This window comes from Silvibacterium bohemicum, from assembly GCF_001006305.1.
In the GTDB taxonomy this organism is placed as follows: Bacteria; Acidobacteriota; Terriglobia; order Terriglobales; family Acidobacteriaceae; genus Silvibacterium; species Silvibacterium bohemicum.
In genome coordinates this window covers 1-230,686 of the sequence record NZ_LBHJ01000020.1, presented here as the reverse complement: position 1 = coordinate 230,686, position 230,686 = coordinate 1, and the positions used below count along the sequence as shown (strand labels likewise).

Annotated in this window: 191 protein-coding genes, 2 tRNA genes and 1 riboswitch (1 of these 194 cut by a window edge); of the genes, 122 read left to right on the top strand and 71 right to left on the bottom strand. The window is 55.0% G+C overall.

Features of this window, described 5'->3' with window-relative positions; translation table 11 throughout:
- Nucleotides 1-1,602 carry the 5' portion of a hypothetical protein gene (locus XX99_RS24210; protein WP_050061998.1) on the bottom strand. The gene continues 189 nt to the left of window position 1, outside the view, so the window shows 1,602 of its 1,791 coding nt (coding positions 1-1,602); it begins with the start codon at nt 1,600-1,602; its stop codon lies off the left edge, out of view.
- Nucleotides 1,603-1,720: 118 nt separating this feature from the next.
- On the opposite strand from XX99_RS24210, the gene XX99_RS24205 reads away from it, so the two are divergent.
- The 4 genes from XX99_RS24205 (at nt 1,721) to XX99_RS28735 (ending at nt 6,251) form a co-directional block, all read left to right on the top strand.
- Nucleotides 1,721-2,821, top strand: coding sequence for a helix-turn-helix domain-containing protein (locus XX99_RS24205; RefSeq protein ID WP_050061997.1), 1,101 nt, complete (start codon nt 1,721-1,723; stop codon nt 2,819-2,821).
- A 70-nt stretch (nt 2,822-2,891) separates the two neighbouring features.
- Nucleotides 2,892-3,311 (top strand): PIN domain-containing protein, encoded by a 420-nt coding sequence (locus tag XX99_RS24200; protein ID WP_197081945.1) that lies wholly within the window; start codon nt 2,892-2,894, stop codon nt 3,309-3,311.
- A gap of 686 nt (nt 3,312-3,997) precedes the next feature.
- Complete coding sequence (locus XX99_RS24195; protein ID WP_050061995.1) at nt 3,998-4,960, top strand: MvdC/MvdD family ATP grasp protein; 963 nt, start codon at nt 3,998-4,000, stop codon at nt 4,958-4,960.
- 1,210 nt (nt 4,961-6,170) lie between these two features.
- Nucleotides 6,171-6,251: a hypothetical protein gene (locus XX99_RS28735; RefSeq protein ID WP_082125928.1), complete on the top strand. Its 81-nt coding sequence runs from the start codon at nt 6,171-6,173 to the stop codon at nt 6,249-6,251.
- A gap of 157 nt (nt 6,252-6,408) precedes the next feature.
- On the opposite strand, the gene XX99_RS24185 is transcribed toward XX99_RS28735, so the two are convergent.
- From XX99_RS24185 to arsM, 4 genes are all read right to left on the bottom strand, one after another.
- Nucleotides 6,409-6,978, bottom strand: a complete 570-nt coding sequence (locus XX99_RS24185; protein WP_050061993.1) for a cation transporter — start codon at nt 6,976-6,978, stop codon at nt 6,409-6,411.
- 95 nt (nt 6,979-7,073) lie between these two features.
- Nucleotides 7,074-7,490, bottom strand: a complete 417-nt coding sequence (locus XX99_RS24180; protein ID WP_050061992.1) for an arsenate-mycothiol transferase ArsC — start codon at nt 7,488-7,490, stop codon at nt 7,074-7,076.
- A gap of 29 nt (nt 7,491-7,519) precedes the next feature.
- Entirely contained in the window at nt 7,520-8,011 is a 492-nt protein-coding gene (locus XX99_RS24175; RefSeq protein ID WP_050061991.1) for an arsenate reductase ArsC, read from the bottom strand.
- Between the two features lie 24 nt (nt 8,012-8,035).
- Nucleotides 8,036-8,953 carry an arsenite methyltransferase gene (gene arsM / locus XX99_RS24170; protein WP_050061990.1) on the bottom strand — a complete coding sequence of 306 codons (918 nt, stop codon included), beginning with the start codon at nt 8,951-8,953 and terminating at the stop codon, nt 8,036-8,038.
- Between the two features lie 74 nt (nt 8,954-9,027).
- Between arsM and XX99_RS24165 the strand changes: the two genes are divergently transcribed.
- The 7 genes from XX99_RS24165 (at nt 9,028) to XX99_RS28730 (ending at nt 16,992) form a co-directional block, all read left to right on the top strand.
- On the top strand, nt 9,028-9,447 hold the full coding sequence (locus XX99_RS24165; protein ID WP_050061989.1) for an ArsR/SmtB family transcription factor: 420 nt from the start codon (nt 9,028-9,030) through the stop codon (nt 9,445-9,447).
- Nucleotides 9,448-9,449: 2 nt separating this feature from the next.
- Nucleotides 9,450-10,565 carry an ACR3 family arsenite efflux transporter gene (gene arsB, locus XX99_RS24160; RefSeq protein ID WP_156186193.1) on the top strand — a complete coding sequence of 372 codons (1,116 nt, stop codon included), beginning with the start codon at nt 9,450-9,452 and terminating at the stop codon, nt 10,563-10,565.
- 1,207 nt (nt 10,566-11,772) lie between these two features.
- A complete protein-coding gene (locus XX99_RS24145) occupies nt 11,773-13,602 on the top strand; it encodes a phospholipase D-like domain-containing protein (RefSeq protein WP_050061986.1) in 1,830 nt (609 codons plus the stop codon).
- 18 nt (nt 13,603-13,620) lie between these two features.
- Complete coding sequence (locus XX99_RS24140) at nt 13,621-14,979, top strand: metallophosphoesterase family protein (protein WP_050061985.1); 1,359 nt, start codon at nt 13,621-13,623, stop codon at nt 14,977-14,979.
- 78 nt (nt 14,980-15,057) lie between these two features.
- Nucleotides 15,058-16,035, top strand: a complete 978-nt coding sequence (locus XX99_RS24135) for a hypothetical protein (RefSeq protein WP_156186192.1) — start codon at nt 15,058-15,060, stop codon at nt 16,033-16,035.
- Between the two features lie 148 nt (nt 16,036-16,183).
- Nucleotides 16,184-16,345 carry a hypothetical protein gene (locus tag XX99_RS27505; protein WP_156186191.1) on the top strand — a complete coding sequence of 54 codons (162 nt, stop codon included), beginning with the start codon at nt 16,184-16,186 and terminating at the stop codon, nt 16,343-16,345.
- Between the two features lie 332 nt (nt 16,346-16,677).
- Nucleotides 16,678-16,992, top strand: a complete 315-nt coding sequence (locus tag XX99_RS28730) for a 2OG-Fe(II) oxygenase (protein ID WP_375782542.1) — start codon at nt 16,678-16,680, stop codon at nt 16,990-16,992.
- Between the two features lie 392 nt (nt 16,993-17,384).
- Here the strand turns inward: XX99_RS28730 and XX99_RS24125 are convergent, their stop codons facing one another.
- On the bottom strand, nt 17,385-17,747 hold the full coding sequence (locus XX99_RS24125; protein WP_184084584.1) for a hypothetical protein: 363 nt from the start codon (nt 17,745-17,747) through the stop codon (nt 17,385-17,387).
- 1,517 nt (nt 17,748-19,264) lie between these two features.
- Between XX99_RS24125 and XX99_RS24115 the strand changes: the two genes are divergently transcribed.
- Both XX99_RS24115 and XX99_RS24110 read left to right on the top strand, forming a co-directional pair.
- Nucleotides 19,265-19,822, top strand: coding sequence for a carboxymuconolactone decarboxylase family protein (locus XX99_RS24115; protein ID WP_050061980.1), 558 nt, complete (start codon nt 19,265-19,267; stop codon nt 19,820-19,822).
- 103 nt (nt 19,823-19,925) lie between these two features.
- Nucleotides 19,926-21,437 (top strand): amidohydrolase family protein, encoded by a 1,512-nt coding sequence (locus XX99_RS24110; protein WP_082125927.1) that lies wholly within the window; start codon nt 19,926-19,928, stop codon nt 21,435-21,437.
- 104 nt (nt 21,438-21,541) lie between these two features.
- On the opposite strand, the gene XX99_RS24105 is transcribed toward XX99_RS24110, so the two are convergent.
- The 5 genes from XX99_RS24105 to XX99_RS28465 form a co-directional block, all read right to left on the bottom strand.
- Entirely contained in the window at nt 21,542-22,390 is an 849-nt protein-coding gene (locus XX99_RS24105; RefSeq protein WP_050061978.1) for an HvfC/BufC N-terminal domain-containing protein, read from the bottom strand.
- The gene (gene bufB, locus XX99_RS24100; RefSeq protein ID WP_050061977.1) at nt 22,380-23,222 is read right to left on the bottom strand and encodes an MNIO family bufferin maturase; all 843 of its coding nucleotides are present in this window, start codon (nt 23,220-23,222) and stop codon (nt 22,380-22,382) included. Before bufB ends, XX99_RS24105 begins: the two co-directional genes overlap by 11 nt.
- Nucleotides 23,223-23,324: 102 nt before the next feature.
- On the bottom strand, nt 23,325-23,615 hold the full coding sequence (locus tag XX99_RS26975) for a BufA1 family periplasmic bufferin-type metallophore (RefSeq protein ID WP_197081944.1): 291 nt from the start codon (nt 23,613-23,615) through the stop codon (nt 23,325-23,327).
- A gap of 63 nt (nt 23,616-23,678) precedes the next feature.
- Nucleotides 23,679-24,977, bottom strand: a complete 1,299-nt coding sequence (locus XX99_RS24090; protein ID WP_050061975.1) for a hypothetical protein — start codon at nt 24,975-24,977, stop codon at nt 23,679-23,681.
- A gap of 319 nt (nt 24,978-25,296) precedes the next feature.
- Nucleotides 25,297-25,431, bottom strand: coding sequence for a hypothetical protein (locus XX99_RS28465; protein ID WP_260315146.1), 135 nt, complete (start codon nt 25,429-25,431; stop codon nt 25,297-25,299).
- Nucleotides 25,432-25,795: 364 nt separating this feature from the next.
- Between XX99_RS28465 and XX99_RS24085 the strand changes: the two genes are divergently transcribed.
- Both XX99_RS24085 and XX99_RS24080 read left to right on the top strand, forming a co-directional pair.
- Nucleotides 25,796-26,032: a hypothetical protein gene (locus tag XX99_RS24085; RefSeq protein ID WP_050061974.1), complete on the top strand. Its 237-nt coding sequence runs from the start codon at nt 25,796-25,798 to the stop codon at nt 26,030-26,032.
- 321 nt (nt 26,033-26,353) lie between these two features.
- On the top strand, nt 26,354-27,376 hold the full coding sequence (locus XX99_RS24080; RefSeq protein WP_050062390.1) for a lactonase family protein: 1,023 nt from the start codon (nt 26,354-26,356) through the stop codon (nt 27,374-27,376).
- Between the two features lie 264 nt (nt 27,377-27,640).
- Here XX99_RS24080 and XX99_RS24075 read toward each other — a convergent pair whose 3' ends face one another.
- Entirely contained in the window at nt 27,641-28,246 is a 606-nt protein-coding gene (locus tag XX99_RS24075) for a winged helix-turn-helix domain-containing protein (RefSeq protein WP_050061973.1), read from the bottom strand.
- 334 nt (nt 28,247-28,580) lie between these two features.
- Between XX99_RS24075 and XX99_RS24070 the strand changes: the two genes are divergently transcribed.
- The 22 genes from XX99_RS24070 (at nt 28,581) to XX99_RS28460 (ending at nt 55,548) form a co-directional block, all read left to right on the top strand.
- Entirely contained in the window at nt 28,581-28,952 is a 372-nt protein-coding gene (locus XX99_RS24070) for a hypothetical protein (RefSeq protein WP_050061972.1), read from the top strand.
- A 361-nt stretch (nt 28,953-29,313) separates the two neighbouring features.
- Entirely contained in the window at nt 29,314-31,215 is a 1,902-nt protein-coding gene (locus tag XX99_RS24065) for a sigma-54 interaction domain-containing protein (protein WP_050061971.1), read from the top strand.
- Nucleotides 31,216-33,095: 1,880 nt separating this feature from the next.
- A complete protein-coding gene (locus XX99_RS24045) occupies nt 33,096-36,260 on the top strand; it encodes an efflux RND transporter permease subunit (protein ID WP_050061967.1) in 3,165 nt (1,054 codons plus the stop codon).
- 11 nt (nt 36,261-36,271) lie between these two features.
- On the top strand, nt 36,272-36,685 hold the full coding sequence (locus XX99_RS24040; RefSeq protein ID WP_050061966.1) for a FixH family protein: 414 nt from the start codon (nt 36,272-36,274) through the stop codon (nt 36,683-36,685).
- 5 nt (nt 36,686-36,690) lie between these two features.
- The gene (locus tag XX99_RS24035; RefSeq protein WP_082125922.1) at nt 36,691-38,034 is read left to right on the top strand and encodes a TolC family protein; all 1,344 of its coding nucleotides are present in this window, start codon (nt 36,691-36,693) and stop codon (nt 38,032-38,034) included.
- Nucleotides 38,035-38,045: 11 nt separating this feature from the next.
- Nucleotides 38,046-39,356 carry an efflux RND transporter periplasmic adaptor subunit gene (locus XX99_RS24030; protein WP_050061964.1) on the top strand — a complete coding sequence of 437 codons (1,311 nt, stop codon included), beginning with the start codon at nt 38,046-38,048 and terminating at the stop codon, nt 39,354-39,356.
- 13 nt (nt 39,357-39,369) lie between these two features.
- Nucleotides 39,370-40,266 (top strand): cytochrome b/b6 domain-containing protein, encoded by an 897-nt coding sequence (locus XX99_RS24025; RefSeq protein ID WP_082125921.1) that lies wholly within the window; start codon nt 39,370-39,372, stop codon nt 40,264-40,266.
- Entirely contained in the window at nt 40,247-41,221 is a 975-nt protein-coding gene (locus XX99_RS27880) for a molybdopterin-dependent oxidoreductase (RefSeq protein ID WP_050061963.1), read from the top strand. The genes XX99_RS24025 and XX99_RS27880 overlap by 20 nt, the downstream gene beginning before the upstream one ends.
- A gap of 90 nt (nt 41,222-41,311) precedes the next feature.
- Complete coding sequence (locus XX99_RS24015) at nt 41,312-43,678, top strand: heavy metal translocating P-type ATPase (RefSeq protein ID WP_050061962.1); 2,367 nt, start codon at nt 41,312-41,314, stop codon at nt 43,676-43,678.
- 68 nt (nt 43,679-43,746) lie between these two features.
- A complete protein-coding gene (locus XX99_RS24010) occupies nt 43,747-44,883 on the top strand; it encodes an aspartyl protease family protein (protein WP_050061961.1) in 1,137 nt (378 codons plus the stop codon).
- Nucleotides 44,884-45,157: 274 nt separating this feature from the next.
- On the top strand, nt 45,158-45,484 hold the full coding sequence (locus tag XX99_RS24005; RefSeq protein WP_050061960.1) for a hypothetical protein: 327 nt from the start codon (nt 45,158-45,160) through the stop codon (nt 45,482-45,484).
- Nucleotides 45,485-45,507: 23 nt separating this feature from the next.
- Complete coding sequence (locus XX99_RS24000; RefSeq protein ID WP_050061959.1) at nt 45,508-45,894, top strand: hypothetical protein; 387 nt, start codon at nt 45,508-45,510, stop codon at nt 45,892-45,894.
- Complete coding sequence (locus tag XX99_RS23995; RefSeq protein WP_050061958.1) at nt 45,891-46,364, top strand: CYCXC family (seleno)protein; 474 nt, start codon at nt 45,891-45,893, stop codon at nt 46,362-46,364. The genes XX99_RS24000 and XX99_RS23995 overlap by 4 nt, the downstream gene beginning before the upstream one ends.
- Nucleotides 46,365-46,724: 360 nt before the next feature.
- Complete coding sequence (locus tag XX99_RS23990; RefSeq protein WP_050061957.1) at nt 46,725-47,057, top strand: hypothetical protein; 333 nt, start codon at nt 46,725-46,727, stop codon at nt 47,055-47,057.
- Nucleotides 47,058-47,374: 317 nt separating this feature from the next.
- The gene (locus tag XX99_RS23985; RefSeq protein WP_184084578.1) at nt 47,375-48,238 is read left to right on the top strand and encodes an EAL domain-containing protein; all 864 of its coding nucleotides are present in this window, start codon (nt 47,375-47,377) and stop codon (nt 48,236-48,238) included.
- Between the two features lie 45 nt (nt 48,239-48,283).
- Nucleotides 48,284-50,179, top strand: a complete 1,896-nt coding sequence (locus tag XX99_RS23980) for a sigma 54-interacting transcriptional regulator (RefSeq protein WP_050061955.1) — start codon at nt 48,284-48,286, stop codon at nt 50,177-50,179.
- A gap of 339 nt (nt 50,180-50,518) precedes the next feature.
- Nucleotides 50,519-51,067 carry a response regulator transcription factor gene (locus XX99_RS23975; protein WP_050061954.1) on the top strand — a complete coding sequence of 183 codons (549 nt, stop codon included), beginning with the start codon at nt 50,519-50,521 and terminating at the stop codon, nt 51,065-51,067.
- A 310-nt stretch (nt 51,068-51,377) separates the two neighbouring features.
- Nucleotides 51,378-51,632, top strand: coding sequence for a PqqD family protein (locus XX99_RS23970; RefSeq protein WP_050061953.1), 255 nt, complete (start codon nt 51,378-51,380; stop codon nt 51,630-51,632).
- A gap of 24 nt (nt 51,633-51,656) precedes the next feature.
- On the top strand, nt 51,657-53,030 hold the full coding sequence (locus XX99_RS23965) for a phosphotransferase (protein ID WP_050061952.1): 1,374 nt from the start codon (nt 51,657-51,659) through the stop codon (nt 53,028-53,030).
- On the top strand, nt 53,021-53,419 hold the full coding sequence (locus XX99_RS23960) for a lasso peptide biosynthesis B2 protein (protein ID WP_050061951.1): 399 nt from the start codon (nt 53,021-53,023) through the stop codon (nt 53,417-53,419). Before XX99_RS23965 ends, XX99_RS23960 begins: the two co-directional genes overlap by 10 nt.
- A gap of 14 nt (nt 53,420-53,433) precedes the next feature.
- Nucleotides 53,434-55,296: an asparagine synthetase B family protein gene (locus tag XX99_RS23955; protein WP_050061950.1), complete on the top strand. Its 1,863-nt coding sequence runs from the start codon at nt 53,434-53,436 to the stop codon at nt 55,294-55,296.
- 117 nt (nt 55,297-55,413) lie between these two features.
- A complete protein-coding gene (locus tag XX99_RS28460; protein ID WP_260315145.1) occupies nt 55,414-55,548 on the top strand; it encodes a hypothetical protein in 135 nt (44 codons plus the stop codon).
- Nucleotides 55,549-55,633: 85 nt separating this feature from the next.
- Here XX99_RS28460 and XX99_RS23950 read toward each other — a convergent pair whose 3' ends face one another.
- From XX99_RS23950 to XX99_RS23935, 4 genes are all read right to left on the bottom strand, one after another.
- Nucleotides 55,634-57,394, bottom strand: coding sequence for a hypothetical protein (locus XX99_RS23950; protein ID WP_184084572.1), 1,761 nt, complete (start codon nt 57,392-57,394; stop codon nt 55,634-55,636).
- Nucleotides 57,395-58,060: 666 nt separating this feature from the next.
- The gene (locus tag XX99_RS23945) at nt 58,061-61,177 is read right to left on the bottom strand and encodes a TonB-dependent receptor (protein WP_050061948.1); all 3,117 of its coding nucleotides are present in this window, start codon (nt 61,175-61,177) and stop codon (nt 58,061-58,063) included.
- Between the two features lie 124 nt (nt 61,178-61,301).
- Complete coding sequence (locus XX99_RS23940; RefSeq protein ID WP_156186188.1) at nt 61,302-62,600, bottom strand: hypothetical protein; 1,299 nt, start codon at nt 62,598-62,600, stop codon at nt 61,302-61,304.
- Between the two features lie 8 nt (nt 62,601-62,608).
- Nucleotides 62,609-63,343, bottom strand: a complete 735-nt coding sequence (locus XX99_RS23935; protein ID WP_156186187.1) for an RNA polymerase sigma factor — start codon at nt 63,341-63,343, stop codon at nt 62,609-62,611.
- A gap of 111 nt (nt 63,344-63,454) precedes the next feature.
- Between XX99_RS23935 and XX99_RS28725 the strand changes: the two genes are divergently transcribed.
- The 7 genes from XX99_RS28725 to XX99_RS23910 all read left to right on the top strand — a co-directional run bounded on the left by XX99_RS28725 (nt 63,455) and on the right by XX99_RS23910 (nt 68,654).
- The gene (locus XX99_RS28725; RefSeq protein ID WP_156186186.1) at nt 63,455-63,697 is read left to right on the top strand and encodes a helix-turn-helix domain-containing protein; all 243 of its coding nucleotides are present in this window, start codon (nt 63,455-63,457) and stop codon (nt 63,695-63,697) included.
- Nucleotides 63,698-63,824: 127 nt separating this feature from the next.
- Complete coding sequence (locus XX99_RS28720; RefSeq protein ID WP_375782538.1) at nt 63,825-64,145, top strand: helix-turn-helix domain-containing protein; 321 nt, start codon at nt 63,825-63,827, stop codon at nt 64,143-64,145.
- Between the two features lie 28 nt (nt 64,146-64,173).
- Nucleotides 64,174-64,845 (top strand): type IV toxin-antitoxin system AbiEi family antitoxin domain-containing protein, encoded by a 672-nt coding sequence (locus XX99_RS23930; protein ID WP_050061945.1) that lies wholly within the window; start codon nt 64,174-64,176, stop codon nt 64,843-64,845.
- Nucleotides 64,826-65,644, top strand: coding sequence for a nucleotidyl transferase AbiEii/AbiGii toxin family protein (locus XX99_RS23925; protein ID WP_050061944.1), 819 nt, complete (start codon nt 64,826-64,828; stop codon nt 65,642-65,644). The genes XX99_RS23930 and XX99_RS23925 overlap by 20 nt, the downstream gene beginning before the upstream one ends.
- Before the next feature lie 389 nt (nt 65,645-66,033).
- Complete coding sequence (locus tag XX99_RS23920) at nt 66,034-66,843, top strand: helix-turn-helix domain-containing protein (protein WP_050061943.1); 810 nt, start codon at nt 66,034-66,036, stop codon at nt 66,841-66,843.
- Nucleotides 66,844-67,045: 202 nt separating this feature from the next.
- Nucleotides 67,046-67,969, top strand: coding sequence for a LysR family transcriptional regulator (locus XX99_RS23915; RefSeq protein WP_050061942.1), 924 nt, complete (start codon nt 67,046-67,048; stop codon nt 67,967-67,969).
- A 64-nt stretch (nt 67,970-68,033) separates the two neighbouring features.
- Nucleotides 68,034-68,654: a hypothetical protein gene (locus XX99_RS23910; RefSeq protein ID WP_050061941.1), complete on the top strand. Its 621-nt coding sequence runs from the start codon at nt 68,034-68,036 to the stop codon at nt 68,652-68,654.
- Between the two features lie 880 nt (nt 68,655-69,534).
- Here the strand turns inward: XX99_RS23910 and XX99_RS23905 are convergent.
- From XX99_RS23905 to XX99_RS23880, 5 genes are all read right to left on the bottom strand, one after another.
- Nucleotides 69,535-70,917, bottom strand: a complete 1,383-nt coding sequence (locus XX99_RS23905; RefSeq protein WP_050061940.1) for a glycerophosphodiester phosphodiesterase family protein — start codon at nt 70,915-70,917, stop codon at nt 69,535-69,537.
- Nucleotides 70,918-71,235: 318 nt separating this feature from the next.
- Nucleotides 71,236-71,937, bottom strand: a complete 702-nt coding sequence (locus XX99_RS23895; RefSeq protein ID WP_050061938.1) for a DUF2059 domain-containing protein — start codon at nt 71,935-71,937, stop codon at nt 71,236-71,238.
- 82 nt (nt 71,938-72,019) lie between these two features.
- Nucleotides 72,020-72,442, bottom strand: coding sequence for a hypothetical protein (locus tag XX99_RS23890; protein WP_050061937.1), 423 nt, complete (start codon nt 72,440-72,442; stop codon nt 72,020-72,022).
- Between the two features lie 193 nt (nt 72,443-72,635).
- Nucleotides 72,636-73,703, bottom strand: a complete 1,068-nt coding sequence (locus XX99_RS23885) for a hypothetical protein (protein WP_050061936.1) — start codon at nt 73,701-73,703, stop codon at nt 72,636-72,638.
- A 79-nt stretch (nt 73,704-73,782) separates the two neighbouring features.
- Nucleotides 73,783-77,226: a TonB-dependent receptor gene (locus XX99_RS23880; RefSeq protein WP_050061935.1), complete on the bottom strand. Its 3,444-nt coding sequence runs from the start codon at nt 77,224-77,226 to the stop codon at nt 73,783-73,785.
- Between the two features lie 277 nt (nt 77,227-77,503).
- Between XX99_RS23880 and XX99_RS23875 the strand changes: the two genes are divergently transcribed.
- Entirely contained in the window at nt 77,504-78,802 is a 1,299-nt protein-coding gene (locus XX99_RS23875) for a hypothetical protein (RefSeq protein ID WP_050061934.1), read from the top strand.
- 438 nt (nt 78,803-79,240) lie between these two features.
- Here XX99_RS23875 and XX99_RS23870 read toward each other — a convergent pair whose 3' ends face one another.
- From XX99_RS23870 to XX99_RS23755, 23 genes are all read right to left on the bottom strand, one after another.
- Nucleotides 79,241-80,203: a CpaF family protein gene (locus XX99_RS23870; RefSeq protein WP_050061933.1), complete on the bottom strand. Its 963-nt coding sequence runs from the start codon at nt 80,201-80,203 to the stop codon at nt 79,241-79,243.
- 162 nt (nt 80,204-80,365) lie between these two features.
- Entirely contained in the window at nt 80,366-82,402 is a 2,037-nt protein-coding gene (locus tag XX99_RS23865; RefSeq protein WP_050061932.1) for a type IV secretory system conjugative DNA transfer family protein, read from the bottom strand.
- Between the two features lie 17 nt (nt 82,403-82,419).
- Nucleotides 82,420-82,737, bottom strand: a complete 318-nt coding sequence (locus tag XX99_RS23860) for a hypothetical protein (RefSeq protein WP_050061931.1) — start codon at nt 82,735-82,737, stop codon at nt 82,420-82,422.
- A gap of 298 nt (nt 82,738-83,035) precedes the next feature.
- On the bottom strand, nt 83,036-84,085 hold the full coding sequence (locus XX99_RS23855; protein ID WP_050061930.1) for a hypothetical protein: 1,050 nt from the start codon (nt 84,083-84,085) through the stop codon (nt 83,036-83,038).
- Entirely contained in the window at nt 84,082-85,140 is a 1,059-nt protein-coding gene (locus tag XX99_RS23850; RefSeq protein WP_050061929.1) for a hypothetical protein, read from the bottom strand. The genes XX99_RS23855 and XX99_RS23850 overlap by 4 nt, the downstream gene beginning before the upstream one ends.
- Nucleotides 85,137-85,409, bottom strand: a complete 273-nt coding sequence (locus XX99_RS23845) for a hypothetical protein (protein WP_050061928.1) — start codon at nt 85,407-85,409, stop codon at nt 85,137-85,139. The genes XX99_RS23850 and XX99_RS23845 overlap by 4 nt, the downstream gene beginning before the upstream one ends.
- A gap of 24 nt (nt 85,410-85,433) precedes the next feature.
- Nucleotides 85,434-85,742 carry a hypothetical protein gene (locus XX99_RS23840; protein WP_050061927.1) on the bottom strand — a complete coding sequence of 103 codons (309 nt, stop codon included), beginning with the start codon at nt 85,740-85,742 and terminating at the stop codon, nt 85,434-85,436.
- A gap of 90 nt (nt 85,743-85,832) precedes the next feature.
- Nucleotides 85,833-86,231, bottom strand: coding sequence for a hypothetical protein (locus XX99_RS23835; protein ID WP_050061926.1), 399 nt, complete (start codon nt 86,229-86,231; stop codon nt 85,833-85,835).
- A gap of 31 nt (nt 86,232-86,262) precedes the next feature.
- Nucleotides 86,263-86,670 (bottom strand): single-stranded DNA-binding protein, encoded by a 408-nt coding sequence (locus tag XX99_RS23830; RefSeq protein ID WP_050061925.1) that lies wholly within the window; start codon nt 86,668-86,670, stop codon nt 86,263-86,265.
- 482 nt (nt 86,671-87,152) lie between these two features.
- Entirely contained in the window at nt 87,153-88,220 is a 1,068-nt protein-coding gene (locus XX99_RS23825) for an IS110 family transposase (protein ID WP_050061924.1), read from the bottom strand.
- 553 nt (nt 88,221-88,773) lie between these two features.
- On the bottom strand, nt 88,774-90,540 hold the full coding sequence (dcm, locus tag XX99_RS27875) for a DNA cytosine methyltransferase (protein WP_050061923.1): 1,767 nt from the start codon (nt 90,538-90,540) through the stop codon (nt 88,774-88,776).
- Entirely contained in the window at nt 90,537-91,304 is a 768-nt protein-coding gene (locus XX99_RS23815; RefSeq protein ID WP_050061922.1) for a hypothetical protein, read from the bottom strand. The genes dcm and XX99_RS23815 overlap by 4 nt, the downstream gene beginning before the upstream one ends.
- A 220-nt stretch (nt 91,305-91,524) precedes the next feature.
- Nucleotides 91,525-92,367 (bottom strand): phosphoadenosine phosphosulfate reductase family protein, encoded by an 843-nt coding sequence (locus tag XX99_RS23805; RefSeq protein WP_156186185.1) that lies wholly within the window; start codon nt 92,365-92,367, stop codon nt 91,525-91,527.
- Between the two features lie 72 nt (nt 92,368-92,439).
- A complete protein-coding gene (locus XX99_RS23800; protein WP_050061919.1) occupies nt 92,440-92,835 on the bottom strand; it encodes a hypothetical protein in 396 nt (131 codons plus the stop codon).
- Between the two features lie 266 nt (nt 92,836-93,101).
- Nucleotides 93,102-93,494: a hypothetical protein gene (locus XX99_RS23795; protein ID WP_050061918.1), complete on the bottom strand. Its 393-nt coding sequence runs from the start codon at nt 93,492-93,494 to the stop codon at nt 93,102-93,104.
- A 5-nt stretch (nt 93,495-93,499) separates the two neighbouring features.
- Nucleotides 93,500-94,183: a VirB8/TrbF family protein gene (locus XX99_RS23790; protein ID WP_050061917.1), complete on the bottom strand. Its 684-nt coding sequence runs from the start codon at nt 94,181-94,183 to the stop codon at nt 93,500-93,502.
- A gap of 2 nt (nt 94,184-94,185) precedes the next feature.
- Complete coding sequence (locus XX99_RS23785; RefSeq protein ID WP_050061916.1) at nt 94,186-95,007, bottom strand: type IV secretion system protein; 822 nt, start codon at nt 95,005-95,007, stop codon at nt 94,186-94,188.
- A 14-nt stretch (nt 95,008-95,021) separates the two neighbouring features.
- Complete coding sequence (locus XX99_RS23780) at nt 95,022-95,933, bottom strand: hypothetical protein (RefSeq protein ID WP_050061915.1); 912 nt, start codon at nt 95,931-95,933, stop codon at nt 95,022-95,024.
- Between the two features lie 170 nt (nt 95,934-96,103).
- Nucleotides 96,104-97,369 carry a TrbI/VirB10 family protein gene (locus XX99_RS23775; RefSeq protein WP_050061914.1) on the bottom strand — a complete coding sequence of 422 codons (1,266 nt, stop codon included), beginning with the start codon at nt 97,367-97,369 and terminating at the stop codon, nt 96,104-96,106.
- Nucleotides 97,370-97,377: 8 nt separating this feature from the next.
- Nucleotides 97,378-98,133, bottom strand: a complete 756-nt coding sequence (locus tag XX99_RS23770) for a TrbG/VirB9 family P-type conjugative transfer protein (protein WP_050061913.1) — start codon at nt 98,131-98,133, stop codon at nt 97,378-97,380.
- Nucleotides 98,134-98,141: 8 nt separating this feature from the next.
- Entirely contained in the window at nt 98,142-100,604 is a 2,463-nt protein-coding gene (locus XX99_RS23765; RefSeq protein ID WP_050061912.1) for a VirB4 family type IV secretion system protein, read from the bottom strand.
- Nucleotides 100,591-100,917, bottom strand: a complete 327-nt coding sequence (locus XX99_RS23760) for a VirB3 family type IV secretion system protein (protein ID WP_050061911.1) — start codon at nt 100,915-100,917, stop codon at nt 100,591-100,593. The genes XX99_RS23765 and XX99_RS23760 overlap by 14 nt, the downstream gene beginning before the upstream one ends.
- Before the next feature lie 59 nt (nt 100,918-100,976).
- On the bottom strand, nt 100,977-101,306 hold the full coding sequence (locus XX99_RS23755) for a TrbC/VirB2 family protein (protein ID WP_184084566.1): 330 nt from the start codon (nt 101,304-101,306) through the stop codon (nt 100,977-100,979).
- Between the two features lie 178 nt (nt 101,307-101,484).
- Between XX99_RS23755 and XX99_RS28455 the strand changes: the two genes are divergently transcribed.
- Nucleotides 101,485-101,610 carry a hypothetical protein gene (locus XX99_RS28455; RefSeq protein WP_260315140.1) on the top strand — a complete coding sequence of 42 codons (126 nt, stop codon included), beginning with the start codon at nt 101,485-101,487 and terminating at the stop codon, nt 101,608-101,610.
- 22 nt (nt 101,611-101,632) lie between these two features.
- On the opposite strand, the gene XX99_RS23750 is transcribed toward XX99_RS28455, so the two are convergent.
- Nucleotides 101,633-102,355 (bottom strand): DNA methyltransferase, encoded by a 723-nt coding sequence (locus XX99_RS23750; RefSeq protein WP_050061909.1) that lies wholly within the window; start codon nt 102,353-102,355, stop codon nt 101,633-101,635.
- 359 nt (nt 102,356-102,714) lie between these two features.
- Complete coding sequence (locus XX99_RS23745) at nt 102,715-103,158, bottom strand: hypothetical protein (RefSeq protein ID WP_050061908.1); 444 nt, start codon at nt 103,156-103,158, stop codon at nt 102,715-102,717.
- 241 nt (nt 103,159-103,399) lie between these two features.
- Between XX99_RS23745 and XX99_RS23740 the strand changes: the two genes are divergently transcribed.
- Complete coding sequence (locus tag XX99_RS23740) at nt 103,400-103,609, top strand: helix-turn-helix domain-containing protein (RefSeq protein WP_050061907.1); 210 nt, start codon at nt 103,400-103,402, stop codon at nt 103,607-103,609.
- Nucleotides 103,610-103,679: 70 nt separating this feature from the next.
- On the top strand, nt 103,680-104,852 hold the full coding sequence (locus XX99_RS23735) for a tyrosine-type recombinase/integrase (RefSeq protein ID WP_050061906.1): 1,173 nt from the start codon (nt 103,680-103,682) through the stop codon (nt 104,850-104,852).
- A gap of 71 nt (nt 104,853-104,923) precedes the next feature.
- Here the strand turns inward: XX99_RS23735 and XX99_RS23730 are convergent.
- Nucleotides 104,924-104,999 (bottom strand) — tRNA-Ala (locus XX99_RS23730).
- A 102-nt stretch (nt 105,000-105,101) separates the two neighbouring features.
- Between XX99_RS23730 and XX99_RS23725 the strand changes: the two genes are divergently transcribed.
- The 8 genes from XX99_RS23725 (at nt 105,102) to XX99_RS23685 (ending at nt 114,574) form a co-directional block, all read left to right on the top strand.
- Nucleotides 105,102-105,800: a hypothetical protein gene (locus tag XX99_RS23725; protein ID WP_050061905.1), complete on the top strand. Its 699-nt coding sequence runs from the start codon at nt 105,102-105,104 to the stop codon at nt 105,798-105,800.
- Nucleotides 105,801-106,076: 276 nt separating this feature from the next.
- Nucleotides 106,077-106,790 (top strand): RNA polymerase sigma factor, encoded by a 714-nt coding sequence (locus XX99_RS23720; RefSeq protein WP_050061904.1) that lies wholly within the window; start codon nt 106,077-106,079, stop codon nt 106,788-106,790.
- A complete protein-coding gene (locus tag XX99_RS23715) occupies nt 106,787-107,533 on the top strand; it encodes an anti-sigma factor family protein (RefSeq protein ID WP_050061903.1) in 747 nt (248 codons plus the stop codon). The genes XX99_RS23720 and XX99_RS23715 overlap by 4 nt, the downstream gene beginning before the upstream one ends.
- Nucleotides 107,534-107,657: 124 nt before the next feature.
- A complete protein-coding gene (locus tag XX99_RS23705) occupies nt 107,658-109,397 on the top strand; it encodes a hypothetical protein (RefSeq protein WP_231581590.1) in 1,740 nt (579 codons plus the stop codon).
- 44 nt (nt 109,398-109,441) lie between these two features.
- On the top strand, nt 109,442-110,323 hold the full coding sequence (gene rnc, locus XX99_RS23700) for a ribonuclease III (protein ID WP_082125913.1): 882 nt from the start codon (nt 109,442-109,444) through the stop codon (nt 110,321-110,323).
- On the top strand, nt 110,320-111,159 hold the full coding sequence (gene lepB / locus XX99_RS23695) for a signal peptidase I (RefSeq protein ID WP_082125912.1): 840 nt from the start codon (nt 110,320-110,322) through the stop codon (nt 111,157-111,159). Before rnc ends, lepB (XX99_RS23695) begins: the two co-directional genes overlap by 4 nt.
- Nucleotides 111,160-111,192: 33 nt before the next feature.
- A complete protein-coding gene (lepB, locus tag XX99_RS23690) occupies nt 111,193-111,969 on the top strand; it encodes a signal peptidase I (RefSeq protein WP_050061899.1) in 777 nt (258 codons plus the stop codon).
- A 1-nt stretch (nt 111,970) separates the two neighbouring features.
- Nucleotides 111,971-114,574, top strand: coding sequence for an AsmA family protein (locus XX99_RS23685; RefSeq protein ID WP_050061898.1), 2,604 nt, complete (start codon nt 111,971-111,973; stop codon nt 114,572-114,574).
- Here XX99_RS23685 and XX99_RS28450 read toward each other — a convergent pair.
- From XX99_RS28450 to XX99_RS23625, 11 genes are all read right to left on the bottom strand, one after another.
- A complete protein-coding gene (locus tag XX99_RS28450; RefSeq protein WP_260315132.1) occupies nt 114,564-114,698 on the bottom strand; it encodes a hypothetical protein in 135 nt (44 codons plus the stop codon). The genes XX99_RS23685 and XX99_RS28450 overlap by 11 nt on opposite strands.
- A gap of 118 nt (nt 114,699-114,816) precedes the next feature.
- Nucleotides 114,817-115,665, bottom strand: coding sequence for a sugar phosphate isomerase/epimerase family protein (locus XX99_RS23680; protein ID WP_050061897.1), 849 nt, complete (start codon nt 115,663-115,665; stop codon nt 114,817-114,819).
- Between the two features lie 49 nt (nt 115,666-115,714).
- Nucleotides 115,715-117,034: a Gfo/Idh/MocA family protein gene (locus XX99_RS23675; protein ID WP_050061896.1), complete on the bottom strand. Its 1,320-nt coding sequence runs from the start codon at nt 117,032-117,034 to the stop codon at nt 115,715-115,717.
- Nucleotides 117,035-117,426: 392 nt separating this feature from the next.
- Nucleotides 117,427-118,116: an RNA polymerase sigma factor gene (locus tag XX99_RS23670; RefSeq protein WP_050061895.1), complete on the bottom strand. Its 690-nt coding sequence runs from the start codon at nt 118,114-118,116 to the stop codon at nt 117,427-117,429.
- A gap of 287 nt (nt 118,117-118,403) precedes the next feature.
- Nucleotides 118,404-121,511, bottom strand: a complete 3,108-nt coding sequence (locus XX99_RS23660) for a sensor histidine kinase (RefSeq protein WP_156186183.1) — start codon at nt 121,509-121,511, stop codon at nt 118,404-118,406.
- Between the two features lie 506 nt (nt 121,512-122,017).
- Complete coding sequence (locus XX99_RS23650) at nt 122,018-122,647, bottom strand: response regulator (RefSeq protein WP_050061891.1); 630 nt, start codon at nt 122,645-122,647, stop codon at nt 122,018-122,020.
- 472 nt (nt 122,648-123,119) lie between these two features.
- The gene (locus tag XX99_RS23645) at nt 123,120-124,718 is read right to left on the bottom strand and encodes a multicopper oxidase family protein (protein WP_050061890.1); all 1,599 of its coding nucleotides are present in this window, start codon (nt 124,716-124,718) and stop codon (nt 123,120-123,122) included.
- A 143-nt stretch (nt 124,719-124,861) separates the two neighbouring features.
- On the bottom strand, nt 124,862-126,463 hold the full coding sequence (locus XX99_RS23640; protein WP_050061889.1) for a phospholipase C: 1,602 nt from the start codon (nt 126,461-126,463) through the stop codon (nt 124,862-124,864).
- A 332-nt stretch (nt 126,464-126,795) separates the two neighbouring features.
- Nucleotides 126,796-127,164 carry a metal-sensitive transcriptional regulator gene (locus XX99_RS23635; RefSeq protein ID WP_050061888.1) on the bottom strand — a complete coding sequence of 123 codons (369 nt, stop codon included), beginning with the start codon at nt 127,162-127,164 and terminating at the stop codon, nt 126,796-126,798.
- A gap of 15 nt (nt 127,165-127,179) precedes the next feature.
- Nucleotides 127,180-129,576 carry a heavy metal translocating P-type ATPase gene (locus XX99_RS23630; protein WP_050061887.1) on the bottom strand — a complete coding sequence of 799 codons (2,397 nt, stop codon included), beginning with the start codon at nt 129,574-129,576 and terminating at the stop codon, nt 127,180-127,182.
- Between the two features lie 11 nt (nt 129,577-129,587).
- Nucleotides 129,588-129,800: a heavy-metal-associated domain-containing protein gene (locus tag XX99_RS23625; RefSeq protein ID WP_050061886.1), complete on the bottom strand. Its 213-nt coding sequence runs from the start codon at nt 129,798-129,800 to the stop codon at nt 129,588-129,590.
- Between the two features lie 188 nt (nt 129,801-129,988).
- Between XX99_RS23625 and XX99_RS23620 the strand changes: the two genes are divergently transcribed.
- From XX99_RS23620 to XX99_RS23545, 16 genes are all read left to right on the top strand, one after another.
- Nucleotides 129,989-130,804 carry a methyltransferase, TIGR04325 family gene (locus XX99_RS23620; RefSeq protein ID WP_184084562.1) on the top strand — a complete coding sequence of 272 codons (816 nt, stop codon included), beginning with the start codon at nt 129,989-129,991 and terminating at the stop codon, nt 130,802-130,804.
- Nucleotides 130,805-130,822: 18 nt separating this feature from the next.
- A riboswitch (cobalamin riboswitch) is annotated at nt 130,823-130,998 on the top strand.
- Between the two features lie 130 nt (nt 130,999-131,128).
- Nucleotides 131,129-131,692 carry a bifunctional adenosylcobinamide kinase/adenosylcobinamide-phosphate guanylyltransferase gene (gene cobU / locus XX99_RS23615; RefSeq protein ID WP_050061884.1) on the top strand — a complete coding sequence of 188 codons (564 nt, stop codon included), beginning with the start codon at nt 131,129-131,131 and terminating at the stop codon, nt 131,690-131,692.
- Nucleotides 131,689-133,077: a cobyrinate a,c-diamide synthase gene (locus XX99_RS23610; RefSeq protein ID WP_050061883.1), complete on the top strand. Its 1,389-nt coding sequence runs from the start codon at nt 131,689-131,691 to the stop codon at nt 133,075-133,077. Before cobU ends, XX99_RS23610 begins: the two co-directional genes overlap by 4 nt.
- 46 nt (nt 133,078-133,123) lie before the next feature.
- Nucleotides 133,124-134,206 carry a nicotinate-nucleotide--dimethylbenzimidazole phosphoribosyltransferase gene (cobT, locus tag XX99_RS23605; RefSeq protein ID WP_050061882.1) on the top strand — a complete coding sequence of 361 codons (1,083 nt, stop codon included), beginning with the start codon at nt 133,124-133,126 and terminating at the stop codon, nt 134,204-134,206.
- A gap of 29 nt (nt 134,207-134,235) precedes the next feature.
- Nucleotides 134,236-134,979: an adenosylcobinamide-GDP ribazoletransferase gene (gene cobS, locus XX99_RS23600; protein ID WP_231581589.1), complete on the top strand. Its 744-nt coding sequence runs from the start codon at nt 134,236-134,238 to the stop codon at nt 134,977-134,979.
- Nucleotides 134,976-135,536, top strand: coding sequence for a histidine phosphatase family protein (locus XX99_RS23595; RefSeq protein ID WP_050061880.1), 561 nt, complete (start codon nt 134,976-134,978; stop codon nt 135,534-135,536). The genes cobS and XX99_RS23595 overlap by 4 nt, the downstream gene beginning before the upstream one ends.
- Complete coding sequence (locus XX99_RS23590) at nt 135,533-136,348, top strand: hypothetical protein (protein WP_050061879.1); 816 nt, start codon at nt 135,533-135,535, stop codon at nt 136,346-136,348. Before XX99_RS23595 ends, XX99_RS23590 begins: the two co-directional genes overlap by 4 nt.
- The gene (locus tag XX99_RS23585) at nt 136,345-136,920 is read left to right on the top strand and encodes a cob(I)yrinic acid a,c-diamide adenosyltransferase (protein ID WP_050061878.1); all 576 of its coding nucleotides are present in this window, start codon (nt 136,345-136,347) and stop codon (nt 136,918-136,920) included. The genes XX99_RS23590 and XX99_RS23585 overlap by 4 nt, the downstream gene beginning before the upstream one ends.
- A gap of 7 nt (nt 136,921-136,927) precedes the next feature.
- Entirely contained in the window at nt 136,928-137,602 is a 675-nt protein-coding gene (gene bluB, locus XX99_RS23580; protein WP_050061877.1) for a 5,6-dimethylbenzimidazole synthase, read from the top strand.
- Nucleotides 137,599-139,191: a cobyric acid synthase gene (locus tag XX99_RS23575; protein WP_050061876.1), complete on the top strand. Its 1,593-nt coding sequence runs from the start codon at nt 137,599-137,601 to the stop codon at nt 139,189-139,191. Before bluB ends, XX99_RS23575 begins: the two co-directional genes overlap by 4 nt.
- Nucleotides 139,188-140,159 carry an adenosylcobinamide-phosphate synthase CbiB gene (gene cbiB / locus XX99_RS23570; protein ID WP_050061875.1) on the top strand — a complete coding sequence of 324 codons (972 nt, stop codon included), beginning with the start codon at nt 139,188-139,190 and terminating at the stop codon, nt 140,157-140,159. Before XX99_RS23575 ends, cbiB begins: the two co-directional genes overlap by 4 nt.
- The gene (locus tag XX99_RS23565; RefSeq protein ID WP_050061874.1) at nt 140,156-141,235 is read left to right on the top strand and encodes a pyridoxal phosphate-dependent aminotransferase; all 1,080 of its coding nucleotides are present in this window, start codon (nt 140,156-140,158) and stop codon (nt 141,233-141,235) included. The genes cbiB and XX99_RS23565 overlap by 4 nt, the downstream gene beginning before the upstream one ends.
- A 118-nt stretch (nt 141,236-141,353) precedes the next feature.
- The gene (locus XX99_RS23560; RefSeq protein ID WP_050061873.1) at nt 141,354-142,478 is read left to right on the top strand and encodes a DegT/DnrJ/EryC1/StrS family aminotransferase; all 1,125 of its coding nucleotides are present in this window, start codon (nt 141,354-141,356) and stop codon (nt 142,476-142,478) included.
- A gap of 109 nt (nt 142,479-142,587) precedes the next feature.
- Complete coding sequence (locus tag XX99_RS23555) at nt 142,588-143,109, top strand: MerR family transcriptional regulator (RefSeq protein WP_050061872.1); 522 nt, start codon at nt 142,588-142,590, stop codon at nt 143,107-143,109.
- A gap of 89 nt (nt 143,110-143,198) precedes the next feature.
- Complete coding sequence (locus tag XX99_RS23550) at nt 143,199-143,462, top strand: hypothetical protein (protein ID WP_050061871.1); 264 nt, start codon at nt 143,199-143,201, stop codon at nt 143,460-143,462.
- Between the two features lie 135 nt (nt 143,463-143,597).
- Nucleotides 143,598-143,684, top strand: a tRNA-Leu gene (locus XX99_RS23545).
- 109 nt (nt 143,685-143,793) lie between these two features.
- Here the strand turns inward: XX99_RS23545 and XX99_RS23540 are convergent.
- The 4 genes from XX99_RS23540 to XX99_RS23525 form a co-directional block, all read right to left on the bottom strand.
- Entirely contained in the window at nt 143,794-144,936 is a 1,143-nt protein-coding gene (locus XX99_RS23540) for an NAD(P)H-dependent flavin oxidoreductase (RefSeq protein WP_050061870.1), read from the bottom strand.
- Nucleotides 144,937-145,051: 115 nt separating this feature from the next.
- Complete coding sequence (locus XX99_RS23535; RefSeq protein ID WP_231581587.1) at nt 145,052-145,327, bottom strand: RidA family protein; 276 nt, start codon at nt 145,325-145,327, stop codon at nt 145,052-145,054.
- A complete protein-coding gene (locus XX99_RS23530) occupies nt 145,321-146,049 on the bottom strand; it encodes an SDR family NAD(P)-dependent oxidoreductase (RefSeq protein WP_050061869.1) in 729 nt (242 codons plus the stop codon). The genes XX99_RS23535 and XX99_RS23530 overlap by 7 nt, the downstream gene beginning before the upstream one ends.
- A 173-nt stretch (nt 146,050-146,222) precedes the next feature.
- The gene (locus tag XX99_RS23525; protein ID WP_231581586.1) at nt 146,223-147,131 is read right to left on the bottom strand and encodes a LysR family transcriptional regulator; all 909 of its coding nucleotides are present in this window, start codon (nt 147,129-147,131) and stop codon (nt 146,223-146,225) included.
- Nucleotides 147,132-147,529: 398 nt separating this feature from the next.
- Here XX99_RS23525 and gnd point away from each other — a divergent pair, with 398 nt between their 5' ends.
- Nucleotides 147,530-148,552: a phosphogluconate dehydrogenase (NAD(+)-dependent, decarboxylating) gene (gene gnd / locus XX99_RS23520; protein ID WP_050061868.1), complete on the top strand. Its 1,023-nt coding sequence runs from the start codon at nt 147,530-147,532 to the stop codon at nt 148,550-148,552.
- Nucleotides 148,553-148,573: 21 nt separating this feature from the next.
- Nucleotides 148,574-149,977, top strand: coding sequence for a glucose-6-phosphate dehydrogenase (zwf, locus tag XX99_RS23515; RefSeq protein WP_050061867.1), 1,404 nt, complete (start codon nt 148,574-148,576; stop codon nt 149,975-149,977).
- 37 nt (nt 149,978-150,014) lie between these two features.
- On the opposite strand, the gene rbsK is transcribed toward zwf, so the two are convergent.
- Entirely contained in the window at nt 150,015-150,950 is a 936-nt protein-coding gene (gene rbsK / locus XX99_RS23510) for a ribokinase (RefSeq protein ID WP_231581585.1), read from the bottom strand.
- Between the two features lie 37 nt (nt 150,951-150,987).
- On the bottom strand, nt 150,988-151,983 hold the full coding sequence (locus XX99_RS23505) for a GRP family sugar transporter (RefSeq protein WP_050062386.1): 996 nt from the start codon (nt 151,981-151,983) through the stop codon (nt 150,988-150,990).
- A gap of 312 nt (nt 151,984-152,295) precedes the next feature.
- On the opposite strand from XX99_RS23505, the gene XX99_RS23500 reads away from it, so the two are divergent.
- The 6 genes from XX99_RS23500 to XX99_RS28235 all read left to right on the top strand — a co-directional run bounded on the left by XX99_RS23500 (nt 152,296) and on the right by XX99_RS28235 (nt 163,682).
- On the top strand, nt 152,296-153,501 hold the full coding sequence (locus XX99_RS23500) for a glycoside hydrolase family 88/105 protein (RefSeq protein WP_231581584.1): 1,206 nt from the start codon (nt 152,296-152,298) through the stop codon (nt 153,499-153,501).
- A gap of 103 nt (nt 153,502-153,604) precedes the next feature.
- Nucleotides 153,605-155,380, top strand: a complete 1,776-nt coding sequence (locus tag XX99_RS23495; protein ID WP_050061864.1) for a tetratricopeptide repeat protein — start codon at nt 153,605-153,607, stop codon at nt 155,378-155,380.
- Nucleotides 155,381-155,541: 161 nt separating this feature from the next.
- Nucleotides 155,542-157,413, top strand: a complete 1,872-nt coding sequence (locus XX99_RS23490; RefSeq protein WP_050062385.1) for a CRTAC1 family protein — start codon at nt 155,542-155,544, stop codon at nt 157,411-157,413.
- A gap of 193 nt (nt 157,414-157,606) precedes the next feature.
- Nucleotides 157,607-159,742 (top strand): family 20 glycosylhydrolase, encoded by a 2,136-nt coding sequence (locus XX99_RS23485; RefSeq protein WP_184084559.1) that lies wholly within the window; start codon nt 157,607-157,609, stop codon nt 159,740-159,742.
- Nucleotides 159,743-159,747: 5 nt separating this feature from the next.
- Nucleotides 159,748-161,283, top strand: a complete 1,536-nt coding sequence (locus XX99_RS28240) for a sodium:solute symporter (protein WP_231581582.1) — start codon at nt 159,748-159,750, stop codon at nt 161,281-161,283.
- Nucleotides 161,283-163,682 carry an exo-beta-N-acetylmuramidase NamZ domain-containing protein gene (locus XX99_RS28235; RefSeq protein ID WP_050061863.1) on the top strand — a complete coding sequence of 800 codons (2,400 nt, stop codon included), beginning with the start codon at nt 161,283-161,285 and terminating at the stop codon, nt 163,680-163,682. Before XX99_RS28240 ends, XX99_RS28235 begins: the two co-directional genes overlap by 1 nt.
- A gap of 64 nt (nt 163,683-163,746) precedes the next feature.
- Here XX99_RS28235 and XX99_RS23470 read toward each other — a convergent pair whose 3' ends face one another.
- Nucleotides 163,747-164,994: a hypothetical protein gene (locus XX99_RS23470; protein ID WP_050061862.1), complete on the bottom strand. Its 1,248-nt coding sequence runs from the start codon at nt 164,992-164,994 to the stop codon at nt 163,747-163,749.
- A 272-nt stretch (nt 164,995-165,266) separates the two neighbouring features.
- On the opposite strand from XX99_RS23470, the gene XX99_RS23465 reads away from it, so the two are divergent.
- The 3 genes from XX99_RS23465 (at nt 165,267) to XX99_RS23455 (ending at nt 173,319) form a co-directional block, all read left to right on the top strand.
- Complete coding sequence (locus XX99_RS23465; RefSeq protein ID WP_184084556.1) at nt 165,267-168,836, top strand: TonB-dependent receptor; 3,570 nt, start codon at nt 165,267-165,269, stop codon at nt 168,834-168,836.
- A 7-nt stretch (nt 168,837-168,843) separates the two neighbouring features.
- Nucleotides 168,844-170,742, top strand: a complete 1,899-nt coding sequence (locus XX99_RS23460) for a tetratricopeptide repeat protein (RefSeq protein WP_050061860.1) — start codon at nt 168,844-168,846, stop codon at nt 170,740-170,742.
- Between the two features lie 192 nt (nt 170,743-170,934).
- Entirely contained in the window at nt 170,935-173,319 is a 2,385-nt protein-coding gene (locus XX99_RS23455) for a glycoside hydrolase family 31 protein (protein WP_231581581.1), read from the top strand.
- 37 nt (nt 173,320-173,356) lie between these two features.
- Here XX99_RS23455 and XX99_RS23450 read toward each other — a convergent pair whose 3' ends face one another.
- The 4 genes from XX99_RS23450 to XX99_RS23430 form a co-directional block, all read right to left on the bottom strand.
- Nucleotides 173,357-174,379: an LLM class flavin-dependent oxidoreductase gene (locus XX99_RS23450; protein WP_050061858.1), complete on the bottom strand. Its 1,023-nt coding sequence runs from the start codon at nt 174,377-174,379 to the stop codon at nt 173,357-173,359.
- Nucleotides 174,380-174,503: 124 nt separating this feature from the next.
- A complete protein-coding gene (msrA, locus tag XX99_RS23445; RefSeq protein WP_050061857.1) occupies nt 174,504-175,013 on the bottom strand; it encodes a peptide-methionine (S)-S-oxide reductase MsrA in 510 nt (169 codons plus the stop codon).
- Nucleotides 175,014-175,015: 2 nt separating this feature from the next.
- Entirely contained in the window at nt 175,016-175,471 is a 456-nt protein-coding gene (gene msrB, locus XX99_RS23440; protein WP_050061856.1) for a peptide-methionine (R)-S-oxide reductase MsrB, read from the bottom strand.
- Between the two features lie 541 nt (nt 175,472-176,012).
- Complete coding sequence (locus tag XX99_RS23430; protein WP_156186182.1) at nt 176,013-178,331, bottom strand: TonB-dependent receptor; 2,319 nt, start codon at nt 178,329-178,331, stop codon at nt 176,013-176,015.
- Nucleotides 178,332-178,628: 297 nt separating this feature from the next.
- Between XX99_RS23430 and XX99_RS23425 the strand changes: the two genes are divergently transcribed.
- Together XX99_RS23425 and XX99_RS23420 are read left to right on the top strand one after the other, a co-directional pair.
- Nucleotides 178,629-179,105: an RNA polymerase sigma factor gene (locus tag XX99_RS23425; RefSeq protein WP_184084553.1), complete on the top strand. Its 477-nt coding sequence runs from the start codon at nt 178,629-178,631 to the stop codon at nt 179,103-179,105.
- Between the two features lie 4 nt (nt 179,106-179,109).
- Nucleotides 179,110-179,952, top strand: coding sequence for an anti-sigma factor family protein (locus XX99_RS23420; RefSeq protein WP_050061852.1), 843 nt, complete (start codon nt 179,110-179,112; stop codon nt 179,950-179,952).
- Between the two features lie 40 nt (nt 179,953-179,992).
- Here the strand turns inward: XX99_RS23420 and lhgO are convergent, their stop codons facing one another.
- Nucleotides 179,993-181,222 carry an L-2-hydroxyglutarate oxidase gene (gene lhgO, locus XX99_RS23415; RefSeq protein WP_050061851.1) on the bottom strand — a complete coding sequence of 410 codons (1,230 nt, stop codon included), beginning with the start codon at nt 181,220-181,222 and terminating at the stop codon, nt 179,993-179,995.
- Nucleotides 181,223-182,158: 936 nt separating this feature from the next.
- On the opposite strand from lhgO, the gene XX99_RS23410 reads away from it, so the two are divergent.
- Complete coding sequence (locus tag XX99_RS23410; RefSeq protein WP_156186181.1) at nt 182,159-183,961, top strand: choice-of-anchor D domain-containing protein; 1,803 nt, start codon at nt 182,159-182,161, stop codon at nt 183,959-183,961.
- A 195-nt stretch (nt 183,962-184,156) separates the two neighbouring features.
- Here the strand turns inward: XX99_RS23410 and XX99_RS23405 are convergent, their stop codons facing one another.
- Nucleotides 184,157-185,200: a LuxR C-terminal-related transcriptional regulator gene (locus tag XX99_RS23405; RefSeq protein ID WP_050061849.1), complete on the bottom strand. Its 1,044-nt coding sequence runs from the start codon at nt 185,198-185,200 to the stop codon at nt 184,157-184,159.
- A gap of 1,104 nt (nt 185,201-186,304) precedes the next feature.
- Between XX99_RS23405 and nusG the strand changes: the two genes are divergently transcribed.
- The 36 genes from nusG to XX99_RS23225 all read left to right on the top strand — a co-directional run.
- Entirely contained in the window at nt 186,305-186,856 is a 552-nt protein-coding gene (nusG, locus tag XX99_RS23400) for a transcription termination/antitermination protein NusG (protein WP_050061848.1), read from the top strand.
- Nucleotides 186,857-186,869: 13 nt separating this feature from the next.
- Nucleotides 186,870-188,408, top strand: a complete 1,539-nt coding sequence (locus XX99_RS23395) for a sigma-54-dependent transcriptional regulator (protein WP_050061847.1) — start codon at nt 186,870-186,872, stop codon at nt 188,406-188,408.
- Nucleotides 188,409-188,453: 45 nt separating this feature from the next.
- Complete coding sequence (locus XX99_RS23390; RefSeq protein WP_050061846.1) at nt 188,454-189,116, top strand: polysaccharide biosynthesis/export family protein; 663 nt, start codon at nt 188,454-188,456, stop codon at nt 189,114-189,116.
- A gap of 120 nt (nt 189,117-189,236) precedes the next feature.
- Nucleotides 189,237-190,466 (top strand): hypothetical protein, encoded by a 1,230-nt coding sequence (locus XX99_RS23385; protein WP_156186180.1) that lies wholly within the window; start codon nt 189,237-189,239, stop codon nt 190,464-190,466.
- A 2-nt stretch (nt 190,467-190,468) separates the two neighbouring features.
- On the top strand, nt 190,469-192,073 hold the full coding sequence (locus XX99_RS23380; RefSeq protein WP_050061844.1) for an XrtA system polysaccharide chain length determinant: 1,605 nt from the start codon (nt 190,469-190,471) through the stop codon (nt 192,071-192,073).
- A gap of 11 nt (nt 192,074-192,084) precedes the next feature.
- Nucleotides 192,085-193,074, top strand: a complete 990-nt coding sequence (locus XX99_RS23375) for an ExeA family protein (RefSeq protein WP_050061843.1) — start codon at nt 192,085-192,087, stop codon at nt 193,072-193,074.
- Complete coding sequence (locus tag XX99_RS23370) at nt 193,058-194,074, top strand: CpsD/CapB family tyrosine-protein kinase (RefSeq protein WP_050061842.1); 1,017 nt, start codon at nt 193,058-193,060, stop codon at nt 194,072-194,074. The genes XX99_RS23375 and XX99_RS23370 overlap by 17 nt, the downstream gene beginning before the upstream one ends.
- 65 nt (nt 194,075-194,139) lie before the next feature.
- Complete coding sequence (locus XX99_RS27865; RefSeq protein WP_050061841.1) at nt 194,140-195,342, top strand: sugar transferase; 1,203 nt, start codon at nt 194,140-194,142, stop codon at nt 195,340-195,342.
- Between the two features lie 124 nt (nt 195,343-195,466).
- Nucleotides 195,467-196,465, top strand: coding sequence for a Gfo/Idh/MocA family protein (locus XX99_RS23360; protein WP_156186179.1), 999 nt, complete (start codon nt 195,467-195,469; stop codon nt 196,463-196,465).
- Nucleotides 196,462-196,971 (top strand): acyltransferase, encoded by a 510-nt coding sequence (locus XX99_RS23355; protein ID WP_050061839.1) that lies wholly within the window; start codon nt 196,462-196,464, stop codon nt 196,969-196,971. Before XX99_RS23360 ends, XX99_RS23355 begins: the two co-directional genes overlap by 4 nt.
- On the top strand, nt 196,955-198,214 hold the full coding sequence (locus tag XX99_RS23350) for a DegT/DnrJ/EryC1/StrS family aminotransferase (protein WP_050061838.1): 1,260 nt from the start codon (nt 196,955-196,957) through the stop codon (nt 198,212-198,214). Before XX99_RS23355 ends, XX99_RS23350 begins: the two co-directional genes overlap by 17 nt.
- A 181-nt stretch (nt 198,215-198,395) precedes the next feature.
- Nucleotides 198,396-199,175 carry a Rossmann-fold NAD(P)-binding domain-containing protein gene (locus XX99_RS23345; RefSeq protein WP_050061837.1) on the top strand — a complete coding sequence of 260 codons (780 nt, stop codon included), beginning with the start codon at nt 198,396-198,398 and terminating at the stop codon, nt 199,173-199,175.
- A gap of 126 nt (nt 199,176-199,301) precedes the next feature.
- Nucleotides 199,302-200,492, top strand: a complete 1,191-nt coding sequence (locus XX99_RS23340; protein WP_050061836.1) for a glycosyltransferase family 4 protein — start codon at nt 199,302-199,304, stop codon at nt 200,490-200,492.
- Nucleotides 200,493-200,496: 4 nt separating this feature from the next.
- Nucleotides 200,497-201,102: a dTDP-4-dehydrorhamnose 3,5-epimerase gene (gene rfbC / locus XX99_RS23335; protein ID WP_050061835.1), complete on the top strand. Its 606-nt coding sequence runs from the start codon at nt 200,497-200,499 to the stop codon at nt 201,100-201,102.
- Entirely contained in the window at nt 201,099-202,088 is a 990-nt protein-coding gene (locus XX99_RS23330; RefSeq protein WP_050061834.1) for an NAD-dependent epimerase/dehydratase family protein, read from the top strand. The genes rfbC (XX99_RS23335) and XX99_RS23330 overlap by 4 nt, the downstream gene beginning before the upstream one ends.
- Nucleotides 202,085-203,008: a dTDP-4-dehydrorhamnose reductase gene (gene rfbD, locus XX99_RS23325; RefSeq protein ID WP_050061833.1), complete on the top strand. Its 924-nt coding sequence runs from the start codon at nt 202,085-202,087 to the stop codon at nt 203,006-203,008. Before XX99_RS23330 ends, rfbD begins: the two co-directional genes overlap by 4 nt.
- 13 nt (nt 203,009-203,021) lie before the next feature.
- On the top strand, nt 203,022-204,023 hold the full coding sequence (locus tag XX99_RS23320) for a glycosyltransferase family 2 protein (protein ID WP_082125898.1): 1,002 nt from the start codon (nt 203,022-203,024) through the stop codon (nt 204,021-204,023).
- A gap of 76 nt (nt 204,024-204,099) precedes the next feature.
- The gene (locus tag XX99_RS26940) at nt 204,100-206,289 is read left to right on the top strand and encodes a glycosyltransferase (RefSeq protein WP_082125897.1); all 2,190 of its coding nucleotides are present in this window, start codon (nt 204,100-204,102) and stop codon (nt 206,287-206,289) included.
- Between the two features lie 138 nt (nt 206,290-206,427).
- Nucleotides 206,428-208,398, top strand: coding sequence for an asparagine synthase (glutamine-hydrolyzing) (gene asnB / locus XX99_RS23310; RefSeq protein ID WP_082125896.1), 1,971 nt, complete (start codon nt 206,428-206,430; stop codon nt 208,396-208,398).
- Nucleotides 208,395-209,999 carry a polysaccharide deacetylase family protein gene (locus XX99_RS23305; protein ID WP_050061831.1) on the top strand — a complete coding sequence of 535 codons (1,605 nt, stop codon included), beginning with the start codon at nt 208,395-208,397 and terminating at the stop codon, nt 209,997-209,999. Before asnB ends, XX99_RS23305 begins: the two co-directional genes overlap by 4 nt.
- 547 nt (nt 210,000-210,546) lie before the next feature.
- Entirely contained in the window at nt 210,547-211,782 is a 1,236-nt protein-coding gene (locus XX99_RS23300; RefSeq protein ID WP_050061830.1) for an SGNH/GDSL hydrolase family protein, read from the top strand.
- A gap of 81 nt (nt 211,783-211,863) precedes the next feature.
- Nucleotides 211,864-212,733: a glycosyltransferase gene (locus tag XX99_RS23295; protein WP_050061829.1), complete on the top strand. Its 870-nt coding sequence runs from the start codon at nt 211,864-211,866 to the stop codon at nt 212,731-212,733.
- A 348-nt stretch (nt 212,734-213,081) separates the two neighbouring features.
- Nucleotides 213,082-214,107, top strand: a complete 1,026-nt coding sequence (locus XX99_RS23290; RefSeq protein WP_156186177.1) for a hypothetical protein — start codon at nt 213,082-213,084, stop codon at nt 214,105-214,107.
- A 73-nt stretch (nt 214,108-214,180) separates the two neighbouring features.
- Nucleotides 214,181-215,209, top strand: a complete 1,029-nt coding sequence (locus XX99_RS23285; RefSeq protein ID WP_050061827.1) for a glycosyltransferase family 2 protein — start codon at nt 214,181-214,183, stop codon at nt 215,207-215,209.
- Nucleotides 215,210-215,305: 96 nt separating this feature from the next.
- Nucleotides 215,306-216,352: a glycosyltransferase family 2 protein gene (locus XX99_RS23280; protein ID WP_050061826.1), complete on the top strand. Its 1,047-nt coding sequence runs from the start codon at nt 215,306-215,308 to the stop codon at nt 216,350-216,352.
- A 128-nt stretch (nt 216,353-216,480) separates the two neighbouring features.
- The gene (locus XX99_RS23275) at nt 216,481-217,788 is read left to right on the top strand and encodes a polysaccharide pyruvyl transferase family protein (protein WP_050061825.1); all 1,308 of its coding nucleotides are present in this window, start codon (nt 216,481-216,483) and stop codon (nt 217,786-217,788) included.
- A gap of 42 nt (nt 217,789-217,830) precedes the next feature.
- The gene (gene rfbC, locus XX99_RS23270; RefSeq protein WP_050061824.1) at nt 217,831-218,364 is read left to right on the top strand and encodes a dTDP-4-dehydrorhamnose 3,5-epimerase; all 534 of its coding nucleotides are present in this window, start codon (nt 217,831-217,833) and stop codon (nt 218,362-218,364) included.
- A complete protein-coding gene (locus tag XX99_RS23265) occupies nt 218,361-219,671 on the top strand; it encodes a DUF4910 domain-containing protein (protein ID WP_050061823.1) in 1,311 nt (436 codons plus the stop codon). The genes rfbC (XX99_RS23270) and XX99_RS23265 overlap by 4 nt, the downstream gene beginning before the upstream one ends.
- A 140-nt stretch (nt 219,672-219,811) precedes the next feature.
- Entirely contained in the window at nt 219,812-220,933 is a 1,122-nt protein-coding gene (locus tag XX99_RS23260; RefSeq protein ID WP_197081942.1) for an NAD-dependent epimerase/dehydratase family protein, read from the top strand.
- Nucleotides 220,934-220,971: 38 nt separating this feature from the next.
- Nucleotides 220,972-222,246 carry a class I SAM-dependent methyltransferase gene (locus tag XX99_RS23255; protein ID WP_050061821.1) on the top strand — a complete coding sequence of 425 codons (1,275 nt, stop codon included), beginning with the start codon at nt 220,972-220,974 and terminating at the stop codon, nt 222,244-222,246.
- A 13-nt stretch (nt 222,247-222,259) separates the two neighbouring features.
- Nucleotides 222,260-223,081: a sugar phosphate nucleotidyltransferase gene (locus XX99_RS23250; protein WP_050061820.1), complete on the top strand. Its 822-nt coding sequence runs from the start codon at nt 222,260-222,262 to the stop codon at nt 223,079-223,081.
- The gene (locus XX99_RS23245) at nt 223,078-223,731 is read left to right on the top strand and encodes a PIG-L deacetylase family protein (RefSeq protein ID WP_050061819.1); all 654 of its coding nucleotides are present in this window, start codon (nt 223,078-223,080) and stop codon (nt 223,729-223,731) included. The genes XX99_RS23250 and XX99_RS23245 overlap by 4 nt, the downstream gene beginning before the upstream one ends.
- 54 nt (nt 223,732-223,785) lie before the next feature.
- The gene (locus tag XX99_RS23240) at nt 223,786-225,261 is read left to right on the top strand and encodes a lipopolysaccharide biosynthesis protein (protein WP_050061818.1); all 1,476 of its coding nucleotides are present in this window, start codon (nt 223,786-223,788) and stop codon (nt 225,259-225,261) included.
- A gap of 185 nt (nt 225,262-225,446) precedes the next feature.
- Nucleotides 225,447-226,781: a CheR family methyltransferase gene (locus XX99_RS23235; protein ID WP_050061817.1), complete on the top strand. Its 1,335-nt coding sequence runs from the start codon at nt 225,447-225,449 to the stop codon at nt 226,779-226,781.
- Nucleotides 226,760-227,731 (top strand): NAD-dependent epimerase/dehydratase family protein, encoded by a 972-nt coding sequence (locus XX99_RS23230; RefSeq protein WP_197081941.1) that lies wholly within the window; start codon nt 226,760-226,762, stop codon nt 227,729-227,731. The genes XX99_RS23235 and XX99_RS23230 overlap by 22 nt, the downstream gene beginning before the upstream one ends.
- Before the next feature lie 236 nt (nt 227,732-227,967).
- Nucleotides 227,968-230,686: IPT/TIG domain-containing protein (locus XX99_RS23225; protein WP_197081940.1), on the top strand; the 2,719-nt coding region annotated here is incomplete at its 3' end.

Here is a 230,686-nt window from a genome sequence, read left to right as displayed (position 1 = left end):
AACGGTTCGATTGTGCAGGGCATAGATGAAATCAAAATTCTCTGCTTCGACCGAGTGAATCATGCTTTCAAGGTCGTGGATGCCCACTACGGTGAGTGGCCGGATTATCACCCCGGGTCGAATCGCATACTGCCGTAGCTCATCCTGGAACTGGCGATTCAGATACCAGTTGAGGAATGGCACTCGGAATATATGATCCTGCAGAACCAACATGGGTACAACTGCGCGAATGCCTCCGAGGTGCAGGCCTTCAATGTTCTTTCTGCTCTTGTCATCCTCAGCGAAGGCCGCACCGATATTGGCCGCAAGCTGTTTGCAGCCATCTGCGAATTTCTTGTGCAGATCATGCAGGAACACGGATGAGTCGCCAGAATAGCGCGCATTCCTGGCGAGGAAGCCTCCCTTATATTCACAAGCCACGAGTACGCCTTCCTTCAGCAGTACGCCGTCGAAGGACTCATTCTGACTCTCGGCGAATCTTGGCGAAGGGACGTACAGGATCGGAAGAGTCGTCTTCATGCCCTTGAAAAGCCAATGCACGTATTCTTCGAAGAGCACGCCCCAGACATTGAACAGCGTCTGCCGCATCTTAGCCGGAAGGGCGTCGTGTAGTACCCATTGCACACCGGTGTGACACTTCTCCAAAATAAAAGTCGTGTCGGTGGGCACTAGCTTTTGCGGCTCTAACCTGACGAGAGGTGCAGAACGGAACGACACCAGGTCGTATCGCGGATCCGTCTGTGCCTCTGCGAGAATCTTGGCACGGATCTCTTCGGTCGTGCTCGATATGGTACCAAGGACAATCTCGAGTTCTTCCTGTGTAATCCCTGACTCTCCTCGAAAAATCGATGGATTGATCTGCATGTAGTTCGGATCTGCATCAAGGGGCGAACCGATGTTGGAAAAATAAGCGTAGATCGCAAACACGACCAGAAGCCACCGCTCCAGGGAGATGCCAACTCCTCTCTGAAACTCGGATTCAAAGTCGAATCCTCGGTACTGTTGGGCTATCCGGCCCTTTACCGCCGGATCCCGCAGCAGAGTGCGGTACATGACCTCCAGCCGTGGCATCAGATGGTCGGATTTTGGCGCATTGGCCAGTTCAAACCCGGCCAGTGTCTGGACCATAAGTTCGATACGCATCGTATCCGCAGTCCCAGTAGCCAGGGCTTGCGCTTCCTTCACGCTGACGAGAAGGTCGTTCATCATCAAGCAGGCCCGCCCCATCAGATACCTGATTCGCTCGTCGTCCTCATCCTTCGGCATCGGTGCTGGGTCACCTTCCGTCAGGACGATTCGCAAAACGTTCAAAATACAATGAGGAAGGAAGATCGGTCGATCCTCACAGCGAGCGAACGGGAGGCGCTGCTTGAGACGGTTGAAGCACTCATCGTCCAGATGGCCAGCTACGAGTTTCTCCTGAATTTTGGCGAAGGTCTCCCACCCCTTCTCCTGCATGGCCGCCCGCACCAGAAGATCCATGTACGACAGGATGTGTGTCGCATGGCGAAGCGGTACTCCACGGAGGACCGTAACCAGTTCAGCCATGGCAGGCCGACGGTCAAAAAGGTCGGAAAAACTGATGTACAAACCAGGCTTCATAGCTGTCGCCTACCTTTAGGCATCTCCTATCGAACCAATGAAGCGGCCCGGCCGGGAAGCCTGCATCTAGTTTACAATAGATACGCTATATTGATAAATGTAAACCGAGGAGGACCAAATGATCGCTGACCGAATTCGCCTGGCGCGCCGCAAAGCAGGGCTTTCCTTACGGGATCTGGCTGCTGCCATGGACGACAGAGTCACCCCTCAGGCAATCGGCAAATATGAGCGCGGGGAGGATATTCCGAGTTCTGGCGTCCTCCTGGCTCTCGCCAAGGCACTCAAGGTAACGGTCAGCTATCTGATGGACACTCAGGGGCTCGTCCTCTCTGGCGTCGAGTTCCGAACCAAAGCAAATACCACCTCTTCCGATCGTGCCGCAGTCGAGACCGAGGTGCTCGAATGGATCGAACGGTATCTCCAAATCGAGCATGTGCTCGAACTCGACAGCGCGGAGTGGAAGTCTCCGTTTGCCTCTCTGAAGGTATTGAATGCGCCCGCAGATGCGGAAGATCTCGCGAAAGAAGTGAGAGAGAGATGGAAACTCGGGATCGATCCGATCCCCAACATGACCGAACTGCTCGAGGAAAAGGGTCTGAAGGTTCTGATCGTTCCTCTTCCTGATCGGGTGTCAGGGTTCACTTGTATGGTGTCTCGGGAAGAAGGAGAGCCCCGCCTTCCCGTGATTGTGATCAATCGCAAGTTCTCATTGGAGCGCCGACGTCTCACCCTCGCGCACGAATTGCTACACAGGTTAATCGACACTGATTGCCTGTCGGACAAAGATGAAGAGAAGGCGGCGAACCTCTTCGCAGGGGCGTTCCTAATGCCGCGAGAGCACTTGATGCGCGAAGCAGGCAAACAACGCAATGCCCTCGGTTACAGAGAGCTGATTGACCTTAAGAGGCTTTATCGAGTCAGCGGCGCAGCGTTGGTGATGCGCCTTAGACAAGTGGGCATCATCAGTGAATCGACCTTAACCTACGCGTTTCAAACCATCGCTCGCGGATGGCGGACTCAAGAGCCACATGAGCTTGAACCTCCCTCCGAAAGAGGCCAACGCGAATGCCCGCTACGCTTCGAACGTCTTTGCTATCGAGCCTTAGCTGAGGATTTCGTTTCCCTAAGCAAAGCTGCTGAATTACTGCGTATCTCCTTACCCAAAGTTGAAGCCGGCTTGAAAGGACCGCAAGAGCAGTATGCGGATCATCATCAGTGATAGCAGCTGTCTCATCGATCTTCGCAAGGCTGATTTACTCGCTATATTCTTGCGATTGCCGTTCGAGATCATGATTCCGAATACCCTCTTCGAGGACGAGTTGCTCAGCTTCACTGATCTTGAGAAGCAGGAGCTGCTCGGCGGCGGCCTGAAGGTCGTCGATCTTCCTGGCGCTCAGGTCTCCCGAGCGAGAGATGTGATTCGTGCCAAGCCGCGGCTTTCAATACATGACGGGTTCGCCTACGTTCTGGCGGAGTCTCATCCCGGATGCATCCTGTTAACGGGTGATTCGCAATTGCGCGCCCTTGCAGACGAAAACCAGATGGAGGTTCACGGAATCCTCTGGGTATTCGACGAGTTACTGAGGAACCAACTCTCTACCGCTAATTCACTCCACGCCATCCTGTCCCAATTCGCGGTCGACCCGGCGGTGCATCTGCCGAAGAAAGATTTGACGGCCTACCTGAAGCGATACGAAGGGATGCGGTAGATGCAAGACACAGGACCAAGACGGTCCAGCGGTTATCATTGATTCGTGAAGGTGAGACTTATGGAGGAATTAGCGTGATCGATTTTGATAGTCAAGCAACGACGGAAACGCGATTGCCGAATCGCAATCTGGACTTTCTCACCGATGAAGACGATTTGCCTGCGTCAGTTATAGTGACTTCGATAGGGGCTTTGGCGCGGGGAACACGCTGCACTGATGTAAAACATGAAACTACAGACGACAACTAAGACGCCATTCCTTTTACGTTTTGCCGCGCCACTTGAGAACGAGATCTCCAAAGTCATCACATTCCACGGGCAAGATGACATAGAGGGGCAGCCAGATCATCGCCTGGAAGGTTGTTTACTTCGAGATACCCGCTTTACAAGAGTCCGGCATGAAACCACAGACGACGAGTGATCTATGTCCCCGCACTATGGTCATCGCTCTTAGCGAAGTAGATGTTAGCAACAACTGAGGCCGCTGATTATGCACAATGAACCCTTGCTATTACGTTTTGCCCAACCGCTCTCTTCACAGGATGGCCCAATTCTGAGATTCGATCCAGTGCGCCAGATCTCTGAGGTCAATGAGAACGGAACTTGGGTGCCTGGTTGGAAGAACTCTGACCTCATGGGCAAAGGTCAAACGAAGACTGCCGTCAATACTGAATCGACAGACTGGAGATGAGCGGAACGGTACTTATCGTCAGCACGATCGTCGATTTAGCCACCGATTCCGTTGTTGAGGCCCTAAATTCTCGCGGTGTACCGTTGGTCCGCGTCAACACCGAAGACTTACCGTTTGCTTCCGAGATCAGTTATTCCTTCGGCGCGGAGGATTCTCAGTCTATCTTTTGGAAAGAGCGACCGGCGGAGACGTGGTTCGAGTCTGTCTGGTATCGGCGAGTTCGTGCTCCGTCGATTCCAGACGGGATGGATACTGGGACCTACGATTTCTGTGTCCGCGAAAATCGTAGCGCTCTCATCGGTGGCCTGCTGGGGCAGCAGGCACGGTGGATGAGCCAGCCTGCGGCAATATGGCAGGCGGAATTTAAGCCTTTCCAGCTTCAGGTGGCGAAGGATCTGGGACTGAAGGTTCCGAAGACCCTCATATCTAACAGGCCGGAGAGCATCCGAGAGTTCCAACTCCATGTAAAGGATCTCATCGCCAAACCTGTTCGAAGTGGTCATGTAGTAAAGAATGGAGTTGAATGCGCGGTCTTCACTACAAAACTGAAAGATGAAGACTTCCTGGACCTTGCAGATGCTCGTTTGAGCCCCACGATATATCAAGAACTCTTGCCCAAAAAGTATGACGTCCGAGTGACAATCGTTGGGCGGAAAGTGTTTGCAGCGGCCATCGACTCACAATCGGATCCCAGTGCAAGCATAGATTGGCGTATGACCAAGAACCCCAATCTTCCACATCTCCCGATAGAACTCCCAAATTGCTTAGCCGAAAAGCTTTTGGAGTTGATGTCGCGGTTGTCTCTCAGTTATGGGGCCATCGATCTCGTCCTGACCCCAGATGGTCAATATTTCTTTCTGGAAATCAATCCAAATGGCCAGTGGCTGTGGCTAGATGACATGCTTAATCTCGGCATATCAGAGGCTATTGCAAATTGGCTGGCGGGAGAAGCTCCATGAGGTTCGCAGCCCTACGCGACTGGATCTACCCTCTCGCGGAACCCTTGTCTTCAGATGAAGTCAATCTGAATAAGAAGCGGGAACAGGAATGCCTGGATTTTGTCAGCAGTCATTCTGATCCGCAGTCCGTTGTGAAAGCATATGCCGAGTTGGAGCGCTATGAGGCGGAGCGTCTCGAAAGGGTTGAGGCGAGACTCAATACCATTTTGGGCCTCACCTCGATTACAGCGAGCCTTCTGTTAGGTGGGACATTCGTTCTCGTGAACGGCGGTCTGAGTGACAGCAACTTATGGGTCCGATCGCTCGCAGGGCTTGCGCTGCTCTATCTAAATTTGCAAATAGTCGGCTCAACCATTGCAGCGATTCGGGGCCTCACTCGAATGACGTGGCATGCGCCTACGATCGAAGATCTTCTACCGTCTTCCATCATTGGGTCTCGCGACACGAATCAGCAACTGGCAGTCCGAAATTGCGAACGCCATCTGCACGCCGAGCAGAATGTAAATTTCAAAGTGACTCAAATGGCGGTAGCACACACCGCGATTAGAAACTTTGCGGCAGGGAGCGCGTTGGTAGCTATGCTTGGTTTCGCGAGTGCTTCCATCCAAAGCCCAGGCAGTGCGGCAGCCAAGGCTATTCGCAAAGATCCAGACATTCAAAAACTTCTGAGAGGACCTGAAGGTCCTCCTGGACCCATAGGGCCGAAGGGGGAGCCGGGAATATCGGCAACTCCCATTCAATCTCCCTCGTCAGATCACAGAGCCTCTAGGCCACGTTGAGCGTATTTGCTCGAGTCACAACGGGGAATGAGGGTGGTCATTCACAGATTCACATCCTGTTATTGGACCTTTTTGGTCCTTCGATAAGTTCTGGCTAACATGCAAGCTACAGAAAATAAATGAGATCGAGCAACGCAGATTCGATGCCTGCTTCCTGCGCATTACGGCAATATAACGCAACTCATTGAAACCAGATGGTACAGACCACACTCTACGCCACTGATTACACCGAAAAATCCCCTTATTGGACCTTTTTTGGACCTTTTTTATTAGCTCCTTTTCAGGTCTTCCGGTCACTCATAGGAACCTGCTCCGGCGTTCAGATTAGCCTCCCTCCCGTGCCAACACTTCGATGTTGCCTGCACCGCATTGCTTCTGGTCACATCTCTGGCGTGGGCTAGACCCAAGACGTTGACCCTCGAAGTGCCGGAATGACTTGCCATACCTGCCCGGTCACGATCAAGAAAGCTCTGCTGAAACAGCCCGGTGTAATCGTTGTGACTGTGCTATGAGAAGAAGCAGCTTGACATATCCTTCCATGACGCGAAGACAAATCCGATTGCCATTATGAAACCTACGGCATCAGTAGTTTCCCATCTCAGCCTGCCAAGTGACGCGACTTTGGGAGGTGGTGTTCAATGTCGCTCCTTCAAAGGAAAGCTATTGCCATCAACAGCAGCCACAGCTCTCACCTCGAAGGGCACGTCGTCCCTCGACGATCAGGATCGGCAACGCCAGGATCGCAGCCGCTGAATCTACCCAATGAACGTGCCAGACGGCGTTGATGGCAAGTACCACCACGGTTATCGCGGCAAGGTAAGCGCAGGTCGCCGACTGTACAGCGTCCGCAGCTAATGCTCGATTGTTCGTCCGCCGCGCAGTTCTACGCTTGGCCCAAGCCAAGGTCGGCATCACGGCAAGGGCGAGAAGCGTGATAACGATGCCGCTGCAACTTGTCTCCGCCTTGACTCGGTATAGAAGTGAAAGGATAGCCACGAGTGCGACTACTCCTGCGAGAACAAAGAGCAGAATTCCGGCCAGCCGTGCAGCGCGATCTTTTGTGAGCGGGAACGACGGGACAATCGCCAGCAGAACCACCGTCGCAGACAGCAACTCCACAAAGCTGTCTGCGCCAAATGCCAGCAGCGCTGGGCTATGCGCGGAAATAGCTCCGTAGAGGGATACGGCGCACTCCACCAACATCCATACCAATGTGATTCCCTGAAGCCACGCAATCATGCCTGGTTCCGTTGGAGGAGAGGCACAGGTTGTCCTGCTATTGGAATGAGCTTCGGTCTGGATAGACTGCGCCACAACTAAGTTTATCGCTGTGCCTACACTGGGATCGTGTTCGTGCTCAACTTTTCCTGCTCCAAGAGATGCAGGACTCTTTGCTTGATTTCGTCGCGGGTCTGACGCACGGTTTCTATTCCTTGTCCTTTGGGATCGGGAAGCGGCCAGTCGTCGCGCCGGAGACCGGGAACGTAAGGGCATTCATCCCCGCAACCCATCGTGATGAGCAGTTCGGCATCCTGCGCCAGTTCTGCCGTGAGCTTTTGCGGCTTGGCATGGTTGAGGTCGATTCCCAACTCTCGCATCGCGTCCACAACTACGGGGTGAACGTGCTCGGCAGGATGAGTTCCGGCAGAGATGGCATGAGCCAACTCAGGATCGACAAGCCGGTTGAAGAGTGCCGCCGACATCTGCGAACGTCCAGCGTTGTGAATACAGGCAAAGATATAAGTACGCATCCCAATAAATCTCCTTCTAAGTCTGTGGCCTACTGATGCCCGATCTGGTCGATTTCTTTTTGCAGAGCAAGCTGGTCGAGTGTCGCAAGAGGAAGCGATAAGAACAGGCTGATTCTGCGATCCAGAATGGAGAACGCATCACGGAAGGAGCGCTCGATCTCTTGGGGCGTACCCACCACGGCAGCAGGATCGGGCACTCCCCAATGTGCGGTCAAGGGCTGCCCAGGCCACACCGGGCAGACCTCCTTGGCTGCGTTGTCGCAAACGGTAAAGACGAAATGGAGTGGTGGAGTACCAGGTTTGGCGAATTCGTCCCATGACTTGCTGGAGAATCCTTCTGTACTGAGTCCAGCAGCCGCGATCTGCTTGAGAGCTTCAGGGCGAACGAACCCAGCGGGATGGCTGCCCGCGCTATATGCGGTGAAGTTGGGGCGCCCCTTGCGGTTCATGATCGCCTCGGCCATGATGGAGCGGGCTGAGTTTCCTGTACAAAGAAACATGACGTTGTAGTGTGTTGGCATTTTCAGTATCTTTCCTCTGCACTCTTACGCACAGCAGGTCGGGCCACAGCAGTTTTTGTTTGCACCAGGCTTGACCGCATACACCTTGACGCTGGCTGCGGCTGCGTTGACATCGTATTCAGAGAGCAGTTTGGTTAGGTCTTCGTGGAGGCTGGCTGGCATGGACGCATCGGTAGAACAGCAAGAGGCTGCCGGCACCGTCAAGCTACTGGCCGTATCCATTGATGGAGAGCAGCACCCGGCCTGATTTTCGACCTTGGCATAGGCGTTCAGATCGGCCCCGCTATCGACAATCTCGACGTGTTCAAAGCCTGCGGCGAGCAGCCCTTCGCGGTAGTCGTCTATCTTGATCGCTCCACCGATGCAGCCGACATACGCCGCCATGCTCTGCGCCACGGCAGGCGGCAACTCAGCCTTGAGTGCAATATCGCTTACCGCCAGTCTTCCACCTGGTTTAAGGACACGCGCAATCTCGCGGAAGACAGCGGGCTTGTCGGGAGCAAGATTGATGACGCAGTTGCTGATGACGCAATCGACCGATCCATCCGCAAGGGGAAGGTGGTCGATGGTCCCAAGATAAAACTCAACATTCCGGTATCCGCCGTTCTGTGCGTTTGTTCGGGCGCGCTCAATCATCGCTGGCGTCATGTCGATGCCGATGGCCTTTCCAGTGGGACCGACCAGAGGCGACGCCAGAAAAACATCCATTCCGCCGCCCGAACCCAGATCGACGACCACTTCACCTGGACGTATGGAAGCAATCGCAGTCGGGTTTCCGCACGAAAGCCCCATGTTGGCTTCGGCAGGAATCGAGGTCAGTTCCTCCGTACTGTAGCCAAAGGCTTCGGCAACTGCCTTCACGCCCGCATCTTTGCTGGAGAGTGTGCTCTCCGCAACAGCCCCATACTTCGATCTCACCGATTCAAGCAACTGCTCAGTCATAGGCCCTCCGACATATCTGTCAAAGTGAATATATTTCCACTGGACACATCTGTCAATGCGCATATAATCGCGACATGGCGACTAGACAGAAGGCTTTTGATATTGAGCGATTCTTTCAGGCACTCGGAGACAATACCCGGCTGCGGCTCCTGAACCTGATGGGGGACCAGGAGATTTGCGTCTGCTATTTCGTGGAGATATTGAATCAGCCCCAGCCGAAAATCTCCCGTCACTTGGCGTACCTGCGGAATGCCGGCATCGTAACGACTCGGCGCGATGGCAAGTGGATGCACTACCGCATCGTGATGCCGCCCAATGAAGGGGCGGCGAGAGTGCTGCAAGAAATTTTGCAATGGTTCAAAGAAGAAAAGACCATGCAGTCGGACCGGGCAAAGCTCACCAAGGCGTGCTGTACACCGGAGAAGTTCGTGACCTTACAGGGAGCGCCGCTGCCAATGCCAGTTGAACCATCCACTGTTTTCGCTACGAGGTGAATATGTCCAGCATCCCCTATACCCAAGGCCAGGTGTGCGCACCGATGCCGCGCAAGAAGCTATCGTTTCTCGACCGCTTCCTTACCCTCTGGATTTTCCTCGCTATGGCTATCGGCGTTGGACTTGGGCATTTCATCCCCGGTTCGGCGGCCTTCGTGAACAGCTTCCAGTCGGGCACGACAAACATTCCCATCGCCATCGGACTCATCATCATGATGTATCCGCCGCTGGCGAAGGTTCGCTATGAGAAGCTGGGCCAGGTCTTCCGCAATCGCCGGGTGCTGGGGCTTTCTCTGCTACAGAACTGGATCATCGGCCCGGCGTTGATGTTTCTGCTTGCCATCACTCTCCTGCATGGCTACCCCGCCTATATGCGTGGCCTGATTCTTATCGGCATCGCACGCTGTATTGCGATGGTTCTCGTCTGGAACGAACTCGCGGAAGGCGATACGGATTATGTTGCTGGTCTGGTGGCACTGAATAGCGTGTTCCAAGTGGTCTTCTACAGCCTCTATGCCTGGGTCTTCATCACCATTTTGCCCACTTGGTTTGGATTGAAGGGTTCAGTGGTGAACATCGGCATAGGGCCGATTGCCAAGAGTGTTTTCATCTATTTGGGCATTCCGTTTCTCGCCGGTATGTTGACCCGGTTTGCGCTTCTCCGCGCTAAGGGCGAGGAGTGGTACAAAACGCAGTTCATTCCGCGAATCAGCCCCTTCACGCTGATCGCATTACTCTTCACGATCCTCGTTATGTTCAGCCTCAAGGGCGACCTCATCGTGAAGCTACCCTTTGATGTGCTTCGCATTGCTGTGCCGCTGGTGATCTACTTCCTCGTCATGTTCCTGGTGAGCTTCTGGATGGGACGGAAGCTGGGCGCGGACTACGCGCAGACGGCGACACTCTCGTTCACCGCAGCAGGCAACAACTTCGAGTTGGCGATTGCGGTTTCGGTGGCAGTCTTCGGCCTGAACTCCGGTGAGGCATTCGTCGGTGTAATCGGCCCACTGGTAGAAGTTCCCGCACTGATCGGGCTTGTGAACGTCGCTTTCTGGCTGCGGAAACGCTATTTCTCCGCAGCAATCCCTCAAGGTGACAAAGCTGCAATCGGTGCCTGAGAGGATTCGGTATGCGCTTTCTCATCATTGGCGGCAGCGATGCGGGTATTGCCGCGGGACTACGGGCACACGAACTCGACCCGGCGTGTGAGATTACACTCGTACTCGCAGACGATTTCCCGAATTACAGCATCTGTGGGCTGCCGTTTTTCCTGAGCGGCGAAACCCCGGACTGGCATTCGCTGGCACATCGCACAGAGTTTCCCAGCATCCGATTGATGCCGAACCATACGGCTGAGAGCATTGACCTAGCGCGCAAGTCAGTTACCCGCGCGAATGTTTGTGCTACGACCTCAGCGATCTGCGTTGCCACACTCAGCGGTTCTTCGTGTGACCAGAATCTCAAGACAGTCCAGCCTTCCCTACGGAGCCGTTCTGTCGTGTCCTCGTCTCGACTCCTGTTGCCTTGAATCTTCGTTGCCCAGTAGCTCGCGTTTGTCCTAGGCGGCGCATGATGTTCCGGGCATCCACTGTGCTTACAATCGACCTCCAGCTACGCGATGCTACCGGGCATGTTCTTCTTCAAAAGGAACTGGATGCGTCCAAACGGCTGCGCGGTGAAAACCTCGAAGTCACCAAAGGTTTGAGCAAGAGAATTTGCAAAGAACTCACTGATATACCTAGCCTGAAGACAACCTCCTCCATCAAAAACCTGGATTAGACCGACGCAATTATCTTCAAGAATGTTCATGCCGAAAAGGAGTGTGCTCAATGACAAGCAGCCAGCCCGGCCCTGAGAAAATGCCTGACGAACTTGACACCGAATTTGCAGCCGTCTGGAAGCAATACTCTAATTGCTCTATCAGAGGACAATCCGCACGAGACGATGAGGCGCCTGGCGCTCCGTCGCCTCAGGAATTCGCCAAGATAGTCGAGATGGAAAGTGATGTACGCCGATTTTTCCTGCGCGCGTTGGTCGGAGTAGAACCTGACTTCGTACTCGCTCTGTTAGAAGCGAGTCTTCAGGTAACTGAGAGATTCAGCCGCGCGAGACCCGAAAGCAAACAGGCCTACACATCGTTTGCTTCGGCAGTCTTCTGGAAAGGACTGAAGACCTGCCGCCGCCAGGATGCTTTGAGACAAGCAAGTCATTCCTACAGGCCGCAGAGAGAAAGAAGGTTTCTAAGCTGTAAATTCATAAAGCTATTGAGATATCACTGATATATTCCCACTCACTCAGTAAATCCGCGCTGTTTGGAGAGTCAAGATGAGTTTCAAGACTGCTACACAGGGCTCGCTGTCGGTCAAAGCCTATATCGGCGACTCAAAAACGATGTTAGCCTTCAACTTTTCCAGCAAAACATCAGCGAAGAATCTCGCTGGGTTCACCATTCGGTGTGAACCGAAAGGGCAGCCACCCTACTACCTTCTCAACGATCTTCAGTTCGAGCATCCAGAAAACCATGCGCAGGACGCGAGCCAGCCGGCAGGCGCCTCGATCAACGCGCCTTTCCGAAAGTTTCGCTGGCTTCATGTACCCGGATCCTTCCATCAGGGGACAGACCCCTTTATGGGACCGTACACCTATACTGTGACACCGCGGTACTTCGACGCGAGTGAGTCCATGCTGCCGCTTGATCCGAATTTGAGCGCGTCGGTCACCGTAAACGTTGCCCCCTTCGTGAAGCAGGGCGTGGAACTTGGTTTTACACGCGGCTTTGTGCAGTCGCAGGCCTTTCTAAACCACTTTGGCAAAAAGGCATTGATCCGTCCCAAAGGGAAGGACCTAATCTATGACACCTCTGTCGTTTCAGGTACCAACGCACAGGGGCAGCAGTACACCTACGACGAGGAGTACAAGTGGTTAGGTTATACCGCTCGAGAAAAAGTCTTCGCGTTGTTGAACGAGGTCCTGGATGACGATTCGCTGACTCTGGACATGTTCGCGTACGATCTGACCGAACCAGACCTTATCACCATTTTGCTCAAACTCGCCAAGGCAGGCAGAATTCGAATCGTGCTCGACAACGCTTCGCTCCATCACAACGCAGGCGGAACGAAGCCGGAAGATCAATTCGAGGTGGCATTCGATAAAGCAGCCAAAAAAGACGCCGGCATTCTCCGCGGGAAATTTGGAAGTTTTGCCCACGATAAAGTCTTGCTCGTCTCCAAAGCAGGGACACCGACAAAGGTGCTGAGTGGATCGACCAATTTTTCGGTCACTGGCCTCTATGTGAACGCGAATCACGTCATCGTGTTCAACGATCCCAAGGTGGCGGCTGAATACTCGAAGGTGTTCGAAGAGGTCTGGACAGACAAGGCCACCATGTCCTTCGAAAACACCGATCTGGCCAAGCAGCCGTTCTCGATTAAGTCAGCGAAGACTCCGCAGACGGAGATCACTTTCTCGCCGCATACCCAGGACTATGCCGATCAGATCCTCGAGGCGATCGTCGAGCGTATCCAAGAGGAAAAGAGCAGCGGCAAGTACATCGGAAATGTTCTCTTTGCGGTCATGCAATTCGTCGGGGGAAAAAACACGGTCTATAACGAACTGAAAGTGCTCCACAAGAACCAGGACATCTACTCGTACGGCATCACGGATACGACGGATGGCATCCAGTTATACAGCCCGCGCAATAAGACCGGCGTTCTGGTCACTGGCAAACCGGGCTCACCGCAACTGCCATCACCGTTCAACCAGGTTGCCAGTATTGGCCTGGACCACCAGATCCACCATAAGTTCATCGTGTGTGGGATCAACGGGCCAAATCCAGTGGTTTATCTCGGTTCCTCGAACTTTGCGAACAGTGGCGAGAACAAGAATGGAGACAATCTCATCACCATTCACGACTCCGACGTCGCCGAGTGCTTTGCTATCGAGGCTTTAGGTCTCGTCGATCACTTCGACTTCCTGGATAAGTTCGCGGCGAAGGCCAAAGGCGCGAAGGCAAAGAACGTGCAGAAGACACCTCCAGCATCAAAGTCTCATGCTGCTGCCAGCGCCGGATGGTTTCTTGATACGAACGATCAATGGACCATCTCTTACTTTGATGCCAATGACCTGCATTCCATGGACCGGCAGTTGTGGGGCTGAATAAAGGGGATTAACGTTATGCCCGATGAGCTTGATGTTTCTTTCAACGAATCAATCACCGTTGCGCAAAGAGATGCACTCTTGCAGCGATTGAAGACGGCATGGGCCAATCTCCCTCCGGCGACCCAGGCGGCGCTGAAGCCGATGCTGGATGACGGACATCAACAACTCGCGGCTCTCGTTGAGCATGGCACGCCCCCAGACTCGTCGACGCATCAGACACTAGGCATGAAAAGTTATCTGACCGGTGACTGGGATGGCCATCTGGCCAGTCTGGGCCAGCCAATCAACCTCTCCGCAGCTCAGCCCCTGGCTTCGCCGGTGACCGCCGAAGCGATCGAGATAAAGGTTGGCTCCGAGGGAGAGATCCTCGGAACCGGCAAGTATCAGCAACTCGATCCTCGTTGGGAACTTGTAGCCGGTACGGTCTGGCTGGAGCATATTCTGCATAAACAACCGTTTCCATCAGGCGCGCCTTCGATTCTGCCGATGGATAGTCAGGTAAGACTTGTAATGGTGGGAGATTACGGTACCGGGAACTTCGGCTCCGGAGACTCTCCGGCGGTTAAGATTTCCAAGTTCATCCCATCACTGAATCCGGACTATACGATTCATCTCGGCGATACCTACTATGCTGGCACCGGTAGCGAGGAGTCCAGCAAGTTGTTAAGCCTGTGGCCGCAAGGGTCGAAAGGATCGTTCGCATTGAACTCAAACCATGAGATGTATTCGAGCGGTGGCCCCTATTTCAACGAGGTCGTGGGTGGCCCTATCTTTAATAAGCTGCAATCGCCGTATAGCTTCTTTGCACTGGAAAATGATCATTGGATCGTCGTTGGACTCGACTCGGCATACTATTCGTCGGCGTTAACGCTCTATCTCGACGGTACCCTCGGCAGCAACAACGCTCAGACTGCATTTCTGCAGGAAGTTGCAAAGCGTGGCAAGAAAGTGATCGTGATCACCCATCACAACGGAATCCCCGTGGGCGGCTTCGATCCGACCACTGACAAGCTCCTGCAGCTCTACACCGACGTGATGAACGCCTTTACCGGCTCCCCAGCTCCAGCCTATTGGTATTACGGTCACGAGCATGTCGGAGCTGCCTATGCCCCGCTAAAGGGCAGTGAGATGCTTTGCCGCTGCCTTGGTCACGGAGCCCTTCCCTGGGGATTCGCTTCCTCACTGCAGACCGCGCAGGACAGCGGACTGGTTGAATGGTTTGAGAAGTGTAACGCCGCTGATCCCGACGATAACCTTAGAGTCTTTAACGGATTTGTCTCGCTAGATCTTGATGGCCCCGATCTCGTCGAGACATTCTACGATGAGACCGGACGAGTCACTTGGTCTCCAGGAAATCGGGACAAGCGCTGCTGATCCCACGGGCAAGGTTCGATCCCTTCTTTTCTGCTTCATCCTGTAGACTTACTTCGTTTTTGAAATGGAGAGTCGACCGTGTCAGTCATGTCCTTCTTAGGTGGGCTTCCCGCTTTGCTTGGCATAGCTGGGTTCTTCGCTTATCTTTGGGTCGGCCAGTCCAAGATCGGCGGCGAACTCTTAAAGGATATCGTCCAGAGGCTGCGCACTAACCCAAACCTTGATTTGAAGGCCTACGGAGATCTGTCACCCGCCAAACTCGGCAAATTGGTTGAATCAGATTCGCGAATCAAAGATTCGGTTAACGCGCAGGATCAGAAGCTACTGCGCCTGCTAATTATCCTCCAACACGGTCTTACTGTTATCGTGCTGCTGGTCAGTGCAGGTCTCGTTGGTTTAAGCGTATGGCTCATCTCACGGCCACAACCCTTATCGGTAACGGTGAAGGCGCCCACCGATGTCAACAAAGATGCTGAAGGTCTCTTGGTTGATTTGGACCCGCTGGATGTCCAATGGCAATCCCAAGGGGTTCCGGAGACGGTCACGGTATTTTTGGAAAACGTTGATACTGGGGCTCAAAGCGGGAAAAGGACACCGGCCGCGGATATTCGGGACGTCGTGTTTTCACCTTCAGAGGTGCACCAGGTAGCAACGGACCGTGGATATCATCATAAGAATCGAATTCGGTCGGTGGTCGAGTGGTCGAAGGGGAAAGCTACATCACAGCCCGTTGACCTATTAGTTGGCATCAACGTCGAACTCGCTCTCTATGGGCAGCTGATTGCTGCATCCGGCAAAACTGGCGTGATTCATACTTTGGTCGCGACCATTGACGACGACACGGCGGCACTTCCTACGGATTATTGCTTTACGGTGGATATGGTTGGAAGATCGAAAACCAGTGCGGTTGTGATCCCACTGAACTCCTGCAATGCCGACACCCAGGTTTCGATACCTGGATTGAATACGTTAGATTGGACGCGGCCCCTTGGACTCGTCTACAACACTCCGGACGACCGCAAGATAGTGCGCACACAGGTGACAGGTCATCCGTAGTTCCGTGACGCGCATGACAGCACTGTGAAACTGAAAGAGAGATGGGTTGCTCTTGAAAAGAAAGGCGTACGACACACACTGAATTCCCGTTGCATTGCAGCCAGGTTTGGTGTATCACTTCCGCCAAGCAGGAAATGGAGGATATCAAATGTGTAAAGACGTCGGAGTGGTCAAAAAGCTGGATCTCGAGAGCATCTCTAAGGATATCTCGGAGCTTGTAAAGCAACTAGGCAAAGAGGTTGAGGGCGATGTTAAAGGAAGCGATCTGAAGAAGATCGACGACAAAGTCCACAAGCTCATCACTAAGTAGAAAGTTTCCTTAAGCCAAATTGGAGGTACTGGGGTCTGGCCTTGCACACTTTTGTAGATCATCCCACGAATCTTTCTCTTGACCCCTGGCCTCATCTCATAGTGGACAACTTCCTGCCCGAAGACGCATTGGCGCAGTCTCTTTCGGAGATCCAAGCAGATTCTTATAGCTACGACATCGAGTATCGGGGTACCGGAAGGATAGAGTTCTCGGTCCTGAAAAGTCCCGCCCTTTGGCGGCAGATTTACTCCAAGAGAACGGTCTCGGTTCTTTCCTCGGCCTTCGGGGTAAAGCTGGTGCTCGATAAACACAATTTAGTGCAACTCCGAAGAATGAACGAGGAGACGCCGGAGTTCCCAACTCACAATGATTTCGCAGACAACGAGGATACGATCGCATCGTTCTTGTATTTGAGCGATGGGTGGTCGCCATCTTGTGGGGGCCGATTCCACATGTTCTGCTCCAAAGAGCAGGCAATTCCGTCGTTTTCTCTGAGCCCTATCCGAAACAGATTTCTGGCCTTCCGTACCAAACCTACGCACTGGCACTCCGTTGAACGAGTTTACGGTTGGGAAAGACTTAGCGTCCTCTCACTCTGGAATGTATGCGCCCCTGAACGAGAGCCATTGCCCGATTCGAAGGTATGATCTCGGGTCGATCACCGCTGACATCAAAGGAGAGTTGGCCCGTCCAGAGGGGTTCGAAGGATTCCTCTCGTGACCAATTCATATTTGCTCTAGCACGCGCCAGCGCTCGCCTCTTCTGAAGTGATGATGACGATTCCGGAATCCTTATAGATGATGTAATAGGACACAAATGAAGACTCAGTCTAGAAACGAAATGTCACGACTTCAAGGCTATATCGGTGAGTCCGCTATCGACCTCTGCCAGAGGTATGAAGCCGGTGATTTCGATCTGATTCATCGACACTGGTTGAAATACTTACCAGAGCGTGGATCGCTTGCCATTGACGTAGGCGCTGGTTCTGGACGGGATGCTGAAGCTCTAACGCGCCTCGGCCTCAGGGTAGGGGTGCATATCATGACTGCGCCGCGTCCTTGCTCTCACTGATCTGGGAGCCTTCAGCTGCTGGTTCAGTTTTTTCTGCCGATACATCGGATAGAACCATAGCGAATACTCTGTGCTTTGCATCGATGTTCCAATCATTTGGATTCCTGGCAATCATGCCGATGATTGTCTCGTTCGTTATGCCGTCTGAATTCGCCATAACGGTCTTTATCTGGACAAACGATGACTTGTTACTGTTGGGCACCTTAAGACCACGCTGGAGGTCCGTGGCCAATGTCGTGGATGCCTTGAGTCTTTCCAAAGTGGGGCGTGCTCGCGCGTTCACGGCTTCATCGGGAATATTTGCAATTGCTTCGAGTAGCTCGTCAATCACAGGCTCCGTGAGCACCAACCGACAATTCTCTTTGCCATCCTTGTCGCGACCTGTATAGCAAACCCCGCCTTCGCCGGCGAGCTTCTGAAGGGGTATCTGAATCGGCGGATTTCGGTGAGTGCATGATCGCCAAGATACTCACCGAGATCCGATGGGTAACCAAAAGTCGGTCAAGGTTCAGCGATCCGCCGGCAACTGAGATCTCAGTTGTTGCTTCCGGGCGTGGCTGTTGAAAAACTCTGATGCGGGAAGAACTCCAAAATAACGTCGCGTCAGGATGCCCTATAAACGATTCTCTCGGGTCGCCTAGATGTTTTCTATCCCCCATTTTTTGGATTTTCGGAGGAAAGTGACTTCTTCAACAGCCACAGGGCAACGCACTCATTGAGGCGACAGCCACGCTCGAAGAGTGACTCGGTGATTTTGCACTCACGGATAGTGCCGAACGGATCGATGGGGATCTCTGAGAACGGCGCGACCCACATTGTTCTCGCCAACAATCCCGCGGATGTGAGCAAGTATGACATCAAGCCGTGCGGGTTCCGGCAGTTGAGAAGAGAACAGTCCAAGTTGCACTTTACTTGTGCCGCCGGGTTCAGCCGTCAGCGATAGTGCAAGGATCGCGGCCTGCGGCTGGTGCGCTTCGAGATCGAGGCGAATCAGCTTGATCCAGATCTGTCTGTCGTTTGTGGGAAGTGCGGGACGGACGGTGCGTGAATGGGTCGTTTCACCTTCGAGATTGAGGACGAGACTGACAGAAGCCAGGGTTGCTAAGCGGAACTATCGCATAATATCGAAATGATTTATTCGATATGACATTCGAGTGACAACTAAACGACAAGTTTATTTTTACTCTTAGTATCCTGTTGATCTGACAGGGCGTCACCTGCCCGTTTGGCAAGTTCTCTGCATCACGAACAGAGAGAAAAGAGCTTGTTTCTCGATGTCGACTACTCCTGCAAAAGTTCTAGAGTTCGAAGGTGCCTCTACGCAGCTGATGTCGGGCGAAGCTGAAAGAGCGCGGAGCGTAATCGCTTGGTCCAGCTTATTTTTTGTCCTGCTGCAGAGCGTTTGCACCTTCTTCACTGCTCTGGATAGTCTCCGCTTAATAATCGGAATCGGGTCTCTGGCTACTATCACCCAGGTCGGAGAAGCTTGGGATCGATTTCACACTGATTGGATTCGGATGCCAATGATGGCAGTTGCTCTCGTGGGCTCCTCATTGAATCTGATGATTCTGATCCGTATTCGAAGGCTCCGCAGTCGTCCAGCCGCACGGTGGCGCCAGAGACAGCTAACCTCTCACGAAATTCGAATGGAACGAGTGCAGCTTATCTTGTCACTTGCCACCTTGGCCCTCAGTGGAATCGAAGAACTTACGCACTTTCACACGTTTCATAAGCTGTAGCTCTGCTTCGGCCTCTGCGTAACCCTGGACGACGAGCATCTTGTAACCAATTACCTGGAAACGGGCTCTAACCATTCACAGTCAGCCGGACTGTGAATGGAGCGATCAAATGGAAATGGTAGATGACCCACTCTTCAGCCCTCTTCTCATAGAAAATGCCCCTTTGGCTTCAAGAAGTCTGCTTGAGCAGGCGAGGCGGCACTTCGGGTTCGTCCCTAATTTTCTAGCTTCACTTGCCCATTCGCCTTCCGCCTTGGGAGCATATCTCGCTGCCGATATTGGTTTTCAAAGTGGTACTTTGACTGCCGCCGAACAACAGATCGTTCTTTTGGCTGCGAGCAAAGAGAACGATTGCCACTATTGCACGACGGCTCATGGCGCACTCGCCAAATTCTTTATGAACGTACCGAGTGAGGTTGTTACCGCTCTTGAAAACAATCAATCATTGTCTGACGCCAAACTCAACGCACTTGTGTGCCTTACAAGGCAATTGGTAGCTCGACGGGGACACGCTCCAAGGCAAACAGTAGATGCCTTTCTCGATGCAGGGTATTCGAAGGGGCAACTTCTTGAGGTGCTAGTAGGCGTGGGACTGAAAACAATCAGTAACTATTTTGACCACATCTCCGCAATTGAGGTGGATCTTGAATTTCAGAGAAGCGTCTAAGAAATATTCCTCTCGATCACGATCGATCTGTTGTACGTGCTGTCCGCAACGACTTTGGAGTACAGCTAAACTGTTCGGGTAACCCTGATTACCAATTGGATATATGCCTAACTACAAAAACCTGCGTGTGCTTTCCCTATCCGCTTTATTCTTTTCAACAAGACTGATCCTTGCTCAGTTTCAATCTCCTTCCCCACCTCTGTTTCCAGACTCCACAAACCAGATAAATGTCCCTGTGCATGCGGACGCCATGGTGCGGGAGCACGGACCAAAAATCGCTTTGGAACACGTCACTTTATTCGATGGCAGTGGAGCTCCACCAAAACATGATCAGACAATCATCATCGATCATGACAAGATTGTGGCAGTTGGTTCCAGTAAAGAGGTGATCCCATCCTGGGACACTAAAGTTCTCGATGAGACTGGAAAAACGCTGCTTCCGGGCTTGATTGGCATGCACGAACATCTGTTTTACCCAACTGCGGGAGGCTTTCGCGGACAAGTTGGAATGTACTCTGAGCTAGGCAATTCCGGTCCAATGCTGTATCTAGCAGTAGGAATCACGACGGCCCGCACTGCGGGTTCGATTAACCCCTATCTGGATTTGAATCTGCGAAAAGCGATTGAATCCGGGCGTGAAGCTGGACCAGATCTTGACGTGACGGGGCCATATCTGGAAGGACCACCCGCTCTACAGATTCCCGTACATGAATTGGATGGACCAGAAGATGCGCGAAGGACAGTGGACTATTGGCACGGGGAAGGTGCGACATCCTTTAAAGCGTATATGCATATCACTCCTGCAGAACTAAAGACGTCTATTGATGCTGCACACCAATTCGGCGCGAAAATTACAGGTCATCTGTGTTCAGTTGGTTTTACAGAAGCCGCCGAGATGGGGATTGACAATCTTGAGCATGGAATCATCGTTGATACCGAGTTTTACTCGAAGAAACAGCCAGGTATCTGCCCAAATGCGATAGCATCCGCAAATGAAATGGGCCAGTCTCTTCAAATGCAGGATCCACGGGTCCAGAAGATGATTCATACCCTAGTGGAACATCATGTCGCCCTCACTTCCACACTAGATATCTTCGAGATGTCCGAGTCGGGCGAGCCTCCAATCGAGACGCTTAAGACGAGCCATGATGCAATGGCCGCGGCATCCTGGGATAGTTACATGAGAAATCGGGATGTTCTGGCACATCGGACAGACAACCCAGTAACTGCGCGTCTACTTCACAAAGAAATGGAGTTCGAGCGGGACTTTGTCCGGCAGGGCGGCTTGTTGATGGCGGGCTGTGATCCAACCGGCTTTGGCGGCATTCTTCCTGGCTTTGGTGACCAGAGAGAGATGGAACTGCTCATTCAAGCAGGATTCTCCAGCGCAGAAGCTGTTGAGATATATACCAGCAATGCTGCGAACTTTCTGGGAAGACAATACACGATTGGCAAAGTCGTAACTGGAATGCAGGCAGACCTCCTTCTGCTTGACGGAGATTTTGAGCACGACTCTTCTGTAATCAGGAAGCCCGAGCTAGTTTTCAAAAAAGGTCTTGGGTATGATTCAAATCTGCTGTTTGCAGCGGTAAGGGGAGAAGCTGGTCTGCGGTAGTTCAAGAAACCAGAACTTTTATCTTCAGAAAAGATAACTTATTAAGCGGTTGTCTGGAGTGCCCGTAATTTGTGCCCGTGAATGAATCGTGCCACTGGCACGACTCATTCACGGGCACTCCACGCACAATCGAGGTCTATGCTCGTTGGAGGAGAGAACCGCGACGCGGTCCTTCCCCCCGGGATACCAAGCGAGGGTAAAGCCGCCAACGCCCGTCGGCACACGAGGTCGCCTAACCTTGAGCCGAGGTCGTAATCCGTCTCTGTCGAAACTGCAACTTCACACGCGGCGGCGAAAGACTCATTCTTCATCAGAGCCGCCATAAATGCTGCATCGCTGGGATAAAGTACCGAGACGTTGACTTCCAGCGGGCCGGCCCGTGTGACCAGAACATGTTGCGGACCAGCCGCGAGATCGATCTCCGGGACTTGGTCATCGCCGTCGACGTGGAGGTGCGCTTGCCAGATATCGAAAACAGGGAAAAGTGAACAGACGAGAGTGGCAGCGCCGTGAAGACTCAGACACAGACTTCCTAAAGCGGCCTCATCAAGAGTCGCTAACGATTTCAGGTCAAGACCTGGATCATCTGGAGCGCTCGCCGCGCGCACACGAGCCCATTCTATCCGAGCCACATCGGCCAGATAAGCCAAGTCTGCCGCAGCAGGATACTGAGCCACAAATCGGGGAAACGCTTCTCCGTAGGACGAAAGCCAACCCTGCGTCGGAGGGTGAGCTGTCACGAATTGCCCGGCCATTGCTGTAAAAAAATCGGCGCCGACCAGCCGCTTCGTAATTGGAAAGGCTTCTTCGATCGCTATGCACAGCGATGCGCGAGCGTGGTGCACGTACACTTCAAAACCGAGCGCATCAACTCGCAAGCCATCAGGCGGAGCTTCTCTCGCTCTTTCTGTCAGAAGCCCCGAGGCGAAGCTGCGCTGAAAATCATAAAGCATGCGAGGGTGCATCACTCTCCACAATCCGATCCATGATCTTTTGGGCCCGCGCTGCCTCGTCGAGCAGAACGTCCAGCGACGGTACGTCGCTGTCCCATTCGATCATCGTTGGTCGGGGACCGATCCGCTGGAGCACAGCGGCGTATAGATGCCATACTTCAGCGGTTACCGGCGCTCCATGGGTATCGATGAGCAGAGGATGATCGGGCGTACCGCCCTCTTCATGGCCGGCGAGGTGGATCTCGCCGATGACCTCTGGAGGAACGACCGCAAGCCACTCGCCGACGTCGACGCCCAAATTGGCGCCGCTGATAAAAAGGTTGTTCACATCGAGCAACAGCCCGCAACCCGTGCGCTCCGTGAGGCGAGTGAGAAAAGCGGCCTCGCTCATCGTCGATTGTTCGAAGGCAAGGTATCCCGAAGGATTTTCAACGAGGATCGTTCGGCCCAGGCGATTCTGCGTCCGGTCAACATTCGTGGATACGATATCGAGCGTTTCTTCGGTCAAAGGCAGAGGTAGTAGATCGTTATAGTAGATATCTCCCGACCGGCTCCATGCCAGATGCTCGGAGACCATGCGCGGCTCTACATCCTCGACCAGAAGCGCCAGACGCTCGAGGTGCTCCGGAACGATTCCCTCTGAAGACCCGAGCGACAGGGCAACGCCATGCACACTGATCGGATAGCGCTCGGCTATCCGGCAAAGCATCTGGTGGCGAATGCCACCACGGTCGAAGTAATTCTCCGCAAGAACTTCAAGCCAGGGAATCGCCGGAGGCGCCTGTGGATCGAGAAAGCGTTCGCTATGAGGCGTGCGCAGGCCAATGCCCACCGACCTTTCAAGCCTAACTGAGCTCGGATCTTCGAAAGGCCGGTGTGCTGTCCCAGGATTACTGCGAGTGGTATTCATGTCGATAAAATGCTCGGCCGCAGTTTAGGATGGCGGCGACAATTTTCCGCCGACAATCTTACTGCAGGTTCCTTTGGGCACATAGATCCAGGCCTGGGGATCGTTGTCATTCTTGGAGGTTCCCCCGCAGCTATTTCCAACACCAAAGCAGTCATTCTGGCCTGCCTTGACTATGCCATAGCATTTCTCATAGCGATAGGTTGGCTTCGGAACATTGACTTGGGCATTCACATGCTCGACATGCAAGGAGGCAGCAGCGACGACGGCCAGGAGACCGGCCGAACTAACGAGACTAATCGTATTTGGTTTTCGCACTTGAATTTCCTTTCGGTTGGCGTTCGGTTGATGAGCGTCTTTTTGATTTTAGGAAGCAAGAAGTTAGAAGAATGAGAAGCGGGCGCCGAAGAGCAAGACCGGCCCGTTTTCATCGGCATGAACGCTCGAAGATTCGGCGCCCTGAAAGCGATAGTAATAGAGGCTCGCGAACAGCTTTACGTCTGTATAGAAGCCCGCGCCTAACAGATCGTGGTTTCGGTTGATGAGGCGAGCAACGCCACCCTCTCCAATGTCGACGGTATCGCGACTGGGCTGCGAAGTAACGCTGAGCGCGGTGGCGTGCTGATAATACCCCCCCACTGTCCACGGCCCCTCGACATAATTCGCACTGGCCACCACGCCGTAGGGCGAAACTGAAGAGTGTCCTGTGGTGATATCGTTGCGCTGTTTGGAGAAGCCATCGTAAGTACCGCTCAAGCCAAACGTCCAGGCATCGTGCACTGTCGCAGTGATGCCTTCGCTCAGCGAGTTTGAATCGCGAACGATGGGGTTGCCGGCGCTCGTGGTGGCGTACGAATATGTCGAGCCAGCCGATACATCGATATTCTGGGTACGGTGTGTCCATACCAAAGCTGCCTGGGTGATGTTGCGGAATACACCCGGATTCTCCGCGTCTCGAAGACCGGTATCGGGTGTCCGTGTGTCTCCATTGAGGCTATAGCCGCTCGATATGTCAGTGGTTGGAGTGTAGGAGGCGGCGCCGTAGAAGCCGGAGCGTGATCGCGGCGTGACATAGATCAGCTTTAGCGATCGATCACTGTAGAAACGCTCGGCATAGCCTAGATAGGTCAAATCGTTGATCCGGTCAGCCAGGGGATGGGGAAGAAACACAGTGGGGAGGCCACCGTTCGGATCGAGCCTCTCCCCCGATTCCGGACCGAACTCCGCACTGGTAAAAGCGATCTCCGATGGGGTAAAGCCGACCAAGCTCTGGGGAAATCCAGCCCGGTCTCCAATCTCGATCCGTCCGAAATGGCCAATCGCGAAAAGGCTCAACTCCGGGACCGTAAGATTCCAACCGGAACTGATGCCGCTGACATTGCTGGCGGCTTGCAGATTGAGCACACCCCGGGCTGCAAATACCGTGCCGGACTTCGTCTTGTATTGGGGAGTGAGCTCGACTTCGGATTCGGAACTTCCGCTTGCTTCGCCGCCTCTCCCCTGGGAGGCACCACCAATCACGAGGTTTTCAAACCCGCTCGGCTTCCATGCAAACTTTCCCGGCTGCTCGCTCGTTTGTCCAAAAGCACATATTGGAATAGCCGCCAGGACAAAGGACTCCCAACATAACAGCACGGCGCGAAAACGAATCTTCTGATAGAAAACTTTGGCGAGCGACATATAGGTTCGTAACGATTCAGGTCTGCTTGAAGGAGATGCCACGGCACTCATCATGAGCGTTGTTAACCAGCCATTCATTCAATTCGCTTTGCTTTCTCGCAGGTTGTGGAATCATTCAGCGGGACGACCTAGATTCAGTGTGCCCTTAGATCCAATTCGAGTGTCAGTGTCAGACCGTACTGTAGCGTTAGAGTCAGACGCTTCCAAAAGGTTACATATCTGTACGGGACCTGATTCTAGAATTGCTCGCCCATAGTTTGCTTGGTTTGTTGACTAAGAATCATCTGCGGAAACAGGAGGTCCATCGTCAGTGCTCGATCTAAGGCGAAGCTTTAGTGGGAATGACTTCACGGTCAAGGTTCAGAGCATCGACCTTTTCTTCGTCGAGCAGGCGCTTCAGTTCGGCTGGCAGTGCTCCCGTGAATGCCTGATAAATGTCGAACAGGTCATCCACAAGACAACCGCATTCACCCGGTGCTCGAAGGCAGCGGCCCGCGGCGCAAGGTTTCCGATGGCGATTACGTCGTATTATTTGCCGCAAAGTATAAGGCGCCTGAAGCCGAGACCGCATCGATTTTGCTCCTCTCTACCGTTTGCCTGTTGGTGACAGTGCCTCTCACAATCGCACTCGACAGGTGAGGAATTGCGGAGCCAGTTGGCTAGACACAAATTCGTCATTGGTCTGCATGTCGATTACCGCAATACAGCAAGGTATCTTTGATGCGTTCTTACGCTCTGTTGAGAGGTCATCCAGAAAGCCGCACACGTTCGAATACCTCTCCTCTTGTTCGACACTCGGGTAATGAGAGTTGTCGAACATGGACAAAGAACTGAAGCATTGCTTCGAAGCTCCGTTCTATATACTCGGTCCTCTCGTCACGTCGGTGCAGCTGGTAGAGGTCTGTCAGAAACACCGACATCTGATGTTCCGCCACCCAATCGAAGCGGGGCTGGAAATCCGTTTCGCTGCCACCCACTGGGACGAAGTGGATCCCTTTGCCTACATCCCTCAAATTAGGACGCAGATTCCCAGGGCGGAATACGGAAGCTCATGACTTTTATCAGCATTTCGGCTGCTGAACATCAGAAAAATTTCTGATGCTCAGAAGACGCACCAGCCGCAAAGTTATGTAAATGCGGCGTGGACGGTCTGGCATTTAAAATGCCTACCTGATGGTCGCGTTGCTTGGCTTCGGGTCATGGATCACCCTTGATCTACGGACATGAGTGTCACAGCGCTATCTGAGTCTCACAGGGAGCTAGTTGGAATGATTAGGTCGAATCGTTGTCTGCTGATAATCATGATGGGCATTGGCATTGCGTCGCCAATTCTCGCTAACGCGCAATTCAGGAATAGTTCCGGAGCAGTGTTCGTGATGACGAACAGCGCAGAGAAGAACGAGGTGATTGCTTATGCGCGCGCTGAAAACGGAACGCTCGAGGGCGAAGAGCGATATGAGACCGGTGGCAGAGGAACCGGTGGTGTCACCGATCCCCTGGAGGCTCAGGGTTCTCTGACTCTCAGTCAAGACAAGTCTCTTCTGTTCGCAGTCAATGCAGGCAGCGGAAATGTATCCGTCTTCAGCGTCAATGGTCCTCATCTGGCTCTGATCAATAGAGTGGCGTCGGGCGGCAGTCAGCCCGTTGCTGTCGCTGAACATCGGGACCTCGTCTACGTTCTCAATTCGGGCGGGGCGGGAAATGTCGTTGGGTTCACGCTGGATTTCGGTGGCCAACTCAAGCAGATCGAAAACTCAACCGCATTCCTTACGGCAAATGTCACGGGCGGCGCATCTCTGGCGTTCAGTCCTGATGGTCAGTTCCTCGCTGTCACCGAGCGCCTATCAAATAACATCGACGTGTTTCACGTACTGCCTAATGGCACACTAGCGCCGATCGTGGTGAACCCAAGTCCTAACCCGGGAGCATTCTCGGTCTCCTTTGCTCCTAATGGTGCCGCTATCGTTTCTGATACCGGGCCTGCTGGCGCAACCAACGGATCAACGATTTCCTCTTACTCGATTCAGGCGAACGGTCAGCTCTCTCCGATCGGCCAGACGCTGCCAACCTTCGGCTCGGCGAATTGCTGGAATGTCATTACACCGGACGGTAGCCGGGTATACGTCTCCAATGCTGGAAGCGCGACCATCTCTGGATTTACGATCGCGAAAAACGGCGCTCTGACTCCGCTGTCTGGAACAGTTGTCGGCAACAATCCGAGCGGCAGCACAAATCTGGATATTACCGTCAGCGCTGATGGTAAATATCTTTACACACTGAATTCTGCCACCGGTACGATCGGCTCGTTTGCCATTCAGCAGGACGGCAGCCTCACCAACCTCGGAGAGGTCGGTGACTTCCCCAAGTCGTCCGGCATGAACGGCATCGCAGCCCTCTAAGATAATCGGCGTGTGGGTCACAGCTTAATGCCGTGACCCACACACCATTTCCTTTGGCCATCCTCGAATCGAACGGGTAACGAGACCCGGCCGACAATAGAAAAGATAAATGCTCAATAAGCGCGGCATACTTCTCGCCTTGCGACCACGAGGAGCCATTCGCATATCCCAAATCGGCCAGGCGGTCAGCGAGTTCGCTTGGTTGCAGCGATAGGCAGGTTGACGAGACGAGGTTGGTGGCCTTGGTACAGAAAACTGGGCCCCTCAGCGCCGCCGTACGGTAACTATACAACTGACACAAAAGATCGGGCAGGACAGGAGAAAGACTTCGTTTGCCGAAAGCCTCATCGCACCCTGGTAACGCCCGAAGACCAGCATTCCCGCGGCGGCGATGAGAACCAGTGCGGCGACAAAGGTCCATTTCCACATATGACGCTTCGGCGCAGATTTCTCATCCAGGAGCCCCTCCGTCTCCTGACGCCCGCCGCTGGCATGTGAATTGTCTTTGATCCTGCCGTCAGTAATCTTCTCTACCGGAACCATGAGGCGATAGCCCCGTCGTGCAAGAGTTTCGATGTATTTCGGCCTACTGGCGGAGTCACCGAGTGTTCGCCGGAGCGTCCTCACAGCTGCGTTGATGGAGTGATCAAAATCGACTGCCGTATCGTCGGACCAAAGCTTACGCCTTATCTCTTCACGGCTGGCAATGTCGCCTGCGAGTTCAATGAGCATTCGCAGGATTCGGAATGACTGTTCCGGCAGGAGAACTCTTCGGTTCTCGTGTTCAGGCTCGTCGGAAAATAGTTCTCCGCTCCTGGTATCAAGTTCAAAGGCGCCAAACCGCACTCGGATTGGCTGAGGATCATTCATCGGATGTTCACGTCTCGCTGCTCAGGTCTACTACCAGTAGTAATTTAGCGCTGGTGCAGGACCGCGCTATTACCTTTATATCCGACCCAATTGACATCAAGCCAATTAGAATCACATGTTTATAGCAATTTACCCAAGCTTTACCCTGAAATGACCTCCATTGCATTTATTTCGGAAGCTCGTTCAGTTCATCTTGAGTTGCAACGCAAGGTAACTGCGAACGCGGGGCTCGGCAGACTTCTTTGCAGTTCCTAGGGCTTTAACGAAATCTAACGAACTCGCGAGCTAACGGGTTGCTCTGCTTGGATATTGGGATATAGGATGAAAATCAGGTATGCGCTTTTTCCGCCAATTCGGTGTACTGTTCCTTCTGCTGGTAACCGGTGTAGCCCCAATGATGGCCTGCATGGTTCCTAATGCGGAAATGAGCACTCAAGAGCGTGCTTGCTGCCGCACGATGAAGAACCAGTGCGGACAGATGGAGATGCCGGCGTCGCATGGCTGCTGCCAGAAGACTATGCAGAACATTCACGATAATGCGCTGGATACGAAGGCTGTTGCGTTCCACCCGGTCGTGGTGCCTGTCATCTGGTTGGCTGCTTTCGAGCTCGTGAATCCAACCTCCGCCGCCATTGGATGGGTTGAAGACTCCGACTACTCGCCGCCGAAGTGCCCGCCTTCGACTATTTCCATCCTAAGAATTTAGCAGTCTCCTTTCTCTCGCTTCGTTTGGCTGAGCGTATGCGCTTTTGCACGTCCGCATTCGCCACCGATATGAACCGTTTCTGAGATTGAAGGGTTTGCGCCGAGTCTTTCACTCGGTTGCCGAAGCTCTTGTTCTCGTCGGTCTAGTGTCGGTTCTGTGGGATGCCGGTACAGGCTCTGACTTGGTGAGGCAGACGGCTGAGCCGCCGTCGGAGGCATACTCACCTCGGCCTTTCAGGTATTGACATTGATTTCTGTCTTCTTCTCACGAAGAGGGAGACCTGCACTGAATGCGTTCGTTTTGAGAGATGAGGACTTTACCTCAATCAACAGCATTCAGTTGCTCATTAGGAGATTGCACCATGACAACTAATTCCACCGCAACCGATCGCGGACGTGCCGTAGATGAACTTCGGCGAAGCCGGGCATATCTGGCAGAGGCGCAAAAGCTCAGTCACACAGGCAGCTTCGGTTGGACTATCTCGGAGGAAGAGATTTTCTGGTCAGAGGAAACCTTCCGGATCTTTGAATATGACCTTGCGGTAAAACCTACCGTGAGCCTGATATTGCAACGCACTCATCCTGATGATCGGGATTTCGTGCAGAAGACTATTGATCTGGCGTCGAGCGGGAGGACTACCTTCGATGTTGAACATCGTTTGCTGATGCCCGATGGCACTGTGAAATATGTTCACGTCGTGGCAAATGCGGTTCAAGACGGTCGAGGTGACCTTGAGTATATCGGCGCGGTGACGGATATTACCAAAACTCGTCACGCGGAATTGCAATTGCGGCAAAGCGAACAAAGTTTACGGCTTACACTCGAAGTTTTGCCAGGACTGGTATGGACGATGCTTCCCAATGGAACAGTCGATTTTTGCAATGAGCAGATATTAAGTTATTGCGGCAAGACTCTCGATCAACTGCAAGACCTGACCTGCGTGTGGCATCCGGATGAAATAGAAGAAAAAGTTGGACAATTGAGGCGTTTTCTGGCCTCAGGTACTCCAAATGAGGATGAGTTTCGACTTCTCCGGCATGACGGAATTTATCGTTGGCACCAGTGTCGTGTCCGACCGCTTCGAGATGAGGCTGGCGAAATTATTCGTTGGTATGGTTTGCTCTGGGACATCGATGAGCGTAAACAGGCTGAAGAAGAACGAGGGAAGGCTTTTGACGAAGTCAGGAAACTCCGCGATCAGTTGTACCAGGAGAATTTGGTCCTGAAGGAAGAGGTCGATCAGGCGTCGATGTTTGAGGAAATTGTTGGCTGTTCAGATGCGCTTCGCCAGGTTCTCGTACAGGTAACAAAAGTAGCGCCAACTGACTCTACTGTTCTTATTACCGGCGAAACAGGCACAGGAAAAGAGTTAATTGCCAGAGCTATTCACAATCGTTCGCGCCGTTCGGATCGCCCTTTCTTGCGTGTAAATTGCGCAGCGATTCCACAATCGTTGATTGCTTCGGAACTCTTCGGACACGAAAAGGGTGCTTTCACCGGTGCGACGCAACGGCGTCTGGGGCGATTTGAGTTAGCCAATGGTGGGACAATTCTTCTCGATGAAGTGGGTGATCTTCCGCCAGAAACGCAAGTCGCCTTATTGCGTGTACTTCAAGAACGAGAGATCGAACGTGTTGGTGGAAGTCAATTGATTCCGGTTGATGTCCGAGTCCTGGCCGCTACAAATCGTAATGTTAGTGCTCTTATCGAAGCTGGTAGTTTTCGCCAGGATCTTTTCTATCGATTGAATGTCTTTCCAATCCATGTGCCTTCATTGCGCGAGCGCGTCGATGACATTCCGTTGCTCGTTGAGTACCTCATCGAGCGATATGCAAAGAATGCCGGAAAAGAAATCAAAAGCATAAGCAGGAAAACAATGGATCTGTTTCAAAGTTACGATTGGCCAGGAAATATTCGTGAACTACAGAACGTGATTGAACGAGCCGTTGTATTGAGCAATGACAATACCTTTCGTGTGGACGAGCGTTGGCTAAGGAGATTCGACAGCGTGAATTCTCCATTTGACCAATCTGGACGACGGCTTGAGACGCAACATCAACTGGCACGAGTTGCTCCCCAAAAAGGGATCGGGCGCATTGACGCGCATCGGCAGAAAGAACTCATTGAAACCGCATTAGCTAAGAGTGGAGGAAGGGTCGCTGGAGTCCACGGTGCGGCCGCCATACTAGGCATTCCGCGACAGACGTTGGATTCTAAAATCGTCAGTCTTGGGATCGTCAAGGATCGGTTCAAATCTTCGTAAACTACAGATATTCAGATATCGCGATTCCTGGTAACGCTTTCGCAGGGAAGCACTCGCGGAACGAGACCAGCCAGCACGTTCAGATCAATCCAGGTCTGCAGTGCTTGAACCAGAAATATTTCGACGCTTCGCGAACGATCTATCGAGCTGTGACCTGATGGCTGCATCAGCCCTCGTGCCCTTCGCTGAACGCCTTCTGCTGGTGTCAAGCCCCCCGGTCTGGAATAGTAAGCTAACGCCCTCACCGGCATTTCAGCAGACGAGAATCAGAAAAAATTCTGACTCTCGGCACTAATACGTGCCGCGAAGCTAGGTAAATGCAGTACTTTCCATTTGGCGTCCTAAGTGCATATCTATTTGTTGTGACATTCAAGATCGCTCGATGCTCTGAAAACGGGACAACAATATTAAGTTTGAGCGGTCGCATTCGGTCTGTCGACCTTCGGGAGATCAGGAACCAAATGAATGTGCCCAGTGATCGCTTCGCATTTGATCTTAAGGAAGTGACGCTTGTGGATTCCGATACGGTGCGCTTTCTAGGATTGTGCGAGTTAGAAGGTGTAGGGCTTATGAATTGTGCGCTTTACATTCGCGAGTGGATCTCGCGAGAGCGAAATACGAGGAAATTGTGTGAGTGAGACGAGAAGCGCGAATTTGAGTGAAGCTATCGCCGTAATCTCCGTATCTGATGAGAGTCATCTGGGCAGCGCTCAACGCACGATCGCCTGGTCCAGCTTCTTCTTTGCGCTCCTGCAAAGCGTGTGCACATTCTTTGCAACTGTCAACGGTCTCCGTCTTGTGATCGGGATGGGTTCCCTCGTCGTCAGCGCCGGAGTCAGAACTGAAATAGGTTGGTGGCATCAAAACTCGGTTCGACTATCGATGTTGGGGCTTGCACTCCTCGGTTCTTTATTGAACCTGGCGGTTCTCATGCAGGTTCGGCATCTTCGCAATCGTCCGGCTTCGCGGTGGCGTCAAAGGCCATTGAGTCCACACGAGATTCGTATGGAGCGAGTACAGCTAGTTCTGTCACTCGCTACTCTGATTCTCATCGGGAGCGAAGAGTACCTGCATCTTCATATGCACGGTCATTTGTAGGATGAACTCCTGGTACATTGTCTTGCTTAACAGAGATTGCTGATCTTCAGCAGACTGCGACAAGGCTTCAACATGGGCGAAGGGTCAACATTGAGGTAACGAGAAGTGATAGCCAATCGCACAGATGTCTTTCTGCCAAAGAGCTGTAACCTTTTGAGAATTCGTCAATCTAATATGTCGAGGACGCATATCATTAGTCCCATGAAGGCGTTTTACCAAGTCGCCGCCGTAGCCGTGCTCCTGCTGTTTGTTGGGGTATCGGGGGCGGACTGTTTGGTTCCGAACGCGCGGATGAGTGATGCGGAGAAGACATGCTGCCAACAGATGGCAGGTCAGTGCGATATGAGCATGGCGGCCAAGCATCCGTGTTGCCAGACGAGCGTACAGCGTCATGATGACGCGGACACGAACGATCTATCGCACTTCGCTGCTGCTCCACTGTTTCCCCAGGTAGCAATACTGGGGGCAGGTCTTTCTCCTGACGTATCGGTGTCGCAGGTTGCTCTCCCCGATCTACTGGGGCAGCCACCGCACGCCCCCCCGACGCCGTCCGTTGAAATCCTAAGAATCTGATTTAGCTCTCGTTTCCTGCGAAGACGCATGCGTGTGTCTTCGTGTCTCCGGCCTGGACTTATGCGGAAGAGACGAGAGCTGCGCCTTTCGCGGTAAGTGTTTTGCTTACTGCGGAGCTCCTGACTTCTGGGAGCAATAGGCGACTAGCCCAATCTTCCAGCCTATGTCCAGACCGCAAGTTTCATGAACGGCGCTGAGGGAGATTTGCCATGATCGACCGTCTTATCGAATTCTCACTAAAAAACAAATTCATCGTCGTCATGCTCTGGATTGGCATCGCGGGCTGGGGCTTGTGGGCGATGCTTCGTGCCCCTATCGATGCGATTCCCGACCTGAGCGATAACCAGGTAATCGTCTTCACCGATTGGCAGGGTCGCAGCCCGCAGGAGGTGGAGGACCAGATCACATATCCGCTGACGGTCAATCTGCAAGGACTGCCGGGTGTTAAGGTGGTGCGCTCCTCGTCGGCGTTCGGCTTCTCGATGATCTTCGTCATCTTCAACGACGATGTCGATCTTTACTTTGCACGCACGCGGGTACTGGAGCGCCTCAATCTTGTCACGAAACAGCTTCCCGCCGGCGTCGTTCCAACGCTTGGACCGGATGCGACAGGAGTGGGCCACGTCTTCTGGTACACGGTGGAGGGCGGAGGAAAGAATCTGCGTGACCTGCGCTCGCTGCAGGACTGGTATGTGCGCTACCAACTTAACTCAGTCCCAGGCGTTGCCGAGGTAGCGAGCATCGGCGGTACGGTGCAGCAATACCAGATCGATGTCGATCCTAACCGTCTACGCACTTACGGGATTCCTCTCAGCATGGTGATGCGCGCTGTGATGGCAAGCAACTCGAACGTGGGCGGCAATGTCATCTCCGAGAACGGATCGTGGTCGATTGTCCGCGGGCTTGGCCTGATTGAGAGCCTCGATGACATCCGCAACATCGTTGTCGGTTCGCATAATGGCACCGCCGTCTTCGTGAAGGATCTAGGCGATGTTAAGATCGGTGACGCATTCCGCACTGCCGCGCTGGTGAAGAACGGCTCCGAGGCAGTTGGGGGAGTGATCGTCGCGCGAACGGGTGAAAACACGAAGGATGTCATCGACCGCGTAAAGCAAAAGATCAAAGAGATAGAGCCTGGCCTGCCGCCAGGCGTGCATATCGTTTCGTTCTATGACCGATCACAGCTGATCGAGGCCACGGTCGATACGCTTCGTCACTCGTTGATCGAAGAGGTCATCCTGGTCACGCTCGCGCATGTCATCTTCCTGATGCACTTCCGCAGCATTCTGGTTGTCACCGTACCGTTGCCGCTTGCCGTGCTCTGCTCCTTCCTACTGATGCACTACGCGCATGTGACCTCGAATGTAATGTCGCTTGCGGGCATAGCCATCGCAATTGGAGTACTGGTCGATGCGGGCATCGTTGTGACTGAAAATGCATTCCGGCACCTGGAAGGGGTAGATACGAACGATAGGAAGCTTGTCTTTGAAACAGTCATGAAGGCCACAAAGCTGGTTGGCCGCCCGACGTTCTTCTCGATGGCGATTATCATCCTTGCGTTTGTCCCGGTCTTCGCGCTTACCGGACAGGAAGGAAAGCTCTTTCATCCACTCGCATTCGCGAAGACCTTTGCCATGGTGAGCGCGACAGCCATTGCGCTGACGCTGGTGCCTATTCTTTGCATACTCCTGCTCCGCGGTAAGTTTCATTCGGAAGACCAGAACCCTGTCATGCGGTTTTTGCAGCGTCTCTATCGGCCAGCCTTGTCCTGGGCTTTGGATCACCGCGCCATCACACTTGGCATAGCTGTTGCCTTCCTCGGTGGTGCCATAGTTCTGGCTTCCGGTATAGGCAGCGAATTCATGCCACCACTCAATGAAGGCGACATTATGTTTATGCCTATCGCAGACGCAAGCATCTCGCTTTCGCAAAACATTGACTACGCGAAGCGGCAGGACAAAGTGCTGGAGAGCTTTCCCGAAGTCGCCTATGTCGCGGCCAAGATAGCACGCGCGGATACCTCGACCGATCCGGCTGGGCTGAACATGACAGAGACCATCGTGCATCTCAAGCCACACGACCAGTGGCGACCGGGCATGACACTTCCTAAGCTCAAGAGCGAGATGGATCGAGCTGTCTCTTTACCAGGTGTGGCCAACGTCTGGACTCAGCCGATCATCAATCGCATCGATATGCTGACGACAGGTATCCGGTCGGAGATAGGCGTCAAAGTCTTTGGGGCCGATCTGACAGAACTCGAAGGGAAGGCTCGCGAGATCGCCGATGCCGTGCGGACGGTGAAAGGCGCCAGCGATATCTATCCAGAGCAGGTGACCGGCGGCTTGTACCTCGACATCAAACCGAACCGCGAGGCGGCGGCACGCTACGGTATCGACGTTGGCGAGATTCAGAATGTCATCGAGACGGCCATCGGTGAGAACAATCTAACTACCACGATCGAAGGGCGGCAGCGGTTCCCGGTGCGTGTTCGCTACGCACCCGAGTTTCGGAGCGATCCCGCAGATATTGCCAACGTTTTTGTGACAGGAGCAAATGGAGCACAGATTCCACTGGGACAAGTTGCGGATATCCGTCAGGTAGCCGGACCAGCCCAGATCAACAGCGAAAATGGGCTGCTGGAAGTTTCGGTGTTGATGAATGCGCGTGGCCGGGACGCCGGCAGCGTCATTGCCGATGCTGACAAAGCCATCCGTGCAAAAGTGAAGTTGCCTGCCGGCTACTACTACAGCTGGAGCGGGCAGTTCGAGAATGAAGTCCGAGCGAAGAAGAGATTGCAGCTCGTAGTGCCGATCGCCATCGGCATCATCTATATCCTTCTTTATCTGACCTACCGCTCTTTTCTCGAAGCCGCGCACGTTTTGCTTGCCGTGCCGTTTGCTCTCAGTGGGGGACTCTACCTGCTCTGGCTGCTGCACTATAACTTCTCCGTCGCGGTCTGGGTCGGGTTCATCGCACTCTTCGGTACGGCGGTGCAGACAACTGTCGTCATGGTGATCTATCTCGAAGAGGCGGTGGAGAGAGCAAGACTCAAGCACGGTGTGCTGACCCTCGCGCACTTACGCGAAGCGGTCATGGAGGGCGCACTTCTCCGTCTTCGTCCGAAGTTTATGACGGTATCTACAATCGTCGCGGGCCTGCTGCCCATCTTCTGGAGCACGCGCGTTGGCTCCGAGGTAGTCCGTCCGTTGGCAACGCCTGTACTTGGCGGCATGGTTAGCTCTCTTGTCCATGTCCTGATCGTCACTCCGGTCATCTTCTTGTGGCTCCGGGAACGTGAACTGCGCCAAAGCAAACGTCAGGCTGAAGAGATGCAACCAGCGCAAGCCACTCCAGCATTTCCAACCTCACTCTAAGGAGAAGTTTTATGAAGACTTTCTATGCGATCTTATTGACGTTCATTGTTGCTCTGGCTGGCTGTAACGGCAACAAAGTCAATCTTTCCTCTCTGAAGCCCGCCGCTACCCGGACCGTCGGGAAACTCACCATCGTGCTCCTGAACAAGAGCGGCGAGCTGATGCAGGGGCAGAATGAATTCGTCATCCAGTTCAAGGATGACCAGGGACAGCCCGCCGATGTCGGCGATGTGCAACTCGGCTCGAACATGTCCATGCCCGGCATGAGTCCAATGTCGGGCGATGCCGAGATCACGCCCGCTGGCCAAACGGGGGTCTACAAGGTGACCTCGAACTTCGCCATGAGCGGCGCCTGGCACTTCACCCTCTCCTGGAGCGGGCCATACGGCCAGGGTCACACAACTTTCAACAACAACGTGAGGTAGGGAATATGAAACGACTGCTATTTACTTATCGACCGTGGTTATTGATGACGGTGGTGTTGGCAGGCTCTCTATCACTCTCTGCGCAGAGTGTTCTGCCTCCAGACATCGCGTCTCGCCCCGCGAGTGATTTTCTCGATCTTCAGCAGGGGGTCACCGAGTCGGAACTTGTCACGCGGGCTCTGGCATCCAATCCCACGTTGCTGGCGCAACGTCAGCAGATCGCTATGGCGAAAGGTGACGTTGTGCAGGCGAATTTGCGTAAGAACCCATCGCTTACGCTTGGTGGGCTCAAGGAAGTGAACGGCGGAGATAACAGCTTTAACGTCGGCGGCATGTTGCCGTTGGAACTCTACGGACGACGTGCCCGCCGCACGGAAGTCGCGCAGAGCAAGGAGGACGCCACGCAGCAGAGTGTGGCCGATCAGGAGCGCCTGCTCACGGGAGAGGTGCGAACTCGTTTTGGAGAGGCACTCGCCTCCATTCGTAATCTGATGTTTGTCGAGCAGCTTCTTCAGGTGAATCAGGACTTCCTGAAACTCATGGAAGATCGCGTGCGTGAAGGTGCCACTCCGCCGCTCGATGCAGACGAAACGCGTGTCGAAGTGAACCGCATCGAAACCTTGCGCATTGACTATCAGGCCAAGACAGAGATTGCGTTGCTTGCTCTTAAGGAAGCTGTGGGCATAGATCCGGAGGAGTCCATCCGATTGAAAGGGGCACTGGAACTCGCACCTCTCACCTATGACCAAAAGCTGCTTCTCCAGTTGGCGATGGATCATCGACCTGACTTGGCATTTCAACGAGCGAACGAGGCTCTGGCTAACGCAGAGCTTCGTCTAGATAAGACAACGGCAAAGCCAGACGCCAGTATATTCGGCGGTTATCAGCGCCCGGATAGCGGTTTTTCGCAGCAAGGATTCGATGCGGCGGGAAACCTTACTCCGATACGTCAGACATTCAACTATGCTACCTTCGGACTCAACATCGATCTGCCGCTCTTCAATCGCAATCAAGGCGCTGTCGTGTCGGACACAGCGGCGATTCAGGCGGCACGCAGTCAGGTCGCGGCGGTCAACCTGAGTCTTCGGCATGAGGTCTCACAAAATCTCGTCCGGCTCAATGGCGCTCAGACTCGGGTTATGGTCTACCGGAGTGGTGTCCGCGACCAGGCAAATCACAACCTGGACGTCGTTCGACAGACCTACAGCTACGGTCGCACTACCCTACTCGATGTCATCGCAGAACAGCGCCGTTACATCGATATCGAAACCGGATATACGGATATCTTGCTCGACGCGTATGCGGCGCGCATTGCCCTCGAACAAGCTGTCGGAACCAACCTGCCCTGAAAGGTGAAGCCATGCAAAATATAGATAAGACGGAAACGACCTATACCCCGCGTCGCCGCATGATGTGGATCGGCCTTGGCGCAGTTGTAATTCTCGTTGTCGGAGCCTGGATTTGGTTCAGCACACAACACATTGCCAGACCAAAGGCAAAGGCAAAGGAAGAAGCGCCCATGTCCAGTATGTCCGATATGGCATCGATGTCGTCCATGTCGTCTAAGCCATCTCCAGCCAACGACGATGCAATGGACTCAACCCCGTCCAACGCAGGAGTACAGGTAGAGCTTGGACCGGACGATCTAAAAAAGGCGCAGATTCAAACCGCCCATGTAGACATGCAGGAGACGGCCAGCACACTTCGTGTTCCTGGAGTCGTCAACGTGGATGAGTACAAAGAAGTGCATGTCACGCCTTTAGTCGGAGGTGTTGTCAGGCAGGTTCCTGTGGTGCTTGGCGATCATGTGCGGCGCGGCCAGCCGATGGCGGTGATCTTCAGCAGCGACCTCGCGGAAGCCGAAACAGAGTATCTCGCGATGATGGCTGCGCTGGAAGCAGATCACAAAAAGCTGCTACGTACCGAGAACCTCGTCAAGCTCGGAGCCGCCAGCCAGCAGGAAGAGGAAGAGGTGACAGCAGATCATCTTGCACACGAAGCCCATGTGCGCGCTGCGCTGGAGAAGCTGCATTTGTTGGGTGCGAGCGACCGCCAGATAGCCGCGTTGAAACAAGCCGAACAAATTGACGCGAATCTCTCTGTGCCGGCGCCCATCAACGGCATCGTGCTGACACGCACCGCAAACCTGGGGCTGGTTACGAACATGGCGCAGGAACTGTTTACGGTGGCGGACCTATCAACGGTATGGGTGATGGCAAGCATCAACGAGAAGGACTTCTCGACGATTCATGTCGGAACAACTGCTGAGGTAACAGCCCCCGCCTATCCGGGCCGAGTCTGGAAAGGCCGTGTTGTCTACATCCAGCCCCAGGTAGATCCCAGCACTCGCACGGCGCAGGCTCGAATCGAGGTTGCGAATCCCGACGAGAGCTTGCGGCTCGCTATGTATGTGGATGTCACATTCATGTCCGCGGGCGGCAAAGGTCTCACGGTTCCCGACTCGGCGGTGCAGGACATCGGCGAGAAGCGTTATGTCTTCCTTCCAGTCAGTGACAGCGAAGGTAGCTTTGCCGTCCGGCAAGTCAAACTTGGCCCTGTGTCAAACGGTTTCTATCCCGTTCTGGACGGGCTGAAACTCAATGACGAAGTAGTCAAGGAAGGCAGCTTCATCCTCAAGGCCGAAGCTATACGTCAGCATCCCGAACTGTAGAGGCGGTAAGGTCATGGACGAGAGCAACGGGATACGACTAGACGATTCATCGAATCCGCCACCAGAAAAATCATCTCTGCCTGGGGAGCGTCAGGTTATCGAGACTGACGCTCCTGCTCTTGGTGTGCAGGCAGAAGAATCGAACGCTGACCAAGAACCTAAGCCTGCTGAACGAAAGCGGACGACGGTTAGGGTCGAGTACAAGCATTCGCTTGCAACCCGCTGGATGCACTGGATCAACTTCCCATTGCTGTTCGTAATGATCTACTCGGGCATTCTCATCTATTGGGCCGACTCGCAGCACGAAGGGCTCAATGCCCACCACGTCTACCGTATTGGAATTGGAGACTGGACGCTGTTCCGATTCTTCCCGAGGTGGTTTTACAACAATCTAAATCTCAAATATCAGCTTGCGCAGGGGTTGGCATACCACTTCTTCTTCATGTGGTTTTTCGCGCTTAATGGAATCGCTTATGTTCTCTATACCGTTTTGTCTGGAGAATGGCGTAACTTAGTGCCGACGCGGCATTCACTCGCAGGGGCATTTCATGTCGTGTTGCATGATCTCGGTCTCAGCAAGCGTCCATTGCCAGAACAGAAATTCAATGATGCGCAACGGATCGCATACACGGGTGTAGTTCTAATGGGTGTGGGTTCGCTGCTGACCGGACTCGCCATCTACAAGCCAACTCAGCTTCATATCATCACAGCCCTGCTCGGCGGCTATGAGATGGCCCGATGGTTCCACTTCTGGCTGACGCTCTCCTACGTTGGCTTTTTCCTGATGCACGTTGCGCAGGTCATTCGAGCTGGATGGAACAACTTTCGCGCCATGCTTATCGGGTATCAGGTTGTACCAGCCCAGGCGACTAAACGGGAGGAGGTCTCCAGTGGACAAGACGCCCCTTGACATTGAACCCGGTGAAATCCCCCGTCGTACTCGCCGTAGTCTCCTGATCGCTGGAGCCGCAGCCGCCATAGGTGGGGGGCTCTGGAAATGGCTCAATAGCTGGTCCCGGATCGACGGCCTCAATGCGCCTTTCAGAAAAGTTCTGGACTTTAACGCCGCAATCGCACGAGGGCTCTTCCGAGAAGGAACTCGTGCCCCAGAATACGAGCGGTCGAAGGCGGTGCGCTCCTTCCGTCGTAACGGGGACATTGGACTCGCCGATCTGAAGATTGAGGATTGGAGACTTCAGCTCGTCGGTGTTGAGCACCCTGCTTCTTACGTGCAGTACAGCAAAGACATCACCTTATGGATGTACGGAACCAACCCTTCGACCGCAGAGTCCGTAGACACAGGTACCGGGGTGCCTAAGAAACTGGTCACACACGAGGACGATGCCAAAGGCGCTGATGTGACTATGAAACCGATGGAGATGCCGGAGAAGGCTCATCGAAGTATTCCGGGGCTACTGCTCACGATGGCGGATGTGAAGAAACTCCCACACGTCGAAATGGTCACGGAATTCAAGTGCATTGAGGGCTGGAGCGAGATCGTTTACTGGAGCGGAGTGCGTCTGCGTGACCTTCTCGCCGCGTTTCCGCCGCATATCGAGAGCGCCAGCCAACTCTATTCCACCGAATTTGTGGCGGGCCTTCCTGAGTACATCGCCTTCGAGACGCCGGACGGTCAGTATTACGTTGGTATCGAACGCCAGGTTGCGCTGCATCCACAGACATTGCTTGCCTATGAGCTGAACGGTCAAGCTCTGACACCGGACCACGGTGCTCCCCTTCGGCTGGTGACACCCCTCAAATACGGCGTCAAGCAGATCAAACAGATAGGTCGAATCACTTACACGAACACGAGGCCGCGCGACTATTGGCATGAACAGGGATACGACTACTACGCTGGTCTCTAGCGATCTCGGACCGTGGGAGAGCTACAACTAGAGCCTATAAGATCCGGCGGCATTATGCGCCAGCAGTGATAGGGAAGTCAGGAGAAAGATATGGGTCACCGTTCAGAAACATCGGCAAGCCTTGTGAAGGATCCCGTATGCGGTATGCAGGTCGATCCTGCGAAAGCGGCAGGACAGAGTCCGTATCAAGGGGTGACTTACTCGTTCTGCTCACCCGGATGTAAGAAGAAATTCGATCTCAACCCTACGCAGTATGCGCAGTCGGACGCAAGGCTTCCCCTTCTTCAGCCCGACGCCGAGGCGCAAGCGGCTATCAAGCCAGTTGCCTCTGCATCCACACAAGGAAAATACACCTGTCCCATGCACCCACAGATCGTACGCGACGGGCCGGGGCAATGTCCCATCTGCGGCATGGCGCTTGAACCCCGCAATGTATCGGCTGACGCGGCGAATCCTGAATTGCTCAGTATGATGCGACGCTTTTGGATCGGTAGCGCTCTCACTCTTCCACTGCTTGCCGTCATGGTTTCAGATATTCTGCCCTTCCATCCGCTTCAGCATCTCCTGACGAGCCAGTTGCTCGGATGGATTGAGCTTGCGCTTGCGACACCAGTGGTTTTGTGGGCAGGTTGGCCATTCTTTGAGCGTGGCTGGGCTTCGATCGTTCACCGTAGCCCGAATATGTTCACACTGATTGCGATTGGTACAGGTGCTGCTTATCTCTACAGTGTCGCTGCCGTTGTTGCGCCTGGTATCTTTCCTGCCACGTTCCGCGACATGTCCGGCAGTCTCGGCCTCTACTTCGAGGCGGCAACGGTCATCACGATACTGGTTCTACTCGGCCAGGTATTGGAGTTGAAGGCCCGCAGCCAAACCAGCGGCGCGATCAAAGCTCTCCTAGGGCTTGCGCCAAAGACTGCTCGTCGAGTCTCCGAAGATGGAAACGAAGCCGATGTCGCTCTTAGTGAGATTCAAGTTGGAGATCACCTTCGTGTGCGTCCAGGAGAAAAGATTCCAACGGATGGTTCTGTAGTCGAAGGACGCAGCTCTGTAGACGAGTCGATGGTGAGTGGCGAGCCAATTCCGGTCGAGAAAACAGAGGGCGCAAAGGTAGTCGGCGGCACGATTAACGGAACCGGAAGTTTCGTGATGAATGCGGAGCGGGTTGGTGCCGATACGCTGCTCTCGCAAATCGTAAAAATGGTGAGTGAAGCACAGAGGACACGCGCTCCTATTCAGCGGCTTGCAGATACTGTCGCTTATTATTTCGTTCCCGCGGTCATAGTCGCGTCTGCCATTACGTTTGTTATATGGGCAATCTTCGGGCCTCCGCCCCACTATGCGCACGCACTGGTGAATGCGGTAGCTGTGCTGATTATTGCCTGCCCCTGCGCTCTCGGACTGGCTACCCCGATGGCCATCATGGTCGGCACAGGCCGCGGGGCCAGCGAGGGAATACTGATCCGCAATGCTGAGGCGCTGGAGATTTTTGAGAAGGTGGACACCCTTGTCGTGGACAAAACCGGCACCCTCACCGAAGGAAAGCCGCGCCTCACGGCGATTGTCTCGGTAGAAGGTTTCGAAGAAGCCCCGCTCCTCCAGTCGGTAGCCAGCCTCGAAAAGGCCAGCGAGCATCCGCTTGCTGCGGCCATTATTGCTGGAGCCAAGGAGAAGAATATCGAGTTAATCGCAGTGGGAGAGTTTCAGTCGATTACGGGAAAAGGTGTCACTGGAACCTTAATGGGCAGGCGAATTGGAGTCGGAAACGCTGCTCTTATGCAGGATCTTGGTGCCTCTTCCGACACGCTACAAGAACGGGCGGAAAGTCTTCGCAAGGAGGGCCAGACGGTTATGTTTGTCGCATCTGACGGTCAGTGCGCTGGTCTTATTGCGGTCGCTGACCCTATCAAGAAATCGGCCCTTGAGGCCATTCAGCAGTTGAAGCAAGAAGGCATTAAGGTCGTCATGGTCACGGGTGACAACCACACAACCGCCGCTGCCGTCGCCCGAAGGCTCGGAATCGAGTTTGAGGCAGATGTGTTGCCCGAGAAAAAGGCGGAGGTCGTCAAGAGGCTCCAGTCACAAGGGGCAATTGTCGCTATGGCCGGTGATGGGGTAAACGATGCGCCAGCACTCGCACAGGCGCATGTAGGAATCGCCATGGGAACAGGGACGGACGTGGCGATGGAGACAGGAGGCATCACGCTCGTGAAAGGCGATCTTCGCGGGATTGTGAAAGCCAGACGGCTAAGTCAACGCACGATGAGCAATATTCGCCAGAACCTGTTTTTCGCGTTTTTTTACAACGCTCTGGGGGTGCCGCTTGCGGCAGGTGTTCTGTACCCGTTCTTTGGATTGCTGCTGAATCCCATGATTGCGGCCGCAGCCATGAGTTTCAGCTCAGTCTCAGTTATCGCGAACTCCTTAAGGCTACGAACAAGTTCACTCAAACGGTAGATGGTGGGATATTGATCGCATTCACACTCGCACACTGCATGAAATCCACACCACGAGTTCTCGGAAGAATGCTGCTGTTCATATGTCTCAGCGTCCTGAACGGAATTCTTATTAGGGCGGCGGATGCGCAGTCGCATAACATCGACGGTACGTTCTTGGTAGATGCCAGAGTGAATGGATCGCCGGCTATTCTACTTCTCGACACAGGTGCAGAGCACTCTCTTCTTGATCGAGAGTTCGCAGAGCGACTTGGTCTCCACCCGGTTGGAAACGCGGATATTCTGAGACCTTACTCCTCGGATAAGACCGAGGTTATGCTCGTAACTGATCTCGACACCCTATCCATTCACAGCAGAAATCTAAGGGTTTTGACGGATGATTTGACAGCAAATTCCAGAGCGCTTGGGGTACACATCGATGGTGTCGTGGGAAATGATTTCCTTCGCAGATTTACGGTCACATTTGATTATTCTGCAGGGTCCGTTACGTTCGACCATTCATTCGGTACGCATCATGGTCTTCCCATCAAGCTGCGTAGCGTTGGAAATCGATATTTCGCGTACCTGAACTTCGGGGGAGTACCGTTGAACTTCCTGCTTGATACAGGCACGAACTTCAGCGCTCTGTCACAAAGCGGATGGGCGAAACTGAACCAGAACAAAACAATAGTCTCGCTCATCGATGGTGTTCGTTCACCGGGCACATCGGTGACTTCTAAGTTGGTGTGTATCCAACAGGTGACTATTGGACACACTTCCTATCGGAATCTGCCAATGAGGGTACAGCCACCGACGTCCGTCGGCTTCTTTGCCGATCCCGGGGTTGACGGTCTACTGGGGAGTGATTTTCTAAGGCAATTTATCGTTGTGCTTGATTTGGCGAATAACTCCCTGTATCTCAACCCTGACCATAGTTTCAAGGCAGATCAAGACAGATTCTCCACAATCGGTATTCAGTTCGCAAAGGATGCTACGGGAGCCTTTGCTGTCATGGCGGTCTGGAGTCCGACTCCCGCCTCCGACGCAGGTTTCAAAGTGGGGGATGAAGTGCTCTCAGTCAATGGATCAAGCACGACAGGAATGACTCAGGATGATCTATCGAAAGAATTGCATGGAGAACCGGGGAGGAGGCTTCAGATGGAGATCCGATCAGGCTGGGATTTACGCACAGTTGATTTAGCGATAAGAAATCTTATTTGCCAATAGCTTCTTATTGTCACGTAAGGACAACTCGCGAAGTCAGCGTTGCTGCTAATTGCTAGTCCTGGCACGACCATCTTCAATCAAAATTTCACTCTCGCAATAATTGCGACCCTGACTTTCGTAGCTCATCGAAAGCTGCCATACAAGAAAGCATCCTTTTCGCCGGGGCGGGTATCACCGATGACCGTGCCGCTCCTGGCCAGCATCCTTGGGCAACCTAAATCACCGATCAAACTCAACCTATACCTATCTAACCCGTAATTCAAGGAGAACTCTAATGCGTATACGAATCTCGGCTTTATTCCTATCTGTTGCTCTATCCGCTGTTACTGTCTCCGCTCAAGCAAGCCAGGTCTTCACCGGGGCGGTGAGCGATGCAATGTGCGCTGGGCACCACATGATGCAAGGAAAGGGTCTTGCACAATGCATCCGGGAATGCGTCAAGCAAGGGTCTGATTTTGTCCTTGTCAGCAAGGAGCAGATCTACAGCCTGAAGGGAGATAAAGCGCAGTTCGACAAATTCGCCGGACAGAATGTCACCGTCGGAGGGGAGGTGTCCGGCTCCACGTTGACTGTCGAGTTCATTGAGGCAGCCAAACAGTAAGTGACGTTGGAAGGAGAAAAAATATGTCGATCAACCATAGATTCCTGGCGTTGTCTCTGCTGCTGATTCTCGGCATTTCGGATGGCATGGCAGAGCAGGCGTCCAACATTTCCATAGTTCTTACAAAGAAACAAGCCAGAGCGCTGGAAGCCACTGCCGCTACTCCACAAGAGCATCTCAGCCTATCGGTGTACTACCGAGAGCAAGCCCGAAACCTCGGAGAGAAAGTTCGGTATCACGAAGAGATGGCTGCGATGTACCGAAAGAACCCGCTGCCGTTCGATGGGAAGATGGCCGTCCCAATGCAGCGACATTGTGAAGACTCGATCTCTGACTTTAGCAAACAGGAGGAACGAGCCACTATATTAGCCGCCTTCCACGAGGAGAAGGCCCTTGGAGCTAGACCATGAAGCGCACGAAACAGAAGGCGAAAGTTGCGAATTGGAAGTTCGTGCTCATTGTAGCCGTTGTAATCGTTGTTCTACATGGTGTCGCGTTTTTCCTTGTGCTACACCACCCAACAACTCAGGTGCTAGCGGAATCCATTCCCCGCTATTTTGCAACCATCGACAAGGCGAAGCCGCTACCTCAGACGCTCGATCCTAAGAGGTTTTCAAACCGTGATGTTGCAGCGGCCTACGAGTCGGCCAAGGAGATTCCCGAGATCCTGGCCCAGCAGCCTTGTTATTGCCACTGCGATCGCAACGCAGGCCACCGTAGTTTGCTTGACTGCTTTGGTAGTCAGCACGGGTCAGAGTGTGACATCTGCGTGAAAGAGGCGTTGTTTGCACTGCAGGAACACCGTAAGGGCAGGTCGGCGAAACAGATTCGCACTGAGATTGCTCATGGTGATTGGAAGACGATTCAATTTCAGGACTGAATGTTAAGGAGACAACCCACAAGGAAGACAATTTTGCAAAGCAACACCCACCGATAGATGGAGTCGATGTAAGGCGCTCTGACGGGACCTACGCCGGTCGCACCAAGGAGGAAAATGACACCGATACATAGCGAGAGTGCTCTATTGCTGTTTAGCTGTCTGGGCAGTTGGGAGGGACTCAAGTCCGTGATCCTTATATTGCTGTGTCCCGCAGTGATGTATTTAGCGATGCGTGACATGAGGAAACAACTCGATCGTGACACCAAAGCGCAATAGAGATGGATATTAAATCGCTGAACAAAGCTGGATCGGTCAGCGGCAACCGCGGGCAATTTAACAAATCACAAACAAGGAGAACGCATGAACGGCAAACTAAGAGTTCTGGCAATTGCGGGATCGATGAGTCTGACCTTCGCAACTGCAGCGTGGGCGCAGCAGTCCAGCACGAACAACGATCAGCAAATGCAGAATATGCCAGGCATGCAGATGCAGAGTGGCCAGACGCAGCAAGACCAGGCCACGCCAAAGGATTCGACGACGGGGGGCTGCCATAGGCGTACGCAGGCTAAGAGCGAACAGATGGATGGCGGCATGAAAACGATGAACACGACACAGAACACACGCGGGAAGTGCGGCATGAAGAGTTCCAATGCCATGAGAGACGAGAGGCAAAATACTCAACCACAAAACTAGAACAGTACTGCGGATTCCGTATCTGGCCTTGGGATTCCTTTCATATGGCCGCTCTTAAAGGCGCGGCCATATGAAGCTTCCGAGCATGTAACCGTTGACTTCTCACTTCAATCGATTAAAAAGGAGATCCTCGATGAAAGCCCACGGCTTTGTAGCCAGCTTTTCGTTGCTGGCAGTTTTCGTAACTCTGATACCGCTGTCGGTAGCCGCCTAGAGCAAGGACGATCGTGTCCAAACAACTTGAGCCTGAACGATTTTTTCCCGCGACGGAGAAGTCCCTTAAAGGGCGTCAGATTTAAGTTCTTTGGCTAGACAGGTTGAAACTTTCTCAGAAAGGTTCTTACATCATGACGTGCGACTTTGCTGCAACTTCAACCAACCGGATAAGTCGTCTCCGGCAGATCGTGAAGAATGGACTGACCTCAAGCTTTCAGTCGATCTATAAGGTCGGCGACCTGAAGCCATTTGCCGTAGAAGGATTCATTCGAGGCCCGATTGGAACTGCGCTTGAGGCTCCGGAGAAACTCTTTCAGGCGGCACAGGAGGCTGATACGCGTGCCGCACTTGATGAGGCGGCTTACACGCTTGTCCTTCAGTCCTTCGCGAAACTTCACTGGCCCGGTAAGCTCTTTCTCAACATAAGACCAAATACTTTGTTGGCTTCGGCTTTCGCTCTGACTCATCTCCAGCTTGCGATCAAGAACGCGGGCCTTCATCCCTCTCAGATCATTCTCGAATTTACGGAACATGAACCAATTTTGTCGCCGGATCTTCTGCTCAGATTGATCGACCCGCTACTGGATCAGGGAGCAACAATATCGCTCGATGATGTTGGAGCAGCCTTTGCCAGTATGCGGGTCATCTGCGAGCTTCAGCCACATCTCATCAAGGTGGACCGGTTCTTCATTGATGGGATCGCGAACAGCCTTGTCAAACGAAGCGTGGTTCAAAGCTTCGTCAACCTAGCATCGGACATAGGCGCGCAGGTTGTCGCCGAAGGCATCGAGCAGGGCGAGGATGCGCAGGTATCCATGCAACTCGGGATCGGTATCATGCAAGGCTTCCTCTTTGGAAACCCAAGTGCGAAACCTGAGTTTACCCCTCTTCCTGAAGGATTCTGGGGCTCCCTTCGTTCTGCTCGACCGCGGAGACCGAAGTGCAATGCGATCTTGAGTACGTAGATGTGCCAAAGGAATTGAACTCGTGAGTGCAAAAGGCTGCTGTGTATGTTGCAACTAGTGGTTTTGTTAAAGAAATATCCGGCCCTCTCCATCGTTTTACGCTATGGAGTCGCGATCGCTTCAGCCGCAGGAGCGTTCGCGATCGCGCTTTTTCTACAGTCTCTTCACATGCGCGACCCCTACGCGTTAGTTTTCTTAGCTGCATTCTGGATTGGCGTCTGGTATGGAGGCGAAGGGCCTGGCATTCTTGGACTCGTTCTTTGCACGTTGGAACTCACCATGTTCCTTCATTCTCAGAACGGACTGTTTCACATCGGCAGATATGATGTTGCAGTCTACTGTCTTTACTTCCTCTTCGTATATCGGATCTATCGATTCAGTAGATTGCGCCGGCGCATCGAATCGTCTTTGGAACAGTCACGAGACCGCCTCGAGGCAGAGGTACAAATACGGACAGCCGAGCTCCGCCGCCGAGACGCCTATCTGACGGAGGCAGAGAAGATTAGCCGCACAGGGAGCTGGGCATGGAACGCGACGACAAGCAAAGGGTTTTGGTCGTCGGAATTACTTCGCATCCTTGGTTTTAGTGAGGAATCCGACTTAACTTTTCCGTTTGGCTACTGCGAGAGTGTTCACCCAGACGACGAACCCGACCTGCATGCTATATGGCAAGAAGCACTTCAAGAAAGGATCGAAATTGATCACAAACATCGCATTTTGCGATCTGACGGTTCAATTCGGCACGTCCGATTTCTTGGAAGACCGTTTCCTACCTGCAATGCGGAGACAGAGTTCATCGGCACGGTGACCGATGTGACGGAGCAGCATGAGGATCGCGAAGCACTGCGCAAGTCTCTCGAAGACAATCAGGTGTTGCTTGAGGAGAATAAGAATTTACAAGAAAAACTCCGCAAAGAAAACATCTCCCTGCAGGAGCTCAATCTTGCACTGCAAGGAGAACTTGCCGCAATCCAAAGGGTAAAGTTCGAGAAGATTGTCGGCGGGTCTCCAGCACTCCAGCGGACACTCAGCAAGGTGGAGCAGGTAGCTTCTACCGACGCGACGGTTCTTATTACCGGCGAGACTGGCACAGGCAAGGAACTGATTGCTCAGGCAATTCATGAAAACTCGAAACGTTCGCGCATGCCATTCCGCAGTGTCAATTGCGCGGCCGTCCCCGCAACGTTGATCGCAGAGGAGCTGTTCGGCCATGAAAAAGGAGCGTTCACCGGAGCTGACCGCCAGCGCGTCGGACAGTTTGAATTAGCCGCAGGTGGAACTCTGTTTCTGGATGAAATTGCGGAGATCCCGGTTGAGATGCAAGCCACGTTGCTCCGCGTACTTGAGGAGCGCACGTTTCAGCGCGTAGGGGGGACAAAAATCATTTCAACGGATGTACGCATCATTGCGGCCACCAATCGCGATCTCCATGCTGCCATGCGATCTGGTGAGTTTCGCCAGGATCTCTACTACCGGCTGAACTCCTTCCCTATCGAAGTACCTCCTCTCCGAGAACGGAGGGAGGACATCCCTCTGCTGGTCAATCACTTCATTGGTGTCTCCGCGGCAAAGCACGGAAAGACCATTCGGAATATTGAGAAGCGCGGAATGGAATTGCTGCGTTTGTACGATTGGCCGGGAAACATTCGGGAACTAAAAAATGTGATTGACACATCAGTGATCGTTTCGAATGGAGAGGGTCTTTCAATCGACGAAGAACTTCTGTTTGCGACGCGGCCTACGGAGGATGCGCCCATGGGTTCGCTGCAGCGGCAGATGGCGAGTTATGAGCGCATGCTGATCGAACGTGCGCTTGCTGAGACGCAGGGGCGTGTTTACGGGCCGTCCGGGGCGGCGGTGATGCTTCATGTTCCTCCGTCGACCCTCTCGGCAAAAATGAAGACTCTCAATATTGATCCCACGAAATTCAAAGGTCGGTAGATGCTGGGCGGCTCATCAGAATTCAACCCACCTCTGGTGCTGAAACGCCACATGGACAGAGCTGATCAGGGAAAATTTTGCTGGTGAAGTGGGTAAGAGCAATACCCACAGATAACGAATTCGACCAGTCGTGGGCGCTTCATCCATCCGTCTGGCTTGCACGAACAATAAGTCAGCATCGAGAATGCATGTTCGATCACTTTTGGGATAGCTGTGGCGAATCCGCGCCAACTTGGGAAAGTTATTGCACATTTGAAATTTGGAGCTATCCTGCTGGCATCTGTACAACGACGGCGTGCTGCCACCCTGCCTGTCGTTCATCTCTTGCGGTGACTCCCGATGAAACCGACCGATCTGCCTTCGCACTTTCATCGCAACCCCCCGCTGAGCAGCGAGGATCGACCAGGGAAATCCGAAATTCCTCTTGAAGATCGCATGCGCGTCCTCCTGTTCGGCTGTAGCGCGGACGATGCGCAGCACACGCTGAAGTTCGGAGACCGCATGGAGATCGCATATCTTCCGAGTTACGACTTTAAGGAGATTCGGGACGAAATTGAGAGATTCAACCCGCAGCTTGTTACTTGCAGCACAAGTGTCTTTCTCCTTGGCCTTGGTTTTCAGCCCTCAGATGTCGCGGCACCCAATGGCGAACACACATCTGCAACTCCCGAACTAAGTTCAATTCCTCACGTAGCGCCGCGAGAGATGAAAGTTCTGACCATGCTCGCGAGGGGCAGAACGAACAATGAGATTGCGGTGACACTGCGTGTCAGCACCCGCACGGTGAAACGAATCCTGAGCAGTCTCTTCGAACGATTCGCAGCTGCTAATCGGACAGAACTAGCCAGTCGCGCGGCCAAATTGCGCTTGCCTCAGAACGACAACTGAGTTTTTCTCACTTAGTTTTTCCACCGACTCATCCGTGTTGCTCATCACCCAACGTTGCTTATCGAGCTGTTGCGTGTCGCTAGATATCATCTAGCACCTCGCATAGCGCGTGCTCGTAGGTCATGTGATGCCTGATGAAGCTTGCAACGCTGGCCCGTTTGGGACGAAAAAAATGGTCCATACGGACCTTGTTCGCCACCATAAACCAGCGCATTCTTGAGAACATTCGCAGGTTGTCGGCTCTCTTCTCCCAGATCTGTGGATGTACAGCCTGTATCCGGCGAATCACAGAATTGATCGAGGTGCTTCAATGCTTTCGTTGCCTTCTCACCTTTGCACCGTGGTCAATCAGGATGGCGCCGCCGTTCTGGATGTTTCGCGCAATCAAATCAGCACATTAAATTCCACCGGCGGCTTTGTCTGGGAACGGCTACAGCAAGGGCAAACAGTAGAAGAGATAATTCGGGGTCTTGCGAACGAGTCCAACACCGACCTTGCAATTGTGGAACGGGGAGTACAGGCGTTCCTGGAGCAGTTGAAATCGGAGCGTCTGCTGTCCATCTGAAGCAATAGCACCCGACATCGAGGCATGGCCATGAATGTCAACGACCAACACGTTGAGCAGGAAGAATTCCGAGTCGTTTTGGTTCTGCCATGGTCTGGGCTGATATTGGCCGAGAGGCATGGAAATAGTCTACCGTTGCCGCGAATAATCATAACCAGCCGCGCTCGACTTGCATACCAATTCGAGGAGACCGCTCGGCAACGGTGGAATACCGCCATAGTTGTCATCGATATTCTATTGGGAGAATCCAACGTCTCCCCCTGTGCTGTCATCGAGGTTCGATCACGGTGTTGGCAATTTACAGACTATGGTCTTACGTCCATTCCTATCGAAGCCTTCGGAGACACAGACCTGAGTCCTTCTGAGTGCCTCACCATCAAGAAAATCATTGCCGGCAACATCGAGAGCCGCGGCCCTTTTTCGAGGATTGGATGGCTTGATGATGCTCAAGCGTGGGTTCGTCACACAGTTCAGGATGATGACCTCCGGTTCGATACCATCCGGCAATACACTGCTACAGGTCACTTTGCTCTGGTTCGTTTTGAGTCATCGCGCGGCTCCATTTATTGGATGAAAGCGGTGGGTGTGCCGAATACACACGAACTGCAAGTGACCCAGGCTATAACGCGCTGCTGCCCTCGGTTTGTGCCACCTATTCTCGCGGTGCGGTCTGATTGGAACGCATGGATCTCGGTCGATTCTGGTCAGCCAGTAGGAACCTTCTCGTGTTTCGCTTTATGTCAGCAAGTCGCTGAGAGTCTCGCACAGATGCAGCTTGCAAGTGCTACGCATATCGAGGCTCTCAGAACAAATGGATGTTTTGACCTCAGATCATCAGTGGTCCTCCGGCACATGCCGGACCTGGTTAGCTACCTAAAGGCTGCGATGGCAGACCAAACGTCCGCTAAGGTCGAACCGATTACGCCTATTCGCCTCGACGAACTGGCCAGCTTGTTATGTCGGGCGTCGGAAGCTATCGAATCATTTGGTATTCCGAACACGCTGATACACAACGATCTAAACCCGGGGAACATTCTGTTTGATGGTAGAAATGCTGTCTTCATCGACTGGGCAGAGGCATGTATTGGGATGCCGTGGTTCACCTTCCATCATCTTTACACCGAAGTGGTGGAAAGAAACGAAACCCACGCAAATCCCGTTCAATTGAAACGGGCGTACCTGAATCATTGGCGCCTCTTTCTTGATGAGTCTCAGATGGAACGTGCATTTGTCCTGAGCAGGCCATTGGGCATAGCCTCTTACCTGTTTGGCCGTGATCCTGCGTTTACTTCCCCATTACGGCACAGTAGCTCTGTCCAGAGGTATGCGCGAAGTCTCGCCCGGCACATCGATCGCATTGCACGCACCCGGACATTTCAGGAGGCGTTGTGCAGCTGACTAAGTTCACGCGCGTGAATTTGATAGTGCAGAGTTGGTTGCTTTTGGCACGCATCGATCTCGTTATGAAATTCCGGACATCCGAAACTCTTCGCCGAATTGTGCGCGGCTATCCAGTACATACCTCTCGCAGTTCCCGCGAAGTGACCATCGAGTCCTTGTGTCATGCCATAGACATTGCCTGCGTCTTTTACTTCAAACGGGTGTTATGCCTACAGTGCTCCGCCGCGACTGTGATTCTTATCCGGAAACACGGCTTTGGGTGTGAATTGGTGACCGGAGTGCAGATTTTGCCATATGAATTCCATGCCTGGGCGGAAACCGACGGTGTGGTGATCAATGACAAGCCGTATATGCACGAGATCTATCAGACGCTGGAACGCTGCTGACTGGAGCCCTTGACATGAGCATCATATTCGGAATTCGTGAATCGCCCGGCGCTTCAGTCTCGGAACAGGAACTTCGCGATCTGGCACTGCCGACTGAGCGCTATGCAGCTGATGGTCTGGCCGTATATTCGCACGGCAGGGTCGGCATGGGATTTCAGCCGTACCATACACATCAGCGTTCGCGTCTCGAGACCGGCCCCTTGGCTGATCAGCGGGGGTCTCTTGTAGCTTTTGACGGCAGACTCGACAACTATGAGGAGCTTTGTCGTGAACTGCGGACCGATGGAGAACTAAGCGATACGGCCATCATTTTGGCTTCATACCTTCGCTGGGGGCGAGAATGTTTTTCTCATTTCATTGGGGACTGGGCGTTGGCACTGTGGTCTGGTGCGGAACAAGTGCTGTACCTCGCAAGGGATCATGCCGGCACGCGAAGTCTCTATTTTAATGACCAAGATGGAACGTTGGTGTGGTCGACATATCTGGATAGTTTTTTCATCGGGGTTCGGCCCCGAGAACTGGACGAGCAGTATGTCGCGTGTTACCTGGCGGCGTCTCCGGTACGAGAACTAACCCCGTACAAAGGCATCCGGTCAGTGCCTCCGGCACACTATCTGATGTTCGCCCAACACTCACAATCCCAGGCTGCACATTGGCAGTGGATGAGCAACCGAACGGTGCAATATCAGTCGGACCGAGAATACGAGGAGCATTTTTTTGCTCTCTTTGAGAAGGCAGTTGAGCGGCGCGATCAACCCGGTGCCCCCATTCTTGCGCAGCTAAGTGGAGGAATGGACTCAACCTCTATTGTCTGCATGTCCGACTACATTCGGCGTTCACGCAACAACTCGCCAGAACTCTTGGATACAGTCTCATTTTTTGATGACTCGGAGCCCAACTGGAATGAGAAGCCATTTTTCACTCTAGTAGAGGCGCGTAGGGGCAAGACGGGGTTTCATATTGAGACCTCCTTTCGAGACAGATCCTTTCATCCTCATAACCCTGCTAGAGGGAGCTATTTTCTGCCGGGTGTCGACAGTGCAACTGTGGAAAGGGAGCAGAGAATCATGGCGGAATTGGGCGGCGCAGAATATAGATGCGTGCTCTCAGGCGTCGGTGGCGATGAGTTGTTAGGTGGCGTTCCGACCGCAACTCCGGAGCTTGGAGACTACCTTGTCGCGGGCAGACTCTCCGCGTTGCTAAAGAAGAGTCTGGAATGGAGTCTGATCGATCGAACACCAATCATCCATATCCTGTTCGAAACTGCGAGATCGGTAGTCGACCTGTATTCGCCGATGTCGACCCCTGACGAAGCCATGCCACCGTGGATGTCAGAAAAGCTTCGCCAGGCGTGTGCCAGATTGACCCGAGAGGATACTTTAATCCGTGGAAGGTTTGGTGTGCGACCGAGCAGTGTTGGCAGTAGCCGTGCATGGTGGTCGGTGATGGAGACGCTGCCTCATCTGTACCCGGGCTCACTCTCCCGCCCAGAATATCGCTATCCGCTTCTCGATAGAGATCTGGTCGACTTTCTCCTCAGCGTTCCTAGAGAACAGATTCTACGTCCGGGGTACAAACGGTCCCTCATGAGGCGTTCGTTGAGAGGCATCGTGCCGCGGGAGATTCTTGATCGCAGGCGAAAGGGCTATCAAATTCGAGGACCATTGGCCGCGATGCAACAGTCCTACACCGAGATTGACACTCTTCTTACTGGCTCCAGAATCGCGGCGAGTGGCCTCATCGATATGAGCAAGGCACGGCAGGCTCTGGAACTGACTGGGCGGGGCCATGAGGCAAAATGGTGGCGCCCTTTGATGCGTGCGATCAACCTCGAATTGTGGATAAGAGGCAACGAATCGATATTGGCTGTGCACTGATCGGTGGATGCCATCCTCTAACTTTCTGCTCCGTACATTGGGGCAAACAAGATCCGGACGATGAAGACTGCATGTCGGTCTGCGTCGCACGGAAATCCCGAACACGAGGTAATCACCATGAAATACGTCGAACCGCGCATCACAAACGTCCTGAAGGCGGACTCCGTCATTCAAGGCATGTCCAAAGACTCAATCCATGCCGAAACCGGTGTGCTTCCAAGCGACAGCCCAGCCTACAGGGCCGACGAATAAAGCACTTGAGATCATACTTTTTTGCCGGACGGTTGCGATGAACCACATCCATGACAGCTGGTCACGCTCACACGGTGACCAGCTGTCATCTTGCCAATTTGAGCTGTTGCCAGCGCATGTACTTTTGCTGCTTCGATGGATCGGGGTCTCTGTAACCCTGGAGCCAATAGCGAAACCAATCGACATCACCCTGCTGCGACTCGAAACGCTCCAGCGGATTCTGATGAATGTGTTGCCCGTTTGGAAAGTAGATGAGGTCGACGGGCTTGTTCTGGGTTTCCAAGGATGAATAGATCTCCCATTCTCCAAGAACCGACGTCGACCCAATCGCTTCAATGCGGAGTGGGGTGCGAATGCGGTCAAGTTGGAAGCCGGGCGCGAGCGCAAACCAGGTTTTGAGGCCTTCGCCAAAAGGACGCGTCCCGATGGTCGTCTCGAATTCCCGCTCCAGAGAACGAGAACTGACTGCAGAAAGGTGATATTGCATATAGCTCATGTCCAGGCCATCTGCTATCGTCGCTGCAGCAAAACGATCAGGCGCTTTGATCAAAGCATTCTCGACGTACCAGCACGAGAAGCTAAAACCTACTAATCCGACCCTGTGGCGATCTACGATTCCATCGTCACTTAGACGATCGATAGCGCTTTCCATGCCTTTCAATTGCGCATCCGCTTCTGCCACATCGAATGTGTGTGGGAGCTTTCTCTGTATCTGCAGGACGACGATTCCCGCACCGGCCAGCGCCCGTGCAGCAAATGCGGTCGGCATCATGCCATCCGTCATGAACTGCCGTTCGTTGAAATTATAGATCTGGAGTACAAGGGGATAGCGCTCGCCAGAGATATAGTCGGGAGGTTTGATCAACCCGCCCTTCCATTCATAACCACTATCGTCTTTCCAGCGGAATACAGATGCCAGGCCCAGTTGCTGCTTGACCAATCCTGGATTCGGATCCCACAACATTTTGCTTCGCCCGGTACGCTGGTCGGTAACCCAGAGAGTTGGAGGTTCGTTCAGCGTTTGTTTCACGATAATCCTGAGATCATCCCCGGTCGATCGATGCCGTTGTTGTGGCTGGTACGTGCTCGGAGCGACGTCATCTGGCGCTCTGTTTTTCCATTTGACTCCTGTCCATACGTAATGCCTCGATTCGGTACCTCCCTGGACGAACTTAACCTCGAATGTGACCTCATCCTCGTTTCGGCCGAACGCGAGAGCGCCCGGAAGCGGTGTGGCATCCTCCTTCTCAAGCTCAGAGATAGTGACTACACACGAAGATTTCATCGCGGGAAGGCGCACAACGGCAACGGCACACGGTCGTAGTCGCTCTGACCGTTCCATTTGATCAGGCGTATCCAATGGAAGAAAGGTATTCGTAAGCAGAAGGGCGTTTTCATTAGCTGACCAGACCGCTCGGGTGTCATTGCTGTAACCGAGCGAATAGCTCTGTGGAGCGTCAATGAGGGTGCGTTCGTTTCCTGTCACAAGGTCAACAAGTGAGTATTCCTTCAATCGCCATACATTGGTGGCGGCAGTCATCCCGGGATCATGGTTGGTGATTCGGAATAGCCCCTCCCCTTTCTGCGGCTCATAATTCACCCACGAGCTTTCTATCCGAGTTATAGGACGCAGGTGAACGAGCATGTGACCTTTGGGCGAAAGGGAGAATGCTTCTGGAAGCCAACTGATGTCGCGGATTGCGGCAGAGGGCACGCGCTTTGGCACTGGCTGAGCTCTCTCGGCGTCTACAAACCACATGGTCTGACTAACCGGTGCCGGTTGGTTCTGCGGGAAGAGGATCTCCTGTAGCGATTCGCCAGTGACACCCCGCGCATCGCTATTCAATTGATCACTCTGTCCTACCCCAGAGTCTGCATCAGTCTGAATCGACTTCCACGCACTGAAGACAACTGCCTCCCTCGTGAAGTCAAACCTCTCCACGTTATATCCGGCAGGCGACAGTGGCACCGATCTGCCTCTGTTTAAATCGAATCGATAAAGTCGACGATCGCCAGTCGATTCCTCAGCGGTGAAATAGAGCGCCGAAGATCTGGGAGCCCAACGGAGATCACTGATAACGGCGCTGTAGGCAGTAGAGCGTTGGCTACGGATGGAACCGGTTATCTTGATTGTGGTGCGGGGCTTTGGTTGCGACGAGGAGGATCCCTCGGCGAGGAAAGCTCGACAGTCTGCAGTTGAATATACGGAGAGCGTAGACTCAATCTGATCCGATTTCAGAAGGCCTCGCGAACTCACGACTGCGAAGTAGCGATAATCTGGCGAGAACCTCGCGGTAGCGCCGTCTGTCAGGGCTGAGGGATCATTCAATCGGACCATCGCGATGTCGTCCTGTACTGACAAGCCATGATCATTGGCGTATCCGATCGGAACAGCAAGGCCTACAAGGGCTAAAGCGCAAACGAGGCGGCTCTTCATTCTCATCCTTCCGTTTCGGTAGTCCTGTCCGCCAGCGTTCGCGGCGACAATTAAAGACAGATCTCCGGAATCGCTTCAGAACAGCAGCTTGAGTGCAAATTGCATGGACCGCGCACCGCCCTGCTGATATTGCGAGGCGACTGTTCCAAGGCTGCGGTTCAGCATTTGCGTCGCCTGACCGAAGGTTGCGTCTGTATATGTAGGGTCAACGTAGCCAAAGTTCGGATGGTTTAGAAGATTGAAGGCTTCTGCCCGAAACTGCAGTGCTAGCGCATCATGCAGATGAAACTCTCGTCTCGCGGCGAAGTTGATTTGTGTTGCCCCAAATCCTCGAACAAAATTTCTCGGCGCATCACCTTGAATTCCCGTAGGAGGAATAGTGAATGCTTGGGGATTGATGATCCTTCCACCTGGATATTGTGAGCTATGTAAATAGAGAGGTTGATTCGCGACGAAGCTCAAACCCGAGTAAGTCTCATTGCCGGTGGCCGGATCGACGTAGGCAGATCCGGTCAAAGGAATCGGGAAAGCGCTTCTCGCGATTACCCTACCATCTAGTCCCCATCCATTTAGGAGTGCATCCGCGAGCCTGTTGGTCGACACTTTTGGCAAATCCCAGCTGAGACCTGCCTGAAGACTATTCCGGACGTCGTAGTCAGAATTTCCCCGCATAAGCGGCAACGTGGCTGAGGTGGATCCGAAATCCAAAGAGTGTGACCAGGTATACGAGGCGAGAACTTGTAATCCGTGTGACACGGAACGCTGAAACTGCCCTTGTAGCGCTTGATAACTCGAGGTGACGCCCCCCGGGAAGTAGAGAACACCGTTGAAATTGGAGTTTAGGCTGTTCAGATATAGTTCCTGCATATTGACAAGCCGCCGTCCATTGGCACCGACATATGAAATGGTGAACGTCTGCATTTTCCCCAATGCTTGCTGAACGCTTGTGTTCCACTGCAATGTGTAGGGCTGTTGAAGATGTGAGGGAAAAGCGTAGATTACTGCGCTGGTGTATGGAGCGGTCGTAGTCACAGGGAACAAGAGTTGAGCTGAAGTGAACGGGAGTGAGGATCCGGAATAGATCTGCGAGGCGCGGAACCCAAGACCAAGGTAGCCCAACGCACCAATCTGGTTGAGATTATCGAAGAACACACCCCCACCCGAACGGACTACTGTTTCGCGGCCAGATTGCCGATGCGCCGTCCATGCCACTCCAAGGCGCGGCGCGAAGTTATACCAGGTTGTCTTCCACAATGGGGTTCCCTGTGGGGCTACCGTCAATGACGCAGGGTTGCCGATGCTTCCTCGAAGAGTGTAGGCGTCATGGCCATGAGCTTCTGTCGGCGGCGGGTTTACCTCCCAACGAATGCCGAGCGAAAGTTGGACGCTGGGTGCAACACGCCACTGGTCTTGCGCAAAGAGGGCAGTTTCGTTGAACACCGGTGTTGCAGCAATAAAGCGAGACACGTCGGGGTAGTCGGCGAGGTTATTGAGAAGCGATTGTGGACTCAGATATTCGACGAGGATCTGCGGGTCGGCCGGTCTGAGAGGTGAAATGATGTGTCTGTAATCGACACCGAACTTCAACTCGTGGCGGCCCGCGGACATGGTGAACGTGTCCACGAGATTCCACTGCCGCCCGAAGTTGGTCGAGTTTGGAGCAGTGAACAGAGAGGTCCCTATCCCTGGGATCGACAAATATATCGCCGGATAGGATCCAGAGAGAGAACCGGCTCCCATCGCAGCTGCGAGATTCACGGGCGTGGCTCCGCCGAAATTATCGACCACTCCTACATTCGACGAAGCCGTCCTGTCATATCCGAGACGCCAATCGTTGTTGAAGCGCGTCGAGAACTGACTTGATAGGCCCAACGTGTAGGTCTGGATATTAGTGCTGCTCTCTAGTCGGGCAAAGTCTGGGCGAGAGGTGGTCGAGCTAGGAGTATAGCCGTACCTGAAGAATGCCGAAAGGTGGTCGCCAAACGTATGGTCTATGCGAACGCTCGTCGAATCAATACTGCTTGGAAGTGAGAATGGCGCGATGAATTGCGCGAGATTTGGGCTGACCGAATTTCCATAGTCAAGGCCGTTTGGGAGAGGATAGGCATTCAGAATTGGCTGAATTGCTGCGGCCGCCTGCTGCCTCATAAAGAGATCCGGAACATACTGGATCGCAGCGGCTGTGGGCTGTGTCAAACGCAGCCCCTCATAGGAAACAAAGAAGAAAGTATTATTCTTTCCGTTATAAATTCCAGGAATCCACATCGGGCCACCGAAAGTACCTCCGAAATCGTTTTGGCGAAGAGCGGAAATCGGCTTGCCATAGTGGTCATTGAACCAATCATTCGCGTCGAAGAAATCATTCCGCAAATAATCAAATAAGGTCCCATGAAAGATCTTTGTGCCGGAGCGGGTTACCAGCGAGAATTGGCCGCCGGGTGATCGACCATACTCTGCTGAATAGGTTGAGGTTTGAACGCGAAATTCCTGAAGTGCGTCGACTGAGATGAGGCTCTGCGTCGTCCCCAGGGCCGTCGCGCCTCCGAGCGCGCCCCCAGTCGCGGCCCCTGCTCCTCCGTAGCCATCTCCCGATGCAATGTTCCCAGTCACCCCGTCGATTGTGTAGTTGTTCGACTCAGTTCTTTGACCGTTCACGGAGAAGTCGCCATTATCGCCAAGAGTTGATCCGGACTGTGGACTCTGCGTGACAACTCCGGGCGTAAGTGAGATCAGATCCTGAAAACTCCGGCCATTCAGCGGGATATTACTTACTAGCTTTCTATCGACAACTGTCCCGACAGAAGCATCGGTCGTGTTCAAAAGCGAGGTGCCAGCTTCAACCGTAATGCTTTCGGAAGCAGCGCCAATCGGCAAAGTGAAGTTGAGAGCGACAGCGCTCTGAACGTTCAAAACGATGCCCGGTTTAATAAGTGTTTTGAAGCCGATCTTGGATACCTGCAGGCGATACTGTCCTGGAGGAAGAATCGAGACGGTATAGATCCCGGTCCCGTTTGTCTTGTTGGTGTAGTGAATGCCGGTCGTTTCGTTTAAGATCACGATTTCGGCGTCAGGGATGATTCTTCCAGAAGGATCTACCACCAGACCACTGATTGTCGCGTCAGTGGATTGGGCAATGGCAAGTGTTGTGACGCAGAGGATAAGCAATAGCAGACGGGGGCATAGGTGTTTCACGCGAAGCTCCTCGGGCAGACAGGGTTGATGATGTGGCACTCTGTCTACGGAGGGTGCGTGTATTTCTTCTCAACAAAAGTTCGTCTCTGGTCGGTGCGGAGGAGGATTTTAATGCCGGCGATGTTTACGGATGATTGGGTGTCAGTCGGAGATAGGTGAATAAGAGCGGTTTGCCACTGGGTTTAGAACTCTCTCCATTGGGCTCGACTGTTACAAACACTGCATCAATCTGTGCAAGTGTTATAGGATCGTTCGACTTCAGAATCCATCTCTTCTTATTCTGGTCGTCCTGATAGAAGACTCCGAGATTGATATCGTGTTGCTGATCGATCCCTTTACGTCCCCATGCCTGGAAGGTGCTTGCGAGCTTCACTCCCGGCTGCTGATCTAGGTCATAGGCATAGAAGACCAATGACTTTCCCTTCGTATAGAACACTCTTCCGAAGGGTTTCTGGGTCTTGCCGTTCTTGGCTACATCGTAGATCTCGGCGATATATAGATCGCGAGCTCCAATGAGGTTGCGGATGTCACGGTCATGATCGAGCAATTCCTCATGTTGAGCGATCTGCTGATCCTTCTCTCGCATCGAAGCAGTGAGTTCACTCACCTGCGCTTGCAGCATTTGTGATTGCGCCCCGCTCTGGGAGTTCTGACTGACAGTGGCGTTGAGTTTGTCCTCTAGATTCTGCGCGTTGGTCTGTGCGAGCGACAGTTGCCGTTCCAACTCAGCGTGATTTTGCGAGTCGCGATCCAAAGCTGAGTTACTGTCTGCCAGTTCGTTTTCTAGCCTGTTGAGCTGCTCTTTCAGTTGGACGACTTCCATTCCACTCGACTGGAGCTGTTGGCGCAGTTCCACTTCCTTTTTTGTTCGTTGCTCACTCATTAGTGGGGCAGGAGAAGGTGGGACACCGGAGTGATTGAGGTCACGTTGCGCATTGCCCATATGTGACGTGGGGAGATCGGCAATCTCCGACGAGCTGCGTCCTTTGAGAAGCCCGATTCGATAGCCGGCACAAGCAGCAACGATAAGGAAGACTGCGGCCCCAGCATAGGGCCAGGGGAGCCCTCGCCAGTTGAAAGCCCGTGCGGAAGGTTGCGGGTCCTTTTCTGGGGAGATGTTCTCCCGGTCAATCCTTGCCATCAGGGACGCTTCTGCTTGCTCGATCGACCAGGAATCAGAAGTGTAGCCGTCACTCGCCTGAGCGAGATGTACAGCCAGCGCCGGAAGCGCCGTAGCGATGACGCCGTCATACTGAGCTTTGATTTCCCTGCAGCTGGCGCAAATGGATAAGTGCAGCTCGAGCTGCCTCCACTGTTCGCTCGTCAAGGCATCAGTGGTCGAGAGCGCACAGAGTTCGATGAAGTAATCATCGCAATGCGCTGGCGCGAATGCTTGGACGCCTTGATTGGGGTCATTGTCCACAGTTCTGTTCACTTTGACCGCAATTTCCTTGCAAAAGCGGACTTGCGCAACTTTTCAAGGCCGCGGTAGTAATGGTTGTAAGTATTACTCAAAGTCTGCCCCAAGCGTCCGGCAATCTCATCAAATGTATATCCCTCGAAGAAATACAGTTCGATGGTTGAAAGTTGGGACGGGGAGAGAAGTTCCCTGAGCTTTTCTGCCCAGTCCCTTCCCCAGACATCTTCCAAAGACCACTCGGAAAAGAGAATCTCATATCGACGGTCCGCCATGTTCAACGCGGCATCGTCGATTTCCTGGCTCGTATAAAAGTGGCGCGTGATGAGATGACGGCGGCGATCGAAGGCTCGATGGTAGGTGACCTGCACAATCCATGAACGGGCTGTACCGCCCGATACGTTGAAGAGCGCAGCCTTGCGATAGATGAAGATGAAGATTTCCTGGACCAGATCTTCAGCCTCCGCTTCATTTCTTAGAATGCGGTAGGCGACGTTGCGCACTGTGCGGGCGTGGCGGCGAAACAGGATGCCGAGAGCTTCTCTTGTTCCCTGGCACACTTGTTCCAGCAGCGCCTCATCCGAAATTTCAGTGATCGGGATGACGGTACTGGCGGAAGCTTCGTATGTGTTGTGTCGGACGTTATCGGGGGGATCTGAAGAAATCGCTGCCGCACCTTGCACAGTTCCGCGAACTTCCGATGTGCTCGCCAGAGCGTCCGGGAAAAGGGCGGCTGCTTCAGAACTCATAGTCGCCTGCCAATCGTCCAAATTGAAAAGCAGCCTCTAACATTCAGTAAATCCCATTTCATGAACTCAGAGATCATGTTCTATGCCGAGAAAATTCCAGACACTTGATTCGTGTCCAAACTACAAGTTCAACTCGGGGCGAGGATACGGGAACTGCGTGATTCGACGGGAATGAGCCGAGAGGAGTATGCCGCGAAAGTGCGTCTTAGCTCGCGCCGTATTGCATCTCTCGAACTTGGAAATGGTTGGCCAAAACCGGCTACGCTAGAGCGCATTGGAAAGTCTTTTGGCATTGAAGTTCGAGACTTATTTGATTTTTCTTCTTCGCGTCTGATCCCTCGAAAGCCCCTTTGAAATAACCAATAACTCCTTACTTCAAAGCGCTGCGATAAGGGTTTCAACAGTTTCATGAAGCCTAGCATCATAAAATATGAACTTCAAGATCATTTTATAGGAACAAATAAGTAAAGACACTTTAGAGGTGCTCAATCTCAGAGTGTGGCTCGGACTACGACTCGAAGAACTGAGGAATTGGTCGCATCTGAGCCGTGATGGGCTTGCAAAGCTCACTGGCCTTGATCCCAGACAGATCGCCGATTACGAACGGTATGGCGTGTGGCCTGAGCCTGAAAACCTCATTAAGCTTGCCGATGGCCTAGATATCGAAATACACGAGATCTTTGATTTCACTGAAACGCGAAAGCGCTCGCTTCTTCCCTTGGAGGAACGACTTGCAAAACGCGGGCACCGATCTGATCGAGGTCGAACACGATCATCATCAATGAAGCCAAAGAATCAATGAGTCAATATCATTCCATTATGGAACCATATTGACATTTCTGGCGCAGTATCACACACTCTATATAGATATGCCGCGCACCCGCATGGACGAGCTATACGCACTTGCCGAAGAGCATGACGGCCTGCTCACGTCTAGAGAGGCTCGCGCACTCGGAATTCGAGACTCCGTCCTGGTTCGGTTGGCACAGCGTGGCCGCCTGGAGCGAATGAGCCGAGGCGTCTACCGCATAGCCCATTATCCGACAGACCGGCTTGCACAATATCGCGAAGCCGTTCTATGGGCGCAGGCAAATCATCATGGTCCCGAACGCATCGCTCTGTCCCATGAGACGGCTCTGCTCATCTATGGCATCTCAGACCTGAATCCTTCGCGTGTGCATCTCACCGTGCCGAAGTCGGCACGGCTCCGTCGCGAACGTCCCGAATGGATCACGGTCCATCAGGCCGATCTTACGGAGAAGGAGGTCGGTCAACATGAGGGGATTCCAGTCACGACAGTAAGCCGCTCCATAATGGATGTCCTCTCGACAACACATCGAACGGAGATCGCGCGTCAGGCTGTCACAGAAGCGCTCCGCGATGGCTTGCTCAACAGCCCCCAAGCCACGGAGCTCCGGAAGATCATCGGCAAAGCAGCACAATCTCTTCCACGCCCCACAGACAGAAGCGAGGCGACAGCACATGAATCCGCGACCAGTTGAACGTCTCGAAAAGACGCTGGCGCGAGTCGCCAAAGAACAGGGTTTGGCGCAGGAACGCCTCCGCCGATGGGTCTCCTTTCTGGCGCTATGCGGCGTATTGGAACGCGCGGTGAACGAAGGGATTCTGGACGGCTACGACCTCAAAGGCGGCGTTGCCCTTGAGCTCAGGTTTGCCGAGGGAGCACGCGCCACCAAAGACATCGACATCGGTGTGCCGCTTGAACGGACAAAACGGCTGCGAGCGTTTCAGGCTGCGGTGGCGCTAGGCTTTGACGACTTCACCTTTCTACTGAAGGGGAAGCCATTGAACATGGACAAAGTAGACGCGGTACGACTGCAACTCGCCATCCGATATCGCACCCGCGCATGGCAAACTATCGAGGTCGATCTTGGTTCGTCCGGTAGAGGTGCCGTAGAACTCGTCGTGCCGGCGATTCGGGGACTGAACGCGATGGGATTGCGCGTCCCATCGCCTGTTCGGTGCCTCAATCTGAGCGAACAAGTCGCCCAAAAGCTGCACGCCTGCACCGGACCTTACGCAGCAGGTCGTGCTCGAGATGTCCTCGACATTCTGTTGATCGACTTGCTCGGCAAGCTGGATGTGACGGCAGTACGAGCGGCGGCTCAACAGGTCTTCGCCGACCGCGCAACCCACGAGTTTCCGCCGAACGTCCATATCCCCGCGGAGTGGGCGCCGGAGCTTGAAGTGCTGGTGAAGGAGCTTGGCTACCCGACGACTTCAGCGACGGAGATCGAAGCACGGTTCCGCGCCTTCGTAGAGTTACTGGCGCAAGCTTAGGTCGATTCGCCTTGGCATCCATTGGCGCAGTCGGTATAGGAAGCCTTCATATCCTCCTAGTGGAACAACGCGCAGTCTAAGACCACAGAATTTTGTGGAACCACAGGAACTCGTGGCAGTAGACGCGACCTTCGTTCTTATTATCAATAGCTTACAGATGGAATGGTGATTGCTATCTTTGGTGGCGTCGCAACCTGACGGTGCTGACGACGACACCGCAGGGGCGCAGCCGTACTCCCCGATTCAGCCAAAAAGTTCCGTGCCATAGAGACCATCCGGCCGCGAGGGCATCAGGGACCGCATGAGCGGGTGGGAAGAGAGGACCTGCTCCCATCTACAGGAGCAATTCCCAGCTTCACGCGGTCGAGTATCAAGCGGAGGCCAATCCGATGAGTGAGATGGGTCGTAAGCTATTGATCATCCGTAGGCAACGCAAGCTTTCACTGCGACAGGTGGAAAAGCTCACTACGACGATTGCACAAAAGTACGGTGACAAGTCCCGCAGGATTTCGGCGAGTTGGCTCGGCAGGGTCGAACGGGAGAACCATTCGATCGCACACAAGTGGCTGGAATCGCTGAAAGAAGTCTACGGTGTCACACACGAGGAGCTAACCGATGATTTGATTCCCGAATCGAAGGCAACCCGATCACTGCATCATCAACTTCCCGATATTCCGGCTGCCGTCTTGAAAGGATTGGCTGGGCTGGGAGCTTCATTGTTGCCACCCGAAAGCTGGTTAGCGTACTTCCCTACGACAACACTCTTACCACCCCTCGCCCAAACTGAGGGTTCTTCTCCGGCTAGAAAGCGACCCCGCAACACGGAATATTTGTACGGCATACTCGGTGCGAGTGACAACACGTTGATCCCATTCGTGCAACCGGGAGCAATCGTTGAGATTGATTCATCGATTCATAAAATCGACTCAGGTAGAGTCTTCCGCTCTATCTTTGAACGCCCCATCTATTTTCTGCGCTCTCACGATGGCTACCATTGCGGCTGGTGCGAACTGGACCTCAAACAAGAATGGCTCACGCTGGTGCCTTCCGCTATGTCCATGGTGTCTTACCAGAGGTGGCGATACAGGGGGGAAATAGAGATCGTCGGCATGGTAAATCGTGTTCTGACCCGATTAGGGTTTCCCAGAAAAACCAGGCTCGACTATACGTCCCCTGACGAACATTCCAATTCGACCTGAAATCAATCCTCTTCCAATAAGCAAATGTAGCAAGGCGATCTAAAGCCGTCGCCAGCCTCCGGAGATCGAAAGAGCCTGCTCTTAGTATGTCAATCAGGATCTGACTCCCGATAAAGCGAATCAGGCGCGGATGATCGCCGGGACTAAGTGCATCCCTCGAATTACGCAATGCTGAAGCTTAATCCAACAAAGGCAGGTTTCCATGCAGAGCAAGAATCCATTGGAAGTGAACATCCTGATCGTCGTCATCGCACAGGAAGGCAATTTCATCCGTGCCTCGAAGAAGCTAGGCATTACACCACCGTCGCTCACCAGAAGGGTCTCGTCTCTTGAGAGAAGCATCGGAGTTAAGCTGTTCGACAGATCGACACGGAACGTACAACTGACCACTGCAGGAAGACTCTTTGTTCAGGAGTCGTCTCTCTCCCTCATGCATGCCGAACGCGCCTGGGATCTTGCTCGATTCCAGGCGCAGATCCAGATTGGCCCTTACCGGATAGGTTATTCCCCATACACCCACAGTGCGTTCTTGCCGCTCCTGAATGGTATGAGCCCGGTACGTCATTCTCCTGGGGATGAGCCCTCCGGGATTGTGCTTGAGACCGCGAACACGTTGGAGTTGGTGGATCGTGTTCTTCGAGGGAAGCTTCATGCCGCGCTGGGCGTGGGTCCAATCTCGGATCGAGATCTATGGGTGCAGCGGGTTGGCCGAGAGGGATTTTCGGTCTGCCTGCCGCGGAACCATCGGCTGGCCCAGAAGGTAGGCGTGACTGCGCACGACCTTGATCGCGAGATGGTCTTCTGGATGCCTCGATCGTTGCAGCCTCGCTACTATGGGCGGGTTATGAAATACATCGGCAATCTGGGAGTGCAACCCCTCTTCAAAGAAGTGAAGAGTGAGGCTCATGCTCTCGAATTTGCGGCACACGGATTTGGCATTGCTCTACTACCCCGTTCCGCTGCCCACATCACGCATGCGGGTACCGTCTTCAAGCCGTTGACCGACCGCTACCTTGGCATCGAGACCGTGCTTTTCATGCGACGTGATCAGAGATACGGCGACCTCAAAGATCTAGTCGATGATCTTTTCTCTCGGCTCTTAGCTCTCAAAATCGAAATCAACTAAGCCCAAGTGCCCCACTGGATGGGATATTTCGCTCTGATCGATCAACTGCTCCGGAGGATGTCTTATGCGCAGATTCCCTCTCATCTTTCTTGCAGGCGTTGTTTTCCTTACCGCCTGCGACAATGTTAAAAAGCCAACCGACAGAAATTTCAGGAAGGCCATCAACCGGTATTTCGAAATACATGGAAAAACTTGCGCGTCGATAGGTCGTGAGTTTCCTGTCGATGTCTCCAGGGCTACGCAGAAGGATCAGTATGGGATCGAGGCTCAGATGACAGCTCTGGAGCAGGTTGGGTTGGTTCATTCTTTCGATATCGTTGTTGCCGCTCCCGGCATTCTGGGGTCCAGTGCGCAGCGGCTAGTAAAACGGTATGAAGTAACCGACGAGGGAAAGAAATATTTCCAAGAGATCCCGGGCATCTTTGGGAAAACCGGTAGCTTTTGTTATGGAGAGAAGACCGTTGATTCGATCGTCAAATGGACGGAGCCGATGGCGATGGGCTCGTATTCCCAGACCGAGGTTACCTACACCTACAAGATCGTGGACCTCGCACCTTGGGCGGAAAGGCCGGATATCCAGCGCTTGTTTGGGGATATTATGACGACAGTCAGTGGAGTCTCGAAGACAAGTCAACTAGCGGGGTTGCGGTTGACCAACCAGGGATGGGAAGTGCCGGCCAAATGAACTTACGGCAGCTCCTGTAAGAGTTCCCAGTCGCCGATTGTTTCGTTCGGAGCCTGTAATACAAAATCGATAGACGTGATCCGCCAGTGGTGATCGCGCACAAACTTGTCAAAGTCGTCGTGTCACTTAGCGAACGATCAAGATGATTACTTTGGAGGAGACCCCAACGTTTCGAAGTGCGGTCCAGTGGAGGCTTTGCATTCATCAATCATGTACCCATGCGCAGCTTGATGACCTACCTACAGTGCCCCCTCTCCAAAGGAGAGATCTATGCTTGAGGGAAAAGTTGGAGAGATCATGGCGCACAAAAACTCACGGTTGTGCTGAAAAGAGGCGTTTGCAAGATCGTCGTGTAGAGCAACCATCGCGTCCCGCATGTCGCATTGGACAGGCGGATGACGGAGAACGGTATTACCAGCGAAAGCGCGCCGCGTGCCATCGGCGTTGAACTTGAGAGTCGTGTTCCTGGGGAAATCTGTTCTGCCCTCGGTTGATCGTTGCCGTCTTCTTCGGTGTCGCTGGAGCGACACTTATTTGTGCAGAGGTGTTCGGGGGGACGATGGTTGCAACTGAAAGCACAACTGTTTGACCGTCAAAGATTGAAGGGGGGAGTCCAGGTGCTGTCCAACGCGCAAGAAGCATAAGGCGCGGTTGGATATCTGCTGCCGCTCCCTCCTGGGTCGAATTAGTTTGAAACGCCAGCCGAGGGCAAGTTGCACCTAATGGGAGGCATATACTTGCGCTGCCGCTGAACTGATCCCTCTGGACACTACCCCTTGGAAGAAGGAGCAGTGTCCAGATCTTGTTCGGACCGAGGCCATTCGGCTTTCAGGATAGGGCCCAGAACGAATTATGGGTGGCTGAGGTTTCTACTGCTCGCTTAGAAAAAGTAGCTCGTATTACGTTGCCCTCTTTGCCACAGATACGACCCCATAGCCAGCGGATTATCGGTAGTTATGAAATTGAATCCATTTCTGTTAGCCAAGATGAAACTCCAATCAGGCCGTTGATCCGCGGTGTCGGAGGGCTGGCCGTTAGGCGCTCCGTTGTAGAAATACTGGCTAAGGAAAGAGCAGCAATATCCGTTACTGTTGAAAAACTGATAATTCACGTAGTTCGTCTGATCGGCGCCGGATGCCACCCATTCCTTATAAGGGTTGAAGTTAGCGAGCGCCCTAGGCGTTCCCGAATCCCCCCAGTTGTAGAGCGATGTAAGAATGCCCGGATTTTGTTTGAGGTCCACCTCCATGCCTGCAGTGAACGGAAATGCGTTGTAAGCTTGCATCGAAGCGAGCTCCCGAGGCTCGCTTCCGAAGCGACCTGGAGCTATTCCGCTGGTCTGATATACCGGCATGACCTTTACGTAGTTGGAATCCGGGTCAGATGAGTTCTTTGTAACGTACATCAATTTATTAAAGTCACTTTGAAGCGTAGCGGGCCACATGTAGGTATATGCAGCATCGTACTTAAGGATAGCTACCCTGTAAAACCCGGTTTGTGCAATTAGCTTCCACACCGCCTGGAGAGAAGTTCCGTCTTTGACATCCAGCGTAAACACAGCCTGAATATTGTTGTGCCCGATATAGTCAATCGCCGCTTGCAAGGTCGGCGGTGCCTCGTTCCAAGTTGACCAGGCGAAGTTGGTGGAAGTTCTCAGCTTTAATGTATCCTGCACTGAAGCATTGCTCCACCCACTGACATTGGGATTCAAACCCGCCGCCTCCTGCCCTCCTACGTTGCTGACGCCACCGCCCAACTCACCTGGATCTCCATCTGGTACCGAAAGACCGGGACCGGGACCCCAGGGATCGAAGCAGCATTTTCCATCAGCGTTTCCGACATTCGTCTCACGCCCCCATGTGGAATCGTGGGTGAGAATCGGCACGCCGTCCTGCGTAAGCCGGACATCGAGTTCGATTGCCTCAATTCCCATGAGTGCGGCGTTATAGATACTTTGAAGAGAGTTTTCGGGAGTTTTGCTGAAGTCGAGTTTGATACTCGAGTTAGGAAGCGTAGTTACACAACACGCGTTGCCATTGTCATCCAGAATCGAATGAAGGCCTCTGTGAGCTGCAACAATCACAAGATCGGAATGTCTGTTATACATCGCAGACAGAATGTGGTCTGTGTCATAGCCGGGTCCTAGTGAGACGCCGGAGGTGCCAGTGTTTGACGAAGTGCCAGAACTTTGCGCGTGCATGATGATGCTCCCGCTTAGCGCGAGCACAAAGAAGAGCGTCTTAAACCAACTGTTATTGGGCATAGAGATCCTTTTCCTTTGATCAGTGGAATTCTTGTTTTATTTGCCTGCCCCAGAACAAGTCGAGACAGACGCCGACGGAGAATACATTCAGCACGCCCTCCATCCAGACATCGGTCGTCAGGATTGACCGAGGCAGATCGTCGTGGAGAAGCCGCCGTCTCTGATGATTCGCGAGATGCGACGCTGACGCGTACTGAGTCAAATCAATCTCATCTACAAGAAATAGCTGCCGAGCAGTCTCAATCTGCCGGTGCGGCGACCGAATTCGCCTCGATCATTTGCGGCAGCTACGCGTAAAGTATTGCTTCGAATTCTCGATTACTCTGGACCGTCGCCATCGGCTCCGGTCTCCGGCTCTCTGTTAGTCGACGTGCGAGTATCTGGCTTCGCCGTCTTGGGCGTTACGGCCGGCTCCGCGATCAAAGGTGGGTGAATCACATTGCGCTTTTCGATGTAAGCTGTTGTAATTTGATCCGTTTCGCTTCCAAGCCGAGTTTTGAGCTTCTCCATGAAATCGTAAGCGACATGGTTGAGAGCAGGCCCCTTTTCCAGCATTGCCTTGCCTGCAGGCGACTTATAGAAAGCGATGATGCCGTCTATGTTCTCGTCGCTAAAGTTATCCGCGCAATAGCGAACCATAGCTGCTTCCAGGTTTTCGATGCCAAACTCAGTGTCCGCAATTTTGTTTATCTCGGCACGATAATCCTCGCTGAGCTTTTTTTCTTCCGGAGAGATCCCCTTGTTTTTTTCAAGCGACTCTCCAGGCACAACCACCTTTCTGCTAGCGAACATTTTCAGAGCTGTCTTTCCCTGAGAGAGAACTTCTGACAATTCAGACTTAGTTCCCGTGACCGTAAGCATCTCGTCGATCTTTGCGGATTTTTCGGGAGAAATGGCGGACGGACGCGACTCGGTCTGCAAAGGAGCCGTCGCTGCGGAAACCGGTCGAGTGTCCTGTGCGTTAAGCGACAGGCTGCTACAGACCAGCATTGTGGCGATCGAAAAAGAATTAAGGCGCATGATGGGGAGAGTTCTCCTGGTCTGACGTGCAAAATGCAAAAGTTGAAGAGTTAAACTGGCTGCTGGGAGATGATCGATGGCATCAAGAAAGATGCTGTCGCAGTCCACGCTCTTGGGAACGAGTTGGCTTGATCTCATCCCAGGTCAGCTCGGTATCGGCGATTCCATTGATCTTGGCTAGGTAGTCGTCTGTGAGCTGTTTCTCCTTGACCGAGGTCGCGACGACCTTCGCGTGTGCGATGCCTGGGACGACGGTCTTCCGATCGGCATACCGCTTGAGGCCTTCCCGCCTCTCCCCAAGAATTTGCAGCAGTTGGGGCTTAGTGCCCGTGGCTGGAAGCATTTCCTCTATTTTTGCGGCCTTAGATGGTGAGATGTCGGTCGAATGAGTTTGGGAGTTCGGTTGCGATACCGCAGACGCCTGCGCCAAGGTCGAGGTCTGTGCGTAAAGCAAGACTCCGCCAAAGGCAATCGCAGTTGCTGTCAAAAGAAAATTAGCACTCATGATGAGATATACCTTCCTTACTGATTTGCAAGTTAATGCAATTTAGTTACTAGGCAATTTTTTACAGCGTCAAGTAGACCGAAGAGATCAGCGGCCATCGATGCGTCCGGCACAAAACAGTCTGCTCTCGATAACCCAAGGAATTTTGTAGGTGTCTAAGCGTCCCTTATTCCCAAGCAATTCAGCAAATAGGTCACGGCTGCAGCAGAGCTCCGGTGTCGGGATCGTAGTAGAAAATTTTTGACTTTTCCCCATCGATCGACTCGCGGATCTGTCCGGAACTGATGTCATCATCGACCTGAATGGAAAACGGAGAGAAGTTAGGACAGGCGACTTTTACACCGCTGTCAAAACCCGTTGCGAGAGGCTGCAAGGAACATTGCGCCCCATCAAAGCGGGCTATGTTTAGCCAGCCCTCCGGCGTGATCGTAAGTGAGTAGACTGGGCGGACCAGCATATCCGTCACAGAGAACGATTCGCCGGCCTTGTACTCTGCGCTCTTGATCGGCCAGTCATACGGCATCACGATGGAGTTTGCGATCAACCCTTGAGGCGTCAAATAGAAGTGAGGAATCAGGCTGGCTCCCCCACGATAGTTGGGTAGCCACAACGCCAGATGAAAGTGCGGCGGAGAGTCATGATGTCCGTGCGGGTAGTTGGTGTCGAAGCCCATCAGGAAAAGGCGGCCCAGATTCTGATCATCGACGTAGTGATCCAGTCCCAGTCTCCGAATGGCCTCCAGCAGACCGAACTCAAGATTGCTTGCAGCGCGTCGCTGAACATCGGGAAAGACGCCCTCGGTGTAATCACCTGCTCTACGCGCTGGATCACCGTGTTCGAGGCGCAGCTCAACTCCTTGCCAGTAAAGATGAGTTTGAAATTCTCCAGAGTTCACGCGATCGGCGATTTGCGATGGCACTATAAAGCGTAAGCCGCCTGAGGAGCGTTCGAAGGAGAGATCGACAGTCTCGAGGGTCACACGCCTAAACGCGCTTGCGTCCGTTCTCACGCGCAACGGGATCGGAGTAGACACGGGCACACGCATGGCGAGGATCACTTCGCGGGTGTTCTGGCGCGCATATGCAGGATCCTCGACAAGCTGGCAGGCTTTGCACGTTGAAGGAAAGTCTATGGCTACCGGAAGATCTGCCGGCGCGGTGGTTGTCTTAACGAGCTTCAAGGTAACAAGGACGGTGCTTTCTGCGCTTGCGGCAAGAGGCCAGGCCAGCATGCAAAGAGCGAGAATGAAAAGACGATTCATGAGTCTCCGGAGGTATGGCGGCAACACGGAACGATGTTGCCGCCTAGGTTGATTTTGTTTGGTTAGGTCCGCAATCCTGTTAGAAAGCCAGACGGAGGGCTACCTGTACCTGACGGGATGGATAGGCGTTAGCTGCGGTATACGTTCCGAAGTTGGCCCCGTCGGTGATGGCACTGTCTGGTTCCTGGAAGTTGGTCGAGTTGAGTACGTTGAAGGCTTCTACGCGAAACTCCAGCTTGCTTGCGTCAGACCAAAGTGGCACTGACTTGTGGAGCGCGAGGTCGAGCTGCGCGAATGCCGGACCACGGAGGGCATTTCGACCGGCATTGCCGAAGAACTGACTCGGGGTAGGAACAGTCACCTGACTTGCGTTGAGCGTCTTCGTGAGCCCGCTGTTGGTCTTCACTCGGGCCGACTTCGGCGCATATACGGCACCAGGTGTGCTAACAAGATTTGGACGAATCGCATAGGCCGAACTGGTGCTCGACACCACATACTGTCCTTGCGGAGCGTAGGTCAGGTTGATCGGCAGTCCGCTGCTCACGACGTTGATAGCTGAGACCTGCCATCCTCCAAGAGTTGCCTGCTGCCACGCCGGCGCGTTCTGGCCGAACATGCGCCCCCTGCCGAATGGCAGGTCCGCGGTGATCGAAAGTGTGTCGTTTAGAGGCTGGTCATAGCCTGACGGCCCCCTGTCCCCAGCCGGGTTGTAGAAGTTTACGTTTGCGGAGTCTCCACCGTTCGTCTCCAAGTCCGCGGATGCATTGTTGAACGCCCTCGACCATGTGAACGAATTGATGAGGTAGATTCCGTTGCTGTATCTCCGCTCGAGTTTCGCCTGCAGCGAATTGAAGTTCAGAAATCCGGTCGGTAACGTCGCGAGAATGTTCGTGAAGTTACCGATCGGACGCCTTGCCTGCTGCGAAGTGCATTTCGTGCTATCAGTGTTGCAGGCTACCGGCTCGGTGGCAGCCTGATTGAAGTCGGTGAGGACGGGAATATGCACCCCATGACTGCCAACATATGACACTTCTAGAGTTGTGTTCTTCATGACTTCGCGTTGAACGGTCAGATGGAATGCCTGAACGTAGCCAGCCTCAAAGTCGCGAGGAATGTAGCGAGTCTGAGCGGACAGTGTCGAGAAGTTCTGCGCCGACGCGAAGTTCGTCTGGTAACCCATCTGCGTCGTGCGGAAGCAGTTGCTGGGGTTCTGTGTAAGCGATGTGCAGAGTTGTTGCCCACCCGTCACGGAAGGAGGAGTCTGGTTAATCGTGGCGTCGACGATGTAGGGGCCGTTATAAGCCAATAGGCTCTCACCACCAACACGGAAGAAGTGCATAAAGCCGATTCCGTATCCTCCACGAATTACCGTCTTTGGGTCTACCTGATAAGCAAAGCCGAAGCGGGGAGCGAGATCTTTCTTGTCGGTGTTGATGAGGCTGCGGTCACCTGAAGACGCCTGGACCAACGAGTTGCTCGTTGGATCGAAGTTCGCAAGGTGGTTGTTTTGCTCCCAATAGGGAGTGACGAGCTCATACCGCAAGCCCAGATTGAATGTGAGTTTATCGCTGAGCTTGAAGTCGTCCTGAACGTAGCCCATATACATGCGGCGTTCCATCTCGACAGTCGCCAGATTATTGAGTTGGTAACTGTTACGTGCGCCGGTCAGGAAGTCGGCCAGGTTATACGCCTGGATATGCGCAGCATCGGTGGCAGATGCCGCAGCTCCTCGGCTGAATTGGCTGGCATAGAAGCTCTCGCCATACTGTGGATGGAAGTCCGAGATCGCTTGGTTGAGAAAGCCGTATTCGAAGCCAACCTTGATACTGTGGCGTCCCTTCTGCACGCTGTAGTTGACTTTGGGGTTCGCTAAGAAAGGATTGGTGAACTGTGGATTGGAAGACTGTCGCCCGAACTGAGAGAAACCGGTGACGACTTGAGTGTCAAGGCCGCCGGTGAGCGATGGGTCGGTCGGCACGTTCGGGATGTTGAAGTCGGCCAGCAGATTGTCCGCGCCGATGTTCAGCGGTGTTTTGCCGCTGTTCGTCCATGTCAAGCCAAGACGAAGCTCAAGGACCGATCTCGGTGTCGGGGTGAAATTGTAGCCACCCGCAATCTGCCGCGTGTAAGCGTAGAGCGTGCCAACGGTGTTTCCGCCTGCGAGGCCTGGAATATTGGGAGCCATAAGGACCTCCCACGAGCTCTGACTGTAACGAGCGAATGCGGTCTGCCGCGGACTGATGTAGGCGTCGGCTCGGGCGTCACCCTTATTCGTGGTGGTTCTATTCGCTGGCGTTGAGACGTAGTTATTTCCGCCGGGCGCCACGGTTGCATTGGGTGTGGCGTCCCCCTGCATGATGCTGAGAACTTTCGAAGCAAACGGGCTCTGGTCACCGGCAGGAATTCGTCCATTCGCATACTGTGCGCCAGTGATTGGATTCACCAGCGCGATGGGATTGCCATTGGCGTCGGTGAAGATACCCTGAGCTTGCGCAGCGGTCGGAACCACGGCGGTCTGAATAGTGCGGTTGACGTTGCGGAGTCCTTCAAAGTCCGCGAAGAAGAACAGCTTGTCGCGCTTGATGGGACCACCAATCGTGGCGCCGAATTGGTTTTGAACCAACGTTGGCTTCACGCCGTTCCCAAGAAAAGGCCCGTACGCATTGAGGTCGGTGTTCCGAAGATACTCGTATAGGACACCGTGATACTGATTCGTGCCGCTCCGGATGGTGGCGTTGATGATCGCTCCGCCGGCCCGACCGAATTCAGCGCTATAGTTGTCCGTCTGAACCTTGAATTCCTGTACCGCGTCGGGAGACGGAATCACGGCCTCGTTTGAAAACCCTTGGTTTGCTGTCTGATACGCGTTGTTGTCGATACCATCCAGCTGGAAGTTGTTTGCCATCGAGTTCAACCCGTTTACGTTGTAGGAGGCATCCCGGCTGGGATTGGACAAGACCTCGAGCAGCGATTTACGAACGCCGGGCACGAGGGTTGCCAGATCGGCGTAGGCGCGGCCATTGAGCGGAAGGTTTACGATCTCACGCGATTGGACAGTTTCTCCGCGGTCGCTGGAGTCGGTTTCAAGTAAGCTCGCTGCGCCCGAAACGGTGACATTTTCCGTATTCGTGCCAAGCTTCAACGTCAGCTCAACTCGCTGTCTAGCTCCGATGTTGACGACGAATGGGCTGGTGGTCGAGGTCTGAAATCCGGGGGCCGTTACTGTAACGGTAAACTCGCCCGGCTGCACGTTATCGAATTCATAGTTGCCGTTTGAATCGGTCTGACGAGTCACCGTCACACCTTTGGAGATGCTCGATAGCTGGACGGTCGCTGAGGATATGGTTGCTGCGCTCGGGTCCTTAATCGTTCCGAGCACGGTTGCGGAATCGAATTGGCCCCATGCTGCATGTGGGGATCCGGACAAAATCAGCACCACTGTAGCGATGCCATACAGCCAGAGTCGCCATCGAATGACGCTCTGCTTCTTTTCTTGCGTAGCCAGATATGGCTCTAATCTCATTGCGTAGGCTCCTTGGAAATCACTTCTGATGTATCTGTGTCGCGAGGGTGAACGCAGGCAGCAAATCCTCGCCGATGCCATAGGACTAGCAACCGGACAGCAGCTCCACGCAGATAATTCACGGAGACAGCAGGGATACTTCGCATAAGCCCAGCGCTATGAGCGCGTTACGAAGCCTTAACATTGCCCCGATACATGAACAGAACGTTTCAATCGTGTTTACGCGCCATTTATAAACCTCTGATTTACTGGGTGCTATCGGGGAAAGAGGTAACATATGGCCTCCACCAGCGTTGAGGAAACTGTTGCGCCCGATGATGCGATAGCCGATAGCCGACGCGCTTTGGTAGCACGTGTCATCGGCTCCTCAATATTCTTAAAAACCGAACGACTCTCTGGCTTCCTCTCTTCGATCTGTGAACTGGCTCTGAGTGGTCGAGCGCACGAGATTAACGAGCACAGCATAGGCACCACCGTCTTTGGACGGTCCCCACACTACGACTCAACAGTTGATGGGATCGTTCGAACTCAGGCGAGCCGCCTGCGTCAAAAGCTCGATCTTTATTTCAATGGGGAGGGCGCAGACGAACCCATTCGCATAGTCATTCCTCGAGGAAGTTATGTCCCCCTATTCGAACCCGCTCCCGGAGCTTTGCCTCAGCCGATCGAAACGCCTCCGCTGACGCTCCCGCTCGAAGCCCCGGTCACGCCTTCAAGATTTCCTATCTATATATGGTCTGCCTCGATTTGCCTTGCCCTGGCGCTCATCACTGTTCTTCTTAGCCATGCGGGTATTCTGACTCTGTCCCTGCACGGTCGTCCCCAGGCCCATCCTCTTTGGAGTGAAATCTTCACTCCGGGACGTGCCACATTAGCGGTTCCGGGGGACAGCGGATCGGTGATGCGGCAGGGGATCATCAATCGGAACATGGGATTGGCAGATTACCTCAGCTCCGACCATGGAATGGCGAACACCACATCGTCCGCTGCTATTCGGGCCGAAGCGGACGATTTTGGCGGTCGTCGGTATACCACCATTGTCGATCTTGAGATCGTTCACGATCTCGACCAGATTGCACTTTCCGGAAGGGGCAAGCTGGAGCTGCGTTATGCTCGGGAATTGACTACCAACGATCTTAAGCGAGGCAATGTCATACTGATCGGAGCCCCCGAGGCTAACCCGTGGGTTGAGCTCTTCGAGCGCAATATGAACTTCGTTTTCTCTCACGACCGCGATCATCGGGTGATGTCTGTAGTTAACCGCTCACCTACCGGCAGTGAACCACACCAATGGGATTCCCGATACACAGACGCTCAGCGCCGTGTCTTCGGGGTTGTCGCCTATCTGCCCAACTTAAGTGGAAACGGCAATGTACTTATCGTTGAAGGAACATCCATGGCAGGAACAGACAGCGCATGGGATTTCGTTTCAGATGATTCCCAGTTGCTGCCATTTTTAAAACAGATCCGGGGTAGCGACCGATCTGTGCCGCACTTTGAAGTTGTTTTAGGAACAAATAACTTCAATGGCAGCGCTGCGAAGACGGCTGTTCTTGCATGGCGCACCAGTAGGTAGATAACCACTACTCCAGTCGAGACGAAACCTCGGGGTAGCTTTCACATGTTTCAGGCCGAATCTCAGATTGGCCACTTCAGCTAGCGCGTGTACCCAAGTGATGGTGTTTTCCAGAGGGTCCTCCTTTATCTGGATCGAATTTAGATCGCTGAACTTACTACCCTTGGTACTTGGAGGCTGTCTTTGTAAGCCGATTTTCTCGAAGTCTCCAACGGATCTGAGCACTAATCCTATTGGCGTCCAGCACAATACTGAAGACCGCGACTTCGGCGAATGCAGGCTGGTTGGCCGTTAATGTCCTCAATAGTCCAGCAAGCGCCGGCGGGAAGTTCGAACGAAGGAAGTCCTTCAGACGTACGTTTGGTGATTCTTTGGAGGCGAATTGGTCGTGGAGCAGATAGTGTCATGTTCTCGATGATTTTGCCAATAAGCGGCCACCTACGAACCGTCGGAATGCGGCTGACTCAGTCGAAATGACTTCGTTCCCGATGCGATAAGTGTTTCATTGGCTGTGCGAATTTCCGTTACGTGCCGCCAGCCATCTTGATTTGCGACGTGCGTGACTAGGTCTATGGAACACCTGCATTCCTCCATGACCTCACTCAAAGGGACGCCACCCGAGCCGCGCATGGCAAGCTGCGCCAAGCGTCGCAGAGCATCTCCCGCGCTGTTGGCGTGGATGGTCGAGAGCGAGCCGCGATGGCCGGTATTGAGCGCGTCGAGAAAGACGCGCGCCTCTGGGCCGCGAATCTCACCGACGATGATGCGGTCGGGCCTGTGCCGAAGCGCAGCTTTCAATAAATCACTAAACCCGATCTGACTCTTATGCGTATCGAGTTGGGCCTCGGCTGAGATGACGTGCTGCTTCTTTATATAGAGTTCTGCTACGTCTTCGAGGATCAGGATTCGATCATTGTCAGGGATGAATCCCGCGATGACATTGGTCAACGTGGTCTTTCCCGCCCCTGTTCCACCAGAGATCAGGAGGTTGTCGCCGCGGCGTATCGCGTCTGAAAGCTGTTCCCCCTGATCGGCTGTGAGCATCCTGCGCTCGATCAGGTCGTCCATCGTGAACCCACGGGAGGTGAACTTTCGGATCGTTATCATGGGCTGAGGATTGACCACTGGTGGGATGAGCGCAGCCATACGGCTCCCGTCCGGCAATCTCAGATTCAGGATTGGCGAATCGGCATCGAGTTTCTTGCCGAAGCGGTTGGCGATTACTTCGAGGCTCGTCAGGAGTGCGCCATCCTCAAATTGGATGTCCGGCTGAAACACGATGCGGCCCTTCTCCTCCATCCAGACGGAGCCGTCGGGATTCACCATGATCTCGGAGATGGTCTGGCTGGACAGCAGATGTTCGATCGGTTTGAGAAACGGAATGATGATGTCAAAGCTCATCTCTGGTACCCCTCAGGTTCTAAGTGTTTGAAAAAATGTAATCGTCGTGGTCGTGGCGGTGGGAATGTGGAAATCGAAACGCGATTTCCAAGGGCAGTGGGAAGGGTGGAAAATGGCTGTATCGTTTTCCGTGCTTTCCACTGCCCGTCATTTCCACCGCCTTCATGCCGGAACCTTCTTTGGATCGAAGCCGATCCGTTCCTGCTCGAACCAACTCATCGTCGCAGGCAGGAAGTCGGGCTTGAGATAGCAGTAGGTCGGTGGCAGAGGGGTGATGCCATCGAACGCGACCACCACAGACTGCATATTGTTGAGGTCGAAGAAGACTTTTTCCTCGAAGAGCGGCTCCTTATGTTTCTGGTACTGCTTGGAGGCGGAGACGGAACCTTTACTGGACGAGGTGCGTCCGCTCAGCAGGCCGACATTGGCATTCGTACTGGACTCTGAGACGGTGTAGCTAATCCGTGTCCGGTCTGCCTTACCGCACAACTCAGACGCGTATCTGGCTGTCTCTGGATCGCTTGTGGTCAGGAAAACTTTTGTCCTGAATGCCTGCAGCAGCGTCTTGACGCCCTCATTGGGTAATGCATCGTTGAGGCTGGAGACGCTCTGGGTGGCGACGATCGGGATGCACTTTGGCTGCCGGGATATCGACAAAAATCGTTCATCCCCTGTCGGGTTGTCACCACCTACCGTGGCGAAGTTTTGATACTCGTCACAGATGAATACAGTCGCTCGGAAGTGTCTTTCCGGGTGAGCATCCATGACCGGGATTCGCAGTTGGACAGCTCGCTGATAGTCGATCTTCATCATGGTTCCGATGGTCTTGGCGAGCGCAGGATTAAGGGCAACGGGGAAGTTGAGGCCAACGACTCTTCCGGTCTCGATCAGTTCGTCGAACGGCGGCAGCACGCGTCCTGTCGGATCAGAGGGACAGGGCTTACCCTCGTACAGCTCTTTTGGCGGACAGAACACGCGACGGACCTTCGCATCGGTCTCGAAGAGAGACAGAAAGACCACGATACCCTGCACGATCGAGGTCTTGACCTCGGAGCGAAAGAGCTTCCAGTGTTCCCAGTACCAATACTGGACGCTGTCGAACTGGTCACGCTGCTCTGCCTGGGACGGTCTCCGCGTATACACAGCAAATTCTGCAGACGTATGCTGTACCAGCAGTTGTTCCAGGGTCTCGGTCCATGCGACCAGATAAAGTCCCTCGTCTTCGCGCCACTCGAATCCCAGGGGGGACAACAGACCCTCATGTTCCCGGTACGCATCCTTGTGGATGCCTATATAGCTCGTTGCGCTGAAGCGCGTTCCCACTTCGATCATGAGTTCTTCGAGGCGCCCTGCGCTGATGACAGTACGGAAGATGTCGACCATCGTCAGGTATCCGTCCCGAATGCGATGGAGCAGGATCACGTACCGGACGAGGTCTGTATAAGACTGCTGCCAGAAAGGCTCCTTCCCTTTGCCCCATATTGAGGTAATGATGGAGGCGATATTGAACGCCTGCGCGTAGGCGTCGAGGGAGTTGTTCAGTGGGTTATAGCGAAGATCGCCGTCGAGCGAGATGTCGTCATAATCGTTCTCTCGTCCGCACGACTTCAGAATGCGCTGTGCCTGTCTGCAAAGATCCCCCTTCACCTCAAGGACGATGCCGGAGAGCTTCTGCTCCGGATCGTCGGCGCGGTAGGCAAACAACTGGCGCATAGCCGGGAGGATCAATCCCAACGTCTTGCCGGAGCCGATAGAGCCGAACGACGCAATACCGGTGTAGAGACCTCGTTCGGGGATGGCGAGCCATCGCGGAGTCGGACTGGGCCGTGGAACGAGTTGGCGGTGTACCTCTCCGATGACCAGTTGCAGCTCGTCTCTGGTACGCGGATCGGGATACGGAGGCAGAGAACCCACACCCTGTTCCAGTTCCTTCCTGTAGATGTGGACATACACCAGAGAGAACAGCATGGAGAAAATCAGGAACGGCGTGCTGTAGAGGAATAGATCGTAGCTTCGTACCAGACCGAGATAGATGGATGGCCCTTCGAGCGAGACCAACCGCAGCAAAGGGTCTGCCTGATTGATGGGGTACAGGCTATTGAGGATGATCCCGCAGGTCGCGCTGAGTCCGAGCGACAGAAGGATGCGGTACTCGACCAGGGGACGAACAAGCTGTTGAAGCGGGGCTCTCAGACGCATGTTGGCGGCGTCTCCTTTTACGCGTGAGTTGTGCTGTTGGCTGGAATCGAGTCAGGTTTACGGACCGGCTCAGTCGTAGGCTTGACCGGTGAGGTAGCGGCCTTAGTCTCGGTGGAAGGACGCGCGGGACTCGGAGACCGGCTGGCCTTGTACTTGAGGAAGTCCTCTTCCTGTGTCAGAGCGAAGCGCAAAAGCTCATTGATGATGTACTTGCGTTCGTTATCGGACCACTCGCACATCAGGTCGATGTCATTCGAGATGCTGTCCTCGATGTTGGTCTTCAGGAGCACGAGCCGAACCTTACTGGCACCATGCTCGATCTTGAACTTACTCATCGGTGGTTCCTCTCTGGCCGCAGATGCGACCTTGTGATGTACAACACTGGGACTAACTCGGTACCGACTTTGGTCAGGTTTAGGTACTCACTTTGGCCAACTCAGGTACCGTGTCTGGACCGGATGGAGTACCGACTCTGGACTCGATCTGGTATCGACTTTGGTCAACGGCAGGCCGGGGGTGGGAGCGACCAGCGCGGCGTCAGCCGACGCGGCAGCCCGGAGGGCGGGGTCGCTCCCACCCCCGGCATACACCCCTCCCTGACCCCATCTATCCGCGTAACTCGATGCATTAAAGTCACTTATCTTCCTTAGAAGGGGTATCGTGGCGGGTATGGTGATGGGTATCGTCATCCTCGTCAGAGTGAGGCTCCGGCTGTGTCGGATCTAATGGATAGCGATAGGGGAGGACAATAGTGGAGAAGGTCACACGCATGGAAGTCTGAAGAAATCGTTGGCGGATCTTCTCCACTGTTGTGCTCCCTGCCTTCCACGCAGAGTAGAGGGCCTGATGTTCCAGCGAGGTGTAAAGGGACTCACCTTCGCGCAGAGTTTTGAGATCGCTCGACAGAACACCTCGCCCCCCGACCTCGGATTGCTGGCGGATAGCCAGGAATTCGAGGAAGTGATCGACGCCGATCGGTGTCATGGGAGTGACACCGCGCAGGCGGTCGGCGGGCAGGAAGCGATTGAAGGTCGCCTTTGCCCGCGCTGAATTACTCTCGGTGTCGGCAACGAAGATCAACTCGAACTCGCCGAGCGCCGCAAACAGTGGTTGGTACTGTTTGAGGTAACGCTCGAAGCGTGATGCCGTCGCCTGGCCTTCGTCAAAGAATGCGAAGCGTGGAACGCCAGCATTCGAGACAAGAATGGGGAACCCATCCGAGAAATACATCAGGCGTCCGGCGTGGCTGCGGGGCAGCAGCTCCGAACGGACGCCACACTGCGTGGTGAAGAAGTCAACCTTGTTGACTTCTTCGACGAGCATGTTCGCGCTCAGGTGTGCGAGGACGAAGTCAAGCACCATGAGGCGCGACTTGATATGAGCGTCACCTTTTATGCGTCGGTTCTGGGAGTGTGGCCGTTCGATGGCGGCATAGAGAGTCTTTGATTTCAGGTGGTAAATGTGCCAGCCCCGACCGCACTCGATGACCTGGATATGGTTATGCCGATCCGCCTTGCGGAGCATCCGATCTAGCGCCGTACCACCATCACGACCGGCGAAGCGGTTGTACTGACGGCGCAGGAAGTAGCCGGAGTGAACGGCAACAAGATACAGAAATGAAGCCTCCCGTTCCAGGTAGCCGATGGCTTCGAGAGATGAGATCGGATCGTAGTCCATGGTCATAGCTCCAGAATGTCTCCCAGGGGATAGTGTTCGTCCTCGATCTTTGAGGTGATAGTGGCCCGGTCTGCGGCAGAGGCGTAGTTCCGGAAGCCAGCCTGGCCTTTCGATCGGAGATGGCCGGCATGGTAGGCGGCGGTGAGGACTTCGATGTCCTCATGGCCGGTGCGCGATCGGTCGTCCGCATCTACGGTCTGTTCCACGTCGCGGGGAAGGTCGTATTCGATCCGCGCGTCAGGGATCTGAATCTTTCCATCAACGAAGGGCAGCTCCAGGCGTTCGGCAACCTCGCGCTTGATCTCGGCCATGTCGCGCGAGGGATCGGCTTTGCGTTCGGCATAGATCGCCTTCTGTACCTGTGACTTGATCTCGAAGTCGAGCTTCACTCGAAGATTCGTGCCGCCCTTCTCCCCGATCTTCTCTGCCTCTTTCTGATAAGCGCGGTAGATATGGGAGTCGTGCTCGACCTCGCGCGGTTTCACCAGGCCGGCATAGAGCCTCTGGTCTTTCGGCAGGTCGCCCTGCTTGAGAAGCAAGCGGCGACCGTCCTGGGTCAAGGTGACAACTTCGACGCGTTCAATCGTGCGCCGGCTCCCGTCGCGGCGCAGATTGACCTGAGAGGTTTCGACGAGACCTTTGTCTCGGAGATACCGAAGGTCATTCTCAAGAGGACGCGACTTTCCGTTGTAAAGCGTCTCGCGGAGGTCCGCGACGCGGACGACGCGAAAGCGCCCAGCCTCGCTCAGGAGCTGCTTCTCTTCTGGACGCAATTCCAGCCCGACGATGTCGCTGGACGTCCGTGCCGGACGCCGAGGATCGGCGGAGGGCTCAGGACGGCGCCGTTCGCGCGGAACGTCTCGCGCACCTACTTCACGCGGGCGTTTCGCCCGCGGACGGGTGTGGCGAGAGTCCGCATCCTTCACCTCCAGAGACTTCAGGCGATGGAGGATCGGGTTGTCAGGGACCTTGCGGGAGTTGGACCGTTCACCGGGCTGCGGGGCAACGCGTTCGTCGCCATCGCGACGACGCGGCGGTTCCTGGGGAATATCGATTCTCATGCGGCCTCCCCGTCATCGCCGCGCTCCGCAGGAGCAGGCGTGAAGTCGATCGCTGTCTGGGTATTCGCCGACTTCGTGGATGACTTCTTCTGGCGGCTCGGCGGGGGAGAAGGCAAGACGGTTTCGTCAGAAACCGGCGGCGCCTTGGGAAGTTGGCCGACGACACGACGAACGTCGTAGTCGGCCACGCGGGTGAAGCGGTTCATCAGCTTGTCGGCGGCCTCGCGCATCGCACGGATCTTCGCGACGAGATCAGGAGTACGTTCCATATATTGGTCTTCACTCGCCATGGTTTACTGTTCCTCCTCCGACTCGCCAAAGCGGGAAAGAATCTCTTCGGAGAGTTCACTCTGTCCGGTCTGAATTTCCTGATCGAGATGCCGGAGCTTGCGACCGGCATCTCGGAGGAAGAACTTGCGCTCGATCCAGATGGTGATGCCGAGGATGTTGGCGAAGAGCAGAGCGCAGTAAAGCGCGATGCTCTGGAGATCGTGATGAAGAATGAAGCTTCGCCAGGGAGTGAGGAAGCGCAGCTCACCAGTGAGCCAGAATCCGAGCGCGAGAAAGATCAGCGTGGCGACGAAGACAGCGTTGGCGAACATCGGGTTCCTTTCTGCCGCGATAACAGAGCGGCCTTGTCAGAACAAAAGCGGAGAGGCTTTAGCCTCTCCGCGAAATGAGGGCGGACGGCGTTAGCCGTCCTCGCCCGTATCGACGACTAGCAGGGGACGTTCCAACCGCTGTATCCGTGTCGCTTGAATCTCATACGAGTCGTGCTTCACAGGAAAACGCTCTCCAGCAACAACTGCGATTCGGATATGCTCCTGCGCTCGTAGTTCTGCTTCGACATCGAGATAGTCGCCACGTTTCATACCGCGGGTGAAACCGCAGAACCACGGGCCGGGACAGACGATCCGGTGTGTGGTGATCCGTGGAGTCCACTCGTTGGTGGCGACGTCCCAGGTTCCGGACATCGTTGCCAGGAGCAAAACTGCGAAAGCCTCCTCGGTGATTCCGTCCGAAGGCGGAACCGTGGCGTCCGCTGCGAGGAATCCTCGCAGCGTGACGGTGTTCTGAAATAATCCAGTCATGGTTGCACCTCCCGAGGGAGGACAACGCGGCCTAAGCCGCGTCGTCCTCCGTGACCGGCTCGGCGTCGAGGTTCTCGTCGCGTGAGCTCTCGGGTTTCGCCAGCTTCTTGACGATGCTGGCGCGTACCTCCTTCTCGCGGAAGGTGACTTTGGTCTTCTTCTTGCCGTCACCAATCTCTTTGTCGTACTGGTTGGTCTGTGTCTCGCCTACGACCTCGACGTAGTCGCCCTTCTTCAGGGGCTTCGCGTCCTCGGCGGGCTTGCCGAAGGCGACGATGCGGTGCCACTCGGTCTTGTTCACCCACTGGTCGCCCTTCTTGTAGCCGGACTTGGTGGCCAGCGAGAAGACGACGAAGGTGGTCTGGTTTTTGGTTGCGAAGCTCTCGGCGTCCTTGCCGACGAAGCCCTTCAGTTTCTGTTCGTTTTCGTAGAGTGCCATTGTGTTTCTCCTTGTTTGTATTTGCCCGGATTGCCCTCGGGACACTCTTGCGCGAAGCGACGCGAGGTGCCCCGCTCCCAAGTCTTATGAAAGGGGTTGTCAAGAGACAGGGTTCTCCCGTCGCGGAGCGACCGTCTCTTGACAGCCAGCCCCAACCCCCACGCCTTCAGGTTTTGTCTCGATTGCAGTTCTTTCCTTGCAGAGTTATTCATCGTGATCGTTGAGCGAACGCCATCCACTTTCGAAGCTGACAAGCGAACCGATTGGCAAAGGTGCCAACCATGGTCTTATTCGAGACTCGAGGCCTACGACTTTCTTCGGTTATCCAAGGGGGCATAGAGTGCCAATGGAGACTGTGCGCCGAGGCGCGTGATCGCCTAACTTGGGAGTGGATACTCACCCTCGAACCGAGAGCTCCGGAAACGTCTCTGGCCACAACGAAGCGAAGAATCGCCTGCATGGTAGATCTGTTCTCGGGGCGCTCAAGCCTGCAGCTTTAGATGGGCCGCGTCAAACCCTCCTTCCTGCTTCCAAACAGCTAAAGTGACGGCCGCAATCTTACGGGCCAATGTCAGCCGGGCCATCGCAGGCTTCTTCCCCTGAGCGACCTGGGCGTCATAAAACTCACGGAGCGGGCCTGAACCACAACTTGCGCCCATCGCGGCGTGCTTGAAGATGTTCTTCAGCGCATGGTTGTGGTTCGTGTTGAGCCCGCGGAGAAGAGGCGACTTCTTCGATCGCTTCAGCTCTCCGTCAATGAATTGGTAGTCGGCGCTGCTCGATGTTCTGATGGCCAGCCCACAGTAAGACCAGAGCTGCCTCTTCGTCCGAAAGCGATGAGGTGTCTGGAGCAACGCAACGAGCAGCGCTGACCAGATCGGTCCGATGTACGGGACCTGACGGAGCCAGCGTGTGGCCGGCTGTTTACGAGCCTCCGTCAGCAGGTCGCGTCTTGCCTGCTGGCGGAGTGCCCGGAGCGCGTCCAACTCCTGGTAGAAATGTTCCGCCCTGCGCCGCACGCCAGTCTCAGGGAGCTTGCTCAGCCACGCTTCACGGTGGTTAGCTGCATATACCTGCTGTCCGCCGCATGGAATACCCCAGCCGCGATACAGCGCCTTCGTGCGGTTCATCACCCGTGTCACATCCTGGGTGATGACGAGGTAACTGCGCGCCAGCTCTCGCAGAGAGCGCAGGCTGTGCTCACCGTGGTAGACCGGCCGAAGCATACCGCCATCGCGAAGCAATGCCGCAAGCCTGTGTGCGTCGACCTTGTCTCCCTTGTTGCCCTCGGTGAGCAAGGCGTTCCGGCGTGGATCGCAGACCACGACGCGCGCAACATGAGGATGCAATAGGTCATAGAGCCATGCGGCCCACGTACCTTCTTCGAAGGTGATATGCAGCTCACCACGCATCCCTCGGATGCAATCGAGGATCGCGTTCGCTCTCGTCTCTATGACTGTCTCCATCACGATCTTCCCCGCCTGGTTACGCACTGCAATCGAGACTGTTTCCTTGTGAACGTCCATGCCGACATACTTGATGCTGTCCATCTCGCTCTTCCTCCCTCTGGCTTTTTACTCCTCTTGCACGTAGGGGGGTGGGGCGTCCTTTCATAATGTGTGCCAAGCGGCGCTTTTGCGGAAGGTTCGGAAAATCTTTTCGTCCGCGTTCTGTGCGGAGGTTGTCGAAAAGATTTTCTGAAAGCCGTAAAAGCAGAGACGCGCCGTGCCGCAGGGCGCGGGGTGAGCACCGAAGCGAGTGACCGAGGGAAAGCTGGGCAAATACAGGAGAGATGGCGCTTTACGGAAACACTCGACTGAAGGGTTCGACGGCGCTGAGGATGCCGATGCAACCAAAAACCAACCGCACGGTGTCTGCTGGCCACCAAGTCCGGCTGCAAGTGTTGCGCGTGGGTACACTGCACCGTTTGGCCGGCATCGTTGTGTGCAGCTCCCTGCCAGGCGGAGATCCCGTATTCGGGCGACAGGGTCGTAGGCGAGACGCAGACCATCCACTCAGGATTGGTGACGGCAAGAAGAAGCCCCACCTGTATCCGCGAGAAGGAAGTACGCGTCGGTGTCGTGAGAATCTGCATACGCGTGCTCACCCAGACTCCCCGTCGCCGCGCCGGTCACGGAGGATGGCATCGACTGCCGCAATCCGTTTCCCTATCCAGTGCATGACCGGAACTGCCATCGAGTTGCCGAGCGCTTTGTAGCGGGGGCCATCCGCTGCCAGCTTGCCGCGATACTCGACCAGCGTGTAATCGTCTGGGAATCCCTGCAACCGCTCACACTCACGAGGGGTTAATCGCCGCACGGCCATCTGAGGCGTCATCACTCCATCGACTCGCCCACCCTCGCCGCCACGCTGAAGAGTTCCCGTGACATCGGTCGATGCAGTGAGTTCTCCAGACCAGGCAACGGGCTGCTCCTGAAGCACGGCAGTCGTCGAGCTGTTCTCGATGCTTCCAGGGGCGCGTGTACGCAAACTTCCTGCGACTTCAGTGGATGAAGCCGCACTTGCGGTACCGTCGCTGCCGTGTAGCGTGAACGCGATCGTCGGGGCGTTGCGTCCGGTGGCATTGGAGTTGGTTCCAAGCGACTGCATCACATCGCCACTCAGGACATTTCCTTCCTGGTTCTGTGCGAAGGCGATCGCTACCTGGCCGCCACCATTCGCATGGCTCCGGTCATGTCCCATGCCACGCAGTGTCGGTGCGACGCTATCTGCGTCGGCTCCATAGTCTTTCGCAGAGAAGGCGACGTAGGATTGCTGTTTTACGCCTGGCTGCGCTGCGAGTGCCCCGACTGTCTTGCCGTCTCCACCATGCAGTCGCACTTCATCTCGGCTGTTCTGCGCAAAGGCGACAGCCTGAGCGCCACCACTCTCAAGAGTGTGCGCAACATCATCGGAGAAACCGCTTCCGTTCGATTGTGTATGTGCGGTGCAGATTGCGACGGGCACCATGGGCGTTCCACGCCCGGTGCCATCCTCGCTCGCGTCGAAGCCATCGGCTGAGAGCGCGTGAGTGATGAGAGTTTCGGTTTCAAAGTCCTGTCTTCCCATGCCCCCCGCATTGAGGCAATGAGGGGTGTCTCCGGTGCTGGGAATCAGGCCGCCACTGAGGTCGAAGTCTGTTCCCGGCCCGCCACCGCCATGAGCGCGCGCGCTAAGAGTGGGGGCAACGTCTTTCCGCGTTTCACGGCGCGGCGGAGGATACCCCGACAGGCTGTGGCGCTCAAGTAGTACCGCTGCGGGACCTCGCCAGTCTCCAAGATGTCCGACAACGAAGACGCGACGCCGTCGCTGGGGAACTCCAAAATGCTGAGCGTCCAGAACTCGGTAGGCGATCCCATACCCGAGTTGGACCAGTATCCCGAGGAAGGCTCCAAACGTCCGTCCGTCATCGATCGACAGGACGCCGGGGACGTTCTCCCACACCAGCCATAGGGGCCTGAGTCTGCCAGCAAGTCGAGCAAACTCGATAGTGAGGTTGCCACGCGGGTCATCCAGTCCTGCTCGCTTACCGGCGACGGAGAAAGACTGGCAAGGTGTTCCTCCGGCCAGAAGGTCGATTGTTCCAACATCCTCTACTCCAATTTTTGTGAAGTCTCCGGCGTTGATGACCGCGCCATCGGCAGGCAGAGCAACAACGTTGCGGATGGCTGCCGCGCGCTGCTTCGCCTCCTTCCGATTGGAGGCATCGTTCGGGCTGGGCATGTGCAGCGGACGCGACGCGCCATAGCGCGAGCGCAGCAGCCATGCACAGAACGGATCGATCTCTGCGAACATCGCGGGCTGCCAGCCGAGAGGTTGCCACGCAACCGAAACGGCTTCGATCCCTGAACAAACGGAGAGGTATCTCATGCAGACTCCTCGGCAGGGCTATCTGAAAAGAGCAGCGGGAGCGACTCGCTGTATGCGAATCCGCTCCACCGTTCGGCCGAATTGATTGCTTCGATTCGATCAACGAGCACAACACCGCGACCAGACTTGGTCGCAGGGGAATAGCTGCCTGTCCACCTGCCATCCAGACCGATATTGCGGGCAATGTTCGTGCTGTCGGCGCTCGCGAATGGGAACGACGCGAACACATATGGGTCGAGCATGCGCAGGCCATGCAGCCTGGTGCGTGGCCTGCCTTGCTCGTCGCAGAAGGCAGACATGGCTTCGGCCATGCGGCGCCACCAGCGGGGCGCGCCGATCTGCGCGAATTCGCCGGAGCTTCCGATTGCGATACGTGGGAACCCTTGTCCTATGAGCCGCTCGATTCTGTCGAGCGATTCATGAAGATGCCACACGGGGACTCCATGCCGAGAAAGCGCGGCGTCGAAGACCAGCGCGTCATTCTGCTCCTCGTTCCCGTCGATCACATCGGGGATCAGGAACCAATCGAAGCCGGGATGCCGTTGCCAAACGGCGACCCACTCATAAAAGGGTTTCCAGTCCGTGATCGGTCTGCCGGCACGCCAGGCCGAGAACGCCCCGTTGTCGAGAGCGAAGGACTGACAAGCGTCCGCTACAAGATCGATTTGCTCCGGATGAGCGAACGAGACCATCGCATGGCGGCGCATGAGAATCTGTGCAGCAGCCGAGTCAGGAGTGATGGGGGTGCCATGGTAATGAATCATGCAGCACCTTCCCGTGATAGCCTGCGGGCATGCGGTTCATCGAAGATGACAAGCTGCCCACGGATGTAGTGCGAAAGGAAATCGCAAAGTCGCAGCATGCGCTCTGTTGCCTCGGGTGCGGCTTCGAGTATCCGTTCGACCCGCTGCAAGCGGGTTCGATCGGAAGACCGCTCTATATGCTCGCCACGCACAACTGCGCCGAGACCGAAGGGTAAGGCGGTCACTCGCATAGACCAAACCTCGATTCACAGGAAGGTGGCGGCAGGATGCGGAAGAGATTGTTCTGCCGGCCTCCTCGATCGGTCTTTGCCCACGCAACGACCTCGTCGATCCAGTTGATCTCCATGCCTGGGACGCACGGTGCGAAGAACGTGCGTCCTACCTGCCGTTCCCAGGCACGGACCTTGTCAATCATTTCGGGGAAGCGCGTCGCCCAATTGAGGACGTCGTCTTTACCGGAGTTGATACATGGGGCACAGCCGACACGCGAGAAGCCGAGCGTGTAGAGCGGATTGATCTGCTCTCCGTGGTGCTTCACGTAGTCGAAGCACATCTGTTTGGTCCAGTCGAAGACGGGGTTGTACAACTCGCAATCGTAGTAGTCGTCCCACTCCTGCCATTCGCGCTGAGAGCGGGACGGGGATTCATCGCGGCGAACGCCAGTGAAGCGCGCGTAGTTCCCGTCCGGATAGTGCTCCTCGATCCATCGCCGGATGGGTGCGAGTTTCAGTGCTTCCGTGCAGAACTGCGCCTTGCGGGACGGAAAGCGGCCTTTGATCCTGGCGAGTTCGGGAAACGTAAGCTCTGACTCTGGATCGATGCCTTTCGTCTCACACCACTCGTCGCTGCGGAAGTCGCCGACCTTCGCGTTGATTCTCATGACCGGGCACACATGCTGCGAGTACCAGTCGATGTGTTCGATAGTTAGCGGATGTTCGTTTCCGCCTGCGTCCGAGTTCACGAGGACGACGCGAGCGGAGCCGTAGCGGTTCAGCATGAACCGCGCAGCGGCCTGCGAGTCAATGCCGCCAGATACTCCGCCGATGTAGACCAACTCACTCACGAATGTCCTCTTGAAACTGCTGATGAAGAAAGCGGAGTGGCTGCGAACAAGCAGCCTCTCCGCGAAACCGGCCTATTGCCGTTCTGGTCTGTAGAGAGCAATCAGGGTGTCTTCTCCTGCCGTCCTCTTGAAGGTGAGGTCGCGCCATGTGATCGAATCCGCAACCACTTCGGAAAAGGGATAGGCGAGATTGATGTTGATTGGCTCGCCGACGCGGTAGACATGAATGCGTGTCCGCAACTCGCCTCCGACGTTGATCTCCTCGTCGCGCGGAAGGATGCGGAGCATATCTGTCAGTTGTCCCACGCAGATGATGGTGTGCTCATCGACGTAGGTGTAAGCATCGTCTCTGTCGCCCAGATAAGCTGCATGGACGCGAAGCCGAAAACTGGTATAGGTCAGGTCGTTGCCGGCGGTTGCGGTGGTGGGAGTGCTTGCGATGACGCCTGTGAGAGATACGGTATTCATTCCTGTCTTCTCCGGTATTGGGTTTGCCCGAAGCGTGCTCGGGTCACCCCTGCGCGGAGCGACGTGAAGGTGCCCTGCTCCCAAGGCCAAGCGGCGTCTTTTCCGGAAGGTTCGGAAAATGTTTTTGCGTTGGTCGCAAAAAGATTTTTTGAAGGCCGTAAAAGCAGAGACGCGCCGTGCCGAAGGGCGCGGGATAAGCACCGAACGGGTGTCCGAGGATGAATCGGGCAAAAGACCGGAGAGCGACTGAATGCCTATGAGCTGTCTCATGCGGCCCTCCTCGGCTTCGGTCCGGGCCTGTGCTGGCTGAGAACCTGGATTCCCGCGAGAATGTGGGCCATCGTGGTGTTGCGGCCATAGAGGACCATGTCGGCATAACGGACGGGTGCGAGGTCACCAGCGCGGTCTACCAGCAGAACCGGTATCTGCGACCCGCACTCCAGTAAGCGATGAATGATCCTGCCGGCAGGATCGGCCTGTTGCGCGTGGATGAGAACGCCACAGACGAAGGCTGCCTCTCTGTCCGTGGCCAGGCGCGAAGCTTCTACGCTGTCGCGGACTGCGACCACGCGATAGGGGTGTAGTTGCAATGCAAACAAGATCGTCGAGAGCAGTTCCTGGTCGGCGCAGTAGAGGAGAATGGACTTCTTCGGTCGCATGGTCGTTAGCTCCCGAATGCCTGATCCTCATGGACGTAGCTGATGACCAGACCGAGAGGATTGGTGAGTAGCATCTTGTTTGGGACCTCGTCGCGGAATCCGTACACGACGTTCGCCGTCCAGCGTTCGCGGCGTTGTTCGTCCTGATCGCCGGGCGAACGGAAGACTTTTTCGAACTCGATATGAGCGCGGTAGGGAGCCTGTCGGAGGTCCTCAAGGACCACGGTCTTAATCTCGACATCGACGTTCGGGGCGCTCGGGTCGAGAAGGAAGGTCTCCAGCGTCTTTGCCCTGGTGACGCGCAGAAGCGTAGCGCCCTGCAAGTCATCGGAGAACAGGTCCATCGACTCACGGAAGTCACGCTGCAACGTCGCGTGATTGCGACCGTAGTAAAGCTCCGCCCAATGGGCGAGGTAATACTTGCTCACCCGATCAACGGGGACCTTTGAGAAGTCGGCATAGCTCGACACCTGTCCACGTCCCGCCTCCGAGACCGCGATGACGAGCGGCTTCAGCCGCAAGGCAGCGGTCTCGGCGCGATAGAGGAGCGTGAGCGAAGCGAGCGTGACGACCGAGAGCACGAGCAGCGCGACCTTGAGGTAGGTGTTGGTGACAACTGGCTCGGCGTACAGCTCCAGAAATCGGTGCCCGGCATCTGTGGTTCGAATCGCGTAGTTTGTAGCTGTCATGATTACCGTCCCATCGGGTTGACCCAGGTTCCGCTGCGCCCGCTAAGAATGGCGCCAGTCAACTCGGGGATCTTGACGAGGCCGTAGATGCAGACCATCAGGGTGATGAAGAGCGCAGGAAGATTCATCAGGGCGTTTGAGAGGCTGAGGGTGCCAATGACCTGGAACATCGAGGTCAGCACCTTCGAGAAGACGAAGATGAAGGCCGAGGCAATGACCTGGTAGAAGCTGAAGCCGATGAATGCCTTGAACCATCCCCAGAAGAGCCAGTCCATCTTCGGCACCACAAACCACGGGATGAAGACCGGGCCGATCAGCACGCATACGGCGGCGGCAACGTAGCCGTATGCGATCACAGCGAAGGACACGGCCTCCATTGCGGCCAGAAGGAGCGCGAGGATCAGATACACGAGGTCTTCGAGGATGTTGAAGTTGCCCGGAGGCGCACCGAGTTGCTGCTCGGCGGTGGTGACCGTGGTAGCGATCTGTTGCGTGGTATCGGACTCGATCTGGCCGGAGATGCTGAGAGCCTCTTTGGTGACGAGGTCGCTGAAGCTGTACCCAACACCTGGAATCGGTGTCGAGTAGTAAGTCAGCATTCCAAGGCCAAACGAGATCAACAGGATCAGGTCGGCAAACTTGCCGAAGTGGAATCCGCCCTGTCCCTGCGACGCGGACAGGGCGGATTTGATCCCAAACCAGACGATAAGAATCACGGCCAGGCCGCGGAACATATCGAGTCCCGCTGCCTGCAATGCCCCGCTGTTCGAGGACAGAAGCTGGCTGATGGCCTGGCCGAGAAAGGTAAACGGATTATCCTGCATGAACGACCTCCGGCTTACTGTGCTGTGGTGCTGAGTGAGATCGCGTGCAGTGACGTGCTCACGCCATTGCTCACGTTCTGCATGGTGTTGGAGAAGTTCTGCTGGAAGTAAATGGCGTCGTTGATGGCGCGGTTCTGCGCATCAATCTGCTGCTTCTGGGCGAGAAGCTGCTGCTGGATCGAAGCCATGAGGAGCTGGTTGGTGTCCTGCTGGGAGTGGATCTGGAGCAGCGTGGCAGAGTTGATCTTGCCGAGCAGGGCATTTTGGGTCTGCTGGCTGGGATCGTTGGAGAACGTGTCCGATTCGAGGTTGGCGAGTTTGGTGGCGAATGCCTGGGCATCGGCGCGGATCGTGCCGAGGGTTGAGAGCGTGCTGGTGGTCGTACTCTGCGCAAACTCGGACGTCGCGTACTGATTCGCGACCGTGGCTTGCGTCCTTGCATCGAGCGACGAGTAGCTGCCCGAGGGGTAGCTCTGAGGCTGCACGTAGGCGCTGTTGTATCCCTGCTGTGCCTGTGGCAATCCGCCGAAGTTGAGAGCATTTACCAGGGGAGACGTATTGCCGTAGGAGTTTGGCGGAGCCGCGAGGCTCTCCCATCGCGACCAGTCTGCCTTGTAGCGCGCCTCAAGGTTTTGGGGCATCGTGGCCATCTGGTAGGCAAGGTTGTACATGGTCACGATCTGCGTCCGCGTCTGTTCCGCGGTGGTAAATATCTGGGCTTCCTTGAGGAGGTGTTGCTGCCAGTTGTTGAGTTCGGTCGCCCACTTCTGAAGTTGCTGCTCGCCCTGCTGAATCTCCTGAACCGCGTGGGCGCTCTGGGTTGGGTCGTAGACGATGCCTGAGCCGAACTGCGCGTGCGCCGCAGGCGCGAGCGCGAGCGTAGCGAACAGGCTGAAGACGGGGAGAAGAGTTCTTATTGCTTTCATGGTGAAACCTCCGTGGAGTTACAGGTGGATGGATACGGGACGGAACGGAGAACGCGTGGAAACGCGTTCGGGCGTTCTGTACCGATAGGGAGAGGGCTTCGGCGGCTGCGAGGGGGAGGCGCAGCCAACCACGAGCACGGAGCCGAGACAAAGGATGAGAGCGGCACGCATCAGAACACCGCCGGCATGTCGTGGTTTTCGTAAGCGGGCAGCAGCATGTCCTGGGTGATGTAGACCTTGATACGGTGCCCCTCGAAGATCGTGTGCGTGGGCAGGACGTTGATGAAGCGGTCGAGCACGTTCGCGCTCGACTGCGAAAGGCTGGATGCGATGCCCTGACGGTAAGCATCCGAGCCGCTTTCGTTGTAGCCGCTGTTGGTCGTGGCCTCAGCAGCGCCAGCGATGACGCCGAGAGCAATGGATGTCCCGAAGATTTCGAGATAGTGGTTGTTGACCTTGCCTTTGACGCCGGTCTCACCTGCCTGATCGAGACCTGTGAACTGGTCGAGGTCTACGTTGTATTTGTCCGGCATGAGCATCCGGTGGAAGGTGAGAGCCAGGTGCTTTTGGCCGAAGCTCGATACCTTCTGGGTTTTGCCGAGAATGAAGGTTCCCTCGGGGATGAGCACATGCTGACGGTCTTCGCTATAGACAGGGTTGGTGACCATGACCTTGAAGTCCCCGGCGAACTCTCCATCGAGACGGTCCACCAGAACGGTGTCGATTGTGGTGCCCTCGAAGATCGCAAAAGGCTGGCCATGTGCTGAGTTAAGGCTTACCTCTGGCGCACGCTTATTCGCGGCGGTCTGCGAAGCAGAAGCCTGCGACGCCGAGGTCGCAGAACGAGGAGCAGACGTGACCGAGTCGGACTCCGGACGGGCGATCGCGTCAGCGGAGCCCGCGGGAGACGCCGATGGCCGCGAAGCGCCAGCGTCGGCGGAGACGAGGTTCGACGCGAAGCGGGCTTTGAACGCCATTGCCTTCTCCGCATCAGCGATGGGATCGCGGGGCGGTTCCGTGGCAGCGGGCGTTACCGACTGCGCAGCAGGAGACGCCGGGCCACCGGCCTGCGTGGGAGCCTGGGTTCCTGCAGTCGTGCCGGCAGGAGACGTTTTCTGTTGTTGTGCCTGCTGCTGGCTTTGTCGTTGCTCCGCAGTCAGGTTCTGTTCCAACTCTGCGATTTTCCGCGCGTTCGCATCGCTCGAGAATGGCGTCGCGTTCGGAAGAGCAGCAGGCGTGGTCTTCGCGTGATTCTTCGAGAACATCACGGCGAGCAGAATGAGCATAGCGAGTCCTGCAACGACGTAACCCTGCGCCTGTTTGGGGACAACACCCTCCGGCAGGACGCGCTTGTCGCGCAGGGCCGGAGGGGGCTGCGTTTGAGGTGCAGCAGCCTGCACCTCGGATACTTCGGGGATCTGTTTTTCCTCTGGCACGTTGCCTCCTATTTGCCGGTCCGGTCGAAGCTGAGCTTGTGTTTGCCGATCTGGAGGTAGCCGTGATCGACCACAGTGGGGATGACATAGGTGCCGTCCAGAAGCTGGAACGTGATCAGGTCGGGCTTCTTGTCTTTCAGCTCGTAGATCGAGAACTTCTCAGAGGCTGACGACTTGATGTAGGTGAACTTGTCGTCGTGATAGATCGCCGAGACATTGAAGGGGCTTTGGTTGCGGTAGGTGTAATCGAACTTCAGCGCCTTGACGGGATAGTCGGCGCGGAATTGTTCTGCGGCGGTTGCGGCATGAGTCTGGGCCAGCCGCACTTGTTCCTGCGCAGCCATGACCTCCGAAGCAGAGACCAGCTTGCTGGCGCCGTTCGATGCAGTAAGCAAGGCCGGGTCGGACGGCTCGATGACGACCTTCAGGTCGGGATCGGAAGGTCCAGCTTCATCGAGGGTGAAGGAGTAAACGCTGCCCTTGTCGGTAATCAGGTCGAGGCTGGAATGGATGCCTGCTTTGGCCGGATGGACGAAGCAGTAATTCCCGACCGTATCGACGATCCAGAAGTCTTTGTCGCCGGTTGCAGCGTCCAGGATCTTCTCTGTTGGCGGAAGCTGAATGAGCGTGGTGTAGCTCATCTTTCCGCGAACATTCACGATGTCGTTGGCGTGGTATTTGACGATGCGGGCGGTAGTTTGCTGGCCGTGCGCGACGGTGGCAGCAAGGCCGAGGAGGAGCGGGAAGATAGGCGAGCGGTGCATAAGTCTCCTTATTGGTTGAGTGGGTTGGGAAAGTCCTGGACGAGCCGGAGCAAGCCCTGCTCCGGCCCAAAGCGGGCGAAGTAATCCTGTTTGCGGATGTTGTCGCGAGGCGTATTTGTCGCGGTCCAGTAGCTGAGGGGATCGACAGCGAGGCGGAGCTTCTTGGCATACTGTGGCTGCTTGAAGAGCAGGTCACGCTTGGGGACCAGCGACTCCAGCAGCTCCAGTTCGGTGTCCTTCAACTGGAAGGTCTCGGCATAGAGCTTGCGGTCGATGCCGGGATTGGCGAGGAAGATCCGGGTGGGGCAGGACTCGTTCACGAGTTCGAGCAACCCGGAGTCCTTGAGCTCCATCATGGATTGTGTGGCGAGGATCATGGACGCGTTGAGCTTGCGCCATGTCTTCTCGGCCCTCGTGATCCAGTCGCGGATGATGCGCTTCTTGAAGAAGATCCAGCCTTCATCGATGACGAAGAGCTTGAAGATGCCGACGTTCTCTGGCTTCTCGATCTCTGATGAGGCACGTTGCAGCACGTAGAACAACATCGGTTCGAGGACATCGGGGTACTTGTCCCAGCCGCTGAAGTTGAAGGTCTGGAAGCGCGAGAAGGTGAGCGTGTCCTCTACGTTGTCGAACAGATAGCCGAACTGGCCGGCACGCGTCCAGCGGTGGAGACGCTCGCCCAAAGGTCCGAGGATGGACGCGAAGTTGGTAAGCGTCCTGATCTCGCGCGGGAGTTTATACACGCGCTCCAGCGCAGCGTAGAGCATCTTCTCATCGGCGGTTGTTAGTTCATAGCGACCTCCGGATTCGATCAGGACCTGGAGGAAGAGATAAAGAAAGTTGAGATTCTCGTGCGTCGGTTCCAGCGAAAACGGATTGATGCTGAACCCTGGGGTCTTCAACCCGACGTTGAGATAGGTCCCTCCGAAGGTTCGCGTCAGCATCTCGTAGCTGGCACCGAGATCGAAGATGATGGTCAGGGGCTGATACTTCTGCGCCGACTGCAACAGGAATGAGGTGAGAAAGGACTTGCCGCTGCCCGTGGCCCCGGTGATCAGCGCATGGGGAACATCACCATAGTGCAGGTTCAGGTAGTAGGGGGTGCCGTGGGTAGATTCGAGGACTGCCAGATATTCTTTATTCAGCTCTGCGTTCCACTTTGAACCCGTATCGATCGAGAAGAGGAAGGACAGGTCGGCATAGTTGGAGTTAAGCGCCCACTGCTTACGGAGGTTGAACTGCCGGTTGCCGGGGACAGTGGCGAAGAAGGCATTGAGGAGGTTGTAGCGTTCTTCGTAGAGCAGTCCATCATGCTGCGTGAACAGTTTCTGAAACTCCGCGACGGCATGTTCCACCTTCAGACGGTCTTCGTCATAAACGACAACGGAGAAGGTAAACTCACCGAAGTTCTTGCCCTCCATACCGAGCGAGGTGAGGGCTCCGCCCAACTCGGCGACCGCGGCTTCTTTGGAGTCATCGACCAACTGGTCTTTCGGATTGGTGTTCTGCTGGTCCTGAAGGTTCGAGACAAAGCTGGTCTTCGAGTTGTGGTGATGGCGGCGTCGGGAAGCGATCTCTTTGCGGGATTTCGCGTTGTCCACCGGATGCCATTCGGTCACGACATGGAAATTGGCCGGGACGTCGAGCAGCCCCTGCAGCAGCAGGGGGCGAGTCTCGCCGGGCATCTCCTTCAGCGTGAGGACGCGGACGAAGTTATCGTCCACGCGGAGGAACCCGCGGTGCGCCTCTAACTCGGAGTCACAGACTTGCCGGTCGAGATGGCGCGAGCCGCGAAGCGGAGCGTCATCGATCTTGGAGGGGCGGAAGTTTACGAGACGCCGGATGAACCGGAAGGTCTTCTCCGCCCCTGACAGCTCGATCTTTGTAAGATCGTTAAGCTGCCCACTCAAACTTTGAACTTTCTGTTGTAGGCGCACGCGGTCGCGCTCGATCTGCTCGTAGAGCAGGGTCCGCGTCTTGTCGCCGGAGAACAGGGCGCGAAGGTCGCGTAGCGATGAGCGCGGGTCCTTCGGCAACTGTGCGAGCGCGTGCAGCAGACCGGCTTTACGGTAGCTGCCGTCGATCATGACCACCCAATAGATCTCGATCGAATACAGCCGGTCTGACTTTTCCTTGAGAAACGCCGCGCGTTGTTCTACCGCGGCGCGGACGAGTGGGTCATCATAGGTGGCGTGCGCGATCTCCGGATGGTTGTGCTTGAACAGGACCTGATAGAGGCGGGTCTTGTCATCGAGGGAGCGGAGAGCGGCTTCGAGCCGCTTGACCGCGTAGTCGCGTCCCGAATGGTCGAGGCTCTCGTAGTCGATGCCTTCGAGCTTCAGGACGGCGCCGAGATCTCCCGTCTTAGTCAGGAAGCAGTGGTCGTCCCAGAAGCCGTACAGGTTAAGCTGTTCGGCGAATGAAGCGGCTTCATTCCAGTCCTTCGTGATGTTGCTAATCCTGAGCACGCTGCCCCCTGATGACGATCACTGTTGGTTCCCACTTCATGGAGTCGTAGCGTCTGCGGAATTTCGTGGAGTTGAAGAGGATGCGCAGGATCTCTACGTCGTGTTTGGTCGCAATGCGGGCGATGATGACGCCTACAACGAAGAGGCCGATGCCGCCGATGAGGGAGTGCAACATGGAGAAGATGGCGCCACCTGTAATCAGCGCCACGAAGAACAATCTGCGTTCCGCGCCCAACACGGTCAGCGGGCGGTTCATCGCCTTGAAGACTTTGTTTCTGCGTACGTCGTTGCGTGTTGAACCGCCCTCTGCCATGTGCTAACCTCCTTCCTGCCTGTCGTTTGCGGGTGTTGGTTGGGCCTGCCGTCAGAGGGCTACGACGGAAAAAGCCAGGCCATGAAGTTAACCGCGCCGATCGCCATGCCGATGCCGAAGACGATGCCGGCGAGCATCTTCTTCGACTGGCCCTCGCCGTAGGCGAACATCAGTCCGCCGACGACGATTGCCACGAGCGAAAGCCCTTGTGCGATGGGGCCGGTGAACGAGGTCTTGAGAGCGTTGACCGCGTTCTCCCACGGGCTCGCGCCGGTCTGGGCATAGACCGGCAGAGCGGCAAGGAACATCAGCGATGGAATCGCCCACCTCCGGCATTGCGAACGCAATCGCCGGAAGTGAGGCCGTTTGGTGGGAAGGCTGGGTTGCATGTCTGCTCCTTTCGTTTGCATCTCCGGCGAGTGAGCACTCTCCGTTGCAACGTCTGGAGCGACAGTAGGCGAGAAAAGGGGGGTCGATTATTACCTTTTGCGACGCATTATTCCATCTGGAGCAATAATCCAGAGACCCAGATTGTGGTGTACGCGACACAGGTTGGGATCACAGATCATGCGTTTTCTATTGCGCCGTGCAGGCGCAGATCATGGCATTCCCACCATGACTGGCAAAGAATCCGCGGGCATGTCGCGGGTCAAGGCCGCAATCATCGCGACTCAGAGCGATGGCTCGCCTTGAGGCGCGGCGCGCGCGGGTAACATCACACCCGCGTGGGAATGCCCGAAGCAGAAGATCGCCTTGCGGCGACCCTCTGGTGGACTCTCTGTAAGCGCTCGCTGGCATGTTTGAAGTACACGTCATCCATCTCCACGCCGATGTACTTACGACCCGTAAGGAGCGATGCAGCGCAGGTGCTTCCACTTCCAGCGAAGGGATCGAGCACGCTCTCCCCTGGAAGAGAAAAGCTGCGGATCAGTTGCGCCAGTGCCGGTACCGGTTTCTGTGTGGGATGGAGCTTGTTGCCGCTATAGGGCATATCCATCACGTCGCCGAGCGGCCGCTTCGGGAGCGGCGGCCTGCCCTTCGCTAGAAGGTATGCCTGCTCATGCTGATACTGGAGGAACCTGCTCTTCGAGCTATATGACTTGCGGAAAACGATGTGACCTACAGGCTGAAAACCCGCGCTGCGCCAGGCTTCGAAGAACGCATCGACCTTCGTCCACCCGTAGAACATCACAGCCACGCGGTCCTGCTTCAATACTCGGTACGCCTCTGCCATCGCTGGTTTGAGCCAACTCTCATCGACATCGTTCTGAATCGTGCGTCCACTGCGGTCGCGATAGTTCACGAGATAGGGTGGATCGGTGAGGATGAAATCGACGCTGTTAGAGGGCATATGCTTCATGACTTCGATGCAGTTGCCGTGAAGGATCTTGTTGGTGAAGCTGCTCTGCAGCGCGGTTGCTACGGTCGTGGTTGCCATCTCTGAAATCTCCTTTTGGCCCCTTGCCTCTGAAGGCGCTCGGAACACACCACGCGAAGCGATGTGAGGGTCCCGCCTCCCAAGGCAAGCGGGTGCATTTTCGGGAGGGCCGAAAGAATGTTCTGCGCTCTTTGCAGAAGATTGTTTTGGAGGGACCCGAAACCCACAGGGCGGCCGTCAGGCCGAAGCAGAACACGCGTAGTCCGCAGGGCGGCGGTTAAGACCCGAAGCAGTGTCCGGGCGATGGAAGAGCATGGGGCAAAAGATCAGGGTTTGAGGGATTGGCAAACGCGGAAGCTGTGAAACAGAAGAGTGTTTGAGGATCGTTCAAGGCCGTGATCGATATGACGCTGGACAGACTATTGGATAGTGTCCGACTCGCCGCCAAACAGCATGGCAGCGATGACAGTGACCTGCCGCATGACGTCCTCGGGCAACACTCGTGCGATGGGCTGGGCAGCTTCGATCTCGGATGGATCGGGAACGAGAATCTCGAACTCCTCGCAGGCGGTTGCGTCATTCGATTGCAGCAAATGCAGGAACTCCACTTTATTGACCGGAGACGAGAACGAAAACAGCAGCTCGTAGGCATCTTCCTTCGGATCGCCAACCAGCGCCAGCATGCGCGTATCGGTCATCTGCGAATAAGCGAACATGTACCCGATGGCCTCCGTCCCGCGCACACGATCCTCAGCATCGTCCTCACGCAAGAACTCGATGAGGACTATCCAGTCGCTCTCCTCGCGCCAGTGGGGTGGGATTGGCGGCGTACCGCCCGGCGGGATGATGGGTGTGCTGCTCATCGCTCGAATCGATCATCGCGCATACACGGACAAGACTCAAGCTGAGGACTTGAATGATTGTGGTTCCGATGCCACATAGTGTGGCTTTGGATTATTGCCTCAGATGGAATAATGCGTCGCAAAAGGTAATAATCGCCGCCACAATTTCGACCTATTGTCTGGCTATGGGCGCTACGGAATGCGATTGATTGCACGTTCCAATCCCGCGCAATCCGTGAAAACGTCCTGACAGGAGACGAGGATGCAAAAACAAGAAGAAGATCAGATCAAGGTGGCCGATATTTTCGAGCCTTTACTCGACAGCCAGCAGGCTGCGGAACTGATGCATGTGCATCCGGAGACGGTAAAACGGAGAGCGCGGCGAGGGGAGATTCCCGGCCTGAAATTCGGCAAAGTATGGCGTTTCCGCGCCTCCGGTCTGGAAGCGTATATCCGCAGTTTAATGCAGTAATTCGAGGCTCAGGACCGCTGAGTTATGGCACCATCGAAGCAGTGGTCTGTGCCATCGAAACGGAGAAAATATGTTTCGACGGACACGATATCAACAAGGAACACTGGATCGCGTAAAGCGCAAGGAAGGCCCGGATTGCTGGATCTTCCGTTGGCGGGAAACCGGCGACAACGGAAAACGGGTTCGCCGCAATAAGGTGATCGGGACGGTGGAGGAGTACCCGACCGAGACCAAGGCATTAGTCGCTGTTGACGCATTGCGCTTAACCATTAATGAAGAGCAGCCCGAGATGGCTCAGCAACCGGCTTCGGTCGCCGCTCTCGTAAAACACTTCAAGGAGCTGGAGCTTGGTCCTATTAAGGAGGGAGACGAGGAGGAGGGCAGGGCGTATTCAACGCGCTCAACCTACACCGATATCCTCGACTTCCACGTGGTTCCGAAATGGGGCGGGATGAAGCTGCATGAGGTAAGGGCTGTTGCAGTCGAGAATTGGCTGCGCGACCTAAAGCTGGCCAGAGGGAGCAAGGCGAAGATCCGTTCCATCATGAGCGTCCTGTTCAATCACGCCATCCGTCACGAGTTCCTGCCGCAGGGCAAGAACCCGATCACGATGGTGCGACAGAGCGGGAAGCGTATGCGAACTCCGGACGTACTGGAGGTTCACGAACTGATCGCGTTGTTTGATCAGCTCCCGCATCGTGATCGTGCCATGGCTCTTCTGGATACGGTCACCGGGTTGCGCCGCAGCGAGCTAATCGGACTCAAGTGGATGGATGTGAACTTTGAGGATCTGGAGCTATCCGTCACGCGCTCGGTCTACCGGCAGAGGGTAGGTCGGTGCAAGACGGAAATCTCACGGAAGCCGGTTCCGCTCGACCCCTGGGTTGCAGAGGAACTGCTGACGTGGAAGCTCGCTGCTCCCTACAACCAGCCGAAGGACTGGGTCTTCGCCAGTACGCGGAAGAAGGGGAAGCAGCCCTACAGTCCCGACTCACTGCTGAAGCGGAGTATTCGTCCTGCCGCGGCAAGGGCGAAGATCGCAAAGCACATCGGCTGGCATACCTTCCGGCGTACCTTTACCACCTTGCTGAAGGCCAACGGCGAGGATGTCAAAGTGGTGCAGGAGCTACTGCGGCACGCGACGGTGAAGATGACGCTTGAGGTCTACGCGCAGGCGGTCACTCCGGCCAAGCGGGAGGCTCAGTCAAAGCTCGCAGGACTTCTGAAAGCGGGGTCCAAATGACGGCAAGCTCTTATTGGACCTTCTTGGACCTTTTTGAAAAAGCGCGAAATCGTCTAAGTTGTTGGAATAATTGGTGGACCTGATCGGGATCGAACCGATGACCTCTTCCATGCCATGGAAGCGCGCTCCCAGCTGCGCCACAGGCCCACATTGGTAGGGTGATTTCATTGTCGTTTACTGTGGCAGTTTCGTCAATCCTGCCAGTCTCTTGCAACCGGTTGGGGAGATCCCGCATCGTTGACGAAAGACATGTCAATTTCGAAATGCATTTTGCAGTTCTTTGCGGCGGCCGCTCTGGCGAGTTCCGCCGGATTCTCTCAATCTGCTCTCAGCCCGAATGGGGGTACCGGTCCGGGAACACCGGGATCGAGTATTGCCGCGATCGTGCAACCTGCTTTGCAGGATGTGCAGAGCACAGCCGGCGCGCTGAATACCGGGAGATGGAAAGCGCCCGGCGAGGTGAGGGCCGCAACCGATCGCAATCTTTCGTCGATTCAGCGGGACTTGGTGGAGACGCTTCCGGGTCTGATCGCGCAGGCCGATGGCGCTGCAGGCTCCATCGCCCCCTCGTTCGCCGTGTATCGCAATATCGACGCCCTCTACGACGTTTTGCTGCGCGTGGATCAGACTGCGATGTTGGCTGCGCCAGACAACGAGGCATCCGCGATAGCATCCTCGCTCGATCGTCTGGAGTCTGCGCGCAAGCAGCTGGGCGATGTAATTGTGTCTGCCGCTCAGGCTCGCGAAGCGCAGATCGTGAAGCTGCAAGCCGCTGTTAAAGCTGCCGCAGCCGCTATACCTGCGCCTCCTCCGGCGAAGGCCGCGGTTGTGGACGATGGACCGGTGCAACCGGCCGTGAAGAAAAAGCGGAAGCCGGCGGCCCAAAAGGCTCCTGCGCCAACGCCCGCGACGACCAGCGGTTCGGCATCGAATCCGCCTTCCAACTAGCGCTCCGCCTCAGAAAAGTTAGGAGTGCCGGGAACCGAAGCACCTCAGGCCGGTGTCTAAGCATAATAGAGTGAGCGAGACACTCGGCCGCCGGCGGCTAAAGCATTTTTCCCTATTTACGATGTCCTTTGGGAGATTGGCTAGGTGCAGCTTTTCTTAACGGAAAAGCTGCGTTGAGCCTCTCTTCTTCGGTCTGGCACCCATAGGGAAAATGCTAAAGCGCGCGCCCACTCGCGAGTCGTTGGGGCTTCCTGATACTGTAGGAGGAGTTTTTTCATGCAAGCGGGGATTGCCGTGGGAAATGTTGCAAGCGTAATCGGGATCCGGCCCGAAGAGACGGCCTTGGTCGCTCAGCTCAAGGCCGGTTCGGAAGATGCTTTTGGGTGGCTGATTTCCACCTATCACCAACCTGTTTATAGCTTGATCGCCCGCACTATCCCGCTTTCCTCCGATGCCGCCGATCTGACCCAGGAAGTTTTCGTGAAGATTTTCCGGGGAATCTCGGGATTTCATGGGGATGCCAGCCTGCGCACCTGGATTTATCGGATTGCTCTTCATGAGGCCTCGAACCAGCGCCGCTGGTGGTCGCGTCATCGTCGCCAGGAAGTGACGATCGAGGCGGAAACGGGCGAATCCAATGAAGGCCAGCCGCTTTGTATTAAGGACACCCTGATCGATCAGCACGAGTCTCCCTTTGAAACAGCCGAAAAAGCTGAGATTCGCGCCAAGGTCGAGGCCGAATTAAGGGAAGTACCGGAACCTTTCCGCACCGTCGTCATCCTGCGCGACCTGGAAGGGCTGGCGTACGAAGAAGTTGCGGAGATATTGAATATCAACCTGGGCACCGTCAAGTCACGGCTAATGCGCGGGCGCGCACATCTGAAGGCCCGCCTGGCTTCTTTCGCGGAAGCCGCTCGGAAGCGGCCTTCGCATGGCGCGGTCGAAGCCACCATGGGTTCGCGGTCTTTCGCCGCAGAGGAGGCGCGATGAAGAGCTGCCGTTCGATTCGCGATCAATTCTCGGACTACCTGGACGGAGCATTGACCGGTGTGGCCATGCAGCAGGTCGCATCCCACCTGGACCGCTGTGCTGAATGCTCGCAGGAGTTCCTGGAGTGGCGGCAGATGCAGCAGTTGCTCACGGACGTCGGTCCGGCGAAAGCTCCGGCGGATCTTGCCTTGCGGTTGCGTGTCGCCATTTCTCAGGAGCAGGCAAAGACACCGCGCCAAAGTCTAGCCCGGTTTCAGGTGCAGTGGGCCAATACCTTCGCGCCATTTCTATTGCGTGCTTCGGCGGGGTTTGCCAGCGCGGTATTGCTGGTGGGAACGGCTGCTCTCATGATCGGAGCATTCACCTCTCCTGAGCCGGTAGAGGCACGGGACGTGCCGTCCGACGCCGCGACCAGTCCGCGGTTTCTCTATTCGATGACCGAGTCGAACAGCCTGGAGAACACCGCCGATCTCGATGACCATCAAAAGGAAGTCCGGACACAGGCCAGAACCGCTGTTTTCACAACAGATAGCTCCATCAATCCGATTGTCGTTGAGGCCTATGTCAATAGCGCCGGGCTCGCTTACGACTACCGCATCGTTTCCGGGCCAAGCGATCCCCAGTCCCGGGCTCGGGTGGAAACACTGCTCCTGTTTAGCGTTTTCGAACCGGCGCGGGTGTTTGGTGAGCCCGTTCATGGCATCGCGCTGATCACTTTATCCGGCATTTCCGTACAGGGCTGACCCGGGAAATACCACCTCCAAAACACGCGAGAGGGAAGGCCCGCCGCCTTTCCTTCGTGCTCAAAGATTGACCCTGGCTCTCGCAGACGCATAGACTTTGGTAGGCTCGTTCTTGGCCTTCTCTATGCGGTTTTTCCTACCACTGACTCGTTTCTCACTTCCCGTTATCGCCATTTCTCTTGCTCTGGGCAGCTGCTGCTTTGCCCAGACGCCGGTCAAGGCGAAGTCGCCCGTTGGGCAGAGCCCCATTACGCCGCCTCCGCCGCCGAAGCCTCCGGCTTTGGTCGATCCGGCAGGGCCGGCCATCAGCCTGCAGACCAGCGAAGCCTTGTTCGACATCGCGGCCGCGCTTAACGCCTGCGGCTACGATAACGGCCTCGAGAATTCGGATCCGATCCGGCAGCACGTTCGCGATCAGATCAATCAGGCGACGCAGCAATCTGCCGACGCTCGCGATGCCCGCGACCGTATCTGCTTCTACATCGATCAGCATCGTCTGGCGGATAGCGCCCACGACCTGGCACAGTATGTTTCGCTGGCGCTCTATCTGACGCCGCCGCCCGATCTTGCTCCGAGCGTCGATGAAGCGGACATGCCTCCGGACTCGACGCAGGTCGCGGACATCGTGCCGCTTCTGCAGAAGTTTGTGCAGGCCGCGCAACTTCACGTGATCTGGGTGGAAAATCATCCTACTTACGACGCCGAGGTGGCGCAGCTCCACGATCCACTGACCAAGATGATCGTGGATACCAATATTTACCTGAAGATGCCGGCCAGCGCGTACGACGGACGCCGCTTTCTGGTGGTTCTCGAACCCATGCTGTCGCCGGCGGAGACCAACGCGCGCGTCTATGGCGCCGACTACGTCGTCGTGGTATCCCCATCAAATGGCCAGATTCCCATGCAGCAGGTTCGTCACACCTATCTGCACTACGAGATTGAGCCCCTGCTCTATCAGCGGGCCGGAGCAATCGACAGAATGCTGCCGTTCCTGAAGGTGGTGCGCGATGCTCCTCTCGACTTCATTTATCGCAGCGATATCGTTTCTCTGGTGATCGAGTCGATGATTCGGGCAGTAGAAGCGCGGACCATGTCCACGGGAATCACGATCCATCAGATACCGGCGAATACGGAGCGTGTGGATTTGGAGCGGATCTATCGCGAGCACAACGCCGACGTGCAGAAGGATACGGCGATTCGAGAGCAGTCGGTAGGGCGTTCCATGTCTGAAGGCTATGTCCTGAGTCAATATTTCTACGACCAGCTGGTGGCTTTCGAGCACACTCCGGTCAGTCTCCAGGAGAGCATCGGCGAGATGGTTTATGGCATGCCGGTGGATCAGGAGCTGCACCGGGCTCGCGAAGTGCATTTTGTGGAAGAAGGCTCGCAGGATGTATTGCGGCGCACCCCGATTCAACCGCGCGGCCTGGATCTCGCGGAACTGAACCTGAGCAAAGGCGACGCCAAGACGGCGACCGGCCTCTCCGAGACTGCGCTGAAAGAGCACACGGCCGATCCGGCGCGCGCGAACTTCATCCTGGCGCGGGCCAGCTTGATGACGGGCAACATTGATGACGCGGAGAGCGCCTTCAAGGAGACGGTGCGGCTGTCGAGCGATCCGCGGATGCTTGCCTGGTCGCACATCTACCTGGGCCGGATTCTTGACGTCGAGGACAAGCGCGACGATGCGATGCTGGAATATAAGGCTGCATTGACGGTTCGCGATGGACAGCCTGATACGAAACAAGCGGCAGAGAAGGGGTTGAAGAATCCGTTTGCGCTGCCGAAACGCGAGGTTACCGAGGACCAAGATGATCCACCGTCTAAAAATCCGCCGCCCGCGAATACTCAGCACCCGCAATAGACCTTAACAGTTGAGAGTATCGAGACTGAACATCGAACGCGAAAATGCAGGCGCAAGATTCAGTTGCGAAAGTCTGGACGCAAAAATACGGGCAGGGAGCGACGGCCGAATTGAAGCAGGCGAATCCGAGAGAGGGTGAGGCGAGTGGAGAAGACCCAGGCGAGATCGAGGCATTGCTCGAACATCGCTTTCGCAAGCCGGAGCTGCTGACCCAGGCTCTCACTCACCGCTCTCTGGCCTATGAGAACAAGCTGAAAGATCCGGATGCCGCCGCGAGCGTTCCTGATTCGGACAACGAGCAGCTGGAGTTCCTTGGAGACGCGGTCATTGGATTTCTAGCGGCGGACGATCTTTGCCGGCGCTATCCGGACCTCGACGAGGGGCAGCTCACGCGCCTACGTGCCGAGCTGGTAAGTCGAAAACATCTTGGCGCAGTGGCCGGCAGACTGAGTCTCGGCTCGTACATGCTGCTGGGGCGCGGAGAAGAGCGGAGCGGCGGCCGCAAAAAGAATGCATTGCTGGCCAACTGCATGGAAGCGGTGGTAGCCGCGCTTTATCTCGATGCGGGAATCGAACACACGCGAAACTTCGTAGTGCGCGAAGTGATCGAACCCTCGGTGGAAGTACTTCGCGAGCAGATGCTGGGCGGCAGCAGCATCGGCGACCACAAATCGGCTCTGCAGGAACTCCTGCAGGCACAGAAGTCCGGGCAGCCCGAATACGTGGTGAAAGCCGAGAGCGGTCCCGATCATCGCAAGCGGTTTCTGGTCGAGGTCTTCGTCGCGAAGAGCGGAACAAAATCCAAAGCGCTGGCTCGAGGGTTGGGCAATACCAAGAAAAAAGCGGAGCAGGAGGCGGCGCGCCGGGCTATCGTGCGGCTCAAGCGGCACGATCCGGTAGAGTCACCCACAGAATCCCCGTCATGAACCTCCCCGCATCCAATTCGGAGAGGCCATCGGTGGAAGAGTCCGCGCCTGTCTTGCCATCGAGCGGGCCTGAGGCTGCGCATATCGTTTTTCCCTCGCCGCTGGAGACGGTACGCTCTCTGCTGTCGATCATCGTGATCGCCCTGTTCGCCCTGACCTTCATCTTGCAGCCGTTCCGGATACCCTCCGAGTCGATGGAGCGCACGCTGCTGGTCGGCGACTTCCTGCTGGTGAACAAGATGATCTACGGCAAGCCGGGATGGTTGTCGCACCTGCTGCCATACCGGAAGGTGCAGCGGGGAGACATCATTGTTTTTCATTTCCCGCTCGACCCGGCCGATCATGTTGTGAAGCGGGTCGTCGGCATTCCCGGAGATCGGATTCGCCTTAAGAACGGAGTGGTTTATCGCAATGGCGATCCGGTCACCGAGCCCTACGCGATCTATGAATCGGCCGACGAGGATGCGTTTCGGGATCAGTTTCCGGCAGGAGGCTATACCAATCCTGGAATCGATCCGCACTGGTGGCAGGCCATGCGGGGCGACGTTCAAAACGGGGAACTGATAGTTCCGGCAAATTCTTACTTTGTGCTCGGAGATAACCGAAATCATAGCCGCGACAGCCGGTACTGGGGTTTTGTGCCGCGCGCCAACATCGTGGGGCGTCCGTTTGTGATCTATTTCTCGCTGCGGCAACCTTCGGCAACGGATTTGCCGGAGATGCCGCAGGTCAGGGCGGCCGGGTCTTCCGATGATAAACTCGGACACGGGAATGCAGTTGCCGGCAAGGTAGCGGATTTTGCGCGCTGGGACCGTATGTTGCGCATTGTTCGCTGATAAGTGTCGCGGAGACGATCGTTGCAGGAGAATATGGAGCAGGCGCTCGAAGAGCAGGCAGGGAAGAGCAAGCAGAGCGGCGAAGAAACTCCGTTTGAGGCCTTTGCCTCAATTTGCGGGGTATTGGTCTTAGGGCTTTTCGCGCTCACATTCGTCTTTCAGAATTTTGCGATCCCCTCGTCATCGATGGAGAAGACGCTCCTGGTAGGCGACCACGTGATGGTGGACCGCGTAACCCTGGCTCCTCCCACTCATTGGGCGCCCTTCGTGCACTATCGTGACGTGAGCCGTGGCGACATCATCGTCTTCTTCAAGCCCGGCGAGCCCGACCTCTACTTGGTGAAGCGGGTGATCGGCATTCCGGGCGATCACATTCATCTTGTGAACGGCATCGTCTATCTGAATGGCGTGGCTCAGAACGAGCCACAGGCAGGAAAACCCGCGCCCGACAACATCTTCCCGTATCGCGACGACTTCCCTGCGTTTGCACCCACGGATGGCGTCGAAGTCACGGCTACCTGGGCATTGGATCTGCCCAGTCACATTCAGAATGGCGACCTGGTTGTGCCGCAGGGCAAATATTTCGCCATGGGTGACAACCGCACCGTGAGTCTGGACAGCCGTTACTGGGGCTTCGTGCCTCGCGCCAACATCGTCGGCCGGCCGCTCTTCGTGTACTGGTCGTTCATCACGCCGGAGACGCAGTACGAGCGGACTGGCGTTGGGGATCGCGTGGGATTCATGAGCCACATCCTGCTGCACTTCTTCGATCAGACGCGCTGGAGCCGGACTTTACATCTGGTGAAGTAGCATGAGCGGATCCGCTCCGGGTGTTGCGCCCGTGCCCGCACATCGCCATGAGAAGTTGCTGCGATGGTTTTCGCTCGCGCTGATTGTGACTGTGATCGCGGCAGCCTTCCTGCTGCCGCTGATCAATATCAACCGCTATCACCGGACGATCTCCGAGACTCTTGCGCGGAGCATCGGACATCCCGTTCATCTGGGATCGGTAAAGCTTCAACTTCTGCCGCGCCCCGGCCTCGCAATTAGCGATTTGGTTGTCGAGGAGAATTCCGACTTCGGCGCCGAGCCGCTGTTGCGTTCCCCTTCCGTCGTGGTTTCCGTTCGCCTGACCTCTCTCTGGCGCGGCAGGCTGGAAGTAAGCCGCATCGATCTGGACGAGGCCAGCGTGAATCTTGTCCGCGACCCGAAAGGCCAGTGGAACTTCGGCTCTTTGCTGGAGCAGGCTTCGCGAATTCCAAATGCTCCAACAGCGCAACGGCACTCCGGCGGAAATCCACGCTTTCCGTACATTCAATTCAAGTCGGCGCGTATCAATTTCAAATCGGGTAACGAAAAGAAAGGCTTCGCGTTCTTAAACTCGGACCTCTCCATCTGGCTGGACAATCCTCATCAATGGAGACTGCGCTTCGAGGCGCAGCCGGCTCGCACCGACCTCGACATCGATCTCGAAGACACCGGCTCCATGCGTCTGGAGGGATCGATCGATCGCGCTCCAACATTGGAGCAGATGCCGGTGAAGCTGCACGCGGAATGGTTGCGGGCTCCCTTGGGTCAGGTGAGCCGTATGCTCTTCGCCGACGATATGGGATGGCGCGGCGATCTACGTGCAGAAGCCGACATAGCGGGCGAGGTTGGCGATATGCAGGTGACGACGCGATTGCGCGTGGCGGATGCGCATCGGCAGGAGTTCTCTCCGCTATCGCCGCTGAATATCGATGCGCAGTGCCGGGCGGAATATCGGCATAACGAGCAGTCTCTTGAAAATCTCACCTGCCTTTGGCCGGTGGGGGACGGACATCTGTTGCTGACGGGCAATGTCCGGAATTTTTCCGCGCCGCAGTCCCAACTCACACTGGAAATCAATCGGACGCCCGCGTCACTGGCACTCGATCTGATGGCGCTCTTACGTCCCTCGTTATCGTCTTCATGGGGAGCGAAGGGCACCATCAACGGAAGCTTCACCTATGCGACTGCCGCTGTACCTGCCTGGAAAGGTGACGCGACGGTCGAGCCTCTGAACCTCACATTTTCCGATGGCGGAGCGCCGCTTATGCTTCCGGCGCTGCATTTCATGACGCCGTCGACTGCGACACCCCCTATGTCTCACGGTAAGAAGCATAGCCAACGCAATGTTCGTGCCGTGAATGTTCCCACGCAGTCGACCATCGTATTGGAACCAGCGGCGGTCGATCTGGGAGCGCCCAGTCCGCTGCAGGTTTCCGGTGACTTCACGCCGGCACGATTCAGCCTTCACCTGGCGGGATCTGCGGCCGTGGGTAGGCTCAAGGGGCTGACTACTTCGCTCGCCTCGCTTCGCCCATCGACAGAGCAACTCGGAACACAAGGGCTCGCAGATATGGATGCGACGGTGGCAGGGCCATGGCTGGCAGAGCCCTCGTCCGTAGACGACGGTCTGAATGCTGCTACCGGCTCATCCACACAAGGTTGGATACATCTCCAGAATGCGGTGGCAAAGGTCGACTGGCTGCCAGAGCAGGTGACGATCACCTCGGCAACGGCGAGTTTTGGAGGTGGCAAGATCAGCTGGAGCAATGCGAACGTGTTGGTCAACGGTGTGGCGATTCGCGGGTCGGCCGACACTGCGACGCGATGCGAAAGCACCGAGCCATGCGCGACGCATTTCAATATCGACATTCCGCAGTTGGACGCAGCCGCGCTCCAGTCAGCTCTGCTTGGCGCCGGTCAGCATGGGGAATTGCTGGAAAGAATTCTCGCGGAGGTCGAGCGGAAGACGGCTCCGTGGCCGACCATGGACGGGCAGGTTCATATCGGGGCCTTCGCGCTCGGCGATCTCATTCTGCATAACACTCTCGCTTCCATCAGCGTGAAAGATCATCGGCTGGACATTACCTCGCTCGATGCCGCAGCTCTCGGCGGGTCCGCCCATGCAACGGGCACGGTAGAGGCTTCCGGATCGCAGCCGCAGTATTCTCTTGCGATCACTTGGAGCGGTGTTGACGTGGGTCAGGTGGCAGCCCTTTTTGATGAAAAGTGGCCAGCGTCGGGACGCATGGATGGTGGAACGGATCTGACCCTGCAGGGCTATTCGTCCTCGGATCTGGCTTCCTCGGCGCAGGGTAAATTTCACTGGCGGTGGAATGCGGGTTCTCTCGCTGTCAACGGCGGGGAAGTCGCGAATGTTGCCTTTGCCCCATCGCGCTTCACTCAGTGGAATGCGACAGGCGCAGTCGCCGACCGCGCGCTGACGCTGAATAAAGTGGGTACGACCAATCCGGTCAGCGGCAAGATTTCCTTTGACCGCAAGCTCGATCTGACCTGGGCGGCTGGTCGCGCCGGGACGCCTCTGCACGTCGGCGGCACGCTGGCGCATCCCGCGGTGGAAAACGTAACCGCGGGTGTTACACAATAACGCCCCGCTGCTGCATCGCGGCCAGTCCGCAGCAGTCGATATAAAACTGCTGCGCAGCGGTCTTCTCGGGAAGAGCGACGTCCAGATTGCTGACCGTCCCGGCAAAACCCATATTTTGGGACATAGTCTGCGCGCAGCGCGGAACGCGGCTCCGACGAGGAACCGCAGGCGCTGGATTCCCGTTTCCGCTGGTCCATGCAATGGCGCCGACCTGCTCAGATAAGGCTTGAGTCGCGAGTCTTCTATCCCATGCCAGTGAGAACACCGCGCATATAAGCAAAGCTGGCGATGACTCCAGGCATCGGATCGTCGGCATGGACTTCGTACTCTAGATCGACGAATCCTGGGTACTTCGTGTCGATGAGTGCCGCAAATATCTCCCGCACCGGCATGATGCCGTCTCCCACCGCTACTTGGCTCTCTTTGCTCCCAAAGCTGGTCAGATCTTTCATGTGCATGTTGAAGAGCCGTGGCCCGACTGCGTGAATGGCCTGCACTACGTCTATACCGGCGCGCACGCAGTGCCCCACGTCGATGCAACAGCCCATGCGCGGGTCCATATTCTCAACCGCCTTCAGCACATCGAGCGGAGAGTGCCAGATCTTATCCTCGGGGCCGTGATTGTGTATGGCGAAGCGTATGTCGTATTCCCTTACAAATTTTTCTATGCGCGAAAGAGTTTCCGGCACGGGGTCGCCAGCGACGATGACCGGGATATTCGCCCGTTTGCAATATTCGAACTTGCCGCGGATGTCATCGTCTTCATCTTTAGGGAAGTAGATGGCTCCCGCCGCGTGGAGTTTGATGCCTGCAGCAGTGTAGTCGGCGATGGCCTGCGCCTCACCAGCCTGATCGATTGGGAGATGATCTTTGGTGTCCTTCACGTTGAGAGCAGTTACGCTGAGCTGCTTCATGAATCCGATCATCTGTGCGCGGCTGAAAGTGCGGAAGGTATAGCTGGCCAAGCCCAGGCGAATCGGCGATGGCCGGCCCGTTTCTACGGATGGCTGCGCGAATGAGGGAATGGCTGCGGCGGCGCTAACCAACGCTGCAGATTGAATGAAGTCGCGACGCGAGAAAGCATTTTTCATAGATGGAAATTCCTCTGATGAACTTCATGCTTATGCCCATGCCCGCATCTCAGAGACGCGGCGCCCAGCCCTTCTCGTATTCGCGCTCCCACATAGCCATGGCTTGCGCATCGTTCAGCACCTTACCATCCTTGCTGTCGAGATGCAGCTCGTGTTGCACTTCCCACGCGATGTTGGAGAGCTGGAGCATGGTGACGGCGACATTGCCCACAGAAACCGGCGCATTGAGCTTCTCGCCTTTGCGAATGCCGGCGATGAAGTTTGCGAAATGAGCGTCTGTCATGGAGTCTGCGCCGATAAGGTCGGAGGACGATGTCTGTTTGCCTAGTTTGAACTCATCGACCTTATTCCCCTTAAGGTCGTAGACCTCATACCCATCGCGATCGACCAGTGCCGAACCGGTAGTTCCCATGATGGTCGATCCGCGATCGCGGTTATAAATTTTCATTCCCGAGCAGGACTTGCCCTCCCAGGAGATCAGCTTCTCGTCATATTCGAAGCTGGTGACGAGCGTGTCATAGAACTGCCAATCGTCCTTGAACGTGTATCGTCCGCCCGATGCTGTAATCCTGTTCGGATAGTCAACACCGAGCGCCCAGCGGCACACATCGACCTCATGCGTGCCGTTATTGAGGGTCTCGCCGGTACCGTAAATACGAAACCAGTGCCAGTTATAAGGTTGAATGTTGTCGGTGTAAGCGCGGCGCGGAGCTGGGCCCTGCCACAGCTCCCAATCGAGCTGCGACGGCACCGGAGCCTCCTTCCCGAAGCCAATCGACTTGCGGGTATTGCTGTACCAGGCCTTGGCGTAGTATGCGCGGCCAATCAGACCGTTGTGAATTTTGTCGACAATCTCGATGGTGTGAGGAGAGGAGCGCTGTTGTGTCCCCATCTGCACCAGCTTGCCGTACTTCTGCTGCGCGCGCACCAGGAGCGCGCCCTCGCCAGGATTGTGACTGCACGGCTTTTCAACGTAGATATGCTTACCCGCTTGCAGTCCGGCGATGGCCATCGGAGTATGCCAGTGATCGGGCGCGGCGATAGTGATCGCATCGACTTCCTTGATCGCCAGGATCTCCCGGAAGTCTCTCTTCGTCGACGGAGCTTCGCCCAGCTCCTGCTGCGTATCCTTGGCGAACTTGTCGAGTGTATTACTGTCCACATCGCAGAGATGTGTGATGCGTGCCGCAGCCTTATTTGCCTTGAGGGAAGAGAGGTGCGCATAGGCGCGGCTGTGGAGTCCGATGACCGCAAAATTAAGCCGATCATTGGAGCCCAGAATCTGGCTGTAGCTCTTCGCTGTCGACCCTACCGCCAGTCCTGCTGCTCCTACTGCAAGCGTGTCGAGAAACTCTCTGCGTGTAACCATCCGTCTCCTTCAGACATGCAGCGAATAACTTCCCTCGCATGAATGCAGCGGAAGTTAGCCAACAGAGAACGCCGGCTTCGATGGGTGTCTTTTCAACCCGTCCATACTAATACGAGGCGAGGTTTCCCGGGTTTCTGCACCACGCCAGTGAACTCCAGGCCGAGTGCATACCATGCGATCTGTCTGGGGCCAGGTGTAGCCGCCCCCTTAGAACGCGCAGCCGTGTCACCGGAATTCAGAGGAAATGGAATTTAAATTTGAGACCGCAGTCAGGCAGAAGAGGCGGGCATAGGTATGCAAAAAATAAGCCCACCGGCGTTTGGGGCCGGCGGGCTTCTAATTTCTATTTAGTGAAATCCATTTGACGGAAAGATCGGATCGATCTTCGGCGGTTATACCGAGACATTGCGCGCATTGCTTGCCGGCTGCCTACGAACAAGCGTTCTGCGCAGAGCGGTCTTCGCCCTAAGCAAGCGCGACTTCACAGCCGGAACCGAAATGCTGAGCGCATCTGCGATTTCGGCAGTGGAGCGATCCTGAAAGTGATACAGCTCTACTACATTGCGGAAGCAGGGGCGCAGACGTGGAATTGCGTTTCCCAGCCGTTCCCGCGTCTCGCACTGAACATACCAATGTTCAGGGCTGTCTGCTGGATCAGCAAATTCGCGCTGCTGCGGAGTCTGATCGCCATCGCCCGGCACTTCCATCGGGATCTCATTGCGAGAACGCTTTTTGCGCAAAAGCATAAGAGCCGAATTGATTGCGATCCGTGTAAGCCAGGAAGAGAAATTCGAGCGGCCTTCGAATTTATGAATGTGCTTGAATGCTTTGAGAAACGAGTCCTGGAGCGCGTCCTCGGCGTCTTCCCAATTCTTCGTAATGCGGTAGAGCCTCCGCAAGATTTTATCGGAATGAAGTTTACACAGAGTTACAAATGCAGCTGCGTCCCCGGCTTGTGCAGCGGCAACGAGCAGAGGCTCGCTCATTGTGTCCTGGACTCCGAGAAGTTCCTCGCTCGCCGGGTGAACAGAGTAGTTGGATGCCTGCCATGTAGGTGCTTCGATCTGTTGTTGAGGTCTCATTGTATTTTCCATGTCGCTCTCGATTGAATTCGATTTGCATTGCCTGGAAATTGCAGACATCGTATCCACTGGCACCGACTGTAACCACGGCGACTCTCCACCGTTCAGTGCACTATCGGATCGGATTGTCGGAAAACTGCTGACTGCGCAGTTAAGGACGGCCGCTCATATTGCTATGAAGGTCTTACATTTCAACTTCAATGCCTGAAGCTTAGGGGATGCCCGTGTTCTTCGAAACCTCAAAAACATTAGCGGAGCTCCTGCATTTTTCTGCAGGATTTCAATAGCTACTTGTTCGGGCTTGAAGGGCGTGGACGGAAAATGGATCGCAGCATAGCGGAAATACTCGGGCGCTGCGTGCCTGCGTTATAGAAGACCACATCGCCGGGAACAATCAGTTCGACTTCAGTTCCGGAATATGCTGAACTGGAAAGAGTCAGCGCGCCGCCTACACGTAAAGCGCGTTCGTGCATCCCCTTCAGTCCAAAGTGTCCATTCTTGCCACTGGCCGCAATCTCAGGATGAATCCCCTTGCCGTCGTCGCGCACACGTAGAACGAGATCGCGCGTGTAGCTAAGGTCTACCTCGACGCGGGATCCGCCGGAGTGGGTGCATGCGTTACGAATCGCTTCATACCCGATGCGGTAAACCTCGTCGCGCACGATGGGATGCATCTCGCGGGCAACGCCATCCACGAGCAGCGTGAACTCCATAGAGCTGCCGTCGCTGCATTCTCTGGCCGCACGTTCAAAAGCAGGCGCAAGATCGTTGACTTGAATTGTCGAAGTGCGCAAAGAATTGAGTGCGGCGCGGCCCTCTTCCATCGCCTTGTCTAGCCAGCGCGACAGCCGCTGCAATGCGTGACGCATGTGTTCGTTATCGCCGGGATTCTCTAGCGCATCGTCAGCCACCATCTTGCTGCCCTGTATGGTTTGCAATAGAGTGTCGTGAAGCTCGCGCGCCAATCGGGTGCGTTCTGCCATGCGTTCGTCGAAGCGGGCGTTGATACTTTCGCGCATGCGCCACATACGTAGCCGATGAAGCAGCCACAAGCTCATTAGCGCCAGGACGGTGCACATCACCCTGAACCACTCTGTCTGGTAGTAGGCTGGCTCAACGACAAAGTTCCAGGAAGCTTCAGCCTCGTTCCACAATCCGTCGTTGTTACATGCGATCAGGCGGAAGCGATAGTTGCCTGGGCTGAGATCGCTATAGAGAGCTTGGCGGCGGATGTCCGGATCCTGCCAATCGTGATCTCGCCCCTCCAATTTGTAGCGATAGCGAACCTTCTTTGGCACGACGAAGCTGAGAGCGGCATAGTCGATCTGCAAATCCTTTGTGTGGGGAGGCAGATGAAGATTCTGCTGAGGCGCGTAGATCGTTCGGTCGGCCACGATTTGCTCGATGTGAATCGGAGGTGGAACCTCGTTTCTCCGTTCATCGTCGGGATCGTACATCTGCAGAATGCGGCTGTTGACCACCCATATCTTATGATCGGGTGTCATCGCCATCTGAGGCTTCAGGGAGGTGACTCCCGGCTGGACGCCGTCGAGGGTTCCGACGACCAGCGGTGCATGAATGATGGCCTCGGGGTGCTTCCACCAGCGAGCGACTTCAGAAGACGAGATGTGGACGAGTCCGCATGACATCGAGAGCCAGAGGGAACCTCGACTGTCCCTGAGAAAGGCAAAAACATCGGTGCAAGGAAGTCCGTTCGCGGCGGTCAGGTTCTCTCGTACGCCATCTTTCCATATAAAGAACTCCGAGACGGTAGTTCCCCATATAGAACCATCCGGTAAGGCCTGAAGATCGCGGATATGCCGGAGGTTATCTTCCTCCTCCGATGGCCAGATTTTCTTTTTGCCATCGCTTACCGGAAGAATCTCTTCGCGTCCGTTGTTGTAACGGACCAGGTTCCCGGTTACTGTTCCGAGAATGGCGCCGCCCGCGGGATGGGCTGCGAGGATGTAGGAGTGAGCAATTTCGAATGAGGTTTTTTCTTCCTCGATCTGGAAATCGCGGATGTGGTAGAGATGCGGTCCGGCTTTAACCCATAAGCTGTGGTCGGCATCTTCGCAGATCGAGAAAACAATGCCGATGGGCTGGTTATCGGCATCGAGAATCGCCCGGAAGCGATTGTTCTCGTATACCCACAGTCCATTGTCGATTCCCACCCAGAGCCGGCCGGCATGATCTTCGAACAGCGTCGTGACACTGCGTCCCGGAAGATCGTGGTATTCGCGAATGGAAGAGAGTTTTCCATCCCGGAGAAAGTTAATAGATTGGAAGTTGCCGACCCACACCGTCCCATCGCGGCGGGCAATGAGTGAGCTGGCGCCGTCCGCGTACATGCCCTCGCGCATCGAATACGATGCGACCCGCACATCGCGAAAATTATCCACGCCACCTGAAGTGACAACCCACATCGTGCCTTCGCGATCCTCGTAGAAGCTGCCGATAGCGTCACTGGAAAGGCCGTATTCGCTTCCGAAGTGCTCCACTCTAGAGCCCTGAATGCGGAAGACACCATGATGAGCCGTGCCCACCCAGAGAAAGTTTTCGCGGTCGACAAACAACGTGATGACATCTGCATTGTTCGCCGGAATACTTGGATAAATATGGCGGATCCATTGACCATTCTGGAATTGTTCCAGCTCTAATTTGGTGGAAGAGGTCTCTATATTGGCCCACAAAGATCCATCCGGACTGGCGGCGATAGCCCTGACCGAACCGACACCCTGCTCTTCTTTGTCACTTCGGTGGAAGTAGCAGATGGATGTTTCGTCCTTCCATCGACAGAGCCCGTAATAGCCGCCGATCCAAAGATTTCCCGAAGTATCGGCCGTGACCGCGAGCGCCGAATCATAAGGCACGCCATCGGCCGGTCCAAGGCAGCGAAAGCCTCCACTGGTCATCCTGCACAGGGGGCCTTGGCGATCGGTGGCCTGGGTCCGAACGATCCAGGCTGCGTCTTTCCTGTCCATGTACATCGATTCGATACGGCCTTGAGGGTGCGCGTAAGTCGTCAACGTGCCATTGGCCCAATGCGACACACTATAGCCGGAACCGATCCACAGGCTTCCATCCTTCGCTCCTCCAATAGAGAAGATTCGGGAATCGGCCAGTCTCTGACCCGGCGGCAGAGACCAGGGCAGAAAGCGATTGCCGTCGAAGCGCAGCAATCCTATGTTCGTTCCCAGCCACAGGTAGCCGTCGGCAGTTTGCGTCATGACCGTGGGAATGCCGCTGAACTCTCCATCGGAGATACGCCAGGAGGTGTGGGCATATTGAGAGAGTTGTCTCGATGGATTGAGAGCGTACGCCGGCGTCGTGGCCAGCATCAGCCACCCGAGAGCAGCGAGTATCAGCAGCCGGTTCGCTCGCAACAGTTTCACGAACCGAGAGGAAGGCCGGCAATCAACGCAAGGGGCGTCCAATCGTGATTCTCTTACGGCCGAATAGCCAGTGATCGATCGAATATGCACCTGGACCTAACACCGTGATGGCGATCAGAATACTTGCAACTAGGAATGAGGTCCAATTTTCTTCGGCGGTGTCAAGTATCATTCTTACGATCACCGTTGCGGCCGTGAGTAGGGCGACAGCCGACGTTATGAAACCGGCGGCCATGAGAAACGCCGCGACGCACAAGAAAGCGCATCCTAAATGTTGATCGCGGCCTGAGAGCTCGGCGCCTTCACCTGCCAGGGCCGCTGCGACGGCGATCCGGAGCCAAAACATGGCAACGTCGCGGAAGCTTTCTGAAAAGCTTGGAAACAGTAGACTCAGAAGCCTGAACCCCAAGTCGGATGATACCGTTCCCTAAAATCCAGCGAAATCCTGAAATCTGCAGCCGCCCCCCCATAGTTCTCTATAGGTTGGCCATAGATGGCACAAAGAATTAGATCTGCAATAGGCCGCGGCGAACTGCGATGGTGACCGCGTGCGTCCGATCATTGGCTCTCAGCTTGTCGACGATGTTTTTGATGTGAAAGTTCACAGTAGTTTCTGAGATGTCCAGCCGGGATGCAATCTCTTTATTGCGATTGCCGTCTCGAATCAATCGCAGAACCTGAATTTCGCGCGGCGTAAGGTCATCTTCTCCCATGAATTCAACGAGGCGCGCCGCGACTTCGGCGGGTACATGGCGACGGCCTGCGTTCACCGACCGAATGATAGAAAGCAGCTCGTTCTTCGGAGTGCTTTTTAAGACGTACCCCGATGCTCCGGCGCGAAGTGCGCGCTGAATTTCCCCGTCACCATCAGAAGTGGTGAGAATGATGATTCGCGCGTGGGAAAACTCGCCGCGGATAGCGACCAAAGCGTCGATGCCATCCGTTTCTCCCAATCGAAGATCCATGAGTGTGATATCCGGCCTATGCTTCCGAAACTCGGAGATGGCTTCACCCGCAGTGGCTGCATGGCCTACGAGCGCCATATCGGATTGGGAACCGATGATTGTGCTCAGGCCTTCTCCGAAAACCGGATGGTCTTCCACACTCAAAATGCTTATCTGCTTAGTCGTTTCCATGGTAGCGTCTCCCTCGCGTTCATCGCGAGCACCATTCAGCGGCAGATTTAAAGTGACCCGGACGAAATTGTGCTTTCGGTCCGTAGCCTTAGTTTATGACTTCTTTCGACTCATATCCTAAACCGGGACCTGAACATCGCGATATAGGTCAGTTTGTTGATTGACGTAATATGAGCTTCTCTTTCTTGGAGAAGCAAGGCGATTCATTCACGTGTCCGCGGAAGGTCGGCCGTGCTCGAGCCGGCTGGCGAAGTAGAGACTACCGATCCACGTTTGATTTCGGGTTTGGTTTCAGGCTGATTTCAGGTTCAATTCCCAGCTCGGGCATAAAAAATATTGTATGCCTGGAAGCTGTCTCATCGAAGCATCTGCTGCTTGAGCGAAACGCATAAGACCCGCCTCGATGGCGGGTCTCATGCATGATCTCACTGGCGGAAGCGGTTAAGTGATAGCTTCCGGTGTCTGACCGCGGTCAAGCCTTCTCCGGAGCGGCCAGCACTTCGAAGGGACGCATCATCTCGTTGTCTTCATGTTCGAGGATGTGGCAATGCCATACGTACCGTCCGGCATAGCCTTCAAACGGAATGATGATGCGGGTCACCATGGCTGGATCGGCGCGGACAGTGTCCTTCCATCCCGCTTCATGGGACTCGGGCGGAATTGCGGCTCCGGTATAGCGCAAGGTTCCCTTGGTCTGATATTCGAATTGGTCGAAGCGGCGGCGATCAAGAATTTGGAACCGGACCAGGTGAAGATGAATGGGATGGGAGTCGTCGGTGAGATTGACCAGTTCCCAGATTTCCGTCGTTCCCAGCGTGGGCTTCTCCGTGATTGGCATGTGCCACGGCGTATTGTTGAGTAGCATGCCCATGGACCGCTGGATGTCATCCATGCGTTCGTCGAGCGTGAGTCTCCTCGTGGTGACCGCAGTCGCTGGATCGAGGCGCAGGGGCGGACGCAGAGTCGAAGGCAGGGGAGAGGCATCGCCCGCCGCCTTGGCGCTCACGCGGAACTCGAGGATATCGAACGAATCGCTAATGAGCTTTACGTGGGTTCCGGCCATGTCGGAGAAATCCACCACTAGATCGGTGCGTTCGGCCGGCGCCAGTGGGATCTTTTGAACCGTGACCGGAGCGCTCAACAGGCCTTGGTCATCGCCAATTACGCTGAGGGGCTTCTTGTTTTCCAGTGAAAACCGGTAAAAGCGAGCGTTCGAACCATTCATGATCCGCAGCCGGTACTTCCGGGGCTCGACCTCGTGATAGGGCAGCAGTTTTCCATTCACCAGCATGGCGTTGCCGAAGACTTCGGGCACCCACGGCCGGTCGGGATGCTCGGAGACTGGATAGCTGAGTTGGCCATCCTTGCGCAGCATGCGGTCGCAAATCAGCATCGGAATCTCGTACTTCCCGCTGGGCAGATTGAGCGACGCTTCGAGCGGATCGCGCACGATAAACAAACCCTGCATGCCGGCATAGATATTAAGCCGGTTTATGCCCATCGTGTGGTCGTGGTAGAAGAGCAGCGCGGCATCCTGCTTAGCAGGATAGAAACAGTTCTGCGATTTCCCCGGAACCACCCAGTTCTCGGGATAGCCATCGCTGTCCGGAGGAGTTCTCCCGCCGTGAAGGTGGATGACCGAGCGCACCTCGGGCACGGACTTCTCGGCGCCATGAAGGGTGTGATCGATGGGGAGGAAGTGACGGATGGGCAGGGCATTGGCCCACTCCACTATCGCCCCCTGGCCGCTCTGCACCTCCAGAGTGGGCCCCGGAAAGCTGTCTTCGAAGCTCCACATGCGGGTTGCCGGCAGGTCACGGTGGACTTTCTGGGAGATTTCGCGCATCGAGACCCGATAAAAGGGAAGCTGCTCGCCGTGGTGCTCCGGATTCGCCCGTTTGCCGCTGGGAGTCAGAACCCGTGGGATGGGAAGCGGATCGACAAAAGGAGTGAGCGTCGATGGGTCAAGGGCATCGCTGGGAGCTTCTGCCCATCCCAGGCCGGTGCCGGCCACGATCAGCGAGCTGGTTTTTAGGAAAGTTCTGCGGGTAGAACGAAATAGGTCGGTCATGTGAGATTTATTTTCGCCTGAGAATATGAAGGGCGAGTAGAGAATCGGGCCTTTCCAAAAAAATCTGAGGACACATCCCCGCGCAATGAAGCGCGAAAGATGTGTCCTCGCAGATGAGACAAGGTACTGCGTGAGGCCAGGTTTTACTGTGCGACGATCTGACCGGTGCTGTCGTCCAGGATGTAGGCATCCGGACGGGGGTGCGAGAAGTCGAACATGTTGTTTACAGTGCCGGAGATCGCATCGAAAGATCCGTTGCCGATGCGCTGCCCGCCGAGCCAGTTGTCTTCGATGAAGTGGATGATCGAAGTCTGATCCGTGATGTTGTGATCGACGTAGTTGACCTTCGCGTAAGGCGAGATGACCAGCAGCGGCAGACGAGGTCCGTAGCCGCAGCGACCCTGGGCGTGAAGAACGTTCGGGCCGGCCAGGGCGGTATCTACACCGTTGCCGCACTGTCCGGGACCGGTCAGCGCGTCGGCGGCGGTGGCGGACTGGTTCAGGATCGGGCTCATCTGATGGTCATACCAGCCATCGGAATCGTCATACGCGAGGAATACCGCGGTCGACGCCCAGTACTTGCTCTGCTGCAATGCGTTGATGATGTCGACTACGAACTTCTGCTCGTCCAGAGGGTCGGAGTATCCGGCATGCGCATCCTGGTAGCCCGGAGCCTTGATGAAGCTGACCGCGGGAAGGACGCCCCACTGGATGGAAGCCAGGAAGTCGGTGGTGTCGTACTGGTGGTTGGCCTGATCACCATCGACGCCGACCATGGATTCAGAGGTCGGAGGAAGGTGCTTCGGATTGGCTGTGGTGGTGTAGTACTGGAACGGCTCGTGGTGCGGAATGTAATCAGCCTTCAGAGTTTTGGTGATGGCCGAGGTGTGCGAACGGTTGCAACCGGTGCTGCCGTTGCCCATAACCTGACGAAGGTCGAAGCCCTGCTCGAACCAGCCCCAGGTAATGCCGCGGGAGTTCAACAGATCGCCGATGTTCTGACCCGACAAGTGCACCTGCGCACCGGTCGTGGTCGAGCAGACGTCGCCGAGAGGATCGGCATCGCTGATCAGCGTGAAGCCGCCGTTGCCATCGTCGATGACATCACCGGTTGCGTTGACCTGCTCATCGACACCGTTCGTCTGGCCGGAGATCAGGTTGATGGCGCCTGGAGTGGAGGGGCCAAAGTTCGTGTCGTAGGAGTTATCGCTGATCGCATAGCGTTGCGCGTAATTCCACATCGCTGTCACGGTGTTGCCGTCGTAGTAGCCCATGACCAGACCATTGGTGGTCTGTCCGGCGGGCGGCGGGCCTGCGGTTCCGGTGTACTGGGGGAATGAGTCCATCAGACCGCCGTGGAATGCCTGCTGCTCAGGGGTGTAGTCGTGATCCTGGTCGGCGGTTGCAGCTTCGGTCCGATCCAGACGGAAGGGATTGGCTGCTCCCGATGAATTGCCGGTCTTGTTCAGGAAGTTCGGATTGGTGAAAAGCAGCGCATCGTTGAAGCCGTTGACGGACGGTGTGCCCGGCTTTGCTACGAAGCGGGGCTCCTGGCCTGGGTTCAACGCGTTGGGATAGGCTCCGAAATAGTGGTCGAAGGAGATGTTCTCTCCAAAGATGACAACAACATGCTTGATTGGAGTGGCGGTCGAGCCGCCGTTTTGAGCGTTTGCGGCAACGGGGCCGCCGATCTGGGTGGCGAAAAGAATGCTTGCCAGCGATGTGGCAATATACCTCTGCATCATGGTCCTCCTACCGGTTTGGCCGGCAGAAGCCTTTTTTTCACCTATTCATGTCTGAGGGGTTACAGCAAAGTTACTGAACCGAGAAAATCGACGGGAAGAGGCGGAATCGCAGGAATAAAAACGAACGATCCGTGTATTGCGAACGTCTAGTTGCGGTCGAATCAATATTCCACCAAATATGGAATGACGAACCTCCCCACAACTTGTTGTTTCGACTCGTAATAGCCCACGCTGCGACCCTAAGAAGCCACCGCCAAATATACCGGCAAGATGTTCATAGAGAAGATCAAAGAGGGAGCTTGAGTGGCTACAATTTTTGGTGAGCCGCAGGATTATCGTGCGTTCTTGTAGATGGTGTCCAGCAACTCGTCGTACATCGCCTGCCGGTCTTCCTCGGAGCCGTCGCGAATGGCATGCGTCGCGCAATGCGTGAGGTGGTTTCGCATCAGAGACCGGGCGACGGCGCGCAGCGCCTCCTGAACCGAAGAAATTTGGGTGAGAATGTCGGTGCAATAGCGCTCATCGTCAACCATGCGCTGAATTCCCCGGACCTGGCCTTCGATACGGCTCAACCGGCGGAGGTTCGAGGCCTTGATCTCTCCGTCGGTGCCCACCGCTTTGCGCTCACTCCCGCAACTCTCCTCAAGGCCTGAAGTAACCTCGGCAGGCTCATCCTTTTCCACTGTCTTCCTGGTAGACATCTCCGATTGGCCTCCTTACGCGAGCTTTAAATTTCGAAGTCGCAAACTGTTTGCCACCACGCTGAATGAACTGAGAGCCATTGCCGCACTGGCGATTACCGGGCTGAGCAGCAGCCCGAAGACCGGATAAAGCGCGCCCGCCGCGAGCGGTATCCCGATCACGTTATAGATGAAGGCCCAAAAGAGGTTCTGGCGAATCACGCGCATCGTGTTGCGGGAGAGCGCAATGGCCGTCGCCACGCCCGTCAGGTCGTTGCGCATCAGAGTTACGTCTCCGGCTTCCATGGCAATGTCGGCGCCGTTGGCCATCGTCAATCCAACATCGGACTGGGCCAACGCTGGAGCGTCATTGACGCCGTCCCCGACCATCGCTACGAGGCGCCGCTCGGCCTGGATGCGCTGGATGGCCTCCACCTTGCCGGCCGGCAGGACGCCCGCGATCACCTCATCGACTCCAACCGTGCGTGCAATCGCCTGCGCCGTCCGCTCATTGTCGCCGGTCAACATGACCACCCGCAGCCCCTCAGCATGCAATTGCCGGATAGCCGCAAGGGAAGTGGGCTTGATCGTATCCGCCACGGCAATCATCGCCGCCAGCTTACCGTTGACGGCAATCCAGAGCGGCGTTTTGCCTTCTTCTGCATAACGCATTGCAGCCGACAGTAGCGAATCTGTTGACACTCCAAATTTCTCCATCAGGGCGGCATTGCCGACCATCGCTGAATCTCCATCGACGCGGCCTAAGACTCCGAGGCCGGGCAAGGATTCGAACTCTTCCGGTTGTGAAAGGCTCAACTCGTGTTCCCGAGCGTAGCGCACGATAGCCTCTGCCAGCGGATGCTCGCTGGCTCGTTCGAGCGCCGCTGCAATGCGAATCGCGGCGTCCGCAGTATCCGAACCAGCTTCGTTTTGTGCGATCCCGAGGACGTCAGTGACCTGAGGCCGGCCGGTCGTGATGGTGCCTGTCTTATCGAGAACGACGGTGTCGATCTTTTCCATCCTCTGGAGGGCCTCACCACCCTTGATAAGAATGCCGAAGGCCGCGCCGCGTCCCGTGGACACCATGACCGCGGTGGGAACTGCCAGTCCCATCGCGCATGGACATGCGATAACCAGGACCGTGACGGCGGCGGCAAAAGCCTGCATAACGCCGGCATGCGGAGCGAACGCCCGCCACGCCAAAAATGTCACCGCCGCGATGCCCAGGACCGTTGGCACGAAGATGGCGCTGATACGGTCGGCAATGCGTTGAATCGGCGCGCGCGATCCCTGCGCTTCGCGTAGCAGCCTCACGACCTGCGACAGGGTGCTTCCGGATCCCAGCGCGGCCGCCCGGTATTGAAACGCTCCATTCTGATTGAGCGTTCCTCCGATGACCCGATCTTGAGCAACCTTCTCGACCGGCAGCGATTCGCCAGTGAGCATGGATTCGTCAACGCTGCTTCGTCCCGAAACCACTTCTCCGTCAGTCGGTACACGCTCGCCGGGACGCACCAGAATCAGATCCCCGGCCTGAATCGAATCGATGGCAACCGTAGCTTCGACGTCATCTTTAAGGACAGTCGCCGTCTTCGGTTGCAGCTGCACCAGCTTCCGCAATGCAGTCACGGTCTGGCCTTTCGCCCTGCTCTCCAGTGTATTTCCGACGAGCACCAGCCCGATGATGAGCAATCCCGCTTCGAAATAAACATCCGGAGCGATGCCGTGCGCGAGAAAAAAGCCGGGTGCAATAGTGCTCGCAGCGGAGTAAAGAAAAGCGGCTCCGGTTCCAAGTGCGACCAGCGTATTCATGTCGGCCGTTTTGTGCAGAAGCGCAGACCATGCCTTGGTGTAGAAGCGGCGTCCCGCCCAGGCAACGATCAATGCGGAGAGGGCGAAGAGAAACCACCGGATGGTGTCGCCACTCAGCTCATAAATCCAGGGTAGGGCTTTGCGCAGGATGGGGTCGAGGACGCGCATGTTCCAGCTCATCAGGGGATCATGCAAGCGCGATGTGCCGGCATCCGTCATGCCCATCAATGGCATGGAAAGCAGCATGGCGACGCATCCTGAGGCCAGGCTTACTGCCGCCTTCACGCGCAATTGTTTGTATTCGCGGAGCTGCTCCACATCATGCTGCTCCTGCTCCTCGAGAACCGATGCGTTCGGGCTAAGTTCGGACGCTCCATAACCCGTGCTGCGAATACTCTCGACCAGCCCGGCGATCGATGCCACGCGCGGGTCAAACGTCACCGTCGCGTTGTTCAGCATGAGGTTCACGTTGGCATCGCGTACGCCCGCCTGGTCCGCGAGGGTTCGTTGAACAAAAGATTGGCAGGCGGCGCAGGTCATCCCGGTCACAGGGATGGTGACACGCTCCGACGCCGCGGCCTTACTTCGGTCGATGGTATTTTCCTTGCGATCTGCAAACATGACAGGCCTGCTTACTTTTCGACGCGGGCTTGAAAACCAATGCGATTCACCGCTTCTGCAATCTGTTTCGGGGTCGCAACTTCAGGGTTGAATCTCACTTGCGCCGAGCCCACATTCACCGCCTCCAGCTTTAGGCCGGAAACGCCTTCGAGCGCGTTCGTAACTCTGCGCACACAGGCCCCGCAATGCATTCCTTCGATAGTCAACTTGAGTTCTTCTTGCATGATTTTCCCTTCGTCCTTTTTTTAGATGCATATACCCCCCTAGGGTATTCAGGAAATTGAGTCAGTCGATTCGCCGTGCGTGGCGGATTCGGCAATTCAGGAATTAGTTCTTTCCATTCATCGACGGGTCTGTCAGATTGGCATCCAAGAAAGCGATATGCTCGCACTCCGTTCGATGGATGGCATCGATGGCAGCGGTCCGCAGTTCAATCCGAGCACTCCTATCGACTGCATACGATGCGGGCAACTATCTTTCGTTCAGCAGGCACGGCAGTTCTCATCGATTTAAAGGTGTTTATGCTTCCTACGCGGCAGCGCAGGCGGCTCTTCCAGCAGGAGCATTTCATGGCTTCGATCACGCCAGTGTCGCCGAGTATTTCGTCGACACTCACATGGTTTTTAATCCAAGCGATTATCCCGTCGTGTTCTGGTTGTCGAAGCTGATGAAGAGTGGAGACCTGCTGTTCGATTTCGGGGGTGGCGTCGGGCAATCCTTTTACCTTTATCAGCGTTTTCTGCCCTTCCCCGAGCGGACGCACTGGCTGGTATGCGAGGTCGAGGCTCTGGCTCGAAGAGGAGGGCAGCTGGCCGAGGAGAACCACGCACCGAATCTGGAATTTACTACCAGCTTTTCGCAGGCCTGTGGAGCGGCGGTCCTGATGACAACAGGCGTCCTGCAGTACGTCGAAGCGGAACTGCCGTCGCTTCTCGCGAGCCTGAGCAAGCTACCCGAACATGTGCTTGTCAATCGTGTTCCCATGTATAGCGGCAAGACCTATTACACGGTGCAGCATTCGTTGCACTCCTTTGCGCCCTATAAGGTTTCGAATCTGGAATCTTTTGTCGTCAATATGGAGGAGTTGGGCTACGAAAAGGTCGATCAGTGGTATCTTTCCCGGTCCCTGAAGATTCCGTTCCATCCAGCGCAATCCGTGCCGTTCTATCACGGGTTTTACTTCCGGCTGCGCGAGCCGCTTGCTTCGGCGTCTGCCGCCTCGCATTGACCTGAATCTCCATGAAATATATAGTTCAATCCATCTGGTGTTCGGGAAGACGGTGCAAATCCGTCACTACCCCGTAACTGTAAGCGCAGAGAGCTTGGCTATTGAACCTGAGCCACTGGAGCGGATGTTCCGGGAAGGCTGTTCAAGCTCGATGAAGCGTGAGTCAGGAGACCGGCCAGATGCTAACCGGGCTTGTTTCAACTTCGCTGGGAGAGTTGAAGAGCATATCCATCCACTCCTCATTCGGAATGGCGTGGTAGCTGCCTCTAATTAGTTCCCGCTCTGTCCTGGCCGCAGTGGGCGACCGGATGCAAGGAGCGATGCATGCAGCAGGATCAAATCAAGCTCATAACTCTGGTTCTTGGCGGGGTTCGCAGCGGAAAAAGCCGCTACGCGCAGCGGCTGGCGGAGCGCTCGAGCCGCGTCACCTTCATCGCGACCGCGGAGCGCCGCGACGATGAAGAAATGCTGCGAAAGATCGAGCGGCATCGTGCGGAACGTCCGGAGAGCTGGACCACCATCGAGGAGCCTCTGAAGCTTGCCGGCGCCATCGATTCCGCGAGCCGAGCGAGCGACGTCATCCTCATCGACTGCCTCACTTTCTTTGCCGCAAACCTGATGGAAGCCCAGGGTGAAAAAGCCTCGCATTCAGACTCCAATGTCGATGATTTTTGTGCCGCACTTACCTCCGCTCCCTGCTCGGTCGTGCTGGTTTCGAATGAGGTAGGCAGCGGCGTGGTGCCCGCGTACGCAATGGGAAGGCGCTTCCGCGATCTTGTCGGCGAGGTGAACCAGCGTGTTGCCGCTGTCGCAGACAATGTGCTGCTGATGGTTGCTGGCCTTCCGCTCGCGCTCAAAGGATCGATTCCAACCGGAGTTGGCCAATGAAGGGCATGCTCATTGCGGGCACCGCCAGTGGAGTAGGCAAGACCACGGTAGTTCTGAGTCTTCTTGCGGCAATGCGCCGTCGCGGTTGCAGGGTCCAGCCCTTCAAAGGCGGCCCGGATTTCCTCGACACTGGCCATCACACGCGCATTTCAGGCCGCGTTGCACGCAACCTCGACACCTGGATGCTCTCTTCCGACGCGAACCGCGATGTGCTGCGCGAGGCATCGAATGATGCCGATGCCATTTTGGTCGAAGGCATGATGGGTCTCTTCGACGGCAAGGAAGGGGCGAGTGATGTGGGAAGCAGTGCCGAGATTGCAAAGCTCCTCAAGCTGCCCGTGGTGTTGGTCGTCGATGCGGCGAAGAGCGCGCGCAGCGTGGCCGCCGTGGTATTGGGCTTTGAACTCTTCGATCCGCAATCGACTCTTGCGGGAGTCATTCTGAACCGCGTGGCCAGCGACCGGCACTACCGCATGCTCGAAGCGGCAATAGCCTCTACTTGCAAAACGCCGATTATGGGCTGGATTCCGCGAGAGCCTGCCCTTGCCATTCCCGAACGGCATCTTGGACTTCACACCGCGGAGGAGGCCGACTCGCCTGCTGAGACCGAGAAGATGATCGATGCACTTGCTGCCACTGCGGAGAAGCATCTCGATCTCGATCGGCTTCTATCGCTGGAGTGCGGTCTGGAGTTCAAATACAACGCAGCGGATCGAAGCGAGAACAAGCCTGCCGTTCGTATCGGTGTGGCCCGGGATCGAGCCTTCTCCTTCTACTACGAAGACAATTTGGATTTGCTCCGTCAACAAGGAGCAGTGATCGTTCCATTCAGTCCGGCGAATGATCCGTCGCTTCCAGCGAATCTCGATGGTTTGTATCTTGGCGGCGGCTATCCCGAGCTTTACGCGGATCAACTCAGCCGGAACACGAATATGCTGACATCTGTCCGGGATTTTGCTGCTTCTGGCCGGCCGGTCTATGCCGAATGCGGCGGGATGATCTATCTTTCCCGTCAGCTCACCACGAGAGACGGTGTTGCGCACTCCATGGCCGGCGTGTTGCCTTGCGCATTTGAAATGACCGGCAAGCTGGTGCACTTTGGATACGCCACAGTCACAATTACAAAAGACTGCATCGTTGGTCCGCGCGGAACCGTGATCCGCGGGCACAGCTTCCACTATTCCCGAATAAGCGAGAAACCGGAAATGCCCACAGCCTATCGCGTGCACTATTCGCTCTCGGGGCGCGAGGAGAGCGAGGGCTTCAGCGTGGGGAACATTCTGGCGAGCTACGTCCATCTCCACTTCCGAGCCGCGCCGTCGATCGCTCCGCACCTGGTCGAAGCTGCCCGCAGGGTGCGTTCGCTGGAGCTGGCCACGGCATGAAGACTCTCCTTCTAGCAAGTAACCATTCATCGATGCAGGACGCCGCGTGACCTCGAAAAGTGCAGCGGTTGTTGAACGGGTGACGAACGGCATCGAGCCTCCAAGCGAAACATGGCGAGCCCGTGCTCGCGAGCGTCTCGATTCGCTCACCAAGCCTCTTGGCAGCCTGGGGCGACTCGAAGATCTCGCAGCTCAGATTGTCTCCATTCGTCAGGACAAAGCCGGAGACACCGTCAGTAAAGCCGTCTATATTTTTGCCGCCGACCACGGCATCGTCGCCGAGGGCGTAAGTGCCTATCCGCGCGAAGTCACACACCAGATGGTGCTGAACTTCCTGGCTCAGGGCGCAGCGATTAACGTGCTTGCGCGCCTGCATCATGTCCATCTTCAGGTGGTGGACGTCGGGGTTGACGCCGGTCTCGAAGGTGCTCCCGGCCTTCTCCATCGCAAGGTAGCCAGAGGCACGCGCAACATGCTGCACGAGCCGGCGATGAGTGAGGAACAGCTCGCGCAAGCCCTCACCATCGGTATGGATCTGGCCGCCGACGCAGCGCGCGCAGGCCACTCGTTCCTTGCCATAGGCGAGATGGGCATCGGCAACACCACCTCCGCCAGCGCAATTACCTGTGCGCTTACGGGCGCTTCCTCCGACTTGGCAACAGGGCGGGGAACGGGCCTCGACGCTGAAGCTCACGCCCGCAAAGTAGCCGTGGTTCGAGCTGTAGGGGAGCGACATTTTGGAGCAGCGGGTCAGCCGTCCGCGGCCCTGGATATTTTGCGTTGCCTCGGAGGCTTAGAGATTGCGGCGATGACCGGGATGGTGCTCTCTGCGGCGCGGCACAAGCTAGTTATCGTAGCCGATGGGTTCATCTCCACGGCTGCTGCCGCAATCGCCGCCGCAATCGAACCGAAGGTTGGCGGATATCTAATTGCCGGACATTGCTCGCAAGAACCGGGGCATAAGCTCTTACTCGATTACCTGGCTCTGACACCTCTGCTCACGCTCGATATGCGTCTCGGAGAAGGTACCGGAGCGGTGCTGGCCATGCCTATCCTCGAATCTGCAATTTGTCTCTATCAGCAGATGGCAACCTTTGCTTCCGCCGGCGTGAGTGGGCCTTCGGCATGACAGCTCTTGTGTTTTTACGGAGAACTTGGTTGGAGTTGCTCACGGCAATCCAGTTCCTCACCCGCATTCCCGTTCCATCGCAGTCCTACGAGGCGGATTCGCTGGCGAGAGCAGTGAAGTTCTTTCCTGTCGGCGGGTTGATTCTTGGCTCGCTGGCGGCGCTTCTCTATTTTTTGCTCGCTCCTCATCTTCCGCCTCTGGTGGTTGCGTTGCTGGTGCTGATCTTTCTGCTTTGCCTTACCGGCTGCCTTCACGAAGACGGGCTTGCCGACGTGGCCGACGGCTTCGGTGGCGGTCGCGACCGCGAGCAGATTCTGCGTATCATGCGCGACAGCCGCATAGGCACCTACGGTGCCGCGGCCTTGGCTTTGAGCTTACTGGCGCGGGTGCTGCTGCTCTCGTCGCTTCCTCTTGCGCACGTCACGCAATACCTGATTTCTTCGCACGTGCTGTGCCGATGGACGACGCTGCCGCTCAGCTATTATTTGAGGCCGGCGCGAAGTGGCGGCGACACAACGGACGGTCAGGGCGCACGCGTCGCCCAGCTTACGAGCCGCGGCGCGCTTATCGCAGGAAGTGTTTTCAGCCTTGTCATTGTTGGTCTTTTGTTGCGCATCCAAGCCGTCGCCCCAATTCTGATGACGATAATGGTTACACTGCTCAGCGCCCTCTATTACCGGCGAAAGATCGACGGTATAACCGGCGATTGCTTCGGAGCGACGAACCAGCTCACCGAGATAGCCGTCTATCTTTGCGGTGTGTGGATCGCATGAGCTCTCTCCTCTTTATCCGTCATGCTGAAACCGATATGGCAGGCAAGTTTTGCGGACACTCCGATCCACCGGTGAATGCACGTGGGCGGCTGCAGATTGCTGAGCTTGTGAGCAAAATCGCAGCCGAGCCGATCTCAGCCGTTTATACCAGCGACCTGCGGCGCGCGATAACGACAGCGAAGGCTCTGGCCAGACCGTTGGCTCAGGATCCAATCGTGCGGCAAGGTCTGCGGGAGATCGCGTTTGGAGAATGGGAAGGGCTTGCCTGGCAGGAGATCGAAAACAGAGATCCGGTCTATGCGTCGAAATGGATGGCGAACTATCCGAATCATTCTGCGCCGCAAGGTGAATCGTTCGATGCTTTTCGGTCCCGTGTGCTCGTTGAGATAGACAACATCCTTTCCTGCTCGCGCGATAGCCAGGCCGCTGTCGTCACGCACGCTGGAGTAATGCGCGTTGTGCTGCAAAGTCTATGCGGTCTCGATGAGCGTGATGCATGGCGCAGGACTGAGATCTATTGCAGCTTCTTCAAATATCCGTGCGAGGCAGGTCGATGAGCGACCAGAACGATCGTATACGAGAGCTGAGCGGCTGGGATTTCGACGCTTATGAGTATAGGGCCGCCACTTACGATCGCGGCAAGTGGGCCGATGCACGCCGCATTGTCACGCAGCGCGCGCCTTTCGAGGCTGCGAATGCGATGATCCTTGAGGAGTCCGAAAAGTTCCGCGATGCCTTCTCTGTACAGGCCGCAAGACGGGACCTGCAAGCCGAGATGGCTGGTCTCGATTGGTCGCTTGGCGTTGTGGACCTGCGTCTGCTTTTAGCATTCCAGCGGCGGCTTTGTTTTAACGCCAGTGCTGGCTCCGTAGTTGACCCTGCACAGATAGAGGACCTCCTTACCCTGGCCTTCGGACCGGCGAAGACGATAAGCTTCGATCTGGTGCATGCCGAGACAAACCGAAACCTCGTTTTGGAGTCCCGAGATCCGAATCTGCACTTTCGATTCTCGACCGAAGGCTCGACGCCCGTGATTGTTCACGCGGGCAGCCCCTTCTTTGAAGTGGGACGCTACCGCGGCCGGTGGTTTCTGCGCGACGGTTATCATCGCGCCTACGCTCTTCTTCGAGCTGGCATCTTCACGCTTCCTGCGGTTATCGTCCAGGCTCGAACGCTGGAGGAGCTTGGTGCCAATCAACCGTGGTTTTTTCCCGAAGATGTTTTGCTCTCGGATTCGCCACCGCTTGTCACAGATTTTTTAGACGCCGCATTGACCATCGAATACGAGCGTCCACCGCTCATCAAGACGCTAAGAATTGCTATTGAAGAGACGTTCGCGCCAGCAGTATCGCAAGGAGGATCATCATGAGTATCGCAACCAAACGTGGCGACGGCGGCCAGACCGGGCTTGCCGGCGGCATCCGCGTCTCCAAGTCGGATCTTCGTGTCGAATCGTACGGATCGGTAGACGAGTTGAATTCGTTTCTAGGCTTTGCGCGCAGTATCTGTCAGAACAACGAAATCGCCGCGTGGACAGAGGAGATTCAGCGCACTCTTTTCCGCGTGGGATCGGCGTTGGCGACTCCACCCGAAAGCAAGAAGAAGCCGCCCGTCGTGTCCACCGAAGATGTGGACAAGCTTACGGATCTCGTCCACAAGATTGAAGCAACGGAAGGCATTCTCTCCGACTGGTCGCTTCCAGGGGGACACACCGAATCGGCAGCTTACGAAGTCGCGCGGACCGTTTGCCGAAGGGCAGAGCGCAACGTCGTCAGGTTTATTGAAAGCGGCGGTGTCGTCCAGCCAGAAGTGATTGCGTATCTCAACCGTTTGTCCGACGTCATCTGGCTCTTTGGCCGCCTTATTGAGTTCAATGCAGGTGTGGACTCGCGTCTCCGCGTCGAAGAGAAGGCAGGCCCCAAGTGGTCGAGAGCGTGGTGACAATTTCATGAGCAACGCATTCAGTGAATCGGAGCGGAACGCGGTCTACCGTGCCATCGCGACGCGTCGAGACGTGCGCAGGGGTTACACGGCGCAGCCTCTGCCGGACGAATTGCTGGAACGTCTGCTGAGCGCCGCTCACAGCGCACCCTCTGTCGGACTGATGCAGCCATCGCGCTTTATCGTCGTCCGAGATCCCGCCGTTCGCGAGGTCGTCCATGGCATTTTCTCGAAAGCAAATACCGCGGCGGCTGCGACCTATTCGGGAGAGCAGCGGCAACATTATTCCGACCTCAAGCTCGAAGGCATACGCGAGGCTCCGCAAAATCTATGCGTGGTCTGTGATGCGAACAGCGAGCGGGGTCACAAGCTTGGCCGCCAGACGATGCCGGAAACCTCTCTCTACTCGACCGTATGCGCGATTCAGAATCTCTGGCTCGCCGCCCGCGCTGAAGGAGTCGGGGTTGGTTGGGTTAGCATTATCGATCCGGAAAGGCTTCAAGAGCTGCTCGGCATTCCTCAGCATTTAGTAATCGTGGCGTATCTGTGTATAGGCTACGTCGACCATTTTGCCGCAGAGCCAGACCTCGAACGCCACGGGTGGGAAACGCGTACGCAGCTTCGATCGGTGATCTCCTACGATCGATATTCGGATGCCTGCTCCGGAGCCGATTGCTCATGAAAGCTCGATCCATCATGGTGCTGGGAACGAGCTCGCATGTGGGAAAATCTCTGCTCACCGCAGCGCTTTGCCGCATCTTTGCGCGCCATGGATATCGCGTCGCGCCTTTTAAGTCACAAAACATGTCGCTCAACTCTGCCGCCACCATCGAGGGCCTGGAGATCGGTCGCGCTCAGGCGCTGCAGGCGGAAGCCGCCGGCATCGCCCCTTCCGTCGACATGAATCCAATTCTTCTGAAGCCGGCTGGAGAGAGAGCATCGCAAATTATTGTTCGAGGGAAAATATGGGGCAAGCTTACCGCCTCGGATTATCACCAGCGCCGAGTGCAAGAGCTCTTGCCCATCGTTCGTGAGAGCTATGAAGCCCTCGCTGCAAAAAACGATATTGTTGTGATCGAGGGAGCAGGTTCGCCAGCGGAGATCAACCTCAAGCAAAACGACATCGTCAACATGCGTATCGCAGAGATGGCGGACGCCAGTTGTCTCCTCGTCGGAGATATCGATCGCGGCGGCGTCTTTGCATCGCTTCTCGGCACCGTCGAACTTCTCGAGCGCGACGAGCAAGAGCGCATTCGAGGGTTCGTCATCAACAAATTTCGGGGCGACGTTTCGCTTCTGGAACCGGGAATTCGCATGATGGAGCAGCGGCTCCTCAAGCCCTGCCTGGGCGTGGTGCCGTACTTGCAGAACCTGACGCTCGACGAGGAAGATAGCCTCGGTCTTCCGGATCAAGGAGAGCAGAAGAGCCAGCAGTGGCAACTCTCGACCGCTGTTGACCGGCAGTTGCGCATCGCAGTCGTGGCTCTTCCATCCTTCTCGAACTTTACAGATTTCGACGCTCTGCGGTCGGAGCCGTCCGTGTCGCTTCGCTTCTGCAAAGCTGTGGCTCAGCTGCAATACGCTGACATCATTATCCTTCCGGGCAGCAAACAGACGGTCGATGATCTAATCTGGCTGCGAAGCGAAGGAATCGAACGAGCCTTGATGGATCACGCCCTTCATGGCCTTATCGTTGGCATCTGCGGAGGTATGCAGATGCTCGGCGAATCGATCGTGGATCCCGAAGGTATGGAGCACCAAGGTGCGATCCGCGGACTCGGATTGCTTCCCATTCGGACCACGATGCAGCCCATGAAGGTCACCAACATCTCTGCAGGTGAGCTGATAGCACCGGCTCTCTTTGGTCAGTCGGTGACTCCGATGACGTTGAGCGGGTATGAGATTCACATCGGTGAGACCAGCTATCTTGGCGAAGCCGAGCCGCTGGCCGAGCTGAGTCGCCAGGACGAGTCGCAACCGACACGCATTCGTGATGGCTGTATCACGAAGGACGGCCGCGTCTTCGGTACTTATTTGCACGGGCTTTTCGATGAAGATAGCTTCCGTCATCTCTTTATCGATGCTGCTCGTAGCTTCCACCGATTGGCTCCGGCTCTTACTCGCGAAAATTGGAAACAAAAACGCGAAGATGCACTGAATCGTCTCGCTGATTCTGTGGAGGAATCGCTGGATATGGAGAAGATATTCGGCTGGCTAGGAGTTGAGTATCAGAGTCGGTTGCAAACTAGGAGTCAGGAGGCGCTTCGTTGAATCGTTGTATTCTCCTTCCAGCGGCCTATCTTCTCGACCAGCTTGCAGGAGATCCGGAGTGCTTACCTCATCCCGTGCGGCTGATAGGTTTCGGGATCGCGCGCGGAGAAACAGCGCTCCGCCGTCCCGATCAATCGGTAGCTGTTGAACTTGCTTCAGGCGCAGCACTCACGGCGGCCATTGTTTTCTCCACGTACTTCTTTACCGCTGAGATTATCCGGCAAGCGAATCGTCGTTCGACGCATCTTGGCGATATGGCCGAACTGATTCTCGGGTGGACATGCCTAGCCGCTCGCAATCTCCAGCAGGAGACGTCTGCAGTTGTCGAGGCTCTCGCATTAGACGACATTCCTCTTGCTCGCCGCAGGCTTTCCCGCATCGTCGGCCGCGATACGCAGCATCTCGATGATCGAGAAATCAGCCGCGCAGTTATCGAGACCGCCGCAGAAAGTGCGTCGGATGGAATTATGGCGCCGCTGTTCTACATGGCGCTCGGTGGCGTTCCGCTGGCCATGGCTTACAAAGCGGTCAATACTCTGGATTCCATGATCGGGCATGCGGACTCCCGATACTTTTACTTTGGTAAGGCAGCGGCTCGGCTCGACGATGCAGCAAATTATCTTCCTGCGCGTCTCACTGCATTCGGTATTGTCGCGGCAGCTACCGTTTTAAGAGATGCCGATCCTGGAGCTGCGATGAGCATATGGTTGCGCGACGGCGACAAACACAAAAGTCCGAATGCCGGTCAGCCGGAGAGTGCGATGGCGGGAGCATTGCATGTGCGGCTGGGTGGCGAAAACACGTATGCCGGTGAGGTCATCCCGGCGTCGGTGATGGGACAAGAGTTTTCGGCCGCTGAAGTTGGCGATTCCAAAAAAGCCATTCGCATGGTCTCCGTTGTGGCATGCCTCGGCGTGGGCTTCGGCATATTGATAAGTGCTGTCCTCAACGCAAGAGAGCCGCGATGATCGACGAACTGCCGACCCACGGTGGCCAGCTTCGTTCGCTGGCGCAACGCTTCGGCATAGCCGAATCACAGCTGCTGGACTTCAGCGCGAACATCAATCCTGAAGGTCCTCCGGCCGTGGTTCATTCAACGCTGCGCGCAAGTCTCGACGACCTGTCGATGCTTATGAGCTATCCTGACCTCGAAGAGATCGACCTAAAGCAATCGATCGCTCGCTATGCGGGAGTGAGCCATCAAAACATTGCAGTCGCCAACGGCTTCGTTCCGCTGCTCGAAGCGGCGCTCCGTACCCTGGATATTCGAAGGTGCCTTCTTCCCGTTCCCGCTTTCGTTGAATATCGGAAGGCCCTTGCGCGAGCTCGGATTGAAGTCTTTCCGCACCTGCTTTCCGCGGAAGAGTCGTTCTCTTACAACGCCGATGTAATATGTGCGGGGTCGCAGGATGCAATCCTCCTAACGAATCCGCAAAACCCTTCGGGCGTTGTATGCAGCCATGAAACACTTACCCGCATCCTGACGAAAGCTGCTGAACGCAATGCCTGCGTTTTGCTCGACGAAGCTTTTATCGATTACATCCCCGAGCTGTCCATTACTCCGCACATCGACAGCTGGACCAATCTCATCGTCTTCCGATCCGTTACAAAGTTTCACGGCATGCCTGGATTGCGCGTCGCCTACGCGGTAGCAAATCGGAAGACGGCGCAAGCGTTAAACGAAAATCTGCCTCCCTGGCCAATTACAACTCTTGCCTCGTGTGCTGTCAGCTCGGCTCTGAAAGATGTCGCCTACGCGGTGAAAACCAGAGATCTCAATGACCGTCGTCGAGCCCTCCTGCAGAGTTCGATCAAGGCGCTGGGTATCCAGACGTACCCATCCGCAGCGAACTTTCTTCTGCTTCGCCTGCCCGCTGCTGTTGATCCGGCTGATTTCTGGCAGCGCATGCTCGTCGATTATCGCATCGTCATGCGTTCATGCTTCAACTATGAAGCTCTCGAAGCTGGCCATCTGCGCGTGGCCGTTCGCACTGAAGAAGAAAATTCTCGCTTAGTCGAGGCTCTTTCCCGAGTACTTCAATAGGACGGGCATTATTGGAGCTCCTTGTCACCGGGCGACGAATCTACGGTCCTCGAGCAAGAGCGAGTCGCCATCCTTTCGTTCTTCCGCCAAAATTCGCCGAACCTGAGAAAATAATGTGATGGAGTTCATCGATCTTAAGGCGCAATACCGGCATCTGAAAGCGTCTGTAGACGCACGTATTCAAGCTGTTCTTGATCACGGCCAGTACATCTTGGGTCCCGAAGTCCGCGAGCTGGAGGAAAGGCTCGCAGAACGCACGGGAGCGAAGCATTGCATCACCTGTGCCAGCGGGACCGACGCTTTACTTTTAGCCCTGCTCGCACTTGAGATCCAACCCGGCAACGAAGTCATCACCGCTCCGTTCACCTTCTTCGCCACCGGTGAAATGATTGCGTTGGCCGGCGCGGTGCCCGTCTTCGTGGATATCGATCCAGCGACCTACAACATCGACCCCGCGAAGATTGAAGCTGCGATCACCCCGCGCACCAGAGCCATTATGCCGGTAAGCCTGTATGGCCAGCCCGCAGAGATGGATTCCATCAATGCGATCGCCGACCGCCACAAGCTCGCCGTCATTGAAGACGCGGCGCAGAGCTTCGGAGCGCTGTACAAAGGACGCCACTCCGGCAATCTCAGCACCATCGGCTGTACCAGCTTTTTTCCGTCCAAACCCCTGGGTTGCTATGGAGATGGAGGAGCCTGCTTCACGAATGATGACGGCCTCGCGACAGCCATTATCGAATTGCGAAACCATGGACAAGATCGCCGCTACCATCACACCCGCATTGGCATCAACGGGCGCATGGATACGATTCAGGCCGCTGTGCTGCTGGCCAAGCTCGAGGTTTTCGATGACGAGCTGCTCGCCCGTAATGAAACCGCCGACCGCTACAGCGCGCTGCTGAAGGGCTTGATTGAGACGCCAAAGATTGCAACGCACTCGACCAGCGCCTGGGCGCAGTACACGATCGAGGTAGACGGCCGTGGCGCTGTCGAAGACGCCATGCGTACGGCCGGTGTTCCGACCGCAGTGCATTATCCGACGTCCCTTCACCTCCAGCCGGTTTTTGAGAAGTTGAGCCGCGCACACGGCTGGACCGAGGGAAGTTTTCCTCATTCCGAACGAGCATCGGCGCGCGTACTCAGTCTTCCCATGCACCCTTATCAGACTCCGGCCGATGCCAATCTCGTTAGCGCTGCTTTGCAGGCAGCTCTACGGTCGAATGCGGAACCCAGTAAGTAATGAGAATTTCAAACCTCGTTCACAAGAGCCATTGACAGAAGATGCGGCTCAATAAAAAATAATCTCAAACATTTCTTTCTAGGAATGTTTGGAACTGGAAACCTCAGGCTTGCCGAAAGAGTCTTTCAGCACGAGCGAGGTAATGGAGTTGACCGGGGTCACCGCCCGCCAGCTGCAGTGGTGGGATGAGCGCCGCATCGTGGTGCCCGCGCGCCACGGACGCAACCGCCTTTATTCGGCCACCGACGTGGTCGATATTCTTGTCATCGAACAACTTCGTCGCCGCAAAATCTCACTCGCCCAAGTGAGGAGAGCCTTACGCTTCCTGCGAACGGAACTGCATGCACGCCTTGCCGACCTGGTCACCGGCGCCCGCGAATTTCATCTGCTGCTCGAAGGCAAGCACGTCTATCTCGAAACGGAATCGAGGCAGATCGTCGATCTCTTACGCAATGCAAAGCAGCCAATGCTTCTGGTATGTCTCACCGATGCGATCAAGCCCCTGCGTGTCGAGTTGAAGGACCTGTTAAACAAATTGGCGGAAAAAGGCGATACCGGGAGGCGCAAGCGACCGATAGGGAATCATGGCGCCCTCGATTCGGTGGGGCGTAAACGGCGCACCACGGCGTGAGCAGAGGAGTTAGAGCCAGCGAATCGCGGTCCGGGTTTTTTTGCCCGGATTGCAAAACCGAAAGGCACGAAAAGACCACGGAGGGAAGCATGTCATCGGAACTGCAATTGCTCGATCAATGGATACCTGAGCAGATGGAACCGGGAACGCTTTTTGTGCTCGAAAACGCCGGATCGCTCGGCGACGCAAAGAACCCATATTGGGCGGTTTTGGCTTGCCCCAGCTGCGGAGCCCTCGGCCTCATTACCCGCGCTCAGTTCTCAGGCATGGAATCGATGATCTGCGGAGCAGACGATTGCTCGGCTGAATATTTCCTCCGCGAAGATCAGATCGAATATCGCAAACCGCATTAGGCCGCGGCGAAATATCGGCGGACGTGGTTGTGCCTCCAGGCACCATTGTCCGCCGTCAAACTTCGCATATGAGCATTGCTGTTTCTCCAGGCGCAGCTTCCCGAAGCTGTTCAGAATCCGCTAGGATTAAAGAAAGCCCGGATGGCGAAATCGGCAGACGCAGCGGACTTAAAATCCGCAGGGAGCAATCCCGTGGGGGTTCAAGTCCCCCTCTGGGCACCAAGAAATCGATAATTTGCGTGACCGCAGCTCCGCAAACTTCTTTCGGAAACCTGTTCGCTATCATCAAAGCTGTCCGATCGACCTTCTTCTGGTCAGCCGGGGAATGCGATCACTCTAGTACGCCTTCTCGCTGACGACGTGCGCTCCAACTCTGGACCGCTTCGCCAATTCCAGAAGTTTCCTTCACTAGCGTGTCGAGGAGTGTGCGCACATCTGTGTGTCGCGACAGGCTGGCGCTTTGTCCTGCCCAGAGAGGAAGCAATTCGATCTGTCCCGCCTTCTCGGCCGGAATTGATATGTGCCGCACGAGTGCACGTTGAAGTGGATAAGGCAAAATCTCTATATCTTTTTCGTTGAAGTTGTCGAGCAGGCGATTCTTGACGCCTCGGGCAAGTCTTCCGGTGAATCCGCGAGTTAGAGCAGTCTGCTTCGCTTGACCGCTGAGGATCGCTTTACGGTGAAGTGAGCTAGCTCCCGACTCCTCGCAGGCGAGAAAGGCGGTTCCCATCTGTACGCCTTCTGCTCCGAGGGCGAAGGCTGCCACAATTCCGCGGGCATCTCCGATTCCACCTGCGGCTACGACCGGGAGTCGCACGGCATCGACAACCTGTGGCACCAGCGCCATCGTTCCCGTAAGGGAGTCTTCGGAGGATTGCAGAAAGGAGCCGCGATGGCCGCCTGCTTCGAAGCCGGAGGCCGCAATTACGTCCACGCCCGCTCGCTCCAAAGCGATTGCTTCGTCCACAGTAGTTGCCGTCCCAATCAGCGAGATTCCTTTGTGATGAAACGCGTTCAAAATCTGCTTGGAAGGGATGCCATAAATAAAACTGAACGCCGGGATCCCTTCATCCAGTAGAACCTGTACCTGATCTTCGAAACGAATCGGTTCGTACGGGCGATAAGAAGGCAGGTCTCCTCCGACACTTTCAATATGTTTTGTTAGAGGAGAGAGGCTGCGATGAAATGCTTCTTCTGTCGAGGTGAGGGTTCCTTCGTCTTCCATGGAGACCCACAGGTTCATCGCAAATGGCTTTGATGTGATTCCCTTGATCTCGCGAATGACCTCACGGATAGCTTCCGGCTTGAGGCCATGAGCGCCGAAAGATCCGAGTCCTCCGTAGTTCGAAACGGCTGCGGTGAGCTTCTGCGAGGACAAACCTCCGAGTGGGCCTTGAATAATCGGATATTGAAGTCCCAATCGCGAAGTCAGTCGATTATCTGTCCACAGTTTTGAACCTGTCCGATCCGCCATAACGATCCCCCATATTGCAGACAGAAGGCGGAAGCTTAGCTCCCGCTCTCCTTTTGCTCGAATTCGAACGTCACCTCAAGCATGACCGGCGCGCCAAGAGGCAAGGCTGTCACCCCTAATACTGATCGCACGGACATTTTGTCGTCTCCAAATATATCGCGGAGAAGTTCCGATGCTGCGTCGGCAACGATAGGAGATCTTTACCGAGCCGTCCAGCGGATTGAAGCTTGCCATCCTTGACGGGCAACATTCCGCTAAGGAAGAGCAGGCTGCCTGAGTGGACGGCCTCGACGTATGCTCCAAGCGGCAGCGGGGCATCGGGAAGCACGATCTCGAGATCCTGCAGCCGGCGCTCTGCGCCGGCCAGTTGCAAGCCCTTTGTGTTTACCATTTGCCGTTGTGCGCACCGCCGTCTACGTGCAGCACCTCTCCGGTGATATGGCGCGATTCGCTGAGATAGACCACCGCGTCTGCGATTTCTTCTGAAGTGGAGATCGTGCCCATCGGCGACAGGGTCTTCAGGAAATCCTTAGGATTGTCTTTGTGAAGAGGCGTGTCAACGATGCCGGGCGCGACCGTATTGAAGCGGATATTCTCCTTCGCGTACTCCGAGGCCAGGCTGCGCGTAATGGCCTCGATGCCGCCCTTCGTAATCATGGGCAGGGACACCGGCAAACCGCCGATTGGGTTTTCAACCAACGATGATGTGATGCCGATCACGCTTCCGCCCGACTTCTGAGCGAGCATCTGCTTGACTGCGAACTGGGTGATATAGATGTAGCCTTCAAGATTTGTCGAGACCAGGGCATGGAAGTCATCAGCGCTGTAATCCGTGAAGGGCTTCGCCGAGAAGATGCCAGCGTTATTGACAACGATATCGATCGAGCCAAACTTCTGGATAGCTGCGTCGACTACTTTCTGAGCGGTGGCTGCCTGGCCGATGTCTCCGTCCACTAACACCAGCTTGTCCGAAGCTTTTAACTCAACCGACTTTGTCGCATGGCGAGAGGTGCCAACTACGTTATAACCACGTTCCAGGAATGCCTTTACCACTGCAGCGCCGATTCCCTGGGAGGCGCCTGTCACGATTACTGTTTTTGATGTGTTTTTCATGTGTTACTCCTGTCGAAATCAATACCGCCGGAGCCGCAGTGGGCAAAATGAGAAGGTTTCTCAACATTGCCGATGACCCTTGTTGATTCGGCCATCTGCGGCGTTCAAGCTGGGATATAGATGCGAGAGGAAATTGTTATGAGGCCCGATTTGTTCTGATACCCGCTATCCCTCTAGTCGATAACTTCCAATTGTCGATCGAGGGTCGTGACATTCGAGATCTGACGGCTCATTTTCAGGAAAGCGTTGAGTGCGCTCGTCGGATAGTGATCATGCCGTCTGACAAATACAGTTTCTATCTGCGCCTGATCTACCGGGAGTTCATGCACTGTGACCGAATGATCTATCCACAGCTTATTGACCAGCGTCTTCGGTAGCAGCGTTATACCCACGCCTGCAGTGATGCAGGTGATGATTGCATCGAGAGATGCAAATTCCATCACTGTGTAGAGAATGCCTAGCCCATCGAGGATAGAGCTGAGTCTCTGGCGATAAGAACAACGCTGTCGAAATACGATCGCTTTGAGGTTTTCAACTTTGGCGAGGTCGTCGAAGTTTCGTACGGCTAGAGGGCTTACGAGAACAAGTTCTTCAAGGAAGAGCAGCTCTTCGCTTAGTGCCTGCTGGTGAACGGGTCCGGCTACAAAGGCGCCATCCAATTCGCGCTCTATCACCTGATTGATGAGAGATGATGTAGTCCCGGTCATGATGGCCAACTCGACCTTGGGGTACTCCTGCGCGTACCGGGCTACGAGTGTGGGCAGCTGCAGTCCGGCCGTGGTCTCCATCATTCCGAAACGGAGTTTGCCCTTTGGAGTTCCGTCCTCTTTGACCGCGGTGATGGCTTCCTGAAAGAGCGCGCGTATCCGCTCCACGTAGGAAAGAAGACGTAGACCGGCTTCACTCGGTTCTACGCCACGGCTGTGCCTGACGAACAATTGAACTCCGAGCTCTTCCTCCAGGAGACGAATTCGAGAGGTGACATTTGACTGCACCATGTTCAATTCAGTCGCAGCCCGGTTCATGCTGCCGATTCTCGCCACAGCATCCACAATTCTCAAATCATCTGCGTCCATGTGCATCTTGCCTCCACATGCCAGTCCAGTATAGGGACGAATCGCTTCGGCTATCAGCCGGTTCTCCGGGCGCTGATAACCGGGGCGAGCAGGAGGTCGCGAGAGCTGCCGCATGGATGAGTCGGCGTTGGGTGCCGCAGCTGCATAGTCCTTGGCCCTTGCCGAAAAGTCGCCTTCCGCCGTTGGCTGCCGACGGTCTCGTATCCCAGAAGTGTGGGAAATCCTTGACGGCACGCGGATTAGAATAGTCGGTGACGCCAAATCTTCTGGCGTGACATCTTATGGTTTGTGGACAATCGTTCGTCATTTTCCTGAAAACGCAGCTTTCGCAGGAAATGACCGGCGATTGTTCTCATGCTGATACCATCCATCGATACCGCAGGAACGGAAGGTGAGGAGTTTATATGCAACTGGCAATGGTAGGTTTGGGGCGGATGGGAGCCAACATGGTTCGGCGGCTCGCCAAGAACGGTCACGAGTGCGTGGTTTTCGACCGCTCTGCGAAGGCCGTCGAAGACCTGGCGAAGACGCCGGGCGTGATCGGAGCGTCTTCGGTGGAAGACCTGATCGGCAAGCTGAGCAAGCCGCGGGCCATCTGGCTGATGATTCCGGCCGGCGTCGTCGATGACACCATCAAGGAAGTCGTGCCACACCTCGAAAAGGGGGACATCCTGATCGACGGCGGCAATTCCTACTACATCGATGACATCAGCCGTTCCAAGATGCTCGCCGAAAAGGGCATTGAGTACGTCGACGTAGGCACCAGCGGCGGAGTTTGGGGTCTGGAGCGCGGCTACTGCATGATGATCGGCGGCCCGGAAGCTGTTGTGAAGCATCTCGATCCGATTTTCAAGACCATCGCCCCCGGCATCGGAGACATTCCCCGGACCCCAGGGCGGAAACCGGACACCGGCACGGCCGAAAATGGCTACCTCCACTGCGGACAGAGCGGCGCAGGCCATTTCGTGAAGATGGTCCACAACGGCATTGAATATGGAATGATGGCCGCCTACGCAGAAGGCCTCGGAGTTCTCAAGGCAGCAAATATCGGCAAACACGTTGGCGAGATCGACGCCGAGACAACGCCGCTCCGCGATCCCGAGCACTATCAATATGACCTGCCGTTGCCCGATATCACCGAGGTCTGGCGTCGCGGAAGCGTGATTGCTTCTTGGCTGCTTGATCTCACCGCCTCCGCTCTGATCGAAGATCCGGCGCTCGCGAAGTTCGGTGGCCGCGTGTCTGATTCAGGCGAAGGCCGCTGGACGATCAAGGCCGGCATCGATGAAGGCGTGCCGACCCCGGTACTCACGGCATCCTTATATGAACGCTTTAGCTCTCGCGGCGAAGCTGATTATTCGAATAAGCTTCTGTCCGCCATGCGCTACGCGTTCGGCGGCCATCTCGAGAAACCTCACACCAAATAAACGCGAACGAAAGGAACTGCCGTGAACGGAAATCACGCGGACGCCCTTGTCTTCTTCGGCGCCACCGGAGATCTAGCCTACAAGAAAATCTTCCCGGCCCTTCAGTCGATGATCAAACGCGGGAACCTGAATGTTCCCGTTATCGGGGTGGCCAAGGCAGGCTGGAACCTCGACCAGCTAAAGGCAAGGGCAAAGGACAGCCTGGAAAAACATGGCGGTCTTGATCCAGCCGCGTGGGAGAAACTCAGCGGACTGCTGCGCTATGTGGACGGAGATTATGTCGATCCGTCCACCTTCGCGGCGGTCCGCAAAGAGCTGGGCGGGGCGAAGCATCCCGCCCATTACCTCGCTATTCCTCCTTCACTCTTCGAGACGGTGATCGACCAGCTCGTGAAGTCGGGCTCGGCGGAAGGCGCACGCATGATTGTGGAGAAGCCATTCGGCCACGATCTTGCCTCGGCCCAGGACCTCAACCGGGTTCTCCTGGCCGTCTTTCCCGAGTCGTCGATCTTCCGCATCGATCACTATCTCGCCAAAGGGCCGGTCCATAATATGGTGGCCTTTCGCTTTTCCAACGCGCTGCTCGAACCGCTCTGGAACCGCAACTACGTCGAGAGTGTACAGATCACCATGGCGGAAGACTTCGGCGTCCAGGGGCGGGGCGGCTTTTACGACCAGACCGGAACCGTTCGCGACGTCATTCAGAACCATATCTTTCAGGTGATGTGCAATCTCGCGATGGAGGCTCCAGCACGCAACGATAGCGAATCGATGCGCGACGAAAAGGTAAAGGTGCTGAAGGCCATTGAGCCGCTGGCGCCGTCGGATCTTTTCCGCGGGCAATTCAACGGTTATCTCCAAGAGAAGGGTGTCGCGTCCGGCTCGCAGACCGAGACCTTCGCCGCGCTGCGTCTGGGCATCAAATCCTGGAGATGGGAGGGAGTGCCTTTTTACATTCGATCGGGCAAAAATCTTCCTGTCACCTGCACCCAGGTCGTGGCCCGTCTGCGCCGGCCACCTACCAGTGAGTTGCTCCTGACATCTTCCCCTAAGAATCACATCCGGTTCCGGATCAGCCCGGAGATCACGGTTGCCATGGCGGTTTCCGTTCCTTCTCTAGAGAATCCGACGGCCAGTGAGGCGATCGAACTGGTTGCAAGCCGGCATCCTCAGCCGCTGGAGCCTGAGGCCTATGAGAAAGTTATCACCGACGCGATGGCCGGCGACGCGACTCTCTTCGCGCGGCAGGATTACGTGGAAGAGGCGTGGCGCATCGTCGATCCGGTCCTCAAAGCGGGAGTGCCGGTTCACTCCTATGAGCCTCACACCTGGGGACCGGCGGGAGTGCCTGAGCACCTTATTCCTTCCGGCGGATGGGACGAGCCGAAGGCCGCTGAGGCAGAGGATTTCCGGGTCTTGATGTAGCTCTCAATCAAGAGTGGCCAATCTTTTGATTGGCACATCAGGCACTCGATCCTTCCCGCAGATGCTTCACGTCGGCCATGGTGGGCATAGAAGGCTGCGCGCCATGCCGCGTGACCGATATCGCGGCCGCGGCGGCGGCAAAACGCGCGCTCTCAAGCGGGTCCATCTGTGTCATCAGAGCGGTCGCAAACGCCCCGTTGAAGGCGTCGCCGGCGGCGGTAGTATCGACGGTGCGCACAGGGAAGGATGGGAGCATTTCGGCCAGGCCTTCGCGTGTCGCGAGGAAAGCTCCCCGCGCGCCGAGCTTAAGAACCAACCCTTTGACGCCTCGTTTCATCAGGGTCTTGGCCATTAGCTCGAGATCGCTCGTGTCGATCGCCCCATTGCTGCCCCCGGCGAAAAACGAGGCTTCTGTTTCATTCGGAGTGAACCATTCAACCTCTTCCAAGAGGCTTTCAGGGATCTCTTTCGCAGGCGCCGGATCAAGAATGAGCGGAACCTTTTCCCGCCTGCAGATCTTCGCCAGATGCTGCACCGTTTCGATCGGAATCTCAAGCTGCGTAAGCACTACGCCGGCGGAGCGGATGATGTGGATGTGAGTATCCAGATCCTGTGGCGTAAGCAAAGCATTCGCGCCAGGTGTGATGACGATGCAGTTTTCGCCTTTCTGTCCAACGATGATGACTGCGACGCCCGATGTGCCGGGTGCCGTCATCACCCCGGCGGCATCGACACCCGCGCTCTCGAGTTGGGCCTTGAGCTGTGAACCAAAAGCATCGTCCCCAAGTTTGCCGATCATGCTTACCGGATGGCCAAGTCGCGCTACGGCAACCGCCTGGTTCGCACCCTTGCCGCCGGGATGAATCTGAAAGTCGCGGCCCAGGATCGTCTCGCCCTCGACGGGGATGCGATCGGTATTCGCAACCAGATCGATGTTGATACTGCCTACGACAACCACAGGAGCCTTACTCATCTGCATAGCCTCTCCTCAAATCAAATGCGGCGGTGTCTTACTTAGCCAGAATCGGGGCGAGTGCGATCGCGCTCAACCCGCAAAGGAAGAAAACAAACATCCAAATCAAAAATGTTCTTGATCGCCGGGGAGCGTCGGCAAATTCGCGCCAGATAAATACGCCCCAGGCAGCGGAGATCATCGTCGCACCTTGCCCGATGGAGTAGGAGACAGCAGGCCCCACGATGTGCGCACGAGATGCGACGAAGTTAAGTACAGCCCCTGTGCACCAGATGATGCCGCCAAGAACTCCCCACACATGCCACATGCCTTTCGCCGACCAGTAGGCGCTCATGGTTGCGGGCGTGTTGCGGTCGAGCGGCCGTCGCATCAGCAGGTAGTTGAATGGAATCGCGCAAAGGGCAACGCCAAGCGCAAAGAAGAGCGTGACCGCATAGGGCCCCGGAGCATTCACGCCGGTCATGGAGCGGGATACAAAGGGATAGAAGCTGCCCATGAGCAATCCGGCAATCAGGCTGATGACCACGCCGCGTCTGCTTGCCGCGCGATGTTCGGTCTCACGCAGGCGATAGGCGATGGCATCGAAGACAATGGCGGCCACGACCAGGGCAATGCCACTGAAGAGCAGGATCGGATTGCCGTTCGGCGATAAGACATAACTGCTGATCGCTCCGACGACGAGCGCAAGGCCGATTCCGATGGGGAAGGCTACGGCGAGGCCCGCGATCTCGATGGCGGCGACGAGAAGCAGGTTCGCGACATTAAAGACTACTCCTCCGATTGCGGCGAAGAGGATATGGCTGGTATCGGCATGTTGTATGTCCTGCCAGAAGGGCCTGCCGGAAAGCCCCATGCTGCCAAGCGTGGAACCCCACAGAAGTGCGCCGGCAATAAGGCCGACTACATAGTCCCAGTAAAAGAGTTGAAAGCGGTAATTCGGACAGAGCTTGATCGTGTTTGCCCACGATCCCCAGCAGAGCATCGTGATGACCATGAACGAAAGAGCAACGGCGTATGTCTCAGGCTGAAACAAATCGGCTCCTCTAGGCTTCGCTTGGCAGATCTTCGAATCGCAGACGACATATTCGTTCGATTCCTGCCGCGGGCCCCCCCGCATCTATAGAGCCAGAGCGGTGAGTAGAACGAAAAGATCTCAGATGACACGATTCAAATCGTGCTGCGAGTGTATTCGACTATACCTTTGTTGGTATAGTGCGCTTGATCTCGCAATACAGTATGGCAACAAAGTCGGACGACGCAGGCAGCGGGATTTCGATACATAGAAGTAGTCCGATCAAGCAATTGTTCTGCTGCCGGATAAAAAAGGAACCTTGAGGAATAGGAAATGACAATGTGTGTCGTACGCATGCTCTCCGCATTATCGATCTGCGGAATGTTTTTGGGAGGCGGCCAGCCTGCCGCGGTTGGGCAACATCTTCCCACACCGGAACAGCAGAAGCGCATCGAGTATGACAACGTGACGAAGCATAACGGCGATCAGCCGGATAGCCCTGGTCCGCTCGCTACCGATCTCGATAGCAGTATTAACCCCGCAGCCGTGGACCGCGCAATGCGCAAGGTCGCGGATTGGGAAATCGCGAGGGCGCAGCCTTATTTTGGGGACACATGGGAATGGAGTGTTTTGTATACGGGCGTGATGGCGGCGGCCGACTCATTGCATGATCCGAAATATCTGGAAACCATGGATGCGGTAGGACAGAAGTTCGATTGGAAGCTGCGATCGCATCTGCCCAACGCTGACGACCAGAGCATCGCGCAGATGTACTCCGAAATTTACCTGCAGAAGCACGATTCCAGGATAATCGCGAACACGCGCGAGCAGCTCGACGCGCTTATCGCAGCAGAAGACCAGCCTGTGACGCGCATTCCCTGGTGGTGGTGCGATGCGCTCTATATGGGGCCGCCGGTGTGGACCCGCTTGTACGCTATCACCAACGAGCGCAAATACCTCGATTACATCAATCGCGAATGGTGGAAGACATCCAGCTTACTTTATGACGAGAAAGAGCACCTGTACTTCCGGGATGCCACTTATCTTCACAAGACCGAGCCGAATGGTCAGAAGATGTTCTGGTCGCGCGGCAATGGCTGGGTCATGGGCGGGCTGGTGCGCACGCTGGAATTCATGCCTGAAGATAACCCGATGCGAGCTCGATACGTCGAGCAGTTTCGGCAGATGGCCGAACGTGTCGCCGGGCTGCAGAGCCCCGACGGATTGTGGCGCTCCGGCCTTCTCGACGCCGATTATTACGTGCTGCCTGAGAATTCAGGCTCGGCGCTCTTCACTTATGCCCTCGCGTGGGGAGTGAATCACGGCCTGCTCAGTCGAAAGAGGTATCAGCGTGTCGTTGAGCGTGGTTGGGCGGGACTGGTGAAGCACATCTATGCCGATGGCCGAATTGGCTGTATGCAGCAGACCGGAGCGGAGCCAGCCTTCTATCTGCCATCCGCAAGCTATAACTTCGGTGTCGGCGCTTTCCTGCTCGCCGGCTCAGAAGTGCGACAGCTCAAACGCCCACACAAGCTGTGACCGGTTAGCCGGAATCTCCCGTATTCCAGGCCGTGCGCAACTCGCGCCGGCCTTTTCTGTAACCCGCACGATGGATCGGGTACTATGTTGACCTTGGATGACCATGGATATTCGTCTCCTCAAAGCCCGGTTGGCTGCAGGTTTTATGCTTGGCGCGCTGCCTGTACTTTCCTGGCTGGGCCACGCGCAGGAGCCGTCGCCCGGCCTGAAGCAGGCTGAATCCGATTACCGGGCGGGCGTGGCTGCATTATCCCGCCATGATTTGAATGCTGCCCTTGCAGATTTCGAGAAGGTCGTCCATCTTGCGCCTGCTGCAGAGCAGGGGCACAGTGCACTCGGCGCTATTTTGTTGAGACTTGGGCGAACTAGCGAAGCGATTCGCGAACTCGAAAAGGCCTTGGCTATTACTCCCAGCGATCGCAGCGCTCAGTTGAACCTGGCTTTCGCTTATGAGCAGAGTGGAGAAGCTCGAAAAGCTCTGCCCTGGTTTGCGAAGCTCGAGGCCGCGTCTCGCTTAGAAAAAAGCGCACTGCCGCCGTATATCTTCGCCTCATATTCCCGGGCGCTGGCGGCAACACAGCAGTTTCCAGCGGCAATTTCAAACATGAAGCTGGCCGTCGCGGGCGATCCACAAAATGCGGAATGGCAGGATGAGCTGGGTTCTCTCTATGCACAACGCCAGGACTGGGCCGACGCGACAAAGGCGTTCACCGCTGCTCTGCAGTTGAGTCCGGATTCGGCGATGGTCCATCTGCATTTGGGGATCACGTTGCAGGCCGGGCAGCAGCCGGGTGCGCTGGATGAGTTGAAGAAGGCATCGCAACTGGCGCCACAGAATGCAGCGATAGCCTTGCAGCTGGGCCAGGCCCTGGCGAACGCAGGCCAGGATGCCCAGGCAATCCCCGTGCTCCGCCATGCGCTGGAGCTTGATCCTGCTCTGGCTGCAGCAGCGTATCAGCTGGGCCTCGCGCTACAACGCTCGAATCAGCTGCCGGAGGCGGTTCCTCTGCTTCAGAAAGCATTGGCTGCAGATCCGGACAATGGACAGGTGCTAACGAATCTGGGGATGGCTCTTTGCCAGGCGCAGCAGGCCAAGGATGCGGTGCCCATCCTGCAGCGAGCCGTGGCGCGAATGCCGGACGATGCAACGGCTCATCAAAATCTAGCCGCCGCTTATATTCAGCTAAGTCAGTTCGACGACGCAGTAGCACAGTTGCGAACCGCAGTGGAAATTTCTCCGAATGCAGCGCAACTGCACTACAACCTGGGACTCGCATTCAAGATGCAGGATGACGCCGCGAATGCAATCCCGGAGTTGGAAAGGGCAGAGAAGCTCGATGCCTCTGCGTCCGAACCGCCCTACGCTCTAGGTGTGTTGTATCTGCAGGCGGGCCGCTATGCCGATGCCGAGAGAGAATTGAATCTTTCCTTAAAGCTGCGCCCTGAGAATGGCGAGGGCTGGGCAATGCTGGGCAGCGTTGACAACAATCTGAATAAGCTACCGGAGGCTGCGGCCGCGTTAAAAGAAGCGATTCGGCAGCTTCCGCAGCAGGCCGATCCGCACCTCACGCTTGCCTCTGTGCTGGTGAAACAGAACGACCCTGCGGGCGCGGCAGCGGAGCGGAAAAAAGGCGCAGCTCTGATGCACACGAACATGAATCGTCAGCAGGCCGAGGTCGCCTGCAACTCGGGCAACTCCTTACTGAAGAGTGGCAAGGTAGAAGATGCGATCGTGGATTTTCGCAGTGCTCTGAGTTACGACCCAGATTATGCAGAGGCGCATAGAGGGCTTTCGAAGGGGCTTGAGCAGCAGGGGAAGCTTGCGGAATCAACCGTAGAGCGACAAAAGGCCGAAGCGTTGGAAAAGGTTCGCCAATAGCAGCCCAAAGTTTGAAAATGTCCAGGCACGACCGACCGCAAAGTCATGGCAATTGGCGATGACCCTCTATACAGATGCTAGCCGCATTCGCTATATTTCAGGCGCTGGATTCGGCGGCATTAAACCATGAGGATGGTGATTCCTTGAATCGTCGTAAGTTCATGCGTTCGCTCAGCCGCACGGCGCTTGTTCTGCCTTTCGCCGATGTTCTCGCACTCGCGTCGCCCTGGCAGCAACAGACACTGCCAACACAGCCCAACGGCATTGGACCGCAGGAACGAACCTATGACGCCAAACCTGCGCCTCCTCCTCCCGGCCCGAAGTCTCCCATCGAAGGCACGCCGCTGGGTGTGAGCTTCGTCGACGTAGTGAAAGAGTCTGGCCTTGACGTCAAGACCATCTACGGCGGCGAAGGCGCGAATCAATATCTCTTGGAAACAACCGGTTGCGGCTTGGCCTTCTACGATTACGACAATGATGGCTGGCCCGATCTTTTTCTGGTGAACGGCTGGAGGCTCGAGGGTTTCGCGCCAGGCCAGGAGCCGCACTGCCATCTCTTCAAAAACAATCGTGACGGAACCTTTACCGATGTGACCACGGGCTCAGGATTAGAACACAAGACAGGGTGGGGCCAAGCCTGCTGCGTGGGCGATTACGACAACGATGGGAACGACGATCTGTTCGTCACCTACTACGGCCAGAACGTACTTTATCGAAATAACGGCAACGGCACGTTCACGGACGTGACGCAACGGGCGGGCCTGATTCAACCCGGACCAAAGATACGCTGGAACACGGGTTGCACTTTTGTCGACTATGACCGCGACGGACATCTCGATCTCTTCGTCGCAAATTACGTGGACTTCGATCTCAAGACGGCGCCGAAGCCGGAAGATGGACCGTGCACTTATAAGGGAATCCTCGTCGCCTGCGGTCCGCCTGGATTACCGGGCGGAAGAAATATTCTTTATCACAACAATGGCGACGGAACCTTTACCGACGTCAGCGAAAAATCAGGCATGTGGACGGCGGTCGGCACCTATGGACTTAGCGTTGCCGCATCGGATCTGGACAACGATGGCTGGCCTGATATTTATGTTGCGAACGACTCCGCTCCGGCCACACTCTATCTTAACCAGAAAGATGGCACCTTCCGCGACATTGCCATCGAAGCGGGAGCGGCCCTCTCAGAAGAAGCCAAACCGCAGGCCGGCATGGGCGTTTCCATCGGCGATTACAACCGGGATGGCAATCTGGACGTAGTGAAGACCAACTTCGCAGGCGACACAGATTCTCTCTACACAAATCTTGGCGACGCGTCATTCGAGGACCGAACCTACCCCGGCGGTCTCGGCGTGAACACGCGGCTGTTGGGTTGGGGAGTTGGCTTCTTTGATATGGATAACGATGGCTGGCTCGACATTCTCATGTCGAATGGGCACGTCTATCCCGAGGTCGATAAGTCGAAGGCTGATCTGAAGTACGCGGAGCATAAATATCTCTATCGCAACTTACGCAACGGTCGATTCGAAGAGGTCACGAATGAGGGAGGGCCTGGAATTCTGGAGAACGCTCCGGCTCGCGGCTGCGCATTCGGCGACTACAACAATGATGGAGTCATCGACATCGTCGTCAACTGCATCAATGCGCGGCCTCAACTCCTGCGGGGCGATTCAACACTTCATCGCAACTGGATCAAGATCAAGCTGGTAGGCGTCAAGTCGAATCGTTCGGGAATTGGCACTCGCGTCATCGTCACAGCTCGAACCGCGCCGGACGCCGTCAAGCCGCTGGTGCAGATGGACGAACTGCGTAGCGGAGGCAGCTACTTCTCGCAAAATGACCTGCGCATGCACTTCGGGCTCGACCAGGCAAATAAAGTTGACGCGGTAGAGATTCGCTGGCTGAGCGGTCAGGTGGATCAGCTCAAGAATCTCGAGGTCAACCAGCTCTATGTTGTCCAGGAAGGCGGAAAAATTCTTAAGTCCACTCCTCTCGCTCAAGCAAAGGCTCCTGCAAAAGCCAAAGCCTAGCTTTGGCCATTTCGCCGCGTTTTACTCGGGTTCCTGCATTGATTTTCCGGATATCTTCCTATCGAAAGCAAGACATGGGATAGAGTTTGAACAAACACCAGACCCGCGGGGAACTAAGCGGGTCGCGGCGGCGAAGACGGTAGGGCGAGAGACATTCAGGGAAAACGTAAATCAAACAGAGAAAGGAAGAAGGTTGAAACCGGTATCGTCGACTCAGCGTGAGCGAGGGAAATTCGTCATCTACGGTGTTGCAGCCGCACTAGCGCTCGTAGCCTTTGTCAATACTGCAGTCGCACAGCAAATCAGCGGCGCACAACTGATTCCCGCACCCCGCGAATATGCAAGCGATGGCGTTATTCCACTCGATCGAGGTGTCACGGTCAGCGGTGACAACGATCCGGATGTCCATTTTGCCGCAAAGGATCTCTCCGATTGGCTGCAGCAGCTCAATGTAACTGCAGCCCACGGCCGCGCCTTCGCTTCCGTTCAACTGCTTCTCAAGTCTTCTTCCCGAGCCCAGAAACTCCTCACCAAGTCTAATGTCAGGCTCGACCCTGCAATGCATGAGGAAGGTTATGCGATCGTTCCGGCTCCCAAAGGGGTCGCAGTAATCGCCGACACGCCTATCGGCATTTTTTACGGAGAACAGACAGTTAAGCAGATGATCGTCGCACGAGGATCGAGCGCGAAGCTCCAGGTGGCGACCATCCGTGACTGGCCGGCCATGCGCTACCGCGGTCTCTCGGACGATCTCTCCCGCGGCCCTCTGCCTACGCTCGAGTTTCAGAAGCGTCAGATCCGAACCCTTGCCGCATACAAGCTCAACGTCTACTCGCCCTACTTCGAGAACACACTACAATACCCTTCGAACCCGGTGCCTGGTCTCAACGGAGGCAGCATGACTCCGGAAGAGGCACGCGAGCTTGTCGCATATGCGCGAAGCTATCATGTCATGGTCATCCCCGAGCAGGAGGCTTTTGGCCATCTGCACCACGTCCTCAAATATGAGCAGTACACTCCGTTTGCAGAAACTCCGATGGGCAACGTTCTGGCGCCGGGCCAGTCTGGATCACTCGATCTCATCAGTCAGTGGTTCAGAGAGATTGCAGAGATTTTCCCCTCGCCTTTCCTGCACATTGGTGCGGATGAGACAGCCGACCTGGGAAAAGGGCAGACGCATGCCGCTGTTGAAGCCAACGGCCTGGGTCCTGTCTATATCGACTTTCTTCTGCATGTTCATGACAAACTCGCTCCCTTGAACCGCCGGCTTCTCTTCTGGGGGGACATCGCGATGAACGATCCGGCTGAGGTTAAACGCCTGCCTAAGGATATGATCGCCGTCGCCTGGACTTACTCGCCGGAGGACAACGGCTTCATGCGATGGCTTAACCCGTACGTAGATGCTGGTATGGAAACCTGGGTCGCGCCTGGCGTGAATAACTGGAACCGCGTTTATCCTGACAACGATTATGCGTTGCGCAATATTCAGGGCTTCGTGCGCGATGGGCAGACCGCGCGGAGCACCGGCATGCTTAACACCGTGTGGAACGACGACGGCGAAGGACTCTTTCAATCCAATTGGTACGGCGTGCTCTTTGGAGCGGCAGCAGCGTGGCAGGAGGGAAGCAGCGACACGGCGAAGTTCCAGGACGCCTATGGAAGTGTTTTCCACGGCGACGATACCGGCGACATCAACCAGGCGCAACGCGAGCTTATCGCCATCTACCAGATGCTTGACGGAGCCAAAATTAGCGAGTCGACCGATGGGCTCTACTGGCTCGATCCCTGGAGCGCGGAAGGACAAACAGTTTCTGCGACTCTCCGGCCGCTCCTCCATGACATGCGTCTGCATGCGGAACACGCCCTCACTCTACTGGCGCAGGCGCGATCTGCCGGACCCTTGCGTGAGAACGATGCTCTGGATGCACTCGAGCTCGGCGCGCGTAGGCTGGACTTCATTGGGCAGAAGTTCGAGACCGCCGACCTTATCGCGAATCTTTACGACCAGATGTACAAGTGGCAGAACGACGGACAGAATTCCAAGAAGGTAAATGGGTTGTTCTACACAATTTCCGGCGCAAATGGTCTCTGCGAAGATATGCGCGATGGTTACAGCTATGCGCGTGTGAAATATTCCGATCTCTGGATGCGGGAGAACCGGCCTTACTGGCTTCCAAACGTGCTCGTTCGCTACGATCTCGCAACGCAGCTGTGGGTCCAGCGCAGTGCGGCTTTTCATTCAGCCCAACTTGCCTGGCGAACACAGCACAGTCTTCCGCCACCGCCTGAGCTAGGCATCCCAACTGCGCAATTGGTTCAGGGGAAATAGCTCTGGTGCTCGTCGACTCATCTGGCATGGCGGCGCACGCCGCCCTTTCTACGCTTCGGTTGAGCTATCCGGATCTGCTGCTGGTCGTTCTTTATCTGGTGGCCGTTACAATTTTTGGTCTGCGCTTCCGTAGCGGCGATCGTTCACTCAAGAGCTACTTTCTAGCCGACCAGCGTATTCCGTGGTGGGCGATTGCGCTTTCCATTGTCGCTGCGGAGACGAGCACGCTTACCATCATCAGCGTGCCCGGGGTCGCCTATACGGGCGATTGGGGGTTCCTTCAGATAGTCTTCGGATATCTGCTGGGTCGCATCGTAGTATGCTTTCTTTTCTTGCCCCGATACTTTCGCGGCGAATTGCTCACCGCATATCAAGTGATCGGACAGCGCTTTGGGCCGCGCCTGCACAAGCTGACTGCAATCCTCTTCCTTTTTCTGCGCGCGGCGGCAGAAGGTGTGCGCGTCTTCGCCGTCTCCATCGTGGTTGGGATCGCCATCGGCACGCCGGACATCATCTCCATCGCCATCATCTGCGCGCTCACCTTGGCTTACACGCTTGAAGGAGGCATGGCCGCCGTTATCTGGACAGACGTCGTGCAGATGATTCTCTACCTTGTGGGAACCATCGCAGGCGTCCTTACTCTTAACCGTCTGATACCCGGCGGCTGGCATGCCATACATGCCACAGCCGCCGGAGCAGGCAAGCTCACCATCTTTCATTTTGCCTTTCACCTCTCGACTGCCTATACCTTCTGGGCAGGTCTTATCGGCGGATGCTTTTTGACCATGGCCAGCCATGGCACGGACCAACTTATGGTCCAACGCCTGCTCGCAGCCAGAAATCTGCGCGAGTCACGCCTTGCCTTGCTGAGCAGCGGACTCGTCATCCTGGTGCAGTTTGTTCTCTTCCTCGCCATCGGCACCGGCCTTTATTTCTTCTATTCGCGCTTTGCAACCGGTGGCGCTCCATCGAGTGCCGATCGTGTCTTTCCGACATTCATCGTGCGGCAGATGCCGCGCGGCATCGCCGGCATGATGGTTGCTGCGATTCTTGCTGCAGCCATGTCCAATCTCAGCGCCGCGGTCAATTCGCTCAGCTCCAGCAGCATGGTCGATCTGTATCTTCAGTGGAAGCCCGCGGCTGGTGAGCGGCATCGCATCGTAGCGTCTCGCGTGATGACGATCTTCTGGGCGATGCTGCTCTTCGTTCTGGCATGCGTCTCGCGCGGAGACGGCCACGTTGTCGAGGTCGGTCTCTCCATTGCATCGGTCGCATACGGAGCGCTTCTCGGTGTCTTTCTTCTCGGTACGCTGAGCAGCGAAACTACAGAATCCGGCGCGATCGTTGGAATGATCGGGGGATTCGCGCTGAATCTTTTTCTGTGGAGACAATCGCGGCCGATTCCTCTCGCACTGGGCAGCATACACATTGTGCTGCCTATCATCGCGTGGACGTGGTTCGTGGTGATTGGCTCGCTCTTTACCTTTGCGCTCGGCTGGATTGCCAGTAAGCTCTTACCCAAAGCTCATCGGAGCCGCTGATGATCCGCTGCATAAAATATCTTTCCCTGTTGCTGATTGCGCTCGCCGCTACCTTCCGTCTCGAAGGCCAGCAGACATCGGACTTCGCACCCATCGATCGCCTCATCACAGAGGCTATCGCAGCCAAAAAGTTTCCGGGAGCAGTCGTTATCATCGGCCATCACGGCCGGATCGTTTTCCATAAGGCCTACGGAAACCGGTCGCTTCTTCCGCAGCCTGAAGCGACGTCAGAGAATACCGTCTTCGATGTTGCCTCGCTTACGAAGGTGCTGGCCACCGCACCCGCTGTGATGCAGCTTTACCAGCAGGGACGTCTTCAGTTGAACGATCCGGTTGCGAAATATCTGCCGGAATTTTCCGCCAATGGCAAGGAAGATATTACGATCCGGCAGTTGCTCACGCATTACTCCGGTCTTCCGCCCGATCTCTCGCTGGAAGATCCTTGGCTGGGGAAGGATGAGGGACTGCGGCGCGCCTTCGCCAGCACACCTGTCACGGCTCCAGGTGTGCAGTTCCGTTATAGCGACATCAACTTCATCGTGCTCGGCGCACTCGTCGAAAAGATCTCCGGAATTACCCTCGATGAATATGAAACTAGGTTCATCGCAGGCCCGCTCGGTCTGAAGAGCACGCGTTTTCTTCCGCCAGAGTCGTGGCATGACCGCATCGCTCCCACGCAGTATGACCACGGAGTAATGCTGCGTGGATTGGTGCACGATCCCACGGCGAGACGCATGGGCGGAGTGGCGGGGCACGCTGGGCTCTTCAGTACCGCGGGAGATGTCGCAGTCTATGCGCAGAACCTGCTCGACCGCCTCGCAGGCCGCGCCAGCCGCTTTCCCCTGAATCGATTGGTCCTCGAAAAGATGACGATTCCAGAACAGCCAGCAACGGGCACCGCGCTACGCGCTCTTGGCTGGGACATTGACTCACCCTTCTCGAGCAACCGCGGCGAGCTTTTTCCTGTAGGCTCCTTCGGCCACACCGGTTTCACCGGCACATCGGTTTGGATCGATCCGGCCGACGATGCTTACGTCGTCATGATGGCGAATGCGGTCTATCCCAACGGACCTACCGGTATTACTGCCGTTCGTGCTGCGGTGGCCAACGCTGCGGCCATCGCGCTCGGGGTGCACGATGACAACGGTAAGCTGATCGCGAACCTGACAGGCTATAACGAATCGATCTCCGGGATGCGACGCCTGCAGGATCGGAATGGCTCCGTGCTCACGGGCATCGATGTTCTTGAGGCAGATCACTTTGCGGAGCTATCGAAACTTGCCGCGCAGCACGCCGGCGCGCTGCGCATCGCGCTGCTCACCAATCAGACGGGGCTCGATGCGCAGGGCAGGCGCACCATCGATGTCCTTGCCAAGAATGCCGAAGCCGCCGTCCCCGGCCTGCAGCTCAAGCTGCTCTTCTCTCCCGAGCACGGCATCGACGGCGCGCTCGATAAGACAGACATCGCGAATTCGACGGATGCGTCAACAGGGCTTCCCGTCGTCAGTCTGTACAGCAGCAAGGTAGACAATCGCCATCCGCCGCTGGAAACGCTACGCGACTTCGATGCTGTTCTCATCGATCTTCAGGACGTCGGCGTGCGCTTCTACACCTATGAAGCGGAGGTACGCTATTTTCTGGAAGCGGCAGGCAAAAGCGGCACCGCAATCGTCATTCTCGACCGTCCAAATCCTCTTGGAGGCTCCTTCGTTCAAGGCCCTCTTTCAGACGCCGGCGCCGAAAGCTATGTGAATGTCGCGCCCGTTCCCGTCCGTCACGGACTGACGTTAGGCGAGCTAGCGGGTTATCTGAACGGAGAGTACCAGCTCCACGCACCTCTTACCGTCATCGCGATGCAGGGGTGGCAGCGCGGCGACTGGTTCGATGCCACCGGCCTTACCTGGACCAATCCTTCGCCTAACCTGCGCAGTTTGCAGGAAGCCATCCTCTATCCGGCCATCGGACTCATAGAAACAAGCAACGTCTCTGTGGGCCGCGGTACAGATACTCCTTTTGAATATGTGGGTGCACCCTGGATCGACGGTCGCGCGCTGGCGCGTGCGCTCAATGCAAGATTCCTTCCAGGAATTCGCTTCGTACCTGTGAACTTTACTCCGCAAGCTCCATATCCATATGCGAACCAGCTTTGCCATGGAATCGAGCTAATCGTCACCGGCCGTAATGTGCTCGATACGCCGGAGCTGGGTCTGGAAATAGCATCCGAGCTCCACAAGCTCTATCCCGATCAATACCAACTCGACAAGATTGAGACTCTTCTCGCCAATAGGGGAGTGCTAAGTGACCTTGCGGCCGACCGCGATCCGCAGCGCATCGAGGAGGATTGGCAGTCTCCTCTCCGGAGCTACGTGGAGAAACGAAAACAATATTTGATCTACTAATGGGTAGATTCCTGCTAGTCGGCGATAAGGGGATAAAATCTGGGAGCGGACAGGCTTCGTCTGTCTACCAGAAGTAGACCGCTTCCATCTTGGGCGAGCCGGGTTCGCCGCCGATGATCTGCGTACTGATCACGGCTTCCATATTCTTCTTGTCGCCAGCGGCCTTGGCAGCACGCATCAGCTCCGCGAGGTTTGAGGAGTCGGTAAGAAACTCTCCGCTGGCAATCGTGCCGCCACGTCCCACGCCCGCACTGATCACGGCCAGCTTACCGGTCGTTGGATCGGTGAAGCGTGCGACGATAGCGTAGTCGCGATAGTTGTTGGTGGCCATCTGCTGTGTCCTGTCGACAAACCACCGCATCGCTGTGGGCGCATTGGCGTCGACGATCCCCAGCCTGGTCATCGCAGGATCGTTGGCGAAGTGATAGCGCAGCGGCTTCACCAAGCGCAGCGTCCAGGTATTGTCAAAGGCTCCGACGAAAACCGTTGGCCCTCCACGCAAGTCTGTTAGGTTAGTCGTGCTCTCGCTGCGCAGGCTGTATTTCTTGCCGTTCGCCTGCAGAATACCCGCGATCTTCACCGTCGGGCTCAGGTCGTCGTAGACCACGGCGATTAGATTGTCGGGCAGGATTGTCTGCCGGCTCTGATCGTTGGCGTCGCGCAGGGCAATCGTCGAATACTGCTTCTGATCGGCGACACATATAAGGATAGGATCGCCCGACGTCAGCATCGGTTCCCAGAAGAACTCAAAGGGCGTTCGCCGCGCTGACCGCCACATCCAAAGGCTCGCGCCCAAGGCCAGAATCAAGATCAATGCCACGGACACGAAAAGCTTCCACGAGTTCCATCCCTTTACCTCTGCCGTCGCCGATAGCTCCGAAGAGGGGTTTTCTAGAAGCGAGGTATGCTCGGCGCTGCCCGCATCTGTGATTGGTGAACTGTGTGGCAACTGAAACTGAGGTACGTACGATCCGGCAGGCAGCGAGATGCGTAAATCGTGCTCATGTCCGGCGTCCTGGTAATACTGAGCGATGCGCTTGCGGATCTCGGCGGCCGTCACGCGGACGATAGGGTCGGTTGAGGTGTCGTAGTCAGCCGGCCGGCCGAAAATCTCGATGCCGATGGTCCGCTCCTTCAGCACATCTTCGTGACCGGCAAGCGTCTGCTCAACCACGAAGCGCAGGAAACTTGGGAAGCGGCGGCTATGACTGAAGTAGGAACTTGCTACCAGTCTTTCCATCTGCTCCTGAATCGCAGTCTTTTCTTCTTTGGTCAGGACAGAATGGGTGCCCGTTGCTGAGTCAAGTAGCATGCGACAATGAGTTCCGCGATGGATTATACATCGCAGAGATAAGCTCCCGCTTCTCCGCCATACGGCGCAAGCCATACAAAATAAAACGCAATTGACGGTGCTTTACAGGTAAATTACCGTGCCGCCTTGCCGCAAGGACCTTATTCACCATTTCTCTTTGCCCTTATAAGGACCGTGCTCTGAAACAACGTCCAAAGCTTCGCAGGAACAGGCGGCAGAGGCAGCGGAGAACAGTGCTTCAGGGTCTATTTCGGGAGGCAACATTGAAAATCGTGAGAGACATACAAAAGCACGGGCCACTGGTCCTGCTGATCTTGCTGCTGGGATTTTCTCTAGGATACGCGCAGCTCGCAGTAACCACGGCTACGCTCAGCGGCAATGTGGCCGATCCCTCAGGGGCGGTCGTTCCCCAGGCAACTCTCAGACTGGAGAGCCAGCAGTTGGGTGTCTCGCGAGTCTATACCAGCGATGCAACCGGCCGCTATCTCTTCTCCCAACTGCCGCCATCGACATACATTTTGACGATTCAGGCGCACGGATTCGAGACTTATCGGCAGACCGGCATCATCCTCGACGCCGGGCAGTCGGCGACGCAAAACGTCACTCTAACCATCGGCGCAGCGGCGCAGCAGGTGGTGGTCAACGCGCAGGCCTCGCAGCTCAACACCGATAATGCCAACATCTCTACCGACATCGACGGCAAACAAGTAGTGGAACTGCCTCTCAACCTGCGCAATGTTTATGGGCTGGCGACGCTGAACTCCTCGGTGAATAACACCTCCGAAGGCCAGCAGCTCCTCGGCGGCGGAGGCCCGAGCACCGATGACGCGGATCAGGACATCTCCTTCCTCAACTTTGCCGGCGGCTTCTTCGGGACCTCCGCGTACCTGCTCGACGGTATTTGGGACACCGATCCCGAGTGGGGCGCCGTTGATTACGTCCCATCAGTGGATTCGGTGCAGGAGTTCAAGGTTCAAAACAACTCCTTTACCGCGCAATACGGCTGGAGCACGGGCAACGTCGTGAACGTCGTCACCAAGTCGGGAACCAACTCCTTTCACGGCGATGTGTACGAGTTTTACCGCAACGATGCGCTCGATGCGAACCTCTGGTTCAACAATCACAACGGCATCAAGCGGGGAGATTTCAACAGAAACCAGACCGGCGTATCGGCAGGCGGACCACTCTACATCCCTGGCCTCTACAAGCAGCGTGAGAAGACCTTCATCTTCGGCCTCTATGAGCATCTCAGCCTGGCTACGCCGGTCAACAGCACATTCACCGTTCCGGCGGCTGGTTTTCTAAATGGAGACTTCTCTGCGCTGCTCGGTCCGCAAATGAGCACCGATGCTCTGGGACGCCCCATCTATCTGGGGCAAATCTACAATCCGCGCAGCACGCGGCCCATCACGGCGGGAACGGTCGATCCCACGACAGGATTGGTGGCGACCCAAACCGGATATATCCGCGATCCGATAGCCGGCAACAATATCAACACGCTCGGTCCCCAGAACTCTATTGGCGCTAAACTCGCCTCGTTTTACCCAAAACCCACCGGCTCGGGTCTCTCCAGTAACTTCTTTGCCTCGGGAACAGCTCCTGCTCACTCGAATGAATATCTGCTCCGTATCGACCACAACCTCAGCAAAGACATTCGTATCTATGGCCGTTACTCTTACAAAGAGGAGTACAAGACAGGCACGCCCGCCTACTGGGGATCGAGCGATCCCGCCGGCCCCGGAAACTCGCGGCCGAACAATCGCTGGAATCTCGTCTTCGGCTATAACCAAGTGTTCAGTCCGACCTTCACCATGAACCTGCTCACCGGCGTGGAGCTATGGCACGAGACATCGACCAACCAGTCGCGCGGCTTCCAGCCCACTGGGCTTGGATTGCCCTCGTATCTCGACGCCAACAGCCCCGAGTTTCCCATCGTGACCATCGGCAGCCAGTCGCCCCTCGGGCCGCTGACCAATGAAACCGTGACAAACCACGGCCCCATCGGCAGCTTTTCAGCAGACTTCATCAAGTCGCTGGGCAGGCACACCCTCAACTTCGGATTCATGGGCGCGGAGCTCGAAGACGACCAGGCGAACTACTTCCAGTCAACACTGGTTTCGAACGGAACGTTCACCTCGGGCCCAGATCCTAACAATCCCGTGCCCTTTTCAACAGGCAATGGCCTTGCGCAGTTGCTGCTAGGCGTCCTCGATGGCGGCTCCACCGGAACTACCTACAATCCAGCCGTCGCCGTACATTATCTCGGCTGGTATCTGCAGGATGATTGGAAGCCGACGCAGAAGCTGACGCTGAATCTCGGCATCCGCTATGAATTCCAGACCGCGCCAACCTACCGGCATAACATCGCCTCGACCTTCAATCCGGCGGCGACCAATCCCATCAGCTCAGCGGTGGGTGAGACGCTGCCCGGCGAGTTGCAGTTCCTCTCATCGAGTCAACGCGGCGTCTACGACACGAACTACGAAAACGTAGCTCCTCGCATCGGGTTCAGTTACCGCGCCTTCCCGAAGATTGTCTTTCGCGGAGGCTATGGCATCTTTTATCCGCCATCCATCACCTGCTGCTTTCCCGGAGAAAGTGCGGGCTTCGCCAGTCAGACGAATGTCCCCGCAACGCTGGACTCGATCACACCCAATCCGGCCGTCTCGCTCGCGAACCCATGGCCGAATGGCTACATACCCATCACCGGGAGTTCGCTCGGAGGCCTGCAGCAAGTAGGCAACGGCGTAGGCAGCGCGTTCATCAGCCGCAAGTCCAGCTACGTGCAGCAATACCTCTTCGGACTGCAGTGGGCGATGACATCGAACGATCTGCTCGATGTAAACTACGTCGGCAACCACGGCACGCATATGATCAATGCCTCGATCAATCGCAGCCAGCTTGATCCCAAATATCTTGCCCAGGGAGCTGCTACGTTGAACACGCTCGTTGCAAATCCCTTTTACGGAGCCATTGCAGCCGGAACCAGCAGCTGCGCCCTCGATCAGCCAACAATCGTCCAGTCGCATCTTCTTTCCCCTTATCCGCAGTATTGCGGCGTGAGCGAGAACGATCCGCCGGTTGGGTTCTCCATCTACAACGCGCTGCAGGCGAACTACAACCATCGCTTCAGCCGCGGCCTCACTGCGCTGGTTTCCTACACCTACTCCAAGTTCCTCGACAACGTGGAAGGAAACCAAAACTGGTCATACGCCGGCAACCAGGGGCCCGCGAATAACTACAATCTGGCGGCCGAGAAGAGCGTCGATGGGTCCGACACACCGCACAGCCTGGTAGCGAATTATGTGTATCAACTGCCGATCGGGCGCAACCGCGCAGTTGGCGGACACATGAACCGTCTTGCCGATGCCGTGGTTGGCGGATGGGAGGTCTCACAGATCGCCACCTTCAAATCCGGACTTCCGCTGAGCATCAGCGGATCAAACTACAATTCTTATGGAGGCAATCCTCGTCCCGACGTAATCGGGGATGTGCATACACCGAACCAGAGCATCCACGAATGGTTCAACACCGGGGCATTTGCCTTCGCTCCCTACGGAACCTTCGGGACATCTCCTCGCTACTTCTCCTATCTGCGTGGGCCGCATTACCAGAACTGGGACACGGCACTGATGAAGAACTGGCAATTCAGTGAGGCAATGCGACTGCAATTCCGCGCCGAGCTCTACAACACCTTTAACCACGCGCAGTTTTACACCCCGAACACTGGATATGCAGGCTGCGATCCGAATACCGACTCCAGTTGCGCGTCCAGCTTTGGGCAGATCACCAATGCATTCCCATCGCGAACCGTCCAATTCGCCGGAAAGTTCTACTGGTGATGCTTCCTTGAGCCTCCGCTTCACATTCGCACTCCTTCTCCTGCTGGCTGGAAACAGCTTCGGCCAGCAGGAGTCCTCTTTACAGTCGATCCTCGCCGACGCGCAGAAGGCGCAGAGTGCAAACGACTACATCACCGCCACAACCGATTACAAAGCAGCTGTAAAGATTCGACAGGATGTGCCTGAGCTGTGGGCTAATCTCGGATTGATGCAGCATGAGTCAGGCGACTATGAAGGCGCGATTCAGAGCTTCAGAGAAGCCAACAGGATTCGTCCGTCGCTCTATGTCCCAAATCTATTTCTCGGCATCGATTATGTGCGCACTGGCAAGCAAAAAGAAGCGGTGCCGCTTCTGTTGAAAGCCGAAAGAATGAACGACATTGATCCGCTGCCGTCGTTGACGCTGGGACGCGCCTACTCTTCGCTGGGAGAATACCGTCTCGCGGCCGAGGAGTTGCAGCGCACCATTCACAGAGATCCGAAGCAGAGCTCAGCATGGTTCGCCCTCGGCATTGTCTACCTGCATCAGGTTGAAGATGAAGCGAGAACCATGACCGCGCGTAGTCCCGATTCTCCCTATGCCAAAGCCCTTTATGCCGAAGCGTTGGTGAAGCAAGACCGCTACAAGGAGGCCGAGGACCTCTATCATCAGGTGCTGGCCGCAAAGGATCAGCCCGACTGCATGCTATCTGAACAGGGATTTCTCGAAATTCTGCAGAACAAGCTGGAGGATGCAGCAAGAGATTTTCAAGCCGAACGCTCCGCACATCCGGAGTGCACCATCGCACTTCTCGGACAGTCACGCATCGCGGTAGAACGAGGCTCGCCAGATGAAGCGATGAGACTACTGCAACAGGTCTGGTCAAGAAATGCGGAATTTATCACGTCGCATTCAGATGCTTTATTCGCTGGGATGAAGCAGCATGACAGAAATAGCTTCGAAGAATTTCTCTCACAGCAAAGCGGAGCGGAAGAGATTGCGACAGCCTTGAAACATACAGCACAGGGCAATCAACCAATGGGTAATTCTAACGATGGCTCGTCGTCTGCGCCTCTTTCCTTATCCGACGCGGAACGAGCGTTCCAGGAAGGGAACGATGCGAAATGCGTGGAACACCTTCGCGCTGGCCTCAAGAGTGGAAGTTCGCAGACACTGCGACTGCTGGCGGTCTGCTCCTACTTCTCCGGCAATTACAAGTTAACCTCAGACACTGGAGCTGAACTGGCGAAGATCCCGGTACTATCTTCGGCAGGTCTCTACTGGTCACTTAAGGCAAACGAAAAACTCGCACAGGATTCGCTGGCACAGTTTGAACAACTTGAGCCAAACTCTGCGCGCAGTCATTTGCTCATGGGCGATATCTATCGGCAGCGCCAGCTCTTCGCAGATGCGGAGAACGAGTATCAAAAAGCCTTGGAGATTGCACCCGGAGATACTGGCGCGATGATGGGACTGGCCTCAGCTTATCTCGGTGACGCTAAGATTGATCAGGCAATTGCGATCGCGGAAAGATCTCTAGCGCAAACGCCGGACGATCTCGAGACCAATACCATAATGGGGGAAGCTTTGATCGCGCAGCATCGATTCGCCGCCTCCGAGCCTTACCTTCTGAAGGGGCTTCATTCCAAGCCGCAGATGCTGCCGCACGTCCACGCCTTGCTCGGCAAGGCGTATGCGGCAGATGGGAAGGGGACGGATGCGATTCGAGAACTCACGCTGGGTCTTGCAAGCGATGAAGATGGCGGCTTGCATTATCAGCTTGCACGGCTCTACTCCAAGGCAGGCGACCAACCCGCAGCCGAACTTGCGATTGCGCAGATGAAGGCTATTCAACAGAAGCGGCGGCAGGCCTCCGTAATTGCCGTCGAAGATTCCCACTCGTCCAATCTGGATGATGCGCCATAAGTACATGCCGTCCCAAAGTTCATTCGCACATCTATTTCAATTCGACAGGTATTCATGCGATCTTTTATTGCTTTTCTCGTGACGGCGTCCTGCTTGTTTCTCCCGGCTCTTTCTCTTACGGCTCAAACATCGGCTCCAACAGGCATATTCGCCTTCGATCATGGAACTTCCTTTTCGGCGCTCCCAAATGGTATGGCAGTCGAAGACGGCGACACTCGCGAAGAGATCACAGCACTGCGCGACGATGTGGTCCGAGTGCGGATCGGCCGCAATGGCGCGATGCCGGAAGATGCGTCCTGGGCGGTGCTGCCAGAGGCACGCCAGAGCATCGTTGCAGTGGTCCCCATCTCCAGCGAAACCTCTGTTGGATTCAGAACAAAGTCGCTATCTGTCGAAATATCGAAAGCAGATTTGAAGATGACAGTGCGCGACGTTGCAGGAAAAGTCCTCCAACGGGATGCTCTTCCCATCAATTTCAAAGGCCACAGTTTCCAGATATCGAAGGTGATGCCGCTCGATGAGCATTACTTCGGGCTCGGCGATAAGACCGGTCCTCTCGATCGCCGGGAAGAAGCATTTTCACTCTGGAATACCGATGCCTATCGTTTTCAGGAGTCGACCGACCCACTCTATAAAGCCATTCCTTACTTTATGACTTACAGAGCCGGCATCGCGCTCGGAGTGTTTCTCGATAACACCTGGCGCACCAGTTTCGACTTTGGAAAAACCAATGACGGTATCTATTCCTTCGGCGCTGAGGATGGCCCGCTCGACTACTACATCCTTTACGGGCCCGCGCCGAAGCAGGTCGTCGAGACTTATGCGTGGCTGACGGGCAAACCGCCGCTTCCGCCGCTTTGGTCGCTTGGGTATCAACAGTCCCGCTTCAGCTATGTCCCTCAAGCGCGAGTGCTGGAAGTAGCGGAGCGCCTGCGCAAAGACCGCATTCCCGCTGACGCAATCTATCTCGACATCGGCTTTCAGGAAAAGAACCGGCCTTTCAGTGTCGACCGTGAGCGTTTTCCTGACTTCACGGGCATGCTGAAACAGCTGAAGCAGGAAAACTTTCGTATCGTGGCCATCACCGATCTGCATATTGCGAAGCTGCCCAATCTGAGTTATCTACCCTATGACAGCGGCATCGCAGGCGACCATTTTGTGAAGAATCCTGACGGCTCGATTTATACCGGCAAAGTCTGGCCGGGCCCCAGCGTCTTTCCCGACTTCACCCGGCAGCAGACGCGCGTGTGGTGGGGCACGCTTTATCGCGGCTTCCATGAGCAAGGGATCGAAGGCTTCTGGAACGACATGAATGAGCCGTCAATCTTTGATTCGCCGACAAAGACCATGCCGGTGGACGTTGTTCATCGTATCGACGAGCTGGGATTTGTAACTCGCACAGCGACACACGCTGAGATTCATGATGTTTACGGGATGGAGAATTCTCGCGCTACTTACGAGGGATTGAAATCGCTCGATCCAGAGATGCGTCCTTTTGTCCTGACGCGGGCTACTTACGCCGGAGGTCAGCGCTACGCCGCAACTTGGACTGGCGACAACAGCAGCAGCTGGAATCATCTGCGCATGACCACCTTCATGCTCAAGAACCTCGGGCTCAGTGGGTTCGCCTTCGCGGGCGCCGATGCCGGCGGATATGCGGGCACGCCGGCGTCTGATTTACTGACCAAGTGGATGGAGATCGCAGCGTTCCAGCCCATCGATCGCGATCACACAGAAGAAGGCACAGGAGATCAGGAGCCTTGGGTTGGCGGCAAAGAGCAGGAAGACATTCGCCGTAAATTTATCGAGACTCGCTACCGGCTCATGCCCTATCTCTATACGCTGGCCGAGGAGTCTTCACGCACCGGCATGCCGATGGAGCGTCCGCTTTTCCTTGAGTATCCCGATGCGGCCTCGGACGGCCATCCTCTCGATCTTGATCTACCCGCCTCCGGAGAGTTTCTCCTTGGACACGATCTGATCGTCGCGCCGCCGCCATCTCCCGAAGAGTTAGACCGGTACGTGGCCGAGTTCCCAACGAATCATTGGTATAACTTCTGGACCGGTGAGGAGCTCTTCAATGTTCATGCAAGCGCACTGCATGAGGGACAATCCACGCCCGCAGCACCTCTCACTGCATCCCTGCAGCCCGATCCGCAAACCGTGCCAGTATTCGTTCGAGGAGGTGCGATGCTTCCCATGGCTCCTCTGGTCGAAAGCACCAATGAGACGCCGCAAGGGCCACTCACGTTGCGTGTGTATGTCGGAGATGATTGCCAGGGTTCACTCTACCTGGACGACGGCAAGACGACCGCATTTCAGCGTGGAGAGTTTCTCCGCATGCACTTCGGATGCGAACAGAAAGGCAATACGCTCTCCATTAACATCAGTCCTCACGAAGGCTCATATAAACCTTGGTGGACAAAGATCCAGGTAGAGGTTTATGGCGGGCAGCCGAACCTAAGTCGCGTGCAGATAAATGGAAAGAGCCTCGCCATGAGACCGGCCTCGTCAGCAGGCTCCCTCTCATTTCAGATTGACGATAATGGCAGTGGAGCCGATCTCGTCTTGCAATGACGCTAAACCGCTTCGAGTTGGCGTTCGTTTTTGTTTACTAACGCCAACCGAGCGCGGGAGCAACAGTCGTCAGAATTGCTTCCATAACATGTGCGTTGTAGGCGACACCAAGTTGATTCGGCACCGTTAGCAGAAGCGTATCGGCCTCCGCGATAGCTTGGTCTTCCCTGAGTTGCTCGACGAGAACATCCGGTTCGGCAGCGTAGCTGCGGCCGAAAATCGCCCGTTTGTTTGCCTCGATGAAGCCAATCTTGTCTGCCTCCTCGCCTGATCGGCCGAAGTAGGCCCAATCCCGGCTGTCGACCAGCGGAAAGATACTCCGGCTGACGGAGACCCGCGGAGTGCGGGTGTGGCCGGCATCCTTCCAGGCTGAGCGAAAGGCGCGAATTTGAGCGGCCTGCTGAACATGGAATGGCTCACCTGTCTCGTCGAATTTGAGAGTTGAAGATTGCAGGTTCATTCCGAGTTTCGCTGCCCATATCGCAGTTGCATTGGAAGCTGCTCCCCACCAGATACGCTCACGCAAGCCTTCCGAGTATGGCTCCAGACGCAAGAGCCCCGGTGGGTTGGCAAACATGGGACGCGGGTTTGGTTGAGCGAAGCCCTCGCCGCGCAAAAGCTCAAAAAACTCTGTGGCATGACGCCGGCCCATCTCTTCATCGGTTTCGCCTTCAGCGGGCTCATAACCGAAATATCGCCAGCCCTCGATCACTTGCTCGGGCGAACCCCGGCTGATTCCTAACTGCAGGCGTCCGCCCGAGATAAGATCGGCGGCTCCGGCGTCTTCCAGCATGTAGTGCGGGTTTTCATAGCGCATGTCGATAACAGCAGTGCCGATCTCGATCTTCTTTGTTTTGGCTCCAACCGCTGCAAGGAGGGGAAACGGGGATGCCAGCTGCCGCGCGAAGTGGTGAACACGGAAGTAGGCTCCGTCTACGCCTAAGCGCTCGGCTTCAACGGCGAGATCGATAGACTGCAGGAGCACGTCAGCTGCTGATTGCGTTTCCGAGCCCGGCGAAGCCGTCCAATGGCCGAAAGAGAGAAAGCCTATTTTCTTCATGCAGTTATTAGATTAATGGACGGCGTTGCCGATTCGAATTATGCTGCTGTTCCTGCGTCGGATGCTTCTACCCGTCCTAAACAGCTCCACGAGGACAGAAGCTCTCGATGATGAAGCGGGATTATCAGGCCGCACGGTGCGGAAGACTCCAATTAGGCCGGATGTAGTGGCAGGTATATCCGTTCGGGTACTTCTCCAGGTAGTCCTGATGCTCCGGTTCGGCTTGCCAAAAAGGCCCGGCCGGCTTCACTTCAGTGACGACTTTGCCCGGCCAAAGGCCCGAGGCGTCAACATCGGCGATGGTATCTTCGGCAATCCGTTTCTGTTCGTCGTTCGTGAAAAAGATGGCGGAGCGATAGCTGCTTCCCAGATCGTTTCCTTGACGATTCAACGTGGTTGGATCGTGAATTTGAAAGAAAAACTCCAACAGTTTCCGATAACTCAGCTGCTGCGGGTCAAAGACGATCTCGATCGCTTCAGCGTGGCTCCCATGATTGCGATAGGTCGCATTTGCAACGTCGCCGCCCGAATAGCCGACGCGGGTTGAAAAGACGCCAGGATAGCGTCGCAGCAGATCCTGCATACCCCAGAAACATCCGCCCGCGAGTATTGCTGTTTCGTGTGATGTGGACATACCTATTTGTGCTCCTTGGCTTCAAACAGTTTCACATAATCGCCGTAGCCCTCGCTCTCGAGCTCGTCAAGAGGGATAAAGCGTAGCGATGCAGAGTTGATACAGTAGCGTAACCCGCCCGCATCTCGAGGCCCGTCATCAAAGACGTGGCCCAAATGGCTGTCGCCGTGGCTCGACCGCACCTCAGTCCGGCTCATGCCCAAAGTATTGTCGGGGTGCACCTCGACATTTTCCGTTTGGACCGGTTTCGTGAAGCTCGGCCAGCCGCAGTCGCTGTCAAACTTGTCGAGGGAAGAGAAGAGCGGTTCTCCAGAGACCACATCGACATAGAGCCCGGGTTCGCTGTGATCCCAGAACTCATTCTCAAACGGGCGTTCCGTGCCGTTCTTCTGTGTCACTCGAAACTGTTCCGGAGAAAGCCGCGAAACCGCTTCAGGATCTTTTGTGTAATTCGACATGTTGATTGCCTCACTTACCTTCTACTTCAACTGCCCATACACCTTTTGATCATCTCGCAGTGAAATGGATGCAGCGATGGCATTTCACCAAACGATCATGGACAGATTTTTGTACGGCGAGCCAAAGTTAAAGCCGCCATGCCTAAGGCAATATTTCAACATAAGGTGCGCTATTTCCACATGGCAAAATCTATCGGAGCCGCTTGTATTCCTGCGAAAGAGAGTTATGCTTCTTCTCAACGGAAGAGAGATCTTCCAGAAGGAGAGAGAGGACAAGGCATTCAGGAGCTCCGGCAACGGAACTATCGAGGCGATCAGGCAACTGAGAGCCGAGGACCTGGAGGCTGAGGAATCTTTTGCAGCCTTTGTAGCGACGGTAAGGTGCGGGAGAGACAGGTCGAAAGGTCTGCAGCTTTCGACTCGAACTGTCGTAGCGCATGGTTGCGATCCGGAGCCGAACCGGATCTTCGAAAACGGAAAGAGAGGGCGAGATCCCGCAAGGGAACTCGCCCTTTCGCTTTATGTGTCTACAAGAGCGTGGTCAAAATATCGTTGTGAGGCGAACCATACCGCTCCGCGCTGGTCCAATCGCGTTCCCGGAAAACAACCCGCCGAAGTCGATAACATCGAGAACGTTGTTGAGGTTTTGCCCGTCCGCCTGAAGCCGCACATTGACCCGCTCAGACTTGTAGAGGTCGGCCCCGGCTGAAGCGTTTACCTGGAAAGAAGGATCGATGCGCCCTCGGTCGAAGTTGATGCGGTCGAGGACCTGTTGCCCATACTGGGCGAGCACGGTGGAGGGGTCTCCGTCGAATTCGAAGGGAAGTCCGGTGTCGTACTGGACCCCGAAAGCCAGCCAGAGCCGGGGATGCGCCTGGTAACGGAGCCGGCCGCGCACCGTATTCCGCTGATCCTGCGAATCTGGAAAGTGCCCGGAGAGCTGGGTTTCCGCGGCGGTCGCGTCATCGCCGAGAAAGAGACCGCCGGTCACAGGATTCCAGGCATTGCCGACCTCCCAGGAGTAGCTGACGAATCCTGAAAACTTTCGCCAGTCTGGGAGATCGAGCTTGCCTTCAGCTCCATAAATGATGGCCTTCCGGAACGCGATGGGAAAGCTGATGGTCGTATTGTCGATCTGATCGTCGTCTGCGTAATTGGCGACGACTCGCCGGAAGTAGTTGACGTCGAGCTTCATCTTGCCGAAGAGCGCCTGCGTCAGCCCGCCTTCAAAGTAGTCGCCAACCGAGGGTTGAACGGGCAGCCGGAGAAACGTACTGGGGTCAAGAGAGTCGACTTGGGTTGAACTGGAAAACAGGATGTTTTCGAAGGACGGCGTCTGAAAGATTCGATCATAGGAAAAATGCAGGATGGTGTTGGACGACGGAAAGAAGCGCGAGATGGCGAATCGCGGCTCTACAGCGTGCTGGTTGAGGAGAAGCTGATAGTGATCCCATCGGAGGCCGGCGTTGATCGACCAGTTTCCCAAATGGATGAGGTCCTCAACGAAGGCTGACTGTTCGAGGTCGGGCCGATGTGCGGCAAAGGAGAAGGTGGTAGGCGTTCCGTCGTCGAACTGGGTGGGATCGGTGATGATGTAACTCGTATTTTCGTGAAGGAAGATATTGTCGGATTCGACGCCGGCTTTCCACTCGTTGCGGCCCCGGTTGGCGACAACCATCGCCTTGAAATAGCCCTCGCGGAATCGGTTATTTTGGAAGACCTCCACAGGCGTCGAATTCGGATTCGAAAAGAAATCGTTCGCGTTGTCGCGCACCATACCATCGATCCTCGCCAGCGTATTCGGCGAAAATGTGTGCTGGTAAGCCGCGATGCCCATAGTTTCGATATTGTTAGCGGTCTGCCGCTGACCCGCAGCCTGTTGCACCTGCTCGTTCGGGATGTCGTAGCGCGACAATTCGTGACGAACGGACAGGCTAAGACGGTCGCTGGTGGAGAGTTCACGCTCGTAGCGGCCCGAGAAGTCGCCCAAAGTGCCGGTGTTTGAGTAGTTCTGTGGGACGACGGGATTGAGGTAGTGGTCGGTCATGCTTCCGCTCGCGCTACCGCCCACGGTGTTCTTTCCCGCGGTATATTGCGCCTTGGCGAAGGCGCTGCCGGTGTTGAAACTGCCTCCGGCCAAGGTGAGTTGGCCGTGCCATCCCGGCTGGGAGTCCTGGATGGTGTTCACCTCGACCACTCCGCCCATCTTCCGGCCGTATTCGGCGGGAATTCCGGCGGTGTAGATGCTGAGCGACTGGATATCGTCGGCTTCAATCTCGGGTCCAAAACTCGGTGAGCGGTTGTCTGTGAGGGGAATGCCGTCGACCACGATCTGCGTCTGATATTCGGAGCCGCGGGGATGAAGGACGGCGTTCCCTTCATAAAGCCATCCGGGCTGCGAATTGACCAGGTACTGCAGGGACCGTCCGGGAATCGAGCTGAGGCGGTTCTGAATAAAGGAAGAGCCGACCTGATCGACATTGCCGGGCTGCTCCGGGTCGAGCAGCGTTTTGTCTGATTGAACCGTAACCGTCTGCTCTACCGAGGCGAGCTTGAGCGCAACCGGATACGGCACCGGGATCGAAGACCGGACGGTAATCGTCTCGGCAATCGTGGCGAATCCTGACTGGACGATGTGCAGCCGGTAAACCCCATAAGGGAGTCTGGCGACATCCAGGTTTCCCTCCCGGTCGGTCTCGAGATCCTCACTGTATTGGTTTGCTTCGCTATCGATGTGGACCGTGACCTCAATACCATGGCCTGAAGGGTCAGCAACATGGAGACGGACCTCTCCGCTGTTGCTCTGGGAAAAAGCCGGAACGACAGCCAATAAAACCAGAATGATTGCGCATCTTTGCATGAGACTCACTCTCATCCATTGCCTTAAAAAAATTGTTTCGAACATTTAAAAGTGCGGGGAATGCAAGATTCGTCTTGCATTCTGGATATTCCAACGGCCTATATTCTGTTCAGGGTTTTTGCGCACTGAGTGCCGAATCCTGAAAAAAGGCTGAACAGATTGAAAGGGACCCGAATATTCAGGATGGAAAGATCAGGACGACTCACTCCTGCAGAGCTGGCATGTGACTTACCGCTTCTGGCTTCCTCTTCGGAAGCTCGTGGGGCCGCGATTGAAATCGAGCAGGAGGTTCTGGCCTTGTTTGATCAATATCGCGATCCTCTTCTGCGTTACTCGGTATCGTTCGGCGTGCCGGTTCCGGATGGAGAAGAGATTGTTCAGGAGGTCTTCCTCTCGCTCTTCCGGCATTTACAGTTGGGGCGGTCGCGGCAGAACCTGCGCGGATGGATATTCCGTGTGGCTCACAATCTCACGCTGAAGCAGCGTTACGCCAACAAGCGGCTGCCGGCGGCAACGCAAGAGGATGCGGACATCGCAGCGCAGCGGACCGATCCGAGGCCTAACCCGGAGGACGCCTGCTCCGACGCGCAACGGCAACAGCGGCTGCTCGCGGTGGTGCGGGCGCTGCCTGATGTGGATCAGAGCTGTCTCCGTATGCGGGCGGAGGGCCTCCATTATCGGGAAATTGCAGGAGCTCTGGGAATCTCTCTGGGAAGCGTTTCGATGTCAATTGCGCGGTCGCTGGGCAAATTGATCCGTGCCGATCAGGGGTAGCACGATGCAAGATCACGAACAACACGTATCTGACGAGGAACTGCTGCTGGCGGCGGATGGCGAGACGAAAGTACTCGCTCAACGGGTTCAAGCCCATCTCGAAGCCTGCGCGCGCTGCAGGACCAGAGCGGCAGAGATGGAAAGCATCTTGATTGACCTGGCGCAGACAGAGAGAAGCAGCCTCGATGCCGAATTGCCCCCGGTCGCAGGAGCACGGGCGATGCTGCGAGTCCGGATGGCGGAGTTGTCGATTGATAGACCGGGCTTCTTTTCCTGGGGTCGTATTTCCGGTGGCCTCCTGCCCGGTGTGCTTGGCGCAGCTACCCTCGCGGCAGTCATTGTTCTCGTCGGAGTTATGGTCGTTCGACATTTCACCGCGACAGGCGCATCCCTGCTGCTGTCGCCGGACTACGGCGTTCTGCCCAACCACATGTTCACTCCGGGGGCAGCGCGGCAGGCATCACTCGCAGAGGTCTGTACGTTATCGCATGAAGAAGTGGTGACGAAAGTCTCGCCGATAGAACGCCAGAAAGTCTTCGCGGAGTATGGCATTCCCAGCGCGCAATCCGACAGGTATGAGGTGGATTATCTGATCACTCCAGGGTTAGGAGGTGACGATGACATTCGAAACCTGTGGCCCGAACCCTACAACGCCGAGATGTGGAATGCTCATCGGAAGGATGTTTTGGAAGAACGCCTTCACGAGATGGTCTGCTCGCATCATCTCGATTTGTCTGTGGCCCAGGAGGCGATTGCCACGAACTGGATTGCTGCCTACGAAAAGTATGTTCCAGCAACTCCGCCGCAGGATCGAGATGCCAAATTAACTTTTCAGAGAAGATCGTGAGCGCGCCCGATCGTTTCGGATAGTTGCTGCGAGAGTCTGGCTAGTTGACCGCCGCCAAGTCAATGCCCCCGCGTTGCACGATAGTGTCCACGATGTGCTTGCCGATCGCAAGCGATGCCGTTGCTGCGGGCGATGGAACATTGCACACGTGAACGATGCCTTCGGTGTAGGCAAAATGAAAGTCGTCAATCAGCTTGCCGTCGATGCCGAGCGCTTGTGCCCGAACTCCGGATCCGCCTGGCACCAGATCCTCTGCGCTAAGTTCCGGCATGAGCCGCTGCAGCGCTCGCACGAACGCCGCTTTACTCCACGAACGACGGTATTCGCCAACGGACATCTGCCAGTTTTTCGCGGCCATAATCCAAAAGCCGGGGAAGGTCAGATACCCGGCGACGTCGCTTGCGAGAAAGGATGTTCTTGAATATCCCTCTCGTTTGAGGGCGAGGACCGCGTTCGGACCCGCCTCTACTCCGCCTCCGATCCGCCTCGTGAAGTGAACGCCTAAGAAGGGAAATCGCGGGTCAGGAACTGGATACAGCAGTCCTTTAATATAGTGGTGCTTCTCCGGAACGATGTCATAGTATTCGCCGCGAAAGGGAACGATTGTGAGATCGAGTTTGGCCTTCGCCATGCGGCTGATGCGGTCACTGTGCAGACCGGCGCAGTTGACCACAAGACGTGCCTCAACCGGGCCTTGGGTGGTCTCAACGACGGTATATCCGGGGTAGCGCTTGAGGCCGATGACCTCGTGCGACAGATGAATCGATCCGCCCTGGGCAGCTATGAGCTCCGCATATTTTCCTGCGACCCGAGCGTAATCCACAATGCCCGTACTTGGGACTTGAATGCCACGTACGCCGGTGGCATACGGTTCTATCTCGCGAATCTCTTCCCTTTGGAGGATACGGAGGCCCTCAAGTCCATTACCCTGGCCGCGCCGAAACAGCTCTTCGAGCCGGGGGATCTCGCTCTCTGTGATTGCGACAATTACCTTCCCGCAAATATCGTAGGGAACTCCATTTTCGCTACAAAAGCGAACAAGTGCTGTTGCGCCCTCGACGCAAAGACGAGCTTTGAGGCTTCCCGGCTTATAGTAAATCCCAGAGTGGATGACGCCGCTGTTGTGGCTGGTCTGGTGACCGGCGAGCGACGACTCTTTTTCGATGACAGCAACAGAAATGCCAGGCCAACGCCTGGTGAACTCGAGTCCCGTCGCCAATCCGACGATCCCGCCCCCGATAATAGCAACCGCATTCGATCGTTTCGGCATGGGAAGTCGTAACAGTAATAGTTACCATTCCTACCAGAACTTCAGAGTCGGCGTGAGGGAAGAGCCAAAATTCAATTCAATGTGCTTCGTTAATTCCTAGCTTACGTGATCTCCACTTTGCGGTCAACGATATGGGCTGACTATTGTCTATAAAGAGCAGTTTGGAGCATCGGCCATAGCGAATATCGCATTTGATAGAACTAAACAAGCTTCAAATCCAGATGCAATGAAGTGTAAAATTCATCTCGCATTGAAATACCATTCGCACACCTACATTTGTAGGCAATCATGGTCTGCACGATAGAATGAAAATGGTAGTTCATTCCCGCCATCAGGAAAAATATTCTCCAGCTGAGCATTTCTTACCTCTCCGCCAGCGATGAGCAGCAGCAGCGATGCTTCCACTGTTTACTGCTAAATAAAGATATATAGCGGCTTACATTTACTCTTACGAAAGTAAGGGGAAATGGTAATCCACGTGATAGAGCAATAGCGAATTCGTGCCCACAATTGATACGTATTGGAGACAGGTACATCTCTCAGTATTCTTACGAAAGTAACTAGAAGACATCGCGAATTCGTAATTTGCGTCTACCAGATGTTGACTACCCGTAGCACAATCACAAACAAGATAACCAATTGGATCCGGTCCTTGAACTAGGGAGACTCCTCTTCAGCTCAAGATGAACTGGCAGCCCGAACCTTGAAACGCATGAATTTCTTGTAAGAGGTGAAGTAGTGAATAATTTTTTTGCTCGTCCATCGGGCTCAAAATCAGCGAAAGACAATGTTTTTTCACAGAGCGATCTTTCGCAGCGGGAACAAGATTGCGCGAGCAATCTTATTCGAGTCGGCCGGCTGAACCGTTGGTACGCCAGTCTCATCTTGGTGTTTGCTTGCGCTCTCTTCCTTACTCTCTCCGATTGCGGATTCGGAGTGAATGCAGCGGAGGCGGGAGCAATCAGTTTCATACAAGTAGCCGCGGCCACGCCGCAAACGGCAGAGGCTTCGGTAGCGGTGAGCTACGCCAATGCCGAGACGGCGGGAGACCTGAACATCGTGGTGGTGGGCTGGAACGACACGGCGTCGACCATAAAGTCGGTGACAGATAGCACAGGGAATGTCTATCACTTGGCCATCGGACCGACCAGCGGATCGGGATTGCGGCAGTCAATCTATTACGCGTCGAATATTCTCAGTGGCACCGACAAGGTGACCGTAAGCTTCAGTCAGGCGGCTGCCTACGCGGATGTCCGCATTCTGGAGTATCGCGGAGTGACGAAGCTGGATGTGACGGCCGGAGCCAGTGGAAATAGTGTCACTGCAAATAGCGGCTCGGCAACGACAACCAGTGCAAGCGAGCTGATCTTTGCAGCAAACACGGTAGCGACAGGGAATCAAGCCCCGGGAAGTGGATTTACGGCCCGCATCATTACCTCTCCTGACAGCGATCTGGCCGAGGACAAGATCGTATCGGCAACGGGTGCGAACAGTGCCCAGGCGACGTTGACTTCCGGCGGACCCTGGATCATGCAGATGGCGACCTTCTCGAATGGTTCTTCTGGGTCGGCGACTCCTTCGGTGCTGAGCGGGCTGACCTGCAGCAGCTCGTCAGTGACGGGCTCGGCGAGCGATAGTTGTACCGTGACTCTAAGTGGCCCTGCAAGCAGCGGCGGTCAGAGCGTGAGCCTGGCGAGCAGCGGTGCGGCGGTGAGCGTGCCGGCGACGGTGACGGTTCCAGCAAACGCGACCAGCGCCACCTTCACAGCGAATGTTTCGTCAGTCACCTCCGCCCAAACGGTAAAACTGACGGCGAGTGCGGGTTCGGTCTCCGAAAGCTTCTCCTTGCAGCTGAAAGCTGCGACATCTTCCTCTTCATCGTTGAATGGGTTGACCTGCAGCACTGCGTCGATCACAGGCGCGGGAACCGATAGCTGCACCGTGACCTTGAGTGGAGCTGCAGCCAGCGGCGGTCAGAGCGTGACTCTGGCAAGCAGCAATGCGGCGGTGAGCGTACCGGGAACAGTAACCATCGCGGCAAATGCGACAAGCAGCACCTTTACGGCGAACGTGTCGGCAGTGGCGTCCGCACAAGCGGTGACACTGACTGCAAGCGCGGGCGGTGTTTCCAAGACCTTCGCTTTGCAGCTGAATACAGGGTCGGCAACATTGGTTGTGGGCAACACCAGCTTGGCGTTCGGCAGTGTACCAGTGGCGACGGTCTCGACGCGGACGTTATCTCTGAGTTCAACGGGAACGTCGGCGGTGACCGTGAATGCGGCAACGTTGGCCGGCACGGGCTTCAAAGTGACCGGAGGCACGTTTCCCAAAACTCTGAATGCAGGCCAGGTTCTGACCCTGACTGTGCAATTTGACCCAGCCGCCGCGGGAGCGGAAACGGGAACGCTGACGATCCAGAGCAACTCCTCGACCCGTGGTACAGCGGTGGTTAGTCTGAGCGGCACCGGCACAGGCGCGGGCACTTCGGCATCAGCTCAGGTCTCGTTGAACTGGGATGCACCCGGCAGCTCTCCCGTCGCGGTAACGGGCTATAACGTATATCGAGCGCCAGGCGGTAGCACTACATTCCAAAAACTGAACTCGTCGGTGACCACAGGAACGACTTATGTGGACACCACAGTTCAGACTGGCGTGGCATACGACTACATGGTTGAAAGTGTCGATTCCGCCGGGGTGCAGAGCGCGCCGTCCGCAACGGTTCCGGTAACGGTCCCGTAGGTGCGCGGTTAGTAGATGTTTGCGAGTGGGCGGGTAGTGGGATGTCAGATGTCCATTGCCCACCCACTCGCAACGACATACTCAGAAGCTAGTCTCCGCATGAAACCCAGGCTAGTTCAGCGCAAATAACTCGGCGCGAAGGCTAACCAGGGAGATATGCCCTACTTACTGATTGCCAGCGAGCTGTCCGAGAAACTATTCGGAGGCTGCCCGCAGCGCGATTTTGGGGCGATGGTCAGGCGCGTCTTGAATAGATGCCGGGGAATGTTTTTGTTTTTTCTTCAGCCACTCCGTAGCCATTTGTTCGGCTTGGAGAATCTGCTCTCCCGTCATCGTCTTCCCGACACTCTTGCTGGTTCGCGATATTTGTCGATGCGCGATGAAGTACCACTTATACGCTTGAATGAGGTCCTTGGAATCAGCTCTACGATTCCAGTAGAAGCGCGCCAGTTCAAGTTGCGCGATGGACGCACCCTCTTCCGCAGCCCGCTGGCATCCGGCGAGAATTGAATCACTCGGCAGACCATGGTCGGTATCGCTCTTCCACAAGCCATTGCCGGCTGACTCCGGTTGGTTAGTCCGGCCGAAGGTCATGAACAAAAGCTCAACCCGGCTTGAAACTCCAACTTTGTCGAATACCCGAAACAGATAGTTTTTGATGGTGTGCTGGCTTAAGCCCAGACGCTCGGCAATCTCACGATTTGTCAATCCTTGAGCGACGCTGTCGACTATCTCCATCTCTCGCTTGGAAAGCTGTTCCAGGCTCTCGGCGTTCGCAGGATTAAAATCGTGCGAAGAGATTAATGCCTGGACCAGCAGGCTCATCTGTTGACTGTTCGCCCAGATTTGACCCTGATGTACTCTTCTTACGCATTTGCTCAAGGTCTCAAAAGACTCTTGTCTGCTCAGCACTCCTCGTGCGCCTGCACGAAATGCCTCCAGGACTGATTTAGGTTTCGAGGAGTCCAGAAGCATCACGGCGCGGACATTTTGATGCGATGCGCGTACTTGTCGCAAGGCCTCAAATCCACCGGCTGGCTGCTCGTTGAGGCCAGAACTAAGGACAAGAACATCGAAGTTGTGAAGATCCGATCGAGCGGCCAATTCCTGTGAATCGGAACCAATCACATCCATCGCACCGTCACGTTTCAGTGCATCTGCAAGCAGTTGTGTATGCAATCGAGTGTCGTCGGCAACGAGCACACGAATCTCTACGTCGAGAATATCGCAATCGTGCATTGGCCCAACTCCAATCGGAGCATGTTGCTCCCCCGTGTGTCCTTCATTAATAGTGAGCATAGCCCCGGAAATATCTTGGGGGGACGATGCCCCGTTTGTGAAGTTGCGTGAGGACCGCGACGGGAAATATGTATTCATCATCGGCGCCGCTGACCCCGCAGTCGTATCCGGCAGACGTCTTGCGCTGCAAGATAAATATTTGTATACGCGCAAAATTAATCGGGGATTGCGCAGGCTAGTTGCGACTCTTCTCGCTCTGATAACAACGTTATCAATCGATGAATCTTATCGGGCAATAAGATTAAGTGATTCGCAACGCCATGCTAAGAGGTCGCGGGCACTACGACTGAAAGATCGCGAGAATTGTAGGTAGTATCGCCGGTCATGTCAACGAAAGTTCTTGGCGCTGATTCCAAGTAACCTGTGGCGACTAAAGAGTATGAATAGATTTTGTTGGAATCAGTGCGGGTATCCTGCGGCAAATAAACGATCTAGTTCCATTGTGCTGACCCGTTGCTGGCGATGAAGCCAGCTCTCGCCAAGAGATTATCCGGCGGCTCAGTGCGGGCCGACTTCAGACGCAACTAGGCTTTTCAACTATGCGCACTACGAGAATACCTTCTCTAAGCGGATAGTCCCCCTGCAAGGGACTATCGTACCTATTCAGGATGGAGAACTGATTCGCTGAGATGCTTTACCTCTTGCAGCCACCTGCATCCGGTTGTAATGTCAGTTCCACTTTGGGAAAGTGAATCGCGCACAGCCCTTCCGGCGGCATGGCTACTTGAGAGTGCAACCGGGCACGACTGGAAACCGATGATCGTTATCCCAAGGGTCACACAGAGATGTGACTCATAGGGCGAAGCTGTAAACGCCATAGCGCAGTGAAGAAAATTTCTCGTACCTGGCCCAACCATTGAAATGAACCAGACCACTCAAACTACTCTGATGATTAACGGGTGAACAGAGTTGCACGATTTTATCTGACCTACTAAAGATCACCCCCGATCTTTAGAAAGCCTAAGCCCAAGTCTCCCCACCGGAGACCTCCCGACAACAACTTGTAATCCTAGGGCAACTTCAAAATGCCTGGAGGGCGGAGCTATGACCAGCAGTCAGCCATTAGTGTTTCCGAACGCGGCGGCCCCAGTCGGGGAGAATCTCGAGAGCTGGTATGCAGTGCAGACCCGTGCCCGGCACGAACAAGCTGTGGCTCACCGGCTTCGCGAACGATGCGTGACAACTTTCTTGCCGACTGTCAGCGAAGTGCATCGCTGGAAAGACCGGAAAAAAGTCATAGATCTGCCTTTATTCAGCTGCTACTTGTTCGTGAAGTTGATGCCGAGCAACGAGGATCGCCAGCGTGTGCTGCGGATCGACAGCGTGCTGGGGCTCGTCGGTGCACAAGGGCTGGGCACGCCGATTCCGAACGAGGAGATCGATGCGATTCGCACTCTGATCGACGAGCAGCTCCCTTATTCCCCACACCCATTCCTCAAAGCTGGACAGCGCGTGCGAGTTCGGGGTGGAGCATTGGATGGGATCGAGGGAATACTTCTTTCTTGTTCGGCAGAACGTAAACTAGTCATTTCAGTTGAAGCAATGCAGAGATCTCTAGCCATCAGTATCGAAGGATACGACGTGGAACCAGTGTAGATTGTCTTGCCTTATGGCCCTGATCGGGAGCCAATACGTGATAGGAAATACAATCGAAACGGCAAGATTGCTCGCTGTCAGCCGCGATTCAGCCGTTCTCCGCCCTCTGTGGCTGATGGGGGAATCTAACCACTGGCAGTTTGAAAGTGTCCCCAACGCATGGGATGCAATGGAGCGCGTGCAATCCGGCGCATCGCCAGACCTGCTCTTACTGGACCTCCCACGCGGCGATGCGGACGGTCTGCACATCTTGCGATGGCTTCGGCGCCTTCGCCCGGCATTGCCGATTATTTTAATCTGCCATCCTGACGATGTTGGAAAGGAACAGGAAGCGCTTCGCCTGGGTGCGCGGGAATACCTCGTCACGCCCGTCGATGGCCTCCAACTTGAAACTGCTATCCGCCACTATCTTTCCACGGGGTGTGAAGCTGTTGAGACGGATATTGCCAGCGATGACATCGAACTGATCAGCGATGACATCTTTTTCATCGGCATCAGTCCCATCATGCGAAAAATCCGGGCTCAAGCGGCATTGTTGGCGGAGAGCAACGTGCCCGTATTGATTCTCGGTGAGAGTGGAAGCGGGAAAGACACAATCGCGCGTTTACTCCATAAATTATCCGTTCGGTCCGGGTTCGAGTTTGCGAAGGTAAATTGTGCTGCACTACCTGGGGATCTGCTGGAGAGAGAACTCTTCGGGTACGAAAGAGAAGACGCAGCCGCACCGGTGCGAACGAAATTAGGCAAGCTGGAGTGTTGCGTCAAGGGCACAGTTCTACTTGATGAGATTACTGAGATGCCGATGTCCGTACAGGCAAGCCTTCTGCAGGTTCTGCAGAGCCAGCGTTACATCAGGCCGGGAACAACCGCCGCTGTCGAAGTAGATGTTCGCGTTCTCGCCACAAGCACCATAAATATGGAACATGCAATCTCTAAAAATAGGCTTCGCGTGGATCTTTACCATCGCCTGAGCGCTTATACAATTCACGTTCCTTCGCTGCGCGAGCGTAAAGAGGAATTGCCACTTCTATCGCGCCATTTCATGCACCAATTTGCTAAACACTACGGCCTCTCTCCTCGGGATTTTTCACCGGCCTTTACCGAGGCCTGTCAGGCATATTCCTGGCCAGGGAATCTGCGAGAGTTGGCAAGTGTCGTGAAGCGTTATCTCATGGTTGGCGACAAGGAACTGTCGTTTGAACCGAGCCGGCAAGAAGAGGCGACGCAGGATGCGGTTTCAACCTCGCCGCGACGTGTGAATTCTCCGGCATCCTCCTTAATTCAGTCTCGCGGTGGCGCCACCGGTTCTGACTCACTCAAGTCCTTGGTGCAGAGTGTCAAGTTGGAGGCCGAAAGGAACGTGATTGCCGAGGCGTTAGAGAAAACGGGATGGAATCGAAAAGCCGCCGCCCGGCTCCTCAAGGTCAGCTATCGGACTTTGCTTTATAAGATCGAGCAGTATCAGATGAAATCTACGGACTCCTCTTCTTTTCCGAGTCCCAATGGGTCCAGAGGCAAGAGGACAGGTTTCCGCGACGGCCGGGTAGACTGAGCCGGATCAGGAGAGCAGCCTTTTAAGCCGTCGACAGGAGTTGTTATGAAAGACGGAGCCGATCAACGGATACACTTCGGGCTGGTTGTGATAGTCCTTGCAACTTCCTTGTCAGCGCAAGTGTTGGCCCCGACCCAGACTCACGACAAAATTCCGCCTCCTGTTGAGACGGCTTCGCTCGATAAAACTCTTGTACCGTCGAGCGTCAAGCCACACGATGGAAGCTTTGTCATTGGCAATGACGATCTTCTAGCAATCAATGTGTGGAAAGAGCCGGACATCTCTCGGTCGATACCGGTGCGTCCTGACGGAAGAATTTCGCTGCCTCTAGTAGGAGAACTGCAGGCGGCAGGCCGAACTCCTCTGCAACTCGAGCAGGAAATCGCCGGCAAGCTGCGGAACTACATTGCCGAACCGGAAGTCGCGGTGATCGTTCAGCAGATTAACAGCGCGAAGTTCAACATCCTGGGCGAAGTAGCAAAGCCGGGATCTTACTCGCTTGTAGGTGAGACGACGGTCTTGGATGCGATTGCGGCTGCCGGCGGATTTAAGGACTTCGCCAAACAGAAATCCATCTACATTCTCCGCCCGAATCCTGGCGGTGGTGGGGAAAACCGTATCGCCTTTAACTACAAGGACGTAATCAAAGGTAAAAAGACTGAGCAGAACATCAAGCTCGAGCCGCGCGATACCGTTATTGTGCCCTGATGGTCGTTTATGCTTACACGAGTTTGCTTAAATCTCGCACTACTCGCGGCAATACCCGCGTGGTCACAGGAAGGCGCAACCCCGCCAGAGGATGCTCCCAGTCAGGTGGATCAATCCCAGATGCTGACTCCCCCTTCAGTAAGCAGCGGGGCTTATCCGGGGGAGGCGGGTTCTAGAACACGATCGAATTATCTGCGTACCGGATGGACCGCAAGCACCTCATACAGCGACAACGTACTCGGGTCGGGCAGCGCCAATCCAATCGCCGACACTATCTATTCATTTTGGCCAACCATCGAAATCGACCAGACTACTTCGAGACAACACTTGCTGTTGAATTACAGCCCAGGTTTCACGGTCTATCAACACACAAGCTCACTCAATCAAACAGATCAAAATGCGGCGTTGAATTACAATTACCGGCTGAGCCCACATATAACAGCAATCTTTAAAGACGCATTTCAAAAGAGCTCGGCCATACTCGACCAGCCAGATTCATTATCGGGAAGGCAGATAGCAGGCTCTTCGCCGTATCCGCCGATAGCCGTTGTCACCACAGACGCTGACCAGCTCACAAATCTGGCAAACGTGCAGATAACCTATCAATTCAGCATGAATGGTATGATCGGCGCCTCCGGAACATTCACGAGTTTGCATTATCCCGATCTGGCCGCAGTTCCTGGTCTGTATGACTCGCATTCAAAGGGAGGGTCGGCTTTCTACAATCACCGTCTCTCTAAGATTCACTATGTTGGCGCGACTTATCAATACGCACAAATCCTTTCCTACCCCGTAAATGCACAGAGTACGGTCCAGACGCACACAGTTTCTTTCTTTGACACTATTTATTTGAAGCCTGCTCTGACCATCTCCGTATCGGGCGGCCCACAGCATTTCGAAATCATGCAATCTCCTCTGCCGGCGTACGGATCTTGGTCACCGACCCTAACAGCAAACATGGGATGGCAAGCGCAGCATATGGATGCAGGATTCGGATATTCACGAACTGTCACCGCGGGAGGAGGGCTGGCTGGAGCCCTGCAATCGAATGGCGTCAGTATATATGGGCGATGGAAAGCGACTCGTGCGTGGAGTGTCGGATTAGCGTCAAGCTATGCAATGAATAAAAACGTGACTCCATCCTATTTCGTATCTAACCAAGAAGGAGGACATAACATTGGTGGAACGGCATCGGTTCAGCATCCAATAGGCGAACACTATGTCTTCGGGCTCGGGTACACATTCTTGCGCCAGAGTTATAGCGGTATTCAAGTGATATCCAATGCTCCTGACACCAACCGCGAATTTATCTCCATTTCTTATCAGTTTTCAAGACCGCTGGGTAGATGACGATGCCAGAAGACCTAGAGGAACAGGGCTCAAAGCCATTCGATATACAGCGGTATCTGGACGTTGTTCGCCGCCGTCACCCATATTTCCTTGTGGCGTTGCTGGTTGGGTGGTCTCTGGTTTGGGGAGTCAGTTGGATCCTGCCGTCAAGTTATAAATCGAGCACCCTGATTTTGGTGGAACAGCCCACCATGCCGAAAGATTATGTCATTTCTAATATCAACGACGATCTGCAAGACCGGCTGCAAAACATCAGTCAGCAGATTCTTAGCCGCACGCGCCTCCTTAACATCATCGACCGCCTGAACCTCTATAGCGGCGGTCGCACCCCTCTGACGCCGGACGAAAAAGTCGGGCGTATGCGCAAAGATATAGAGATCGAGCTCGTGCGTGACCCTCAGAACACGATTACCGCATTCAACATATATTATTCAGCGCGCGATCCCAACATCGCCCAACAGGTCACTGGCGAACTGACCAACCTGTTTATTAGCGAGAATCTAGCGGTACGTCAACAGCAGTCCGAAGACACGACCAGATTTCTCGCAGAACAGTTGGAGAGCGCACGCCAGAGCCTAGCCGAACAGGATGCGAAGATCCGCGAGTTTAAAGGTGGGCACGTGGGCGACCTGCCTACTCAACAGGCAAGCAATCTTCAGATTCTGGCCGGCCTGCAGTCCCAGTTGCAAAGCGAAGACAATGCCCTCACGACGGCGCAGCAGCAGCGGGTTTACCTGCAGACGTTAATTAATCAATACCGAACTCTCCAAGGCTCGTCCCGAACGGCCGACGGTGCTCCGACAGGTCTGCCGGCGATCGATCACGAGCTCGAAAAACTAAAGGCTCAACTCGCAGATCTCAGCTCGCATTACACCGATCAATATCCGGATATCCGGAACCTGAAAGTTCAGATAGCCAAGACAGAAAAGATGAGAGATGATCTCATCGCCGGGCTGAAAAACAGGCAGAGCGCCAGCTTACCTGACAGTGATGCCGACGCTCGTGAAGCTGAGGACTCCCTCCAAAATCCGGCAATGTTACAGCTGCGGGGCCAACTGCAGGCTAACCAGGCAGAAATCTCTAACCATGAACGAGCGGTCGTCGCGTTGAAGGGAAAGATAGGCGACTATCAGGCACGTTTGAATGAGGAGCCGGTAAGCGAGCAGCAACTATCAGATTTGACCCGAGGCTACGATCAATCCAAGGCAAATTATGACGATCTGCTTAGGAAAGAAAACGAGTCAAAGATGGCAACCAGCATGGAGCAAATGCAGAAGGGTGAGCGTTTTCGCATGCTGGACCCACCGAGTCTGCCATTGAAGCCGAGCTTTCCCAACCGGCTGAAGTTTTGCGGAATCGGGCTGGGGGTCGGGCTCGCGCTGGGTGTCGTCATAGCTGGCGGATTGGAATTCATGGATGATCGCATCCACAGCGAAGAGGAAATCAAAGATCTGTTACCGATGAAAGTCATCTCCGAGATTCCCGAGATTGTGGATTCTTCGGATGAACGAAAGAGCAAGAAGAGAATATTGCTCGGATGGGCGATGAGCGCAGTCGTGGTTGCCATCATCCTGGCGGGTTCGGCCCTCAGCTATCGATATAGTTAAATCCTTTTCTAATGTATAAGGCTTTCTTCAATCTCGCGCGTAACCCATTCGAGCTCACGCCGGATCCCGAGTTTCTCTTCTCGACCCAGCGCCACAACGAGGCCCTCGCTGCACTTTACTATGGTGTTCGGCGGCATAAGGGATTTGTCGTAGTGACCGGCGAGGTAGGCACAGGAAAGACCCTGATGCTTCGATGCCTGCTTCGCCTGTTGAAGCAAAGCAAAGATGTCACCTATGCCTATGTGTTCAACAGCCTGCTGTCTCCGACCGAATTTCTGCAATATGTACTCTCCGATTTTGGTCGACCCGTGTCCGGTAAAAACAAAGGCGAGCTTTTGCTTGATTTGGGGCAGTTCGTAATCTCGCAAGGGTCGAAGAATTTGACCACAGTGCTGGTTGTAGACGAAGCGCATCACTTGTCCGCGGACCTTCTTGAAGAGATCCGCCTTCTGACAAATCTCGAGACGACCGAAGACAAGCTGCTCCAGGTCGTTTTAGTCGGCCAGCCAGAACTTGATGAGAAATTGGACTCGATTGGTCTGAGGCAGCTGAAGCAGAGAATCGCGCTTCGCGCAAGGCTGGGGCCGCTGGATGAAGATGAGACCGAAGGATATATCGAGCGGCGTCTTCAAATCGCGGGTTTGAATTCTCGAGCAAACACCTTGTTTTCTCCGCAAGCTATATCGGATATCCATTTTCACTCAAGAGGTTTTCCCCGCCTGATCAACACCATTTGTGAAAACGCGCTTATTAGCGCTTACGCAAGACAAATTCGGATTGTAACTCCGGACATCATAGAGGATGTGGCGAGGGAGTTTCGCCTCAATGTGCTCCCTTGGCCGGAGACCGAACGGTTCGACGGTCGCCATGGAAAAGACATTCAGCAAGCTACAAGCGTCCTGCCCGATCTCTATTCTTCACTGTTGAGACCTACCGCGACCGAATCAGAGCCAGGCGCTCCTCTATCTGTTCACGTGAGCAAACATGAGCCATCTTTTTGATGCACTACAAAGATCGGAAGCAGAACGCGATGGGTCCGGTCTGTCAGGGCTCGCGACGGCAACAGAGGTGCTGCAGATTGCAGAGCGTTATGCAGTTTCGGAAAAGGGAACTACGGTACGCGAGAAGCCCTACGCCGGGAAGTCCGCGGAGCATGACACCTTGCCTTCGCAGCGGGCAATGCTGTCGTCAGCGACGGCAGATGAGACTCATGTAGCAGTCGAAACATCTCCTGTTTTCAAACGCCCGAATCCGTTCGCCCAGTTCAAGTCTCTTCAGGTCGTGGTTCCTGTCAAGAATCGACTTGCGTGCATTACGGATAGTGATAGCGTCGCGGCGGAGAACTTCCGCTTCTTGGGAGTCCGCTTGCAGCACCTCCGAAAGGAAAGACCCCTGAAGAAGGTGCTCATTACGAGCACAATCCCGCAGGAGGGAAAAAGTACGGTCGCAGCGAATCTGGCCTGTACTCTCGCGCGCAAAGCACAACAAAAGATCTTGCTGGTGGAAGGTGATGTGCGGCGCCCATCTTTGTCGCAAATGTTCGGACTCGGAAAGAAGCAAGGAATCTGTGAATGGTTATTCGGGGAGGGCGATTTAATCTCGAGTATTTACCATCTGGAAGACCCGAACTTATGGATTCTGCCGGCAGGCAGCAGTCCTGAGAACCCGCTTGAGCTTCTACAGTCAGGAACTCTCTCTGCAATTATGAGCCAGGTGGCGGAATTGTTCGATTGGGTAATCATCGATTCACCTCCAATATTGCCCTTGGCCGACACGAGTGTCTGGATGCGCGTGGCTGACGGGATTCTCTTAGTGGCGCGTCAGGGAACCACCGAGAAGCGGCAATTGCAAAGAGGACTTGAGGCGCTCGAGCCCAAAAAGCTGATCGGTGCTCTGTTGAACGTCTCCAAAAGCGCAGCTCGTAATGATTATTACTATTACCGTTCACCGTCGGCATCACTGCCGGATGGGCGCGATAAGGTAACGATTCAATCAAGTTAGTTGTCTGCCAAAGGGTAATACTCGGCGTCACGCCGATCATTTGATCAGAGATAAAACGCAGTTAAATGCTTGGCTCTGCTCTGGAAAAGGTCAGCGGCACAGGAGGAGGGGTTGTGACTTCACGAAGCTCAGGCGGTGGTCCAGGCGTCACCACTCCTATATTCGAGTCAATATCGGACGATGAGCGCGAGGTCCTTAAAGAAGAGGCCTTCCGGCGAATGATAGCCATCGAGCGCAAAAGGACCGAGCGTTCCCGAAAACCCTTTGTACTGATGTTGCTGGACATTGGCAATCATCAAAATGCGGAGAAGAATCGCAAGGCGCTGGATAGCATCGTGCCAACCCTGCTCTCATCCACCAGAGAGACTGACGTGATCGGCTGGTACGAGGAGCGGATCACCGTTGGCCAGATTTTTACAGGCCTCGCTCCCGACGATCAGAACTCGATTTTGGGTACGATCCTGACCAGAGTGAGCGCCAAACTGCGCGACAGCCTGCCATTCGAGCAGTTCAATCAGGTCAGCATCTCATTTCATTTTTTCCCTGACGATTGGGATCACGATACTTCTGGCCGCCTCATTAACCCGGTTTTGTATCCCGATCTTTCGAGCCGTAACAGGAATAAGAGATCTTTGTTAGATATAAAGCGGATCATGGACATAGTGGGTAGTTCTGTGGCAATCCTCATTTCCCTTCCATTATTCGTCATGGCCGCCTTTGCAATTAAGGCTTCCTCGAGAGGTCCTATATTTTTTCGGCAACAACGAGTCGGGCAATTTGGCCAGCGTTTCACATTTCTGAAATTCAGATCGATGCAGGTGGACAACGATCCGAGCATCCACAAAGAATATGTAATGAAATTGATTGCTGGTTTGGCGGAGCGCCAGGCATCGGGTAGGGATGGGGAAGGTGTATATAAGCTCTCCAGCGATCGCCGGATCACGCAAGTAGGGAAATTTCTGCGGAGGACTAGCTTGGATGAACTGCCACAGCTAGTGAATGTCCTCAAAGGGGATATGTCGCTAGTTGGACCCCGCCCCGCGATTCCCTATGAAGTAGCAGCCTATCAGACGTGGCACCGTCGACGAGTATTGGAAGTTAAACCCGGTATCACCGGGTTGTGGCAAGTTAACGGCCGCAGCCGGGTCAGATTCGACGAAATGGTACGCCTGGATCTTCAATATGCTCGATCCTGGTCTCCATGGCTGGATATCAATATCCTCATACAGACTCCACGCGCTGTACTTAGGGGCGCGGGAGCCTGCTGAAACCGGCATGCCTCTAACTCGTCGCCTCTGCGATTACTACATTCTCTTCTCTCTAAGCTAATCCCGACTCCCCGAATCCAATCAATCTTCGCAATCAGCACTGCGTCAAAGGGCGGTAAATATCGTGAATTTCGGCGTTATTGGTTACGGCTACTGGGGGCCAAACGTTGTAAGAAACCTTATGAGCCTCGATGGCTCCCAGGTCCTCGCTATCGCGGAAATGAGCGCAGCAGCGCGTAAGCGCGCATCGAAGGCTTATCCCGGAATCAAGGTCACCGCAGACGTGTCCGATGTAATTACGTCTGCCGAGATCGATGCTATCGCGGTCGTCACTCCAGTTTGGACGCACTACGAATTAGCAAAAGCTGCTTTGCATAATGGCAAGCATGTTTTCGTGGAGAAGCCATTCACTGCCAATGGCGCGCAGGGGGAAGAACTAATCGCTCTTGCTCAGCAGAAAAATCTGAAGATCATGGTGGACCATACTTTCCTGTTCACCGGCGCCGTCAAGAAAATCTGCCAACTGCTCGAAGAAGGCACTCTCGGCAAGCTCTATTATTACGACTCCACGCGCGTGAATTTAGGCCTTTTTCAACACGACATTAACGTTCTCTGGGATCTCGCCCCGCACGATCTGTCGATCATGGATCACCTCATTAAGGCAAGTCCGGAGGCAGTTGTCGCGACCGGGCAAAAGCATCTGAACGGGCACGAGGACGTGGCGTTCATGACGCTCTACTTCCCGGAGAAAGTCATCGCGCATATCAATGTCAATTGGCTCTCACCTGTCAAGGTCCGGACAACACTCATTGGCGGAGAAAAGCGAATGTTGGTTTGGAACGATCTCGAAGCCGACGAGAAGGTGAAGGTATACGACAAAGGAGTGAACATCACCAACCGCGAAGGAGTCTACGAGCTGCTGGTGAACTATCGCTCCGGAGATATGTGGGCCCCGCAACTGGAGCAAATCGAGGCCCTCCGCCAGGAGTTGTCGTACTTCGTGGATTGCATCTCGAGCGGACAAGATCCGCTTAACGACGGGTGTGCTGGACTGCGCGTCGTCAAAATGCTGGAGGCGGCGAACGAATCGTTAAACCAGAGAGGGTCGTTAGTCTATCTATGAACTCGTATAACTGCATTTCGGACGACGTAAAGCTTGGCGCAAATGTCCGTCTGTCAAAGTTTGTCAACTTATATGGATGCGAAATCGGGGACGGCACGAAGATAGGTGCATTCGTCGAGATCCAAAAAAACGCGAGCGTCGGAAAATGTTGCAAGATATCCAGCCATACATTTGTCTGTGAAGGTGTAGTCATAGAAGACAATGTATTCATTGGGCACGGAGTGACGTTCACCAATGACAGCTATCCCCGCGCGACCGCTCTCGATGGAGATCTACAAACCGAATCTGACTGGAAAGTCGAACGTACCTTCATAAGGAAAGGCGCCTCCGTCGGCTCTGGAGTAACTATTCTCTCGAATACCAGCATCGGTGAAAATGCGATCGTAGGCGCTGGTAGCGTTGTCACCAAAGATGTCCCGGCTGACTCTATCGTGGCTGGAAATCCGGCTAAGATTCTACGTTACATAAATCGGACTTTAGAAGGTCACAATGTACATGCCCAATAACATCTCTGACAGCATTCCTTTTCTCGATCTGGCTGCTCCACACATCGAGTTAGAGAAAGAACTTACTGGCGTGTTTCGCAAAGCCCTTCTGACTGCCGGCTTCATCGGCGGTCCAATGGTGGAAGAGTTTGAGAAGGCGTTTGCATCTTTCTGTGACGCGAGCGAATGTATCGCAGTTGGTAGCGGTACAGATGCATTACGCCTTGCCATCATGGCTTGTGGAATTCAGCCCGGCGATGTGGTGCTGACCGTTCCCCACACCTTTATCGCCACGACAGAGGCCATCTCGCAAGCAGGGGCCCTGCCAGAATTCGTAGATATCGACGAGCACACCTACAACATGTCAGTCGTGATGCTGCAGCGATTTCTGGAAGAGCAGTGCACGCGGGGTCCGTCCGGTAGGCTCATCAGTCTGCGTAGTGGGCGTCCGGTGACCGGTCTGGTCCCAGTGCACCTCTACGGACAGATGGCAGACATGGATCCCATTTTGAGGCTTGCTGACGAGTATGGCCTGACGGTGATTGAGGATGCGTGTCAAGCACACGGCGCCGAGTACTTCTCCGGTAGGCTCAATCGCTGGATGAAGGCCGGGACTATGGGACGCGCCGCCGCCTTCAGCTTCTATCCGGGAAAGAACTTGGGAGCATGCGGCGAAGCCGGGGCAGTCACCACGAATGATGCATGCATTGCCGACAGAGTCAAAATGCTGCGCGATCACGGTCAGGCGAAGAAGTACCACCATGATGTCGAAGGCTACAACGGTCGGCTAGATGCGATTCAAGCCGGGCTTCTGCATGCGAAGCTGGCTCATCTGGCGAAGTGGAACACACAGCGCCGGGAAAGGGCACTCGAATACAACTGCCTGCTGGCGAGGAATGAGTCGGTGATTCCTCCGTATGAGCCGGCATGGTCTCGTTCTGTGTTTCACCTCTATGTAATCCGCACCGATGATCGGGACGGCATGATGGACCACTTGAAGAAGGCGAACATCGGCACGGGAATTCACTATCCAATTCCCCTGCATTTGCAGAAAGCTTACGCCTCGCTCCACTACCGTCTCAGAGACTTTCCCGTGGCCGAGCGAGCAGCTGTCGAAATCGTCTCTTTGCCGATGTTCCCACAGCTTTTGCCCGAGCAGCAGACGAGAGTGGTCGAGGAGATATGCGCGTTTACGTCCGTGACCGCCGGCATTCAAGCCGAAGACAAAGAATACTCAATGGTGCAGGCAGGGCAGGCCCCATAAAACTGATCTGGCGGCGCAGAATAAAGTCCGCGGCATCGGCAAGAACGAAACAATATCTACGCGAGCCGTCAGTCTGGTTTCCCGCACGATGGTGTCACCTGTGCATTGACAATCGCGATCACAAGGGGGCTTGATGTCCGCAAAGCCAACAAACAACATAGTTGTTGTAGGGCTCGGAGAAGTGGGGAAGCCGCTCTTCGATCTCATTTCCAGACACCACCACACCGTTGGTGTGGATGTGGCGTCTCGACTTGGAGCGATCGAAAGAGTTGATTTCCTCCATATTTGTTATCCGTTTCAGATCAAGGATTTCATCGGCGAGACCATTCGCTATATGCAGCTGTTTAAACCGAAAGTGACGATCATAAACAGCACTGTCGGGGTCGGTACAACAAGATCGATCGCCGAGCAGGCCGGAGCTGCAGTTGTAAACAGTCCAGTGCGGGGAAAACATGCACGCATGCTCGAAGAGCTTGGTGAGTACACCAAGTTTATAGGAGCGAGTGAACCTTTGATCGGGCACCAAGCCGCGGAACACTTTGAGTCCCTGGGTCTGAAAACGAGGATTCTGTCTTCTCCCGAAGCAACCGAACTCGCAAAGCTCACTGAGACAACATACTTCGGTTTGATGATCGCCTGGGCTCAGGAGCTCGAAAGATACTGCGATCAATCCGGCGCGGATTATGAGGAAATTGTTTCGTTCTACGAAGAAGTCAAATTCTTTCCTCCGATTAAATACTTCCCAGGAGTTATCGGCGGTCACTGTGTCAGGCCAAACATTGAGATTCTGCGTAAGTTCGATGATTCGGTGATCCTCAATGCAATTGAAGATTCGAATCAAAAGAAGATTCAGCGTGAGGCTCGCAAAGGGCTGCGCGTTCAGTCGGATTGGCCACCGGGCTCGGCCAGTGATGACATTGCGGAAGCCGTCGGTGCCGACATGTCGGCAGTCAAGTCCTAAAACGTCGACGGGAGACGGATATTGATGACTACTTCATGTACAGCGACGCAGCTAGTGAATACTTCGTCCCAGGCTCCACGTCCGGCCGCAATCGGCAGCCGAATGTTTGATGGGAAGCGAACGGCAATGGTAACTTTTTCGCCTTACCCATTTGATCCAAGGCCGCGCCGTGCCATTGATGCGCTCGTTTCAGAGGGCATGATGGTGGATCTAATTTGTCTGGGGAACAAAGCCACCCCAAAGAGGGAGCGACAAGCGAATATTGACGTGACTCGGGTTCGGGTCAATAAAGAAGATCGCGGCGGAAAATTAAAATACGCATTTCGATATGCTCGGTTTATTGCATTCTCGTCGCTCGTATTTGGCTGGCGCTCATTTACCCGCGGGTACGATCTGGTCTATGTTCACAACATGCCCGACATCTTAGTGCTGTGCTCGTTGATACCTCGTGCTCTGGGCGCGAAAGTCATCCTCGACATGCACGACCCCATGCCCGAGCTTATGATGACAATCTATAACGCGGGTCCTCAAACCCGCAGCGTTCGAATGTTGAGAAAGCTCGAGAAGTGGAGTCAGGCATGTGCGAATCTGGTGCTCACACCCAATATCGCCTGCAAGCGGCTCTTCTCATCGCGCAGCTGCAATGCCGAAAAGATCGAAGTCGTGATGAATTCTCCCGATGAGAAAATATTCCCATTCCGCGCGGCACGCTCGCGGACCTCGGCGAAGTTGAAGGACAAGTCTTTTGTCGTCATGTATCACGGATCATTGGTGGAACGAAATGGTCTGGACTTGGCGATGGATGCTCTAGCGCGGGTACAGAAAACTAATCCCAACATCGAGCTCCGGATTTGCGGCCATGCCACACCGTTCCTTGATCGCATGATGGAGACGGCGCGAAGTAAGAACCTGAAGGTCTGCTATCTCGGACCCAAGAAACTGGAAGAACTGATATTAGAAATTGAAGATTGCGATGTGGGAGTTATTCCGAATCATCGAAGTGCATTCACCGAAATCAATACTCCCACCCGCATTTTTGAATACCTGACCCTAGGCAAGCCTGTCATCGCGCCTTGCACCCCAGGCATCGAAGATTACTTTCCGCCAAATTCTCTTCTCTTCTTTGAACCCGGCAACGCGGAGCAGCTTGCCCAGCAGATTGAATATGTGGTCGCCCATCCTGCAGAGGTAGTCACAACAACCGAACGCGGGCAACAGGTTTATCTGGATCATACATGGTCAAAGGAACGGCAAGGCGTCGTGAACGGCGTGAGCAACCTTCTGTCCAAGCGTAAATTAAACGGAGCGCAAGCCTAAAGACATGCAGATAGCAGCTGAGTCGAGACATTTACAGGATGTAGTTGTTATTGTGCCTGAGGTCTTCAGGGACAATCGCGGGTTTTTCTCTGAGACGTTCCGCGCTGATCAATTCAGCGCACTCGGCCTGCCCACCGAATTCGTGCAGGACAATCACTCTCGATCTGAAAGAGGAGTGGTGAGAGGTCTACATTTTCAGTGGGGTCCCCCGATGGGAAAGGTGATGCGCGTCACTTCAGGCAGTGCTTTTCTCGTGGCGGTCGACATTCGCAAAGGCTCACCCACACTCGGCGAATGGGTCGGTGTGGTGGCATCGGACGAAAACAGACGTCAAGTGTGGGCCCCTGCCGGCTTCGCACGCGGCTTCTGCGCCCTCTCCGACGTAGCGGAAATACAGTACAAATGCACCGGCATCTATAACAGCCGCGCAGAGTCTGGAATTCTGTGGAACGATCCTGAGATTGGCATTGAGTGGCCGTTAGCCGATGTGCAACTTTCCGATAAGGATCGAAAAGCTCGAACATTAGCCCAGTGGCTAGCATCGGATGAATCTGCGAATTTTTCCTTTGAGCCAAACATCGAGCCCGCATTGCTGGGAGGAAGACAGTGAAGATACTCATCGTTGGAGGAGCGGGATACGTAGGCAGCGTCCTCATCCCCAGATTGCTCGACCGCGGGTACAAGGTCGATGTGGTGGATCTGTTTTGGTTCGGCAATCACCTTCCCCGCCAGGTCGGGGTTCTAAATATAGATCTCTTCCAGCTTAACGTGGAAGACTTGGAGCCCTATGACCAAGTTGTGTTTCTGGCGGGGCTCTCGAACGATCCGATGGCCGAGTACTCGCCGAGCAAGAATTTCATCTTCAACGCTGCCGCGCCGGCTTACTTGGCATACATGGCAAAGCTCGCAAAGGTGAAGCGTTATATCTACGCTTCCTCATGTTCCGTGTATGGCTACACGGAGAATGAGCTCTACGATGAGACGCGTTGTGTCGGCTCAACCTATCCATATGGTATCTCCAAGCTTCAGGGTGAGCAGGCTGCCCTGCAACTTGCCGATGACGAATTCTCGGTGATTTCTCTGCGCAAGGGAACCATCTCTGGATACAGTCCCCGTATGCGACTTGACCTCATCATCAACACCATGTTCAAGACCGCTCTTCGTGACAATACCATCACCGTGAATAACCCGTCGATCTGGAGGCCTATTCTCAGTATCGACGACGCTGCTACCGGGTACATTCGTGCGATCGAGACAAACTACAGGATCTCCGGAGTATTCAACATTGCTTCGGGCAACTACACCGTTGGCGAGATTGGCGATCTGGTGAAGAATGCGATCGAAGAGCGCCTCGGGAAGCGAATCAATCTATGCATCAAGCACATTCAAGACTTCCGCAACTATAAGGTCAGCACCGAGAAAGCGAAAAACGTCTTGAGTTTCCATCCAGCCTGCGATGTAAAGTCCATTGTCTTCAACCTAATCGACAATATGGACAAGTTTCAGGATTGGGAAGATCCACTCTACTCAAATATTCAGGCCTTCAGGTCGCTGGAGAGCGGGATCGCGATTTATGCCATGGAAGCCGCAAAATGAAAGTTGCAGTCATCGGGTCTGACGGGCAGCTTGGAAGTGACGTCGTCGCCGCATTTGCTGAGCAGGGCGATGAAGTCTCTTCTCTGACGCATGCGAACATCGAGTTAATGGAGCCCGATTCGGTATCGACGTGCCTCAAAGAAGTGAAACCGGACCTCATCGTGAATACCGCGGCGATGCACCATGTCGAGCGTTGCGAGCAAGAGCCGGAGAAGGCCTTCGCAATAAATGCCATGGGAAGCAGAAATCTCGCCTTCGTAGCTCGCGAACTCGATGCGGTTCTCATGCACGTGAGCACAGACTATGTTTTCGATGGGGAGAAAAGAATGCCCTATGAAGAACAAGATGCTCCGCGGCCGTTGAACGTTTATGGAAATACAAAGTTGGCCGGCGAATACTTCGTCCGTTCGACCCACGACAAACACTTTGTACTGCGCACCTCCGGGTTATATGGAAAGAGCCCCTGCAGAGGCAAAGGTGGGCTCAATTTTGTGGACTTGATGCTCAAGCTTGGCAAAGAGCGCGGGAAGGTTCACGTCGTGAACAGCGAAGAAGTCACTCCAACCTCGACTGCGGAACTCGTCCGGCAGATGGTATTGCTCAGTAGAACGCGCGATTATGGACTCTTCCATGCCACTGCTGAGGGCAGCTGCACTTGGTACGACTTTGCGCGTGAGATCTTTTCCATCGCTCGTCTCCCGGCTCAGGTAGAGATTGCCAACCCGCAAGAATTCCCGGCGAAAGTTCCGCGTCCAACCTACTCTGTTTTGAAAAACGCCGCACTGAAGGCTCACGGCATTAATTGCTTCGGATCCTGGCAAGAAGGGCTCCGTCGTTACCTTTTGGAATCTCCGAGTGTGCCGGTGAGGTTGATACCCGAAGAGTCGCACCTCAGCGACCGCCACCTGAGTGCGCGTTAAAGTTAGGCACGATATGAAACTATCTATCGTCATTTTGTGTTGGAATGATCGCCGTGTGATCGAGGATTGTCTTCGATCGATCTTTGCCAACACACACTCGACTGAGTTCGAAGTGATTGTTTCCGACAACGGTTCGACAGATGGCTCGATAGAATTCATTCGCTCTTCTTACCCGATGCTGCGCGTGATCGAGAATGGGCGCAACTTACGATTTTCGAAGGCCAATAATATCGGGATCCAGGCCAGCGGCGGAGAGTATGTTCTGATTCTCAATCCGGACACGATCATCCATGACGGTACGTTGGACAGGATGATCACATTTGCAGACCAACACCCCGGAGCCGGGGCATTCGGTTGCAGAGTCTTGAATTCTGATGGGTCTTATCAACAGTCGGCTCGAGCGTTTGCCTCGTTTCGAGACGAATGGATCACCGCTCTTTATCTGCATGGACTAGGGCGTTTGCGCAAAGCATTCACAGCGAACGATTATTCGGAGTGGAATGGCACAACCGAGCGCAAAGTTGATTGGATATCGGGGTGTTTTATTCTGGCGCGTGGCAGCCTGCTCAAGGCCATCAACGGCTTTGATGAACAGTTCTTCTACTACTACGAAGATCAGGATCTGTGCAAGCGTATCTGGCAAACAGGCCATTCAATTTTGTACACCCCCAGCGCGACTATTACGCACCTCGGGGGACAGTCGACAAAATCCCGCGCTCCTGCGCTGGCCTTTGTACTCGACGGCCAAGTTACACGATATTTGTACCATTACAAGTATTCGGGAGTGCGTGGATTGCATCGGGCGCGGCGGATCGGGCTGGTCGCCGCTTTCGTCCGGCGGATCGGCTACGGAGTTAAACAAGCGGTGCATCCCACAGAGGGTGGGCGCAAACGCCTTGAGGTATTTCGCGGCCTATTCGAGTGGCAGCGCCGCGTGGATCCGATGCGCCTGGTTGAAAGTGGTGAAGAGCCGCGATTGCAGATAAAGTTAGTCGGTCGCGTCGCTGAAAGATAAAGCTCACTTTACACAGGGTGGCTATCACCGATGGTATTGGGAGCTACGAACGCATCATTCAAAAAGTCATTCGATCGTGGACAAAAACAAAAAGACGATTCGGGTTCTTTACAGCTTCCCAAACAAGCTGGGCGCTCAGCGAATTTGTTATACCGCGTGGCAGCAGGTTATAGGATTGGCTGCCGCGGGCGCTGAAGTCACCGTTTTCACCGGCGGTCTGTTGAGGCCTGTTCCGGATGGTGTGACTGTACATACAACGCTTGCGCGAGGGAAACTTCGGATACCGTACAAGCTCATAGGCTCAAAACGTGCTATGGCGCTGCATGATTCCATCGTATCTCGCCGGATAAAAGCCATGGCAAGCGAGATTGACATCGTCCATACATGGCCTCAAGGCGCATTACGAACGATTGAGGCAGCGAAGAGTTTTGGAATACCTACGGTACTCGAGAGATGCAATGCTCACACCCGTTTTTCGTATGAAGTTGTAAGGAGGGAATGTGAGCGCCTTGGTGTTTCGCTGCCCAACGGCCACGAAAGTGCTTTTAATGAAGATGTACTTAGGGTCGAGGAGGAAGAGTTTAGGCGCGCCGATCGCCTCCTCTGCCCTTCGGAGTTCGTGGCTAAAACCTTCCTCGATCGAGGGTTCTCGCCAGGTCAGTTAGCCCGCCACACGTATGGGTTCGATGAGAAAGTTTATTACCCCAGTAGTGAGCCGCGGGAACCCCGGCAAGGGTTGACGATGCTTTTCGTCGGCGTTTGCGCTGTGAGAAAAGGCGTTCACTATGCTCTGGAGGCATGGCTGAAATCATCTGCCTCTGAAACAGGCACGCTTCTAATCGCAGGAGAATTTTTGCCAGCATATGCCGAGAAGCTTAAATCGATGCTCTCACATCCCAGTGTTCATGTTCTGGGGCATAGAAATAATGTGCCAGAACTGATGAGGCAGAGCGATATCTTGGTCCTTCCCAGTCTCGAAGAGGGGTATGCTCTCGTGATTGCGGAGGCAATTGGCAGTGGTTGTGTCCCTCTAGCTTCCGAGGCATGTACGGAAAGCTGTAGGCACATGGATAACGGTCTTGTGCATCGGGTGGGGGACGTCGACGCACTGAGCCAACAAATCTCCATGCTCCACGAGGACCGCGCGCTGCTTCACAGGTTGCGCGAGGCATCGGTCCGGACGATTCCCGAGATCACATGGACCGCGGCCGGCGTGAGGCTGCTTCAGGTGTACCGCGAAACGATAGCCGCATACCACGGTATAAAAGATGATTCAGCGGTTTACACAATGGACAATTCGCATCGAGGTAGCATGACGGTTTCGCCCCCTCCGACTACAGCGACCGCCGTCTCTCGAACCGATTCCGTTGCATACGAAGATGCTGCAATGTCCCCGTGTGTAGTCAAAAAATATGTCCTTATCTCGCCAGTTCGGGATGAGGAGGCATACATCGCCAAGACGATTGATTCCGTAGTCAGCCAGACGGTCCGGCCGGCGGAGTGGATCATTATCGACGACGGTTCACGCGATGACACAGGAAGAATCATTGATGAATACGCCCTACGGTATCCGTGGATCGTTGCGCTCCATCGGACGGATCGGGGACACAGGCTGGCGGGAGCTGGCGTAATGGAGGCGTTCTATTCCGGTTATGAACGTCTTCGGTCCGAGGACTGGGAGTTCATTGGCAAGCTCGATGGTGATGTGATTTTGGAGCCGGAGTATTTCGAGACATGCCTTCGGCGATTCACAGAAGACGCGAAACTAGGTCTCTGCGGCGGTGTCTTGTATTGCGAAGATGATGGCCAATTAAAGCTGGACCGGCATCCAGAAAATCATGTTCGAGGAGCACTAAAATTCTACCGTCGGTCCTGCTGGAATAACATTGGAGGCCTGATCAAGAGCCCCGGCTGGGACACCGTGGACGAGATACACGCCAACATGCTGGGCTGGCACACAAAGAGTTTCTCGGACCTGAAGGCGATCCACAATCGCCCCAACGGTGCCGCCGCTGGGGCTTGGAACGATAGCGTGAAAAACGGGCGGGCCGACTACGTATCTGGCTATCACCCGGCGTTCATCGTGGCCAAATGCGCGAAGCGGCTGTTGCAAAAGCCATACGGAGTCAGATCCTTCGCTCATGCCTATGGGTATCTCTCGGGTTATGCAGGCAAAGCCGTCAGAATCGGGAATAAGGATCTGGTTCGCTATATCAGAAACCAACAGATCAGACGAATGCTCTTTCTTGAAGGTAGCTGGAAATAGCACGGGCGCATTTCTACTTTAGGATCTTGGAATCTAACGAAAGCAGCCGCTGAAGGATGGCGTGAACAGCCGAGGTAGCGCATAGCTATCGAGACTTTTTTTAAATATCAGCCGGGTTATACGAAGCAGGTCAACTCTATGTGTGGCATCTGCGGTAAGTTTATGTTCGATCGCGAGGAGTCTGTTTCCAACGTCCTTATTAAGGATATGGCAGACGCTCTTGTCCACCGCGGCCCGGACGACGATGGGTTTTATGTGTTGGGGCAGATTGGTCTGGGGTTTCGGCGGCTTTCGATCATCGATCTGAGCGGCGGTCATCAGCCTCTCTCAAATGAAGATGGAACCATCTGGATCGTTTTCAACGGCGAGATTTACAACTACCTGGCCCTTCGTCGCGAGCTGATGGCCAAAGGCCATGATTTCAAAACAAAATCGGATACAGAAGTAATTGTGCATCTGTATGAGGAATACGGAGCCGACTGTGTTCATCACCTTCGAGGAATGTTTGCATTCGCAATATGGGATGCGCAAGAGCGGTCTCTATTTCTGGCGCGAGATAGAGTCGGGATCAAACCGCTTTATTATTATGCGAACAAGAGGTTTCTCGCGTTTGGTTCGGAGATCAAGGCAATACTCGCAGATTCTGCGATACCTCGTGAAGTTGCGCCAGAGTTAATCGATCGTTTTCTGACTTATTACTACATGCCGGGCGGGGAGACGCTCCTAAGAAATTTATATAAGCTTGAGCCGGGTCACACCCTCCTCGCAAAGAACGGCAAGTTTGAAATTCGGCGTTATTGGGATCTCGATTTCTCCAGATCGGATCATCGGCAGTCCGGGCGCGACATGGAAGAGCAGCTTCTCTGTCTACTGGATGAGACGGTACAGCTTCATATGATTAGCGATGTTCCGGTAGGGTTTTTGTTGAGCGGAGGTCTGGATTCAACCGCGCTGCTGAGCTTCGCAGCTCAGAAAACAGACAAGCCGATCAGCACGTTCACAATTGGTTTTTCGTCTGACGGCGTAGTAGACGAACGCCCCTACGCGAAGCTGGCAGCTGAGAGATATGGTTCAAAGCACTTCGAACTGTCAATATCGCAGGAGGACTTTGCCACATTCCTCCCGGGCTATGTTTGGCACATGGAGGAACCGGTATGCGAGCCTCCGGCAATTGCCCTCAATTACATCTCCAAGTTAGCGAGCCAGCACGTGAAAGTTCTTATATCCGGTGAGGGCGGCGACGAAGCATTCGGTGGATACGAGAATTATCGCAATATTTTTTGGTTCGAGCATATAAAAGCCGCGTTCGGGCCGCTTCAAAGACCGGTTGGGACGGGCATGGAGTCGCTGGGGAAGGCTGCGAACTCCCGGGTGCTCACTAAATATGGATGCAGAATGAGCGTTCCATTTGCCGATTACTACTTGGGCCGCACCTCATCGCCCTTTGAATTCTTTCCTCGGGAACGATCCAGGCTGTATTCCGAAGAGATGCTCCGGCACATAAATGTGGAACACTCGTTAGGCGCGACTCGAAAATATATGTCGAGGACACGCGATTACAACGTTCTGAATAAAATGCTGTACATCGACACCCATTCATGGTTGCCGGACGACTTATTAGTCAAAGCCGACAAGATGACGATGGCGAACTCTGTAGAGCTTCGCGTTCCATTGCTAGATCATAAGGTACTGGAGTTTGCTGCGCGATTGCCGCGTAATATGAAAGTCCGCCGAGGAATAACGAAGTATCTTGCAAAGAAAGCGTTGAGAGGCCGCGTACCCGAAGAAATACTCAATAGACCGAAAGCTGGCTTCCCGGTTCCCTATAGAGCGTGGTTGCGAAGTGGTCTTCAAGGCTGGGTTAACGAAATATTGATGGATCCTCGGACCCTCTGCAGAGGTTATTTTCAGCAGCGTACCGTAGAAGAGCTTATTCAGCGCAACTCAAGCGGCAGCGACTACAGCAAGGAGATATTTTCACTTGTGGTCCTCGAACTATGGTTTCGAACGTTCGTCGATCAATCCCCCGCTACAACTCTGGCGGAAGTCTGCGGTCCCGCTATCGTGGCGCCGGCTGTGAAAGCCAGCTATCTGAGTTGTGTCCAGTGATCGGTGTACTGTCAAGGGACAGTGAAGCACGGACGGTCCAGGAGTTTTTTCAGTTATTTAAGACACCGTGGGAGTTCTACACCCCACGCAAGAAATATGACCTTCTGATTGCGACGCAGGACGAATTACCTGAAGACATTCACGCCAACGCGATGGTGATCTATCAGTCACACGCCATCGAAACCGACGGCCAGATGGGCATCGTAGTCGCATCACCCCAAAAAGGTGGCTGGTTGGAATGGCAGGATATAGAAATCCCGGTGTATGGAGATTTCTCGATTCTTCAGCTGAGTGGTCGACCTCTCATACGACGCAGGCGAACATCGGACATCGTTGGGGGAATGGTCGGAGGATCGGAACGGCCCACGGTCCGCATCGGCTTTGATCTATTCAGTGAAGTTGCTTTCTTACTATCCCAGGGTCAACCTGCTGAAAACGCACAAATCCCCACTCTGGATCTTCATATTTCGCTGCTCCAGGCAATTATGGACAGTCTGGAAGTCACGTATATCGAAGTTCCGCCCGTGCCCCAGGGCTACGATTTCATGGGATGTCTCACGCACGATGTTGACTTCGTCGGCGTGCGGGATCACAAATTTGATCACACCATGTGGGGGTTCCTTTACCGCTCCACGATGGGTTCGCTGGCAAAGACTTTGACCGGCCGGCTGTCGTGGTCAAAATGTCTGCGGAATTGGCTCGCTGCCCTGTCTCTGCCGCTGGTGCACTTGGGCACTAATAAAGATTTCTGGCTGGAATTCGATCGTTATTCGGAAATCGAGAGGGAATGTGGATCGACATACTTCTTTCTCCCATTCAAGGATGTTGCCGGTACCTTGGGCGAAACTTCTGCGCCCAAGCGTCGTGCAGCAAAGTATGATCTTGCGGAGACAAAAGAAGAGATCACTAAACTGCTGCAAGACGGTTGTGAAATTGGTCTTCACGGGATTGATGCTTGGCGCGATATTGAAAGCGCTCGAGCGGAGCGGAGCCGGCTTTTTGAGGTGACAGGGCGGGCAGACTTGGGAGCCCGTATGCACTGGCTTTACTGGAAAGAAGGCTCCCCCAAAACTTTGCAGGACGCGGGGTTCACGTACGACTCCAGTTTTGGTTACAACAATGCGATTGGTTTTCGTGCTGGCACAACGCAAGTCTTCTGTCCCTTGGTCGCGGACTATCTACTCGAGCTTCCGATGAATATTCAGGACTCGGCCCTGTTCTACTCGGACCGGATGAAGCTGACGGAAGACGAAGCGTTGAGTGCATGCAAAGACATCATTCGTACCATGAGGGGGCTAGGTGGCACACTCACGGTGAACTGGCATACCAGAAGCTTGTCGCCGGAGAGGCTGTGGGGAGATTTCTACATTGAACTACTCAAAGAAATTCGAACATATCGTGTGTGGTTCGGAACAGGACAGGAAATTGTCGAATGGTTCCGAAAGAGACGCGAGCTAACGTTCGACTCGGTATGCTTCGAAGAGAATGGAGCGCAAGTGACACTCGGTAGTTCAGCGAGGCATTCAGAAGCTTCTTTTGTAGTGAGAATTCACAATTCAGGAACTGTTACAGATATGCCGATCTATACCGATTGTCGATAAAGTGGGAAGTGAGAGAAATGAGTAGTTTAGATTCCCTCGCAAAAGTAACTCATGTAGATTTTACGCGGCGCCAGCCAAACTTTACACGGTTAGATCGTTACCATGGTGTACCAAAGTATTCGAGGTTCGAGTGACCTTCGTTGACCCTGTGATTCGCCTGTTGCGATAATTGCGCATGCGCACATCTCATGTATCGATTGGAATTCTTGTCTGGCTTCTATTTCCGGCCTTCTTTGCGCTGGGTAGTACATATTACGTCGCAGCTAACGGCAGTGACTCTAACAGTGGTATTAGTAAAACCGCACCTTGGCTGCACGCCCCTGGAATGCCAAACTGTTCCAATACCTGTGCCGCTTACACGCCCGCAGCTGGCGATTCAATCATCTTTAGAGGTGGGGACACCTGGCACTTCGGCAATAGTTCGACATCGCCCTATATCGGAGCAGGCGGCTGGAACTGGACGTGGAGCGGGTCATCTTCATCAAGCCGAATCTATGTTGGTGTAGATCAGACCTGGTTTACGGGAAGTTCGTGGATACGCCCCGTGATGACTGCTGACAATCCTCTGAGCACCAGTCCAGTCGGAAGTTGTCCATATGTCGTCGCTGGCGGCGATCAGATGATTGTCCTCAACGGTGTTGCTCACGTGCAATTCGACAACGTTGAAGTCACTGGATTCTGCTGGAACAGCGTGCCGGCCTTTGGCGACAACGTCATGCTTAAATATGGTGGCGCCGCTGCAGGCAATGGAATGGATGTTCTCATCTCGAATGTCTATCTGCACGGCTGGACACACACTAATGCCGGAACCCAGGCGGGAGGCACTGCGCTCCAAGGCTACAACCAGAATTACGGTGTCACCATCGACCACACGGTCATTGACGGCTCTGACTCCGATGACCTGTCGCTAGAGCCCTTTGGTCAGGGCGGAGATACTTACATCGTTCAATACAGCGTAATCCGACATGTTGGAGGAACAAGCGTTTCAAATACATGCCATGTCCTTCACGACACCCTCTTTGAGTACATAAATAACGTCACCGATGGTTCGAGTCACACAGACGTTTACTTTTGCTATGGTGAGGCGAGCAACGGTCAAAGTGATCCCAATCTTTTTTACAATAACGTTTTCCGTTTTATAGGGACCGAATACAATCAGGCTCTTTCAGCTCTCATCCTGTTCTCCCCGCCGAGCGGACAAACTGATTACATGTTCAATACCGTCGCGCATGACAACCAGCCAGGCGGCTCGAACTATTTCAATCTCAACGAGGCTGGGGGGCCGGGTGGCGGAAACTTGTCCGTCTATAACACCACGGGGGTTGTCGGAAATGCCGGCTGCCTTATCTGCAGCAGTAGCGGTATTGGTAAGGTAACGTCTCTGAATAATCACTGGGTGACTACCGGGACAGCATCTTCAATATTCGGGGATCTGAACACACTCTCAGAGAGTGGCGCGGTTTATATGACGCCAACTGTGGCCGCGAGCCAGGGCTATACCGCGGCGAATGATTATGCTCCGATGTCAGCTGGCGTTTCGACGATTGGCGCGGGATCGAACCAAGCCAATTTTTGCAGCGGCCTCACCAATACTACAGCTCAGAGTTCCTGCTTGAGCGGAACCACCAACGGCTGCTCCTATAATTCCGGCAATCACTCTGTCAGTTGCCCGGGAATTACCGCCAATGCCCGGCCGGCAAGCGGGGCGTGGAATGTGGGAGCGTATCAATTCGTCGGCAATCAACCGGCGCCTCCCACGAACCTCACTGTTACTGCACAGTAGTTGGGATGTTGTATTGACAATCCCTGGTGGGCTCCTCGAGAGCCCGCCAGGAGTGTCAAGGCTACATCAGTCATTGGATCAATGAGCCCGAACCCCTCCATAACGCCGATCACATTTGTGGTTTCGGTCAACGATAGGGAACTGTTCGATCGCAATTTTTTAGCGTCGCCCTGCTTGAGCCGATTAAGAGACTATCAGGTTCTCACTCAGCAAAACTTTAGCTCGGCAGCCAAGGCCTATAACGACGCAATTGATCAGGCTACCAACGATCTCATCGTTTTTTGCCATCAGGACATTTTATTACCGGAGGCATGGCTTTCGCAGCTGGAGCATGCTCTGAGCCAGTTGGAAAGCTTAGATCCGAACTGGGGCGTGCTGGGAAGCTACGGAAAGGCTCAGGATGGACGTGGCTGGGGCCACGTATATTCCTCCGGTCGCGGTGTAATTGGGGAACCGTTCGATCAACCGATAGAGATTCAGACTCTTGATGAAATTGTGCTCATCCTGCGGAAGTCTTCCGGCTTGCGGTTTGACGATTTACTCCCTCATTTCCATTTCTACGGAACCGACATTTGCCTGAGAGCTGCCCAGAGGGGCATGAAGAGTTACGCTGTTTCGACATTTTGCATTCACAACACACATCAATATCTGGTGTTGCCGAAAGAGTTTTATGAATGCTGCAGCCACATCAAACGAGTGTGGAAAAGCTGTCTGCCAATTCAAACCACCTGCGTCAGAATCACAAAACTAAATCTCTCGATCTACACCCGGCGACTGAGAGAGCTCAAGTTGCGACACATTCGGCGAATTGAATACGGAGGACGGCGGGTGCAAGACCCATCGCCGCTTCTTAAAGAGTACGGTAACGCATCCGAAGGGGCGTCGCCTGCAACTGTTTCACCCGTTGTGTTCATACCGCCCGCTGGATTGAGAAACAAAACAATCATTTAATTCGTGGAACCAGCAAATATCAGATTCGGCGGGGGCGCAAGCCACACTATCTTGCATCCGCTAGTAGCACTCGCGCTAGTCGTCGTGATCGGGCTGATACTATTCATGCCGCGGAGGCATGTAGTAGTGCCACTCCTGGCTGCGGCGTTCGTTATCCCCTTCGCGCAGGTCGTAGTGTTGGGCGGGGTTCACTTCACTGTCTATCGCATTCTCATCATTTTCGGATTAGTCCGAATGGCAAAAACTAATTTGCCAAGAAGCGCGCGAATCGCCGGAGGATTCAACAATATCGACGCCGCATTCGTGCTCTGCGCGGTCTCGACCTTCGCAACGTTTTCTCTGCAGTGGATGGAGACGCAAGCGCTAATCAAGGGCTCCGGAAATCTTCTCGACGCTTTGGGCGGATATTTTGTTCTGAGATTTCTTGTTCGAGACAAGCAGGATGCGGAGAGAGTGATCAAGGTCCTCGCCGTCGTTGCCTTGTTTCTCGGATTGTGCATGGTCAACGAGCGGATTACTCGCCGGAATATTTTCGGCCTGTTAGGCGGCGTTCCGTTCGAGGCAGTTGTACGTGATGGTAAGCCGCGTTCGACAGGGTCTTTCGAGGTCTATATCACTGCCGGTGTCTTCGGCGCCACGCTTCTGCCGCTTTTTATATCGTTGTGGTCCGAAACCAAAACCAGAACCATTGCCTTGGTTGGTATTTGCGGTGCGACTTTGATGACCCTTACATCCAACTCCAGCACCCCCCTTTTAGCTTATGTCGGTGGCATTGTGAGCCTTTGTTTCTGGCCACTGCGTAAGGGAATGCGTGCCTTCCGGTTGGGGCTTCTATTGGTCCTTGTCGCTCTGCATCTGACAATGAAAGCTCCAGTATGGTCGCTGATCGCACGGGTGGACTTGACTGGTTCTTCGTCCGGATATCAGCGTTATCTCCTCATCGATAACTGCATAAGGCATTTCAGTGACTGGTGGCTCATTGGAGCAAAAGACTACAGCAACTGGGGCAATGACATGTGGGATCTGTCGGATCAATATGTCGCGGCGGCCGTAACAGGCGGGCTGGCAACCTTGGTGACGTTCATCTTGGTCATTTCGCGAAGCTTTGGACGACTGGGGACCGCCAGGAAGTTCGCCGAAGGTAGTCGAAAACAGGAGTGGTTCCTATGGTGCCTCTGCGCCGCGGTCCTTTCTCATGTGGTAGCGTACTTCGGCATCGGATACTTCGATCAGATGCAACTGGCCTGGTATTCGCTTCTGGCCATTATCTGTGTCTACAGGCCTGTCAGGAGTAAATCGCCGGCGAAAGTCGCTCCGTTCGAGGAAGCCGATACCGCTGCCTTCTCCGCGCCTGTTTACGCCCAGAGTGTCTGACCCTTTCAGACCCGCGGCCCATCAATCCGTCTTATGTCACTCGTAATGCGAACGGCTCTTTAAGACATCGCAAATGACACCATCTATCTCTGTCGTGATACCGGTTTATAACCGCTTCGACCTCTTGAAGTATTCGGTCGAGAGCGTGTTGTCCCAGACGTTGCTGGTTTCTGAAGTCATTCTGGTAGATGACGGTTCATTTGACGGTACCTCGCACCTGCTTCCGGCCTACATCGATGAAAACCCAACATGGCGAGAGCGTGTGCGGTATTTCCGTCAGGAGAATCAAGGACCGAACGTTGCGCGCAACCTGGGTATTGAACTCGCGAGGGGGGAATGGCTCGCCTTCAACGACAACGATGACATCTGGCTTCCACAGAAATTGGCATGGCAGTTTCGTGCGCTGGAACAATTCAAGAACGAGTGCAGTGCCTGCATTACAGACGCCTGGTTCATGAACAACCCTTACATGAAGATGACTCTCTTCCAGCTTTCGGGTAAAGAGCATCGCGAGAGCATCGGTCTGATTTCGGATCCTCTTGAATACATGCTGAACATAAAGTCCGTAACGGGCACCCATCCGGTGTGGCTCCAAAATCTGGTGGTGCGAACGGAATTGGCGCGTCGCGCAGGTGGATTCGATCCGGCGCTTCGTTTTGGCGACGACGATGATTTTGCTTTTCGCGTAGGCTGTGAGACGAAATTGGCATTTGTGAATATACCCATGGTTTTGATCGACCGGACGATCCGGGAAGATCGGCATGTGGGAGCAAGCAAAAACTGGGATGACGCGGATTTCCGTCTTCGAATGGCTCAACATCGCATGGAAAAAAGACTCGATATGCGCGAACGTCTGCCGCGCACCGTTCAGAAACTCGTTCGCCGGGATCTGGCGGCCGTCTATAGCGGATGGGCGAACTGGTTCCTGCAGAAAAATCAAAATGAGAAGGCACGTGCAGCGGTATCACGGGCCGCCCGGCTATACCCGAGCCCAAATCTCGCAGTGAAGTGGGCCCTGACCAGGTTTGCCCCTGAGTTAGCCAGAAAAGCAGCTAGCGCGCGCGAGGACCATAGAAATCGTAAGGCCTTTGGGCTCGGTTAAAAAGCGCGGAACCCTGCTAGATGGCCAGTTCCCATCCACCCCAGTCGGGGCGAGCAGCACCGCATCGTATAGATGAGCCGAAACAACGGAGCCACGATGGAATCAAGATCGCAACCTCTAGTTAGCGTAATCACTCCCGTATATAACAACGCGGGCGATCTCGCTGAATGCATCGAGAGCGTTCTGGCTCAAACATACTCGAATTGGGAATATAAGATTATCAACAACTGCAGTACGGATGGTTCACGGGAAATCGCGCACAGCTATGCTGCGAAAGATACGCGAATCAAGGTTATTGATAATCAGGAATTTTTAAAGGCTGTGGCCAACCATAACCACTCGCTACTCCAGATCGCGCCCGACAGTAAATATTGCAAGTTTGTTTTCGCCGACGATTGGATCTTCCCGGAGTGCTTAGAGCAAATGGTATCGGTTGCTGAGGAGCATCCGACAGTCGGAATTGTGGGGGCGTACGGTCTGCAGGAGGTAGGAGAGCGCGGCATAAAAGAATATGAAGTTGTATGGGGCGGACTGCCATACCCCAGCCGGCTCCTCTCCGGGCGCGATGTTTGCCGCCGTCTTCTTTTTGAAAAACTGTACGTGTTCGGCACTTCAACCTCGGTCCTTTATCGCTCCGACCTCGTTAGAAGCAGGCATCCCTTCTTCAATGAGGCCAATCTTCATGCCGATATGGAGGTCGCAGTTGAACTCCTGAAGGCGACAGATTTTAGCTTTATCCATCAGATCCTGACTTTTAAGAGGTGGCGTTCGGTGTCGCTAGGCACCTTCACGGCCGACATGTATACCACGCTCGCCGGCCATCTCCACTGCCTTGCGGCTCACGGTCGAGGCTTTCTCTCGGAACAGGAGTTTGAAGCTTGTTTAGAGCTTCGTATTTCTGAGTACTACAATTTTCTAGGCGTGAGCCTTCTACGGGGGCGCCGCGATGGGGCATTTTGGGACTATCACAGGAGTCAATTGATAAACGCAGGTGTCGGCTTTAGTCGGGCTCGTTTGGCAAAAGCAATATTCACAAGACTCTGCAAAGCCATGCTGAACCCACCCGAGACAATGCAAAAGTTGATGAAAAATAGAAACGCCCCAGAGCAGAGGTTGAGCAGCCAAAGCGCGGGCAGCGTTTGATTTCAAATTCGAGCTGGTCGCGTGTAATACAGCGAGCTTGTGGCCTATCTCACCCGCTATCGAGCCGCAGGACACATTCTCAACTCCGAGGAGAAATCGGGTGCATTTCCGGCACACGAGCCGAACATATGGCGCGCAAAGATCCAGGTTGGGAAAGCCAGAGTGTAAGCGGAGGCAAAGACAAACGGCCAAAGATCTTTTTGTTTGGGCATTTTGGCGCAGGCAACTTTGGGAACGAGAGCACGCTTCAAGCAATTCTCTATCGCATTCGTGATATCGTGCCGAACGCGAGAATCACATGCATATGCACGATGCCCGAATTAGTTGCAGCGACCTATGGCATATCGGCTGTATCTATCACTGCCGCCGCAGAGAGAGAAAGAGAATTTCGCAATCCGACAATTGCCTTTGTAATAAGACACGCTCTTCGCATCTCTCGGGAGCCTTTTCGATGGTTCAAGGCAATGGCTACACTCCGGGGCGCCGATATGTTGATTATTCCTGGAACGGGCCTTCTGACCGATGCCTATGGCCTCTTCGGATGGGGTCCCTACAACTTATTCAAATGGACGATCGCTGCGAAGCTGCGCGGATGCAACGTGTCCTTTGTAAGCGTCGGAGCGGGACCGATATTTGGAGCAGCAGGAAAGTGGCTTATTAAAGGAGCGCTCACCGTCGCCGACTTCCGCTCTTACCGCGATAATTCATCGATGCAACAGCTGAAATCAAGCGGCTTTTCAGGACGAAGTGACCGTGTCTACCCAGACTTGGTGTTTGGCCTGCCTGAGGATCTATTGCCACAGGACGAAGTCCCGACTGGCGGCCGGCCGGTTATTGCTCTCGGCGTGATGCTGGTCGAGGGACGATACAGCGTTGATGAGTCGGCGGTCTATCGTGCTTATTTAGAGATGCTGGCGAGCTTTATTCAATGGTCGCTCGGCCGTGGTTGGGACATTAGATTGCTCATCGGCGATGTTGCCGACGAACAAGCGACACAGGAACTCCGATCCTTGCTGAGAGAGCGCTCGGAGACTTACGACGAAAGGCGGCTCGTTGATAACGCGGTGACATCCGTTGAAAGTCTACTGACTCAACTTGCGAAGGCCGACGTCGCCGTCGTTACGCGGTTTCACAATATTTTATTTTCGATTCTTCTCAACAAGCCCGTGATATCAATGTCGTTCCATCACAAGTGTGTGTCGTTGATGCGGCAAATGGGATTATCCGAATACTGTCAAAGCATTAACAGCTTGGATGTCGACAGCCTGATTGGTATGTTCTGCGAGCTCGAAAAGAACAAACAAAGCTTAAAGACATTGATGCGACAGAGAACGGATGCCTGCCGCAGGGACTTGGATGAGCAATACGATTTAGTTTTTCAGGCATTGGAAATCAACGGTTATGTTCCAGAGTGTCTGAACAGACTTCCTCAATGAGGTCTGCAATCGATCACGCCTCAACTTCCTGCTCGATCAAATATGCTCTTTCACAAAACTAAGTTGCCAAAGGTATTTGAAATTGAACCCGAGCCCCACCATGACGACCGCGGTTTCTTTGCCCGCATCTGGTGCGAGAAAGAAATCGAAGTTCACGGCCTCAATCCGAAGCTCGTACAATGCAGCATCTCGTTCAATTCCCGCAAAGGGACTCTGCGAGGGATGCATTTCCAGGCGGAGCCATATGCTGAGAGCAAAATCGTACGCTGTACGAGTGGAGCGATTTACGACGTTGTGATCGATCTGCGCCCAAAATCGCCGACGTTCAGGCAATGGATAGCAGTGATCTTATCGGCTCGCAACCATCGAATGATCTACGTGCCGGAGGGATGCGGACACGGATTTCTGACTCTAGAAGATCAGACCGAGGTCGTTTATCAGATGTCAGAATTCTACAATCCCGAATCTTCCCGGGGAACGCGGTGGAATGACCCAGCCTTTCAGATAGCTTGGCCGGAAGCAGTCGAAGTCATTTCAGAACGGGACCAGACATATCCAAACTTTTATACAGTGTGAGCGCTCTGAAGCAACCAGATAGCAAAAATGTTAGTAAGATCGGTGAAGAATTGCATCGTTTCGCTGCGGATCTCTACCCAATCTGTCGCAGCATAACGGGCGATGGAATCCGTCAGACGCTGACAATGATCCAGGAGCGAATTCCTCTATGCATCCACAAGGTGCCCACAGGTATTTCGGTCTTCGATTGGCAGGTTCCTAAAGAGTGGAACATCCGTGATGCTTATATCAAGGGGCCCAGCGGAGAGCGCATCGTCGATTTCCAGAAATGCAATTTGCATGTGATGAGTTACAGCACGCCGATCCACGCAACGCTGCCTCTCAATGAGATCAGTCCGCATCTTTTCACGATACCTGAGCATCCCGAGTTGATCCCCTATCGTACGTCCTACTACAAGGAAGATTGGGGATTTTGTCTCTCCCACAATCAGATGTTGACCCTCGGGGATGGTGACTACGAAGTATGTATCGACTCAACACTCGAAAACGGCCATCTGACATACGGAGAATGCTATTTGGCCGGGCGCTCTTCAGAAGAGGTCTTGATCTCATGTCATGCATGTCACCCATCCTTGGCGAATGACAATCTTTCAGGGCTGGCGGTAGCGACATTTCTGGCTCGGCAATTGTCGAGAAGCGATCTCCGCTATTCGTACAGATTTCTGTTTCTGCCCGGAACGATCGGGGCCATCACTTGGCTTGCACAAAATCGTGAGGATGTAAGACGAATCCGCCATGGTCTCGTACTGACGTGTGTAGGAGACGCAGGTGGATTCCACTATAAGAAGAGCCGTCAAGGAAATGCCGAGATCGATCGCGCTGTAGCATGCGTGCTTAGAGATAGTGCTGAGCCTTCCGAGATTCTAGAGTTCTCGCCCTACGGCTATGACGAGCGGCAGTACTGCTCGCCTGGCTTCAATCTTCCCGTGGGCTGCCTGATGAGAAGCGTCTGGGGAACCTTTCCTGAATATCACACCTCTGCTGATAACCTCGATTTCATTCAGCCAGAATCATTGGCTGGCTCCCTTCATGCATGCTTGGCGATTGTGGATGTTCTAGAGAACAATGGCAGGTACATCAATCAGAATCCCTACTGCGAACCGCAGCTCGGAAAGCGAAATCTTTATAGGTCTACGGGTGGAAATTCGATCAGTACAGAGATTAATGCCAAGCTCTGGACACTCAATCTGTCTGATGGAGAGCATTCACTGCTGGATATTGCAGAGCGGTCCGGCATTGCATTCTCGGCCATACGTGACTCCGCACAGGTATTAAGTGAAGCCGGCCTGCTGTCTCCGCTTCCATAGAACGGCATAAGTTGAGATCACAGTTTTTGGAATAGCGCGTTAGAGCTGGTAAGAGCCGCAAAGCAATCCGTCATTCCCAGTCCATGTTGTCATCGCACTACCGATCATTTCTTCCCACGGGAACGTTTATTCGCGACTAGATGCGTGTTGAAACGTTCGCAAGAAAATATATCTGTTTGCCCTATCGACCAATTTTAAAGAGGAAATCTATGAGAGTATTACTGACTGGCCATAAAGGATATATCGGTGCCGTCGCCGGGCCCATATTGCTCGCCGCTGGGCATCAGGTGGTTGGCCTTGACACCGACCTATATGACGGTTGTGATTTTGGGACCGACTCACAAAAGATTCCAGAGGTTCGCAAAGATATCCGTGATCTGCGGCGCTCTGATCTGGAGGGCTTCGATGCGGTCGTACATTTGGCTGCGCTGTCGAATGACCCGTTGGGAAATCTCAATGCTCAACTCACTTACGACATCAATCACCTAGCCTCGGTGCAATTGGCCAGACTCGCGAAAGACGCCGGAGTCTCGCGTTTTGTTTTCTCGTCCTCTTGCAGTACATATGGGGCCGCAGGCGATGATTTTTTGGATGAAACCTCCGACCTGCATCCTGTCACTCCGTACGGAGAATCGAAGGTCTTTGCCGAGCGGGACATCGCATCGATCGCTGACGACAATTTTTCGCCGACTTATCTGCGTAACGCTACTGCGTACGGCGTGTCAGCGAGACTGCGGCTCGATATCGTGTTGAATGACCTGGTCGCATCGGCTTATACGACAGGACGAATTTACATCAAAAGCGATGGTACTCCCTGGCGTCCTATAGTTCATATCCGTGACATTAGCGCGGCCGTTGTCGCGGTACTTGATGCACCACTCGAGACGATTCATAACCAAACCTTTAACGTCGGCAGGAATGAAGAGAACTTTCGCATCAGCGAACTCGCGGATATTGTTGCCAAAGTGGTTCCGGATTGCCGCGTAGAATATGCCCCTGGCGGCAGTCCAGATCTGCGTTGCTACCGGGCTTGCTTTGACAAGATTGCTCGCATGGTGCCTGGGTTTCGACCCCAGTGGACGGCTCTCAAAGGCGCCCAGGAGCTCTATGAAGCATATCGCGCCGCGAAGCTCTCTCTTGTAGACCTCAAAACGGGCCGCTACACGCGGATCGCGCAGATACAGAGATTGATGAGCGAAAATCTGCTGGATAGCTGGCTGCAGTGGACCACCGAGCATGTTCAGACAGCAGTTGTCGCCTAAATTTCCACCAGCATCTTACGAGAAAACGGACACTATCTATGGCCACAATCACATTACCTGCGGAAACTAAACAAGATGCAGTCAGCGTCAAGCGCTGCCGCTTTTGCGGCGCCAATGTACAACACACATTCGTGGATTTGGGTATGTCTCCCCTCTGCGAAACATATCCGTCCCGGACTGAATTGAATCACGGCGAGACCTACTACCCGCTCCACGTTTATGTGTGCGATACGTGTTTTCTCGTACAGTTGGAGGAATACGAACGGGCGGAAAACATCTTCAGCGATTACGCATACTTCTCGTCATATTCAGATTCCTGGCTTAGGCATGCAAAGAGCTATTGCGAGAATATGAGATCTCGCTTCGGTTTGGGCGAAGACAGCTTTGTAGTCGAGGTAGCGAGCAACGACGGATACCTCCTGCAATATTTCGTTCAACATAACATACCGGTGCTGGGCATTGAGCCCGCCGCGAACGTGGCCAAAGTAGCTGTAGAGAAGGGTGTTCCCACGCTCGTGAGTTTTTTTGGGACGCGCCTGGCTGAAGAGTTAGTGAGAGAGGAGCAGAGCGCCGACCTGGTTCTCGGCAACAATGTTCTCGCACAGGTTCCGGATCTGAATGATTTCGTAGAAGGATTGAAGGTTCTCCTGAAGCCGGAAGGTGTGCTCACGCTCGAATTTCCCCATCTGTTGAAACTGATCGAGAAGAACGAGTTCGACACCATTTATCACGAACATTTCTCCTATTTCTCCATGCTGACCACGGTTCGGATCATGGAGGCTCACGGCCTCAAGGTATTTGACGTGGAGGAGCTGCCATCGCACGGTGGCTCCCTGCGTGTGTTCGCGTGTCGCGCGGGTTCGAATAACCATCCTACGGCGCCAAATGTGGCGCGCGTGATTGAGGACGAGGAAAAAGCTGGCCTCGATTCGGTAGGTGGTTATGAGAGGTTTGCCCGCGAGGTGAAGGATACCAAGCTGGCGTTAGTAGATTTCTTAGTCAAAGCGGCTCGCGAGGGAAAGTCCGTGGCAGGCTACGGGGCGCCGGGCAAGAGCGCAACGCTGCTGCATTATTGCGGAATCGGAAGAGATCTAATTGAGTACACAGTTGATCGAAGCCCTTATAAGCAAGGACGCTTCCTGCCTGGCACACACATTCCGATCCACCATCCAGACCGAATTCGTGAGACCAAGCCTGAGTATGTAGTGATTCTGCCCTGGAATTTAAAGGACGAAATCATAAAGCAACTGGAGTTCATTCGAGAGTGGGGAGGCAGCTTTGTCGTGCCGATTCCCAAAGTGACGATTTGCTGAGAGGAGGGTTGCTATGAAAGTAGTTTTGTTTTGCGGCGGATCCGGCATGCGGCTCCGCGGATATTCAGACGATGTCCCCAAGCCTATGGTGACGATAGGCACACGGCCGATCCTCTGGCACCTTATGAAGTACTACGCGCACTTTGGCCATAAGGACTTCATTATCTGCCTCGGATATAAGGGCAACGTTATTAAGGACTATTTCCTACATTACGACGAGTCGGTGTCCAACGATTTTGTCTGGTCTCAAGGCGGAAGAAATGTAAAGTTTTTAAATCGCGATATTGATGACTGGACAATCACCTTTGTGGAGACAGGCGCTAATGCCAACATAGGCCAACGTTTCAGGGCAATAGAGCCCTATGTTCGGGGCGAGGAAGTATTTCTCGCGAACTATGGGGATGGATTGAGTGATGTCCAACTTCCCGCCATGATCGATACCTTCGAACGCAGCGGCGCCATCGCTTCTTTACTGCTGGTGCAGCCGCCCGGAAGCTTCGACATCGTTCACACTGGTGTTGAAGGAATGGTGAAAGAAATTTGTCCGCTTACCAGCACCGATATGTGGATCAACGGTGGTTTTTTTGTCATGCGGAACGAGGTTTTCAGTCACATTGAACAGGGCGAAGAGCTCGTGCGCGAGCCATTTCAGCGTCTGATCGACAAACAGGCTTTACTGGCCTACAAGTACAGCGGCTTCTGGCAATGCATGGACACCTTCAAAGACAAGCAACGTCTTGAGGAGTTAAATGTCAGTACTGCGCCGTGGAAGGTCTGGAACAGAAACACCAACGGTCACTCAAATCGCTTGGAGTTGGTAGCGGCCGGCCTATGATTCAGTTGAACCTGGAGGCCGAAAAGAGTAGGCCGCTGCAAATATTGTGTCTGGGATGTCACTCAGATGATATCGAGATTGGTTGCGGAGGATCGATTCTTCGCCTTGCCAAGAAATATCCGGATTGTGAGTTTCATTGGGTGGTGTTCAGCGCTCTTGGAACTCGTGAATCCGAGGCAAAACATGCCGCGGAATTGTTCGTCCCTACGGCGCAGTTGAAAGGTCCTTTGCTGAAAAGTTTCCCCGACGGGTTTATGCCGTATGTGGGCGCCGAAGTGAAGTCAGTGTTTGAAGAGTTGAAACAGAAAATCTCACCAGGTCTCGTCTTCACGCACAATCGAAAGGATGCGCATCAAGACCATCGACTTATCGCGGAACTGACTTGGAACACATTTCGAGATCATTTGATTTTGGAGTATGAAATTCCAAAATATGACGGCGACATGGGACAACCGAGTGTGTTTGTGCCTTTGGAGATGGAAACCTGCCATAAAAAAGTCAGTTTTCTTATGGAAGCCTTTCAGTCACAGCGTCAGAAGCGATGGTTTCAGCCGGAGACATTTCTTTCTCTCATGAGGCTGCGGGGGATGGAGTGCAATTCCTCCAGCGGTTATGCAGAGGCGTTTTATTGCCGCAAGCTGGTGATGTGAGTAAGAGCAGCAGAACCCAATCAGTTGAAATCCCGCCATACCTCAAGAACGTCCATGAAAAATCTGAAAGAGAAGACAATCCGCGGAGGTATTGCGAGGCTCAGTGCTCAGGCAGCGAATTTTGCTCTTCGCTTGGGCTCGCTCATGATTCTGGCTCGGCTTTTAGGACCGAAAGACTTCGGCTTGGTGGGCATGGTCACTGCCTTCACGGGAATTTTGACGCTCTTCCGTGATTTCGGATTATCCGCGGCCGCAGTTCAGCGAATAGACGTCACCGACGAGCAGATCTCAACGCTCTTCTGGATCAACATTCTTGTCGGAGCAATTCTTGCAGTTTTGACTGCAGCGGCAGCGCCGGCGATCGCTGCTTTTTATCACGAGCCGAGACTGCTTGCTGTAACGGCTGTCCTGGCGCTAGGTTTTGTTTTCAATGCAGCCGGCATACAACATTCCGTACTTCTTCAACGCCAAATGCGTTTTACCGCTTTGGCCGTGATCGGCGTAGTCTCCCTGATTCTGAGTACCGCAATTGGTATTGGCGGTGCGAAGGCAGGTTACGGTTATTGGTCCCTCGTTGCAATGACAGTCTCTCTTCCGCTTACCGCAACTATTCTTTTTTGGATAATTACAGGTTGGCTTCCAGGCATTCCCCGCAAACAGACCGGGATTCGCTCCATGTTGCGCTTTGGTGGCACACTCACGCTGAATGGCTTGGTCGCATATCTAGCTTATAACTCCGAAAAAATACTCATAGGACGTTTCTGGGGCGCCGGCGCAATCGGGATCTATGGAAGGGCATACCAGCTCATCAACATCCCAACGGATAATCTAAATTCAGCCGTGGGCGAGGTCGCGTTTTCGGCGTTGTCACGAGTCCAGGATGATCCGGGCCGTTTCAAGAGCTACTTTCTTAAGGGTTACTCTTTGGTTGTAGGCATGACCCTGCCGATCACGATGGCTTGCGCTCTCTTTGCCGACGACTTGATCCTCGTTGTTCTTGGGCCAAAATGGAAAGATGCGATTCCAATTTTTCGACTGCTGGCTCCCACAATTGTAATTTTCGCCGTGATCAACCCATTGGGATGGCTGCTCACTTCATTAGGGATGGTCACGCGTGGTTTGAGAATTGCTTTGGTCTTCGCGCCTGTGATGATTGCAGGCTACGTGATGGGATTACCCTATGGACCGAAAGGTGTGGCCTTCGCATATTCAGGTGTGATGGCGCTTTGGGCCATCCCACTCATCGCATGGTGCGTTCGAGGCACGGTCATTACCCTCCGGGATATTTTGCTTGCGGTGACCGGTCCGCTTGCGTCCGCCATTGTGGCCGGATGCGTCTCCTTCGGCGCGCGGTTAGCTATCGGCCAATTACTCTCTCCTTTGACGCGATTGGTGCTTGAGTGCATCCTTCTCCTCGCCACCTACGCGGGGATGCTGTTATTCGTGCCAGGCCAGAGGTCCCTTTACTGGAATCTTTTCCGCGGGCTGAAAAAGTCTTCTCCCGTCGAAGAGGGAAGCCTGGTCAGCTAGTTCGAGAAATACTTTCCAGGCGAGAGCAGCAATCAGAACCGCTCGGCTATCTACAAGTCCTGATTTCATACAGGCCCATTCACCCGGCCGAAGAAAGCGATGTTATGCGAAACGCACCGAGCAACGAGTCAACGCCGTACACATACACGCGTCCAACTTCAGCCACATTTACCGGGAAAGGTCTATTGGGGTATTCGTTCGGCCCACTGAATCAAAAAGATCTCGAAATCTATTACGTCGAGGTTGAAAAGGGTCACGATACTTTCATGGTGAGCAGAAAGATCGCGCGCACTTACTATGTTCTCGCCGGTAGCGGATATTTCACGATCGACAATCGCAAGTATGACGTCATCCCCGGCGTGCTTGTAGAGGTGCCTCCACAAGTTGAATACTGCTATTCGGGAAAGATGACACTGCTTATTCTTTCCAAGCCGCGCTGGTTCAGCGGCAACGACACGCATACCCGATGGAATCCGGATGTACTTGTTCGGGAAGGGCCTTACGGAGTCGATCACAGTTCGTGGACGACAAAGTTAGTGCGGGCCAAAATTCTAGGCAAGTCGCCGACCAGTTTTTTTCTTCGGCTGAATGAGCGATTGTGGCGTCGTCTACCGTCGTCACTCGCCGGACTGCGGCCGATGCTCTCGTACGGCGCACTTGTGAATACTTTGGCGCGGATGCATAGGGTTCGGGCACAGGCCCTTAGCACCTACTTTCTGCGCAATAGGCCAGAGCTAGAACAGATTCGGCGCCTGCTTGAAACGAAGGGCAAAGGAGAGACGTTGCGAGTCGCTGTTCTTGCCTGCAGCACCGGCGCCGCGGCCTATTCCGTGGCGTGGACGATACGGTCTGCGCGGCCAGATTTGAAGCTTATCCTGCATGCTGTAGATATCTCCAGGCAGGCCGTGGAATTTGCGGAACAGGGAGTCTACTCACGAACGCGTCCGGAATTGACCAATACGGATATTTTTGACCGCGTCCATGCTGCGGAGATGGATGAACTATTCCTCCAGAACGGAGACGTTGTGTCAGTCAAACCGTGGATCAAAGACGGGATCACCTGGCATGTCGGCGATGCCGGGGAGCCGGAAATGCTTGATATTCTCGGTCCTCAAGACATCGTCGTAGCGAACAATTTTATCTGCCATATGGATCCATTCGAAGCCGAAAACTGTTTACGCAACATTGCTCGAATGATAAATCCAGGTGGGCATCTTTTTGTCTCCGGAATCGACCTCGATGTTCGTGTAAAAGTCGCGCGCGATTTGAAGTGGCAACCTGTACAGGAGCTGCTCGAGGAGATTCATGATGGTGACTCCAGTTGTAAAGTGTGCTGGCCCTGTCATTATGGCGGCCTGGAGCCTCTGAATAAAAGGAGAGCGGATTGGAAAATCCGATACGCATCGGTGTTTCAAGTGGGATCCATTCCGCCTGCCCAGTCAATGAGGAATGACGAAAATGCGCAGATAACAGAGACACTGTATGACACGGAGCCAAATTGCCTGACACCTTCGAATTGATGGATCGGATTGCCCGTAGTTCCGTGCTGGTGACTGGCGGCAGCGGCTTCATTGGTACTCATCTCTGCCGGCGACTCGTGGCATGCCATGCCAACGTGCATGTGGTTTCTCGAGATGCTCACCGTGTAGATAGCAAAAATCTTCAGTGGTGGCAGGTCGATCTGGGTGATCCCGCCGCAGTGCGCCAGGTAATAAAGGCCACTCGTCCGCGAATAGTAATTCACCTGGCCAGTTACGTTGGCGGGGGTCGTAACTTAGATGTCGTATTACCCACCTTCCACAGCAATCTTGAGAGCACTGTTCATCTTCTGACGGCCGCAACCGAGGCAGGATGTCAGCGCATTGTGCTGGCAAATTCCTCGGAAGAGCCGCAGTATATCGATGACACCACCTTTCCTTGTTCCCCTTATACCGCGGCCAAATTGGCAGGCAGTATTTACGGGCGGATGTTTTACCAGTTATTTCAAACTCCGGTTGTTATGCCTCGTATTTTTATGACTTATGGTCCCAACCAGAAGGACATGCAGAAGTTGGTGCCATTTGTGATTTGCAAGCTCCTGTGTGGTGAGAGTCCAAAGCTCGGCAGTGGCCGGCGAAGAGCTGACTGGATTTATGTCGAGGATGTCGTCGATGGTTTGCTGCGAGCAGCAGTTATTCCCGGTATCGAGGGTAACGTTTTCGATCTTGGAACCACCATACTTACATCCGTTCGAGGGATCGTAGAGCAGATTGTGGAGATCGTGGACAACGGCGTTGAGCCGGCATTTGACATTCTGCCGGATCGTCCGTTTGAACAGGAACGCGCGGCTGACACGAGTTTCTTGTCGAGCAGGCTAGGGTATCAACCCAAAACCTCCCTGAAGGAAGGTCTTGAGGCCACAGTAGCCTGGTATCGCCGTCAGCTGGGCGCAATGGCACAGGACTCAGCACGAGAAGTCGCGGTCCGTTAGGGTCTCGCCAGTAAGTAAGAAAAATCGATTTCAACCTTCTTTTAGATTCCACACCTTCCTTGATCAGTGATTTCGTGTCGTGGGCGACTGATCGCAGCTTTGAAGCGGACTTGCAAGAAACGTTTGATACCAGGAAAACACTGGGCCGGATTTGGATGGTAAAAATGAAACATCATGCTACTGGCTGCGCTAAGATCTGCCTTCTGCTTTCAGTGCTATTTCACGTGTTTTTGGGCATGGGCCAAGTCTCCGTCCTGACCCAGCACAACGACAACGCGCGCACGGGGCAGAATCTGAATGAGACCATCCTGGACACGGCGAATGTGAATCAGAATAGTTTCGGAAAGCTGTTCTGGCGCACAGTTGATGGTTTCATCTATACCCAGCCTTTATATGTTCCAGGACTCACCATTCAAGGTGCAATCCACAATGTCGTCTTTGTAGCCACCGAGCACAATAGCGTCTATGCATTTGACGCCGACAACCCCAACGAACCGGCTCCCTTATGGCAAGTGAACCTAGGCACGCCCGTTCCCATGCAGGATATCTGCATCATCACGAACGACACCAATCCCGCTGATTGCCCTTACTACGACATCAGCCCTGAGATCGGAATTACCAGCACTCCTGCGATCGACCCTGTCGCGGGAATTATCTATGTAGTGACCAGAACCAAGAACACCAATAATGGTACTTATCACGATTACATTCATGCATTGGACCTGACGACTGGAACCGAAGAGCTTGGAGGCCCGGTCGAGATTGTAGGGCAGGTAAATGGAACCGGTACAGCCAACCAAGGCGGCGTGGTCACATTCGATCCGACCTATCATCATCAGAGGCCGTCATTGCTTCTTGATAATGGTGTTCTCTATCTTGCCTTCGGTTCGGTGGGGGACATTGGTGTCTGGCACGGGTGGGTGATGAGCTACAACGCCACCACTCTGCAGCAAGAAGCAATATTTAATGTCACGCCGAACGGAGATGACGGAGGTATCTGGTCTTGCGGGCAGGGCTTGGTTGCCGACGCCGCAGGTAACGTCTATACGATGACTGGCAATGGCGACTTCACTGCAAATGTCGCCGGCGGTATCGACTACGGCGACGCCTTTGTGAAGTTTAGCGGACCATCTTTAGCTGTGTCCGATTATTTCACTCCGTCCAACCAAGCGACATTGAATGCGGATAATACCGATCTGGGTGCTGGCGGTCCCATGCTGATGCCTGGAACTTCTCTGCTGGTGGGAATTGGAAAGGATGCGATTCTTCGCGTAGTTAACTCCGCTGACATGGGGCACTTCAATGCCAGCGTTGACAATGATGTTCAGGAGTTCACGGCAACCACTGGACCCTTTTTCAGCTCCCCAATTTATTGGGATAGCCCTAACAACGGACCTGTCATATATATCTGGGGACCGAACGATTTTTTGAAAGCTTACCAGTTCACCGGATCCTTATTTAATACAACTCCCATTTCCGAAAGTACGATCCAGAACTCTGCGGGATTCTCAAATGCGGCGGCGCTCTCTCTTTCGGCTAACCAAAGCCAGACTGGTTCGGGCATCGTGTGGTCGACAGCGTCGCTCCTGGGAAGAGCCACCGGCGTTCCCGTTCCCGGCGTACTAAGAGCCTTCGATGCAACAAATCTAGCGACGGAGTTGTGGGACAGCACACAAAATGCGACCCGCGACAACGTGGGCAGTTACGCTAAGTTCAATCCGCCTACGATTGCGAATGGAAAAGTGTACGTGGCTTCATTTTCCGGTCAGTTACAGGTTTACGGCCTGAATCCGCCGGTCCCCCAGGGCATTCAGTTCGTTCAGGTGGCATCTGCCACCCCCCAGTCCACCACGGAGTCGGTCCCCGTGGCCTATACTTCAGCGCAAACAGCCGACGATCTGAATGTTGTAATCGTAGGCTGGAACGATACTGTCGCCGCTGTGCAGTCCGTCACCGATTCCGCGGGAAATACCTATGCCTTGGCGAGTGGCCCGGTTACAGGCATAGGTCTGAGCCAATCGATCTACTACGCCAAGAACATCGTCGGCAGCAGCTCCAATGCGGTGACGGTCACCTTCAATGAAGCGGCAACGAAGCCCGATGTACGCATTCTTGAATACAGCGGAGTATCTACTTCGAACCCGCTGGATGTCTCTGCTGGAGCCAGCGGAAACAGCAACATTGCTGACAGCGGTTTGGTTGCGACAAATGCCGCGAATGAGTTGATTCTGGGGGCCGATACGGTGAGCAGCAACACCACCATCATGGCCGGCGCGCCCTTCACGATCAGAACCATCACCTCCCCGGATTCAGATCTCGCTGCAGATCGTCTCGTAAACGTGCCTGGCAGTTATCACTCTTGGGCGCCTTTGAATGCATCTGGCAATTGGGTTATGCAGACTGTCACGTTCCGGGCCGCAGCTGCTAGTAACGTGCCCTTTCTGAGCGGCATAACTCCGAGTACCGGTCCATCGGCAGGCGGTACAGCTGTGACGATTACCGGACTGGATTTCGCCGTGGGAGCAACTGTAACGTTCGGCGGCTCGGCTGCGACGAACGTGGTGGTGGTGAACAGCACGACCATCACCGCGACGACACCGGCGGGCAGCGCTGGAACAGCAACCGTGACGGTGGCCAATAGCGGCGGCCAGAGCGGCAGCCTGCCTGCTGCGTTTACTTATGTAGGCCAGCCAACAGTGAGCAGCGTGAGTCCGAACAGCGGTTCAAACTCGGGCGGCACCGCTGTGACCATCACGGGAACGAACTTCGCGACGGGAGCAGCGGTGAAGTTCGGCACAGCGGCCGCAACGAACGTAGTGGTGGTCAACAGCACGACCATCACCGCGACCACGCCCGCAGGCAGCGCCGGAGCGTCGACAGTGACCGTGACCAATAGCGTGGGCTCGCAGAGCGGAAGCCTGGCCAGTGGCTTTACCTACGTGGTCCAACCAACGG

What these genes read in the sequence shown, in the direction of transcription:
- XX99_RS24105 (WP_050061978.1), bottom strand. Translation starts at nt 22,390, where the DNA reads ATGCTTTATGATTTTCAGCGCAGCTTCGCCTCGGGGCTTCTGACAGAA.
- XX99_RS23845 (WP_050061928.1), bottom strand. Translation starts at nt 85,409, where the DNA reads ATGGAACGTACTCCTGATCTCGTCGCGAAGATCCGTGCGATGCGCGAG.
- XX99_RS23490 (WP_050062385.1), top strand. Translation starts at nt 155,542, where the DNA reads ATGCGTTCGCTCAGCCGCACGGCGCTTGTTCTGCCTTTCGCCGATGTT.
- XX99_RS24205 (WP_050061997.1), top strand. Translation starts at nt 1,721, where the DNA reads ATGATCGCTGACCGAATTCGCCTGGCGCGCCGCAAAGCAGGGCTTTCC.
- XX99_RS23575 (WP_050061876.1), top strand. Translation starts at nt 137,599, where the DNA reads ATGAAAGCTCGATCCATCATGGTGCTGGGAACGAGCTCGCATGTGGGA.
- XX99_RS23795 (WP_050061918.1), bottom strand. Translation starts at nt 93,494, where the DNA reads ATGCGACCGAAGAAGTCCATTCTCCTCTACTGCGCCGACCAGGAACTG.
- arsB (WP_156186193.1), top strand. Translation starts at nt 9,450, where the DNA reads ATGTCCAGCATCCCCTATACCCAAGGCCAGGTGTGCGCACCGATGCCG.
- XX99_RS23855 (WP_050061930.1), bottom strand. Translation starts at nt 84,085, where the DNA reads ATGACCATGGACTACGATCCGATCTCATCTCTCGAAGCCATCGGCTAC.
- XX99_RS27865 (WP_050061841.1), top strand. Translation starts at nt 194,140, where the DNA reads ATGCTTGGCTCTGCTCTGGAAAAGGTCAGCGGCACAGGAGGAGGGGTT.
- XX99_RS23705 (WP_231581590.1), top strand. Translation starts at nt 107,658, where the DNA reads ATGCGGTTTTTCCTACCACTGACTCGTTTCTCACTTCCCGTTATCGCC.
- XX99_RS23680 (WP_050061897.1), bottom strand. Translation starts at nt 115,665, where the DNA reads ATGAAAAATGCTTTCTCGCGTCGCGACTTCATTCAATCTGCAGCGTTG.
- XX99_RS23260 (WP_197081942.1), top strand. Translation starts at nt 219,812, where the DNA reads ATGCGTGTTGAAACGTTCGCAAGAAAATATATCTGTTTGCCCTATCGA.
- XX99_RS23350 (WP_050061838.1), top strand. Translation starts at nt 196,955, where the DNA reads ATGTACATGCCCAATAACATCTCTGACAGCATTCCTTTTCTCGATCTG.
- XX99_RS23780 (WP_050061915.1), bottom strand. Translation starts at nt 95,933, where the DNA reads ATGAAAGCAATAAGAACTCTTCTCCCCGTCTTCAGCCTGTTCGCTACG.
- XX99_RS23825 (WP_050061924.1), bottom strand. Translation starts at nt 88,220, where the DNA reads ATGGACAGCATCAAGTATGTCGGCATGGACGTTCACAAGGAAACAGTC.
- XX99_RS23755 (WP_184084566.1), bottom strand. Translation starts at nt 101,306, where the DNA reads ATGCAACCCAGCCTTCCCACCAAACGGCCTCACTTCCGGCGATTGCGT.
- rnc (WP_082125913.1), top strand. Translation starts at nt 109,442, where the DNA reads ATGCAGGCGCAAGATTCAGTTGCGAAAGTCTGGACGCAAAAATACGGG.
- XX99_RS23800 (WP_050061919.1), bottom strand. Translation starts at nt 92,835, where the DNA reads ATGAATACCGTATCTCTCACAGGCGTCATCGCAAGCACTCCCACCACC.
- XX99_RS24185 (WP_050061993.1), bottom strand. Translation starts at nt 6,978, where the DNA reads ATGATTGCGTGGCTTCAGGGAATCACATTGGTATGGATGTTGGTGGAG.
- XX99_RS24090 (WP_050061975.1), bottom strand. Translation starts at nt 24,977, where the DNA reads ATGTCGCTCGCCAAAGTTTTCTATCAGAAGATTCGTTTTCGCGCCGTG.
- lepB (WP_050061899.1), top strand. Translation starts at nt 111,193, where the DNA reads ATGGAGCAGGCGCTCGAAGAGCAGGCAGGGAAGAGCAAGCAGAGCGGC.
- XX99_RS24035 (WP_082125922.1), top strand. Translation starts at nt 36,691, where the DNA reads ATGAAACGACTGCTATTTACTTATCGACCGTGGTTATTGATGACGGTG.
- XX99_RS28455 (WP_260315140.1), top strand. Translation starts at nt 101,485, where the DNA reads ATGCGTTTTCTATTGCGCCGTGCAGGCGCAGATCATGGCATTCCCACC.
- XX99_RS28735 (WP_082125928.1), top strand. Translation starts at nt 6,171, where the DNA reads ATGACTTGCCATACCTGCCCGGTCACGATCAAGAAAGCTCTGCTGAAA.
- XX99_RS24175 (WP_050061991.1), bottom strand. Translation starts at nt 8,011, where the DNA reads ATGCCAACACACTACAACGTCATGTTTCTTTGTACAGGAAACTCAGCC.
- XX99_RS23715 (WP_050061903.1), top strand. Translation starts at nt 106,787, where the DNA reads ATGAAGAGCTGCCGTTCGATTCGCGATCAATTCTCGGACTACCTGGAC.
- XX99_RS23890 (WP_050061937.1), bottom strand. Translation starts at nt 72,442, where the DNA reads ATGAGTGCTAATTTTCTTTTGACAGCAACTGCGATTGCCTTTGGCGGA.
- XX99_RS23240 (WP_050061818.1), top strand. Translation starts at nt 223,786, where the DNA reads ATGAAAAATCTGAAAGAGAAGACAATCCGCGGAGGTATTGCGAGGCTC.
- XX99_RS24140 (WP_050061985.1), top strand. Translation starts at nt 13,621, where the DNA reads ATGCCCGATGAGCTTGATGTTTCTTTCAACGAATCAATCACCGTTGCG.
- XX99_RS23925 (WP_050061944.1), top strand. Translation starts at nt 64,826, where the DNA reads ATGAATCCGCGACCAGTTGAACGTCTCGAAAAGACGCTGGCGCGAGTC.
- XX99_RS24070 (WP_050061972.1), top strand. Translation starts at nt 28,581, where the DNA reads ATGCGCTTTTTCCGCCAATTCGGTGTACTGTTCCTTCTGCTGGTAACC.
- XX99_RS23420 (WP_050061852.1), top strand. Translation starts at nt 179,110, where the DNA reads ATGCAAGATCACGAACAACACGTATCTGACGAGGAACTGCTGCTGGCG.
- XX99_RS24000 (WP_050061959.1), top strand. Translation starts at nt 45,508, where the DNA reads ATGTCGATCAACCATAGATTCCTGGCGTTGTCTCTGCTGCTGATTCTC.
- XX99_RS23405 (WP_050061849.1), bottom strand. Translation starts at nt 185,200, where the DNA reads ATGCACGATTGCGATATTCTCGACGTAGAGATTCGTGTGCTCGTTGCC.
- XX99_RS23645 (WP_050061890.1), bottom strand. Translation starts at nt 124,718, where the DNA reads ATGACCGACCTATTTCGTTCTACCCGCAGAACTTTCCTAAAAACCAGC.
- XX99_RS24085 (WP_050061974.1), top strand. Translation starts at nt 25,796, where the DNA reads ATGGACAAAGAACTGAAGCATTGCTTCGAAGCTCCGTTCTATATACTC.
- msrA (WP_050061857.1), bottom strand. Translation starts at nt 175,013, where the DNA reads ATGTCCACATCACACGAAACAGCAATACTCGCGGGCGGATGTTTCTGG.
- XX99_RS23430 (WP_156186182.1), bottom strand. Translation starts at nt 178,331, where the DNA reads ATGCAAAGATGCGCAATCATTCTGGTTTTATTGGCTGTCGTTCCGGCT.
- XX99_RS23610 (WP_050061883.1), top strand. Translation starts at nt 131,689, where the DNA reads ATGAAGGGCATGCTCATTGCGGGCACCGCCAGTGGAGTAGGCAAGACC.
- rfbD (WP_050061833.1), top strand. Translation starts at nt 202,085, where the DNA reads ATGAAAGTTGCAGTCATCGGGTCTGACGGGCAGCTTGGAAGTGACGTC.
- lepB (WP_082125912.1), top strand. Translation starts at nt 110,320, where the DNA reads ATGAACCTCCCCGCATCCAATTCGGAGAGGCCATCGGTGGAAGAGTCC.
- gnd (WP_050061868.1), top strand. Translation starts at nt 147,530, where the DNA reads ATGCAACTGGCAATGGTAGGTTTGGGGCGGATGGGAGCCAACATGGTT.
- XX99_RS23785 (WP_050061916.1), bottom strand. Translation starts at nt 95,007, where the DNA reads ATGCAGGATAATCCGTTTACCTTTCTCGGCCAGGCCATCAGCCAGCTT.
- cobU (WP_050061884.1), top strand. Translation starts at nt 131,129, where the DNA reads ATGCAGCAGGATCAAATCAAGCTCATAACTCTGGTTCTTGGCGGGGTT.
- XX99_RS23760 (WP_050061911.1), bottom strand. Translation starts at nt 100,917, where the DNA reads ATGGCAGAGGGCGGTTCAACACGCAACGACGTACGCAGAAACAAAGTC.
- rbsK (WP_231581585.1), bottom strand. Translation starts at nt 150,950, where the DNA reads ATGAGTAAGGCTCCTGTGGTTGTCGTAGGCAGTATCAACATCGATCTG.
- XX99_RS24200 (WP_197081945.1), top strand. Translation starts at nt 2,892, where the DNA reads ATGATTCCGAATACCCTCTTCGAGGACGAGTTGCTCAGCTTCACTGAT.
- XX99_RS23815 (WP_050061922.1), bottom strand. Translation starts at nt 91,304, where the DNA reads ATGATTCATTACCATGGCACCCCCATCACTCCTGACTCGGCTGCTGCA.
- XX99_RS23835 (WP_050061926.1), bottom strand. Translation starts at nt 86,231, where the DNA reads ATGACTGGATTATTTCAGAACACCGTCACGCTGCGAGGATTCCTCGCA.
- XX99_RS24065 (WP_050061971.1), top strand. Translation starts at nt 29,314, where the DNA reads ATGACAACTAATTCCACCGCAACCGATCGCGGACGTGCCGTAGATGAA.
- XX99_RS24115 (WP_050061980.1), top strand. Translation starts at nt 19,265, where the DNA reads ATGGAAATGGTAGATGACCCACTCTTCAGCCCTCTTCTCATAGAAAAT.
- XX99_RS23975 (WP_050061954.1), top strand. Translation starts at nt 50,519, where the DNA reads ATGAAACCGACCGATCTGCCTTCGCACTTTCATCGCAACCCCCCGCTG.
- XX99_RS28460 (WP_260315145.1), top strand. Translation starts at nt 55,414, where the DNA reads ATGAAATACGTCGAACCGCGCATCACAAACGTCCTGAAGGCGGACTCC.
- XX99_RS23920 (WP_050061943.1), top strand. Translation starts at nt 66,034, where the DNA reads ATGAGTGAGATGGGTCGTAAGCTATTGATCATCCGTAGGCAACGCAAG.
- XX99_RS23375 (WP_050061843.1), top strand. Translation starts at nt 192,085, where the DNA reads ATGTATAAGGCTTTCTTCAATCTCGCGCGTAACCCATTCGAGCTCACG.
- XX99_RS24145 (WP_050061986.1), top strand. Translation starts at nt 11,773, where the DNA reads ATGAGTTTCAAGACTGCTACACAGGGCTCGCTGTCGGTCAAAGCCTAT.
- XX99_RS23790 (WP_050061917.1), bottom strand. Translation starts at nt 94,183, where the DNA reads ATGACAGCTACAAACTACGCGATTCGAACCACAGATGCCGGGCACCGA.
- XX99_RS23915 (WP_050061942.1), top strand. Translation starts at nt 67,046, where the DNA reads ATGCAGAGCAAGAATCCATTGGAAGTGAACATCCTGATCGTCGTCATC.
- XX99_RS23955 (WP_050061950.1), top strand. Translation starts at nt 53,434, where the DNA reads ATGAGCATCATATTCGGAATTCGTGAATCGCCCGGCGCTTCAGTCTCG.
- XX99_RS23285 (WP_050061827.1), top strand. Translation starts at nt 214,181, where the DNA reads ATGACACCATCTATCTCTGTCGTGATACCGGTTTATAACCGCTTCGAC.
- XX99_RS23540 (WP_050061870.1), bottom strand. Translation starts at nt 144,936, where the DNA reads ATGGCGGATCGGACAGGTTCAAAACTGTGGACAGATAATCGACTGACT.
- XX99_RS24040 (WP_050061966.1), top strand. Translation starts at nt 36,272, where the DNA reads ATGAAGACTTTCTATGCGATCTTATTGACGTTCATTGTTGCTCTGGCT.
- XX99_RS23450 (WP_050061858.1), bottom strand. Translation starts at nt 174,379, where the DNA reads ATGAAGAAAATAGGCTTTCTCTCTTTCGGCCATTGGACGGCTTCGCCG.
- XX99_RS23995 (WP_050061958.1), top strand. Translation starts at nt 45,891, where the DNA reads ATGAAGCGCACGAAACAGAAGGCGAAAGTTGCGAATTGGAAGTTCGTG.
- XX99_RS23840 (WP_050061927.1), bottom strand. Translation starts at nt 85,742, where the DNA reads ATGTTCGCCAACGCTGTCTTCGTCGCCACGCTGATCTTTCTCGCGCTC.
- XX99_RS23870 (WP_050061933.1), bottom strand. Translation starts at nt 80,203, where the DNA reads ATGAGCTTTGACATCATCATTCCGTTTCTCAAACCGATCGAACATCTG.
- XX99_RS23640 (WP_050061889.1), bottom strand. Translation starts at nt 126,463, where the DNA reads ATGATGCAGAGGTATATTGCCACATCGCTGGCAAGCATTCTTTTCGCC.
- bluB (WP_050061877.1), top strand. Translation starts at nt 136,928, where the DNA reads ATGAGCAACGCATTCAGTGAATCGGAGCGGAACGCGGTCTACCGTGCC.
- arsM (WP_050061990.1), bottom strand. Translation starts at nt 8,953, where the DNA reads ATGACTGAGCAGTTGCTTGAATCGGTGAGATCGAAGTATGGGGCTGTT.
- nusG (WP_050061848.1), top strand. Translation starts at nt 186,305, where the DNA reads ATGACCAGCAGTCAGCCATTAGTGTTTCCGAACGCGGCGGCCCCAGTC.
- XX99_RS23320 (WP_082125898.1), top strand. Translation starts at nt 203,022, where the DNA reads ATGAAACTATCTATCGTCATTTTGTGTTGGAATGATCGCCGTGTGATC.
- XX99_RS23635 (WP_050061888.1), bottom strand. Translation starts at nt 127,164, where the DNA reads ATGTCTACCAGGAAGACAGTGGAAAAGGATGAGCCTGCCGAGGTTACT.
- XX99_RS23250 (WP_050061820.1), top strand. Translation starts at nt 222,260, where the DNA reads ATGAAAGTAGTTTTGTTTTGCGGCGGATCCGGCATGCGGCTCCGCGGA.
- XX99_RS24075 (WP_050061973.1), bottom strand. Translation starts at nt 28,246, where the DNA reads ATGAATGATCCTCAGCCAATCCGAGTGCGGTTTGGCGCCTTTGAACTT.
- XX99_RS23500 (WP_231581584.1), top strand. Translation starts at nt 152,296, where the DNA reads ATGACAATGTGTGTCGTACGCATGCTCTCCGCATTATCGATCTGCGGA.
- XX99_RS24110 (WP_082125927.1), top strand. Translation starts at nt 19,926, where the DNA reads ATGCCTAACTACAAAAACCTGCGTGTGCTTTCCCTATCCGCTTTATTC.
- XX99_RS23340 (WP_050061836.1), top strand. Translation starts at nt 199,302, where the DNA reads ATGGTAACTTTTTCGCCTTACCCATTTGATCCAAGGCCGCGCCGTGCC.
- XX99_RS28730 (WP_375782542.1), top strand. Translation starts at nt 16,678, where the DNA reads ATGAACGAGGAGACGCCGGAGTTCCCAACTCACAATGATTTCGCAGAC.
- XX99_RS23290 (WP_156186177.1), top strand. Translation starts at nt 213,082, where the DNA reads ATGGAGACGCAAGCGCTAATCAAGGGCTCCGGAAATCTTCTCGACGCT.
- XX99_RS23275 (WP_050061825.1), top strand. Translation starts at nt 216,481, where the DNA reads ATGGCGCGCAAAGATCCAGGTTGGGAAAGCCAGAGTGTAAGCGGAGGC.
- msrB (WP_050061856.1), bottom strand. Translation starts at nt 175,471, where the DNA reads ATGTCGAATTACACAAAAGATCCTGAAGCGGTTTCGCGGCTTTCTCCG.
- XX99_RS23280 (WP_050061826.1), top strand. Translation starts at nt 215,306, where the DNA reads ATGGAATCAAGATCGCAACCTCTAGTTAGCGTAATCACTCCCGTATAT.
- XX99_RS23875 (WP_050061934.1), top strand. Translation starts at nt 77,504, where the DNA reads ATGGCCTCCACCAGCGTTGAGGAAACTGTTGCGCCCGATGATGCGATA.
- XX99_RS23770 (WP_050061913.1), bottom strand. Translation starts at nt 98,133, where the DNA reads ATGCACCGCTCGCCTATCTTCCCGCTCCTCCTCGGCCTTGCTGCCACC.
- XX99_RS23970 (WP_050061953.1), top strand. Translation starts at nt 51,378, where the DNA reads ATGCTTTCGTTGCCTTCTCACCTTTGCACCGTGGTCAATCAGGATGGC.
- XX99_RS23670 (WP_050061895.1), bottom strand. Translation starts at nt 118,116, where the DNA reads ATGAGACCTCAACAACAGATCGAAGCACCTACATGGCAGGCATCCAAC.
- XX99_RS23300 (WP_050061830.1), top strand. Translation starts at nt 210,547, where the DNA reads ATGACTGCTGACAATCCTCTGAGCACCAGTCCAGTCGGAAGTTGTCCA.
- XX99_RS23675 (WP_050061896.1), bottom strand. Translation starts at nt 117,034, where the DNA reads ATGGTTACACGCAGAGAGTTTCTCGACACGCTTGCAGTAGGAGCAGCA.
- XX99_RS23385 (WP_156186180.1), top strand. Translation starts at nt 189,237, where the DNA reads ATGCTGACTCCCCCTTCAGTAAGCAGCGGGGCTTATCCGGGGGAGGCG.
- XX99_RS23880 (WP_050061935.1), bottom strand. Translation starts at nt 77,226, where the DNA reads ATGAGATTAGAGCCATATCTGGCTACGCAAGAAAAGAAGCAGAGCGTC.
- rfbC (WP_050061835.1), top strand. Translation starts at nt 200,497, where the DNA reads ATGCAGATAGCAGCTGAGTCGAGACATTTACAGGATGTAGTTGTTATT.
- XX99_RS23830 (WP_050061925.1), bottom strand. Translation starts at nt 86,670, where the DNA reads ATGGCACTCTACGAAAACGAACAGAAACTGAAGGGCTTCGTCGGCAAG.
- lhgO (WP_050061851.1), bottom strand. Translation starts at nt 181,222, where the DNA reads ATGCCGAAACGATCGAATGCGGTTGCTATTATCGGGGGCGGGATCGTC.
- XX99_RS23935 (WP_156186187.1), bottom strand. Translation starts at nt 63,343, where the DNA reads ATGAGTTCTGAAGCAGCCGCCCTTTTCCCGGACGCTCTGGCGAGCACA.
- XX99_RS23895 (WP_050061938.1), bottom strand. Translation starts at nt 71,937, where the DNA reads ATGCGCCTTAATTCTTTTTCGATCGCCACAATGCTGGTCTGTAGCAGC.
- XX99_RS23495 (WP_050061864.1), top strand. Translation starts at nt 153,605, where the DNA reads ATGGATATTCGTCTCCTCAAAGCCCGGTTGGCTGCAGGTTTTATGCTT.
- XX99_RS23725 (WP_050061905.1), top strand. Translation starts at nt 105,102, where the DNA reads ATGTCAATTTCGAAATGCATTTTGCAGTTCTTTGCGGCGGCCGCTCTG.
- XX99_RS23720 (WP_050061904.1), top strand. Translation starts at nt 106,077, where the DNA reads ATGCAAGCGGGGATTGCCGTGGGAAATGTTGCAAGCGTAATCGGGATC.
- XX99_RS23525 (WP_231581586.1), bottom strand. Translation starts at nt 147,131, where the DNA reads ATGCACATGGACGCAGATGATTTGAGAATTGTGGATGCTGTGGCGAGA.
- XX99_RS23245 (WP_050061819.1), top strand. Translation starts at nt 223,078, where the DNA reads ATGATTCAGTTGAACCTGGAGGCCGAAAAGAGTAGGCCGCTGCAAATA.
- XX99_RS28450 (WP_260315132.1), bottom strand. Translation starts at nt 114,698, where the DNA reads ATGTCCCAAAATATGGGTTTTGCCGGGACGGTCAGCAATCTGGACGTC.
- XX99_RS23735 (WP_050061906.1), top strand. Translation starts at nt 103,680, where the DNA reads ATGTTTCGACGGACACGATATCAACAAGGAACACTGGATCGCGTAAAG.
- XX99_RS23355 (WP_050061839.1), top strand. Translation starts at nt 196,462, where the DNA reads ATGAACTCGTATAACTGCATTTCGGACGACGTAAAGCTTGGCGCAAAT.
- XX99_RS23530 (WP_050061869.1), bottom strand. Translation starts at nt 146,049, where the DNA reads ATGAAAAACACATCAAAAACAGTAATCGTGACAGGCGCCTCCCAGGGA.
- XX99_RS24180 (WP_050061992.1), bottom strand. Translation starts at nt 7,490, where the DNA reads ATGCGTACTTATATCTTTGCCTGTATTCACAACGCTGGACGTTCGCAG.
- XX99_RS23295 (WP_050061829.1), top strand. Translation starts at nt 211,864, where the DNA reads ATGAGCCCGAACCCCTCCATAACGCCGATCACATTTGTGGTTTCGGTC.
- XX99_RS27505 (WP_156186191.1), top strand. Translation starts at nt 16,184, where the DNA reads ATGTGTAAAGACGTCGGAGTGGTCAAAAAGCTGGATCTCGAGAGCATC.
- XX99_RS23745 (WP_050061908.1), bottom strand. Translation starts at nt 103,158, where the DNA reads ATGAGCAGCACACCCATCATCCCGCCGGGCGGTACGCCGCCAATCCCA.
- XX99_RS23850 (WP_050061929.1), bottom strand. Translation starts at nt 85,140, where the DNA reads ATGAGAATCGATATTCCCCAGGAACCGCCGCGTCGTCGCGATGGCGAC.
- XX99_RS23685 (WP_050061898.1), top strand. Translation starts at nt 111,971, where the DNA reads ATGAGCGGATCCGCTCCGGGTGTTGCGCCCGTGCCCGCACATCGCCAT.
- dcm (WP_050061923.1), bottom strand. Translation starts at nt 90,540, where the DNA reads ATGAGATACCTCTCCGTTTGTTCAGGGATCGAAGCCGTTTCGGTTGCG.
- XX99_RS23370 (WP_050061842.1), top strand. Translation starts at nt 193,058, where the DNA reads ATGAGCCATCTTTTTGATGCACTACAAAGATCGGAAGCAGAACGCGAT.
- XX99_RS24010 (WP_050061961.1), top strand. Translation starts at nt 43,747, where the DNA reads ATGCTGCTGTTCATATGTCTCAGCGTCCTGAACGGAATTCTTATTAGG.
- XX99_RS28235 (WP_050061863.1), top strand. Translation starts at nt 161,283, where the DNA reads ATGATCCGCTGCATAAAATATCTTTCCCTGTTGCTGATTGCGCTCGCC.
- XX99_RS23560 (WP_050061873.1), top strand. Translation starts at nt 141,354, where the DNA reads ATGGAGTTCATCGATCTTAAGGCGCAATACCGGCATCTGAAAGCGTCT.
- XX99_RS23865 (WP_050061932.1), bottom strand. Translation starts at nt 82,402, where the DNA reads ATGCGTCTGAGAGCCCCGCTTCAACAGCTTGTTCGTCCCCTGGTCGAG.
- XX99_RS24045 (WP_050061967.1), top strand. Translation starts at nt 33,096, where the DNA reads ATGATCGACCGTCTTATCGAATTCTCACTAAAAAACAAATTCATCGTC.
- XX99_RS23990 (WP_050061957.1), top strand. Translation starts at nt 46,725, where the DNA reads ATGAACGGCAAACTAAGAGTTCTGGCAATTGCGGGATCGATGAGTCTG.
- XX99_RS23595 (WP_050061880.1), top strand. Translation starts at nt 134,976, where the DNA reads ATGAGCTCTCTCCTCTTTATCCGTCATGCTGAAACCGATATGGCAGGC.
- XX99_RS23630 (WP_050061887.1), bottom strand. Translation starts at nt 129,576, where the DNA reads ATGTTTGCAGATCGCAAGGAAAATACCATCGACCGAAGTAAGGCCGCG.
- rfbC (WP_050061824.1), top strand. Translation starts at nt 217,831, where the DNA reads ATGCTCTTTCACAAAACTAAGTTGCCAAAGGTATTTGAAATTGAACCC.
- XX99_RS23650 (WP_050061891.1), bottom strand. Translation starts at nt 122,647, where the DNA reads ATGGAAACGACTAAGCAGATAAGCATTTTGAGTGTGGAAGACCATCCG.
- XX99_RS23255 (WP_050061821.1), top strand. Translation starts at nt 220,972, where the DNA reads ATGGCCACAATCACATTACCTGCGGAAACTAAACAAGATGCAGTCAGC.
- XX99_RS23965 (WP_050061952.1), top strand. Translation starts at nt 51,657, where the DNA reads ATGGCCATGAATGTCAACGACCAACACGTTGAGCAGGAAGAATTCCGA.
- XX99_RS24030 (WP_050061964.1), top strand. Translation starts at nt 38,046, where the DNA reads ATGCAAAATATAGATAAGACGGAAACGACCTATACCCCGCGTCGCCGC.
- XX99_RS23620 (WP_184084562.1), top strand. Translation starts at nt 129,989, where the DNA reads ATGGCAGCGGTCCGCAGTTCAATCCGAGCACTCCTATCGACTGCATAC.
- XX99_RS23380 (WP_050061844.1), top strand. Translation starts at nt 190,469, where the DNA reads ATGCCAGAAGACCTAGAGGAACAGGGCTCAAAGCCATTCGATATACAG.
- XX99_RS23395 (WP_050061847.1), top strand. Translation starts at nt 186,870, where the DNA reads ATGGCCCTGATCGGGAGCCAATACGTGATAGGAAATACAATCGAAACG.
- XX99_RS23565 (WP_050061874.1), top strand. Translation starts at nt 140,156, where the DNA reads ATGATCGACGAACTGCCGACCCACGGTGGCCAGCTTCGTTCGCTGGCG.
- XX99_RS23585 (WP_050061878.1), top strand. Translation starts at nt 136,345, where the DNA reads ATGAGTATCGCAACCAAACGTGGCGACGGCGGCCAGACCGGGCTTGCC.
- XX99_RS23885 (WP_050061936.1), bottom strand. Translation starts at nt 73,703, where the DNA reads ATGAATCGTCTTTTCATTCTCGCTCTTTGCATGCTGGCCTGGCCTCTT.
- XX99_RS23455 (WP_231581581.1), top strand. Translation starts at nt 170,935, where the DNA reads ATGGCAGTCGAAGACGGCGACACTCGCGAAGAGATCACAGCACTGCGC.
- XX99_RS23625 (WP_050061886.1), bottom strand. Translation starts at nt 129,800, where the DNA reads ATGCAAGAAGAACTCAAGTTGACTATCGAAGGAATGCATTGCGGGGCC.
- XX99_RS23590 (WP_050061879.1), top strand. Translation starts at nt 135,533, where the DNA reads ATGAGCGACCAGAACGATCGTATACGAGAGCTGAGCGGCTGGGATTTC.
- XX99_RS24025 (WP_082125921.1), top strand. Translation starts at nt 39,370, where the DNA reads ATGGACGAGAGCAACGGGATACGACTAGACGATTCATCGAATCCGCCA.
- XX99_RS24005 (WP_050061960.1), top strand. Translation starts at nt 45,158, where the DNA reads ATGCGTATACGAATCTCGGCTTTATTCCTATCTGTTGCTCTATCCGCT.
- XX99_RS23740 (WP_050061907.1), top strand. Translation starts at nt 103,400, where the DNA reads ATGCAAAAACAAGAAGAAGATCAGATCAAGGTGGCCGATATTTTCGAG.
- XX99_RS24080 (WP_050062390.1), top strand. Translation starts at nt 26,354, where the DNA reads ATGACGAACAGCGCAGAGAAGAACGAGGTGATTGCTTATGCGCGCGCT.
- XX99_RS24015 (WP_050061962.1), top strand. Translation starts at nt 41,312, where the DNA reads ATGGGTCACCGTTCAGAAACATCGGCAAGCCTTGTGAAGGATCCCGTA.
- XX99_RS23910 (WP_050061941.1), top strand. Translation starts at nt 68,034, where the DNA reads ATGCGCAGATTCCCTCTCATCTTTCTTGCAGGCGTTGTTTTCCTTACC.
- XX99_RS23750 (WP_050061909.1), bottom strand. Translation starts at nt 102,355, where the DNA reads ATGGCAACCACGACCGTAGCAACCGCGCTGCAGAGCAGCTTCACCAAC.
- XX99_RS23535 (WP_231581587.1), bottom strand. Translation starts at nt 145,327, where the DNA reads ATGGTAAACACAAAGGGCTTGCAACTGGCCGGCGCAGAGCGCCGGCTG.
- XX99_RS23905 (WP_050061940.1), bottom strand. Translation starts at nt 70,917, where the DNA reads ATGCCCAATAACAGTTGGTTTAAGACGCTCTTCTTTGTGCTCGCGCTA.
- XX99_RS24195 (WP_050061995.1), top strand. Translation starts at nt 3,998, where the DNA reads ATGAGCGGAACGGTACTTATCGTCAGCACGATCGTCGATTTAGCCACC.
- XX99_RS23860 (WP_050061931.1), bottom strand. Translation starts at nt 82,737, where the DNA reads ATGAGTAAGTTCAAGATCGAGCATGGTGCCAGTAAGGTTCGGCTCGTG.
- XX99_RS23470 (WP_050061862.1), bottom strand. Translation starts at nt 164,994, where the DNA reads ATGCTACTTGACTCAGCAACGGGCACCCATTCTGTCCTGACCAAAGAA.
- asnB (WP_082125896.1), top strand. Translation starts at nt 206,428, where the DNA reads ATGTGTGGCATCTGCGGTAAGTTTATGTTCGATCGCGAGGAGTCTGTT.
- XX99_RS24165 (WP_050061989.1), top strand. Translation starts at nt 9,028, where the DNA reads ATGGCGACTAGACAGAAGGCTTTTGATATTGAGCGATTCTTTCAGGCA.
- XX99_RS23390 (WP_050061846.1), top strand. Translation starts at nt 188,454, where the DNA reads ATGAAAGACGGAGCCGATCAACGGATACACTTCGGGCTGGTTGTGATA.
- XX99_RS23980 (WP_050061955.1), top strand. Translation starts at nt 48,284, where the DNA reads ATGTTGCAACTAGTGGTTTTGTTAAAGAAATATCCGGCCCTCTCCATC.
- XX99_RS23550 (WP_050061871.1), top strand. Translation starts at nt 143,199, where the DNA reads ATGTCATCGGAACTGCAATTGCTCGATCAATGGATACCTGAGCAGATG.